Origin of the sequence: Streptomyces sp. DvalAA-43 (assembly GCF_900091725.1) — a bacterium.
Lineage (GTDB): Bacteria > Actinomycetota > Actinomycetes > Streptomycetales > Streptomycetaceae > Streptomyces > Streptomyces pulveraceus.
Map to the genome: position 1 here is coordinate 56035 of NZ_FMBW01000031.1, position 221890 is coordinate 277924.

Below are 221890 nucleotides of genomic sequence, written 5' to 3' on the forward strand. Positions count from 1 at the left end.
CAACCGCCCCTGCTCGGACACGGCCTGCCGGCCGTCGGACCGGGCCGCCTCGGCGAGCAGTTCGGATACGGCTTCCGCCTGCTCGGGGGAGAGCACGTCGAGCGTCCGGATCTCGCGTCCGGGTGCGGGGAGGGGTGCGTCAGTCGTCATGCCTACGAGCGTACGGGGGTGGGGTGGGCGCCGGGGTGGTGCGCGGGGCTTCGGTTCTCGGTCCGTGGTGCGGGGGTCGGTTCTCAGCCCGCGGTGCGCGGGGCTTCGGCTCTCAGTCCGTGGTCTGCGGCGTGTTCAGTACGCCGTCGGCGATCCGGGAGAGGTCCTCGGCGCTGGGCAGCAGCTCGCGCACCCGGTCGGGCAGACCGGCGTAGGTGCTGACGGCCAGCGGCTGATTGTGGCCGCGCAACGCGTACTCGACCATCGACCGGTCGCGGCTCTCGGCGATGAGAATGCCGATGGTGGGCCCGTCGGACATGCGTGCCGTCTGCCAGGACTTCGAGTGCGAGCTCGTGGAGTTCAACGGCGAGGACAACCACGTCCACCTCCTCGTGAACTTCCCGCCCAGGGTCACGGTGACCAAGCTGGTCAACTCCCTCAGGGGCGTCTCCCCGCGGCGTCTGCGCCAGGAGTTCGACGACCTGACCCGGCACTACTGGAGGACCAGCAAGCTCTGGTCCGGCCTCTACTTCGCCGGCAGCGTCGGCGGCGCACCCCTGAGCGTGGTGAGGCAATACACCGAGCAACAGAACTGGCCACGGTGACCGGCACGCTCCGGCACCGCCGGAAGGTCACCGGGCGCTCCGCGCCCGGCCCTGAAAGAAGCAGCACCACCCTGCTCCGCAGGGCGAGAACCCGTGCCACACCGTGGCACAGCGAAAGATTCGCTTCACCACCGGCCCGAAGGCCGATGCACCGCGAATGAATCCCGGTAGCAGTGCAGCTTGCAGTGGTAGAAGAGCAGGTCGATGCGGTATTCACTGTCGCCCACGACCACGGGGTACTGCCGCCCCACGAAGGCGAAGCCGACCCCCGGCTCGGTGAGGAACCTGATGAGGTGGGCCACGAGGGCGTCCTCCAGGTCCCGCTCCGTGTGCCGCCCGCATATGTGAGCCATACGAGTGACATCTGACCGTTTGGGGCCATACCCACCGCATGGCAACCAGTTCGTAACCCGGGAAACCTGTCGCGCTACGCGCGTTGACCCTAGGCTGCGCACGAAGTCTCCAGACTCGTCATCACTTTCGAACCTCCCGCTGAACTCACAAGGGGACCGATGTCAGCGACACCGCAGAAGAACCGTGTGCCCCGGCGGGTGCTCGCCGCCGCGGCCGGGCTCGCCACCGTGGGCGCGCTCGTCGCCGCGATGCCGGCCGGCGCCCAGGAGCGCCACGACCATGGCCACGGCCACGGCCACGGCCACCACAAGCCGGGCCGTACCGTCGACGTACAGCTGCTGTCCTTCAACGACCTGCACGGGAACCTGGAGCCGCCGGCCGGCTCGGCGGGCACGGTCAACGAGACGCAGGCCGACGGCACGGTCAAGGCGATCCCGGCCGGTGGCATCGAGTACCTCGCCTCCTCGCTGCGCACCGCGCGCAAGGGGCACCCGTACTCGATCACCGCGGCCGGCGGCGACATGGTGGGCGCGAGCCCGCTGCTGTCGGGTCTCTTCCACGACGAGCCGACCATCGAGGCGCTCAACAAGATCGACCTCGACGTGACGAGCGTCGGCAACCACGAGTTCGACGAGGGCGCCACCGAGCTGGCCCGCCTCCAGAACGGCGGCTGCCACCCGGTCGAGGGGTGCTACGAGAAGAAGAAGTTCAAGGGCGCCGACTTCCCCTACCTCGCCGCCAACGTGACGAACGAGAAGACCGGCAAGCCGATCCTCAAGCCGTACACGGTCTGGAAGAAGAACGGCGTCAAGATCGGCTTCATCGGGGTGACCCTGGAGGGCACGCCGAACATCGTCACGGCCAACGGCGTCAAGGGCCTGAAGTTCCACGACGAGATCGAGACGATCAACAAGTACGCCAAGGAGCTGGACCGCCAGGGCGTCAAGTCCATCGTCGCGCTGATCCACGAGGGCGGCGCCCCGGCCTCCACCTCGTACAACTACGACTGCGACAGCTCCGGCGCCGGTGACGGCATCTCCGGGCCGATCACGGACATCGCCAAGGGCATCACCCCCAAGGTCGACGCCCTGGTCACGGGCCACACCCACCAGGCGTACGTGTGCACGATCCCGGACCCGGCGGGCAACCCGCGCATGGTCACCTCGGCGTCCTCCTTCGGCAAGCTCTACACCGACACGACGCTCACGTACGACCGCCGCACCAAGGACATCGTCCGTACGTCGGTGAAGTCGGCCGGTGCCAAGAACCCGAAGTCGGCGAACCACATCGTCAGCCGGGACCAGCCCAAGGCCAACGACATGACGGCCCTGATCGCCCGCTGGAACACCCTCGCGGCACCCATCTCGAACAGGCCGCAGGGCTACATCACCGCGGACATCAACGGCCGCGGCTCCACGGCCCCCGAGAAGCCGCTCGGCGACCTGATCGCCGACGCCCAGCTGGAGGGCCTGGCCCCGGCGGACAAGGGCGGGGCGGTCGTCGCCTTCATGAACCCGGGAGGCATCCGCGCGGACCTGGTCCACAAGGCGTCCGGCAGCGAGGGCGACGGGGTGGTGACGTACGGGGAGTCCTTCACCGTGCAGCCCTTCACCAACATGATGAACGTCGTCGACCTGACCGGTGCCCAGCTGGTGGAGGCGCTCCAGCAGCAGGTCAGCGGCTCCAACGAGGCCAGCCCGAAGATCCTCCAGATCTCCAAGGGCCTCACCTACACCCTGGACATGACGAAGAAGGGCGCGGCCCGCGTGGTCACCGACACCATCAAGCTCAACGGTGAGGCGATCGACCCGGCCAAGTCCTACCGCGTCGCGATGAACGAGTTCCTCGCGGGCGGCGGCGACGGCTTCGCGGCCCTCGGCCAGGGCACGAACAAGCTGGTCGGCCCGTCCGACCTGGACGTCTTCAACGCCTACCTGGCGGCCCACTCCTCGGCCGCCGCGCCGCTGGCCCCGCCGACGGCGGACCGGATCACGGTCATCCAGTAGTGACTCCGTACATGCGGTGACTCCCGTACGCGGGTGAGCGGGGCGGTGGGCCGGCGGGCCCACCGCCCTTCTGCGTTTCCGCGTCCGGTTCAGGGCGCCGACCCGTTCCGGGCGAGGGTGAACCAGACCGCCTTCCGGTACGGGAGGCAGCCGCCCAGCACGGTCATCCCCCAGGCGAACGCCAGCCGCTCCACGAGCAACAGCCCACGCCCGCCCTCCTGTTCGCGCACCTCGCGGAAGGCCGGCGGCTCGGGCAGGGCCCAGTGGTCGTCGTCCGCGACGGAGACGGTGACCAGCTTGCGCTGGACGGTCACGCGGACCCGGATCAGGGACGTACGCGTGTGGCGGTGGGCGTTGGTGACCACCTCCGTGACGCACAGCCGCGCGTCGTCGACCAGCCCGCAGTGTCTGCTGACGGTCAGCAGCGACGCGATGAAGTCACGCGAGAGCTTCGCGGCGCCCGCCGTGTTCGGCAGGGCGAGCCGGTAGATCTCGCCGCCCTGCGGGTCCGGTGGCGTGGAGTATGCGGTGGCGTGGACGTGGGTCATGTCGTTCTCCCAACGCGGTGCGGTGCGAACGGGTGCGTCGCTCGTCGCCCGTGGCGATGGCCGTACGCGGGCACGGGTCAATGTGCTTGTGTACGGCTGCACTTCGGGCTCCCTGGCGTGCGGCGCGGTGGTGTGGCGACCATAGCCGACGCGCCTCACGCGTTGGACGCGTTTGTGTAATGTCGTGAACGATATGCGGCTCGATGGGTAACGGGGCCACACTGACCCGGGGAGAGGAGTATGTGATGCCATCAAGGAAGGCGCCCACGGTGCGCCAGCGTCGACTGGGTGCCGAGATGCGCAAGATGCGGGAGCGCACGGGGCTTTCGCTCACCGAAGCGGCGGCGATGCTCGGCACGGACCGCACTACGGTGAGCAACATCGAGTCCGGGCGGTTCGGCGTCAGCACGGAGCGGGTTCGCGCGTGGGCCACGCACTACGGATGTTCCGACGCGGCCTACATCGATGCACTCGCGGAGATGGCGCGGGAGCGCATAAACGGTTGGTGGGAGGACTATCGGGGCGAGTTCACCAGTGACCCTCTCGACCTGGCCGAGTTGGAGCACCACGCCGTCGGTCTACGGTCGGTCGAGATCATGCACATTCCCGGGCTGCTCCAGACCGAGGACTACGCGCGGGCTGTGTTCACGGAGACGGTCCCGCCGCCCAGCCCGACGCGTCAACGGCGCCTGCTTTCCCACAGGCTGAAGCGCCGGGACGTACTCGATCGGGTGGATCAGCCCCGTTGTGTGTTCCTGATCCACGAGGCTGCGCTGCGGATGACTTACGGCGGCTCCGCCGTCGCGCGCAGCCAACTCGGCCACTTGTTGGAGCAGTCGGACCGGGACAATGTCATCATCCGTGCGATCCCGTTCGCGGCTGGCGGTTTTCCGCACGCCAGCAGTTCGGCACACTACCTCTACGGTCCCGTGTCGCAGCTCGACACTGTGCAGACGGACACCGCGACCGGTTCGAGGTTCTTGGACGCTGAAACAAGCCTCGAAAACTGGCGGGTTGCGCTGGACCGAACCGAAGAGCGTTCGCTCGACCCGGAGAAGACGCGGGACTTCATTCGTACCATCGCACTACAAGTATGAAGGCGTGAGAACAATAGAAATCCAGTGGCGAAAGTCGTCGAAGTCATCGAATGCCGAGGGCAACAACTGCCTTGAGCTGGCCGAGTACGGCGGCGAGATCTTGATGCGCGAGAGTGACAACCCGGGCGTGGTCATCCGTACGACCCGTGCCAAGCTCCGTGCCTTCCTCGGTGGTGCGAAGGAAGGCGAGTTCGACGATCTGGCCTGATCTCTAGTGCTTTCGCTTCGGGCGGTTCCCATCGGCGCAGATGGGGGCCGCCCTTTGCGTATCCGGGTGGCTTGGACTAGTCGGTCGGGCTGCACTCGTCGACTACCTTCGCCTCACTCGTTAGACGTCAAACGCTTGAAACGGGCTCGCTTAAAACGCTAGCTTCGGGTTGCGCCTCCAGTCGGTTCGGCTCTGCGGTGAGTCATGCCTGGAGTGCCCAACTCCGTTCGATTCTGCGCCAGTTGAACGGAGTTCCGAAGGACCTCCCCGCGCCTGCCGCTCGTCACGCCGGCCGCAGGCGCGGGGTGGTTCCGATGCGGCGCCAGGAGGAATTCCGTGCGCGAGCAACAGCCCGAACCCTCCGCGACGCGCGTGTTCTGGTGCGAGCGGGTCACCTACCGCACGATGGAGGCGGACGAGATCGCCGAGGTGTCCCGGCACATGGCCCTCGACCCCGCCGAGGCCATCCGCTTCATCCGGCTGGACGTGCGCGCGCTGGCCGCCGAACTGCCGACCATGGAGCGGCATCGGGCGCTGAGCTGGGTCGACGGCGGCGGATGCGTCGGTGCCATCGGCGCGCTCCATCGCGGCGAACCCTGCGGCTTGTCGCTGAGCCACCGCGACGCCTGGATCGAGTGGGCTGTGCGCCCTGGCTTCTATTTTTCAGCGGTTGGCGAGGACCTGCCGCCGGAATAGTCGCCCACGCCCAATGCCTGCCGCTGCTTCTGTGCCTGGTTGTTCACTGCTCGGTCAGGGCTTGTACTCGGAATGCTGGATGGCAGAGTTCCAGAGCAGATCCCGTACTCGGACACATTCGGCGACCGTCTCGGGATCGTCGATCACCTCGGAGCCGAGGACCCGCCCGCCGCTGTCGAAGTGCGCCACGGCCAGGAGCTTGTCATCGAAGAGCCACCAGTCCTCCCCGCCCAGAGGGAAAGACAGCCCCTCGGGGAGCTTGTGCCGCGGGAGCCATCGGATCTGCTCTCCGGCTCCCTCGTTCAATGGAGTGTTCTCGTGCTCCCAGCGGATGTACGGAGTGTGCGGCTCGGTTACTACGCGGACGCGCCGAACGGTCTTGCCCCCCTGGGTGAGCCGCCGAATCATCGACAACCACGAATCCATAAAGGCGTTGTCGGTTGCTCCCCCGAGCCACTTCTCGTACGGGCCCTCCTCCAGGGGAACTGAGTATTCGTCCCTCAGTTCCAGATGGAAGGCATCGTGTGCGGCGTCCTCAATGAGCCGGTTGCGCTCGGCGCTGGAGATCAGCTCCACGCGGTTCCTCCAGTAGCGCTGTGATCGCGGCCTTGGAGACCTCGACCACGGTCTCGTAGCCCGGAATCGACATCTGGGACAGGGCCTCGGGATCAGTCACCTCCCGACCCTGCACAACGTACGTGCCGCCCGGCGTGAGGACCACGAGCGGGTCCTTAAGACGCCTGAACTCGCCAGACAAGATCCCCGACAGAATCAAGCTCAGACGGTGGCATCCTGCTGTTCCAGCCATTTTGAAATCACTTGGTTTGTTTCCTCGGGCATTTCCTCCTGAATCCAGTGACCGCAGTCCAGGCCGACCACTTCCACATTGGGCACGAACTCTGTCAGGGTCTCGGACCTCGGGACCGCCAAGTCCCGGTCGCCGTAGATCATGAGGGCGGGCTGCTGGATGATCGGGTCCACGTCCGCCAGCAGGTGCCAGTTACGGTCGAGATTCCGGTACCAGTTGATGCCGCCCGTGAATCCCGACGCTTCGAACCCGGAGATGTAGACGGCCAGGTCGCTGTCGCTCATGACAGGCTCACCGAGCGGTGCTTCCGCCAGGGCGAGGTTGATAAACGCCATGCCTGGCTCAGGGGGCGCCGGGAGTACGTTCTTCCGGTAGAGGTTGCGGATGAACTGGCTTGTGTTCGCATCGAACACGGCGTCCGCAACGCCCGGCTGTCGATTGAAGTGGACGAAGTAGAAGTCGCCGCCGAGGAACTGTTCCATGACCTCGATCCACGGCGTTTCACCGCGCACCTGGTAAGGCAAGGACAGGTTGATCACCTTGTTCACACGGTTGGGGTGCAGCAGGGCCAGCGACCAGACGACGAACCCACCCCAGTCATGGCCGACGAAGGTGGCCTCGTCGTATCCGTAGTGGTCAAGGAGCGCGACGAGGTCGCCCGACAGGTGCTCGATGTCGTAGTCCGTCACTTCGGCCGGGCAGGATGAGTTACCGAAACCCCGCTGGTTCGGTGCGATGACGTGGTAGCCGGCTTCTACGAGGACGGGCATCAGGTGACGCCAGGAGTACGCGTGCTCAGGCCAGCCGTGGCAGAGCACGATGGGCTTTCCCTTGTTTTCTCGTCCTGCTTCGAAGACTTCGAGTTCCACGCCGTTGACCGGAATAATAATGGGCTCGGGGAAATCGGTAGAATTTGCCATCGTGTTTCCTTATTGCTTTCAGGGTGATTGGGATTAGGCGAAGTTCCCGAAGATGGTTCGGGTTGTCGAATCGCGAACTCTTCGCGCAGCGGGGGACCTGCATGGAATGAAAGTCTGACACTGAGATCACTGAGATCACTGAGACGCGACACGAAACGGTTACGCTTCGCGACATCGCCTTTCCTGAGGCTCCCTATAAGCCTCCGCGGGCCTTGATGCCCTTGATCTGAGCGTTGACCGAGCGGTCGATCATGACGGCCGCTCAGACCTTGCCATCGACGCCACTATCCGCTCCAAGCGGGCCAGCCGCGTCTTCTCGGTACGGGCGGTGACCAGACCGAGGTACAGCGCGAACTGGTCGGACTTGCGGAGCGTGTCGTAGAACGCCCGCGCTGCCGGGTTCGCATCGAGGGCTTCGATGAGATCCGGTGGTGCGGTGGCGTTCTTCGGCGAGGCATATGCCCTCGCCCAGCGGCCGTCTGCCCGCGCCGCCTCGGCCTCGGCAAGGCCGCGGGGGCGCATCCGGCCCGCCGCGATCAGCGCCTCGGCCTTGTCGACGTTCACCTGCGACCAGGCGGAGCGGGGGCTGCGGGGTGTCGTGCGCTGCAGAAAGTACGAGTCGTTGAAGCCCCGCCGCTGACCGTCGATCCAGCCGAAGCAGAGCACCGTGTCGACCAGCTCTTCCCAGGTGAGCGACGGGATGCCGGTATGCTTCCTGGCGATCTTCACCCAGAGCGCGGTCCGTTCCCCGTGATGCGTGTCGAGCCAGGCCTCAAGCTTGGCCGGGCTCGCGGGGACAAGGATCTCGACGCCGTCCTCGTATTTCTGCATAAACCGCAGACTAGAGGCCTTATAGGACAGATGATGACCTACTTGGGCGACCTGGCCGGCTCACTACTTGACGAGCTTCGCCCTGCTGCCACAGGCCACCCGTCGAGTCGATGAACTGCTTGAGCTGACGGCCGACGTCAAGGTCGCGTACTCCGATGTGCCGGATCTCCCCGCTGTGGCCGCCTGGAGGAACCCGACGAACCGGGCGGCGCGGTCAGTAGGTTGACGCAGGTTGCGGTACAGGTGCACGGGCCGTAGTAGGGCAGGCCAGCGTCCGCCTCGGCCAGCGGTTCACCCTCAGCACACAGCAGTTCACGATCTCGGTAGCAAGTGCTGGGAACGCATCCCCAAGTCGTGGGTACAGCCCACCTGCCACCACGGCGCCGTACATGTCGCAGGCCATGAGAAGCGCCAGAGGTTGAAGAACAAGCTGAGTGAACGATTGGTAGCCCCCTCCGGGACCCCGAGGGGGCTACCGTCGTTCAGGCCGCGGGTGCGGCGCCCCTCCGCAGGGGCGTCCCCCACTGTCTCGGTCAGACCGCCTCCGTTCCGCACGCGACCACGGACTGTCGCCTTCCCCGGCCCTGACCGAGCTGGCCGACCTGACGGGCGGCAGCAGGCTCAACACGCTCAGCCTGTCGACGCCGCGCAAGCTCGCGAGCGGAGTCTGAACGGCACACCGACCTCCGTGCGACAGCGTGCCGTCGTTGCATCGCTGATGCACTGGGCTATTGCGGACAGCGGGGGCTCCCGCGCCCGGGCGGCCCGCGATTGAGTGAGGGCGCTCCGGTCCAGGGAAGGTCTTCGACCCTGTTCCCGTCGTGACGCGTACCCGTCATAATCCGTGGGTCGACCCCCCACGGCAGACGGAGGCAGTTCTCGTATGAGCCCGTACACCGCCACTCGCCGGAACTTCCTGGCCGGTGCCCTCGCCGCCACCGCCACCGTCCTGATCGGCGCGGGCCCCGCCGGTGCCGGGACCCGCCAAGTCCGCGCCACCCAGGACTGGATGGGCGCCATCCCGGACGCCACCGCGCTGCAACGCCTCACGATCCCCGGTTCGCACGACTCCGGTGCCCGCTACGGCGGCCCGTGGACCGAGTGCCAGAACACCACGATCGCCGAGCAGTTGGACAGCGGCATACGCTTCCTCGACGTACGGTGCCGGATCACCGGCGGCTCCTTCGCGATCCACCACGGCGCCTCGTACCAGAACCTGATGTTCGGCGATGTGCTGGGCGCCTGCTGGGACTTCCTGGCGGCGCACCCCTCCGAGACCGTGCTGATGCGGGTCAAGCAGGAGTACTCGGAGGAGAGCGACGCGGCGTTCCGGGCGGTCTTCGACGACTACCTCGACAACCGGGGCTGGCGCCCGCTGTTCCGCATCGACTCCTCGCTGCCCTCGCTGGGCGAGGCGCGCGGCAAGGTCGTGCTGCTGGCCGACAACGGCGGACTGCCCGGTGTCCGGTACGCCGACGCGGAGCTCTTCGACATCCAGGACGACTACATGGCGGAGCCGTTCGGCAAGTACCCGAAGATCGAGGCCCAGTTCCGCAAGGCCGCCCAGCAGCCCGGCAAGCTGTTCATGAACTACGTCAGCACGGCCGCCCTGATGCCGCCGCGCTGGAACGCGGACCGGCTCAACCCGCAGGTCCAGTCGTTCCTGGACGGCTCGGAGGCGGCGGGCTGGACCGGGCTCGGAATCGTCCCGCTGGACTTCCCGGCCACCCGGTCCGGCCTGGTCGAGTCGCTGATCCGGCACAATCCGGGGGTCTGAGCCCGAGCCGTCGCAGCGCTTGCCCTGTCGGAGGGCAAGGCGGTGACCGTCGCGCCGGTTCGCCGCGCATCGCACCGCACCGCGCTCACAGCTCCGGCGGCGGTGTCGGCGCCCCCGGCAGCCGGATCGAGGCGACCGTGCCCGGTCCGTCCGTCGCCGGGTGCAGGGCGATCTCGCCGCCCGCCTGCTGGACCGTGCGGGCCACGATCGACAGGCCCAGGCCCGAACCGGGGAGCTGGCGGGCGGACGGGGAGCGCCAGAAGCGTTCGAAGACGTGCGGGAGTTCGTCGGCGGGGATGCCGGGGCCCTGGTCCCGTACGGTCAGTTCGCCGTCGCGCAGGGCGATCTCGATCGTGCCGCGCGCCGGGCTGAACTTGACCGCGTTGTCCAGGACGTTGACCACCGCCCGTTCCAGCGCGGCGGGCTCGGCCCGTACGTACCAGGGGGTCAGGTCCGCCCTGATGGTCAGCTCGGGGCCGCGCAGCCGGGCGCGTTCCAGGGCCGTGTCCGCGATGTCGTGCAGCGCGACGACCTGGAGCGGGCCGGGGCCGGGGGCGTCGGGGCGGGCCAGTTCCTGGAGGTCGCCGATGAGCGAGGCCAGCTCGGTCATCTGGGCCTTGACCGAGGTCATCAGGGCCCTGCGGTCGTCGGGCGGGATGGCGCGGCCGGTGTCGTCGCTGCGGGCGAGGAGCTCGACGTTGGTGCGCAGGGACGTCAGGGGGGTGCGCAGCTCATGGCCCGCGTCGGCGATCAGCTGGGCCTGGCGGTCGCGGGAGCTGGCCAGGGACGCGGTCATCGAGTTGAAGGAGCGGGACAGCCGGGCGATCTCGTCCTCGCCCTCGACCGGGATCCGGACGGTGAGGTCCTCGGTACGGGCGACGTGCTCGACGGCCTCGGTGAGCTCGTCGACGGGGCGCAGCCCGGTACGGGCCACCCAGAGACCGGCCGCGCCCGCGCCCACGGCGCCGATGCCGGCGACGGCCAGGAGCACCCAGGCGAGGGTGGAGAGCGGGTCGTCGATCTCGCTCATCGGACGGGCGACGGAGACCGCCAGGCTTCCCGGGACCAGGCCGGGCACCGCGTTGCGGGTCTCGTACGCGTAGGTGTACACGCGCATCTTCTTGCCGCTCTTCGTGCTGGCGGTGTGCAGGGCGTTGTCCCGCACACCGGCGGCCACGGCGATGTCGGCGGCCGTCACACCGATCGGCGAGGCCCCGGCGGAGGTGCAGGTGCTCCCGGACACGGTGACGAGCTGCACGGTGTACGTCCCCCCGATCGGCGGGACGGTCGCCCGGTCGGGGTGGGTGCAGGCGATGAACAGCTTCTGCATGTAGTCCTCGCTGACCGAGACATTGCGCAGCGAGGCGTCCATCTGGTTCTCCAGCTGCACCTTCGTCACGAACCAGCAGGCCGCCGCGACCGCCGCCACCGCGACCGCCACCGCCGTCGCCACCAGCAGCGCGAGCCGGGAGCGCAGCGGCAGGGCGCGGAGCCGGTGCAGGGTGCCGGTCATCCGTCACCGCCGCCGGAGCGGAGCGCGTAGCCGACCCCCCGCACCGTGTGCACGAGGCGCGGTTCACCGCCCGCCTCCGTCTTGCGGCGCAGGTACATCACGTACACGTCCAGGGAGTTGGAGCTCGGCTCGAAGTCGAAGCCCCATACGGCCTTGAGGATCTGCTCGCGGGTCAGCACCTGCCGGGGGTGGGCCAGGAACATCTCCAGGAGGGTGAACTCGGTACGGGTCAGCTCGACCCGGCGGGTGCCCCGGGTGACCTCCCGGGTGGCGAGGTTCATCCGCAGGTCCGCGAAGGCCAGCTCGTTGTCGTCGGGGACGCCGCCGCCCGCCGCGGCCGCGTACGAGCTGCGGCGCAGCAGGGCCCGGATACGGGCGAAGAGCTCGTCCAGCTCGAAGGGCTTGACCAGGTAGTCGTCGGCACCCGCGTCGAGGCCGGTGACCCGGTCGCCGACGGTGTCGCGGGCGGTGAGCATCAGGATCGGGGTGGTGGTGCCCGCGGAGCGGAGCCGCCGGGCGGCGGTCAGGCCGTCCATCCGGGGCATCTGGATGTCGAGGACGATGAGGTCGGGGGCGTACGACTCGGCCCTGGCGAGGGCGTCGAGACCGTCGACGGCCACCTCGGTGCCGTAGCCCTCGAACGCGAGGCTGCGTTGCAGGGCCTCACGTACGGCGGGCTCGTCGTCGACGATCAGGATGCGCTGCGGATCGTCCTCGGCGGGGCTCATCGTTCCTCGTCCTCTTCTCGTTCCCGTACGGCTGTGCCTTCCGGCCCTCAGCCTCGCACGGCCGTGGCGCGCCGTCGTGCGGCCCGGCGTCTGCGGCCGGTGGTGGTGGCGGTCGTGGTGGTGGCAGCGGTGGTCGCGGTCGCGGTACGGAGCTCCGGGGCCCGGTCCGTGCCGTGCGGGGCCCGTTCGGTCACGAGGGCGAGGGGGAGGGCCAGGTCGGCCGGGCCGGTGGGGGTGTGGGCGGGGTGGTGCATGGGTGTCTCCTCAGGAGCCGTTGCCGGACCGCAGGGTGTCGAGGTCGGCCTTGAGCGTGTTCACCGGGATGGCGAAGCCGAGACCCACGCTGCCCGCGCTCGAACTTTCGGAGCCGCCGGACGAACTCGCCGAGTACATCGCGGAGTTGATGCCGATGATCTCGCCGTTCATATTGATCAGCGCACCGCCGGAGTTGCCGGGGTTGAGCGAGGCGTCGGTCTGGATGGCCTTGTACGTGGTGGTGGAGTCGCCGGTGTCGCCGTTGAACTGCCGGCCGCCGAACTCGAACGGCCACTGCTGGCCGCCGCCCTGTCCGCCGCCGTTCTGTCCGCCCTGGCTCCGGCCGCTGCCGTCCTCCTTGGCGACGGTGACATCGCGGTCGAGGGCGGAGACGATGCCGCTGGTGACGGTGCCGGTGAGGCCCTCGGGCGAGCCGATCGCGACGACCTGGTCGCCGACCGCCACGGCCGAGGAGTCGCCCAGCGTGGCCGTCTTCAGCCCGCTCGCCCCCTGGAGCTTGATGAGCGCGAGGTCCTTGTCGGGGTCGGTGCCGACGACCTGCGCGGTGTATGTCCTGCCCGTGCTGAGCGCCACCTTGACCGACGAGGCGCCGGAGATGACGTGGTTGTTGGTGACGATCTCGCCGTCGGAGGTGATGATCACGCCGGAGCCGGTGGACTCGCCCGCCGTCGAGGTCGCGTTGATCTCGACGATCATCGGCGAGACGGCCTTGGCGACACCGGCGACGGTGCCCTTGCTGCTCTGCGAGACGGTGGTGCCGGGGACGACACTGCTCGCGCTGTTCGTGCTGTTGCCGGTGAGCTGCTCGATGACGGTGGCGGTGCCGCCGCCGACGATCGCCGCCGCGATCGCCACGGCCGCCAGCAGGGCGACCGGCCGCCTGGCCCGGTGCCGAGGCGCGGCCGGCTCCTGGGGCGCGGGCGGCGGGAAGGCGGGACCGTCGCCGCCGTGTCCACCCTGCCCGCCGTGTCCGTCGGCGCCGTTCCCGCCGGGCCACACGGTGGTTCCGGGGCCCGTCGCGACCGGCTGCGCGGGGCGGTATGACGGCGGCGGCGGGTAGGCCGCGTCGCCGTTGCCGTACGAGGGGTACATCGGGTACTCGCCGCTCGGGCGCTGGCTCTCTGTCATGCCTATGAGCGTGTCCGGCCAAGATGAGAGAAGCCTGAGCACGTCCTGAGAAGCCCGGCAGAAGCTCGTATGCCCGATATAAGGACCGCCTGCCGACCACCGCGAAGACCACCGCGAGGACCGGCGTGCGGGCTACCTCGCCCCGGCCGCCGGAGGCTCACCGCAGCCGCAGGAGCGCCGTACCACCAGCGCCGACGGGAACTGCTTCAGCCGCTCCCGCCGCGACCCCGTCACCCGCAGCGAGTCGTCGAGCACCAGGTCCACCGCGGCCCGAGCCATCGCCGGGCGGTCCGAGGAGACCGTCGTCAGCGGCGGATCGGTCAGGCCCGCTTCCTTCACGTCGTCGAAGCCCGCCACCGCGAGCTCCCCGGGCACATCGATCCGCAGCTCGCGCGCGGCCCGCAGCACCCCGATGGCCTGGTCGTCCGTCGAGCAGAAGATCGCCGGCGGCCGGTCCGGCCCGGCGAGCAGCTTCAGCGCCACCTGATAGGCGTCGTAACGGTTGTACGGGGCCTGGAAGAGCCGGCCCTCCGTCGAGCGGCCCGACTCCTGCATCGCCCGGCGCCAGCCCTCGACATGGTCGGCGACCGGGTCGCCGACCGCCGGGGTGGACTCCACGCCGCCGAGGCACGCCACGTACGCGTTGCCGTGCTCCAGCAGGTGCCGGGTGGCGAGTTGGGCGCCGCCGACATCGTCGGTGACGACCGCGACGTCGTCGATCGCCTCCGGCCGCTCGTGCAGCAGCACGACCCGCGCGTCCCACGCCTCTATCTCGGCCGCCGCCCGCTCGCTGGGGCCCTGGCTGACCAGGATCAGGCCGGAGACCCGCATGCCGAGGAAGGCCCGCAGATAGTGGACCTCGCGCTCGTCGCGGTAGTCGGAGTTGCCGACGAGGACCATCTTTCCGCGCTCGGCGGCGGCCTGTTCGACCGCGTGCGCCATCTCCGCGAAGAACGGCTGCCGGGCGTCCGGCACGATCATTCCTATGAGGTCGGTCCGCCGCGAGGCCATCGCCTGGGCGACCCGGTCGGGCCGGTAGCCCAGCTCCTTGATCGCGGCGAGCACCCGCTCGCGCGTGGCCGGGGCGACCGGCCTCGGCCCGTTGTTGATGACGTAGCTGACGACCGCTGTCGACGTCCCCGCCAGTCTCGCCACATCGTCCCGCGTCACCTTGGCCACGCGCGGCAGTCTACGCGGATATACCTACCTTCCGGCAGGCCGGACCGGGGCTTCTTCCGGCAGCCCGACGGGGAGCGACTGCTCCGAACGGGTTACGGGTTCGGCGGCCGCCCTCGCCGCGGCCCGGTCCTTGGCCTCCTCGGCCGCGCGCTCCACCTTCTCGGGCGTCACGAACCGGTAGCCGACGTTGCGGACCGTGCCGATCAGCGACTCGTGCTCGGGGCCGAGCTTGGCGCGCAGCCGCCGCACATGGACGTCGACCGTGCGCGTACCGCCGAAGTAGTCGTAGCCCCAGACCTCCTGGAGCAGCTGGGCGCGGGTGAAGACCCGGCCCGGGTGCTGTGCCAGGTACTTGAGCAGTTCGAATTCCTTGAAGGTCAGGTCCAGGACCCGGCCCTTCAGCTTCGCGCTGTACGTGGCCTCGTCGACGGAGAGGTCGCCGTTGCGGATCTCCATCGGGGAGTCGTCGGAGGTGATCTGCTGCCGGCCGGTGGCCAGCCGCAGCCGGGCTTCGACCTCGGCCGGTCCCGCCGTGTCCAGCAGCACGTCGTCGATGCCCCAGTCGGCGGTGACGGCCGCGAGACCGCCCTCCGTCACGACGAGGATCAGCGGACAGCCCGGTCCGGTGGACCGCAGCAGCTGACAGAGCGACCGCACCTGGGGGAGATCGCGGCGGCCGTCGATCAGGATGACGTCGGCACCGGGGGTGTCGACGAGAGCGGGTCCTTCGGCGGGCGCCACCCGCACGCTGTGGAGCAGGAGACCGAGGGCGGGGAGCACCTCCGTCGACGGTTGAAGGGCATTCGTCAGGAGCAGCAGTGAACTCATCGCCGCCCACCTGCCTGGGTCGTCGGTCGATGACCGTTCACGGTTCGCTCGCCCATTACGTCGGTCCTCCTCGTTCCCTGCGAGAGGGGCACTCCCGGGCCGGGCCCGGGGGAGTATGCGGCACTTCTTCGTACGTTTCGTGCTGGTCCTGCCGGTGCGGCCCCCGCCCCGGGAACCGCTGAGCTTGTGGAAACGTCGCCGTAACAACGCCTGGAAAGCACAAAAGGACCCGGGGGCTTCTCTGCCCGGATCCTCTTCCCAGCACAATAGCCCACATGAGTTCTGTGTCCGAGGGACGATTTCGGGGTTCCGCTGTTCCCTCGATCACGCCCGGCCCCCTGCGCACCACCTTGCGCGCCGATGACGGGGTGCGTATCGAAGCGGTGTACGAGCCGTGTACGGCGGGTGCCGGGACCGTTGCGGGGTCATCCTTCGACGGTACTGCGATCGTGCTCGCGCACGGTTTCACCGGTGCGGTGGACCGGCCCGCGGTGCGGCGGGCCGCCGGGGTGTTCGCCGGGCGCGCGGCCGTGGTCACGTTCTCCTTCCGGGGGCACGGCGGGTCCGGCGGCCGGTCGACGGTGGGCGACCGCGAGGTGCTGGATCTGGCGGCGGCGGTGGCGTGGGCGCGGTCGCTCGGACACCGCCGGGTGGTGACCGTCGGGTTCTCGATGGGCGGGTCCGTGGTGCTGCGGCACGGGGCGCTGTACCCGGCGGGGCCGGAGGCGCGGCTTGAAGGCGACACGGACGCCTGCGGCGTTGCGGAGCGCGAGGGGCGCACTGGAGCGCGTACGGGGGCACACGCGGATGCGGTGGTGGCCGTGAGCGCCCCCGCCCGCTGGTACTACCGGGGCACCGCCCCGATGCGCCGGCTGCACTGGGTGGTCACCCGACCCATGGGGCGGCTGGTCGGCCGTTACGGACTGCACACCCGGATCGACCGCGACGAATGGAATCCGGTGCCGCTCCCACCGGTCGAGGCCGCCGCTCTGATCGCTCCGACGCCGCTGCTGATCGTGCACGGCGACCGGGACCCGTACTTCCCGCTGGACCACCCGCGCTCGCTGGCCGACGCGGCGGGCGACGGCGCCGAGCTGTGGCTGGAGCGCGGCATGGGCCATGCGGAGAACGCCGCGGACGAGACCTTGCTCACCCGCATCGCCGACTGGGCGGTGGCGGTGTGACCCATGATGGACAGCTGACGCGAGACGAGAGGAGTGGCGCCATGCCTGCGGTAACCATCCGCTACTGGGCCGCCGCCAAGGCCGCGGCCGGGACCGCGGAGGAGCCGTACACCGCCGCTACCCTCGCCGAGGCGCTCGACGCGGTGCGCGAACGGCACCCCGGAGAGCTCACCCGAGTGCTGCAAAGGTGTTCGTTCCTCATCGACGGTGACCCCGTGGGCACCCGTGGCCATGAGACCGTACGCCTTGCCGAGGGCGGCACGGTCGAGGTGCTCCCGCCGTTCGCAGGAGGGTGAACCGCAGAACATGAGCAGCAACGATCAGCAGTACCCGTACGGACAGGACCCGCGCCACGGGTACGGTCCCGGCCACGATCCGTCGAACGCCGGGCAGCCGCAGCAGTACGGCGACCAGCCGCACGCCGCGCAGCCGTACGGCGACCAGCCCTACGGCGCGCAGGCGTACGGCGGCGGGTCCTACGGAGGCGAGTCCTACGGCGCGCAGCCGTACGGGCAGCAGCCCTCGTACGGACACCCGCAGCAGCAGCCGCAGGCCCCGTACACCGACCCGAACCAGGCGAACCAGGCGAACCGGCCGGGACAGCCGGGCCAGCCGGGCCCCGGGCAGGGCTGGCCGGGCGGGTACGGGCAGCAGCCCGCCGCGCCCGCGGCCCACGACCCGCAGGACCCGGCCGTCGCGCAGACCTGGGAGGGCCAGACCTGGGACACCCAGTACCAGCCGGTCATCCAGTCCGCGCAGTCGGCCCAGCCCGCGCCGCACGCCCAGCAGGCCCACCAGGCACAGCACCCCCATCAGGCCCAGCCCGCGCAGCCCGTTCCGGCCGCCGCCGAGACCGCCTACCTGTCGCCCGTGTCGCCGCCGTCGTCCCCGATGCCGCCGCAGGGCGCCTCGGGCGCGTACCCGCTGCCGCCCGAGGTGCCGGTCACGCCGCTCGTACCCGCCGCCGAGCCGCCCGCCGAGGGCGCCACGCACGCCTCCGAGCACGGCGCGGACGGTTACAGCGCCCCCACCACCCTGGGCAACAGCAGGATCACCGACGCCCAGCGGGCCCGCGCCGAGGGCCGCTCGCCGATCATCGCGCCGGGCATGCAGCCCGCCGGGATCACCGCAGGACTCGGTCTGCTGCTCGCCCTGGGCGCCGCGATCGGGCCGTACGCCCTGGTCGTACCGCTGGTGCTGCTCCAGGCCGTGACCGCGGCCGGCTGGTTCCGGCTCAACGGCATGTGGCCGGCCCGGCAGGGCATCGCGCTCGCGTTCGCGGGCGGCCTGGTCGCCGACATCGCGCTGCTCGCCGCGGGCCGGGAGAACGGACCGGCCGCCATCCTCGGCACCCTCGGTGTCTGGGTGCTGCTCACCGTGGTCCTCCAGCTGCGCAGCCACGCGAGCGCCGACGAGCGGATGCAGGGGCTGATGGCCACCGTCGCGTCGGCCGCCCTGTCGGTGCTGGCCGCCGGACACCTCGCGGCGGTCCCGGACGCGGTGACGGTGGGGGCGGTGGCCGTCGCGGTCGCCGCGCTCGTGCGCGCGCTGCCGCTGCCCGGACCGGCCTCGGTCGTGGTGGCGCTGCTCGCCGCCACGGGCGCCGGTGCCGTGGCCGGGACGCTGACCGACCTGGGCACGAAGGGCGCGCTGCTCGGCCTCGGTGCGGGGGTGTGCGCGCTGATCGGGCTGCGGGCGGCGAGCTACGACTACCCGTCGCGCTTCGTCCACATGACCGCCGGTGTGGCGCTGCCGCTCACCGCCGCGGCGCCCGCCGTGTACCTGATCGGCCGTGCGATCTCGTAGGGCTGCCGTCCCGGACCCGGCCGCCCCGGGAACCGAAGAGGGGTGTCCGCTCGTCGATCACCCGGGGCACCTTGCACGTCCGGTGGACGTGCGGGGGCGCCGGGGGTCCGGCCGGATTGCAGGGTGATTGCAGGGTGGGGGAAAGAGCGAGCATGCGTGCACTGCGGATACTGCTGGTCATCGTGGTGGTCCTGGGCGGGATCTTCGTCGCCGTCGACCGTGCGGCGGTGTACTTCGCCGAGTCGGAGGCCGCCAAACGGATCCGGATCACCGGTGCCACGATCGGCTCGACGGACGTCTCCATCAAGGGATTCCCCTTCCTGACGCAGATAGCCGGGGGCGGGGTCGACGAGGTCGACGTCGAGATCACCGGCATCGAGACCGCCGCCGACGGCCGCAGGCTCCGGATCAGCCGGATGAACGCCGCGCTGCACGACGTGGAGCTGACCGACGGCTACTCCGGCGCCACCGCCGCCCGCGCCTCGGGCACCGCCGTCATCTCGTACGCGGACCTCACCAAGGCCGCCAGCGACGGCGTCGCCATCGAGTACGGCGGCAACAACAAGGTGAAGGTGACCGGCACGGTCGATGTCCTCGGCAACCCGGTCTCGCGCAGCGTGCTCTCCACCGTCACCCTGGTCGACGGCCGCACGCTCCGGGTGCACGCGGACAAGGTGCCGGGCGAGGGCGTCCCCGGGCTGGAGAAGCTGGTGCGCGGGAAGACCGACTTCGACCGGGAGGTCGGCGGCCTGCCGAGCGGTCTGAAGCTCCAGAAGATCCAGCCGACCGCCGACGGCCTGGAGATATCGGTGACCGGCACGGACGTCCGGCTCGCCGGCTAGGGCCACCCGCGAAACCCGGCCCGCGTCCTGGGCGCTCCACCCGCCTCCGGGGCATCTCACCCACCTCCTTGGGCACCCTCACCCGCCTCCTGGGCACCCCACTCACCTCCTGGACATCCCGCCCTCCACATATTGAGACGGCCCTGTCCGATCCGTAGATGCGTGACGGCCACCGGTGGCGCGGGAGCGGTGAGGGAGACGCCCCGACCCTGTTTCGGTCTCACCTGACGGACGATCGCGTCTCAGGATGCGACACGGCGGTGACATGTCCGCCCGTACCTCCCTACGATCGGTCCCATGCAGTGCTCTATGGGCGGTCTCCCACAGCGGGGGCGGGCGGATCTCACGAAGCGGCGGGCAGTGGACCTGTGCCGCGTCGCCGCCATGCTCTGTCGCACTGTCTGAGCGGGAGCCTTCGGCACCCCGCATTCCCCCCGGCCCTTCGACCGACGTCAGACGTCAGGGCCCATCCCAAGCCGTTGTACGTGTGCCGCACGCCGCGCCGCCGTACACCCGCATCACGCACCGTCTCGCATCATCTCGCCGCAGACTGCCCCGGAGGAGAACAGCATGAGCCGCAGTGACGTCCTGGTAGACGCCGACTGGGTCGAGGCCCACATCGACGACCCGAAGGTCGCTCTCGTAGAGGTCGACGAGGACACCTCGGCGTACGAGAAGAACCACATCAAGAACGCGATCCGGATCGACTGGACCAAGGACCTCCAGGACCCGGTCCGCCGCGACTTCATCGACCAGGCAGGGTTCGAGAAGCTGCTGTCCGAGAAGGGCATCGGCAACGACACCACGGTCGTCCTGTACGGCGGCAACAACAACTGGTTCGCGTCCTACGCGTTCTGGTACTTCAAGCTCTACGGCCACCAGGACGTCCGCCTGCTCGACGGCGGCCGCAAGAAGTGGGAGCTCGACTCCCGCGACCTGGTCGACGGCGACCAGATCCCGTCCCGCCCGGCCACCGAGTACAAGGCCAAGCCGCAGGACGAGTCGATCCGCGCCTACCGCGACGACGTCGTGCAGGCGATCGGCAACCAGAACCTGGTCGACGTGCGCTCGCCCGACGAGTTCAGCGGCAAGCTGCTCGCCCCGGCGCACCTCCCGCAGGAGCAGTCCCAGCGCCCCGGCCACGTGCCGAGCGCCCGCAACATCCCGTGGTCGAAGAACGCCAACGACGACGGCACCTTCAAGTCGGACGACGAGCTCAAGGCCCTGTACGAGGCGGAGCAGGTCGACCTGGCGAAGGACACCATCGCGTACTGCCGCATCGGCGAGCGCTCCGCGCTCACCTGGTTCGTGCTGCACGAGCTGCTCGGCCAGGAGAACGTCAAGAACTACGACGGTTCGTGGACCGAGTACGGCTCCCTCGTGGGTGTGCCGATCGAGCTCGGCGCCAACAAGTAACTCCGCGCGCGAGCAACTCCGCACGACCCGGACCAGCACGACCCCCGACCCAGAAGGACGAAACACATGTGTGGAGCAAAGGCCGGCGGCCCCGACGCTTCGACCATCAAGCCCGGTGAGACCACCATCCAGGGCAGCGTGACCCGCGACGGCGAGCCCGTCACCGGCTACGTGCGCCTGCTGGACTCGACCGGCGAGTTCACCGCCGAGGTCCCGACCTCGGCGACCGGACAGTTCCGCTTCTACGCGGCCGAGGGCACCTGGACGCTGCGCGCCCTCGTCCCGGGCGGCAGCGCCGACCGCACGGTCGTGGCGCAGACCGGTGGCCTCTCCGAGGTCGCGATCGCGGTCTAGGGCCTTACGTCAGGGCCTTCGCGCCGCGACACGGATCGGCCGAAGGGCCGTACCCCAGGGGGTTGGACGCCTTCCTGGACGGGGTACGGCCCTTCGTGCCGTCCGTACCGGCGCGAACGAGGCCTGCGCCACCGGCCGGGGCGGGCCTACGCTGGAGGTATGTACGCCCGACGCCGTCGCGGCTATTTCCTGATGATGGGCGTGTGCATCGTCCTCTTCGTATCGGCCTGGGCCTTCGTCAGGCTGTGGTCGATGCCCGCCGCGATAGCGATGTGCGTCGTCGCGATGGTGATCCCGCCCATCGCGGCCATGGTCGCCAACCGGCGGGGACCGGACGACCGCTGGTGGGACGATCCGTCCGGCGACCCGAAGTCCGACGAGTGGTGGGACGAGCTCGACGGCAAGAAGCGGCACTGACGCGCTCCGCGCCGCTGGACCGTCAGTAGACGAGGGCCTGGACGCCGTCGGCCATGATCTCGCTGACGAAGACCTGGGCCCCGGCGATCCGCACGCCCTCCAGGACGTCCTGCTCGGTGATGTCACGACGGGCCGCGCACTGCGTGCACAGGGTGATCTGCCCGCCCGCCTGGATCGACTCGATCAGATCCGGCAGCGGCGCGGCATGCGGCAGCTCGAACTCGGCGGCGCGCCCCGGCAACGCGAACCAGGAGGACTCCCCGGTCAGCCAGAGCGAGACCTCCACCCCACTGGCGACGGCGACCGCGGCCACCGTGAACGCCTGTGAGCAGCGCTCGGCGGAGTCGGCACCTGCGGTCACCTTGATCACGAGCTTCTTCGGCATATGCCGAACTGTAATCGTCGGGTGGGCAACCGCATCGCCTCGGTGGCAGTCAGGTGGATGCGCGGTTAAACGGAATCAGCGCATCTGGTCTCGTGGGGGGACCCCAATTGGAACCGAAAGACACGATTTCTGACGGGCCGGCGCCCGAGGACGGGCCCGGGACCCGGTCCGTGGCCGAGACGCCCGTACCCGAGAAGCCGGTGGCCGAGCCGCCCGTGACCGAGCCCGCGCCCGAGGCCGCCCCGGTCGCGGAGCCCGAGGCCGTACGGGTCACCGCGCCCGAGCCCGCACCGGCCACCGCGCCCGAGCCCGTCGCCGCGCCCGTCGCGAAGCGCCCGCGCGGGCGTACGGCGCTGCTGGTCCTCGCGGCCGCGGTGCTCGGCATCGCGGGTGGCACCGCCGTGGGCTACGACGTACAGGCCGGGCGCGCCCCGACCCCGCTGCCCGCCCTGTCGCAGCCCGGTCTGGCGTACCCGGCGAAGGCGCTGCCCCCGGGCAAGGCCCCCGATCCGCTGCCCGTGTCCCAGGACCGCCGGGTCAGGACGGACGGCGACCTGCGCAAGCTGGTCATCGGCCGGCCCGCGGGCTGGAGCGATGACGACAGCTCGCTGCTGGACCTGTCCGACGGCTGGGTGGCCCCGGACGTCTACGCCCGCTCCTCCTACGAGAAGGAGGGGGCCATGTACGAGTACTTCCTGGAGTACGACATCCGCCGGGTCGCGGGTGCCGCCTGGAAGCGCGGGCAGTACCGCACCGCCGAGATCCATCTCGTGCAGTTCGGCTCGGGAACCGTGCAGGGGGCCCAGGACTTCGTCGAGGGCCAGCTCGCGTACATGCCCGGATCCGAGATCGGCGCGGGCAACATCGGCGACGCGATCAAGGGCAGCGGCAACGGCCGCTACTACCTCTACGAGGTCGACCGGAAGCCGGGCTACCTGCCGTCGTACCACGCCAGGGCCACCGTGTACCGCGGTGACATCGCGGCCGACATCCACCTCTACGACACCGTACCGATCAGCAAGAAGGACATCCGGACGTTGGCCGAGAGACAGCTGGAGCGCCTGTGAACGACGTGACCACGCAGGCGACCACGCCCGACGGGAACACCGACGGGAACGCCGACGCCTCCGGGGCGGTTGCCACCGGCCGTCCGCGCCGGGTGATCCGCATGGCGCTTCCCGTCGTGCTGGTGGCCGCCGCGGTCGCGGGCGCGGCCGTGTACACCCAGGACGCGGTGGACGGCGCCGACCGTTCCGCCGGGACCGCCCTCTGGGAGGAGCCCGCGCACAAGCCGGGCAAGGACCCGGCCGGTGACGTGGCCCGGGGCCGGGCCTCCACCGCGCTCAGCAAGCTGCTGCTGCCGGTCCCGGCCGGCTACCGGCTCGGCCCCGACAACGGGGAGCTGGGCAACGACGGCGAGCAGAGCGGCAGGAAGGCGACCGCCGCCATGAAGCAGGACGCCCACGGTCTCGCGGGCAAGCAGCGCCGGGCCTACGAGGAACGGATCGACGAACTCCGCATCGAGGGCATCGCCACCCGTTCCTACACCGCGGACGACAACACCCTGTTGGTCAGCACCCAGATCACGCGGATGAAGGACAGGAAGGCCGTCCGGAACCTCCACACCTTCCGGACCGGCCTCTTCGAATCCCTCGGCATCTTCCGTGCGGAGCCGAAGATCAAGGGGCACACGAGGAACGCCAGGTGTTACGTCCTGCGCAAGGGCAGCAAGGGCGACATCGAGTCGATGAACTGTCTGGCGTACGACGGCGAGGTGAGCATCAGCCTCTCGGCGTCCGGCACCAGGCCGTTCGACCGGAAGGCCGTCTCCGAACTCCTGAAGGACCAGCTCGACCACATCAAGTCCCCGGGGGAGTACGTATGACCGAGCAGACGACGGGCGCACCCGCCGGGACCGAGCCCGCCGAGCCCGCCCCCGTACCGCAGACGCCCGAGCCCCTTCCGGCCCCGGCCCCGTCCCGGAAGCCGCCGAGGCGGGTGCTGCGGGCCGTCGCCCGGTGGACCGTCGCCGCCGTGGTCCTCGGCGGGCTCGGTGCCGGTACGGCCTTCGGCATCACCTCGATGGAGCGGACCGACGTGCCCGGTCTGGCCACGGAGAGCGACGGCCGCTGGGACTACCCCCAGCTCAGCCTGCCCGCGCTCCCGGCCGGTTCGCCCCGCCCGTACAGCGACGGCAACGTCGCCGAGATCCACCACGCCGACCTGCGGCGCCTGCTGCTGCCCGCCCCGGTCGGAGCAACCGTCGACAAGAAGCTCGACGGCGGCTGGGTGAGCACGGAGCAGTACCTCTCCGAGTACGCGAAGGACAGTCGCTCCGACGTCGCGCAGACGCTGAAGGACGCGGCTCCGCGGCACGTCGCCGCCCGCGGCTGGACCATGCCGGACGGCACGTCGACCCGGATCTATCTCGTCCAGTTCAACTCGACGGCCTTCGCCCAGCACTTCATGGACTCGACGTCCGGCAGCGGGTCCGAGGTGCCGCTCGTCGGGGCGCCCGAGACGGTTCTCGACGAGGGCTGGAGCGGCGCCGGCAAGGTGCCGGGCACCTCGTCCTACGTGTACGACGAGGCGAAGCCGTACGGCGAGGCGCGGGTCCGCCAGGGCTATGTGGTCGCCGGTGACACGCTCGCCCTGGTCGTCCAGTCCCGCAAGGGCAAGGAGAGCACCCCGGGCGTCCCGTTCCACCAGACGGTGATCCTGCAGAACCAGCTGCTGGGCTGACCCGCCGGCGACGGTCCCCGGGCAAACCCCGAACGGCGGGCCGGGCCCCCACCCATTAGGCTGGGGCCCGGCCCCGTACTGCTGCCATAACGCTCGTTGCAAGGAGTTCCCGTGCTTGAGGCATTCTTCTCCGCTCTGCTGGTCCTGGTCTGCGTCGGCGTGCTCGCCTTCGCCGGCGTGACCGTGAAGAAGCTGTACCAGGGCCAGCGCTGACCGTTCCCCCTCCCGGTCCCCGCCTCCGTCCGCAGCCACCCCACCCCACCTCACAGATCGTCTGAGCCGCTCATGATCGAGATCCCGTCCGACCTCCACCCGGACCTCGTCCCGCTGGCCTTCCTCCTCGGCAACTGGGCGGGCGCGGGCGTCTCCGACTTCCCCGGCGCCGAGCAGTGCAACTTCGGCCAGGAAGTCTCCTTCAGCCACGACGGCCGTGACTTCCTGGAGTACGTCTCGCACACCTGGGTGCTCGATGCCGAGGGCGAGAAGGTCAGGCCGCTGGAGTCCGAGTCCGGCTACTGGCGCATCGACAAGGACCGCAAGGTCGAGGTCGTCATGTCCCGCGACCAGGGCGTCATCGAGATCTGGTACGGCGAGCTGGCCGACAAGAAGCCGCAGATCGACCTGGTCACCGACGCGGTCGCGCGCACCGCGGCCTCCGGCCCGTACAACGGTGGCAAGCGGCTGTACGGCTATGTGAAGAGCGACCTGATGTGGGTCGGCGAGAAGGCCACCCCCGAGGTGGAGCTGCGCCCGTACATGTCGGCGCACCTGAAGAAGGTCGTCACCCCGGAAGAGGTCGAGGAGATGGCGAAGAGCCTCGGCGACCTGCCGGACGACGGCATCGCCTTCTTCAAGTAGCCCGCCTTCTCCGCGTAGCCCACCGGCAGGTGCTCGCCCGGTCCTACACTGGGCGTGTGGTGAGCACCGACTGGAAGACCGATCTCCGGCAGCGCGGCTATCGGCTGACGCCGCAGCGGCAGCTTGTCCTGGAAGCCGTCGACACGCTGGAACACGCGACGCCCGACGACATCCTCTGCGAGGTGCGCAGGACCGCGTCCGGTGTGAACATCTCCACCGTCTACCGGACCCTTGAGCTCCTGGAGGAGCTGGGGCTGGTCAGCCACGCCCATCTGGGGCACGGGGCGCCCACGTACCACCTGGCCGACCGCCACCACCACATCCATCTCGTCTGCCGCGACTGCACGGACGTCATCGAGGCCGATGTCGAGGTCGTCGCGGAGTTCACCGCGAAGCTCCGCGACAGCTTCGGGTTCGAGACGGACATGAAGCACTTCGCGATCTTCGGCCGCTGTGCCGGGTGCACCGCGAAGGCCGCGTCCGGGGAGACCGGCCGGGCGTCGTCCACCGAGGCGTCCGGCTCCGAGCGGTAGCGCGGGCGGCCGCAGGGTCCCGGCTCCCGGACCGCGTCGCGTTCCTGCCGCGTCGTACGCTGGTCGCATGAAGAGCCCCCTGCTGTCCCTGCCCGGCGCCGTCCCCGCCGAAGGCCGCGACGAAGGCGTCGCCGCGCACTACGGCGACCTGTTCCGCGAGCAGCGCGCCCTCGCCGACGGCTCCGGCCTCGTCGACCTCTCGCACCGCGCCGTCGTCACCGTCAGCGGCAGCGACCGGCTGGCCTGGCTGCACCTCCTGCTGACCCAGCACGTCAGTGAACTCGCCCCGGGCCAGGCCACCGAGGCCCTGATCCTCACCGCCAACGGGCACATCGAGCACGCCCTCTACCTCGTCGACGACGGCGAGACGGTGTGGATGCACGCCGAGCCGGGCACCCAGGGCGACCTCGTCGCCTACCTGGAGTCCATGAAGTTCTTCTACCGGGTCGAAGTCGCCGACCACACCGGGGAGTTCGCCGTGGTGCATCTGCCGGCCGGCTCCATCGCGGAGGTCCCGGACGGCGTGACGGTACGGGAGACGGCGTACGGCCGGGACCTGTTCCTGCCCCGCGCCGACCTGGAGACGTACGCGGCGGAGCACGGCCCGGTGGCCGGCATCCTGGCGTACGAGGCGCTGCGCGTGGAGGCGCACCGCCCGCGCCTCGGCTTCGAGACCGACCACCGCACCATCCCGCACGAGCTGGGCTGGATCGGCACCGCCGTCCACCTCCAGAAGGGCTGCTACCGCGGCCAGGAGACGGTGGCCCGGGTGCAGAACCTGGGCAAGCCGCCGCGTCGGCTCGTCTTCCTGCACCTCGACGGCAGCGAGGTCCTGCTGCCCGGACACGGCACGCCGGTACGGCTCGCCGCGGACGGTGCCGAAGGGCGCCAGCTGGGCTTCATCACCACGTCCGCCCGCCACCACGAGCTGGGGCCGATCGCGCTGGCCCTGGTCAAGCGGAACGTCGCGGTGGACGCCGAGCTGCTCGCCGGGGACACGGCCGCGGCCCAGGAGACGGTCGTCGAGCCGTAGGGCGCAGGGCCGCAGGGCCCGTACGGGCGGCCTCTTCGCACCAGGCGGCCTCTTCGTACGGCCGGGCCGGTCAGACCTCGACGAGGACGGTGAACGGGCCGTGGTTCGTGAGCGAGACGCGCATCTCCGCTCCGAACCGGCCCGTCTCCACCCGCGCGCCCAGCGCCCGCAGCTGCTTCACCACCTCGTCGACCAGCGGCTCGGCGACCTCGCCGGGCGCCGCGGCGTTCCAGGTGGGGCGGCGGCCCTTCCGGGCGTCCCCGTAGAGAGTGAACTGCGAAATCACCAGAAGCGGCGCATTCACGTCGGAGCAGGACTTCTCGCCCTCCAGGACGCGCAGCGACCAGAGCTTGCGGGCGAGCTGGGCCGCCTTCTCCGGGGTGTCCCCGTGGGTGACTCCCACCAGCACACACAGTCCCTCGCCGACGATTTCGCCGACCACCGCGGGCCCGTCGGACCCGTCCGTGCCGTCGGCCACCGTGACGCTCGCGCCGTCCACCCTCTGTATCACTGCACGCATACAGACCAACCTATCTTGGGCTGAACGGGTACAGAGCATCCACACAGGCCCCACCGGAGTGGCACCATGCTCGGAAGGCGGTGTGCCGACGCACCGGTCGAGGGGATGGACACAAGCATGAGTACCTATGGAACCGGGCAGTCCCCCGGCGCCGTACCGGTCACGCGAACCGGCGCCAGTACCAGCACCAGCACCATGCGCCCACCCGTGCAGCGAACCGGTCACGGTCTTGAGGACGGCCCGGCCGCCGGGCCGGAACCCGAGCTGGGCGCCCTGCGCCTGCCGGAGCTGCGCACCCTGCGCCGCGACGCACAGCGCGACGAGGCCGACCTCAGCTATGTGCGCCGGCTCGTCCAGGGCCGGATCGACATCCTGCGGGCCGAGCTGGCCCGGCGGCTGGATCCGGAGACACCGGTGGTGGACCGGCTCTCGGAGATCCTCGCCGACACCCCGTCCCAGCACCGCTCCTCCGCCCGGCACGTCACACTCACCACGCCGCGCAGCGACGAGTACCGCAGGCTGGCCGCCGAGACGCTCGCCGAGGTCGAACTCTCCGACCTCGACGCCCGTACGGACGAAGAGCTGCACACCGCGATGGGGCGCCTGGTCCGCTATGAACAGCAGGTTTCCCGCCGCCGTCACCAGCTGCAACGGACCACGGACGATTGCAGCGCGGAGATCGCCCGCAGGTACCGTGACGGGGAAGCACAAGTAGACGACCTGCTCGCCTGAAGCGATCCTTCCGGGGGCGGGTTCCGCCCGTCCCCGGAAGGCCACCATGACCTCCAGCGCCGCCCCCGCCGCCCCATCCGCCATATCCCCCACCGCCCCCGAGCTCCCCGTCCTGGCCGAGGTCGTACGGTCCGGCTTCGTGGAGGGCCACCACCGGGGCTCGCTGGTCGTGCTGGCCGCCGACGGCAGTGTGGAACGGTCCCTGGGCGACCCGGCGGCGCCGGTCTTCCCGCGCTCCTCCAACAAGCCGATGCAGGCCGCGGCCGTGCTGCGGGCCGGGCTCGATCTGTCCGGGGAGCGGCTGGCACTGGCCGCCGCGAGCCACTCCGGCGAGGACTTCCACCTCGCACTCGTCCGCACGATGCTCGCCGAGCACGGACTGACGCCCGGCGATCTGCAGACCCCGCCCGATCTGCCGCTGGACCCGGCGGAGGCGGAGGCGTATCTCGCCGCCGGCCACGTCCGGGAGCGGATCACCATGAACTGCTCCGGCAAGCACGCGGCGATGCTCGCGGTGTGCGCGGTGAACGGCTGGGACCGGGAGTCCTACCTCGACCCGGCGCACCCGCTCCAGCAGCTGGTCCACCGGGTCGTCGAGGAGGCGGCCGGGGAGCAGGTCGCGGCGGTCGGCACGGACGGGTGCGGGGCGCCGCTGATGGCGATCAGCCTGGTGGGGCTGGCGCGCGCCTTCCGTACGTTCGTGCTGGCGGAGCCGGGTACGGCGGAGCGCCGGGTCGGGGACGCGATGCGGGCCCACCCCGAGTACGTGGCCGGGACCCGTCGCCCCGACACCTGGCTGATGCGGGAGGTGCCGGGCACGCTCTCCAAGATGGGCGCCGAGGCGGTGCAGGCGGTGGCGCTGGCGGACGGCCGGGCACTGGCCTTCAAGATCGACGACGGTGCGGGGCGGGCGCTCGGCCCGGTGCTGGCGCGGGCACTGCGGCTGCTCGGCATCGACACCCCGGTGGTCGCCCGGATCGGGCACGCACCGCTGCTGGGCGGTGGCGGGGAGGTCGGCGAGATCCGGGCGGCCTTCTGAGCAGGCCGCTCCGGGGCGGCGGAAAACCGGACGACAACCCGCGCGCCGTATGTCTAGCGTGCTCGCATGGCACTTGACGTCCGTACGATCACCGCTGCCGAATTCCCCGACTGGCTGCGCGCCAAGCACACCGGCTTCCTCCAGGCCTCGACAGGAGTGGAACAAGAGGCGGAGCGGCGTCTTCCGCATACCGATCTCGCCCGCACGCAGGGCGTGTTCGAGGGCGGGCGGTGCGTGGCCACGTTCCGCTCCTTCGCCCAGGAACTCACGGTCGTCGGCGGCGCCACGGTCCCGGCCGACGCGATCTCCAACGTCACCGTGACGCCCACGCACCGCCGTCGCGGGCTGCTCAGCCGGATGACGGCCACGGACCTCGCGGCGGCGAAGGAGCGCGGTGAGGTGGTCGCCACGCTGATCGCCGCCGAGTACCCGATCTACGGGCGGTACGGCTTCGGCCCGGCGGCCTGGACCACCGAGTGGGAGATCGACGTGCCGCGGGCCGGGCTCGACCCGCGCTGGGCGGGCCCGTCCGCGTCGGACGGCGGCCGCATCGACCTGGTGAGCGCTGCGGACGTACGCAAGCTGGGCCCGGCCCTGCACGACCGGTTGCGCGCCCGGCAGCACGGCGTGATCAACCGCGACCCGCGCTGGTGGGACGTGAACACCGGCGCGATACAGCCGGGCCCGGACCCCTGGACGGAGCCCTTCTTCGCGGTCTACGGCAACGCGTCCGGCGAGGTCGACGGCCTGGTCGTCTACCGCTCCGACACCCACTGGGGCGATGCCAAGCAGCCGCTGCAGACGCTCACGGTGGTCGGGCAGATCGCCGTCACCCCGGCCGCCGAGCGCGCGCTGTGGCATTTCGTCTGCTCGATCGACTGGGTCACCACGGTCCGCTCCGGCTACCGCGCTCCCGACGACCTGCTGCCCCTCTTCCTCCCGGACCCGCGCGCGGCGCGCATCGTGACCCAGGCGGACTGGCTGTGGGTGCGCGTCCTGGATGTCGTACGCGCCCTGGAGGCCCGCACCTACGCGGTGCCCGGCACGCTCGTCCTCGACATCCATGACGCCGCGGGCCTGTCCGACGGCCGCTACCGCCTCGAAGCCTCCCCCTCCGGCGCGAGCTGCACCCGCACCACGGTCGCCGCCGATCTCGCGCTGGACGTACGCGAGCTGGGCACCCTCTACCTCGGCGACGAGTCCCCCGCCCGCCTGGCGGCCCTGGGCCGCGTCGAGGAACTCACCCCGGGCGCGGTGGCGGTGGCGGAGGGAATGTTCCGGGCGGCACGCCGGGCCTGGTGCCCGGACATGTTCTGACGTCTTCTGGCGTCTTCCGACGTCCGGCTCCACCGGGCGTCGTGCCGGCCGCCGATGCTTCCCGGCCATCCCCTGCTGTGTGCGTCGTACGCAGAGCTGCGTACGCAGGGCGCGTACCTAGGATGGCACCGAGGGAAGGGTGGGGTTCGCGTGACGGAAGAGCGGGGCTCGTCGGGGGGTACGGGCCTGCCGGCCAGTATCGAGGCCGCCTGGGGCTTGCGGGCACGGCCGGTCAAGGGCCCGAAGCCGGGGCTGAGCCTGGCACGGATCGTGGACGCCGCGGTGGCGGTGGCGGCGTCCGAGGGGCTCGGCGGGGTGTCGATGGGACGGGTCGCCAAGGACCTGGGGGCCTCGACGATGTCGCTCTACCGGTACGTCTCCGCCAAGGACGAGCTGTACGTCCTGATGCAGGAGGCGGCGATGGGCCCGCCGCCCCCGCTGCCCGCGCCGGAGCGCGGCAGCGGCTGGCGGGAGGCGCTCGCGCGGTGGGCGTGCGCGCAGCGCCGGGTGTTCCACCGCAATCTGTGGATGCTCCGCATCCCCGTCTCGGGCCCGCCCGTCAGCCCGAATTCCGTCGCCTGGTGGGAGCAGGGCCTCCAGGCCCTCGACGACACCGGCCTGGACGCGGGCGAGAAGGTCTCCGTCATCCTCCTCGTCAACGGGTTCGTCCGGAACGAGGCGCTGCTGATGGGCGATCTCGCGGCCGCCGTGGCGGCGCGCGGCGTTCCGGCGCAGGAGGTGGCGGCCGGTCACACCCGCACGCTGGACCGGCTCGTCGACCCCGTACGCCATCCGTCGCTCTCCCGGCTGCTGGAGTCCGGGGCGCTGGGGGCGCCGCGCGAGCCCGACGACGAATTCGGGTTCGGGCTGGAACGGGTGCTGGACGGGATCGAGGCCCTGGTCCAGTCGCGTTCCCGTTCCCATTCCCCACTCCGTTCCCGTTCCAGGGCCTGAGGCCCCGGGGCGCGGGTCACGCGGCGGCGGCGGCGTGGCGAGGACGTCAAGTCCGGTTGATGCCGGGCGTACGCTTCATGGCCATGGACGGAGAGAGGCCCCAGCAGGAGCGGATGAGCCTGCGGGAGCGGAAGAAGCAGCTGACCTACGAGGCGGTCTCCGAAGCCGCGATCGCGATGTTCCTGGAGCGGGGCTTCGACAAGGTCTCGGTGGCGGAGGTGGCGGCCGCGGCCGACATCTCGAAGCCGACCCTGTTCCGGTACTTCCCGGCCAAGGAGGACCTGGTCCTGCACCGGTTCGCCGACCACGAGGACGAGGCGGCCCGGGTGGTCGCCGCCCGCGCGGACGGCGAATCCCCCCTGGACGCCCTGCGCCGCAACTTCCTGGACGGACTGGAGCGGGGCGACCCGGTGACCGGACTCTGCGATGTGCCGGCGGTGCTGGCGTACCAGCGGCTGCTGTACGGGACGCCGTCCCTGGTGGCCCGCCTGTACGCCTATCAGGGCCGCTCGGAGGCGGCCCTCGCGCGGGCGCTGGGCGACCGGGTGCGGGACAGGCTGGCCGCGGGCCAGATCATCGCCGTACTGCGCGTCCTGGCCCTGGAGAACTGGCGGCGGATCGACGCGGGGGAGAGCGCGGAGCAGGTGTACGCGAGCGCCGTCGAGTCGGCCGAACTGGCCTTCGTACAGCTGCGGACGGGGCTCGGCGAGCAGGGCTAGGGTCTTTGGCTTTGGTCCGGACGCGGGTGGTCAGCCCCGGACGTCGTCGGCGTGCAGCACCGCTTCGGCGATCTCGCGCACCCGGTCCCGTGTGATGCCGGTGCGCTGTTCCACGGCGAGCGGGTGGTCGGTGGGCTCCAGCTCGATGCGGGGGCGCCGGCCGATGGGGCGGGTGTGGGCGTTCGTCTTGAGGTTGGTCGTGCGGGGCGAGTACAGCCCCAGCTCCGTGCTCAGCCAGCCGAAGTACGGCTGCTCGGACTCGCGGCCCGGGGTCTCCCACACGTCGAGGGCGCGGGCGAAGTTCTCCCGGCTGAGCGAGACCCAGACCCCCCAGGAGAACGGCTCCTCGCTGCCGAACACGGGTATCTCGATCAGGCCCTTGATGAAGTAGTGCTCGTGTCTGACGATGCACTGGTCGGAGGAGAGCATGCTGTCGGGGTCGCTCTCCAGGCTCGCGTCCCAGACGTCGGGCGCCATGGTCGAGTACCCCATCGGGAGTTCCGCGTGGTGCTCGCCGCAGCGGGAGCAGGTGTAGCCGGGGTCGATAGCCATGGCCGGATCCTAAAGGCTCTCCGGGAGCCCCTCAGGGCCTGTGGCCGAACTGCCACCGGCCGTCGCCGGCCCGCCCGCGTCCGCTCCCGCGTGCGTTCGCTCCCGCCCCGTCCGCGGGGCCGCGCGGGCTACGCGGAGCCGTCGAGCACGTCCTCGCGTACCGCCGCCCACTCCAGGGAGTGGCGGATGCCCTCCGCCAGCGAGTACCGCGGCCGCCAGCCGAGCAGCCGCTCCGCCCGGTCGCTCCGGGTGTACGCCCCCGCGGCATCGCCCGGCCGTGCTCCGGCGTCGACGGCCGGGACGGGGGTGCCGGTCACCTCGTTGAAGGCGTCGAGGAGTTCGCGGACGGTGGTGCCCCTTCCGGTGCCCAGGTTGATGACGGTGGACCCGGCCGCCGCCCCGGCCCCCGTACCCGGCGCCGGTTCCGCTCCCCGTTCCGGCAGGAGGGTGTCGAAGGCACCGAGCGCGGCCACATGTGCGGTGGCCAGGTCCCAGACATGGACGTAGTCCCGGATGCCGGAGCCGTCGCGTGTGGGGTAGTCGGTCCCGGTGACCTGGAACGGGACGCCCTCCTCATGCGCCTGGATCATCTTGCCCAGGGCATGGCTGGGACGCCGCAACTGGAGGCCCGTGCGCATCTTCGGGTCCGCGCCGATCGGGTTGAAGTAGCGCAGGGACAGCACCCGGAGCGGCTGGGTGGCGGCGATGTCGGCGAACATCGCCTCGCACACCGCCTTGGTGCGCGCGTACGGGCTCTGCGGGTCCAGGGGGGAGTTCTCGTCGACCGTCAGATCCGCGCCGGCGGCGTAGATGGAGGCGGACGAGCTGAAGATCATGCGGGTGCGGCCGTTGCGCAGCAGATGGCCGACGAACTCCAGGCTCTTCGCCACGTTCGCCCGGTAGTAGCCGACCGGGTCGGCGACCGATTCCGGCACCACGATCAGTGCCGCGCAGTGGACGACGGCGTCGATGTCCGGGTGCTCGGCGAAGATCCGGTCGATCAACGGGCCGTCCGCGATGTCGCCCTTGTAGAAGGCCCGCCCGTGGGTGAACTCCTGCCTGCCCGTGACCAGGTTGTCCAGGACGACGGGGGTGATCCCGGCGTCCGAGCAGGCGGAGGCGACCGTGCTGCCGATGTATCCCGCGCCTCCGGCGATCAGGACCTTCATGCTGTGCCTGCCTCTCTGAGATCGTGCAGCGATCGTAGGCCGGGAGCACCGCGTCGGCGGCGTCCGGCCCGTGGGAACACCCTCGGTCCCCATGAACACCCTGCGGACCATCCATGACGTGCCCGTACTGATATGCGCCGAGGACGCCCTGGATCTCATCGGCGACGCCGGTTACCAGGGCGCCCGGTGGGTCGTCGTCCCCGCCGGACGGTTCGACGAGTCGTTCTTCCGGCTGGGCACGCGCGTCGCGGGCGACATCGTCCAGAAGTTCGTCAATTACCGGATGGGGATCGTCGTCCTCGGCGACATCTCCCGCCACACGGAGGCCGGTTCGGCTCTCCGGGCTTCGTCCGCGAGTGCAACCGGGGCCGGCAGACCTGGTTCCTCGCCGAAGCCGAGGAGCTGGGGGAGCGGCTGAAGGGGCGGCGGGTCCCGCCCGCCGTGCGACCGGCCACTGGTCGCACGGCGGGCGGTGTCGTACCGCCGGGCGGGTGCGCCCTCAGCCGCGGCTCAGCAGCTCGGTGATCCGGAGGAAGCCGTCGGCGCCGTGCCCGCGCCCGATGACCCGGCGGGCCAGGCCCTCGGCCGCGCGCATCACACCGGCGTCGATGCCATGGGCCTCGGAGGCGTGGACGATGTGGGCCATGGAGGATGCCGCCGAGGTGAGCGGGTTGCCGTCGCCGGGGAACCTTCCGTCGTCCAGGTCCGCCGCGGTCTCCTCGAAGACCGGCGGGAGAACGGCACCGATGCCCTGGGCGAACGGGGCCAGCTCCCGGGCGGTGATTCCTTCCGCACGGGCGACCGCCAGGGCATGGGCGTAGCCCGTCATCGCGGTCCAGAAGATGTCGAGCAGCGCGATGTCGTACGCCGCCGCCCGGCCGATCTCCTCACCGAGGTGGGTATGGGTGCCGCCCAGCTCGTCCAGTACGGGCCGGTGCTCGCGGTAGAGCTCCGCCGGGCCGCTGTGGAGGAAGACCGCGGCCGGTGTCCGGATGGTCGTGGTCGGCGTCATGATCGCACCGTCCAGATAGTCGATGCCGTGCCCGGCTGCCCACGCGGCGGTGTCCCTGGCCCGGACCGGGGTGTCGGCGGTCAGGTTGACCACCGTGCGCCCCTTGAGCGCGTCGGTGACCGCGTCGCGCCGCAGTACGGCGTCCACGGCGTCGTAGTTCACGACACAGACCACGGTCAGCCGGCTTGCGGCGACCGCCTCCGCGGCCGACCGGGCGCCGACGGCGCCCCGTTCGACCAGCTCCCGGGCGCGGTCCGGCGTCCGGTTCCAGACCGTGGTGCGCAACCCGGCGTCCAGGAACGCGCCCGCCAGGGACCGGCCCATCGGCCCCAGGCCGAGTACGGTGACGGTGGACTGCTCGGTGTGCGAAGGCATGGCTCAACTCCCGTATGGGTGTGGGTAATGAATGACAGGGGGGCGGAAATGACGCGTGGTCGTGCCCAGGACCCGAATGTGTGCGGGGTGGTCGCCGCGATCGCCGTGATCGACGGAAAGTGGAAGACGGCGCTGCTCTGGCTGCTGGAGTCCGGCCCGCTCCGTCCGGGCGAGCTGCGCCGGCAGCTGCCGGGGCTCAGCGAGAAGGTGCTGACCCAGGCACTCCGCGAGATGGAGGCCGACGGGCTGGTCCACCGGGAGGTGCACGACGTGCTTCCGCTGAAGACCGAGTACTCCCTGACCGCGTTCGGCCGGGACCTCTCCGAGGCGCTGGCTCCGCTCTCGGACTGGGGCCACCGCCGCTTGGAGAAGCTCACCGGGACCCGGTCGTCCTCCTGACGCGCAGCCTCCCCGTTTTCCTCCTGTCTTCCCGGATCCGGCGGCCGTCCGACTGCCCTTCACCAGGGTCGCCCCGCCGCCCGCCCGGCGCCAAGTACCCACAAAAAAGTGGCTACCGAGGGTGGTCCTGGGCCGCGTCCCCGCGCCGCCCAGGACCGGGCAAGCGGCCTCGCGCGTCAGACGCGGAGCTCGGGCGGGAAGCCGGTCCAGCGCAGTTCCGCGGGCAGGTGCCGCATGTCGTTGTAGATCAGCACGGAGGACGGCCTGCCGGGTGCGTAACGGATGACCGTCAGGGCCGCGTTGCTGTGGTTGATGCCCAGCCAGCGCCACTCGGGCGCGTCGAGAGCGGCCCGTATCAGCCATCCGATGAGGAAGTTGTGCGTGACCACCAGCTCATGGCGGGGCTGGTCCCCCTCGACCGTGCCCGTGAACGCCGCGAGTGCTTCCCGGGCCAGCGCGGGACCCTGGCTGCGCTCCTCCTCCGGAGCCTGGGCGAGGAACCCGAGCAGCGCGTCGGCCGAATCCGGCGGCAGCTCCTCCTTCGCGGGCAGATGGGGGACGTAGTCGCCGGCCAATTCCGACTGGTGCAGGGGGACGCCGTCGAGCTGCGCACCGATCAGCTCGGCCGTCTGCCGCGCCCGGGGGAGCGGCCCGTGGTGGATCGCCGTGAGCGGGGCGCTGCGGAGCCGTTCGCCGAGCAGAACGGCCTGGCGGCGGCCGTTCTCCGTCAGGGTCGTCTCATCTGCCGACGCCTCACCGTGCCGGGCGAGGTAGAGGTATCGGGCGGCTGTCTCGGTCATGTTCCGGGTCTCCGTCATCATGCGGGATCTGTCATGCCGGGTCCGTCATGCGTGATGTGGCATGTGTGATCCGTAGGTCCGTGATCTTGTAAGTCAGGGATGGACGCCGGGCCCCGCACGGTTCCGTCGTGGTTGTCCGTGCCCTGTCCCGAGATAACTATTGGCATGGTGCGGCCCTGATTTGCTGTGCTTACGGTGGAGCGGAACGAACGCGCCCTCCCCGTCCCGCTCCTCCGTAGGCAGCTGCCTCTATGGCGTGCACGGAAGTCCACTGACCGGCTCGGAGGTCTCATGCCCCTGCAGATGGAACTGGTCGCGATAACACTCGATTGCCCTGATCCGCCGACTCTGGCGGCGTTCTATCAGCAGGCCACCGGCTTTGAACCACACCCGAAGTCGGACACCGAGTTCGCCGGTCTCAACCGTGAGGACGGACTCTTCATCGGCTTCCAGCGGGTCGAGGACTACCGGGCTCCGAGTTGGCCCGACCAGATCGTTCCCCAGCAGCTTCACATCTGTTTCAAGGTCGCGGAGAGCCTGGACGAGGCCGAGGCCCGGTTGCTGGAGCTGGGCGCGGGCAAGCCGGATCACCAGCCGCATGGGGACAAGGCGCGGGTCCTCACCGACCCCGCTGGGCATCCCTTCTGCATCGTCACGCGCTGATCGGCGTTTTCGCGGCATGAGCGCGGCCATGCCGTCGGGGTTGACCGGGCGCCGCTGCCGCCACCCCGGCTACGGAGGGTGTGACAGGCCCGACGGCTCATCGGATCAGGACGGCTCACTGGATCAGGTCGGTGTGCGGATGCTCCGGAGATACCGGGCAGACGTAGAGCTGGAGATTGTCGGTCCTGCCGACTTCGACCGCGGTCGGCTGCGCGGGGTTCTGGCCGGCGACATGACTGGCGGCAAACGCGGCGGCTTGATCTTCGTACGGCGCCCAGCTCTGCGTACCACCGTCCCATTCGAAGGAGGCGATGGTCAGCAGCGGGACCATCCGGACGTCGCAGACAGCGCAGTATCGGGGATACGGGTCGGTGCGGCCCCACGGGGGCCAGCCGCCGACCTTCCAGCCGGGAGCGTCGGCCAGCTCACTGTCGTAGAACTCCTCCGGATAGTCCGCATAGTCCGCGTACGAGCTCTCCACGCCCACGTCGGCCGCCTGCCATCTGTTCCAGTCCCCCAGCATCTGCTGCATCTCCGGGCTCAGATCGAGGCTGTTGGGGTATTCGGTGACTGCTTCCGGCGCCAGCAGACACGGCTCCGGCACATAGCCCGGGTAGTCCGCCTCGTACGGTTCCGGCGGTGTGGCGAGGATGTCGACGACCGCGGCGGCGGACCGCCAGAACAGTGCGGTCGACGGCTTGTAATCCGGATCGTGGTCGTAGGGGCACCAGAGGACCTGGAGCAGATCGGCCTGGCCGGGCGGCCGCAACAGGGGTATGTCGCGCAGATACAGCTGGGCCACGGGCAACATGGGGACCGGGCACTCCGCGGGCCACGGAGGGCCGGCGTCGAGTCGCTCCCCGAGCATCGCGGCGTCGCGATCCCTGATCGCCTCCTCCTCGGGCGTGAGCGCGGGACCATGGGGATCACGGTGCAGCCGAGCCCGTATGCGCCTGTCGAGCCGCACTTCCGCCGGCGACTGACGGAACCCGCTGTCCGGGTGCGAGCCTTCGCAGTGCGGCCACGGCTCCGTCACCGGCCACAACAACGGGCCCCCGACCGAGCTTTCCCTGACCGAAGGCGACCCGGCACGAGGATGCAACCGAATCGCAGGACGCGCCGACGGAGCCAGCTCAGGAAAGACCGCGGTCACGTCCACAGGCCGCGGCGGAGTGGTACGCACGAAAACCATGCCGGTGATCCTGTCACCAGCCACTGACAGTCCCCGGCTGCCTCAACCGGTGTCGGTGACGTCGGTCCTCGGCCGGTCACGTCCCACGCATACAGCCTCGGCCTGGCTTCGTTCACTTCGAGGGGTTCTGGCTCAACTTCCGTGATGCCACTCGTGCTCGCGCCGGTTCAGCCCGCTGGCCTGCGGCTTCCGCGCGTCTCCCGAGCCGACGTAGCGATCGGCAGGCCGTAATCACACAAGTTGTGCCAGAACCACGGCTCGTGAACATAGCCATCGGCCACAGTGACAGCAAGCCTGTCCATGTGACGCCTGTTGTCCGTTCCCAGAAGATCTGAATCGATGAGGACGGCACCGCCGCGGCCCCTTCCGGCAAAACCACCGTTGGACGAACGCGCGGACACCTGCACCGAGCGCAACCCTCAACCCGCTACCGCCACTGGTTCGATCCTCCTCGCGGGACGGCGGAGCAACTTGCTGCGCAGGTAGTCCGGGACTCGCTCACTTCGCACTGCAGGCACGGCGGGAAATCGCAGATGGACCGGGAACGGACACCTGTCGTGCTTCGGCACGGCACCGCCAGGGGAGTGGTGTGGCGCACTTTTGCAAGCGTCTGCTTGCAAAAGTTAGCAAGGGTGTCGCACTATCGGGGCATGGCATCACTCAACGTCGGCAATCTCGGTGAGTACCTGCGCGAGCAGCGGCGCAACGCGCAGCTGTCGCTGCGGCAGCTCGCCGATGCCGCCGGGGTGTCCAATCCCTACCTCAGCCAGATCGAGCGCGGGCTTCGAAAGCCGAGCGCCGAGGTACTGCAGCAGGTCGCCAAGGCGCTGCGGATCTCCGCCGAGACCCTTTACGTACGGGCCGGGATCCTGGACGAGCGGGAGCGGGAGGAGCTGGAGACGCGGGCGGTGATTCTGGCCGATCCGTCCATAAACGAGCGGCAGAAGAGTGTTCTGCTGCAGATCTACGACTCCTTCCGCAGGGAGAACGGGTTCGAGCCCGGACCGGAATCCGGCGTCGCAGCCGGATCGGAGACCGGCGGCGAACCAGGGCCGGGCGTCGGCACCGACGCGCCTTCCGAGCCCTCGGAGTCTTCGGAGCCGTCAAAGCCCGCAAGGCCGGAAAAGTCCGCAGGGCCGGCAGAGTCCGCAAGGCCGGCAGAGCCTTCGACGCCCCCGACGCCTTCAACGCCTTCAACGCCAGAGAAACCCTCACACTGAGTCTGATGATCCGGGAGGACCACAGTCATGGCCATCACCGATGACCTGCGCAAGACCCTCACCGACCCGACCCCCCTCTACTTCGCCGCCGGTACGGCCGATCTCGCCGTCGAGCAGGCGCGCAAGGTTCCGGCGCTGATCGACCAGCTGCGTGCCGAGGCGCCGGAGCGCATCGAGGCCGTGCGCAACGCCGACCCCAAGGCCGTGCAGGAGAAGATGGCCTCGCAGGCCAAGGAGGCGCAGGCCACCGTGCAGGCCAAGGTCACCGAGGTGATCGGGTCCTTCGACAGCGACCTGCGGAAGCTGGGCGAGAACGCGCAGGACCTGGCGCTGCGGAGCCTGGGCATGGCCGCGGAGTACGCGGTGCGGGCCCGGGAGACGTACGAGAAGGTCGCCGAGCGCGGCGAGCAGACCGTGAAGAACTGGCGCGGCGAGACGGCCGACGAGATCGTCGAGATCGCCGTCGTCGTCGAGCCGCGCAAGGAGTCCAAGCCGACGGGCAGCACCCGGACCACGCCCACGGCCAAGCCCGGCCCGGCGAAGGCCGCCCCCGCGCCGAAGCCCGCGCCGAAGGCCGTCAAGCCGGAGAGCAAGGCCCCGGCCGCGCCCGCCCGGAAGGCGCCCGTGCGCAAGCCCGCCGCGAAGAAGACCACTCCGCCCGGCGCGAAGTAGCACCCCGGCGCCACGGCACCCCCGGCGGGGCCGCGGCGCCGCGGTGTGTAGCGGGGCGCGGGCCGGGCACCTTCAGGAGTGCCTGGCCCGTTGTCCCGGTACCTTGGCCGCGAGGCGCTCATCCACTTATTAGGCGGTGCACACACCATGTTGCTCACAGGATTCAGCACACTCGTCTGGCTGCTCTACATGGTCATGCTGGTGCTGGCCGTGGTCGCACTGATCATGGCCGCGATGGCCCGTGAGGACGCCTACCGGGCCGCGGACAAGCAGAAGAAGTCCTTCTGGCTGCTCATCCTCGGCATCACCGTCGCCGTGAACCTCTTCGTGCCGATGCTGTTCCTCCAGCTCGCGGGCGCGGTCGCCTCCATCGTCTTCCTGGTGGACGTGCGGCCCGCGCTCCAGGCGGTCTCGGGCGGCGGCGGCCGGCGCGGCGGTTCCAGCAGCGACGGTCCGTACGGGCCCTACAACGGCGGGCGCTGAGCGTCCGCGGCGCCCACGGGGGCCGTGGGTGACGCCGATCCGGGGCGGGGGCGAGGGATGCTCCGGCCCCGGTCGCCGTCGGGGGTCCGGTGGCTTGCGTCTTCCTCGGGTCGGTGGCTTGCGTCTTCCTCGTCGCGGTCGAGCAGGAGGACCGCGACGTCGTCGGTGAGTTCGCCGCCGTTCAGCTCCCGCACCTCGGTGACCGCGGCCGTCAGGAGATCCTCGCCGGTGAGCCCCTCCGCCAGCTGCCGGTTGATCATCTCGACCATGCCGTCCTGACCCAGCCGCTGGGTGCCGGCCGGGCCCACGCGCCCCTCGATCAGCCCGTCCGTGTACAGCATCAGGCTCCAGTCGCCGCCCAGCTCCACCTGCCGGCGGGGCCACGGGGTGTCCCCTGCCCGAAGGGCCCGGGGGAGAGCGCTGTGCGGCAGCAGGCCCAGGGCCGGTCCGCCGTCCTCGTGCGGGAGGAGGTGCGCGGTCCGTCCGTCCCGGGCGATCAGCGGGGCGGGGTGGCCCGCCAGGCAGAGTCCGGCGCTCCGGCCGTCGGGGGCGATGTCGACGGTGCAGAGCGTCGCGAAGATCTCCTCGCTCTCCCGCTCGTGCTCCAGAACCTGCTGGAGGGTGGAGAGCAGCTCGTCGCCGCAGAGCCCGGCCAGGGTCAACGCCCGCCACGCGATGCGCAGTTCCACGCCGAGCGCCGCCTCGTCGGGACCGTGCCCGCAGACGTCGCCGATCATCACATGGACGGTGCCGTCGGGCGTACGGACCGTGTCGTAGAAGTCCCCGCCGAGCAGCGCGCGGCTGCGGCCCGGCCGGTAGTGGGCCGCGAAGCGCAGATCGGAGCCTTCGAGCAGCGGTGTGGGGAGCAGGCCGCGTTCGAGGCGGGCGTTCTCCTGGGCGCGCAGGGTGGACTCGGTGAGCCGGCGCTGGGCGACATCGGCGCGCTTGCGCTCGACGGCGTACCGGATGGCGCGGCTGAACAGCCGGCCGTCGAGTTCGTCGCGGAAGAGGTAGTCCTGGGCGCCCACCCGTACCGCCGCGGCGGCCAGCTCGGCGTCGTCCTCCGCCGTGAGGGCGAGGACGGCATGGCGCGGGGCGATCCGCAGGACGTGCTGGAGGGTGGCGAGCCCGTCGGCCCCCGCCGCGTCCCCGGAGGCGCGGGTCTCGCTGCCGGTGGGCAGGGCGAGGTCCAGCAGGATGCAGTCGACGTCGTCCGTGAGGAGCCGGCCCGCCTCGGTCAGGTTGCGGGCGGTGCGGATCCGTACCCGCGTTCCGGCCGCGGCCGGGAGCTCGGGGACGGTGAAGGTGCCCGCCGGGTCGTCCTCGATCACCAGGAGGGTGAGGTCGGCGCCGTGGGAGGCCTCCGCAGCGGCGTCGCCACGTTGCTGCGGTATGGGTACGGGCATCGGTTCGGGTTTCCTTCCCTCCCCCCGAGGGCGCGGCGGAACGACGATCGACGATCCGCCAGACGGGGACGATAGCGGTCCGCGGTGGGGGAACGGAATGGCGTCCCGGGATCGGCCTCCGGCATATGCGCAGCCATAAGCCGCGTCAGGTCACGGATCCGGCGAGATGGGCCGGGGTGGGGGCGAGTCTCAGGGCATGACAAAGGTCACGCGGGGCGGTGGGCGGGGGTGCTGCGGGTCACGCCCGTGGGGCGTACGGGGCTCGGCAGGGGTGCGGGGTGCCGACTCGGGGAGCGCCCTGGGGTGTTCGGCGAGGTCCCCGGCGGCGACCCGGAACGCTCTGCCCTCGATCGCCGGACGGGCTTGATCCCGCGGCGGTTTCGGACCCGGACCCGGCCCCGGCCCCGGCCCCGGCCGCGGTCTCGGTCTCGGCCCCGGCCGCGGTCTCGGTCTCGGTCTCGGCCCCGGACCCGGTTTCGGCCCCGGCCGCGGTCTCGGCCCCGGTCCCGGTCCGGCGTTACTTGTCCGGGCGTACGACGCCGAGGATCTGCATCGAGCCCGCGCCCGCCAGCGTGACGTTGCGGCCGGGGCGGGGGGCGTGCACGATCGCGCCGTCACCTATGTACATGCCCACGTGACTGGCGTCGCCGTGGTAGATGATCAGGTCGCCGGGGCGCATGTCCTTGATGGCGATGTGCGGCAGCAGCCGCCACTGCTCCTGCGAGGTGCGGGGGATCGGCCGCCCCGCCGCCAGCCAGGCCTGTGACGTCAGCCCCGAGCAGTCGTATGACTTGGGGCCCTCGTCCCCCCAGCCGTACGGCTTGCCTATCTGCGCGGTCGCGAAGGCCACCGCCTTCTTGCCGCGGGCGCTCGCCTCGCGGTTGATGTCCTTCAGGGCGCCGGAGCTGAGCCAGGCCGTCTGCTGCTGGTACTCGGCCTCCTGCTCCAGCTTGAGCAGGCGGGCCCGCTCCTCCTTCTTGAGCCGCGACTCCAGCTTCTTCGCCGCGGCGATCTGGGCGTTGATCTTCTTCTTGGCCTCGGCCTGCTCGACCCGGTTGGCTTCGAGCTTCTTCCAGTTGGTGCTCGCGTCCTTGGTGTACGTCTCCAGGTCCTGCTGGGTCCTGGTCAGTTCGCCGAGCACGCCCTGAGCGGCCTGCTGGCCCTCCCTGACCCGGTTCACCCCGTCCAGGAACAGCTGCGGGTCGTCGCTGAGCATGAACTGGGCGCCGGGCGGCAGCCCGCCGGTGCGGTACTGCTCGCGGGCCTGGGCGCCCGCCTGGCTCTTGAGCTCGGCGATCTTCGACTGGCCGACGACTATCTCGCGGGCCAGCTTCACGATCTCGCCGGACTGCTTCTCGGCCTTCTCCTCGGCGAGGTTGTACGCGTCGGTGGCCGCCCCGGCCTTGCGGTAGAGGGCGTCGATCTCCTTGCGCACCTCTTCGAGGGTCTTCTTCGGCGCCCCGGCCCCGGAGGGCTTCTTGTCGGAGGGAGCCGGGGGCGCGGGCTTGGCGAAGGCCTGGACCGGCGTGATGAGTACGGACAGCGCGCAGACCAGAGTGATCGCGGCTGAGGCACAGTGACGTCGGTTCACGAGATTCCCCTCCGAATGAATCTGATTTACCGTCAGTAACTTTTCGCCGGTGTCGAGATCGTGCCATGCCGTACCGAAAAGCAACAGGGGCGCACGGACGCAGTCCTGACAGCCGCAGTCCTGACGGTCGCTCCCCTCGGTCTCCCCCACTCCCCTCTGTCTGGACGAACGATGCCCCGTTCCCGTTCCCGTCCGCCTCCCCGGACACCGTTCCGCCGGTTCTGTTCAGCGGGAGTTGGGCTACGGGTTGGGACGGAGGGCATCCCACTTCACCGTGACTTCGCCCTGGCGCCACCGCCGTACCCCGTCGGCCAGTGGCCAGTCGCCGGAGAGCGACCGCACCGCCGCGATCCAGCGCTGCCGGGCGCCCAGCGAGGCGTACGGGGCCGCCGCGGCCCATGCCCGGTCGAAGTCCCGCAGGAACGCGTGGACCGGTTCGCCCGGCACATTGCGGTGGATCAGCGCCTTGGGCAGGCGTTCCGCGAGGTCGGAGGGGCGGTCCAGGGAGCCGAGCCGGGTCGCGAAGGTGACCGTGCGCGGACCCTCCGGGCCGAGCGCCACCCATACGTGCCGGCGCCCGATCTCGTCGCAGGTGCCCTCCACGAGGAGCCCGCCCGGCGCGAGGCGGGCGCACAGCCGTTGCCAGACCGCGGCGACCTCGCCCTCGTCGTACTGGCGCAGCACGTTCGCCGCCCGGATGAGGTCGGGGCGCTCGGGGAGCGGGATCTCGAACCCGCCGTGCAGGAAGGTCAGGCCCTCGCGCTCGTACGGCTTCGCCGCCGCGACCCGCTCCGGATCGATCTCGATCCCAGCCACCGCCGTGCGCGGCTCGGCGGTGCGCAGCCGGTGCAGCAGCTCGACGGCGGTCCAGGGCGCGGCGCCGTACCCGAGGTCGACGGCGACGGGGTGGTCGGCGCGGCGCAGGGCCGGGCCGTGGGTGGCGGCGATCCAGCGGTCCATGCGGCGGAGCCGGTTCGGGTTGGTGGTCCCGCGGGTCGCGGTGCCGATGGGGCGCATGACAGCGAGCGTAACGAGCACGCGGCGTGCGCCGGGCGGCGCGGGGGGCCCGGTCCGGTGGGCGGTCGCGGCCAGCCCGGGGTGCGGAGCCTGTCCAGGGTGCGGCACCCGCCCGGGGTGCGGCGTCTGCCCGGGGCAGGGCACCCCGGGGTGCGGAGCCCGCACTGTAATGATTTGGTAAAACGGAAATGAAAGGAGAAATTCCGCTGTTGCAGCCGTTCGCAGGGGCTCGGGTCCCTTCGGTGTCATGCCCTGGATGAGGAGGACCGGACGACGTGAGTCAGTACGTCTCCCGGCTCGGCAGCAGCCGTGTCGCACCGCGCCTCAGGTTCCCCGCCGCGTTCCCCGGCGGCCACCGCAGACCCCGCCGCATCGCGATGCTCTCCGTGCACACCTCCCCGCTGCACCAGCCGGGCACGGGCGACGCGGGCGGGATGAACGTCTACATCGTGGAGCTGGCCAGGCGCCTCGCCGCGATCAACATCGAGGTCGAGATCTTCACCCGGTCGACCGAGGGCGGGCTGCCCCCCGTGGTCGAGCTGGCGCCCGGCGTCCTGGTCCGGCACGTCGACGCGGGACCGTACGAGGGTCTGGCCAAGGAGGAGCTGCCCGCCCAGCTCTGCGCCTTCACGCACGGAGTGATGCAGGCGTGGGCCGGCCAGCGCCCCGGCTACTACGACCTCGTCCACTCGCACTACTGGCTCTCCGGCCATGTCGGCTGGCTCGCCGCCCAGCGCTGGGGCGTCCCGCTCGTCCACGCCATGCACACCATGGCGAAGGTCAAGAACGCGGCGCTCGCGGCGGACGACACCCCCGAGCCAGCGGCCCGCGTCATCGGCGAGACCCAGATCGTCGACGCGGCGGACCGGCTGATCGCCAACACCGCCGAGGAGGCGGACGAGCTCGTCCGCTTCTACGAGGCCGATCGCGGATCCGTCGCCGTCGTCCACCCCGGGGTCAACCTGGAGCGCTTCAGCCCCGCCGACGGGCGGGCCGCGGCGCGGGCGCGCCTCGGGCTGCCGACGGACGCCCTGATTCCGCTCTTCGCGGGCCGCATCCAGCCGCTGAAGGCCCCCGATGTGCTGCTGCGGGCGGTCGCCGTCCTGCTGGACCGCGATCCCGCGCTGCGCTCCCGGATGGTGGTTCCGATCGTCGGCGGGCCGAGCGGCAGCGGGCTCGCCAAGCCGGAGGGGCTGCAGAAGCTGGCGGCGCGGCTGGGCATCGCCGATGTCGTACGGTTCCAGCCGCCGGTCGGACAGGAGCGGCTCGCCGACTGGTTCCGGGCCGCCTCCGTACTGGTCATGCCCTCGCACAGCGAGTCCTTCGGCCTGGTCGCCATAGAGGCGCAGGCGGCGGGCACCCCCGTCGTCGCTGCGGCCGTGGGCGGCCTCCCGGTGGCGGTGCGGGACGGCGTCAGCGGCTTCCTGATACCCGGGCACGACCCGGCGGCGTACGCGCAGGCGCTGGCCCGGTTCGCCGACGCGCCGGACCTGGTCGCCCGGATGGGCGCGGCGGCCGCCGCGCACGCCCGTGGCTTCGGCTGGGACACCGCCGCGTCCGCCACCGCCGACGTGTACACGGCCGCGATGCAGGAACACCGCCGTCGCGTACGCTCGCACCATGGCTGACGTACCCGGCGGAGCGGCACCGACCGAAGCGGCGACGACGCGGGTCGCGCAGGTCATCGAGGCGGCCCTGGAGGATGCCGGGCTCGCGTGGGAGAGCCCCGGGCCGGGCGACTACGTGGTCACGCTGCCCGGTACGCACAAGCTGTCCACCACCTGCTCCCTGCGCGTCGGCAAGCACTCGCTCTCCCTCAACGCCTTCGTCGTCCGGCACCCGGACGAGAACGACGCCGCGGTCCACCGCTGGCTGCTGGAGCGCAACCTCCGCCTCTTCGGCGTGAGTTACGCGATCGACCCGCTCGGCGACATCTATCTGGTCGGCAAGCTGCCGCTCTCCGTGGTCACCCCGCAGGAGCTGGACCGGCTGCTCGGCACGGTCCTCGAAGCGGCCGACGGATCCTTCAACACCCTGCTGGAGCTGGGCTTCGCGAGCGCGATCCGCAAGGAGTACGCGTGGCGGGTGGCGCGCGGCGAATCCACCCGGAACCTCGACGCGTTCACACATCTGACCCAACGCCCGGCCGGATGACCCTGGGCCGGGGCCCGGCCGGCCAGGCGAAAGCCGGGGCCTGACCGCCCGTCCCGAGCACCCGGCCCAACTGAGCGACCCCGCCTGAACATTCCCCCGTGCACGCCCCTTTCGTCGTGCCGGGGAGCCGTGGCATGCTCACCGCCGACCCGGATATGAACGTCGTTCACATGGATGAAAGGCGGCTCGGTTTCATGGCGATCAAGGGAAACATCAGCAGGCGCGGGTTGCTGGCCGGTGCCGTGGCCCTCGCCGCGACGGCGGCCGGCACCACCGGCACCACGGCGGCCGCCGCGGGCCGGGGGACCGCGGCCGGGGGCCCGCGCGCGGCCACCCCGCTCTGGCGGGAGTTCGCCGCCGCCCCGTTCACCCACCCGCAGATCCCGTTCATCGGCCGGGCCGGTTACCGCACCGGCTCCCGCCCGCCCCGCCGCACCGGCCGCGGCTTCGTCGCCGACGTCCGGCGCTACGGCGCGAAGCCCGACGGCTCCGCCGACGCCGCCCCCGCGATCAACCGGGCCATCGCCGACGCCGGGGAGCGCGGCGGCGGCACGGTGCTCGTCCCCGAAGGCACGTACCGCATCGACGACCTCGTCCGGATCGGCCACAGCGACGTCGTCGTACGCGGCGCGGGCAGCGGGCGTACCAGGCTGTACGCGACCAGGAACCTCACCGAGCTGATCGGGGCGTACGGCAGCCGGTACGGCGGCGACAAGTCCAGCTGGTCCTGGGCGGGCGGCCTCATCTGGCTCTGCCCGAAGGACCGTTGGGCCTCGCTCACCGACGCGATCCGGGCGAAGTCCTGGCCCTTCGAGGGCTGGACCGGCAACCACCGCGACGAGTGGCGGACGCTGACCACCGTCGCCCCCGCCCGCCGGGGCGACCGCTCGATCACCGTCCGGGACACCACGGGGCTGCGGCGCGGCGGACTCGTCCTGCTCCGCCTCGCCGACGACGCCGGCCACACGCTCCTGGAGCACATGGCGGGCGGCGGCCCCGGCCCCGAGGCGTACTCCTGGGACGACAAGACCAAGCTGACCTCGTACGTCCCCTACGAGTGGCCGGTCCGCGTCATCTCCGTACACGGCCACCGGGTCACGCTGGAGCGCCCGCTCCCGCTCGACGTCCGCCCCGAGTGGGATCCGCGGCTGACCACCCTCGTCACCCCGCTCACCGGCTCCGGCGTCGAGGGACTCACGCTCGAAGCGGTCGAGACCCCGCAGTCGCCGCATCTCCTCGACCGGGGGTACAACGGGGTCGCGTTCCAGTGCGCGTACGACTGCTGGGCCGACGACATCACCGTCCGCCACGTCGACAACGGCTTCGGCCTGGTCGCCGCCTCCGCCTGCACCCTGCGCCGTACGAAGGTCGCGGGGCGGGGCTCCCACCACCCGTACTACTGCCGCGAGGGCTCGCACGACAACCTGATCGAGGACTTCACCATCGAGCGGCGCACCGTACCCGCGCCCGCCGGGACGCAGCTGCACGGCATCAACGTCGAGGGCCTGTCCAGCGGCAATGTCTGGTCGCGCGGGGTGATGGAGATGGGGACGTTCGACTCGCACCGGGGGATGCCGTTCGCCAACGTCCGCACCGACATCACGGTCGAGAACAACGGGCGGCACGGCGGCGACGCGAGCGCGGGGCCGCTCTTCGGCGCCCGCTTCACGCACTGGAACATCCGGGTCACCAACGGCCGGGCCGGGCTGATGCGGATCGACGGACTCGCCCCGTACAGCGCGACGGTCGGCATCAGCGAGGTGACGGAGTTCGACCAGATCGACGTCCCCGACTTCACTGGCGATCTGCACACCCGGCTGGAGGCGTACGGCACACCCGAAGCGGTGTGGCCGCCCAATCTGTACGAGGCCCAGCGGGCCCTGACCGGCTGAGGGCGAGGGGCGGCGGGCGCTGCGCTCACTCCCCGGTGCGCAGCGCCGACTCCACGTCCGCCAGGGCCGATTCGAGCTGCGGGGCGACATGCGTCCACGCCCACTCCCGGTCCTCCCGGGACGCGCCGCGCGGGACGGTCTCCACCAGCATGATCAGGTAGAGGTAGCAGCGGTAGAGCGCGAGCCGCAGCCGCACGGACGCGTCGAACACCACCGGCCGCCCGCTGCCCTCCGCGTACCCGGCGAGGAAGTCCGCGTCCTCCGCCACGTTCCCGAACAGCGCGAGCGACACGAAGTCGGCGACCGGGTCGCCCCAGAACATCCGCTCGCCGTCGACGATCCCGCCGATGGTCCGCGCACCGGGCCCGCCGTCGACGAGGAGGTTGCCCTGCCACAGGTCGAAGTGGACCAGGGCGGGACGCGCGACGTCGTCGAGCACGGGCGACGCGGCGGCGAGCAGGTCGCGGACGGCGGCCGCCGAGCGTGGCAGCCGGGCCCGGTAGGCGTCCGCGTCGGCGAGGACGGCGTCGGTCATCGCGGTGAACGCCTGCCGCCAGGACGGGTCCAACCGGCCCACGGACAGGGAGGGGTAGCCGAATCCGGCGGGGTTCGTGACGGCGTGCAGCCGGGCGACGATCCGCCCCAGGTCCTTCCTCAGCCCGCGCTCCTCGGCCGCGGACAGGGAGCCGGGAGCGAACTCGCTCCACGACCGTCCCGGACAGGCCGACATCACCAGGTACGGACCGGTCGGCGCGGCCGGGTCGAGCTCGCTGTGCAGGACGCGGGGGACCGGTGCCGAACCGTCCGCGGCGGTGTAGAACGTGACCTCGTTGACCAGCAGATCCTGTTCGTAGCCCATCAGGGTCCCGGGGGTCGCGGGCGGCGGTGTCTTCACCACCCAGTCGCCGCCGCCGTCGGTGGGGGTCACCCGGGTGACCGTGTTGAAGGTGCCCCCGGTGAGCGGCACGCATCCAGCTATCCGGTCCTCCGCCAGCCCAACGGAGCGGAGAACGGCCGAGGTTGTTCCGTCTGCCTGCATGGCAGTGATTCTGCCCGTGTACCGGTGCGCGGCGTGGGCGGCCCCGGCGACGGGCACCGCCTTCACAGGATGATCACAGCGCCGTCACGATCGCATCCCGTGCCCGACTTGATTGATCATCAAACCAATCTCCGCTCATAGAGTGAGTAAAACCGAACACCCAGCTCATAGAGACGGACCGGACCATGCGTTCCACCGCCATACGCCGTACCGCAGTTGCCGCCACCGCGGTGTCCCTGGCCCTGTTCGCCACCGCATGCGGCGGTTCGGACTCGGGCTCAGGGGACAAGGGGAAGGACGCCAAGGGCAAGGAGTCCGCGGCCGCCGCCCCCGCGGCCAAGGCGCTGAGCGCCGCCGAGCTGGAGAAGGCCGCGCTGGCCCAGGGCGACGTCAAGGGGCACAAGATCTCCAAGGCCGCGGCCAAGGACACGATCTCCGTCGACGACATCAAGGTCGAGAAGAAGGTCTGCGCCCCGCTGGCGAACGCGCTGATGGGCGCGCAGGTCGGAGAGCCGGGCGCGTTCACCAAGCGCACGGTCGTCAGCGAGCCGAAGAAGGGCGACCTGGCGAAGCAGGACAGCGGGGACGCCGAGGAGGCGTTCAAGGCGGCGTTCGACATCACGACGACGCAGCTGGCCCTCGGCTCGTACGACGGCAAGGGCGCCCAGGAGTCGGTCGCCTCGCTGCGCACCGCGGCCACCGAGTGCGCCGGCGGCTTCGAGTTCACGGCGGCCGGTGAGAAGCAGAAGGCCGTCAAGATCACCGAGGAGCAGGTCAAGGGCGGCGAGGAGGCGGCTGCCTGGGCCGTGCAGCTGGAACAGGGCGGGGAGAAGGTGGTGTTCAAGCTCGTGGCCCTGCGTCAGGGCGCCTCGTTCGCGTCGTTCTCCTCGATGAACATGGCCATGCTCGCCGGTGAGGTGAAGGACTTCGACCTGCCGACCGCGGTGGTCGAGGCGCAGGCCGCGAAGCTGGCCTGAGGCCTTCGGGCCGGCGGCGGGGCGGACGAGTACCTGACGCCCCGCTGGTGAGTACTCGTACTCATGATCGACGTTTCGTGCTCCGGGCAGGCTGGTAGTACCAGTCAGCAGTGAGGAGCCAACATGTACGGGATCAGCCGAATCGGCCGGGTGGCGTCCGCGAGGAGCGGGCGCCGCCTGGGACGTTCCGCAGCCGGGCTCGCCCTGGCCGCCGCGACCGTCGCGGCGCTGGCCACGGGCTGCTCGATGGAGGACGCGAGCTGCGGCGGCGGCGAGTACCCGGTCATGACGATCGGGGGCACCGGATCGGCCTGCGTGTCCGACGACGAGGACCCGCCGAAGGGGTACGTGCGGTACCCGAAGGGCAAGGTCCCCGAGCATGTGGACGACAAGTGGGACGTGTACTGGCGGACCCACAGCGTGGACAAGGACGGCCGGATCATCGAAGTCCCGGCCGGTTCCTAGGAGTCGGGCCGGTACCGGCCCGGGGCTCAGGGCAGCGGGACGAGCCGCACCACGGTGACGATCAGGACGGACCCGGAGACGTAATAGAGCACGATCGCCCCGGCGACCGTCGCCTCGCGGCGGTCGCGCTCGCTCTTGACGGCCGACGAGCCGTGCCCGTACGGATCGAGACCCAGGGTGCGGGCCATCTCGGCGCGGAAGGTCTCGCCGTCGCGCATCTTGGCCAGGGAGTCGTCGGCGGGCGGTGCGTAGGAGATGCGGAAGCTCAAGCGACGCTCCGCCTCTCGGCCTCGTCCTGCGCCAGCCGGTCCAGGATCCGTTCGGCCTCCGGGTCGGGTACGGCCTCCAGCATCCAGTGCCGCATCACGGCCTGGATCTCGTGCACCCCCGCCTCGTTGATGGCGCGGTCGAACTCCGCGCGTCTCTCCTCGGGCAGTGTGGCCCGGATGGCCGGAATGCTGTTGGGCACATCGACCTCGGCACCGCCGACAAAGGTTTTCAGGGGCTCGCCCATGGTTGCTCTCCCCGCTCTCCTTGCTCTCCCCGCACGGCCCGTCCGGTCGGCTCCGCCCTTGCGAGGGCCGGTACTCGGGTCACCGTAGCGCCAGTGCGGAGGAGGGACACGGAACCCACGCGATACGTTCGCCCCATGACAGCGACAACATGGGACATATTGCTGATCGGCGGGGCTTCGGGCATTGGCAAGAGCCGGGCGGCGGCCCAACTGGCTGATGGTGCGGACGAGTCGAGGGCATTCGTGGTCGAGTTCGACGACGTGGTCAGCGCGGTGGAGTCCATGACGACGGCCGAACACCACCCCGCGCTCCACCACTTCGACACCGTCCCCGACCCGGCACGGCTCACCGTCGATCAGGTGCTGGCCCTCCAGATCACCACCGCCGAAGCCCTGGAACCCGCGGTGCTGGGCGTGGTCCGCAACCGCCTGACCGTCGACGTACCCGCCGTGATCGAGGGCGACTACCTCACCCCTGCCGCCGCGGCGGAGGCGATTCGCGAGGGCCGGACGACGGGCCGCCGGGTGCGCGCGGTGTTCCTGCACGAACCGGACCCGGAACAGATCCTCGCCAACTACGCGGCCCGGGAACCCGACAGCGGCGAGCAGCGCCACCGGGCCCAGGTCAGCGCCGCGTACTCGCACTGGCTCGCAGGCCAGGCGGCCCGGCACGGCCTGCCGGTGGTCGAGTGCCGCCCCTGGACCGGCCTGGCGGTCCGCCTGGAACAGGCGTTGGGGAAGCAGGACGGAGACGGTGTGTTGTCACACCCCCGTCCTACGCTCGGCCCATGAGCGTCTCTCTCTACTACAGCGCCCGCCGTGCACAGCCGCTGACCGGCACCGAGTCGACCGCCGTCGAGCACCTGCTCGCCACGCGCGCCCGGTCGTTCCCGTACGCCGACGAGGAGGGCCTGTACCTGTACGACGGTGACGAGGGCGAGGGCACGGGCGCGGACGAGAACGACGAGATCCTCGCCGGCTCCACGAAACTGCCGACCGACCCGGACCGGTGGATACCGGTGATAGCCCATGTCCTCGACTCCGTCACCGAGTTGCGCCGCGCAGTCGGGGAAGCGCAGTGGCACGTCCACCTGGACGATGTCGATGTCCCGTGGGACGAGGGGGAGGGGTACGTCCTGTCGGGCGGGTGAGGGGGCATACAGGTTTCCCACCGGGGCAGCTGCGACCGGCGTGGGCGCTCGCCCCGGTGCCGGTCGGTGTCATCGGGGTGGGCCCAGCACCTCGTCGGCGCTGCGGGGTTCCGCCCGCGGCTGCCGGTTGAGCTCGTGGCGCTCGATGGAGGACCGCCGGTAGACCTCCTTGCGAGCCCGCATGATGTTGCCCAGGGGCGCGTGCTCGGCGGTGACCCGCCAGGGCGTGAAGGACAGTGCGTCCATCTTCTCCAGGTTCTCCGGGCCGGAGATGTCCTGCCGCGGCAGCCGCAGCTTGGCCACGGTGACGGACGGCGAGAGCTGTTCGGGCCACTCCACGGTGGTGTCCTCCACCGGCATGCGCTCCAGGTCGGTGCAGAGCTGCACCTGGATGTCGAAGACGTAGGGCCGTTCCCGCAGTTCGGCCTGGAGGGCCGGCCGGAAGACCTCCTGCGCGGAGGCGGGGTCGATGTCGCGCCGGACCACCGCGGCGGCGGAGGACGGGTCGGGGGTGATGCGCACCTTGGCGATGTAGTCCCCGTGCCGGACCGCGCCCATCGTCCAGTAGCTCGACAGCAGCAGGTTCGCCGGGGGAGTCTTCGACAGGCGAAGGAAGGCCAGGAACTCGTCCCACGCCCAGTCGTCCTGGTCCAGCGTTCCCTTTCCGGTCACGAAATCGGTGAAGAAGCGATGTGCGCCGGGTCGGCCTCGGGAGAAGTAGGCCGGCGCGTTCAGGAACAATTCCTGGATGAACAGATAGTGCTCGACCGTGTTGCAGAAGAAGACCGGTCCGTTGATGTTGGCGTAGTCGAACGTGCCTGTGTCCGGTTCGTCCTCCAGCAGGGTCGGGCCGGGGACGCCGAAGATCTTCAGCGCCAGTCCGGTGGCGGCGCCCAGTCGCGCGTCGGCTCCGGCGTGGGGCGAGCCGTTGGAGAAGCGGATCAGGGCATCGTGGGTTCCCGGAGTCGCATAGATTCCCTGGGCGTACTCGGGTGGCAGCCCGTCCAGGATCTCCACCTCCCCCCGGACCAGTCCGTAGCCCTTGGCGTGGGCGTCCCGGAGGGCCCGTCCGGTGCCACCGGCCCTGACCGACTCGGCGATGTAGCTCTCGGTCTTCTCGATCACCGTCCGCAGGTTCTGGTCGAAGTGCGGGTCATCGTCTTCGACATCCGGCGTGTAGCGGACGAACTGTGCTGCCATGACTTCGACCTCTCCTCGGAGAGCGTGATCGGACCTCGGGGGAACCGCGCCGTCAGTCCTCCAGTTCGGCGAGCCAGCGCAGGGCGCGCAGACCCGGCAGGAAGCAGTACTCGCCGCCCCGGGTGACCACGAAGCCGGGCAGGTTCCGCAGGCGACGCCGGACCGGCTTCTCGGGGATGGTGACGCTGCCGGTTCCGCCGTGATGACCGGCCACCGGGTCCTTCTCGCCGGGGTAGCCGATGAAGTTGCCGTCGTTGATCCACTCGGCCTTGATGAACTCGAACTGCCGTTCCAGATGGGCCCCGATGAAGGCCCCGACCAGGCCCCGTTCGGCACCGTCGTCCTCCAGAACACCCTCGGGCAGCGGCGGACCGTAGGTGGTGCCGCGACGGATGAGGCGGTGCATCCGGGCGTCGCCGATGATGGCGGAGTCGCGGGGGTTGGTGCGCCTGATGTGGGCACCGGCGGGGCACCGGAAACCGCGGTCGTCGTTCTCCCGGTACAGGAAGTCGTTGACGCGGTGCGGATCGGCCGCCAGCTCCGGATCATCGTGCTCCGGCGAGAGGGTCAGCGGTGCCCCGCTGGGCCAGCGCCCGACCATCTTCGCCGCAAGGAGCGCCTCCTCCTCGGCGCCGGAGCTGTTCGCGCGCAGATACCGGCGCCAGGCCGCCACATCGGTGTGGACCTTGCGAACGGCCACGTAGGTCCCGTTGCGCCCCAGCACATCGGGGCTGGGCATGGGCGGCAGGCTGCCGGTCTCGTCGGGGTAGCCGAGGATGAACTCGCCCGCCTTGATGGGGGTTTCCCTCGGGTTGGAGCCGGGCAGTCCGACGCCCTCGATGTTCGGATGGCTGATGCCGTCACGGAAGCCGAAGGTGGTGCGCCCGGTCGGGAGCTGGCGTACCTCCTGCTGCCAGATGACCTGGACACCGGGAGTGTCCTCATAGGCGACGCGGGCCCGCTCCAGTTCCTTGTCCAGAAGGGCCGTATCGGACGAGAGGGCGCTCAACGCGATGTGGACATCGCCCGTTCCGAACGGTGCCTCCCAGCGGTCCGGTGCACTCTCACCCACGTCGCCGATCAGTTCCGCCCGAGCGGCCATGCCCTCACGGAACGCCCGCGGAAAGCTGTCCAGCGACTCCTGGGGCACCCCCAGGGCCTTCAGCCCCTGGTAGGTGATGGCCACAGCCACCCAGGCGTCCTGGCTCCGATCCGCACCGGGCAGTCCACCGGAGGTCACCGGGAGCAGCCGCCGCAGCAGGGCGCGCCCGGCGTGCCGGTCATCGACGCGCAGGAAGATGAACCTTCCCTCGTAGGGAACGGGCCGTGGCCGCAGCGCCCCGCTCTGGACGTCGTCGATCTCGACGCATCCGCCGGCCGCCCCGCTGCTTGCCGTCGCATTCATGCTTGCTCGTGCCTCCACATCGGTCTCCGCCGGGACGGCCCGGCGGAGACTGGTCCGCGCGCCGACGCGGTCCACGGATGTGGGGTCGGCTCCGGGGGTCGGTTGTGCCGTGGTTCTAGGCCGAGGCTTCCGCCAGCAGCTTCTGGAAGGCCGGGGTGGCCACCAGCCCGGAGTTGGCCGGGTTGTCCAGGGCTGCCCGGAACTCGGGGGTGTCCAGCACCTCCTGGAACGCGTCGTCCACGCGCTGGTCCTTGTAGATCTGCTGAACGGTCAGGTCGGGGTAGGCGCTGACGAAGACCCCCGCCGGCGCCTGGTGGGCGACGAACCAGTCCTTCGCCCCCGGGTCGGTGACGCCGGGGAACCCTTCGCTGTGCGAGAAGACCTTGTCGAAGCGGGCCCCTACCACCGTCTTGGCGAAGTCGTCGATGTAGGTGTCCCAGGAGCCGTCGAAGACGCTGGCGAACATGAACCGGGTGTCGTTGTCGAAGATCACATGCCGTGCGTCGTGCAGGGTGCCGATCTGGCGCACCGCTGCGTGGACCCTCTCGTCGTCCGCCGCGTCGGAGAGCGTGGCGAGATCCTCACGCAGCGCGTCGGCCTCGCCCGGCTTGATCCTGGTGAAGACGGTGAACTCGCTGCTGACCCCGTCCGACCTGCCGGGCCGTTCGGGGTGAGCTGTCCGGGCCGCACCTGTCGCCGCAGTCATCGTGAGATTCTCCTGCCACGGATCGATGCGAGGGTCGCCAAGCGCCCGGACATGGGGCGCCATCGCCCTCACACACCCATCCTCACCACGTATGCGCTGCCCCCGCATCTCGGGGCCCGGGCGCGATGGCCGCCCGATGCGGGCTCACGGGGAACTCCGCCGTCGCGGAGCCACGGCCCGATCGCTTCCCGGTCACCCACCGGAGCCGACTGCGTTCCGTGCCGCCTCCGCTTCCGCCTCCGCTCCCGAGGACAGAGCCGCCTCCGCTCCCGAGGACAGATCGGGCCAGGCGCAGGAAGATGGAACCGGGGTGTCCGAGTACGTCGGCGACAGCACTCTTCGGCAGCACGTCCGCTCGGCTCCGGCCACAGCGGCGCGGCCGAGCACGCGACAGGCAACGGCCCATTGGTCCGCCCAGGCGGTCGTGGCACCCGCCTTCCCCGAGCCCTGCCGGGAGCCGCCACCCCCAACCCACGTCGCCACCCTGACTCCCGCACGGAGGCAACCATGGGTGCAGTCCTCGGCGATGTGCTGGGTTTCGCGGCAGCCGTCGCGATCAGCCCGCTCCCGATCATCGCGATCATCCTCATACTCGCCACACCCCGGGGGCGTGGCAACGGAGTGCTCTTCACCGTCGGCTGGATCCTGGGACTCTCGGCGCTGGGCGCGGTGATGCTGGCGATCGCTCCCCCCGCGGGTGCCTCCGTCCACAATCACCCGGCCACCTGGGTGGGAGTGCTCAAGCTCGTTCTGGGCGTGCTCCTCGTCCTCTTCGGCGCTCGGCAATGGCATCGGCGTCCCAAGGATCCCTCGCAGGCCCGGCTGCCGAAGTGGATGGGCGCGATCGACCGCCTCACGCCGGTCAAGGTCTTCGCACTCGGACTGGCCCTGGCCGCGCTCAACGCCAAGAACGCCCCGCTGACCATCGCCGCGGGCGCCGCGATCGGCTCGGCCGGGCTGCCGGGCGGGCAGCAGATCGCATTGCTGGCGATCTTCGTCCTGATCGCCACCCTCGGCCTGCTGGCCCCGCTCGGGGTCTTCCTGCTCGGGGGAGAGCGGGCCAGGACCACTCTCGGCAACTGGAAGGACTGGGCCGCTCAGCACAATGTCGCCGTGATGGCCGCCCTGTTCTTCGTTCTCGGGTTGAAACTGCTCGGAGACGGCGTCTCCATCCTCACTTCCTGACAGGACTGACGCCGTCCCCGCCCGCACCCGACGGCCCGGAGAGGGACTCGGCGCAATGACAAGCCCCCTGTCCGCAGTCCGCGGGCAGGGGGCTTGACCGTTCTGGGCTGCTGCTTCTACTTCTTGCCCTGGTTCTTCACGGCCTCGATGGCGGCCTTCGCCGCGTCCGGGTCGAGGTACGTGCCGCCCGGCTTCACGGGGCGGAAGTCGGCGTCCAGCTCGTAGACGAGCGGGATGCCGGTCGGGATGTTGAGGCCCGAGATGTCGGCGTCGGAGATGCCGTCCAGGTGCTTGACCAGGGCCCGGAGGCTGTTGCCGTGGGCGGCGACCAGGACGGTCCTGCCGTCGAGGAGGTCCGGGACGATGTTGTCGTACCAGTACGGCAGCATGCGGACGACGACGTCCTTGAGGCACTCGGTGCGCGGGCGCAGCTCCGGCGGGATCGTCGCGTAGCGCGGGTCGTCGCTCTGCGAGAACTCGGTGCCGTCCTCCAGGGCGGGCGGCGGGGTGTCGTAGGAGCGGCGCCAGAGCATGAACTGTTCCTCGCCGAATTCGGCGAGCGTCTGTGCCTTGTCCTTGCCCTGGAGGGCGCCGTAGTGGCGCTCGTTCAGCCGCCAGGAGCGGTGGACCGGGATCCAGTGGCGGTCCGCGGACTCCAGCGCGAGCTGCGCGGTGCGGATGGCGCGCTTCTGGAGGGAGGTGTGCAGGACATCGGGGAGCAGACCGGCGTCCTTGAGCAGCTCACCGCCGCGGACTGCCTCCTTCTCGCCCTTCTCCGTGAGGTTGACGTCCACCCAGCCGGTGAACAGGTTCTTCGCGTTCCATTCGCTCTCGCCGTGGCGGAGGAGGATCAGCTTGTACGGTGCGTCGGCCATGGGTCCGAGCGTAATCGAACCCGTACGGGCCCCGCGCGGGCGGCCACAGGGCGGACAGCGGCGGGCGGGGAGGCGGTACGGGGAGGCGCGGGACGGGAGGCCGCGCGGACGGCCGGAGCGGGACGATTGACGGCAGGCGTCAATTGACTGGCGGACCGGAATTCGGGATTCGTAATGTTCGGACAGTCATCGGGACTCTTACCGGTGGTGTCCGCTCCATACATCCCCGGGGGGATTCCGTATGTCTGTCGCCGGTCTCAGACGGGCCGCACGCGAATCCGTGTCCGGTCTCCCCAGAGAGTTCTGGTGGCTGTGGACCAGCACGCTGGTCAACCGCCTCGGCGGGTTCGTCGCCACGTTCATGGCGCTCTACCTGACCCTGGACCGGGGCTACTCCGCCTCGTACGCCGGTCTGGTCGCCGCGCTGCACGGCCTCGGCGGGGTCGTCTCCTCGCTCGGCGCGGGGGTGATGACCGACCGGCTCGGCCGCCGGCCCACCATGCTCATCGCGCAGACGTCGACGGCCGTGTCCGTGGCCGTGCTCGGATTCATGGTCCACCCGGTGGCGATCGCGGCGGTCGCCTTCGTCGTCGGCATGGCCAGCAACGCCTCGCGGCCGGCCGTGCAGGCGATGATGGCCGACATCGTCCGGCCCGAGGACCGGGTGCGGGCCTTCTCGCTCAACTACTGGGCCATCAACCTCGGCTTCGCGGTCTCCTCGGCCGGTGCCGGGTTCGTCGCCGAGTACAGCTATCTCGCCGGGTTCCTCGGTGAGGCCGCGATGACGCTGTTCTGCGCCGTCGTCGTCTTCCTGAAGGTGCCCGAGTCGCGGCCCGAGAAGCCGGTGGTGTCCGGGCGCGCGGTCGACGACGGTGCCGGGGAGGTCCGGCTCTCCACCGTGCTGCGCGACGGGCGGTTCATGAGCGTCGTCGGGCTCTCCTTCGTCATCGCCCTGATCTTCCAGCAGGGGTACGTGGGGCTGCCGGTGGCCATGGGGGCGGACGGGTTCTCCAGCTCCGACTTCGGCACCGCGGTCGCCGTCAACGGGGTGCTGATCGTCGTGCTCCAGATCCCCGTCACCCGCTTCATCCAGCACCGCGACCCGCGCCGGCTGCTCCTCGTGTCGTCGCTGCTGGCGGGGTACGGATTCGGGCTGACCGCGTTCGCCGGGTCGGTCGCGGTCTACGCGCTGACCATCTGCGTCTGGACGGTCGCCGAGATCGTCAACGCGCCGATCCAGAGCAGCCTGGTCGTCCGGCTGTCGCCCGCCCGGGGCCGGGGCCGCTACCAGGGCATGTACACGATGTCCTGGTCCGCGGCCGCGCTGATCGCGCCGCTGATGTCGGGCCTGGTGATCGACCGGTTCGGGGCGCAGTGGCTGTGGGGCGCGTGCGCCGTCCTGGGGACCGGGGCCGCGCTGGGGTACTGGCTGCTGATGCGCAACCTCCCGGGGGCGGACGGCACGGCGGAGTCCGAGGGCAGCCGGGTGGCGGAGAGCGGTGGGGGAGAGCCCGCTTCCGGGTCCGATGCCGATCCCGTTCCCGGGGTCGTTCCGGTCCCCGTGCCCGTGCCCGAGGTCGTTCCCGCTCCCGCGTCCGGGGCCGATGCCGCCGGCACCGGGCCCGCCGTCGAGCGGGCGGGCTGAGAGCCACCGGTCGCGCGGGCGCACGCCGCCCGCCCCGTAGTCGCTCCGCCCACGGCGGCGCCCCGCGCGGAGCGGTTCGTCTCCGCGCGGGGCGCACCGAGCATTCCGGCGCTGCCGGTCAGCCGCAGCAGCCACCGCACTGGCACGGGGCCCCGGACTGGCAGCCGCAGCCACAGCCCGAGCCGCATCCGCAGGCGCCGAGCAGGGTCAGGTGCACCACCTCGGCGGGTGCCTCCTGCCGGGGATCGGTCGTGGGGGAATCGGCCATGGTTCCTCCTCAAGGCGTACGACAGAGCCGTACGCCACAGTGACGCGCGTACGACCGGGGCGTACGGACAAGGCGTGCCGCCCCACCCCATTGCATGCCCACCCCGGCGGGCGTATCAACGGCGCATGTGCGCAGAAACACGTGTGCGACCCGATGCGCCCATGTGCGCCTGCGTACCCCCCCCGCCACCGGCGGACGCCTGCGTACCCCCCACCGGCGGACGCCTACGCGCCCTCCACCGGCGCCTGCTGCTGGATCTCGTCGGCGTGCTCGCCCGTCACCAGGTAGACGACGCGCTTGGCGACCGACACCGCGTGGTCCGCGAAGCGCTCGTAGTAGCGGCCGAGCAGGGTCACGTCGACGGCGGTCTCGATGCCGTGCTTCCAGCGGTCGTCCATCAGGTGCTGGAACAGCGTGCGGTGCAGCAGGTCCATCTCGTCGTCGTCCTGCTCCAGCTGGAGCGCCAGGTCGACGTCCTTGGTGATGATCACCTCGGCGGCCTTGGCCATCAGGCGCTGCGCCAGCTGCCCCATCTCCAGGATGGTGGCGTGCAGGTCGTGCGGCACCGCCGACTGCGGGAACCGCAGCCGGGTCAGCTTGGCGACGTGCTGGGCCAGGTCGCCCGAGCGCTCCAGGTCGGCGCTCATCCGCAGGGAGGTGACCACTATGCGCAGATCCGTCGCCACGGGCTGCTGACGCGCGAGCAGGGCGATGGCCCGCGCCTCCAGGTCGTGCTGAAGGTCGTCGACCTTCTGGTCCGCGGCGATCACGCTCTCCGCGAGCTTGAGATCGGCGTCGAGCATGGACGTCGTCGCCCGGCCGATCGCCGACCCGACGAGACGGGCCATCTCGACCAGCCCTTCGCCGATCGAGTCGAGTTCCTCGTGGTACGCGTCACGCATGGAAGTCCCTCTCCAGTCCTCTGTGTAAGGCCGGGGCACGGTTCGAACCCCACGTTGCCACCCTGAGCGGCGTACGCGTCGGCTTCCGGCCGACCAAGTGAACCAACCCTTGCTCCTCGGTGAACTCTGGGCGACGAGTGTTCGGATAGACACTCGGATGGCTGGGAGGCTCCTCCCGGACCCGCATAACCTTGACGTATGGACGTGAACGCGGCAGTCGCCGCAGCTGCGGCGATCGGCGGTGCGTGTACCGGCGTGATCGCCATGCTTGCGTTCCGCTGGAGCGAGCGCGACCAGAAGAAGCCGACGCGAACCTCCATGCGGCCCGACAGCAACGCACCCCTGCCGCCCGGGGTGGACACGGTCCTGTCCGTGCTCAGCTCCTCGGCGGTCGTGCTCGACGAGAGCGACAGCGTGGTCAAGGCCAGCTCCGCCGCCTATGCGCTGGGACTGGTCAGGGGCGGACGGCTCGCCGTCGACGCGATGCTGAACATGGCCAGGGACACCCGCCGGGACGGCGAGATACGCCAGGTCGAACTGGACCTTCCCCGGCGCGGTACGGGCCGCGGCGAGGCCCTCGCGGTCTCCGCCCGGGTCGCCCCGCTCGGCTCCCGGCTGGTGCTCCTGCTGGTCGAGGACCTCACCGAGGCCCGCCGGATAGAAGCGGTACGGCGTGACTTCGTCGCCAATGTCAGCCATGAGCTCAAGACCCCGGTCGGCGCACTCTCGCTGCTCTCCGAAGCGGTGATGGACGCCTCCGACGACCCCGAGGCGGTGGAGCGCTTCGCGGGCCGGATGCAGATCGAGGCGACCCGGCTGACCAACCTCGTACAGGAGATCATCGACCTCTCGCGGGTGCAGAACGACGACCCGCTGGAGGACGCCGAGCCGGTCCGGGTGGACGAGCTGGTGGCCGAGGCCATCGACCGCTGCCGCCAGCAGGCCGGCTCGAAGCAGATCACCATGGCCGCGGGCGGCACCGCGGAGCTCCGCATCTGGGGCAACCGCGGCCAGCTCGCCGCGGCGCTCGGCAATCTCGTCGAGAACGCCGTCAACTACAGCCCCGCCCGCACCCGAGTGGGCATCGCCGCCAGGCGACTGTCCGTGCCCGGCGGGGACCAGATCGAGATAGCGGTGACCGACCAGGGCATCGGCATCTCGGAGAAGGACCGCGAGCGGGTCTTCGAACGCTTCTACCGCGTCGACCCCGCCCGCTCACGGGCCACCGGTGGCACCGGCCTCGGCCTCGCCATCGTCAAGCACGTGGCCGCCTCGCACGGCGGGGAGGTCACCGTCTGGAGCTCGGAGGGCCAGGGCTCCACCTTCACCCTGCGGCTGCCCGAAGCGGGCTCCGTACGGGAACGCGACCGCAGCTCGGGCGGACCGCCCGTCGTCAACGCCGACGAGGGCCCCGATGGATCCGCTCACCCCGACACCCTTGAACCATTCCCTGCCCCGGAGGTCCTTCCGTGACCCGAGTGCTCGTCGTCGAGGATGAGGAATCCTTCAGCGACGCCCTGTCCTACATGCTCCGCAAGGAGGGCTTCGAGGTCGCCATCGCGGCCACCGGCCCGGACGGGCTTGACGAGTTCGAGCGCAACGGCGCCGACCTCGTACTGCTCGACCTGATGCTGCCGGGCCTGCCCGGCACGGAGGTCTGCCGCCAGCTGCGCAGCAAGTCCAATGTCCCCGTGATCATGGTCACGGCGAAGGACAGCGAGATCGACAAGGTCGTCGGCCTGGAAATAGGAGCCGACGACTACGTGACCAAGCCGTTCTCCTCGCGGGAGCTGGTCGCCCGCATCCGCGCGGTGCTGCGCCGCCGCGGCGAGCCGGAGGAGGTCACGCCGGCCGCCCTGGAGGCGGGCCCGGTCCGGATGGACGTGGACCGTCACGTCGTCACCGTCGCCGGTGGCAAGGTCGACCTCCCGCTCAAGGAGTTCGACCTGCTGGAGATGCTGTTGCGCAACGCGGGCCGGGTGCTGACCCGTATGCAGCTGATCGACCGGGTGTGGGGCGCGGACTACGTGGGTGACACCAAGACCCTCGACGTCCACGTCAAGCGGCTGCGCGCCAAGATCGAGCCCGACCCGGGCGCTCCCCGCTTCCTGGTGACGGTCCGGGGCCTGGGGTACAAGTTCGAGCCGTAAACCGGCAGGTACGTACGCGAACGGCGGAGGGCGCCCCCCCGAATGGGGGGCGCCCTCCGCCGTTCGCGTATTCGCGTGCTGCTGCCTGCTGCCTGCTGCCTGCTGTTTGCCTGCGGTCAGCGGTCAGCGGTCAGCGCGTCAGTCGGCCTGTGTCGAGGCGGACGCGGCGTCGCTCGGGGTGGTGTCGCCGCTCTCGGACTCCGAGGGGGTGCCGCCCTGCGTCCCGGTGGTGGAGGAGGCCGACTCGCTCGGCGTCGCCCCGGTCGACTTCTTCGGCGCCACCGGCAGCGTGCTCGGGCCGAAGCCGGTGAAGTAGCTCGTCGCCGGCACGACGAAGGCGCCGAGCGGGATCTCACCGGTCGAGCTGAACTTGAAGACGACGGGCTGTACGTTGCCCGCCCGGGCGGCCTCGCGGCTGTTCTCGATCACGGCGGAGGCGTTGCCCTTGCCGCCGAGGACCACCCGGCCGCCGGCCGGGACCACGACCGCTCCGGCGCCCTTGGCGGCGTGCAGCTGCACCGAGGCGCTCGAACCCGGCAGCGTGACGGCTTCCAGGGTCTGCGGCTTCGTGCCGCTGTTGAACAGCGTCGCGGAGACGACGGCCGGGCCCTCGGCGGAGTGCTCGGGCTGGGTGATGACGTTCGCGTTCTGGACGCTGATGTCACCGATGGTGGTGGCAGCGGTGTCCGGCCTGACCTTGAGCGTCGCTGCGTCATTGCCCGCACCGCACGCGGTGAGCGAGGCGATCGAGAACACGATGGCGGTGGCGGCGAGGGCGCCGTGTCGAAGGCTGCGGCTCACGGCGGCGGCAACTCCTAGAACGTGTCGGACTGCGGACGGGGGAAGGAGCGACGTAAAGCCGCCCCGAGGGGAGCGACGTAAAGCCGCCCTAAGGGTGTGTCAGCGGCCTTAGGCTACCGAGCCGCCCTGTCCGCCCCGCACCCGACCCGCCCCTTGGGCCTCTCGTTTGGATCGGGCCGGCCCTCCGGCCGGGCAAAGGCATGCGGGTCGGTGCGGGCCGAAACGGGTCGACACATGCCGTTCACATATCGCCGGTGATCAATTCATGGGGCATGGCGCATTCCCTGCGTATAAGCGATCGCGCCGAGTTGTTGATCAATTTCATTGATCGACGGCACTTACCTCCGTACGAGTGATCGATCTCCGAACGGAGTACGGAAAGTTCATCATCCGGAATCCGGCAAAACGGGACGTTCGACCCCTCCGGAGAGTGGTCCGGATGTGTGTGACGTGTGTGTTTCGCCCTACCTGCAGAACCGCTCCGACCTGCGAATACCGTCCCCCACGAGCCTTCCGCAGCACGTGCGTGTTGCTGTTGTCAAGCCCCGAGATATGCCCTGACCTGCGAAAACGCCATTCAGGAGAAGCAGTTCTCGTGTTACTCTTGATAGCCACGGAAGGGGTACCTGTCACATGACGTTCAAGGTTGGCGACACCGTGGTCTATCCCCATCACGGGGCCGCGCTGATCGAGGCTATCGAAACTCGCCAGATCAAAGGCGTGGACAAGACCTACTTGGTGCTCAAGGTCGCCCAGGGCGACTTGACGGTTCGTGTGCCGGCGGACAATGCGGAGTTCGTGGGTGTGCGCGACGTGGTCGGGCAGGAGGGGCTGGACCGGGTCTTCGAGGTGCTTCGCGCACCGTATGCCGAAGAGCCGACGAACTGGTCCCGGCGCTACAAGGCAAATCTGGAGAAGCTCGCCTCCGGCGACGTCATCAAGGTCGCCGAAGTGGTTCGCGACCTGTGGCGTCGTGAGCGCGAGCGTGGACTCTCCGCAGGTGAGAAGCGCATGCTCGCCAAGGCTCGCCAGATTCTGGTGAGCGAGCTCGCTCTCGCGGAGAACACGAACGAAGACAAGGCCGAGGCTCTGCTCGACGAGGTTCTCGCGTCCTGAACCGGTTCGCGCCGGTCGTAATCAATGTGCCGCGGTGCCCGTTGACAACCGTATTCACGGTATGTCGTCGGGCGCTGCGGCATGTCTGCATGCGGCATGCCCGTATCAGGCTGCGGCCTGTCTTGATTTCTACGCAGCCTGTCCGGATTACATCCCGACGCACCGATGCGTTGGCTTCATCGGTGATACCCCCGATACGTTGCTCGCGATCTTGTGCAGCCGACCCCGAGCGGCCGGTACGGCTTGTCCGACGTCGACCGGGTGTCACGGAAAGGGCCCGGTCGAATCGGGGCGTGGCGCCCGGCTCGCTTGTGGCCATACCCATGTCGGCCGTGGAAACAAACATGCCGAAGCTTCGGAGTGCAATCGATGTCTGATCAATCGCGCCCGTACCGCACCGCCGCCGTGATTCCCGCGGCCGGCCGCGGTGTACGGCTCGGGCCGGGCGCCCCCAAGGCGCTCCGCGCGCTGGGCGGGACGCCCATGCTCATCCACGCGGTCCGGGCCATGGCGGCGTCCCGCGCCGTCTCCCTGGTGGTCGTCGTCGCCCCGCCGGACGGCGCCCCCGAGGTCAAGAACCTGCTCGACGAGCACGCCCTTCCCGAGCGCACCGACTACCTCGTCGTGCCCGGCGGCGACACCCGCCAGGAGTCGGTGCGGCTCGGTCTCGACGCGCTGCCCGAGGACGTCTCCGTCGTCCTCGTCCACGACGCGGCCCGCCCGCTGGTGCCCGTCGACACGGTGGACGCGGTGATCGAGGCGGTACGGGACGGGGCGCCCGCCGTGGTCCCCGCGCTGCCGCTGGCCGACACCGTCAAGGAGGTCGAGCCTGGTGCGCCGGGGGAGCCGGAGCCGGTGCTCGGGACGCCCGTGCGGGCCAGGCTGCGTGCGGTGCAGACCCCGCAGGGCTTCGACCGCGACACGCTCGTACGGGCGCACGGCGCCGTCGCCGTGGACGGTGAGGGCGCGACGGACGACGCGGGCATGGTGGAGCAGCTCGGGGCGCCCGTCGTGGTCGTCCCCGGGCACGAAGAGGCGTTCAAGGTGACCCGGCCGCTGGATCTGGTGCTGGCCGAGGCGGTACTCGCGCGCAGGAGGGCCAACGATGGCTTCTGAGGAACGGACCGGACCGGTGATCCCGCAGGTCGGGATCGGCACCGACATCCACGCCTTCGAGGAGGGGCGCGAGCTGTGGTGCGCGGGGCTGCTGTGGGAGGGCGAGGGGCCCGGTCTGGCCGGGCACTCGGACGCCGATGTCGTCGCCCACGCCGCGTGCAACGCGCTCTTCTCGGCCGCCGGGCTCGGTGACCTCGGGCAGCACTTCGGCACCGGGCGGCCCGAGTGGTCCGGCGCGGCCGGGGTGACCCTGCTCACGGAGGCGGCGCGGATCGTACGGGCCGAGGGGTTCGAAATCGGCAACGTCGCTGTCCAGGTCGTCGGCGTACGGCCGAAGATCGGCAAGCGGCGCGACGAGGCGCAGAAGGTGCTGTCGGCCGCCGTGGGGGCGCCCGTCTCGCTCTCCGCCGCCACCTCCGACGGGCTCGGCTTCACCGGGCGCGGCGAGGGCATCGCCGGGATCGCGACCGCGCTGGTCTACCGCACCGGCTGACCCGGCGAGGCCCTGACCTGCCGGTACTCCGGGGCCACGGCCTTGTTGCACATCGCTTGCACGTACGCTGGTGCGGCAAGCGATGTGTCGTACGAGGACGGTGGGCCCACCGATGAGCACGATGACCCGGGCCGCGGTGTCGGCCGGAGCCGACCAGTACGTACTGCGCACCGCCACCCCGGCCGACCTCGGCGGTGCGCGGGCCGTGATGCTCGACACCGTCTACCGCGACCTGAAGTCCGGTTACGTACCGCGCTGGCACGCCGACATCATCGATCCCGACGCCGCCTATCTGCGCCCGGACCGCTGCACCCTGCTGGTCGTCGAGTGCGACGGGGAGATCGTCGCCACCGGCGCGGTGCGCGACCGCGGGCCCCAGGCGCCGCCCAATCCGCAGTGGGTCGCGGACCGCTTCCCGTCCGGCACCACCGCCCAGCTCTGCCGGATCTACGTCGCCCCCGGGCACCGCAGGAACGGCCTGGCCCGACGGCTGGTGCGCGAGCTGTGCGACTTCGTCACGGCGGCCGGCGGGTACGAGGCGATCTACCTGCACACCGACCCGGCCGTGCCGGGCGCCGAGCCGTTCTGGCGGTCGCTGGCCGACGAGGTGTGCGACGAGCGCACGCTGGCGGGCGGTGGCCAGGGCATCGTCCACTTCGCGCTGCCGATGCCGGCACCCGCCACCCCCGCCCATTAGATGACAATCGTTTTCATATAAGGTCGCTGCCATGCCCACACCCCGACGCCGTCGCCCCGCGCTGCCCCTGGCGCTCTGCGCGACCGCACTCCTGGTCCCGCTCGCCACCGCCTGCTCCTCCAGCGGCACCGACGGTTCCGCGGACGGGCAACGGCTCCGGGTCGTCATGGCCTTCCCGCCCGCCCAGGCCATGTCCCCCTACGGCGACGACGCGGTCACCCTCAGCCGTCTCGCCGTGATCGAGGGCCTCACCACCCTCGGCAGGAACGGCGACGCCGAGCCCGCGCTCGCCACCTCCTGGAAGCGCGACAACGACCGCACCTGGACCTTCACCCTGCGCGACGCCGCCTTCCAGGACGGCACGAAGCTCACCTCCGCCGACGCCGTGCGCTCGCTGCGCGCCGCCGAGACGGCCTCGCCCAAGCCGCGCGTCCTCAGCGACACCCGCCTCACCGCCACGGCACCGGACGCGCGGACCGTACGGATATCCACCGCGGCCCCCGACCCGCTGCTGCCCCAGCGCCTGGCCAACCCCTCCCTCACGATCCTGTCCGAGGCCGCGTACAAGGGCGGCGGGGTGAACCCCGCCGGGCACGCCACCGGACCCTTCACCCTGAGCAAGGTCAACGGCGCCGTCAGCGCGACCCTCCAGCGCAACGACACCTACTGGGGGACCAAGGCCAAGGCCCCCGGCGTCGACGTGAAGTTCGTCGCCGACGGCACCGCACGCGCCAACGCGCTGCGCACCGGCTCCGTCGACGTCGCCGAGTACGTACCCATCTCGCAGGCCTCCCTCCTCGGCGAGAAGCTCGTCCACGCATTCCCCTCCGCCCGCACCAACGGCCTCTCCCTCAACACCCGCCACGGGGTCTTCGCCGACCCCGCGATGCGTGCCGCCGCCCGCGAGGCCATCGACTCCGGGGCCCTGGTCAAGGGCGTCTACGAAGGCCGCGCCGACACCGCGCAGGGCCTCCTCGGCCCCGGCGTGCCCTGGGCCGCCGCCGGCCGCACCGCCCCCACGGACCGGGCGGAGGCCGCAGGCAAGGCCGAGGTGGCGAAGACGGAGCAGATCGTCCTCGCCACGTACACCAACCGGCCCGAGCTGCCCGAGGTCGCCACCGTCGTCCAGCAGCAGCTCACCGCGCGCGGCTTCACCGTCAAGCAGGTCGTCCGCGACTACGCCCAGCTGGAGGCCGACGCGCTGGCCGGGAAGTACGACGCGTTCATCCAGGCCCGCAACACCCTCCTGGACACCGCCGACCCGGTCTCCTACCTCGCGTCCGACTTCACCTGCGACGGCAGCTTCAACATCTCCCAGCTCTGCGACAAGCGCGTCGACGCCGCCGTGGCCAAGGCCGCCGGACTCGCCGCCACCGACGACCGCCACCGCGCCGAGATGGCCGCCGAGGCCGACATCCTCGGCACCGACGCCCTCGTACCGCTGCTCCACGAACGCTTCGTCCAGGGGTACGACGACAGCCGCGTCCACGGCGTCTCGCTCGACCCGATGGAACGCACCCTGATCACCGCCGACACCCGCGTCGGGTGACCGGGTGAAGCACCTGGCGGGGCGGCTCGGCACGCTCCTCGCGATCCTCGCCGTCATCGGGCTGCTGCCCAGGCTGACCCGGACCGACCCGGCGCTCACGATCCTGCACGCCCGGTACGCCGACCGGCCGCCCACCCCCGAGACCCTCGACGCGATCCGCGCCGAGACCGGGCTCGACGGCGGGGCCGCACACGTCCTGGGCGACTGGCTGGGCGGCCTCCTCCACGGCGACCTCGGCACCTCCTGGGTCTCCGGACAGCCCGTCGCCCCCGAGGTGACGGCCGCGCTCGGCGTCTCCCTGACCCTGATGGGCGTCTCGCTCGCGGTCGCCCTGCTGCTGGCCGCCGCGCTCTGCGCGGGCACGCTGCGGCGCGGGGCCCGGCGGCGGATCGTCACCGCACGGGCCGGGACGGGCGCCGCCGTCCTCGCCGCGCTGCCGGAGTTCCTGCTCGCCGCCGTCCTGGCCACCGTCGTCGCCGTACAGCTCGGCTGGCTCCCGGCGCTCGGCTGGGGCGCGCCCGAGCAGCTGGTACTGCCCGCACTCGCCATGGGCATCCCGGCGGGCGCCCTCCTCGGCCGGCTGCTGGACGACGCGCTGCCCGCCGCGTTCGCCGAACCATGGGCGCGGGCCGCCGCCGCGGGCGGACTGCCCGGCCGCCGCGTCGCACGGCACGCGCTGCGCCGCACCCTGCCCGGACTGCTGCCGCAGCTCGGCCTGGTCGTCGTCGGCCTCACCGGCGGCGCCGTCGCCGTCGAGACGCTGTACGCCATCCCCGGCCTCGGCGGTACGGCGCTGGCCGCGGCCCTCGCCCAGGACCTCCCGGTCCTCCAGGCCTGCGTTCTGCTCCTGCTGCTCCTGGGCGTGATCGCGGGCGCCGCGGCCCGCCTCGCCGCCCGCGTCCTGCTCGGGCCCGCCCTGCGCGACGGGGCCCTCCCGGCGCTGGTGCCCCCGGCCCTGCCCGCCCGCCGGCTGCTCACCGCCGGTGCGGTGGCGCTCGCCGTGCTCCTCGCCGCCGTGACCGTCGCCGGACTGCTGCGCGACCCGCTGCACGTCGACGCCGCGGCCCGCCTCGCCGGACCGTCCGCCGCGCACCCCTTCGGCACGGACTCCCTCGGCCGCGACGTACTGGCCCGGCTCGGCCACGGCACGGCCCGTACGGTCCTCACCGCGGTCGCCGTCTGTGCCGTGACCCTGCTCCTCGGCCTGCTCCTCGGAGCGGTACGGGCCGGGGCGCTCACCGAGAGCGCCAACGCCCTGCCGGCCGTCCTCGGCGGCCTGGTCGTCGCGGGCGTCGCGGGCCCCGGCCCCTGGGGCGCCGCCGTCGCCGTCGCGGCCCTCGCCTGGGCGCCGCTCGCCGCGCACACCTCCGCCCTGTACGCACAGGAGCGGGCCGCCCCGCACCTCGCGGCCGCCCGCGCGATGGGCGCCGGGCGGCTGCACCTGGCCCGGCGCCACCTGCTGCCCGCCGTGGTGCCCCCGGTGCTGCGCCACGCGGTCCTGCGCGTCCCGGCCGTCGCGCTGGCCCTCGCCTCCCTCGGCTTCCTCGGCCTGGGCACCCGGCCACCGGCGCCGGAGTGGGGCCGGATGCTGTCGGAGAACCTGCCGTACGCGGAACGGGCCCCCTGGTCCGTGCTCGCCCCCGCCGCCGCGCTCGCCGCCCTGGGCGCGCTGTCCGTCCTCACGGCGACGACCGTACGGGGACGGGCCCGCACCAGGGCAGGCACGGCATGAACGGGCGTACCGGTACGGGCACGAACGGGCCTACCAGGACGGCCTTGAACGGGCACACCGGGACGGAATCGCGTACCGGGACGGGCTCCTTCGGGCACGGCCCCACCACCCCGGTACGCCCGAGGACGCACGACGGCCCGGTCCGGGGCCGCGCAGGGGAGTCCCCGCAGGACGACGAACGGATACCCGGGTTCTCCCGCGTACCCGCGGAACGTTCGTCGTTCGAGGAGACACCCCGGAGGGGCCCCGGACCCCCCCACCCGAAACCCGGCGACGGGGTGACCCCGTGACCCCCGCCGCACCCACCCTCCTGGCCGCGACGAGGACCACCCCCTACCTCCGCCTCCTCACCGCCACCCAGTTCGCCTTCAACATCGGCTTCTACGCCGTACTGCCCTACCTCGCCACCCACCTCGGCACCGGCCTCGGCATGGCCGGCTGGCTCGTCGGGCTCGCCCTCGGCCTGCGCGCCTTCAGCCAGCAGGGGCTCTTCGTCGTCGGCGGGGCCCTCACCGACCGGTACGGGCCCCGGCCCGTCGTCCTCGTCGGCTGCGCCCTGCGGATCGCCGGTTTCGGCTGGCTGGCCTTCGCCGGGTCCACCGCGACCGTCATCGGCGCGGTGGTCCTCATCGGATTCGCCGCCGCGCTGTTCTCGCCCGCCGTGGAGTCCGAGACCGCCCGCGAGTCCGTCCGGTACGAGCGGGACACCGGGACCCCGCGTGCCCAGGTGCTGGCCGTGTTCTCCGCCGCCGGACAGGCGGGCGCCTTCATCGGGCCGCTGCTCGGTTCGCTGCTCCTGCTGCTCGGCGCCGGATTCCGGGCGGCCTGCCTCGCCGGTGCGCTGGTCTTCGTCGGCGTCCTCGCCGGACACGCCCGGCTGATGCCCCGCCGGGCTCCCGTCACCCGGACGGCCGAGTCCCGCGGCTCCGTTCGCGAGGTGTTCGGCAACCGGCCCTTCCTCCTGCTCTGCCTCGCGTACAGCAGTTATCTGATCGCCTACAACCAGCTCTACCTCTCGCTGCCCGCCGAGGTGGAGCGGGCCACCGGCGCGCAGACCGCACTCGGCTGGCTGTTCGCGCTCTCCTCGCTCCTGGTGGTCTGCGCCCAGCTGCCCCTGACCCGCTGGGCCGCCCACCGTCTCGCCCCACGCACCGCGCTCGTCGCCGGGCTGGGGACCGTCGCCGCCGGGTTCGCCGCCGTACCGCTCACCCCCGGCGGCCCCGCCGGACTGCTGCCCGGCGCCACGCTCGTCGTGCTGCTGACCCTCGGGCAGATGCTGCTGGTCCCGGCCGCGCGGGGCCTCGTGCCGGAACTCGTCGACGACCGGCGGCTCGGGCTCGCCACCGGCGCGCTCTCGTCCGTCTCCGGGCTCGCCGTGCTCGGCGGCAGCGCCGCCACCGGGGCGCTGCTCCAGGCGCCCGGCCCGGTCCGCTGGGCGGTGCTCGCCGCCGTGCCGCTCGCGGGCGCCGCGCTCGCCCTGTGCCTTCCGGTGGGCCGGAACGGGAAGCGGGAGCGGTGCGACGGGGTTGAGGTAGGGGTGGAGACACCACCGATCCCACCGGGAGGACGTACGTCATGACCGCCGCACTCTCCGCAGAGCTCAAAGCGCTTCTCGACACCCCCGTCTTCGTCACCGTCGTCACCATCCAGCCCGACGGCAGCCCGCAGGCCTCCCCGGTCTGGGTCAAGCGCGACGGCGACGACGTGCTGATCTCGACCTCGGTGGGCCTCCGCAAGGAGCGGAACCTGAGCCGTGACCCGCGGGTCTCCGTCGTCGTGCAGCCCTTCGACGCCCCGTACACCTACGCCGAGATCCGCGGCACCGCCACCCTGACCACCGAGGGCGCCGAGGAACTCGTGGACGAGCTGTCGGTGAAGTACACCGGCAAGAAGTTCGCGGAGTTCAACCCCGCGGCCGCCGGCGAGGGCGGCGAGCGGGTGATCGTCCGGATCACCCCGCGCAAGGTCGTCGGAGGCGTCTGAGACCTCCCGCGCCACGAACTCGCCCCCGCGATCCCCCAAGGGGTCGCGGGGCACTGGTGCGCGCCCACTACCCTTGAGGCGTGACTATTCGCCTGTACGACACCAGCGCCCGGCAGATCCGTGACTTCGTACCGCTCACAGCGGGCTGTGTCTCGATCTACCTCTGTGGCGCGACCGTCCAGGCCGCCCCGCACATCGGGCACATCCGGTCCGGGCTGAACTTCGACATCATGCGACGCTGGTTCGAGTACCGCGGCTACGACGTCACGTTCATCCGGAACGTCACCGACATCGACGACAAGATCATCACGAAGTCCGCGGAACAAGGTCGCCCCTGGTGGGCCATCGGGTACGAGAACGAGCGGGCGTTCAACGCCGGCTACGACACGCTCGGCTGCCTCCCGGTCAGCTACGAACCCCGTGCCACCGGCCACATCCCCGAGATGATCGAGATGATGCGCGGCCTGATCGAGCGCGGTCACGCCTACGCGGCCGACGGCAACGTCTACTTCGACGTGCGCTCGTTCCCCGGCTACCTGGAGCTCTCCAACCAGGACCTGGACGATCTGCGCCAGCCCTCCGGCGACGGCGAGACCGGCAAGCGCGACCAGCGCGACTTCGCGATGTGGAAGGCGGCCAAGCCGGGCGAGCCCAGCTGGGAGACCCCGTGGGGCCGCGGCCGCCCCGGCTGGCACCTGGAGTGCTCCGCCATGGCGCACAAGTACCTCGGCACCGCCTTCGACATCCACGGCGGCGGCATCGACCTGATCTTCCCGCACCACGAGAACGAGATCGCCCAGGCCAAGGCGTACGGCGACACGTTCGCGAAGTACTGGGTGCACAACGGCTGGGTCACCATGTCCGGCGAGAAGATGTCGAAGTCGCTGGGCAACTCCGTGCTGGTCAGCGAGATGGTCAAGGCGTGGCGCCCGATCGTGCTGCGCTACTACCTCGGCACCCCGCACTACCGGTCGATGATCGAGTACAGCGAGGAGGCCCTGCGCGAGGCCGAGTCCGCGTTCGCGCGGATCGAGGGCTTCGTCCAGCGCGTCACCGAGAAGGCGGGCGAGACGGTCGCGCCCGCCGCCGAGGTGCCGCCCGCCTTCGCCGAGGCGATGGACGACGACCTGGGCGTCCCGCAGGCGCTCGCGATCGTCCACACCACGGTCCGCCAGGGCAACTCCGCACTGGCCGCCGACGACAAGGAAGCGGCGGTCGCCCGGCTCGCGGAGGTCCGCGCGATGCTCGGCGTCCTCGGCCTCGACCCGCTCGACGAGCACTGGGCGGGCGAGAGCGACCGCGGCGACGATCTGCACGGCGTCGTCGACACCCTCGTACGCCTCGTCCTCGACCAGCGCCAGTCGGCCCGCGAGCGCAAGGACTGGCCCGCCGCCGACGCCATCCGCGACCAGCTCAACCAGTCCGGACTCGTCATCGAGGACAGCCCCACCGGACCGCGGTGGACACTCGGCCCGCGCCAGTAGTCCTCCCATGTGCCGCCCGGCTCGCCGGGCGGCACACTTTCACTTATACGCACGCACGTCTGAAGCAACGAAACAGGTAGGTCATGGCCGGGAACAGCCAGCGCAGGAACCGCCGCACGTCCAACAAGAAGGGCATGCAGGTCGGCAGCGGTGGCCAGCGACGCCGTGGCCTCGAAGGCAAGGGCCCGACGCCGCCCGCCTCCGCCCGCAAGGGACACAAGAAGAACCGGGTCGCCAACGCCCAGGCCAAGCAGGCCGCGGCCCGCCGCCCCGCCCCCCGGCGCGGCGGCGTCAAGGGCACGTCCGAGATGGTCGTCGGCCGCAACCCGGTCTACGAGGCCCTGCGCGACGGCGTCCCCGCGACGACCCTCTACGTCCAGCAGTACATCGACAACGACGAGCGGGTCCGCGAGGCGCTCCAGCTCGCCGGTGCGCGCGGCAACATCAACCTGATGGAGGCCCCGCGCCCCGAGCTGGACCGGATGACGAACGGCCTGAACCACCAGGGCCTCGTCCTCCAGGTCCCGCCCTACGAGTACGCGCACCCGGAGGACCTCACCGCCGCCGCGTACGACAACGGCGAGGACCCCCTCATCGTCGCCCTCGACGGCGTCACCGACCCGCGCAACCTGGGCGCGATCGTCCGCTCCGTCTCCGCGTTCGGCGGCCACGGCGTGGTCGTGCCCGAGCGGCGCGCGGCCGGGATGACGGCGGGCGCCTGGAAGTCCTCGGCCGGTACGGCGGCCCGTACGCCGGTCTCCCGGGTGACCAACCTGACCCGGGCCCTGGAGGGCTACCAGAAGGCCGGTCTCACGGTCGTCGGCCTCGCCGCCGACGGCGAGCACACCGTCGAGGACCTGGCGGAGCTCGCCGGACCCGTCGTCATCGTCATCGGCAGCGAGGGCAAGGGCCTCGGCCGCCTCGTCGGCGAGACCTGCGACTACCGGGTCCGCATCTCGATGCCGGGCGGCGCGGAGTCGCTGAACGCGGGCGTCGCGGCCGGGATCGTCCTGTACGAGGTCGCCCGGCGCCGCGCCTGAGGTCGAACCGGCCGGGGGGCCGCCGTCCGGCTTCACCCCCCGGCCGGACACCATTGACGGGCCTCGGACACATCGGGCCCGTCAAGGCAGTGTCCTAACCACACATCACTCGGTTAGATGAGTGTGGACACCAGAACGCCTCGGTTCGACGAACAACCCGCCCTGAGCATGGCCAAGGTGGACTGCGACCCTGCGCAGGTCATCGTCAACCACGCCAGCTTCCGGGTGCAGCTCGCCCCCGGCCAGCGCCCGCGGCTGCGCGGTCTGGCCCCCGCCGGCGCGCCCAGGATCCCCGCCATGAGCGGTGCAGGAGCGGCCCGCGGCAGGCGCTCGCCCGTCGTGTGGAGCGGCAGGTCCGCCCCCGGCGACCCCGGCGCCACCGGGCTCCTCCAGGCCGTGCGGAACTCCACCGCGGGCCGCCGGGCCGCCGGGTACGACTCCTACGGCCCCTACGCGGCCCCGGAGCTCGACGGCGGACACGGCACGGGCAGCACCCAGCTCATCGACCTCCTCGAAGAGACCCAGCCCACCCCCGTCGTCGGCGCCCCCCACCAGCCGGGCCACTACGGCAACGGACCGCTGCTGCCGCCCATGCGCCGGGGGGACGGCGCCTACGACCCCGCGGACAGCGGACCGTACCCCCGGGAGGAGTACGACGAGGACGGGTTCGACGAGGAGGCCGAGGACCGCGGCCGCCAGAACAGCGACTCCCTGCGCCACGCGTACTACCCCGGCCGCCGGATGAACCTCGGCGTGGTGCTGCTGCCCCTGCGCGTCTTCCTCGGCTTCATCTCCATCTACGCCGGCATGGGCAAGCTCTGCGACCCCGTCTTCTTCGACGGCGGTGAGCGGGGCTCCATGGTCAAGTGGCTGACCTCGCTGCACCCCTGGACGCTGGCCGAGCCGCTGCGCGACTTCGCGCTCTCCCACCCTGTCGGCGCCGGACTCAGCGTCGCCTTCCTCCAGGTCGTCGTCGGCGTCCTCACCGTCCTCGGCCTCTGGCAGCGGGTCGCCGCCTCGGTCGGCGCGCTGCTCTCCGCCGCGCTGCTGGTCACCGTGAGCTGGCGCAGCGTCGCCGCCTACGACACGCCCGACATCATCTACCTCGCGGCCTGGAGCCCGCTGATCATCGCGGGCGCTCCGGTCTACTCCCTCGACGCACGGCTCGCCGGTGAGGCCTGGCGCAGGCTCGGCCCGCGCTCGGCGATCTGGGACCTGCGCCGCCGGGTGCTGCGCCGGGGCGCCGTCGTCGCCGCCGTCGTCGTCGGTCTGACCCTGCTCGTGGGCTCCGTGCTCGGTGGCGCGGTCCGCTCCTCCGGGGTCGTCACCGTACCCGGCCCGAACAGCGACCCGACCAACCAGCTCCCCGGCTCCCCGCTCCCGCAGGAGTCGCGCGGCGGCCGGGCCTCGCAGACGCCGGAGGGCCACCGCCCCTCGCCGTCCCGGAGCACCGTCGCCACGACGCCCTCCACCGCGCCGTCCACGCCGGCCGCGGGCACCGTCCGCGAGTCCGGCCAGGTGGCCGGTGCCGGACAGCCCAGCCAGACCCAGGGCACCGGCCAGCAGGTCCCGCAACAGACGGCACCGCAGCCGCCGCCGTCCAGCAGCTCGGGCCCGTCGTCCTCCGGCTCCACTGGTACGGCCGGTGGCGCCGCCGGCGGCCCGGACGGCGGCGATTCCACCGGCGGTACCTCCGGCGGCGGGCAGAACCCCATCGGCGGCCTGCTCGGCTGAGCCGCCGGGCGGCCTTCGGCCGACGACGGAGGGGCGGTCACCGGTACGGATCCGGTGGCCGCCCCTCCTCCATGCGCGGGGTCCCGCTACTGCCCGTCGAGCTCCTTGGCGGCCTCGGTGAGGTCCTTCGCGGTGTCGATGGCCCGCCAGTAGGCGCCGTGCGGGAGCGGGTATCCGGCCAGCCTGCGCTCGCGGGCCAGCCGGGGGAACGTGGTGCGCTCGTGGTCGCCGCGGTCCGGCAGCAGTGTCGTGAAGGCCGGGGAGAAGACGTACACGCCGGCGTTGATCAGATACGGCGACGGCGGTGACTCGATGAAGTCGGTGATGTGCCCGAACGCGTCCGTCTCCACGGCACCCCAGGGGATGCGGGGACGGGCCAGGGCCAGGGTGGCGGTCGCATCGCGTTCGGCGTGGAACGCGGCCATCTCGCGCAGGGAGAAGCGCGTCCAGATGTCGCCGTTGGTGGCGTACCAGGGCTGCTCGGGGTCGGGCAGCCGGGCGGCGGCGTACTTCAGCCCGCCGCCCCGGCCCAGCGGCTCGGACTCCACGACGGTCGTCACGCGCAGCGGCAGCACCGCGGAGGCCAGCCACTCCTGCAGCACCTCGGCCAGATGACCGCACGACACCACGGCGTCGGTCACGCCCTCGGCGGCCAGCCAGGAAAGCTGATGGCCGATGATCGGAGTCCCGGTGCCCGGGATCTCGACCATCGGCTTGGGGCGGTCGTCGGTGTACGGGCGCAGCCGCGATCCCTGGCCACCCGCCAGAACCACGGCCTGCGTCGGATACGTATGCATGCCAGGCACGATATGCGGTGCCCGGAGCGGCCGGTCAGCTGAACCGGGCGACGCCCGAGGCGAAGGACGTGTCGCAGACGGGGCGCGAGAACCGGTGGGCGTGCGTGGGGCCGTACTTCTCGACGGCCGCGCGGCCCAGCGCCCTGGCGATCGACATGCAGTGCCGGGCGAGCGAGGGGCGGCCCTCGACGGAGCGCTGGAGGTCGGTCAGCGCGACGCCCGGGTCCTTCTCCTGGAGCTCCAGGAGGAGCCGGTCGCGGAGGGCGTCCTGCGGGGTGCGGGTCTTGGCGCGCTTCGAGATGTCGTGGGCCGAGGCGGTCAGGACCTGCGGCTCGGAGTTGTGCGCTGCCCACGGCACGCTGGTGACGGCGAGGGTCCCGGAGAGGACCATCACGACGGGCAGGACGAAGGCGAGGGATCGGCCGATGCGGCGCGCAGTGTGGGTCACGCAGCGAGCGTAGCGGGCGGTAATGAGGCGGCGACACTTCGTCACCCTTGAGGGGGATGGTTCGAGGATGCTTTTCGAATCGGGCGTTGACGGACGGTGCCGAAATGACCGGTGTGCCGGGGAATCCGGCACCGTACGGCCCGAACCCGGGCCTTGCCGCCCGGCGCTGCGGTCCGGCCTCGCTGTCCGGTCCCGCCGCCCGGCCCTGCTGTCCTGCCCTGCTCCGGAGCGCGCGAACGGCCCCGCACGCGGGGCGTGCGGGGCCGTTGTGGTGCGGTGGTGTGCGGGCGTCAGTCGGTGAGACGGGCACCCGTCGAGGTCGAGAAGACGTGCAGCTCGTCCGGGCGCGGCACGACGTGCAGCTTGGTGCCCTTCTCCGGGACGGCGCGGCCGCCGACGCGGACGACCAGGTCCTTGTCCTCGCCGCCGACCCGCGCGGAGCCGTAGACGAAGCCGTCGGCGCCGAGCTCCTCGACGACGTTGACCGAGACGGCCAGGCCGGCCGGGGCGTCGGCGCTGTCCTTCGAGAGGGACTTCGCGGCGGCGCCGCCGTGCTCGACGATGTCGAAGTGCTCCGGGCGGATGCCGACCGTGACGGTGGTGTCGCCCTTGTCCGCGGCGGCGGAGAGCGCCTCGCGGGAGACCGGGACGACGCTGTTGCCGAACTTCACGCCGCCGTCGGTGATCGGGACCTCGATGAGGTTCATGGCCGGGGAGCCGATGAAGCCGGCCACGAAGAGGTTCGCCGGCTTGTCGTACATGTTGCGCGGCGAGTCGACCTGCTGGAGCAGACCGTCCTTGAGGACCGCGACCCGGTCGCCCATGGTCAGGGCCTCGACCTGGTCGTGCGTGACGTACACGGTCGTGATGCCCAGGCGGCGCTGGAGCGAGGCGATCTGCGTACGGGTGGAGACACGGAGCTTGGCGTCGAGGTTCGACAGCGGCTCGTCCATGAGGAAGACCTGCGGCTCACGCACGATGGCACGGCCCATCGCGACACGCTGACGCTGACCACCGGAGAGCGCCTTCGGCTTGCGGTCCAGGTACTCGGTGAGGTCCAGCATCTTGGCGGCCTCTTCGACCTTCGCCCGGATCTCGGTCTTGTTGACCCCGGCGATCTTGAGCGCGAAGCCCATGTTGTCCGCGACGGTCATGTGCGGGTACAGCGCGTAGTTCTGGAACACCATGGCGATGTCCCGGTCCTTCGGGGGCAGGTGCGTGACATCGCGGTCACCGATGCGGATCGCGCCGCCGTTGACGTCCTCAAGACCCGCGAGCATGCGCAGGGAGGTCGACTTGCCACAACCGGAAGGACCGACGAGGACGAGGAACTCACCGTCCGCGATGTCGATCTCGAGCTGGTCCACGGCCGGCTTCGTGGAGCCGGGGTAGACGCGGGACGCCTTGTCGAACGTGACACTGGCCATGCTGGATCTTCTCCTCCACCGGCAGGAACGTGCCGGACGATCCGAGTGCGGGAGTGGTCTGGTCCACTTGAGTGAACCTTCAGCGACGCTACCTGGCCATGTGGAATCTGTCAGTAGTTCGAAGGGCGCGAAATTCTGGGACCTCGCAGGGTGCGGTGTTGGTTACACTGCTTCGGCATGCCTCCTTAGCTCAGTTGGCCAGAGCAACGCACTTGTAATGCGTAGGTCGTCGGTTCGAATCCGACAGGGGGCTCCGGGTGAACCCCGGTCCGGATGTCGTCCGGGCCGGGGTTCTTTCGTTCAGCGGGTGGGGTGGCGGGTCGGTTCGTGGCCGAGTGGGGTCAGGGCGTGCGGCGTCATGCAGCCTCGGCGGGTGCTGGTGACGAGGCCCGCCTTGCGCAGGACCGAGGCGTGCTTGCTCGCGGTGCCGATGGACACGTGGGTGCGGAGGGCCGGCTCGCCCGTCGAGCAGGGTGGGGTCAGCGCGTGGAGGATCAGGGCGCGGGTCCGGCCCAGCAGGTCGGTCAGGCCCTCGGGGGCCGTGACCGGCAGGGGGTGGCGGGCCACCGGGTAGACCAGCACCGGGGGAGGCCCGGGTTGATGAGGGTCACCGGGGACTTGGTGCAGAAGAAGGACGGGACCAGGGTGATGCCCCGGCCGTGCAGATGCAGGTCGCGGTCGCGCGGGTAGTCGGCGGTCAGTGTCGGGGACGTCCAGCGGATCGACGGCGGCAGGGTGTGCAGGAGCTGTTCGACGCCGCCCTCCAGGACGTCCCGGCTGTGCTGGGCGCGTTCGAGGTGGAACGTCTCGGCGATCAGGGGGAGCTGGGGTGCGAGCAGCTCGTGGAAGCAGGTGGTGAGGGCGTCCCGTAGCTCCTGCCGGGCGGAGTGGTCGCCCTCGGCGAGCCGGCGGGCCCATGGTGGTGGGGTGCGGCGCCGGAAATGGGGGGCGAGTTCGGTGCGGAGCCGGGCGGCCAGGGCGGCGTGGATGAGGTCGAGCGAGGTGCTGAAGCTGTCCGCGCCCGACGGGGTGAGGAAGTCGGGGAAGTCGCCCCGGCGGGGGACGAGGGTGGTCACATGGCGGACGAGGGCCCTGTGAAGTCCCTTCCGGCGCACCGGTTCCTGACGTGGCGGAGCCAGGGGCCGTACTGCGCCGGTGGCCGTGGGGACTGCAGGATGTGAAGGCTGTTGACCAATTCCCACCTGTCGTCCGGGCGGGCGGCGACCGTGGTGCGGGCCACATCGTCGGCGGTGAAGTGGATGCGCAGTCTCATCGTTCCCCCGATTGATGAACTGGACGTTTTCCCTGTGCTGCGAACTGTTGGTCCCTCGGCCGTCCTCGCTTCCATGATGTGGGCAGCTCATAAATGAGCGGTGAACGAAGAAGGGCCGCGGCCCGGACCAAGGCCGCGGTGTCGGAACAAGGGGGAAACGCATATGCGCAGGATTCGGAGCACCATCGTCACGACGGCCGCGGCGGCCGCTCTGGTCGCGGGCGGCTCGGCGCTGTCGCTCGGCGGGAGCGCCGCCGCGGCGGGGGCGGCGGCCACGATCCACGGCTGTCCGTCCGGGGCGGTCTGCCTCTACCCGAACGGCAGCTGGGCCAACGACAAGCCCACGTACATCTTCTACTCCCACGGTGCCCACAAGATCTACAACCAGCTCGGCACCAAGCGGATCTACAACCACCAGACCGGCGGCGCCACCGCCCGTAACTGCTACGACGCCGCCGGTACGAACTGCGGCGGGTACCAGCAGGCCAACACGTACGCCGACTACAACTACACCCCGTACAACTCCATCCGGCTCGTCAAATGAGGGATTCTCGCCACGTCGGTGATTCGGTGAGTTGCTGAGCCGATGAGTGGGTGATTCGGTGAGGTGAGTCGAAAGGGCTTGCGGGGAATTGAATCGGGGTTCGAAAGGACCGCATTCCCCGCAAGCTCTTTCCGGCTGTCAGCGGAACCGGCCGAAGCGTTCCGTGACGACCGGCAGCCGGTCCGCGGCCAGGGCGTGGGCGGCGGCCCGGGGGGTGGTGTCCTCGGCCTCGGCGCGGGCCAGGACCAGGTCGACCAGGGCGCGCATCGACCGGCGGGTGTGCGCGAACGCCTCGTCGGCGTCGGCGCCGATGTCGCCGAACAGGGTCCACCACCACCAGGCGTTCGTACCGGAGTTGACGACGACGTCCGGCAGTACGGTGATGCCGCGGGCGGTCAGCAGCGTCTCCGCCTCGGGCACCACCGGCATGTTGGCGGCCTCGACGATCCAACGGGCGGTGATGCCCGCCTGGTTGGCGGCGTCCACGGCGTACGAGACGGCGGCGGGCACCAGTACCTCGGCGTCGGCGGTCAGCCAGGCGTCGGCCGGGAGTTCGCGGTCCTCGGCGCGGAGTGCGGCGCGGTCGACGGTGCCGTGGCCGTCGCGGGCGGCGAGCAGCGCCTCGACGTCCAGGCCGTCCGGGTTGGCGATGGTGCCCTTGATGTCGGCGACCGCGACGACGCGCAGCCCGGCGCGGGCCAGGAAGCGGGCGGTGGCGCCGCCCATGGTGCCGAGGCCCTGCACCGCGACGCGGGTGCCCCGGTGGGCGACGCCGGCCCGGTCCAGTGCGGTGAGCACCGATTCGGCGACTCCGCAGCCGCCCACCAGCTCGTCCAGGCCGATGCCGTCCACCTCGATGGCGAACGCGTCGGCGAGGCGCCGCCGGGCGGCCTCCTCGTCGTCCAGGAGTGGGTAGACCGCCTGGATGGAGGAGACCAGGCCCGCTTCGGCGGCGGCCCGGTCGACCAGGTCCTGGGTGAGGCCGAGGTCTTCGCCGGTGGTCCAGAACTGTTCGATGTAGGGGCGTACGGCGCGCAGATAGCGGACGAGGACGCCGTAGGCGGCGGGGTCGCGGGGGTCGCAGTCGATGCCGCCCTTGGCGCCGCCCAGCGGGATGTAGCGGCCCTGCGGGTCGTAGTGCAGCACCTCCTTCATCGTCATGCCGCGGGCCAGTCCGGCGACTTCCTCCAGGGTGCAGCCGGCGCGCATCCGCAGGCCGCCGCTGGAGACGCCGCGCACCAGGCGGTCGATGACCAGGTGCCCCTGGTGTCCGGTCTCCTGGTCGGTCCAGGTGAGGGAGATCAGGGGAGTGGTGGGGTCAGTGATGGTGGCGGGGGAGGGGGAGGTGGTCATCGGGGAGCTCCTGGGGGACGGTGATGAGGGTGGGGCCCGGGGTGTCCAGGGCCCGGCGCAGTGCTTCGGCGAGCGCCTCGGGCGAGTCGGCGCGTACGCCGTGGCCGCCGTAGGCGCGGGCCAGGGCGGGCAGGTCGACCGGGGGCAGGTCGACCGCGGTGGGGCGGTCGCCGCGGGACACCATCTCGTCGCGGATCTCGCCGTAGCCGCCGTTGTCGAAGACCACGACGGGCAGCGGGAGCCGCAGCTGTACGGCGGTGGCCAGCTCCTGTACGGAGAACTGGAGGCCGCCGTCGCCGCTCAGTGCGACGACCGGCCGGGCCGGGTCCGCGGTCTTGGCGCCGATGGCGGCGGGCAGCGCGTAGCCGAGCGTGCCGAAGCCCGTCGGGTGCAGATAGCGGCCCTCCGGGCCGACGGGAAGGTGCGGGATCGCGCCGTAGTAGCAGCACTGGGCGCTGTCGGAGGTGAGCACCGTGTCCGCGGGGAGCACCGACCTGATCGCCGCCAGGTACGGCAGCAGCCGCGCGTCCTCGCTCCGGGTCCCGGCGTCCCGTTCGGTGCGCAGCGCGGCGACGGTCCGGTGCGCGTCGGGGCGCGGACCGCCGGTTCCGGGGCGGGCGGCGAGGAGCGAGCGCAGGGTGTGACGGGCGTCGCCGACCAGGGGGATGTCGGCGGGCGGTCCCGCGTACATCTGGGCGGGGTCGATGTCGGCCCGGATCAGGGTGCCGCCGAACGCGGGCAGGGGCTCCCAGAGGTCGGACTCGGCGAGTTCGGTGCCGACGGCGAGCACCACGTCGCACCCGGCCAGCCAGTTCCGGACCGCCGGGCTGTGCAGCGAGACGCCGAGCGACAGCGGGTGGGTCTCCGCGACGATCCCCTTGCCGTTGGCCGAGGTCACCACCGGGGCGCCCAGCTCCTCGGCCAGCCGCAGGCATGCGGCGGCGGCCGTGCGCGCCCCGCCGCCGAGCACGATCGCGGGCCGGGCGGCCGAGCGCAGTGCCCCGGCGGCGGCCGAGAGCGCCTCCGGGTCCGCCATGGCGGGGGTGGTCGGCGGGGCATTGCGTACCGGCCCGGCCGGTTCCACGGCGGTGAGCAGGTCCAGGGGGATCTCGATGTGCACGGGGCGGGGGCGCCGCGTACGGAAGAGGGTGAAGGCGCGGGCGACCGCCACGCCGATCTCCTCGACCGAGGAGACCCGGTGGCTGAGGGCCGCGACGCCCCGCAGTGCCTCGGTCTGGCTGCGGGACTCGTGCAGCAGGCCGGTCGACTGCCGGGGGTGGCGCAGCGGCATGCCGGGCGAGACGACGAGCAGCGGGACGCTGTCGGAGTACGCCTGGCCGACGGCGGCCGCGATGTTCAGCAGGGCCGGGCCGGTGGTGGTGAGCGCGACGCCGGGCCGGCCGCTGACCCGGGCGTAGGCGTCGGCGGCGTAGCCCGCGCCCTGTTCGTGGCGGGGGTTGAGGTGGTCGATGCGGTGGTCGGCCAGGTGCCGGTAGATCTCCAGGTTGTGGGTGCCGGGGATGCCGAAGGCCTGGGTCACGCCGTGTGCGGCGAGCGCCCGCACCAGGGCCTCCCCGCCGGTGAGCCCGTCCCGTGGGGGCCGGTCGGGGGTGGGCGGGGGCGGTTCCGGCATGGCGTCTCCAGGCACTGCACAGGCTCCTTACTGAATGAACAGTCAGTATTGAGAGTGTGGATCGGCCCTGTCAATGTGCGAGGATACTGAACCTTTGTTCAGTTGTAGGGGTGGGGAAGGGGAGGGGAGTGTGGGGCGGCCGCCGGGTGCGTGGACGAGGGCGGTGACCCCGCAGGGGCACCGCCCTCGTCCTGCGTGCGGGCGGTTGCTCAGTGCCGCCCGGCCAGCCGGTCCGCGGCCGTCGCCACCGGGTCCGTACCGGCCCGCGGCGAGGTCAGTTCGCGGCGGTCGGCGGCGCGGTAGGCCGCGTACATGCCGTGGACGCCGAGCCAGCGGAAGGGTTCCGGCTCCCAGCGGCGGACCTTGTGGCCGACCCAGGGGAGGGCGGTCAGCTCGGTGGGACCCGACTGGCCGGAGTCCTGCTGGATCAGGTCGCGCAGGGTGCGGGCGGCGAGATTGGTGGTGGCGACGCCCGAGCCGACGTAACCGCCCGCCCAGCCGAGCCCGGTGGAACGGTCCAGGGTGACCGTGGCGCACCAGTCGCGGGGGACGCCGAGGACACCGGACCAGGCGTGGTCGATGCGGGCGCCCGCGGTGGCCGGGAAGAAGCGGACGAGGATGTCGCGCAGGGCCTCGATGGTGGCGGGCTGGGTGCGTCCGTCGTTGTCGGTGCCGGAGCCGAAGCGGTACGGAACACCCCGTCCGCCGAGCGCGATGCGGTCGTCGGCGGTGCGCTGGGCGTACATGTAGGCGTGGGCCATGTCGCCGAGGGTCTCGCGGCCGTCCCAGCCGATGGTGTCCCAGACCGACTCGGGGAGCGGCTCGGTGGCGATCATCGAGGAGTTCATGGGGAGCCAGGTGCGCCGCTGGCCCTTGAGGTTCGCGGTGAAGCCCTCGGTGCAGCGCAGGATGTACGGGGCGCGGACGGTCCCGTACGGGGTGTGCGCGTGCTTGGGCTTGATCTCGGTCACGGGGGTCGACTCGTGGATGGTGACGCCGAGCGCCTCGACGGTGGCGGCGAGCCCCTGGACGAGTTTGACCGGGTGCAGCCGGGCGCCGTGCGGGGTCCAGGTCGAGCCGACGGCTCCGGTGACGTTGACGCGTTCGCAGGTCTCCCGGGCGCCGCGCAGCACGCGGTCGGTCTCGCCGAAGGCGATCTCCACGGAGTGGAAGTCCTTGAGCCTGGCCAGCTGGGCGGGGGTGTAGGCGACTTCGAGGACGCCGCCCCGGTGGATGTCGGCGTCGATGTTCTCCTCGGCGGCCACCCGTACGACCTCGTCGACCGTCTCGTTCATCGCCTGCTGGAGCCGGACGGCGGCTTCGTGGCCGTGGAGCTTCGCGTAGCGGTCGCGGCCCGCGATGCCGTTGTACAGCCAGCCGCCGTTGCGCCCGGAGGCGCCGTAGCCGCAGAACTTGGCTTCGAGGACGGTGATGTTGAGGAAGGGGACGGCCTTCTTGAGGTAGTAGGCGGTCCACAGCCCGGTGTATCCGCCGCCGACGATGCAGATGTCGGCGGTCGCGTCGCCGGGCAGGGGTTCCCGGGCGAGGGGAGTGCCTCGGTCCGCGTACCAGAACGATATGCCGCCGTTGACGGTGCTGACGGTGCTCATGTTGCCCCTGCTTTGTCCGGTGTGAAGCCCTGGGTGAGGTCTGGGTGGAGCGCTGTGCGGGTCCCGTGCGGGGCGGGGCCCTGTTCTCTCTGGGGCGGGACGTTACTGCGCGACAGGCGTTCTCGTCCTGTGCCGGGACCGGGAACCGGGCCGGGGCCGGGAACGGGAACGGGGCCGGGCCAGCGGATAGCAGGCGAGGCCGATGAGCACGGCGGTGAAGTGGCCGACGTCGGTGAAGGTGCGGCCGGTGACGAGGGGGATGCCGTAGAAGACGAGGACGGCGAAGAGGTACACGTACTGCCAGGGTGCCGGGACGCGGTACGTGAGGACGGCGGCGACCCCCGCGAGCGCGTAACTGACACCGACATCCAGGGTGTTGGCGGCCGACGGCGCCATGTGCCCGTGCCGGATCGCCCAGGCCAGGACGCCCTCGCCGGCGAGCGTGGCGAGGACGTGCGCCAGGACGACGACGGCGAACCAGCGCAGGGTGCCGAGCCAGCGCTCGGCGGGGGCGTGGAAGACGGTGTACAGGACGGCGTACGGGAACCAGAGGCCGCCGTCGATCCAGAAGGCGCTGGCGATCAGGACGCGTACGGGGTCCTGGGAGAGTTCATGGATATTGGTCGAGCGCTGGCGCAGGAAGTCCTCTTCGAAGTCCGGTGACATCTGGTGGACGATGACCGTGGTGACGAAGAGCGCGGCCAGCCAGATGTAGGTGCCGGGTGCGCTGCGGATCCAGTAGCCGGCGCTGCGGAGCCACGAGCCGGCGGTGGTGCGGTGCCGGGTGGGCGGTGCGGGGCTGCTCGGAGTCATAACCGATTGACGCACGGCCCTACGATCGTCGGCGTGATCGACATTCCGGAGGGGCTCATCGCCACCCAGTCCAAGTACAACGGCGCCGCCGGGCGGGCATTCCTGGCGGCGTTGCCGGGGCGGGCCGCCGAGTTCCTGGAGCGGTGGGGGCTGCGGCGGGATGGCGGGGCGTTCCACGGGGTGTGTGCGCTGGTGCTCCCGGTGGTGCGGGTGGCGGACGACCGTCGGGCGGCGCTGAAGCTCCAACTGGTGGACGAGGAGACGGCGGGCGAGCCGGTCGCGCTGCGGGTGTGGGGTGAGGCGGGCGCGGGGGCGGTGGGTCTGCTGGACCACGATGCCGCGACGGGGACGCTGCTGCTGGAGCGGCTGGACGGGCACCGCTCGCTGGAGGCGGTGGCGGACGTGCGCGAGGCGACGGGGATCCTGGCCGGGCTGCTGGCCCGGCTGACGTCCGTACCCGCCCCGCCGGACAGCGGGCTGCGGGGGCTGGGCGACCTGGCGGAACGGATGCTGGCGGCGGCGCCGGGGGCGGTGGCGGAGCTGGCCGACGCGGCGGAGGCGCGGCTGCTCGCCGACTGCGCGGCGGCGGTGCGGGAGGTCGCGGGGGAGCCGGGGGACCGGTTGCTGCACTGGGACCTGCACTACGGCAACGTGCTGGCCGACGGGGCGGGCCGGTGGGTGGCCATCGACCCGAAGCCGCTGGCCGGCGATCCGGGCTTCGAGCTGCTGCCGGCCCTGGTCAACCGGTTCGACCCGGCGGCGGTCCGGTGGCGGTTCGACCTGCTGACGGGTGCGCCGGGCCTGGACCGGGAGCGGGCGCTGGCCTGGACGCTGGGGCGGGTGCTGCAGAACGCGCTGTGGGACGTGGCGGACGGCCGGCGGCGGCTGGACCCGAACCAGGCGGAGATCGCACGGCAGTTGCTGGGGCGGGGCTGACGGGGCGCGATTCCGTCGAGGCCGGGGCGAGGTTCCGCTTCGGGACCGGGTGCGATGCGCTCCGTGACGGGCGTGGGTGCGATGCCTTCCGCGACCCGCGGGGGCGGGGCGGTCGGCCCGGGGAAACCGCCTTGCGGCCCGTGCGGGCGGCAGGGATGCTGGCCCGCCGGAGGCGATGACGATGACCGGTGTGGTGCTGAAGCTGTCGGTACGCGATCTGGTGGCCGCGGACCTCGCGTCGTGCGGGTGGGCCGGGTCCGGACACCATCTGGCCGGTGTCGCACGGCAGTTGGAGCGTGTCCGGCTCGGCGAGGTGGACTACCTCGCGGTCTGCTCCGTGGCGGACATTCCCGTGGCGAAGGGCGGCGTCGACTACCGGGTCGAGGAGGGCGCCGGAACCCTGTGGCAGCTGGCGGTCCATCCCGCCCTGCAGTCGTGCGGGATCGGCACCCTCCTCGTCGGGGCCGCGGAGCTCCGGATCAGGAAGCGCGGTCTGCGCCGGGCCGAACTCGGTGTGGAGGAGTCCAACCCCCGGGCGCGGGCGCTGTACGAACGACTGGGCTATGTCGCCTACGACCGCCGGCCCGACGCGTGGGACGAGCAGGCCCCGGACGGATCGCTGCGCCGCCACGAAACGATGTGCACGCTGATGCGCAAGGAGCTCCCGGGCCCGGGACGCCCTTGAGGGGGCGTTGTCAGTGGCATGGGCCACGATGGGGGCATGGCGCGCAGCAACAGCAGGAAGACGGACACCATCGCGACGGCTCGGCGGCCGGAGGTGCGGCTCCCACCCCTCGTTCCGTACGACGGCGAGGGCCTGGAGCCGGACGGGGACTACGACGGAGTCCGGTTCGAGGGCACGGATCTGGCGGACGAGTCGGGTCCGGGTGCCCGGTTCATGGACTGCGCCCTGGACGGCTGCGCGCTCGACCGCGCGGAGCTGATCAGGGCCCGCTTCATCGACTCGGTGCTGACGGGCGTACGGGGCGTGGGCACCGATCTCGCGGGGGCCTCGCTGCGCGACGTGGAGGTGGTGGACGCCCGGCTGGGCGGGGTGCAGCTGCACGGCGCGGTGCTGGAGCGGGTGCTCGTGCGCGGCGGCAAGATCGACTACCTGAATCTGCGCAAGGCCCGGCTCAAGGACGTGGTGTTCGAGGGCTGTGTGCTGTCCGAGCCGGATTTCGGTGACGCGCAGCTGGTGCGGGTGGAGTTCCGTGACTGTGTGCTGAAGCGGGCCGACTTCAGCTCGGTGCGGATGGAGTCGGTGGATCTGCGCGCGGTCGCGGAGCTGGACATCGCGCGTGGGGTGGAGCGGCTGTCGGGTGCGGTGATCAGCCCGGCACAGCTGATGGAGCTGGCGCCGGCGTTCGCGGCGCAGATCGGGGTGCGCGTGGAGGCATAGGGCCTTTCGCGCGGACCGGGGCCCGGGGGCCCGGGGCCGGTCGGGGTCGGATACGGCGGAAGTCAGATACGGGGGAAGCGGGCCTGGAGGTCCCAGATCACGGGGTTGTCGGCGAGACCTTCGTGCATGTCGGCGAGGTCGGCGATCAGATCGTGCAGGAAGTCGCGGGCCTCGCGGCGCAGCAGCGAGTGGCTGAAGGTGAGCGGGGGCTCCTCGCCGGGCATCCAGTCCGCTTCCACGTCGACCCAGCCGAAGCGGCGCTCGAAGAGCATCCGGTCGGACGATTCGGTGAAGTCCAGCTCGGCGAACTGCCTGCGGTGCGAGCGGTTGCCGCGCGGGTCCTGGTCGATCTGCTCGACGATGTCGCACAGCGCCCACGCGAAGTCGAGCACCGGCACCCATCCCCAGGCTGTGGATACCTCGCGGTCCTCCTTGGTGTCCGCGAGGTAGACGTCCCCGGAGAACAGATCGTGCCGCAGGGCGTGGACGTCCGCGCGGCGGTAGTCGGTCTGCGGGGGATCGGGGAAACGTCGGGAGAGGGAGTAGCCGATGTCGAGCACGCTTCGATGGTGTCATGCCCGCAGGGGCCCCGGCGCCGGGGCGGCCGGAGGCCGGGCCCGGACCCTCCGCCCCTGCGGCAGTGGGCGCCTACGGCAGCAGTCGCTGTTCCTTGGCGACGGCGACGGCGCCCGCGCGGGTGTCGACGCCGAGCTTGTCGTAGATCCGCCCGAGGTGGGTCTTGACCGTGGCCTCGCTGATGAACAGGGCGCGGGCGATGTCGCGGTTGCCCAGGCCCTGGGAGAGCTGGGCCAGGATGTCGAGCTCGCGGTCGGTGAGGGTGGGCAGGGGCTTGCGCATCCGGGCCATGACGCGGCTGGCCACCGGCGGGGAGAGCGTCGTACGGCCCTGGGCGGCCGAGCGGATCGCGGCGAAGAGCTCCTCGGGGCGCTCGGCCTTCAGCAGATAGCCGGTGGCGCCCGCCTCGATGGCCCGGGTGATGTCGGCGTCCGTGTCGTACGTGGTGAGGACCAGCACATGGACGCCGGTGGCGGCGATCCGGCGGGTGGCCTCGACACCGTCGATGCCCTCGCCGAGCTGGAGGTCCATCAGGACGACGTCCGGGGTGAGCTTGGCGGCCAGGGCGACGGCCTCCTCGCCGCTGCCGGCCTCGCCGACCACCTCGATGTCCGGTTCGCTGCCGAGGAGGGCGAGCAGACCGGCGCGTACGACGACGTGGTCGTCGCAGAGCAGGATGCGTACGGGCGGCGTCGCGGTCATGCGGGCTCCTCCGGGGCGGGCGGCGGGGCGGCGGTGGGGGTGAGGGGAACGGCGGCGGACAGCACCGTACCCTCGCCCGGTGCCGACTCGATCGTCAGCGTGCCGCCGAGCTGGTGCAGCCGGGCGCGGATCGCGGGCAGCCCGTGACCGCGCACGCTGCCGGTGGTCCGGGCGGCCCCGGTGGGGGTGAAGCCCTGTCCGTTGTCGGCGACGTCCAGGACGACCCGGTCGTCGAGATGGGTCAGGGTCAGCGCCGCCTCCGTCGCGTGCGCGTGCTCCTTCACATTGGCCAGGGCGCCCTGGGCGATGCGCAGCAGTGCGGACTGCACCCGGTCGGGCAGCGCGGGGTGCCCTTCCCCCTCCACATGGCAGCGGACGGTGAGCCGCCCCTGTGCCTGTGCCGTCTCGCGGGCGGCCAGTGCGTGCAGGGCCGCCTCCAGGCCGCCGCCCTCGGCGAGGTCGGCCGGTGCCAGGTCGTGGACGAAGCGGCGGGCCTCGGCGAGGTTGCGCTCCGCGATGCCGGTGGCGGTACGGACGTGGCGGCGGGCGGTCGCCGGGTCGGCGTCCCAGGTGCGGTCGGCGGCCTGGAGCAGCATCTGCTGGCTGGACAGGCCCTGGGCGAGGGTGTCGTGGATCTCCATGGAGAGCCGCTGGCGTTCGGCGAGGGTGCCCTCGCGGCGCTCGGTGGCGGCCAGTTCGCGGCGGGTGCGCAGCAGGTCGTCGATGAGTTCGCGCTGCCGCTCGGACAGTTCGCGCTGGCGCCCGGCCTGACGCCGCATATGGACGAAGACCGCCGTCGCGACCGCTGCCACGGCGGGCGGGGCGAGTACCAGATTCGGGTCGAAGCCCTCGGCCAGCCGCAGTTGCGCGGCGACGACGAACAGCGTGAGCAGGGCGACGAGCGCGAGCGCGGCGCGCGGCGGGAGGATGCGCAGCCCGGTGAAGAAGAGCGGCACCGCGCACCACGCGAAGCTCGGCGCGAGGACGACCAGCACCATCCACACGGCGACCAGCACCCCCAGCCACACCAGCGAGCGCGGGGTCGGACGCGAGCCGAGCACCGGCCCGAGCACGTACAGCACGGCGAGGGCGACGGAGAGCGCGATGATCCACGGGGTGCGGGCCTCGCCGGGGTGGCGCAGCAGGAAGCGGGTGAGCGAGGCGCCGAGCAGCAGGAAGAACGCGGCGTGCATCAGCAGCGTGAGCCACCGGGCGTCCGGATCGCCGGGCGCTCCTTCCGTACCGGGGCCGGGCGTTCGTCCCTCGCCAGAGGGCGTCCCTCCCGTGCCGGGGCCGGGCGTCCCTTCCGTGCCAGAGGGCGTCCCTCCCGCGTCGGGGCCGGATGCCGGCGGGGTCCGGTGCTTCACCTCGTACCTCGCTCCTCACCATCAGCGGCGCCGCTGACCTGCACGGACGGATCCATGGTCACCCCGGATGACCACGCCCGCATCAACCGATCGGCTGATGGGGACGTCGACCGTCCCGCGTGCGGTGTCGAGCCGGTCCGTCGACCGTACGGGGCCGGACGCGGCCGGAGGATCGATGACAGAGCCGAACACGCTCGTCCACCCCGCTGAGGAGTTCACCCCCATGAAGAAGCTGTCGCTGCGCACCCGTGTCCTGACCGGTGCCGTCGTCGTCGCCCTCGGCGCCGGGACCTTCGGCGCGATGTCCGCCAGCGCCTCGACCCCGGCCGCCGCGCCCGCCGCCGCCGTCAAGGCCGACGCCGCGAACCGCAACCTCCAGCAGACCACCCACCTGACGCTGGCCGCCGCCACCAAGGCCGCCCAGGCCGCCCTCGACGCCGCGAAGAAGGAGAACCAGCGCGTCTCCGTCGCCGTCGTCGACCGCAACGGCAACACCGTCCTCACTCTGCGCGGCGACGGCGCGGGCCCGCAGGCCTACGAGTCCGCCGTGAAGAAGGCGTACACCGCGGTCTCCTGGAACGCCCCCACCTCCGAGCTGGCCCAGCGCCTGACGAACGCCCCCACCCTGAAGGACATCCCCGGCACCCTGTTCCTCGCGGGCGGCGCCCCGGTGCAGGTCAAGGGCGCCCCGATCGCGGGCATCGGCGTGGCCGGCGCCCCGAGCGGCGACCTCGACGAGAAGTTCGCCCAGGCCGGCGTCGCCTCCCTCACCAAGTAACGACCCCGCCCGGCACCGGCCGGGCCGAGCGACAGGAGTACGACATGAACGCCCTCGATCGACAACTGCTCGACGCCGCACGCACCGGCGACACCGACCGGGTGCGGACCGCGATCGAGGGCGGAGCCCGGCCGGACTGCCGTGACGAGGAGCTGCGCACCCCGCTGCTCCTCGCCGTCCACGGCGACCACGTCGAGGCCGCCCGGCTGCTGGTCGCGGCCGGCGCCGACCCCGACGCGCAGGACAGGCGCGAGGAGAGCCCCTGGCTGGCGACCGGGGTCACCGGCAGCGTCCCGATGCTGCACGTCCTGCTGCCGGCGGGCCCCGATCTGAAGCTCCGCAACCGTTTCGGCGGCATCGCGCTGATCCCGGCGAGCGAGCGCGGCCACGCCGCCTACGTACGGGAGCTGCTGAGGGTCACCGACATCGACGTCGACCACGTCAACCGGCTCGGCTGGACGGCCCTGCTGGAGGCCGTGATCCTCGGCGACGGCGGCCGGGCCCACCAGGAGGTCATCGAGCTCCTGCTCGCGGCCGGTGCACGGGCGGACCTGCCGGACGGCGAGGGGACGACGGCGCTGGAACACGCGGAGCGCCGCGGCTTCGCGCGGATCGCCGCGCTGCTGCGGGACGCCCGGTGAGCGCGCGCCGCGCGGTGTCGGCGCTCGCCGCGGCGCTGGTCCTCGCGGGCTGCGCGGCCGGTACGCCCGCCGGTCCGGCCGCGTCCCGTACGCACTCCGGCGCACCGGCGGCCCCGGCCCCGTCCCCCTCGGCGGGCAGGGCCGCCCCGCACGGCACCCTCCTCGTCGCGGACTTCGGCGGCGACACCGTGACGTTCGTCGACCCGGACCCCGGCCAGGACCGGCACACCCTCGGCTCCGTCGAGGTCGGCACCGCCCCCTACGGCCTCGTCGTCGACGGCGAGGGGCTGGCCTGGGTGGCGACCGCCGAGGGGGTCGCGGTCGTCGACACGGCGAAGCGCACCCGCCTGGCCCGGATTCCGTACAGGACGCGGACCGGGCCGGTCACGACCGGTGAGTACCGGGGCGGCGGCATGGGGATCGCCCTGGCCCCGGACGGCCGGCACGTCTACGTCGGCGTCCATGTGCCCGGCCGCGACGGCGTGCTGGAGATCGTCGACACCGCGACCCGCGAGGTGACCGGCACGGTGCCGGTCGGCCGCCGCCCCTTCGACGTGGACGTCTCGCCGGACGGCACCGAGGTGTACGTCACCGGCCACGACTCCTTCGACGTCACGGCGGTGGACCCGGCGACGCGCGGGACCCGGCGCTTCGAGGTCGCCCCGTACGGCACCGAGGGCGGCCTCGGCTCCTGGCTGAAGCCGCACCACGCCGTCGTACGCCCCGCCGACGGCAAGCTGTTGCTGCCGTTCGAGGGCGAACGGCTCGTCGTCCTCGATCCGCGCACCGGGCGGAGCACCGTCGAGCCGATGACCGCCGACACCCACCAGCACGGCGCGACGCTCGCCCCCGACGGCACCCTGCTCGTCGTCGGCACCGGCCCGATCCTCTCCGAGGACCGGGGCCCCTCCCTGACCATCCGCACCCCCGGGGGCGCCGAGCGCGTCGTACCGCTGGACGGGCCGCACGAGGACGTCGCGGTCTCCGACGACGGCCGTACCGCGTACGTCACGGAGGGCTTCACCCGCGACGGGTACGGCAACGGCATCACCGTCGTCGATCTCACGGGCGCGAAGCGGCCGTTCGAGGTGGTCGCGGGCGCCCGCCCGCTGGGGATCGCCGTCCTCTGAGCCGCAATCCCGCCAACCGGGCATTCCGCCCCTAGGATCGCCGGTGTGGATCAGCGAACACCTGTACCCAGTGTGGATCGGCGAACACCTGTGCCTGGCCCGGATCGGCGAACACCCTTACGCCGCACGGCCCGCGTCGCCGCTCTCCTCCTGCTGGTGCTGACGACGTCCACCGGCTGCACCGGCGGTGTCGAGGGCAGACCCGGCGCCTCCGGTCTGCGCGACCCGTACTTCCCGAAGCTCGGCAACGGCGGCTACGACGTCACGCACTACGACCTCGCGCTCGACGTCGACCCGGCCGCCCGCCGGCTGCGCGGCACCGCCACGATCACCGCGCGCGCCACCCAGGACCTGAGCGCCTTCGATCTCGACCTGGCCGGACTCGCCGTGGACTCCGTGACCGTGGGCGGCCGCCCCGCCGCGGTCAACCGGGCGGGGCACGAACTGACGCTCCGTCCCGACGCCGGGGTCCATCTGCGCAGGGGCGGGACCTTCCGCACGGTGGTCCGCTACTCGGGGTCCCCGCGGACCCTCACCGATCCCGACGGGTCGAAGGAGGGCTGGCTGACGACCGCGGACGGCGCGGTCGCGCTCGGCGAGCCGGCCGGCTCGATGGCATGGTTCCCCGGCAACAACCACCCGAGCGACAAGGCGTCGTACGACATCGCGGTCACCGTCCCCGAGGGGCTGACGGCGGTGTCCAACGGCGAGCTGACCTCCCGGCGCACCACGGGCGCCACCACCACGTACCACTGGCATGTCGCCGAACCGATGGCGAGCTATCTCGCGACCGTCGCCATCGGCCGCTTCGACACGAAGGCGTCGACGATGGCGGGCGGGATCAAGGTGTTCACCGCCGCGGACACGACGGTGGCGGCGGACAGCGCGCGGATCCTCGCCCGGGTCCCCGAGGTCGTGCGGTGGGAGGCGGACCGGTTCGGCCCGTACCCCTTCTCCGCCACGGGCGCGATCGTCGAGCGCTCCGGGGACGCCGGCTACGCGCTGGAGACCCAGAACCGGCCCTTCTTTTCCGGGCCGCCGGACGCCCGGCTGCTCGTCCACGAGATGGCCCATCAGTGGTTCGGGGACTCCGTCACGCCCGAGAGCTGGCGGGACATGTGGCTCAACGAGGGCTTCGCGACCTACGCGGACTGGCTGTGGGGGGAAGACAAGGAGGGCAAGCCGGTCCAGGGCCGGTTCGACGCCGCCTTCGCGAACGACGCCAACTGGGCCTTCCCGCCGGCCGATCCGCCGACGGCCGCGGACATCTCGCAGGCGCCGGTGTACGGGCGCGGGGCGATGGTCATCCACAGGATCCGCCAGGCTGTGGACGACGACCAGCGCTTCTACGCGCTCATCAGGGGCTGGACGAAGGCCCACCGGCACGGCAACGCGTCGACCGCCGACTTCACCGCCTATGTGGAGAAGGCGACCGGCAAGGACCTGACGGAGCTGTGGAAGACCTGGCTGTACGGCAGGAGCCGGCCCGCCTCGAAGGGCTGACCGGCTCCCGTCGGAGTACCGCTGAGCGGACTACTTCACATTGACGCCGTTCCAGGCGGCGTCGACGGACGCGAGCTCGGCGCTGTCCGCCCCGTACAGGTCGGTCGCCGCCTTCTCGGTCGCCTCACGGGCGCCCGCGTAGTCGGTGGACGACGTCATGTACTCGGTGAGGGCCTTGTACCAGACCTGGATGGCCTTGTCCCGGCCGATGCCCGTGACGGTCGAGCCGTCGGAGGTCGGGGAGTCGTAGTCGACCCCGTTGATGGTCTTCGCGCCGCTGCCCTCGGACAGCAGGTAGAAGAAGTGGTTGGCGACACCGGAGGAGTAGTGCACGTCGAGGTCGCCGACGCTGCTGTCCCAGTAGTCGGCCGAGCCGCCGTCCTTGCTCGGCTGGTCCATGTAGCGCAGCGGGGAGCCGTCGCCGTTGATGTCGATCTTCTCGCCGATGAGGTAGTCGCCGACGTCGGTGCTGTTGTTCGCGGCGAACTCGACCGAGGTGCCGATGATGTCGCTGGTCGCCTCGTTCAGGCCGCCGGACTCGCCGTAGTAGTCGAGGTTGGCGGTGGACGCGGTCAGGCCGTGGCTCATCTCGTGGCCCGCGACGTCGAGGGCGGTCAGCGCGCTCTTGTTGTCGGCGCCGTCGCCGTACGTCATGCAGAAGCAGCTGTCGTCCCAGAAGGCGTTGACGTACGCGTCGCCGTAGTGGACCCGCGAGTACGCGGCCTTGCCGTCACCGGCGATGCCGTCGCGGCCGAACGCCGACTTGTAGTAGTCCCAGGTCTGCGCGGCGCCGTAGGCGGCGTCGACCGCGGCGGTCTGGCGGTCGTTGCCGGTGCCGTCGCCCCAGGTGTCGTCGTCGTCGGTGACGAGGTCGCCGGTGCCGTTCTCGCCCTGGTTGAGGTCGTACGTCTTGTGGCCGCCGCGGTCGCCGTCGACCAGCTCGAAGCCGGAGCCGGACGCGGTGGTCGACAGCTGGACCTCGCCGCTGTACTGGCTGTTGCCGACGCCGGTCTCGACCGCCTCGTAGCTCTGGAGCTTCTTGCCGGTGATCGCGTCGGTGATGGTGTGCACCCGGCTCGGCGTGCCGTCCTTCTGCACCCCGGTCTTCACGGTCTCCAGGGCGAGGACGGGCTTGCCGGAGACCGCCCAGACCACCTTGCGGGCGGCGGCCGCGGTCTTGATCTTCGGCGTCGTGGACGGCACGGATATCCGGGCCTTGGTCGCCTTGGTGACGCCCTTGAGCTTTCCGCCGGGGGCGGTGTGGGTGACGAGGTCGCCGCCGAGCACGGGCAGGCCGTCGTAGGTGCGCTCGTAGCGGGTGTGGACGGTGCCGTCGGCGTCCTTGATCACATCACGGACGATCAGCTTCTCCTTGCCGCCGAGCCCGAGCGAGTCGGCGGTCGAAGCGACCTCGCTCTGCGCGGACTTGATGGCGGCGCTGCGCTGGGAGGCCTTGTTCGCGCTGAAGGGGACGACGCTGTGAGTGGCGGAGGGGCCGTCATTGCCGTTGTCGGGCACGGCGTTCGCCGCACCGGTCTGCAGGCCGACGACGACCATCGCGGCCACGGCGGCCAGGGCTGCGGCGCGACGGGTGTTCATGTGGGGGGTCATGCGCTCTCCGTTGCTCGTTCCGTGGGGGGTTACGAGCCGAGAGCGTGCCACCGAATGAGCAAGATTGACGGAGCACTAACAAATACCTCACATTTATTTGACCACTTCTTGTCCGAATGGAATACACATCTGTTCGTTAATCGGCGGGAGTTGGGAGTAAATGCCCGGTGACTTCACATACGGGATGCTCTGCGGAGGCGCAGGCGGCGTGCGTGCTCCTGATCGCGCATCTGCTCGGCCATGCACGTGTGCGGCCGTGCGCACGCTCGGCCGCACACGTGCTCGGGCCGCGCACACGCACAAGCCCCCGGCCGCAGGCGGCGGCCGGGGGCTGGGAGGGGCTGTGTGCCCGTGCGTCAGAGGTTGACGCCGAAGTCCTGGGCGATGCCGCGCAGACCGGAGGCGTAACCCTGGCCGACCGCGCGGAACTTCCACTCCGCGCCGTTGCGGTACAGCTCGCCGAAGACCATGGCGGTCTCGGTGGCGGCGTCCTCGCTCAGGTCGTAGCGGGCGATCTCGGCGCCGCCGGCCTGGTTGATGATGCGGATGAACGCGTTGCGCACCTGGCCGAAGTTCTGGCTGCGGGTCTCGGCGTCGTAGATCGAGACCGGGAAGACGATCTTGTCGACGTCGGCCGGCAGGCCCGCCAGGTTGACGTTGATCTGCTCGTCGTCGCCCTCGCCCTGGCCCGTGACGTTGTCACCGGTGTGGACGATGGTCTGGTCGGGCGTCGACTTGTTGTTGAAGAAGACGAAGTGGCCGTCGGAGACGACCTTCCCGCCCGGGTTGACCGCGATCGCCGAGGCGTCCAGGTCGAAGTCGGTGCCGGTGGTGGTGCGGACGTCCCAGCCGAGGCCGACCGTGACGGCGGTCAGGCCCGGGGCCTCCTTGGTGAGGGAGACGTTGCCGCCCTTGGACAGGCTTACAGCCATGGGAAGTCCCTTTCGTCGTCGCTTGCGGGCTTCATGCCATCACGAAGCTACCGTCACAGGGGATAACGCGGACAAGGGACCAGGAGGTTCCTGATCCCTTTACTTTCTTTACCGAAACCCCCCGGTCGGAGGCCGGGCCGGATGCCGGCCCGATGTCGGCCGGTCCGGCCGGTCCGGCAAAAGAAGGTGACGAACCCCCCGCGGTGCGGGGAACATGGGTGTCATGTCCGGGCCCTATGTCATCCGCGGTTCGGTCTCCCTGCCGGAGGCCGAGCTCATGTGGCGTTTCTCGCGGTCCTCCGGACCCGGCGGGCAGCACGTCAACACCAGCGACTCCCAGGTGGAGCTCCGCTTCGACCTCGCGGCGACCGAGTCGCTCCCCGAGGTGTGGAAGGAGCGGGCGCTCCAGCGCCTGGAGAGCAGGCTCGTGGGCGGGGTGATCGCGGTACGGGCCTCCGAGCACCGCTCCCAGTGGCGCAACCGCGAGACCGCTCTCGTCAGGCTCGCCTCCCTGCTCGCCGAGGCGACGGCGCCGCCCCCGAGGCCGCGCCGCAAGACACGGATCCCCCGGGGCATCAACGAACGCCGGCTGCGTGAGAAGAAGCAGCGCGGCGAGACCAAGCGCGGCCGCTCCGGCCGCGACTGGTGACGGACCGGGCCCTCGCCCAAGGGGCTGCCGAGGCCCCTACGAGGCTGCCGAGCTCCCGCCGAAGAGGTTGCCGGCCCCCGCGAAGAGGCTCCCGCCCCGCCGTCCTCACCCCAACTGCCGGTACTGCCCCCGGAAGTACGTCAGCGGTGCCCCCTCCGCGCTGGGCAGGGTAGCGCCCAGCACCCGGCCGATCACCAGCGTGTGGTCGCCCGCCACGACCCGCTGCTCGGTCCGGCACTCCAGCGTCGCCAGCGCACCGCCGATCAGCGGCGCGGCGCTGACCTCGCCCCGGGTGTGGGGGATGTCCTCGAAGAGCAGCCGGTCGCTGATCCGGCCCTTCATCGCGAACCGTCCGGCGACGTGCCGCTGGCTCTCGGCCAGCACGGACACCGCCCACAGCGGCTGCTCCGACAGCAGGTCGTCCATCCGCGAGCCGTTGCGCAGGCCGACCATCACCAGTGGCGGGTCCAGCGACACCGACATGAAGGCGGTCGCCGTCATCCCGACGTCCTCGCCGCGCCCGTGCTCGTCCAGCGGCGGCTCCTGGGCGGTGATCAGTACGACACCGGCGGCCAGCCGGGCGAGGGCGCCTCGGAACTCATCGTTGCTCACCCCCTCAGCATGGGGGACGGGCTGGGAACGCGGGGCGGGGGTCGTCGTCTGCAACACACCGGGAACGCTAGCCGCGGAGCGCATGCCCGCGCATCGGGCCAGGGGACCAGCCGGGTCCTAGGACCCCTGTCCGATGAGCGGACGCGGCCGGTCTCCCAGGAGCGGACGCGACCGGTGTCGCGGCGTCCGGATTGCGTTCAAGGGACACCCGGATTTGCGTTCAAGAAATGGCGGGAGCGGGACGGGGCGAATCCGTACGGCACGCACATCTCTTTACCATCTGTTGTGACTTGAGTCACAGAGTGCAATATTTGTTGACCCTGTGTACCGACGGCACAGCTCACTGTGATTCAGTTGCCGTGACACTGCAGTTAGTACGTCGATATGAAACCTGGAGTGCTGTCGAGGTCTCGGGGAGTGCGAGCAATGGAGGCCGAGTCGGAGCCGTACGTCCGTCTTGCGACGATGCGGCAGCTGCACCAGGCCGTGGCCGATCTCAATACGGCGCGGAGCCTGGCCGACACACTGCAGACCGTGGCCGACGGAATCGTCACCGGTCTCGGCTACGAGCTTGCCTGCGTGAACCTGGTCCGCCCCGACGGCGATCTCGTCGTCGCCGCCTTCGCCGGCAACAGCGCGGCGGAGGCCCTGATCACCGGCCGGGTCGGCTCGCGCGCCTCCTGGGAGCGCCGGCTGACGATGGGGCAGGCCTGGGACGAGCTCCGCTTCATACCGCACACCGACGGCTGGGTCCTCCTCGACGACGACGTACCGCAGTGGCACACCGACGGGCCCGATCCCCGCTTCGAGGACGAGTGGCACCCCCAGGACCGCCTCTACGCCCCGATGTACGCCTCCGGCGGCGGCCCCGATCTCCTCGGCGTCATCTCCGTGGACCGCCCCCGCAACGGCCGCCGCCCCGGCGCCTGGGGCCGCGAGGCCCTCCAGATGTACGCCTCGCAGGCGGCCATTGCGATCAGCAACGCCCGGCTCAGAGCAAACATGCAGCGGGCGCTGGTCCGCCTCGAACGGGAACAGCAGGCGCTGCGGGCCAGCGAGGAGTCCTTCCGCCAGGCGTTCGAGTACGCGCCCAGCGGCATGGCCATCGCCGAGATGGGCGGCGACCAGCACGGCCGGCTGCTGCGCACCAACGACGCCCTGTGCCGGCTGCTCGGCCGCCCCGCGTCCGTGCTGCGCCGCTACTCCTTCGCCGACCTCGTCCACCCCGAGGACATCGGCACCCTGCTGCGCACCTCCGCCGAGGGCGGCCGTGCCGAGCTCCGGCTCGGGCGGCGGGACGGCACCTACCTCTGGGTCTCGCTGCGCAACTCCGTCGTCGCCGACACCACCGACGGCCCCCGCTTCCTGCTCACCCACGTCGAGGACATAGAGGAGCGCAAGCGCCACGAGCTGCATCTCGCGCACCGCGCCTCGCACGACGCCCTCACCGGCCTGCCCAACAGCGCCGAGCTCCGCTCCCGGCTGGGCGCCCGGCTCTGCGAGCGCCCGAACGCGGCGGCCGGCAGCCCCGTGGAGGCGCTGGACGCGGCCTACGGCGACGGCGACGACCCGGACGCCCGGACCCACGGCTACGAGGTGGACCCGGCCCCCGGCGGCCCGTACGACCACCATGTGCACGCCGTCGCGCCCGACACCGAGCACGACGACGGGGCGAAGGGGCTCGCGGTCCTCTTCTGCGACCTCGACGGCTTCAAGTCGATCAACGACCGCTTCGGCCACCACACCGGTGACGCGGTGCTGATCGAGGTCGCCCGCAGGCTCACCACCTGTGTCCGCGACGGTGACACCGTGGCCCGGCTCGGGGGTGACGAATTCGTCGTCCTGGCCGACGGACTCGGCGACGCGGACGCCGCCGACCTGGCCGTACGCCTGCGCAACGCCATCATTCCGCCGATCCGGGTCGACGGCCGGGCGGTGCGGGTGGGGGCGAGCTTCGGCATCGGCTGGGCCGCCTGCGGCATGACCGCCGAGGAAGTGCTGCGCTCCGCCGACCAGCGGATGTACGTGGAGAAGCGGTCCCGCTCGAAGGTTCACCGCAGGGCCGGGTGACGTTCACGGCGGCGCCGCTCACGGGCTTCGCCGCCGTTCCGGTGCGGGCGACGTCAATTCTTGGTGTGGCCCGTTCGGGGTAGGCTCGGCCGGTCGGCCACGGCTGGCGATATTCGGCGACGGCTGGCGACATGGTGAGGAGTGACCCAGGGATGACGGCCGGGAACAACGGCGCAAACACGCCCGAGGACGACGATCCGTTCGGCTATCTGTACGAGGACGGACAGGCCTCCGGTGCCCAGCCGCCGCGGCAGGGCGGCTACGGCTACCCGCCCGTGGCCCCGCAGCCCGGCGTGCCCCGTACCTCGTACAACCAGGTGCGTACCGTCGGTGAGCGTCAGTACGGCCAGCAGGTGCCGCAGCAGCAGGCGTACGGCCAGCAGCAGGGGTACGGCCAGCCGAACGCCCAGTACGCGGCCCCGGAGACGTACCCCGGTGCCTCCACGACGCACGTTCCGCAGCAGGGCGGCGGTCGTGGTGGCAGGTCCGGCGGCCCGAACACCAAGGGCCTGCTGATCGCCGCGGTCGCGGTGGTCCTGGTCGTGCTCATCGGCATCGGCGCCGCGCTGATCACGGGCAACGACAAGGACAAGAAGAAGGACGAGACGACCAGCTCCGCCGATCCCGGCTCCCAGGTCGAGGAGTCCCCGAAGCCCGAGCAGTCCACCAGCCCCGAGGCCCCGGCCGAGCTGCCCAAGCAGGACGCGGCGACGCTGAAGCTCGGCGGCACGGCCCAGCTGGACAACACCACCAAGGGCGCCAAGAGCGCCAACGGCCAGTACATCAACCTCAACGAGGTCGGCCGGTCCGCGACCTGGTCGGTCGAGGTGCCGAAGGCCGGTGAGTACACGCTGTTCGTGACGTACGGGGTGCCGGGCAAGGACGCCAAGACGTCCCTCACGGTCAACTCCGAGGACCCGCGCGGCATCAACATGAAGAACTACGCGAACGCCCCCGACGGTGATCTGGAGAAGGGCTGGACGAACACGTTCGCCTACGTCAATCTCAACAAGGGTGCGAACACCCTGATGATCTCCTGCAACGAGGGCGACCAGTGCGACGCCAACCTGGACCAGCTCTCGCTGAAGGCCGGGCACGTGAAGCGCTGAGCGTGTGACGGGAAACGGTCCGGCCCCCACGCCCGAAGGTGTGGGGGCCGGACCGTTTCCGTGTGCGGGCCGTCAGCCCATCAGGCCCAGGAACCCGGCCACCGTCGCGGCCATCGCCTCGCGGCCCGGCGCGATGTACTTGCGGGGGTCGACGCCCGTGGTGTTCTCGGCCAGGTACGCCCGTACCGCGCCGGTGAACGCGGTGTTCAGGGCCGTGCCCACATTGATCTTGACCATGCCGGAGGCGGCGACGGCCCGGCGGATCTCCTCGTCCGGGACGCCGCTGGAGCCGTGCAGCACCAGCGGGACCGGGACGGCGTCGCGCAGCCGGCCGATCAGCTCGTGGTCCAGGGCGGCGGTGCGCTCGGTCATCGCGTGCGAGGAGCCGACCGCGACGGCCAGCGCGTCGACGCCGGTGGCGGCGACGTACGCGGCGGCCTCGGCCGGGTCCGTACGGACGCCGGGGGCGTGGGCGTCGAGCGGGGCCTCGCCCTCCTTGCCGCCGACCTTGCCGAGCTCGGCCTCGATCCAGATGCCGCGCTCATGGCCCCAGGCGACCGCTTCGGCGGTGGCCCGCACGTTCTCCTCGTAGCTCAGCTTGGAGGCGTCGAACATGACGGAGCCGAAGCCCGCGTCGTGTGCCTGGTGGAGCAGGTCCACGGACTCGACGTGGTCGAGGTGGAGGGCGAGCGGGACGCTCGACGCGCGGGCGACGGCGGCGGCCGCGGCGGCGATGGCGGAGAGCCGTCCGCCGTGGAACTTCACGGCGTTCTCGGAGATCTGGAGGATGGCGGGCGCTCCGGCGCGCTCCGCGCCGGCCGCGATGGCCTCGGCGTGCTCCAGCGTGATGACATTGAAGGCGGCGATCCCGCGTCCCTCGGCCTGGGCGGCGGAGACGAGTTCACCGGTGCTGACGAGCGGCATGCTGACCTCTTGCTACTTCTTTCGGACCGGCGGACGGGCCGGTCCGTGACGGGCGCGGCCTCAGGCCGCCGGTGCGTGTTCCTCGATGCCGACGCGCGGCAGCAGCTCCTCGTACGCCGCGCGGTCGAAGTCACCGGCCGTCGGGGAGAGCACGGTCGCCGTCGACAGTGCCACCGCCCGCCGCAGCCGGTCCGGCCAGCTCAGCCCCTCGACGAGGCCGGACAGCAGCCCGGCCACCGCGGAGTCGCCCGCGCCGGTCGGATTGCCCGGGACCCTGGCGGGCGGCGCTGCCTGCCAGATTCCGTCGGGGGTGACCGCCAGCATGCCGTCCGGCCCCAGCGAGGCGATGACGCCGTGCGCACCGCGTCGGCGGGCGTCGCGGGTGGCACGCAGGGGCTCGCGGGAGCCGGTGAGCTGGGCCAGCTCGTCGGCGTTCGGCTTGATCAGGTCCGGGCGGGCGGCGATGCCGCGGCGGAGCGGTTCGCCACTGGTGTCCAGGAGCACCGGGACCCCGGCGGCGCGGGCCGACCGGACCAGTTCGGCGTAGGCGCCGACGTGGATGCCGGGCGGCAGGCTGCCGCAGAGCGCGACGGCGTCGGCCCCGGCGAGGAGCTCCTCGTACCGGCCGAGGAGGGCGGTCCACTCGTCGGCGGTGACGAGCGGGCCGGGTTCGTTGAGCTGGGTGGTGTCGCCGGTGGCCCGGTCGACGACGGCGATGGTGCGGCGGGTGTTCCCGGCGACGGTGACGAGCGCGTCGGTGAGCGGGGCGGGGGCCGTTCCGGGCGTGGGGGCGTCCGCCGGCCGGGCGGCCAGCAGCTCGCGGAGCACGGCTCCGGTGGAGCCCCCGGCGAATCCGGTGACCACCGTCTCGTGGCCGAGCGCGGAGAGCACCCGGGCCACATTGAGTCCCTTGCCACCGGGGCGCTCGGACATGTCGCTGACGCGGTGGCTGGCGTGCGGCACGAGTTCCGGGACGCCGTACGTCAGGTCGAGTGCCGTATTCAGTGTGACCGTGAGGATCACCGCGGCCGCTCCCTCGATCCCTGCTCGGAAGCGCGAAACCCTGGGGGGAATGCGCTTTCTCCTGCTGTTTTCCAGGCGATCATGCCAAAGAGGTGGCGGTCGGCCCAGACCTCGGGACCAACCGCCGTCTCTTCGTTACGTATTCGACTCACCGTCAATAATCGGACGGATCAGCCGATCCTGGGCTCTTTGATCCATGCGCCCTTGCGCATGACGCCCTGGACCGCGAAGCCCTCGTCCAGGACCACCAGGTCCGCGTCCTTGCCCGGTTCCAGCGAGCCGACCCGGTCGTAGACGCCGAGCAGCCGGGCCGGGTTGGCGGAGATGGACTGCACGACATCGCCGACCGGGATCCGGTCGATGGTCACGGCCCGGTGGAACGCGGTGTCCAGGGTGAGCGTGGAGCCCGCGATCGAGTTGCCCTCGACCAGCCGCGCGACGCCGTCCTTGACCTCGACCGCGAGCGGGCCGAGCTGGTACAGCCCGTCGCCGAATCCGGCCGCGTCCATGGCGTCGGTGATCAGCGCGACGCGGTGGGCGCCCGCGTGGTGGTAGGCCAGCTCCAGGGCCGCGGGGTGCAGATGCGTGCCGTCGTTGATCAGCTCGACGGTGATCCGCTCGTCCTCCAGCAGCGCCGCGATCGGGCCGGGCTCGCGGTGGGCGAGCGGTGGCATCGCGTTGAAGAGGTGGGTGGCGACGGTGGCGCCCGCGTCGATCGCCTCGACGGTCTGCTCGTACGTGGCGTCGGTGTGCCCGATCGCGGCGATGACGCCGTGCTCGGCGAGCAGCCGCACCGAGTCGATGCCGCCCGGCAGTTCGGTGGCGAGCGTGAACATCTTCGCGGTGCCGCGCGCCGCGTCCATCAGCTTGCGGACCTCGGCCGGGTCCGGGTGGCGCAGCAGCTCCTCGCTGTGCGCGCCCTTGCGGCACGGCGAGATGAACGGTCCCTCGAAGTGGATGCCGGCCAGGTCGCCCTGCTCCACCAGCTCGGACAGGACACCGGCCCGGTGGGCGAGGAAGTCCATCTCGCCGGTGACCGTGGAGGCGACCAGGGTGGTGGTGCCGTGCTCGCGGTGGGTGCGGATGCCGGTGAGGACCTCGTCCACGGTGCCGGAGGTGAACGACGCGCCGCCGCCGCCGTGGTTGTGCATGTCGACGAAGCCGGGGACCACCCAGTGGCCGCTCAGGTCGACGGTCGGGACGCCCTCCGCCGCGGAACCGGCGATCCGGGTGCCCTCGACGATCACCCGGCCGTTCTCCACGGTCCCGGTGGGAAGGACCACCCGGGCACCTGCGAGAACTGTGCTGTCTGCGCGTCCGGCCATCAGGCGGATACCTCCGTGGAGAGAAGATCCCAGGCGAGCAGCCCTGCGCCCAGGCATCCGGCGGTGTCCCCGAGGGCCGCCGGGACGATGTGGGGCAGCTTCTGGAACGTGACACGTTCCTCGACGGCCGCACGGAGTGGTGTGAACAAGGTTTCCCCGGCCTCGGCGAGACCGCCACCGATGATCAGCGTGCGGGGGTCGAGCAGGGTCAGCGCGGTGACCAGCCCGGCGGCGAGCGCGTCCACCGCGTTCCGCCAGACCTCCAGGGCTGCCGGGTCGCCCGACTCGACGGCCTTCGCGCAGTCCGCCGCGTCCGCCTCCGGGTCGCCGGACGCGGCGGCCCAGGCCCGGGTCACCGCGGACGCGGACGCCAGGGTCTCCAGGCAGCCGCGCTGGCCGCAGCCGCAGTCGGGGCCGTCCGGCCGGACCACGATGTGGCCGATCTCGCCCGCGTACCCGTGCGCGCCGGCCTCGATCGTGCCCGCGATGCCGATGGCCCCGGCGATGCCCGTGCCCAGCGGTACGAAGAGGAAGCGGTCGGCACCCTTGCCCGCGCCGATCCGGCCCTCGGCCAGCCCGCCGGTGCGGACGTCGTGGCCGAGCGCGACGGGGACACCGCCGAGCCGTTCGCCGAGCAGCCGCCGCATGGGTACGTCGCGCCAGCCCAGGTTCGCGGCGTAGACCGCGATCCCGTTCTCGGCGTCGACGATGCCGGGTACGGCGACCCCGGCCGCGACCGCGCTCTCGCCGAAGTGCTCCTCGCCGTACGCCCGCAGATCGGCGGCGAAGGCGAGGATCGATTCCACGACCGCTTCGGCGCCGCGTTCTCTGCCGGTGGCCCGCCGCGCCTCGTAGAGCAGGGTGCCGTCGGCCCCGACCAGTGCGGCCTTCATTCCGGTGCCGCCCACATCGAGGGCGATGACGTGTTTCACGGGAAACAGTTTCGCCCGAGGAGGCAAAAAGGTCTAGTCCACTATCCTAGTTTGTTGCGGATCCATACAAAATCCCGGTCATGAAAGTGCGGCCGGGTCACGGCGCCCCTGCCCCCGGGTACGGGCCCGGTTACGTTGCGAAAGCGATACCGGCTTTGGTGTAGACCATCGGCGACGGCCTGGGAGAGGATCACACCCCGTTCGGAGAGCCCACGACGGCGTGGCCGGCTCGGACGACGCGATGGATGAGGACGGTCTGGGCTGTGCAGCTGCGCTACCGGGTACTGACCGCGGTCGTGACCGCGCTGGGCATGACGGCGACACTGGCGGGCTGCGGCGGCGGCACCGGCGGTACGGGGGAGGTCACCCTCAAGCTCGTCGCGGCCGACTACGGCACCGGCCCGGCCAACACCTCCCGGAAGTTCTGGGACGGACTCGTCAAGGGCTTCGAGGCGAGCCATCCCGGCATCAAGGTCGACGTCACGGTCCATTCGTGGAAGGACATCGACCGCGAGGTCGCCGCGATGGTGAAGAAGGGGCAGGCCCCCGACATCGCCCAGATCGGTTCCTACGCCGACTACGCCAAGGCCGGCAAGCTCTACCGGGCCGACCAGATGGTGTCCATCCGCACTCAGGCCAACTTCCTGCCGTCCCTCGCCGAGGCGGGCAGCCTGAACAGCACCCAGTACGGACTGCCGTTCGTCGCCAGCACCCGGCTGCTCTTCTACAACAAGAAGGTCTTCGCGCAGGCGGGCCTCGACGCCCCGCGGACCTGGAACGACATCCGGGACGACGCGGCGGCGCTCGGACAGCGCGGTGTGACCTACCCCTTCGCGCTGCCGCTCGGTCCCGAGGAGTCCCAGGCCGAGGCCATGATGTGGCTGCTCGGCGGGGGCGGTGGCTACATCGACGACAGCGGCTCGTACGAGATCGACTCGGCCGAGAACGTCAGGACGTTCGACTGGCTGAAGACCAACCTGGTCGACAAGGGCCTCGTCGGCCCCACCGCCCCAGGGAAGCTCGACCGCCAGAAGGCGTTCGACGCGTTCACCGACGGCCGGGTCGGCATGCTGAACGGCCACCCGACACTGATGCAGGAGGCCGAGCGCAAGGGTGTCTCCGTCGGCATGGTGCCGATGCCCGGCATCAACGGCCCCGGCAGGAGCTCGCTGGGTGTGGCCGACTGGATCATGGGCTTCAAGCAGAACGGCCACCGCGTGCAGCTGGGCAAGTTCTTCGACTATCTGTTCACCGACAGGAACGTCATCGACTTCGCCGACGAGTACGACCTGCTCCCGGTCACCGACAGCGCCTCCGCCGCCATGGAGTCCGACACCAGGTACAAGCCGCTGTGGAAGTTCCTGGACGCGCTGCCGGACTCGCAGTTCTATCCGTACGGCAAGACGTCCTGGGCCCGGTCCAGCGAGTCGATCAAGGAGAACATCGGCAAGGCGGTCGAGCCGAACGGCAGCCCCGCGAGCGTGCTGGGACGGATCGCCCGCGATTCGGCCGCGGCGGCGAGAGCGGACTAGCGGACTGGGCGAGAGCGGACCAGCGGGCCGGCCGCCTGTCCGGGGCTCTCCGGCAGGTGGCGGCGGTCCGGGCGGGCGATATGTTGGCTGATATGACCGCCCCCATCCATGGCCCCGACGACCCGGACGGCCTCTCCGACAGGGATCGCGCCGTGCTCGCCGTCGAACGCCAGTCGTGGACCGGCCCCGGGGCGAAGGAACGGGCGATCCGCGAACAGCTGGGCATCTCGCCCACGCGCTACTACCAGCTCCTGAACGCGCTCCTGGACGACCGCCGCGCACTGGAGGAGGACCCGGTGACGGTGAACCGCCTGCGCCGGGTGCGGGCCGCGCGACGCGAACGACGCTGAGGCCGGGACCGGGCCGCTCCGACAGAACCGGAACCGGGCCCCTACGGCGAGTGCTGGGGAGCGGAGGTCGGCAGCGCCCCGAAAACGCCCGCACCGCCCCAACTCCCCGCCCCGGCTATAGGCTCCCCCCATGGGCAGCAACCCCGAAGCACCCACACCGAGCGAAACCCCGTCCGAGCTCCCGAACCCCACCACCCCGGCCGGCCGAGAGGCCCTCGCCGCGATCCTCGCGCGCCCCGACCATGCCGTGATCGCGCTCGATTTCGACGGCACCCTCGCCGACATCGTCCCGGACCCGGAGCAGGCCCGCGCCCACCCCGGCGCCGTCGCGGCCCTCGTCGCGCTCGCCCCGAAGGTGGCCTCCATCGCCGTGATCACCGGCCGCCCGGCCGGCGTCGCGGTGCGGCAAGGCGGCTTCGCCGGAGTGCCGGGCCTCGACCACCTCGTCGTCCTCGGCCACTACGGCGCCGAGCGCTGGGACGCCGTGTCCGGCACCGTCCACGCCCCCGCCCCGCACCCCGGCATCGCCGCCGTCCGCGCCGAGCTCCCGGGCGTGCTGGACCGCTCCGGCTCGTGGCACGGCACCTGGATAGAGGAGAAGGGCCGGGCGATCGCCGTCCACACCCGCCGGGCCGCCGACCCGCAGGCCGCGTTCGAGGCGTTGGGCGCCCCCCTCGGCGAACTCGCCGCCCGGCACGGGCTGATCGTCGAACCGGGCCGGCTGGTCCTGGAGCTGCGCCCGCCGGGCATGGACAAGGGCGTGGCGCTCACCCAGTACCTCCGGGAGACGGACGCCGAGTCCGTGCTGTACGCGGGCGACGACCTCGGCGACCTCGCCGCGTACGCCGCGGTGGAGAAGCTCCGCTCCGAGGGTGCCGACGGCATCCCCGGACTGCTGGTCTGCAGCGGCAGCGCGGAGGTGCCCGAGCTGGCCGGGCGGGCCGATCTGCTGCTGTCCGGACCGGGCGACGTCGTCGCCTTCCTGGCGGCGCTGGCCCGGCAGATCTGAGGCCTCGGTCCCGCCGGAGCCTCCCGGGCCTGTCCGGCCCTGACCCGCCGGGCAGGCCCTGGGGCTCAGTCCCGCCGCAGCGCGTCCAGCTGGTCCAGGAACCACTGCTGCGGCGGCAGCGCGACCGCCGCCGCGGCCAGGCGCTCGGTGCGCGCGGCCCGCTCGTCGTCCGCCATCGTCAGCGCCTCGTGCAGCGCCGCCGCCGTCGCGGAGACGTCGTACGGGTTCACCACCACCGCGTCGCTGCCCAGCTCCTCGTACGCCCCCGCCTCCCGCGACAGCACCAGCGCGCAGCCGTGGTCGGAGACGACCGGGATCTCCTTCGCGACCAGGTTCATGCCGTCGCGGATCGGGTTGACGAGCGCCACGTCGGCCAGCCGGTACGCGGCGAGCGAGCGGGCGAAGTCGTCCTTGACGTGCAGCACGACCGGCGTCCAGCCCGCGGTGCCGTACACGGCGTTGATCTCGTCGGCGACCCGCTGGACCTCGGCCGTGTAGTCGCGGTACACCGCGAGGTCCTGCCGGGAGGGGTACGCGAAGGCGACATGGACGACCCGCTCGCGCCATTCGGGCCGCTCGTCCAGGAGCGCGCGGTACGCGAGCAGCCCGCGCACGATGTTCTTGGACAGTTCCGTTCGGTCCACCCGTACGATCGTCCTCCGGCCGGGGCCGGTCTGCTCGCGCAGTGCCGCCATCCGCTCGTCCACGTCCGCCTCGTGTGCCCGGCGGCGCAGGAAGTCGGCGTCCGCGCCGAGACCGTGCACCCCGATCCTGGTGTGCCCGGTGCCGCCCAGGATCTGGGTGCAGCAGCCGATGAACGCGTCCGCCCAGCGCCGGGTCAGGAACGCCGCCCGGTCCGCGCCCAGGATGCCGTGCAGCAGCTGTTCGGCGATGTCGTCGGGGAGCAGCCGGAAGTAGTCGACGGGTGCCCACGGGGTGTGCGAGAAGTGGCCGATGCGCAGATCGGGACGGAGCTCGCGGAGCATGCCAGGCACCAGCGCCAGGTGGTAGTCCTGCACCAGCACCGCGGCGCCCTGCTCCGCCTCCTCGGCGAGCGCCTCGGCGAAGGCCCGGTTGTAGGTCTCGAACGATGCCCACTGCCGCCGGAACTCCGCGTCGAAGACCGGCTCCAGCGGCGTCTGGTACAGCATGTGGTGGACGAACCAGAGCACCGAGTTCGCGATGCCGTTGTACGCGTCGGCGTGCACGTCCGCGTCGATGTCGAGCATCCGCACACCCGGCTCGCCGACCCCGCGCCGGACCGCCTCCCGGTCGCCGTCACCGAGTGCGGCGCACACCCAGAGCTTGTCGTCGACGGCGCTCAGACCGGAGACGAGACCGCCGCCGCCCCGCTTCGCGTCGAGCGATCCGTCCGTGCCCAGGGTGTACGACACCGGGCCGCGGTTGGAGGCGACGAGGACCTGGGTGGAGGGCCGGACGGGGGGCTGGGCAGGGGGCTGGGCTTCGTGCGCGGAGACCATGTTGCGGAATCTAGCCCGATCACGAACCGCCCAAACGTGCGAAGTCAGGCCACGTCAGGCCGCCCGGCGCGAAACGTACTCCGCGATCTCGCACATCGGGGGCCGCTCCTCGGTGTCCACGGCATGGGTGCGCGGGACGAAGCCGTTCGCGCCGCGCTCGAACTGGGTGAGCGCCGGGCGCACCAAGTGGCCCCGCGACAGCCTTAGTTGCGCGGTCCGGTAGATCGCCGCCGCCATCCGGCCGAGCGCCTGCCCGTCCTGGTGCCGGTGCTTGCGCACCCCGACGTCGACCTGGGCCAGCGCGTCCAGCCCCACCGTGTGCAGCGCGTCGACCAGGAGACCCAGCTCCACTCCGTAGCCGACGGGGAAGGGCAGCCGTTCGAGCAGCGAGCGGCGTACGGCGTACTCGCCGCCCAGCGGCTGGACGAAGCCGGCCAGCCGCGGCCAGTGCAGATTGAGCAGCGGGCGGGCCACCAGCTCGGTCACCCGGCCGCCCTGGCCCGTGGTGTCGCCGAACGGGCGGTCGTACATCGCCTTCACGAACTGCACGTCCGGATCGGTCAGCAGCGGGCCCACGATGCCGGAGACGAAATCCGCCGAGAAGTCCTTCAGGTCGGCGTCGATGAAGCACACGATGTCGCCGCCGGTCACCAGGAGCGAGCGCCACAGCACCTCGCCCTTGCCGGGCACGGCCGGGATCCGGGGGAGTATCGCGTCCCGGTGCACCACCCGGGCACCGGCCTCCCGGGCCACCCGCGCGGTGGCGTCCGTGGACCCGGAATCGATCACCACGAGCTCGTCGACCAGCTGGACCTTCTCCATCAGCTCACGCCGGATCGTCGCGACGATCTCGCCGACCGTCGCCTCCTCGTTCAGCGCGGGCAGTACGACACTGACGCTCCCGCGACCCGCTTCCCCGGCCGCGGCCCTGGCGGCCAGGAGGCGGTCCAGCGGGCGGTCGGCGGCCGACCAGGAACGCCTGGTCAACCAGCATTCGACCTCTTCCAGCACGGTCGATACTCCCTGTATGTGATCCATCTCGCGGTTCGGACGGCTATCTCAACGGTCCGGTGCTTCGGTTACAGTCTTGAACAACGCGGACGACCATCGCATGCCGGGGTCCGTCCGCCGATAAATGCCCGGATCGAAGATCCGGTGCCACAGCGCTCATCCAGAGGGACTGAGGGAACGGCCCGTTGAAGTCCCGGCAACCCCCCCACCGACCGAGAGGTCCGGTGAGGAAGGTGCCAATTCCGTCTCGTGGCGAAACGCGCCGCGGGGAAGATGAGGAGAAAGGGCCTCGCCACCATGGCTGCGCAGACCGTTGCAGTAAGCACCAATTCTTCCGTCGACGTTGACGCCGACTCCGAAGCCGTCGACCTCGGTCCCGCCTCGGGCCTTTCCTGCCGCGAGTGCGGCGAGCGTTTTGAACTCGGACCCATTTTCGCCTGCGCGTCCTGTTTCGGGCCGCTCGAAGTGGCGTACGACCTGCCGAGCGGCTCCCCCGAAGAGCTGAGGAAGCGCATCGAGGCCGGTCCGGCCAACATCTGGCGCTACGCGCCGCTGCTGCCGGTCCCCGCCGATGTCGCCGAGAAGCCCAATCTCAACCCCGGCTGGACCAAGCTCGTCCAGGCCGACAATCTCGCCCGTGAGCTCGGTGTCGAACAGGGCAAGCTGTTCGTCAAGGACGACTCCGGCAACCCCACGCACTCCTTCAAGGACCGCGTCGTCGCCCAGGCCATCGAGGCCGCCCGCGCCTTCGGCTTCACCACCCTGTCCTGCTCCTCCACCGGCAACCTCGCCGGTGCCGTCGGCGCCGCCGCGGCCCGCGCCGGTTTCCGCTCCTGCGTGTTCATCCCGCACGACCTGGAGCAGGGCAAGGTCGTCATGGCCGCGGTGTACGGCGGTGAGCTGGTCGGCATCGAGGGCAACTACGACGACGTCAACCGCTTCTGCTCCGAGCTCATCGGCGACCCGCTCGGCGAGGGCTGGGGCTTCGTCAACGTCAACCTGCGTCCGTACTACGGCGAGGGCTCCAAGACCCTGGCGTACGAGATCTGCGAGCAGCTCGGCTGGCGGCTCCCGGACCAGCTGGTCATCCCGATCGCGTCCGGCTCGCAGTTCACCAAGATCGACAAGGGCCTCCAGGAGCTGATCAAGCTCGGCCTCGTCGAGGACAAGCCGTACAAGCTCTTCGGCGCCCAGGCCGAGGGCTGCTCGCCGGTCTCGGTCGCGTACAAGGGCGGCCACGACGTCGTCCGGCCGCAGAAGCCGAACACGATCGCCAAGTCCCTGGCCATCGGCAACCCGGCCGACGGCCCGTACGTCCTGGACATCGCCCGCCGCACCGGCGGCGCGGTGGAGGACGTGAACGACGAGCAGGTCGTCGACGCGATCAAGCTGCTGGCGCGCACCGAGGGCATCTTCGCCGAGACGGCGGGCGGTGTGACGGTCGGCGTGACGAAGAAGCTCATCGAGGCCGGTCTGATCGACCCGTCGCTGACCACCGTCGTGCTCAACACGGGTGACGGCCTCAAGACCCTCGACGCGGTGGCCGAGACCTCGCAGGCGACCGCGACGATCCGTCCCAGCCTGGACGCGTTCCGCGCCGCCGGCCTCGCCACCAGCTGACCACCCGAGACACCAGGAAGGGCACCCACCATGAGCGTCAAGGTCCGCATCCCCACCATCCTCCGCACCTACACGGGCGGCCAGGCCGAGGTCCCGGCCGAGGGCTCGACCCTCTCCCAGGTCATCGAGTCCCTGGAGCAGAACCACCCGGGCATCGCCGCCCGCGTCCTGGACGACCAGGGCAAGCTGCGCCGCTTCGTGAACGTGTACGTCAACGACGACGACGTGCGCTTCGAGGGCGGCCTGGAGACGGCGACGCCGGACGGCGCCGGGATCTCGATCATCCCGGCCGTGGCCGGCGGCTGCTGACGCCCCGTCCGACCGCACCGCGTTATCGAATTGCCCCCTCCGTGTTTGAAACGGAGGGGGCAATTCTGCATGGTTGAGCGCGGTAGAGTGTGGGAAGTCCCCCCAGCTGCCCATGCCGCCCGCATACGAGAATGCGCCCGGCCACGACAAGATGCAGCCAAAGTGCGCGATCTCCTTGAGGCATAAGTCGCCTTTGTCCGGCCCGACTTGCCCAGGATTCATGTGAATTCCGCATATCCGGGCGTTCGGTTCTGCCGAGAATTCTCGTCCGATTGACCTGTTGCAGAGGGCAGTTGGGCAGATACATTCAGCCGCGGTCGACGCGTTCCGGCGCACACACCCTCTCCTGTCGGAGGGTGAGTTCTGACCCGGGTCCGCGAAGTGCGGTCCTGCGCAAGGGCCAGTAATAGGGGAGTTAGGCATGGCTCAGGGCACCGTCAAGTGGTTCAACGCGGAGAAGGGGTACGGCTTCATCGCGGTCGACGGTGGTGCGGATGTTTTCGTCCACTACAGCGCGATCCAGATGGACGGGTACCGCACCCTCGAAGAGGGTCAGCGAGTTGAATTCGAGATCTCGCAGGGCCAGAAGGGGCCGCAGGCGGACATGGTCAAGCTCGCCGTCGGCTGAGTTCGAGCGGTCGGCCAACGACACCACTCACGCACTGAGGGCCCGTACCCCCGGGGGTACGGGCCCTCAGTGCGTCCTGCGCGTGCCGTGCGCGCCGCGCCCGAGCCCCCGGCACGCCCCGGCGCGGCGCCCCGGAGGCTCCGGCGCGGCGCCCCGGGTGCTCCGGCGCGGTGTCCACATCCCGAGGGGGACGCTTGCACTCTCGGGGGTCGAGTGCTAATCATTGGCGTTAGCACTCTCCAGGTGAGAGTGACAGAACTTGGACCGGGCCGGTGAGGCCCGCAGGGTCGGTGGGGCAAGGAACCACCGGTCACGCAGGCCGTCCGTCGCGGGCGCCACTCGGTCCGGAGAAATCCACCCCTGTCCGGGAGGACCACTTCACATGGCCAAGATCATCGCGTTCGACGAGGAGGCCCGGCGCGGTCTCGAGCGCGGCATGAACCAGCTCGCCGACGCCGTCAAGGTCACCCTTGGCCCCAAGGGTCGCAACGTCGTCCTTGAGAAGAAGTGGGGCGCCCCCACGATCACCAACGATGGTGTCTCCATCGCCAAGGAGATCGAGCTGGAGGACCCGTACGAGAAGATCGGTGCGGAGCTGGTCAAGGAGGTCGCCAAGAAGACGGACGACGTCGCCGGCGACGGTACGACCACCGCCACCGTTCTCGCCCAGGCTCTCGTCCGCGAGGGTCTGCGCAACGTCGCCGCGGGTGCCAACCCGATGGCGCTCAAGCGGGGCATCGAGAAGGCCGTCGAGGCCGTCTCCGCCGCCCTCCTGGAGCAGGCCAAGGACGTGGAGACCAAGGAGCAGATCGCTTCGACGGCCTCCATCTCCGCCGCCGACACCCAGATCGGCGAGCTCATCGCCGAGGCCATGGACAAGGTCGGCAAGGAAGGCGTCATCACCGTCGAGGAGTCCCAGACCTTCGGTCTGGAGCTGGAGCTCACCGAGGGTATGCGCTTCGACAAGGGCTACATCTCGGCGTACTTCGCCACCGACATGGAGCGCATGGAGTCGTCCCTGGACGACCCGTACATCCTGATCGTCAACTCCAAGGTCAGCAACGTGAAGGACCTCCTTCCGCTGCTGGAGAAGGTCATGCAGTCCGGCAAGCCGCTGCTGATCATCGCCGAGGACGTCGAGGGCGAGGCCCTGTCGACCCTGGTCGTCAACAAGATCCGTGGCACCTTCAAGTCCGTCGCCGTCAAGGCCCCGGGCTTCGGTGACCGCCGCAAGGCCATGCTCGGCGACATCGCCATCCTCACCGGTGGCACCGTCATCTCCGAGGAGGTCGGCCTCAAGCTGGAGAACGCCGGTCTCGACCTGCTCGGCCGCGCCCGCAAGGTCGTCATCACCAAGGACGAGACGACGATCGTCGACGGTGCCGGTGACAGCGACCAGGTCCAGGGCCGCGTCAACCAGATCCGCGCCGAGATCGAGAACTCCGACTCGGACTACGACCGCGAGAAGCTCCAGGAGCGCCTCGCGAAGCTGGCCGGCGGCGTGGCCGTCATCAAGGCCGGTGCCGCGACCGAGGTCGAGCTCAAGGAGCGCAAGCACCGCATCGAGGACGCGGTGCGCAACGCCAAGGCCGCCGTCGAGGAGGGCATCGTCGCCGGTGGTGGCGTGGCTCTGCTCCAGGCCTCGGCCGTCTTCGAGAAGCTGGAGCTCTCGGGTGACGAGGCGACCGGCGCCAACGCCGTCAAGCTGGCGCTGGAGGCCCCGCTCAAGCAGATCGCCGTCAACGGTGGTCTTGAGGGTGGCGTCGTCGTCGAGAAGGTGCGCAACCTGGCCGTCGGCCACGGTCTGAACGCCGCGACCGGCGAGTACGTCGACATGATCGCCGAGGGCATCCTCGACCCGGCGAAGGTCACGCGTTCCGCCCTGCAGAACGCCGCGTCCATCGCCGCGCTGTTCCTCACCACCGAGGCCGTCATCGCCGACAAGCCGGAGAAGGCCTCCGCGGCTGCTCCGGGCGGCATGCCGGGCGGTGACATGGACTTCTGATCCTGACGGATCGGTAGTTCCTGTACAGCTCTGTCGCTTCGGCCCCCTGGACCAGCCGGTCCAGGGGGCCGAGGTGTTTCACCGCGCGAGCACCATCTCCGGGAAGCGCCACGAGGGCCCGTCCGGCAGGTGGTCGTCGCGCCCGCGCAGCCACCGGTCGGCGTCACATCGGCCTTCCGGTCGCGGGTGTCCGCCCGGAACGCCGCCCACGACGACGGCTGCTGCCGGGGGACGGCAGTGCGCTCGTGGCCAGGAGCGCCGAGGCCGCCAGCCCGGTGATGAGCAACTGGCGGCGGTTGAGGCTGCGGCTCTGGTCGTGCGGGACAACGGTCACGTGAGGGCTCCCCCCGAGGCGTGCGGTGGACGCGCCCACGATGCCCGCCGGAGCATCGTGAGCGCGTGATACCGCAGTCCCCAAAGCGTCGGGGCCGTCTGGCTCCCGGGTATGCGGGACCGGCTGGCTCCCCGGTATGAGACGGGGTGCCGGACACCGCGACGTACGGCCCTGCGGCCCTACGGCAGGCGGTCGAGCAGCCAGGTGCAGAGCTCCTCGGTGACGAGGGCGTGGCCCTCGTTCCGGGAGGCGAGCTTGAACTCGTCGAGCCCGCTGTCCTCCTCCGGGAGCGCGGAGATGTCCGCGTAGAGCTCCTCGTCCGTGTCCAGGCCGCGGATGTCGACCGCGCTGACCGCGGGCACGAAGCAGTGCGACCGGATACGTACGTCGGTCTTGAAGCCGAGCAACGGGCTCAGGGCGTTGAGCCCGTCGGCGAGGATGCCGAAGCCCTCCAGCGATCCGCCGGGGGCGCCGTCGATCGACGGAAGCCCGTTCGTACGGCCCTCGTTGGCCTTCAGCGTCACCACCCGGAGCTTCGCGACGAGCTCGTCGGGGCCCGGCGCCTGGGTGTAGAGCTTGGTCCCCAGGACCGACAGGCCCTTGCCCTCCAGGGCCAGTTCGCCCGCCCGCACATCGGTGCCGATGCCGTTGTCCGTGCCGTTGGAGACACCGATCAGCCGGGGCCGGCGCGGCCATCGGCCGACGGCTTCCATCTCGGCGAGGAACGCGGCACGCAAGTCGCTCCGGTCCGGGGTGGCGTCCCACTTCTCGATGTGCCGCCACAGCAGCTGCTGGGCGGCCGGGCTGTTGATCTGGTCGGAGAACCGGCTGTCGAGGTCCTTGATGTAGTGCGCGAACGCCTGGAGCGCGATCGGGATCCAGGCGCCCCGGTGCGGGCTGTCGTACGAGAAGTACAGCGCCGTCTGGTGGTCGATGCTCTCGACCTCCATCTTGGCCAGCGCATGCCGGGTGACGAGCCCGCCCATGCTGAACCCGCCGACTGCCAGGGGTGTGTCGCCCTGCCGTTCCTCGATGGCCCGCATGATCGCGGCCTGCGCGGTGCGGGAGTTGTCCAGAATCGACGCACTGCGCTCGTGGTAGCCGAGAAGGATGACGTCACGGCCCCGGCGGCGCAGCTCGCTGATGAGCGCGTAGTCGCCGAACTCCATGATCTCCCAGGAGAATTCCAGCTCGCTCGGCCCCATGCTGAAGCCGTCGGCGAAGATGACCGGCCGTACGAGACCGGTGTTCCCCTCGCCGTAGTAGACCCAGGCGGTGCCGCCCGGCAGATCCCATACGGTGCTGGGCGGCAGCGGGAGGGAGCTGGGCCGCTGGGCATCCAGACGGGGGCCGGGGGACAGGACGATGGGTGGCTTGTCGCGGAGCTCGGAGACGATCTGCTCGTGGGACGGTTCGGACATGGTTCGTTCCCCTTTGGGACAGTTGATAGCGATGCGCGCCAAGAGGAACACGCAACGTAGCCATCAGCCAGGAGAAGTGGTTCAAACCACCCCCAGGTGGGAGCCGGTTTCAGACACCGGGCGTGGCGTCCCGCCGCGCACCGCGGAGTCCCGCCGTGTCCCGCCGTGACAGGTCAGCGCGCCCTCGGCCGTACGGGCCGCCGGGCCAGCCCGGCCCGTACGTCGTTCATCCGCTCGCGCACGCCGTTCGCCGGTACGGCTCCGCAGGGCCCGGCGGGTGCGGCGGCCGGTTCGCCCCGGCACGGCCTGCACCGGCCGCCGATCAGGGCCTCCGCGCTGCCCGGCGAGCGGCATTCGCTGCATTCGAGGGTGCGCAACACCGCGCGCTGTTGCGGCGGAGTGACTCGTTCGGGTGGCATCTTGTCGGTGAGCCGCCTGCCGATGAGGGACGGCGCGTGGTGGACGGGTGTGGGGAGCCCGGCGGTGAGGGCGTGCAGCAGCTCCGCCTCCGTGGCCCCGCGCTCGAACCACTCGCCGACCTGCGGTTCGAGCGCCGCGCAGTCCGCCGCCGACAGGGTGAGCGAGGGTGCGGTGCGCCCGAGCGCGGCCAGGAGCGTGAACGCGCGGGAACGGGTGGGGCGGTGCGGCCGCTCGGGTGGTACGTCGCCCCGGGTGAAGGCGGCCCACCACGCGTCGTCCCGCGCGGTCCGGGAGAAGAACGTCCGGGTCACCCAGAGCAGCACCTCGTCGTTGGCGACGCACTCGCTGCCGCGCCGCAGGTGCCCGGCGTCCTGGAGCCGGTTGAGGGCGGTACGCAGCGCGCACTGCCCGTACGGGAGCACCTTGGCCAGCGTCTTCACGGAGATGTCGGCGCCCTCGGGCAGCCGGTCGATGTACGCGGCGATGGATGCCTCGCGCGGCGGAAGGTGCGCGAAATCGCGTTCGGTACGCGGCAGTTGGCCGGACGCGGCGCGCTTGCCGTAACCCGGGTTGGCCATCGGGTGCGGGGGCGGCGGTGCGGTCGGAGGTACGTGCGGCACACGCGGGGCAGCACTAAGCTGGCTGTCAGCCATTAGATCGCTCCTGACGATCGAAGTGGTCAGGCCCCTGTCTGGTGTTCCACCACCGGCGGGGGCCGTTCTGCGTTTTACGTTGTTCTGCTTGCGTCGTCCTGCTTTCGGCACGCTAGAGCGTCGCCACCATCCGTGGCAAGTCGGTCACGAACCGTCAACTCGCGGCTCGGGGTGGGTGGGTGGGAAGTGGCCCGCCTCCCGTTCCTCGGAAAGAGCGCTCGGACTTCGTGGCTTGAGCTCCGGGCGGAACACTCCTGGTGGGAGGGGGCGTGCGCGGCGATCCGAATGCGCTGGGTGCACTCCGAATGCGCCCCTGCTGGTGGGGTGGACCGGTGGGGCGCGATGCGGGAAAGGGGAAGAGGGCGGCGGGCCCCTGTGATCTTGGGTGCCGGGCCGGTCGGGCCCGAACGTCCCTCCACTCAACTCGTACGAGGAGTCCCGTGCGTATCCGATCCATCGTGTCTTTGGCCGCTTCCGCCGTCGCGGTCCTGGCGCTCGCCACCCCCTCCCAGGCCGTCGGCAACGGCTACTACCTGATCCAGGACGCCGAGAGCGGTACGTGTCTGAACGCCGGAGGAGGCGCTCTCGGCGGGCAACTCGGCGACTGCGGCCAGGAGTCCGCCTGGCGCGTGGTCAACCTGCCGGACGGCTCCGTGCTGTTCCGCGAGGCGAACGACGAAAGCCGGTGCCTGGGGCTGTCGCCGCTGAAGATCTTCCCGCCCGCCGTGGCCGAGAGCGAGTGCGGCAACGCTCCGGACCGTTGGCTGGTCAACGGCCCGTCCAGTGGCGAGCGGGTCGCCCTGAGCCTCAAGGGCCTGGCGAGCATCGGCACGCTCACCTCGCGCGGGGACCGGGCGACGCTGGCCGGTGAGGGCGAGCGCGAGTGGGACCTGGTGCGCGTCGGCTAGGGCCTTCGAGGTGCGGGCGGGGCCGGGGCCGCCGCCGGACGGTCCCGGCCCCGGTCTCCGCTTCGTGATCATGTCACCGGCCTGCGACAGCGTCGTCCTGGAACCGAGACGCCCATGGCCCTGCGGCTCGCGGCCCCCGCATAGTGATCGAGCGAGCACGGAGAAGCCGATGCCGCTCCGGTCTCAACCACTGATCACCAAGGGGATTCCATGTCCGGCAACCGTCGCAAGTCCTTCCTCGTCTCCGCTGCCCTCGTGGGCGGGGCCCTGCTGATGACGGCGTGCCAGGACACGGACGCCGCCCTGGGCGACGGTTCCGCGCAGGCTTCCTCGTCCGCCACATCGGCCGGTGGCGCGTCCGGCTCGTCGGACGCGGGCAGCAGCCAGGGCGCGGGCAAGGCCGCCGACAAGGGCGCCGGTAGCGGTGCCGACAAGGCCGCCGACCAGGGGTCCGGTACGGCGGGCAAGGCGGCCGGGGGCCGGGACGGCTCCGGGGCCGACACCGGCAACGGCAAGCGGGAGCAGGTCGGACAGGTCTGCGGTGCCAACGACATCTCCTGGAGCACCAGGTCCGAGACCCAGGCCGGCGGCTACATCCTGATCACCGCGAAGGCGAAGCCGGGCATCACCTGCGTCCTGCCGGGCGATCTCCCGACCGTGGCGTTCGGTTCCGACGGCACCGAGGCGGGCCCCGCGGAGCAGTCCGCGGGCGACCCGATCACGCTGAGCGGGAGCACCACCGCCTACGCAGGGGTGAACCCGAAGTCCGGCAACGCGGACGGCGGCAAGGAACTGGACAGCATCATCGTCGCCGTGGGCGACGGCGACCCCGACCCGGTCTCCCTGAAGGTCGGCACCATCACGGTCGACAAGCCGGTCGTCACCAACTGGCACGCCTCCCCGGCGGACGCCGTCCCCTTCGGCTGAGCCGCCCGCGTCCGGCTGAGCCGCTCGCGGAAACCAGTGAACCGCCCCGTCCCCGGAACGATGCTTCCGGGGACGGGGCGGTTTCCGGTCCCGTGGGGGATGGTCAGTCGCGGCGGGGGCCGATGACGGAGTCCCCGTCGTGCACGGTGATCGCGAGCGCCGGGCAGATGTCGGCCGCGTCCAGGACCCGTTCGTCCGGCTCGATCCCCTCGGCCCGCGCACGGGCGCGCTCGCCGTCCAGGGCGAACACCTCCGGGACCGTTCCGGCGCACATCCCCGAACCCTGGCAGAGCTGGGCGTCGACGCGTACGTTCCAGGCCACGGCGCTCACCACTCCACCGGCATGACGCGCGGCCCGCGCACCAGCATCTCGGACTTCCAGGTCACATCGCCCGCCAGGCGCAGCTCCGGGAAGCGGGTGATGAGGGCGGACAGCGCCTCCTGGAGCTCCAGCCGGGCCAGCGGGGCGCCCAGGCAGTGGTGGACCCCGTGGCCGAATCCGAGGTGCTGGTTGCCCTCGCGGGCGATGTCGAGCACGCCCGGGGCACTGAACCGCAGGGCGTCGCGGTTGGCGGCGCCCACGGCGACCAGGACCGGGCTGCCCGCGCGGACGAGCGTCCCGCCGACCTCGATGTCCTCGGTGGCGTACCGGGGCTGACCGGCGCCGCTGCCCAGGGGCACGAAGCGGAGCAGCTCCTCCACGGCGTTCGGTACGAGCTCCGGCTCGGCCCTGAGCCTGGCCAGCTGGTCCGGGTGGTCGAGGAGGGTGAGGACGAAGTTGGGGATCTGGGACGCGGTGGTCTCGTGCCCCGCGACCAGGATGCCCACGCAGAGATCGATGAGTTCGAGCTCCGAGAGCCGGTCGCCGTCGTCGCGGGCCTCGATGAGCGCCGTCATCAGGTCGTCCTGCGGCGCCTGGCGGTGCTGGTCGATCAACCCGGCCATGTAGGCGCGCAGTTCGGCGCGGCTCGCGTCGAACTCCTCGGCGGTGAGCGAACTGGTCGACAGCGCGTCGTCGCTCCACACGCGGAACCGCGGCCGGTCCTCGGTGGGCACGCCCAGCATCCGGCAGATCACGGCGACCGGCAGCGGCAGCGCGAACAGGTCGACCAGGTCGGCGGGCGGCCCGGCCGTCTCCATCTCGTCGAGCAGGGCGGCGGTCAGCTCCCGGACCTGGGGGCGCAGCTTCTCGACCTGGCGGACGGTGAACGCCTTGGCGACCAGGGAGCGCAGCCGGGTGTGGTCCGGCGGGTCCATGCCGAGGATCCCGCCGTCGCGCTGCCCCTCGGACTGGCGGGGCTCGTCGTGCGAGGCGGCCGCCGCCCGGCTGAAGCGCTGGTCACCGAGGACCAGCCGGGCATCGGCATAGCGGGTGACCAGCCAGGCCGGTTCCCCGTACGGCAGCTGGACCCTCAAGAGGCCCGATTGGTCGCGGACGCGCTCGTAGGCATCGGAGAGCTGGAGTCCGTCGGGGGTGTTGAAGGGGTAGGCAAGGGGTGCGATATCTGCGGTCGTCACTGCGTCCTCCCGGATGTAAGCAGCTGCTTACAACGGTAGGAGCGCCTTTCACGGCCAGTCAACGACGCTTTACGGCCGTTATCCTGACGGGCCGTCCGAGAGGAATGCCACCATGGAACCCGGTTCCGTCCCGCCGTCCGAAGAGCGCCGCAGGGACGCCTCGGCCACCCGCCGCCGCTTGCTGGAGGCGGCCCGTGACCTGTTCGCGGAGCGGGGCTACGAGGGGGCGACGGTCCGGAGCATCGCGGCGCGGGCCGGGGTCAACCAGGCCCTGCTGTTCCGGTATTTCGGCTCGAAACGGGGTTTGCTGACGGAAGTCGTCGCGCTGGGCGGCCTGGAGCAGGTGCGGTCGACGCCGCCCGAGGAGCTTTTCGAGACCGCCCTGCGTTCGATGCTGACCCGGAGCGCGGAGGGGACGGAGGACCGTTCCCTGGAGGTCTATCTGCGCTCGGTCGGGCGGGGCGACGAGGCGGCCGGAACCCTGCGGGATCTGGGGGAGGAGTACCAGAGCGCGCTGGCCGGGCTCTCCGGTGCCCCGGACGGTGCGCTGCGGGCGGATCTCGCCATGGCCTGGCTGCTGGGGATCGGTCTGATGCGCACGGTCGTCGCGCGCGAGCCGCTGGCCGGGGCCGAGCCGGACGAGGTCTGCCGTCTCGTCCTCGGCACGCTCGGCCATCTGTGGGCGGCGGAGCCGGGCGACGGCGAGGTGTAGGGCAGGCCCTGGTGAAGACGGGGCCGGGCCCGGGGTTGAGCCCCGGGCCCGGCCTGGTCGGTGGTGGTTCAGCGGTTGGCGCGTTCGAAGGCGGCGAAGGCCGTCTCCTGGCGCCACTCGGTCGCCGCCTTCGGGTTGGCGGCGAGGTAGCGGGCGCAGCGCGCGCTCGGGCGGTCGGTGCCTGGCACGTTGCCCTGGCAGGCGGCCACCGGACGGTAGCCGGACGGGGCGGAGCCGGTGGCCCACAGGCTGCGGCCGGCGCGGAAGGCGTACTCCAGCGAGGCGCGGGCCAGGTCCTTCAGCTCGACGTAGCCGAGGCCGTACGTCTTCGACGCGTACTGGTACTCGTGGCTGATGTCGATGCGCGAGACGCCCGGGTCGTCGGTGGCCAGGACGATCGGGACGCCGTAGCTGCGGTAGGCGTTGAACGGGTGGGCGGCGCCCGAGATCCCGAGGATCTGCTTGTTGCTGGAGAACGGCACCTCGACGGCCACATGGCGCCGGGCCATCGTCCGGGCCAGCTGGCGCCAGTCGTTCTCGTGGACCAGGTCCACGCCGTGGCCGATGCGCTCGGCCCCGGCGACGAGCACCGCCTCGCGGATGTGGAAGGTCAGGTCCTCGGGCTTGACCAGGCCGGGTGCCAGCTCACCGGCGTGCAGCGTGAGGTGGGCGCCCGGGTACTGGCCGCGCAGGTACTTCAGCATCCGCATCTGGAGGCTGTAGTTGGCCAGCGCGCTCTCGCCGTCCTCGGGCTGTACGAGGTTGGTCGCGACGAACCTCGGGTCGCGCTCGGCCAGCCGCAGGCCGACCTCCATCTGAGTGAACACCCGCACCGGGGAGCTGCCCCGGGAGACCTGGGAGATCCACCGGACGGGGAGCCTGCAGCCCGGGTCGGGGCGGGCGGTGTCGCAGTGCGCGGCGGCCCGGAACTGTACGTCGGCGTCGTCGGCTTCCTTGATCGCCTCGTCCACCACCCGGTCGAGCTGCCCGCCGGCCACGAGCTTGCGGTGGAGGGCGGCAAGGTCGGCGTCGTAGCCCACCTTGTCGGCGAGCGCCTTACTGCTGTCCGACGCGGGGGTGACCATGGTCTCCAGGTAGAACTGGTTCTGCTCGGCCACGGTGTTGGCCACATTCGCGAGCATCTTGCCGCGGGTGTACCAGGTGGCCATGCCGAACTTGCCGAACGTGTCGAAGAAGTGGTCGTGCCCGGACTGGTCGGCCGGGAAGTCCTGCATGGACCAGGCCCGGACGATCCGCTGCCGGAACGCGGCGTCGTGCCGTGCGTCGCTCGCGGGCCGTGTGCCCGGCCCGCACGGCGGCGCCACGGCGGTGTCCGTCGCGTCGATGCACAGCCCTTCCTCGGCCGCGAGCTTGATCAGGTATTCGGTGGTGACCGCACCCGACAGGTGGTTGTGGAGGTCGCCGCCCTTGGGTAGCGCCTTGAAGAACGCTTTCAGCTTGGCCGGCCTGCCCTGCAGCGCGGCGAGGTGCGCGGAGGTCCTGGCCTCGGCGGGGGTGACGGGCCGGGGCAGTGCGTGGGCGGTGGGCCGGGGCGCCGGCTCGCTCGCCGGGGCGGCGGCGGCCGGAATGGCCGGAAGCAGGGTGAGTACGGCGAGTGCGCCGAAACCGGCCGCGCGCAGCGACTTGGGACGGCGTGCCGTCCGAAATGTTGAGATCACCGCCGAATGATTGCGTTCGAGGGCGTCATTTCTCATCCAAACCGCATGTATGGCCTGAAACCTCCACCCAATCGAGCTATTCCCGCCCTTCTTCCCGTCGTTTTTCGAGGTGCGCGTCAATCTCGCTGCTAGGTGCGGTAGTTGAGGCCGCCACCTTTCCCGACCTCCCTGCGAGAGGGAAACTACTTTCCTTTCAGGAAAGTACATGCCAGGATGAGGGGCAGATCGTTCAGGCAGTGATGAGCAGAGCAGGTCCGGGAGACGTGATGGCGCCGCAGGAGAACACCCCCACCCGTCCGGGCGACACAGCCGTGTCCGCCGACTCCGCGGCCGAGGCTCTGCACGGCATAGACGCGGCCAGGGAGCGGGCCCGTCTCACGGCCGGGCTGACTCCCGCCTGGTACGGCCCTGTGGCGGCCGCGGCCCTGATCGTTCCGGCCCTCGTCGACGCCTGGGCCCAGGAGCGGCGCGGCTGGGCGGTGTTCCTGTCCCTGCTGGTCGCGCTCGCGGCCCTGGCCGTGCTGGTGGCGCTCGTCGACGTCGTCAGGCGCAGCTCCGGAGTGCGGGTGACGCGGCCCTGGTCCGCGCGGCTGCGCCGGGGAGGGGTCCCGCTCCTGGCCCTGCTTGTCGCGGGCGGTGCGACGTATGGACTGTCCCAGGCGTTCGGGGCCGATCAGGCCACCAGCAAGGTGGCGGTGTTCGTGGTCCTGGGGCTGGGCGTCTGGACGGTGTTCATCGCGCGGAACGCGTCGATCAGGCAGAAGCTCCAGGTGACCGGATGACCGCCACCTCCGAGGCGGGCGGGCCCGCGATCGACGCGGCGATCAACCACCCCACCCGGCTGGCGGTCGTCGCCTTCCTCTCGGCGTGCGACGAGGCGGAGTTCGCCGCCGTGCGCGGTGGCTGCCAGGTGTCCGACTCGATGCTCAGCAAGATCGCCTCGGCTCTGGAGGCGATCGGATACCTCGCCGTCCGCAAGGGCTACGTCGGCAAGCGCCCCCGGACCTGGCTGTCGCTCACCCCTGCCGGGCGGGAGGCCCTGGCGCTGCATGTCGCGGCGCTCCAGGGCATCGCCGCCACGGCCCGGAGGTCGGGCGCGGAGACTAGTCGTTCTTGAGGTCCGCGACGAACGACGTCCAGGCGGCGGCCCGGAACACGAGCGTCGGGCCCTCGGCCACCTTGGAGTCGCGCACGGGGACGATTCCGGGGTGACCATCGGCGACTTCGAGGCAGTCGCCGCCGCTGCCGTCGCTGTACGTGGACTTCCGCCAGGTCGCGTTTTCGAGGCAGTTGCCGCCCTCGCCGCCACTGTAAGAGGACTTGTGCCAAGCCGCGGTGGAGAATTCGTAGTCAGGGCTGTTGAGCTTCATGGGCGTAGTCCTCTGCCATCGACTCGATGAGTGCCAGGGACGCCTCCGGTGACAGGGCGCTGGCCGCGACGAGATCGTACGACAGCTCGCAGCGGGCGACCGTTGCCGGATCGTCCTCCAGCCATCCGCTTCCCAGTACTTCGAAGTAGGCGAGCGTGGGGGCGGCGTCGAACGACATCAGCTTCACCATGCCGCTCATGGCCGCGTGTGCGCCCGCACTGTCCGGCAGTACCTGCACGATGATCCGGTGCCCACGCGCCAGCTTCGCCACGTGGCTAAGAGCCTCGCCCATGACCGCAGGTCCGCCGATCTTTCGACGCAGTACGGCCTCGTCCAGCACCACCCAGACCAGTGGGGTTGTTGGATCGCTCAGAAGCTGCGCGCGTTCGAGCCGCGCCGTGAGCAGTTCGTTGATGACGTCTTCCGTGCCCGTCGGCTGATACGCCCGGAACACCTCTCGTGCGTACGCCTCGGTCTGGAGCAGCCCCGGAATGAGCTGGGGTGCGTACTGCTTGATCACCTTGGCGAGAGCCTCCGCCTCCGCAGCTTCGGCGAAGTGATTCGGGTACTTCGACTTCTTCAGGGCGGCGCAGTGACGTACGAAGAACCCGCCGGATCCCAGGATCTCGTCCAGCTTCTCGGCCTGGTCCAACTGCATCCGGCGCGTACCGGATTCCAACTGCCCGATGAAGGAACCGCTCACGAACAGAGGGTCCCCCAGCGCCTCCTGCGAGAGACCCGCGCCCTGTCTGCGGTGGCGGAGTTCTGCCCCGAGCAGGGCACGCGGTGAGGAGGAGGGGTCGAGCTTCTTGGGACCCGGCATGACAACTCCCTGTGACACATGTGCGGTTGTTGGTTCTGCGCCTCTTCCAGGTTAGCGACGCGTTGGACACGCTGGGTATGCATTGTCATTACTCAGCGTGGAAAGGGATGGATCATGACGATCAAGGAACGGCGCAGGATGACGGAGGGCAGAGTGCGGGCAGCAGAGGACGCGGTGACGCGGCTGAAGGAGAGTTTCTCGGGTGTCGGGATCACGCTGCCGTCGCTGCGGATCGACCCGGTGACATGCGCGGGGAACGATCCGGTGTCGCCGCTGGTCGACCTCGGACGGTGCAACCTCGACACGGCGCTGCGGTTGAGCGTGGTGCTGGAGGCGCAGAGGTCGGCCGGTCATGACGGGTGAGGGCCTTGAGCCGCGTACGCCCGAGCCGGGGTCGTTCGCGGTGGACACCCGGGACGGCCGGGTTGGGCGCGTGATGGGGAACGTCGGGCCGTACGTGCAGTTGCGGGCGCCGGGGGGCGGGCCGGAGTGGGAATGCCCGCCGGAGTCGGTGCGCCCGGCTCCACTGGGGGAGGTGCTGCGGGCCAGGGTCCGGGAGGTCAACAGGGAGGGGAGGCTGCCGTGAAGGTGTGGGAACGCCGCGTGTGATCCGGCGGCGGATGTACGGAAGGGCGACGCCCTGGGAGGGTGCCGCCCTTCGAGCGGGCCGATGAGGCCCGTTCCGCCTTGGTCACGGAGTGCGGACCTCGGGTACGGGAGCCGAGGTCCGGGGGCAGGGGATGAGGCCGGGCAGGAGGGGCTGCCGGCCTCGTCGAGACGATCCACGGGGGCAGGGTCGTGGAGCGCAGTCAGGAAAATTTCAGGGAGCCCCTGCCAGCGTGCCGTTCCATGACGACCGACATGACGAACGCGTACGCGCCCGGCAGCCGCTCCCGGGCGCGGCAGACGCTGAACAAGGTCCCGGAAGTGACCCTCTACTTCTGGGTCATCAAGGTGCTGTGCACCACCGTGGGCGAGACCGCGGCCGATCTGCTCAACGACAATCTGGGCATGGGGCTGACCAACACCTCGTACCTGATGGGTGCGCTGCTGGTCGGCACCCTGGTCCTGCAGTTCCGGGCGCGTTCCTACGTACCAGGTCTCTACTGGCTGTCCGTGGTCCTGATCAGCGTGGTCGGCACGCTGATCAGTGACAACCTGACCGACAACCTCGGCGTACCGCTCCAGACCACGACCGTGGTGTTCGCGGTGGCGCTCGCCGTCACGTTCTTCGCCTGGTACGCGAGCGAGCGGACGCTGTCGATCCACTCGATCCGGACGACGCGGCGCGAGGCGTTCTACTGGCTGGCGATCCTGTTCACGTTCGCCCTGGGCACATCCGCCGGCGACCTGACGGCGGAGAAACTGAATCTGGGGTACTGGCTCTCCGCGGTCGTGTTCGCGGCGCTGATCGCGGCCGTCGCCCTCGCCCACCGCGCACTCGACTTCAACGCGGTGTGGTCGTTCTGGATCGCGTACGTCCTGACCCGGCCGCTCGGTGCCTCGCTGGGCGACTACCTTTCGCAGCCGACCGCGGACGGCGGTCTCGGACTGGGCACGGTCGGCACCAGCATCCTGTTCCTCGTCGTCATCCTCGGCCTGGTCGTCTTCCTGACCCGGACCCGGCGCGATGTGGCGGAGGACGCCCCCCTGGAGACGGCCGGCGCGCGGCAGGTCAGCCCGCAGGAAGGGTGACCGCGAAACGCGCGCCGGGGGCGGTGGTGTCCAGTGCGATGTCGCCGCCCGCGGCCCTGGCCAGTCGGCGGGCCAGGGCCAGACCGAGCCCCGCGCCGTCGTGTCCGTCCTCGGGGCGGGCACGGCGGCCGGGTTCGAAGAGCGAGGCGACGAAGTCCGGTGGGACGCCGGGGCCGTCGTCGGAGACGAACAGCGTGATCCCGCCCGCGCCCGGTGCGCAGGAGAGGGTGACCGACCGGGTCGCGTAACGGCGGGCGTTGTCCAGGAGTGGCGTCAGGATGCGTTCGACGACATCCTCCGAGACACCGATGCCCACCTCGGGGGCGTCCTGCGCCACGACGGTCACGGGCGGGGCATCGGGAAACTGGGCCGTGTGGCGCCGTGCCAGGCGGTGCGCGATGCCGGGGAAGCGGCACCGGCCGGGGGTCTGCGCGTTGCGGGTACGGACCTCCGAGAGCAGCGAGTCGCAGATCTGCTGCATGGTCGAGGCGGCGCCCGCGATGGCCGCCAGGGAGGTCTCCTGCTGTTCCGCGCTGCGTGGCCGTCCGATGAGCCAGTCGGTCTCGGCGGTGATCCTGGCGAGCGGGGTGCGCAGTTCGTGGGAGAGCTCGGCGGCCTGCTGCTGCTCGTGGCGCAGGACCGCGGCCAGCCGGTCCAGCAGTGCGTCCAGGCTGGTGGCGAACGCGGCGAGCTCGGCGGGCCTGCCTTCGGCGCCGAACCGTTCCGGGGCGCCCGCGGCGCTCCACCGGGCGGCCTGCTCGCTCATCGCGGTCACCGGGCGCAGGGCCCGCCGTACGACGAGGCGGGTCAGGAGCCAGACGGTGGCGAGCAGGAGCACGGCCAGGGCGATCGAGCCGACCAGGGCGGTGCCCGCCGTGCTGCGGTAGGGGTTCAGGCTCACGGAGCTGACGACGGTACCGACCCGGACGGGCGGGTGCCCCTGCCGGGCGGGGGCGTCGAGGGGGTAGGCGTACAGCCGCCACGAGCCGGGGCCCCCGGCGTCGGCGAAGGTCTCGGGGCGCCCGGCGAGCCGGGCCGCCTGCGCCGCCGGGCCGGGGGGTGAGGTGGGGGGTTTCTCGACGACAGTGGTGCCCTGGAAGATCCAGACTCCGGTGTCCAGGGCCTGGTCCTCGGCCGGTTCCCGGACGACGAGCCGGCCGTCCGGACGTACGTCCACCGTCGCCGCCACGGCCTCGGCGCGGGTGCGCAGGACATCGTCGGCCTGGCCGTGCAGCCGCTGGTTCAGGGCCAGGTTGAAGACGGTGGTCAGGACGCCGATCCACAGCGCGCCGGTGGCGAGGGCCATCAGGGCGAGGCGGCCGCGGAGGGTCCGGGGGGTGAGGTGGCGGATCACGGCTCCCAATGAGGTATCAGCCGAAGCGGTAGCCGACGCCCCGGACCGTGCCGATGCCCTGGGGGCTGTCCGACTCCCGGAGCTTGCGGCGCAGACGGGCCAGGTACTGGTCCAGCGTGTTGTCGCTGACCTGCGCCCCCTCCGGCCAGCCCGCCCGCAGCAGAGCCCGGCGGCGCACCACGGCGCCGGGGTCCGCCATCAGGCATGCCAGCAGACGGAATTCGGTCGGGGTCAGGGTCACGGGGCGGTCGTGGACCGTCAGCTCGTGCCGTACCGGGTCCAGCCGCATCGTGCCCGCGCCGTCGGCGAGGGTGCTGCCCTGGTGCCCGGTGCGGTTCAGGACCGCGCGGACGCGGGCCGCGAGCTCGCTGAGGTGGAACGGCTTGACCAGGTAGTCGTCGCCGCCGGAGGCGAAGCCGGAGAGCCGGTCGGTGAGATTGCCGTGGGCCGTCAGGAAGATCACCGGAACGGTGAAGCCCGCACCGCGCATCGCCTGGCACACATCGCGCCCGTCCGAATCCGGCAGCCCCACATCGAGCACGACCGCGTGCACCGACCCGTCGACCGCCTTCAGCGCGGCGGCGCCGTCGGCGGCGGTCACGACGTCGAAGTCCTCGTCGCGCAGGCCACGGGCCAGGACGTCGCGCAGGCCGTGGTCGTCCTCGACGACGAGAATGCGTGCTGCGGTCACCGGGCCAGTATGACGCGGGCGGTCACTGTCCCGATCCGAGCGGACATGGCGGACATGGGTGAGGGCGGCGCCCGGTGTGTCGGGTGCCGCCCTCATCCCTGTCCGTGTGCCCGCGGTCAGACCCCGGCCGGTTCCTTCGTCGGCGGGGACGTCGGGCCGCCCGTCGCCGCGACCGTGGATTCGGCCGGTTCCTGTGCGACGTCGAACTCGGCCAGCAGGTCCTTGCTGAAGCCGAAGAAGTACGTCGCGAGGAACCCGGTGAGGTAGCCGGCCAGCAGGCCGCCCGCGTAGATCGCGACCGTGGTGCCCAGGCCCTGGTTGCCGTCGAGGAGGGGGAACAGGGCCCAGCCGGACGGGCCGATGGCCGTGGAGCCGACCTTGTCGCCGAGCTGGTTGAACAGGCCGACGAAGCCGCCGCCGAACGCGCCGCCCACGCAGGCCGTGATGAACGGGCGGCCCAGCGGGAGGCTGACGCCGTAGATCAGCGGTTCGCCGACGCCCAGCAGACCGGCCGGGAGGGCGGACCTGATGGTGCGGCGGATCGACTGGTTGCGGGGGAGGCGGAAGTAGACCGCCACGGCGGCGCCGACCTGGCCGGCGCCCGCCATCGCGAGGATCGGGAGCAGCACGGTGTAGCCCTGCTGCTCGATGAGGGTGGTGTGGATCGGGATGAGTGCCTGGTGCAGGCCCAGCATCACCAGGGGCAGGAAGAGACCGCCGAGCACGAAGCCCGCGCCCGCGCCGCCGTTGGAGAGCAGCCAGTCGGCGAACGTACCGATCGCGGTGGAGATCTCGCCGGCCACGTACATCAGGCCGAAGATCGTCACCAGTCCGGAGAGCAGGACCGTGAGGGTCGGGGTGACCAGCACGTCCAACGCCTCCGGCACCCAGCGCCGGCACCACTTCTCCACGTACACCGCGAGCACCGCCGCGCCGAGCGCGCCCAGCACACCGCCCTGTCCGGGGGCGAGCTTCTGGCCGAACGCCTCGATGTTCGCGACGCCCGGGAAGACGATGATCGCGGCGACCGCACCGCCCAGGATCGGCGTACCGCCGAACTCCTTCGCCGTGTTGTAGCCGACGAACACGGCGATCAGCGCCATGAATCCGGACGCCATCGCGGCGAGGGCGGGGGTGACCGAGGTCAGCCAGCCCAGGTTCACCAGCAGGCCGTTGAGCCCGGCGATGATGCCGCAGCCGATGAGCGCCGGGATCAGCGGGACGAAGATGTTCGCGATCCGGCGCAGGAACAGCTTGAACGGGGTGGCGTTCTTCGCCTTCCGCGCCGCCTTCATCGCGGCCCCCTGGGCGGCCAGCTCGTCGGCGGACGCGGACGCGGACGCGGAGGCCGGGGCGGGAGGGGTGGCTTCGCCGGGTGCGGTCGCCGCCGCCCTGCCCTCCTCGACCAGGCGCTCGAACTCCGGCGTGACCCGGGCGACGGTGCCGGGGCCGAGGACGATCTGGTACGTGTCGTCCTCGACCACACCCATGACGGCGGGGACCGCCTTCAGGGCCTCGTCGTCCACGAGCGAGCGGTCGTGCAGGCCCAGCCGGAGCCGGGTCATGCAGTGGGCGATGGAGCCGACGTTCGCTGCGCCACCGACGAGCGGAAGGATCGCGGCGGCGGTGGCGCTGTTCTTGTCTTCTGTTGCCATGGTGCGTGGGCCTTGCTGTGCGGGGGGTGCGGGGGTGGAGCCGGTGGGTCAGGTGGTGCGGGGGGCTGCGGCGAGGGCGGCGCGGAGGTGGCCGTCGGACGCGGTCAGCAGGGTGGCGGCGGTGGGGCCGTCGACCTGGCCGAGGATGGTGAGGATGGCGTTCTTCACCTCGCCGTCGGTCGCGGCGAGCGCGGCCTCGATCTCCTCGTCGGACGCCCCCGTGGCGAGCGAGACGATCCGGCGGGAGCGGGCGCGCAGCTTCTCGTTGGAGGCGCGGACGTCGACCATCAGATTCCCGTACGTCTTGCCGAGCCGGATCATCGTGATCGTCGAGAGCATGTTGAGGACGAGCTTCTGGGCCGTGCCCGCCTTGAGCCGGGTGGAGCCGGTGAGCAGCTCGGGGCCGACGACGACCTCGATGCCGTGCTCCGCCGCGGCGCCCAGCGCGGAGTCCGCGTTGCAGGACAGCCCGATGGTCAGCGCGCCCTTCCGGCGGGCGTGCTCGACGGCGCCGATCGCGTACGGCGTGCGGCCGGAGGCGGAGATGCCGACCACGGTGTCGTCGGCGGTGAGCTCCAGGGCGTCGAGGTCGGCGGCGGCCAGCTCCTTGCTGTCCTCGGCGCCCTCGACGGCCTTGACCATGGCGGTCGGGCCGCCCGCGATCAGGCCGATGACCTCGGAGGGGTCGGTGTTGAAGGTGGGCGGGCACTCGCTGGCGTCGAGCACGCCGAGCCGGCCGGCGGTGCCCGCGCCCGCGTAGATCAGCCGGCCGCCGCGGGCCATGCGCTCCGCGGTGCCGTCGATGGCGGCGGCTATCTCGGGCAGCCGGGCGCCGACGGCGGCCGGGACGGACTGGTCCTCGCCGTTCATGATGCGGGCGATCTCAAGCGTGCCGAGGCGGTCGATCTCGGCGAGCTCGGGCCGGAACGCCTCGGTGGTGAGCGTGGCGAGCTGGGCGCGCAGCTCGCCGTATCCGTCGGCGGTGGCGTCGGCGGAGGCGGTGGCGTCGGCGTCGGTGGTGGCGTCGGCGTCGGTGGTGGAGGTCATGGAGGGCGGCTCTCTGCTTTCTCGGTCTCGTACGGTTCAGCGGGTGCGGGTGCGGGTGCGGGTGCGGGGGTTCGCGGATCGGCGGGCCGGTCAGCGGGGACGCGGGGTGTGGCGGTGTGCCAGCGCCTCGTAGGAGGCGGCGAGGGCCGGTGCGGCCGTCTCGTACGTACGCTGCGCCACGCCTATGAACAGGCAGTCGACGACGAGGAGCTGGCTCGTACGGCTCGACATGGCGGCGGGCCGCAGCTCGCTCTCCCGGGCGGTGGACGTGGTCAGCACGTGGTCGGCGTACTGCGTGACCGGGCCGTCGGGGCGGCCGGTGATCGCGACCGTCGTCGCGCCGCGGTCGAAGGCGACCCGCAGCGGCTCCATGACGTCGACCGTGGAGCCGGAGTGCGTGATCGCGATGGCCACATCGCCGGAGCGGAGCTGCACGGCGTTGGTCACCGCGAGGTGCGGGTCCGTGTGGGAGTGCGCGATCAGGCCGATGCGGGCCAGCTTCTGCGCGAGGTCCTGGCCGACGAGGGAGGAGGCGCCCACCCCGTAGATGTCGATGCGCCGGGCGGTGGCGGCGGCGGCCACGGCGGCACCGAGCTGGACGGTGTCGAGCCCGGCGGCCGTGTCGGCGAGGGTCTGCTGCTCGTCGTAGGCCAGCTTGGCGACCACGTCGGCGATCGGGTCGTCGACCGCTATGTCGGCGGTGACGGAGGGGGCCCGGCCGGACTGCTGGTGCGCGGCGAGCCCGGCGAGGGCCAGGCGCAGATCGCGGTAGCCCGGGTAGCCGAGGAGGCGGGCGGTGCGGACCACGGTCGCCTCGCTGGTGCCGGTGAGCTCGGCGAGACCGGTGACCGTGAGGGCCGCGCAGCCGGCCGGGTCACCGGCGACGGCCTCGGCGACGCGCTGCATGGAGCGGGTCATGGACGGCGCGAGCGTGCGCACCTTGGCCGCGAGGGCCGCCGGGGCGGGCGGGGAGTCAGCGTTGAAACTTTCCTTCAGGTCATGGGTCACCTTTGAAAGATATTTTCAACCGGGTTGCCCGTCAACCCCCCTTTGGTCCCTGCTTCTCCGGTCGCCCGGTCCCTGCCTTTCCGGCCGCCGCCGACAGCGCGGTGACGGCAGCGGCGGGCGCGCGAGGCGGGTCCGTGGGCGGGGTGACAATGGGGCCATGGAGATGAACCCCCTGGAACAGGCGTTGCACACGGCCCGCGCGCTGGTCATGGCCGATCTCGCCGCGGGTGACGTCGCCGAGGCCGGGATCGTCTCGCTGGTCGAGGACGCGGTGACGCACCGCCGCTGGTGGGTCGAGCAGTGGCCCGAGGGGGCCTCGTTCGTGGTCGGCCTCGTCGCCCAGGACGTACAGGACGCGCTGCTCGAACGGTACGGACGCTGGCCGCTCTGCCCGGTCTGCGACGCGGGCGACCCGCACGCCCTGGACGTCGAACCCGAGCTGGGCCCGGACCCGCACTGGGTGTGCACCAAGGCCGCGGTGGCCGTGGCGCCGGTCGGCTCGCTGAGCGGGATAGCGCGGCGGTGACCGTCTACATCGACCCGCCGCAGTGGCCGGGCCACGGGCGGCTCTGGTCGCACCTGGTCAGCGACGTCTCCTTCGAGGAACTGCACGCCTTCGCGGCGTCCATCGGCTGCCCGCCGCGCGCGTTCGAGCGGGACCACTACGACGTACCGGAAGCGCGGTACGAGGACGCGGTGCGGGCCGGGGCCCGGCAGATCGGCTCGAAGGAGCTCGTCCGCCGGATCACGGAGGCGGGGCTGCGCCGCCCCAAGGGCCGGCCCGCACCGGGGTGAGACGGGTTTCTCAGGCGGTGGTCCTTCTCAGGCGGTCGTCGAGGACGCGCACGCCTGGGCCGCGCCCGGCTCCGGCGACGCGGCGGCCGGGGCCCCCGTCACCAGCAGCGAGGACGAACCGCGGCTGCGCTGGAGCCGCAGCGAGATCACCACGGCGACCAGCGCCAGTACGGTCATCGCCGCCCCGGCCCACGCGGTCGCCGCGAAACCGAAGTCCGCGTCGATCACCGTGCCGCCCAGCCAGGGGCCGCCCGTGTTGCCCAGGTTGAACGCGGCCGTGGTCGTCGCACCGGCCAGCGTCGGGGCGGCGCCCGCGACATTGAACATCCGGGCGTTCAGCGCCGGGGCCGTGTAGAACGCGGACAGGCCCAGCAGGAACGAGAGCCCGACCGCCGCCATCTGGTTCGACGCGAACAGGGCCAGCGCGGCCAGGAAGACCGTCGAGGCCGCGATTCCGCTCATCAGCACCCCGAAGAGATGCGCGTCCGCGACCCGGCCGCCGATCGTCGTACCGACCAGCGCGCCGATCCCGAAGAGCGCGAGCACCGTCGGCACCCAGCCCGAGTCCAGCCCGGCGACATCCGTCAGCAGCGGGGCCAGATAGCTGAACGCGCAGAAGACACCGCCCGCGGCGAGCGCCGTGACCACGATCGACAGCCACACCTGGTGGTCCCGGTAGATGCTCATCTCCTGCTTGAGCCGGGGCTTCTGCTCCGGCAGCGGAATGCGCGGAATCAGCGTCGTCACCCCGACCAGGGCCACCGCGGAGGCCGCGCCCACCGCCCAGAACGCCGAGCGCCAGCCGAAGTTCTCACCGAGGAACGCGCCCAGCGGCACGCCCAGCACATTGGCGATCGACAGACCGCCGATCATCACGGCCATCGCGCGGGCCCGCGAGTTCACCGGCACCATCGCGATGGCGACCGCCGCCCCCACCGCCCAGAACCCGGCACAGGCGAACGCGCTCACCACCCGGGACGCGAAGAGGACCTCGTACGTCGGCGCCAGCGCGCCCGCGACCTGGCCGAGGCCGAAGACGGAGATCAGGGAGATCAGCGTGGTGCGGCGCGGCAGCCGGAGCGTGGCCACGGCGAGCAGTGGGGCGCCGATCACCATGCCGATCGCGAAGGCGGATATGAGGAGTCCGGCGCGCGGGATCGACACGTTCATGTCGTCGGCGATGGGCGGCAACAGCCCGGAGAGCATGAATTCACTGGTTCCCAGGGCGAAGACCGAGAGACCCAGGATGTACACGGCCAGGGGCATGCGAGAGCGGCTAGCGGCAGAGTCGGGCATGACAGCTGCCAACAGCGATCACGGCCCCCGCATTCCCCCGCATTCTCCGCGTCGCCCCGCTGCCCGGGGGTCAGTGGCCGAGCAGCTCCCATTCGGTCAGCAGATTCTGCCGCGCCCGCGGCTCCCAGTGCTCCGCCCCGTACGGCGTACGGAACAGCCGGGGCAGTCCGAGCAGCTGGCGCAGCACCGTCGCCCGGCCCTCCCGGAACGCGTCGTCGGGGACGAAGCCGTACTCCTCGCGGACCTGCGCCGCGTACGCCGCGTACTGACCCGGGGGCGCCGCGAGAATGGCCAGATCCGCGTCGCACAGCACCTCGCCGTCGGCGTCGCCGTCCGCCGGGTCGTGGGTGACGGTCAGCCGTACGAGCCGGGCCACCTCGGCCGTGACACCGTCCGGCACGCCCGCCTCCGGGAGGGCGCGCTCGGCGAGCGCCGCGCTGCGCTCCTCGTTCTCGGACCGGTCGGGCCGGTACACCGCGTCGTGGAACCAGGCGGCGAGGCGGACCGCGTCCGGGTCGGCCGCGTATCCGGCGAGCGTGTCGATGTGGTCGAGCACCGCGACCAGGTGCGCGGTGGTGTGGTACCGCCGCTGCGGCTCGGCCCAGCGCGCCAGCAGACGGTCGGCGTACGGCGCCGGATCGGGGCCGGGGGCCCCGCCCCGGGCGCGGGTGAGCGTCTCCCGCCAGCGGACGTGGAGGGAGTCCTCGGTGTCGGTCATGGGGACGACCTTAGGGCTTCTCCGCGGCTTCTCGGGGGCGTCGGCGGTATGCGCACGGAACCGCACCCGCGGGCGCGGGTGCGGTTCCGTCCGGGCGAGCCGGGAGATGACCCGGGCCGGGGCTACGACGCCGCCTTGAACCCCCGCAGCCGCAGCGAGTTGCCGACCACGAAGACCGAGGAGAACGCCATCGCGGCGCCCGCGATCATCGGGTTGAGCAGCCCGGCCGCGGCGAGCGGCAGCGCGGCCACGTTGTAGGCGAAGGCCCAGAACAGGTTGGTACGGATGGTGCCCAGGGTCTTGCGCGACAGCCGGATGGCGTCGGCGGCGGCCCGCAGGTCCCCGCGGACCAGCGTCAGGTCGCCGGCCTCGATCGCGGCGTCCGTGCCGGTCCCCATCGCCAGGCCCAGATCCGCCTGGGCGAGGGCGGCCGCGTCGTTGACGCCGTCACCGACCATCGCGACCGAACGGCCCTCGGCCTGGAGGCGCTTGACGACATCGACCTTGTCCTCCGGCATGACCTCCGCGTACACCTCCTCGATCCCGACCTCGGCCGCGACCGACTCGGCCACCGCCCGGTTGTCGCCGGTGAGCAGGATCGGGGTGAGGCCCAGGGCCCGCAGCCGCTCGATGGCCTGCGCGCTGGTGTCCTTCACCGCGTCGGCGACTTCGAGCACCGCCCGCGCCTCGCCGTCCCAGGCGACCGCGATGGCCGTCCGGCCCGCGGCCTCCGCCTCGGCCTTGCGCCGGGCCAGCTCCACCGGGAGGTGGATCTCCCACTCGGCGAGCAGCTGCTCGCGGCCGACGAGGACGGCGTGGCCCTCGACGACGCCCTGCACACCGAGGCCGGGGATGTTGGCGAAGTCCTCGGGGGTGGGGAGGGGTGCGCCGGTGCGTTCGGCGGCTCCGGCGGCGACGGCCTGGGCGATGGGGTGCTCGGAGGAGTGCTCCAGTGCGCCCGCGAGCCGGAGTGCGTCGGTTTCGGTGGTGTGGTCGGCGGTGTGGATGTCGAGGAGGGTCATGTGGCCGGTGGTGACGGTGCCGGTCTTGTCGAGGACGATCGTGTCGACGCGGCGGGTGGTCTCCAGGACCTCCGGGCCCTTGATCAGGATGCCGAGCTGGGCGCCGCGTCCCGTACCGACCATGAGGGCGGTGGGGGTGGCCAGGCCCAGGGCGCAGGGGCAGGCGATGATCAGTACGGCCACGGCGGCGGTGAACGCGGCGGTCAGGCCCGCGCCGTTGCCGAGCCAGAAGCCGAGCGTGCCGAGCGCCAGGGCGATGACGACGGGGACGAAGACGGCGGAGATCCGGTCCGCGAGGCGCTGGGCCGCCGCCTTGCCGTTCTGCGCGTCCTCGACGAGCTTGGCCATCCGGGCCAGCTGGGTGTCGGCGCCGATCCTGGTCGCCTCGACGACGAGCCGGCCGCCCGCGTTGAGCGTCGCCCCGGTGACGGAGTCGCCGACGCCGGCCTCGACGGGCACGGACTCACCGGTCAGCATCGAGGCGTCCACGGCCGAGGCGCCTTCGACGACGGTGCCGTCGGTGGCGATCTTCTCGCCGGGGCGGACCAGGAACCGGTCCCCGACCTGGAGCTCGGCGGTCGGCACGGTCACCTCACGGCCGCCGCGCAGTACGGTCACCTCCTTGGCGCCGAGTTCGAGCAGCGCCTTGAGGGCGGCGCCCGCCTTCCGCTTGGAGCGGGCCTCGAAGTAGCGCCCGGCCAGGATGAACGCGGTGACTCCGGCGGCGGCCTCCAGATAGATGTTCCCGGCGCCGTCGCTCCGGCCGATGGTCAGCTCGAACGGGTGCGTCATGCCGACCATGCCCGCCGTGCCGAAGAACAGGGCCCACAGCGACCACAGGAACGCGGCCGAGGTGCCGACCGAGATCAGCGTGTCCATCGTGGCCGCGCCGTGCCGGGCGTTGGTGAACGCGGCCTTGTGGAACGGCCAGGCGGCGTACGTGACGACCGGGGCCGTCAGTGTCAGGGAGAGCCACTGCCAGTAGTCGAACTGGAGCGCCGGGATCATCGACATCGCGATCACCGGAACGGCGAGCGCGACCGCGGTCAGCAGCCGCTGGCGCAGCGGCCGCAGCTCGTCGGTCTCCTCGGCCCCGGCCCCGGGCCCGTCGCCCTCGGCGCGCACCGGGGGAGCGGGCTCGTGGGCGGTGTAGCCGGTCTTTTCGACGGTGGCGATCAGGTCCTGTACGGAGATGTCCTCGCCCCGGTAGCTGACCTTGGCCTTCTCCGTGGCGTAATTGACGGTGGCCTCGACGCCGTCCATCCGGTTGAGCTTCTTCTCGATCCGGGCCGCGCAGGAGGCGCAGGTCATGCCGCCGATCGCGAGCTCGACCTCTGCGGTGCCGGTGCCGTCGGCGGTGCCGGTGGTGGCGGTGTGCGCGGACACGGTTTCCTCCCTGGCGGAGACGTTTATACCCCTAGGGGGTATGCATTACTGATTCAGGTATACCCCCCTCCCCTATGAAACGCAAGGGTGGATATGCCGCTCGGGCCCGGATCGTGAGCGTTCGATCACCCGATGTGCGTCTGACCTCACGTATCTTCGCCTGGCATTGAGGCTGCATCCTCGGTGTACCGACCCGTAGGCTGGCCATTGGACTAGACCTATTGATGTCTCCTGGAGGATTGGGATCCCATGAGCAACCGTGCAGTCCTGGAGGTGATCGCTCTCGACGCGGAGGACGCGGTCGCCGCCCAGGCGGGTGGTGCGGACCGGCTTGAGCTGGTCACCGACATGGCGGCGGACGGTCTGACCCCGTCCTGTGCGACCTTCGCGGAGATCCGGGCGGCGGTGGACATTCCGCTGCGGGTGATGCTCAGGGTGGCTGACGGTTTCGCGGCCGGTGACATCGAGGTGCTGGTGGCCAGGGCGCGCGAGCTGCGGGCGGCGGGCGCCGAGGAGTTCGTCCTCGGCTTCCTCGACGCGGAGGGGCGCCCGGACCTGGTCGCCGTCGAACGGCTCGTCGCCGAACTGGACGGCTGCCGCTGGACCTTCCACCGGGCGATCGACCGCGCCGCCGACCGGGACGCCCTGCGCAAGCAGCTGGCGGACCTGCCCGGCCTGGACACGTACCTCACCGCCGGTTCGGCGAAGGGCGTCGACGACGGCATCCCGACGCTGCTGGTCGAGGCGGCGCGCAAGGGCGAGCCCGGGTACGAGCCGCAGATCCTGGTGGGCGGGGGCCTGCGCCTGGAGCACCTGCCGGAGCTGCTGGACGCGGGGATCGACGCCGTGCACATCGGCGGCGCGGCGCGGCCGCGCGGATGGTCGGGGCCGGTGGACGCGGCGGCGGTACGGGAGTGGCGGACGGTGCTCGACGCGTAGCGGGGAGGGGGGGCCGGGGGATGAGCCCCCGGCCCCCCGCTCCTCAAACGCCGGAGGGGCCGGAGGATGTCAGCTCGTCCGGCAGGGCCGCCGCGTGCACCACCGTCAGGCCCGAGACCGCACGCGTCAGCGCCACGTACAAGCGGCGCAGGCCCGTGCGTTCGTCCGGTTCGCCGTCGACCACCGCGGCCGGCTCGTCCAGTACCACGTAGTCGTACTCCAGACCCTTCGCCAGCGACGCCGGTACCAGGGTCAGCCGGGACTCCGCGGTCGTCTCCTCGCCGGGGGAGAGGTACGCGTGCCCGGCCGCGGTCAGGGTCTGCGCCAGCGCGGGAATCCGGGCGTCGGCCGCGATCAGGCCGATCGACCCCTCCTGCGCCAGCGACGCCTCGCACGCCGCGAGCACCGCCGCGTCCAGCTCCGCCGGATCGGCCACCGCCCGCACCTCCAGCGAACCCGGCGACTCACGCACCGACTCCACCGCCGCCAGGCCCGGCGAGATCACCGGCAGCAGCCGCGAGGCGTACGCGATCACCTCGCGCGGCACACGGAAGCCCGCCGTCAGCTCCTCCACCACCGCGTCCGACTTGCCGAGGTGGTGCAGCGCCTGCGCCCAGCTCTCCGTCGACCACGGCGTCGTGCCCTGCGCGAGGTCACCCAGGACCGTCGCCGAACCGGTCGTGCAGCGCCGGCCCACCGCCCGGTACTGCATGGGGGACAGGTCCTGCGCCTCGTCGAGCACCACATGACCGAGCGAATGCGTACGCGCCACCAGGTCGTTGGCCTCGTCGATCAGCACCGCGTCCGCCGCCGACCACTTCGCCGACTTCACGCTCCGGGCGGGCTTCGTCCACAGGATCGTCTTCTGCTCGTCCTCGCTGAGCAGCCCCTCCGCGTGCGCGGCCAGGAACTCCGCGTCCGACAGCAGCCGCAGCACCAGCTTCGCCGGGTCGACGGCCGGCCAGATCGCCTTCACGGCCGCCTTCACCGCGGGATTGCGGGCCACCGCGTTCTGCACCCGGTCGTCGGGCGCCTCGCCCGCCTCCTCCATCCGGACCAGGACCGAGTGCGCGATGCGCTGCGGCAGCGCGTCGTGGGCGGCCCCGTACCGCATGTCGCGGGCCAGCAGCTCGGTGACCATCTCCTCCAGCTCGTACGCGGGCACCCGCCAGCGCCGCGAACCGCGCACCACCACGACCGGCTCCGCCGGGAGCGTCACATGGGAACGGATCGCCCGCCGCAGCACCTCGGCCATCCGGGCGTCGCCCTTGACGACGGCGGCGTCCGCCGCGTCCGTGCCGCGCACCTCGACACCGGCCGTCACCAGATCGTCGACGGTCGCCTGCTTCACCGCCAGCTCGCCGAGGGCCGGGAGCACCTGCTCGATGTACTGGAGGAAGGACCGGTTCGGCCCGATGACCAGCGTGCCGGTACGGGCCAGCCGCTCCCGGTGCGCGTACAGCAGATACGCCACCCGGTGCAGGCCGACGGCCGTCTTCCCGGTGCCGGGGCCACCCTGCACGCACACCGTCCCGCCGAGCTCGCTGCGGACGATCTCGTCCTGCTCGGGCTGGATCGTCGCGACGATGTCCCGCATCGGACCGACGCGCGGGCGCTCGATCTCCGCCTGGAGGAGCTTGCTGGTCTGCTCGGCCTCGGCCGGGTCGGTGAGGTGCTCGTCCTCGTACGCGGTCAGCTCGCCGCCGGTGTACCCGAAGCGACGGCGCTGCCCGACGTCCTGCGGGTCCTTCCGGGAGGCCCGGTAGAACGGCTGCGAGACGGGCGCGCGCCAGTCGATGACCATCGGATCGCCGTCGGCATCGTGGACATGGCGGCGCCCGATGTAGAACTGCTCGCCCTCCGCGCCCTCGGCCTGCTCGGCACCGACCTCGTGCAGATAGTCCAGGCGGCCGAAGAAGAGCGGGGTGTGGGCGAGATCGGCGAGCGACTTGATGCGCTCGTCGATCTGGGCCTGCAGGACGGCCGCGTTGACCCAGTTCGCCGTGACATCACGGATGTCCAGGGCCTGGGCGTCCTCACGCATGGCCCGCAGCGCGGCGCGGGACGCGGTGAGGTGGGCGCGTTCGCGCGCCAGTGGATCGGTGGTGGTGTCGCTTTCGTGTGCGTGCGCGGGCACGGTGTTGCCTCCGGCTGTTCAACGCAGGACGGCGGACCGCAGCCCGTCCCCCGGCCGGTGCGCGGGGGCGATGCGGTCCGCTCGGGGATCGATCACGGGTACGCGCAGCAGGTGCGCGTACGGCTGTCGGCCGGTTTCCGTCCGGTCGGCGGCGCTCCCCCGGCTGCCGGCGCGGGCCCTTGCGGGCCGCCGGTACCACGGTGCGGGAGGCGGGCAGACCGGCGATTGTATCGACGAGGTCCGTCCGGGGCCAACGAATTACCACCGGGCCAGTCCCGTAGAGAATTCCCGTCCCGTAAAGAATTACCGCCGGGCCCATCCCGTAGGGGACCGGCTCCGACCCGTAGGGGGCGGGGTCCATCCTCCAGGGGACGGCATGGGACCGCAGGCCTACACGGGCCCACCCCGGATTACGCCCGTGGGCCGATGCCCGCACGGGCCGGGCGCAGGACCATGGACACATGAGCACAGTCCTCCTGAACCCCCGCAGGACCGGCCCCGCGCACGGCGCGACCGCGGCCACCGGTCACCACCACGCCCACCGCGTCGGCGACGCGGTCCGCGCCGTCAAGGTCTTCGCCCGCGCCGCGTTCGGCGTGGTCGTGCTCGGCGAGTACGCGGAGGAGGCGGGCGTCCGCCGCGGGTCCCGCTGAGTACCCGGAACCGCCCCGGTATGAGTATCCGACCGGAGGTGGCCCGGCCCTGCCCCGGGATTGGGTAGCGCCATGGAGAACAGCCACGTCCAGGTGTTGCGTCCCGCCCCCGCCGGTCCCGTCGTCCCCGCGCGCAGCCCGAACGTCTGGGTCGCCCCCGTGCTCGCCACGGTCCTTTCCTTCTTCCTGACCTGCTTCGGCATGTTCGCCATCGGCTTCGCGGCGATGGCGACCGACAGCTGCGGCCCGGACGACTGCTCCTCGGGCATCACGGTTCCGCTGAGCCTCATGGCCTACGGGCTGTACGCGACCCCGTTCATCACGCCCCTCGCCCTGATCACCGCCTGGGTGCTGACGTGGCGTCGCCGCTGGACCACCGCCCGCCGGTGTGCGGCGGTGATCGCCGTGCTGCCGGGGCTGACGGCGGTGGGCGGCCTGGCCCTGCTCCTGACGCTCGGCGGCTGACCCGGTCGGGACACGGCCGGTCCGCGTACGCGGACCGGCCACCGGCCTCAGTTGTCCGTCAGCAGCTCGTCCGCGTCCACGATCCGGTACGCGTACCCCTGCTCGGCCAGGAACCGCTGGCGGTGCGCCGCGAAGTCCTGGTCGATCGTGTCGCGCGCGACCACCGAGTAGAACCGCGCCTCGTGCCCGTCCGCCTTCGGCCGCAGCACCCGGCCGAGCCGCTGCGCCTCCTCCTGACGCGAGCCGAACGTCCCCGAGACCTGGATGGCGACGGTCGCCTCCGGCAGGTCGATCGAGAAGTTCGCGACCTTCGAGACCACCAGGACGCTGATCTCGCCCTCCCGGAACGCGTCGAAGAGCTTCTCGCGCTGGGCGTTGCTCGTCTCGCCCTTGATCACCGGGGCGTCCAGATGCTCACCCAGCTCGTCGAGCTGGTCGATGTACTGCCCGATGACCAGGGTCTGCTCGCCGCGGTGCTTGCGCACCAGCGCCTCCGTCACCTTCCGCTTCGTCGCCGTCGTCGCGCAGAACCGGTACTTCTCCTCGGCCTCCGCGGTCGCGTACGCCAGCCGCTCCGAGTCCGTCAGATTGACCCGCACCTCCACGCAGTCGGCCGGCGCGATGTAGCCCTGCGCCTCGATCTCCTTCCACGGGGCGTCGAACCGCTTGGGCCCGATCAGCGAGAAGACGTCCGACTCACGGCCGTCCTCACGCACCAGGGTCGCCGTCAGCCCGAGCCGCCGCCGTGCCTGGAGATCGGCGGTGAACTTGAAGACGGGCGCGGGCAGCAGATGCACCTCGTCGTAGATCACCAGCCCCCAGTCCCGGGAGTCGAACAGCTCCAGGTGCGGATAGACACCCTTGCGGCGCGTCGTCAGCACCTGGTACGTGGCGATCGTGACCGGCCGGATCTCCTTGCGGGTACCGCTGTACTCGCCGATCTCGTCCTCGGTCAGCGAGGTCCGCTTCACCAGCTCGTGCTTCCACTGCCGGGCCGAGACGGTGTTCGTCACCAGGATCAGCGTGGTCGCCTTGGCCTCGGCCATGGCACCGGCCCCGACCAGCGTCTTTCCCGCTCCGCAGGGCAGCACGACGACACCCGAACCGCCGTGCCAGAACCCCTCGACGGCCTGCTTCTGGTACGGCCGCAGCGCCCAGCCGTCCTCGGCCAGCTCGATGGGGTGCGCCTCGCCGTCGACATAACCGGCGAGGTCCTCGGCCGGCCAGCCCAGCTTCAGCAGCGTCTGCTTGATCTGCCCGCGCTCGGAGGGGTGCACGGCCACGGTGTCCGGGTCGATCCGCGCCCCGACCAGCGGCTGCACCTTCTTCGACCGGAGGATCTCCTCCAGCACGGGCCGGTCGGTGGAGGTCAGCACCAGACCGTGCACCGGGTGCTTGGAGAGGGTGAGGCGGCCGTACCGGGCCATCGTCTCGGCGATGTCGACGAGCAGCGCGTGGGGAACGGGGTAGCGCGAGTACTGCACCAGCGCGTCGACGACCTGCTCGGCGTCGTGCCCGGCGGCGCGCGCGTTCCACAGCCCGAGCGGGGTCAGCCGGTAGGTGTGGATGTGCTCGGGCGCCCGCTCCAGCTCCGCGAAGGGCGCGATGGCCCGGCGGCAGGCGTCGGCCTGGTCGTGGTCGACTTCGAGGAGCAGTGTCTTGTCGCTCTGGACGATGAGAGGTCCGGTCACGCGCGGCCCTTTCTGCTGCGGGGACGGCCGGGACAGCCGGTCCTGGCCAAACGTCCAGTGTGCCGCATCGGGGGGCCGCGGCGCGTGTGTTGTCGGGCACGGGCAGCCGCCCCGATCCGAAGGGGTGACAACGCTATGCAATGTCGTTTCACCGGGAGGCCGCCTCGTATCCGAGCTCTTTCGCCGTCGACTTCGTGGTGGGCGGAGTGCATCACCAGTTCGGTTTTTCGGTCGATGACGACCAGGTGACCGAGGAGTGGCTCTACTACTACCCCGAGGGCCGGCAGCGTCGCCTCTACGAGCGCGGTGCGGACTGCACGGTCACCTTCGGGCGCTGGCTCACCGGGAGGCGCAAGCTGATCGCTGAGCTGCTGCGGCCCAACAGCCTCTATCTGTCGGTCGCGGCGGCTCAGGGCCATGACCAGCTCAGCGAGGTGTTCCGCTGGTTCGGGTTCGGGCTGCGCATGGCGACGGATCACGATTTTCCGCAGCGGCTCGACCAGACGGTGCAGCTCTGCCTCGCCGACGAGGGGAAACACACCGCGGCATCGGCGATGGCTCTGCTCCGGTTCGCGGATCTCGGTGTCTACGGGCTGGAGATCAAGGAATGGGACGAAGCGGCCCGGGAGGACCACCAGCGGATCACCCAGGCGCTCCGGGACGCGCTGGGCGACAAGGTCCGTATTCAGCAGGAGCAGGCCCGACGCGTGCGGGTCGAGCACCGCACGGCCGATGGAGTCTTCCCGCTCGGTCTCGCCTACGAATCGAGCGGAACACGTACCTGGATCGGCCTGATCGGCCCGGTGATCACCACGCTGGAGACGGGGGGAGTCCTCTGCGTGGACGAGCTGGATGCCCGGCTGCATCCCTACCTCGTCGATGCCCTGGTCGGTATGTTCCAGTCGCCCGAGACCAACCGCGCCGGGGCCCAGCTGGTATTCAGCACCCATGAAGCGGCGCTGCTCGGCCGGAATGTACGGATCGAACTCTTCAGGGACCAGGTGTGGTTCACCGAGAAGGACCCGCATACGCTCGCGACGCGGTTGTTCCCCATGACGGAGTTCTCGGTGCGGGACTCCGCCGACAACCTGGAGAAGCGGTATCTGGGCGGGCGCTACGGGGCTGTGCCGTACTTGGACGACGAATTGCTGCGGGACATGAGCGCGGCATTCCGGCATGAGGGTGGGCGTGAAGCGGGGAGAACCGCTGAAGCGGACGAAGGGCGTACGCCCGGAGCAGCGTAGGTTCCTGTTCTACTGCGAGGGGGCGTGCACGGAGGACCAGTACTTCAAGGGGCTGAGAACCGAACTGCGTTCTCTTCCGGTGGCCATCTGCCTCGGTGGCGAGCACGGCGAACCGAAGTCGCTGGTCCGGGCGGCGATCGACCATCAGGAGCGCGCTCCCCGTTCCGCGAGCGACCGGTGGACGGAGTACGACGAAGTCTGGTGCGTGACCGACGTCGAAGCGCCCGTCCCGCATGACGGGCTGGCAGCCGCGTTGAAGCCGGCCCGGCGGTACGGGGTCCAGGTGGCGCTCACCAACCCCTGCTTCGAGCTCTGGCTCCTGCTGCATTTCAAGGACGTGTCGGGGTACTGCACATCGGCCGAGGCGCAGCGAGCGCTGGAGCGGCTCGACGCCTGCGGCTACTCCGTCGACCGCAAACACCTGGAGTACGAGAGCCTGCGCGCCGGACACGGGCAGGCCGAGCAGCGCGCGCAGGCATTGCGGGAGCGGGCGACGAAGGGGCACGCGGACAATCCCTGGACGGACGTCGACCGGCTGGTGGGGCGGTTGAGGGCGGCGCGGTACGGAGGACGCCCGGGGGACCGGGAGCAGGGCGACCGCTGACGCGTCCCGTGCTCAGGCCGTGGCGTCGTCCGCCAGTTCCGCGACGCCCGTGATGCGGTGCAGGGGGTACGTGCGGACCTCGTCCGCCGTGTGGTCGTACGCCGTGACGAAGCCGCCCTCGACCCGGACCGGGGCGATGACCCGCTGGCTGGCGGCGCCGTCCGCGTTCACGTAGCCGATCCAGAGCGCCGAGCCGGTCATCGCGGCGGCCTGGACCGTGGCGAGGGTCTCGGCGGAGGTCGTGCGGGGCAGGGCGCCCGGTTCGGCGGCGGAGGCCTCCGGGGCGTCCTTGCGGACCACCGTGGCGGCCGTGTCCCCGGCGCGGATCGCCCGGACCGCCGCGCCGAGCAGGGTGGCGTCCGGCACCGGAGGGCCCTCGGGCACGGGGGCGGGGGCCGTGCGGGGCGGGGTGCGGCGGGCGCCCGCGCGGGTGATCAGGACATCGCCCTCGGCGGACTCGGCGGCCGGGGCGTAGCCCATCTCGCGCAGCCCTTCGAGCAGGGAGGCCGGGTCGATCTGGGCGGCCAGCGCGGTCGGTGCGAGGCGGCGCAGGCGCAGGGTGACCGAGCGCTTGTCGGCGAGGATCTCGTTCAGTACGGCCTCGTCGTCGCAGCGCACGTACGAGGAGGCGGCGCCGATCCGGAGGTGGCCGTGGCGGCGGGCCACGTCGTCGATGAGATAGCTGAGCGGCTGCGGGACGGGCGTACGGCTGTGGGCGGCGAGGAAGGCGTGCAGGTCGGCGGCGGACTGCCCGGCGTCCAGGGCGCGGCGCACCGAGCCGGGGGTGAAGCGATAGACCGTCGCGCCGCCCTTCGACTCGATGTCCGCGAGGGCGGAGAGCATGTCCGCCAGCGGGCGCTCCAGCGGGCCGGGGGCGACGGCCGTGAGGTCGGCCTGGAGCAGGACGTGGTCCAGCGGCTCCGGGATGAGGGGGGCGAGCAGCGCGGCGGCCTCGGCGGGCCCGGTGTCGAGCAGGGCGCGGGTGTGGGTGGCGAGGGCGCCCCGGCCGGTGATGCCGAGGAGCTCGGACTCGTTGAGCGTCCACAGGGCGACCCGGGACCGCAGATCGGTGGTGTCCCCGGGGGAGACGGAGGCGCCGCGCAGGGGGCGTTCCCAGCGCAGCCGGGCGAGGACGGTCTCCGGGTCGGGGGCGGTACCGGGGGCCAGGGCGGCGAGCAGGGCGAGGACCCGGTGGCGCACCTCGGGCGCGGCCGAGCGGTCGAGTTCCGGGCCCAGGGCGGACAGCGCCCGGCCCTTGGCGTCCTGGCCGCCGACCAGGCCGGGGGTGCGGGTGGCGGCGAGCCAGGCGGTGGCGAGGGCCGTCCAGCGTTCCTGGGCGGGGAGTTCGGCCCAGTCGTCGTACGCGGGTGTCGGCGCGTAGCGTTCGTCGGCCTCCCCGTCGGAGGCCAGCAGCCCGGCCGCGTAGGCGAGTTCGACCCAGAACGCGGCGACCTGCTCGGGGACCTCCAGCGCGGTGGCGGTCTTCTTCAGCTCCCGGACGCTGAGCCCGCCGGCCCGCAGTATCGCGGGGCCGCCGCCGTTCCAGCTCTTCAGCAGCTCCTCGACGGTGTTCACGGCGAGGAGTGCCTGACCGGCCGCGGCGCTGTCCACAGCCTGTGGATCGCGCTCGGCCACCGCCTCCACGGCCGGCGGCCGCGGTTCCGGTACGCGGTGGGCGCGCCCGGCCCGCAGATGCAGGGCCGCCTCGCGGGGCAGCACCACGGTGCGCGTCGACACGGGCAGCAGCAGCCCGTGGTCGCGCAGCCACTTCACGGGCGGGGTGGGGTTCGGCGTCACTTCCCCGTACGGCGGTCCCCACACCAGCCGGTCCAGCACGGACAGGGCCTCGGCCGGGGCGGTGTCCAGCAGCGCGCCCATCCTGGCCCGGTCGGTGAAGAGCGCGGACAGGGAGGCCACGGCGGAGACCGGGTCGTGCGTGGCGGGCAGCCCGGCGGCGGCCAGGATCTCCTGGAGCCGGCCCGGGGACATCCCGGAGGTCGCCTCGGCGACGGTCGGCCCGAGTCCGGTGGGGGAGGCGTGCTGCGGGGACGGTGCGAGGATCTCGCGCGCCGTGCGCACCAGCCGCAGCCGGTCGTCCTCGCCCCAGACGAGGGCCTGTTCGCGCAGCGTGGCCAGGGCGCCGGGCAGCGCGTCCGCGATCGCCGCGCCCGCGTCGTCGCGGTGCTCGCCGTCGTCCCGGCCGTCACCGGTGAGCAGCCCGAGCAGCGTCTCGTACGGGGCGGGGTCGGCGGCGACCGCGAGCGCCTCGGCGGTCTGCAGGGCGAACCTGTCGAGGTGCTCCAGCGCGCGTACGACGGAGGCGCGGGTACCGGCCCTCGTCGCGAGCTGGGTGATGTCGCCCGGTACCGGGTTGAGGAGATCGGGGCGGGCGCGCAGCAGCCCGGCCAGCGACTCGTCGTCCCGGGCGCGCAGGGCTTCGGCGAGCGTCCGCGGTGGTGTGGTCATCCCCATCCGCCCCACGGTAGTCGCTCCGGGCGGGCCCGACGGGCTTCGAGGGCGCTACCGTCGGTGCAGGGCGGCAGAGGGGACGGATCGCGTGGGGATCGAGAGCGACCAGCTGGTCTACGACTATCTGAGCCGGGTCGGGGACCTGGCGCAGCAGCAACAGCTGTCCTCGGCCGCCCGGATGAGGCTGGTGGCGACGCTCCGGGGCGAGATCGACCGGCAGCGCGGAAAGCAGTCCGGGGACAGCCCGGCGGCGGTCCGCCGCATCATCGGGAAGCTCGGCGCACCGGACGAACTGGTGGCGGCCGCGGCCGCGTCGGGCGACGGCACGGTGGAGCTGCCGGAGCGGCCCGAGCGGACACAGGCCGCTCCGGGAGAGGGACGCGCTATCCCCCGTCCGCGCAAGGCGATGCTCCGGAAAGAGAGTTCGGGCAAGGGCGCGTCGCGGCCGGAGGAGCCCGGCCCCGGCGGCCCGGCCCCGGCGGCCGACCGGGTGCCCTCGCCGCCGCACCGGGCCGGTACGGACGAGCTGGGGCCTTCCGGCAGCGAGCCCGACTGGTGGCGGATCGAGCCGGGGCCGTTCGGCGGCGGGGTCGATGTGCCGGGGTTCGTCGGCGGCGTGGAGATCCCGGACATGATGCGGCCGCCGCCCCGGGAGGCGGTGCCGCGCCCGCGCGCGGCGGGCGACGGGCTGCCGGACGAGGACGAGGACGGATTCGGGTACGGGGACGGGGATGGGGGATGGGGGGGGGTGGTGAGGAGTCCGGGTCCGAGGAGGCGGCGCCGCGCCGCCGCCGGTTTCCGGGGCTCCGTCGCCGTGCGCCGCGCGAGGACGGGGGGCGCGGGCACGGGTTCTCGCACCCGTTGCTGCTGCTCGCCGCGGTGCTGCTGGTCGCCGGTGCAGTGACGGGTTCCTGGCTGGCCCTGGCGGGCGGCTGGATCCTCGCGTACAGCTCGCGCACGCTGTCCCGCGCGGAGGCGAAGTGGGCCGCGATGGGGCTGCCGGGCGTGGTCGCGGCGGGGGCCGTGGTCTGGCTGTGGGGCAGGAGCGACGGCCGGTGGGGCGAGCCCATAGGGACCGGACAGATGAGCGACGCGATCGGCCAGATGTGGCCGTGGGTGGTGCGGGGGGCGGCCGTGGCCTCCGCGCTCTACCTGGTGTGGAGGGCGCGGCGGCCACGGTCGTGATGGTGGTTCGTCGGCGTCGGCGTCGGCGTCGGCGTCGGCGGTGGCTCGGCGTCGGTGGCCGCGGTGGCGGTGGTGCGGCCGTGGCTCGCCGACGGCCGTGACCACGGCGGGCAACGCCTGGCCGGTCGCGGCTCGCCGAGACCGAGGCTCGCGGACCACGCGGCTCGCCGACCGCGGCTCGCCTCACGCCCGCCGAGGGCCCCGGGCCGGGCGTCAGCCGGTCATCTTCGCCTGGAACTCGTCGAGGATCCTGCCCGCGGCCGTGTAGCCGATGCCCGCGATCCACAGCCGGTCGTCGACCTTGAAGACCTTGCCGTCCTTCGACGCCTTCAGCCCCTTCCACAGGCCGCTGTTCATCGTCTTGGTCGTCCCCGCCTTCGCCGGGTCGCCGTACGTCGACGTGAAGACGACATCCGCGTCCGCGAGGTCGATCTTCTCGGGCGACACGTCGTACGAGAAGCCGTCCTTGGCCTTGTCGGTGATCGCGGGGCGGCCCACGCCGAGGTCGGCCAGGATCGAGCCGATGTAGTTCTGCTTGCCGTAGATGCGGATGTCGGCGCCCTCGACGAAGCGGACGAAGTTGACCTCGGTGGCGGCGGCCTTCTTCTTGCCGCCGATCGCCTCGGTCACCTTCGCGACATGGGCGTCGTAGTCGGCGACGACCTTCTTCGCCTCGGCCTGCTTGCCGAGCGCCTCCGCGTGCAGCTGGAAGTTCTCCTTCCAGGCGCTGCCGGTGGACTCCGTCATCACGGTGGGGGCGATCGCCCGGAGCTGCTCGTAGCGGTCGCCGTCACGGACCTTGCTGGTGAGGATCAGGTCCGGCTTCAGCGAGGCGACGGTCTCCAGGTTGGGGTTGGCGATCTCACCGACCTCCTTGATGCCCTTGGTCTCGCTCGCGGGCAGGTAGGAGGGGAAGCTGTCCTCCGACGCCGAGTGCGTCGCGCCGACGGGCCGCACGCCGAGGGTCAGCGCGGAGTCCAGCTCACCGGTGTCCAGGACCACGACGCGCTTGGGGTCCACCGGGACCTTGACGTCGCCCATGGCCGTCTTGACGGTGTGGGTCGCGGCGCTTCCGGAACCGGAGTCGGAGGAGCCGCTGGCGCTCCCGCCGGACTCCGAGAAGCCGCAGGCGGAGAGCGCGAGCGCGCCGGTCAGGGAGAGTGCGCCGAGAGCGAGGCCGCGGCGGCGGACGGAGCGGATGGCGGTGGCCATGGGGTGCCTTTCGTGGGGACGGGGTGGTGGGTCACTGGGTCACGTACGAACCGGCGGGCGGCCGGCGGGTGCGCCGGGGCGCGGCTTCACGAGGCACGGGTCCGCAGGGTGCGCCGGGGCGCGGCTTCACGAGGCCGGTCCGGGCTGCCACGGAGCGCCCGGCACCACGAGCGGCGAACCGGTCACCGGGTCCGGGACGATCACCGCTTCCAGGCCGAAGACCTCGCGTACGAGATCGGCCGTGACGATGTCCGCCGGGCGGCCCTCGGCGACGATCCGGCCCGCCTTCATGGCGACCAGGTGGTCCGCGTACCGGGCGGCCTGGTTGAGGTCGTGGAGCACGGTGACGACGGTCCGGCCGCGGGTGCCGTCCGCCGCCGGGGCGGTGAGCCGGCGCACCAGGTCCAGGACCTCCACCTGGTGCGCGATGTCGAGGTACGTGGTCGGCTCGTCGAGCAGCAGCAGATCGGTCTCCTGGGCGAGCGCCATCGCGATCCAGACCCGCTGGCGCTGACCGCCGGAGAGCTCGTCCACGGAGCGGTCGCCGAGCGCGGTGATGTCCGTACGCTCCATCGCGTCCGTCACCGCCCGCTCGTCCTCCTCCGACCACTGCTGCCACCAGTGCTGATGCGGCTGACGGCCCCGGGCGACGAGGTCGCCGACGGTGATCGCCTCCGGGGCCACCGGGGTCTGCGGCAGCAGCCCGATCGACTGGGCGATCCTCCGGGTGGGGATCTTCGACAGCTCGGTGCCGTCGAGGAGCACGGCCCCGCCACGCGGCTTGAGGAGCCGGCCGAGCGCGCGCAGGGTGGTCGACTTGCCGCAGGCGTTCGGGCCGACGATGACCGTGACCCGGCCGTCCGGCACATCGAGGTCCAGCGCGTCGACGACGGTGCGCTCCTCGTACGCGAGGGTCAGCCCGCGCGCGGTGAGCCGGCCGGCCGTGGCGCCGGCCGCAGCGGCCTCGGCCACGGCGACCCCGGCATCGGTCGTGGCCGCCCCGGCGTCGGACACGGCCGCCTCGGCGTCGGACGCGGTCGTCTCGGCGCCGGACCTGGGGGTCGAACTCATGCTGTGCCTCCACTACGGCCGCGACCGCCGCCCTGACCGCGGATGATCAGCCAGATCAGATACGGGGCGCCGACCGCCGCCGTCAGTACGCCCACCGGCAGCTCGGTGGGCGAGAAGAGCTTGCGCGCCAGCAGGTCCGCGAAGACCACGATCACCGCGCCGAGCAGGGCCGAGCAGAGCAGCGGTATCTGCGCGGTGCGGGTCATCCGGCGGGCGATCTGCGGGGCGAGGAGCGCCACGAAGTCGACCGGCCCGGCCGTCCCCGTCGCCACGGACGCCAGGATCACGCCGAGCGCGACCAGCCCGAGCCGCACCCGCCCCAGCCGCACCCCGAGCGCGGTCGCGGTGTCGTCGTCCATCGAGACGGTGCGCTGGGCGCGCGCCGCCCACAGGACGGCGGGCAGCAGGACCAGCAGCGTCCAGCCGATCGGCGCGGCCTCGGACCAGCCGCGCCCGTTGAGCGAGCCGGTCATCCAGATCTGCGCCTGCTGGGCGACCAGGTAGTCGCCCTTCGTCAGGAACAGGGTGGTGACCGACCGCAGCGCGATGGCGAAGCCGATGCCGATGAGGACGAAGCGGGTGGCGTGCAGCCCGCCCCGCCAGGCGAAGACGTACACGAGCGCCGCCGCGGCCACCCCGCCGATCACGGAGAGGTACGGCAGCACGGTGTACGAGGTGATGCCGAAGGTCATCGCGCCGACCGTGAGCGCGCTCGCGCCCTGGCTGATGCCGATGATGTCGGGGCTGGCTAGGGGATTGCGGGCGACGGTCTGGATCAGCGCACCGGCGATCCCGAAGGCCACGCCGACCAGCAGCCCCACGGTCATCCGCGGCAGCCGCAGCGTGCCGACGACCAGTTCGTCGGGGGAGGGCTGCCCCAGGACCACCTTCACGACCTCGCCGGGCGCGACGAAGCTCTCGCCGACACAGAGGTACGCGACACAGACCGCGGCCAGCAGCGCCACCAGCACGGCGGCGACGAGGGCCGCCCGCCGGTGCAGCAGGAACCGCCCCCGCGCCCCGATCCGTACGAGGTGGTACCCGGCGGGCCGCACCCGGACCGCGGTTTCGGCACTCATGCGGGAACCGCCTTCCGGCGTACCAGGGCGACCAGGAACGGAACGCCGATCAGCGCCGTCATCACGCCCGCCGGGACCTCGCTCGGCGGGAAGACGATACGGCCGATCACATCCGAGACCAGCAGCATCACGGGACCGATCAGCGCCGCCATCGGGAGCACCCAGCGGTGGTCGGAGCCGACGACCGCGCGGGCGATGTGCGGGACGGCGAGCCCGATGAAGGCGATCGGCCCGGCGGCCGCGACACCGACACCGGTCAGCACCGTGGCACCGATCCCGCCGACGATCCGTACCGTCGCGACGTTCTGCCCGAGCCCCTTCGCGACGTCCTCGCCGAGCGCCAGCGCATCGAGCCCGCGCGCGACGAACAGCACGAGCACCACTCCGACCAGCATGAACGGCCAGATCTGCCCCGCCACCTCGGCCTCGCGCCCGCCGAGCGAGCCGACCTGCCAGAAGCGGAACTCGTCCAGCGCGGACGCCTTGGTGGTCAGCACCGCCGAGACCACCGACACCAACAGCGCGTTGATGGCGGCGCCGCCCAGCGCGAGCTTCACGGGGGTGGCGCCCCCGCGCCCGCTCGACGCGATCGCGTACACGGCGACGGAGGCGATCGCCGCCCCCGCGAAGCCGAACCACACGTACCCCGTCAGGCTGTGGACCCCGGCGAACGCGATGGCCAGCACCACCCCCACCGAGGCGCCCTGGCTGATGCCGAGGATGCCGGGGTCGGCGATGGGGTTACGGGTGATGCCCTGGAGCACCGTGCCCGCGATGGCCAGCGCGGCGCCGACCATCAGGCCGATCAGGGTGCGCGGGACGCGCATGTTCCGGATGACTTCGGCGTTGTCGGAGTGCCCGCCGTGCAGCAGTACGTCGAACACTTCGGACGGGGGTATGGAACGGGCCCCCACGGCCAGGCTGAGGAGTACCGCCACGAGCAGCGCCGCGACGGCCGCCGCCGTCGCGAGTGCGCGTCTGGAGCGGCGTGGTGCGGCGGCTGACATCGGACCCAATCAAGTGGCGAAGAACGGTGCGAAGGTAAGGCTTGGCTAAGTCTAAGCACCGCCGTTTCGGGCCCGAAGGCCGCACCGAAGGCAGCACCGACGCCGCACCGGCGACGGAGCGACGCCCACCCGGGCGGACAATGGACGTCATGCCTTCGCACCCCCTGACGGTCGGCTTCGACCTCGACATGACGCTCATCGACACCCGGCCCGGCATCAAGGCCGCCTACCTGGCACTTTCCGCCGAAACCGGGACGCCGATCGATGCCGACCTGGTGGTGAGCAGGCTCGGCCCGCCGGTCGAGGAGGAGCTGCGGAACTGGTTCCCGCACGCCTCGGTGCCCGCCACCGCCGACCGCTACCGCGAGATCTATCCCACACACGCCATCGCCCCCAGCCTCGCGCTGCCGGGCGCCCGGGAGTCGGTCGCGGCGATCCACGAGCGGGGCGGCCGGACAGTGGTCGTCACCGCCAAGTACCGCCCGAGCGCGGAACTCCACCTGACCCACCTCGGCATCGAACCCGACGCCATCATCGGCGGCCTCTGGGCCGAGGCCAAGGCCCGCGCCCTGCGCGAGCACGGCGCCCACATCTACGTGGGCGACCACACCGGCGACGTACGCGGCGCCCGCACGGCCGGCGCCCTGTCGGTCGCGGTCACCACGGGCCCGTGCGACGAACAGGAACTCCGGGAGGCGGGAGCGGACGTCGTCCTGTCGTCCCTGACGGAGTTCCCGGCATGGCTGGAGGGGTACGCGGCGCGCTGAGGCCCGGGGCGGGGCGCGGAACCACTGGACCCCGTCCACCGACCTGGTCCGTGCGGGGATTCAGCCCTCACCGGTGGCGGCCAGGCGGCCATTGATCTGCCGCAGGCGCTCCCAGGCGGCGGGGTCGGTGCCGTCGCCGAGTGTGTAGTGCAGGGCAGGCCGGGCGGCCGGGCCGAGCCGGGCGGGTGCGAAGGCCGTGTCGTCCCCGTCGCGATCGGCCATGGCGTCGGGGCCGAGGGTGAAGGAGAACGGCACCGGAGGCGGCTCGTGGTGGGCCGGGGCGGTCAGGTCCGCGCGTGCGGTGCGCAGTTGGCCGATCATCGTGGCGAGGTTGTGCCTGGCGGCCAGGGATTCGGCCAGCTCGGGCATGGTGTCCACCGGGGCGTGCTGATCGGCGCGGTGGCCGACGGCCAGCGTGATGTGCTCTTCGACGCCGAGGTGGGTGCGGGTGGTGCGCACGGTGGCGATCGCCGGGTGGCCGGGGGTGCCGACGGCGACGATCCAGGTGGGCAGGGACTGCTGCGCGCGGGCGCGGGCCAGATCGGTCAACTGCCGCGGTGACCAGGGAACGCCGACGGGTTCGGAGGTCGCCCACCCGGCGGGCGGGGCTCCGGTGAGGGTGCGCCAGGCCTGCTCCAGGGCACCGCCCAGGACGAGATGCTCGTCGGCGGGGTGGACCGTACGTTTGCTGTCGGGAAGAGGTAAGCAGGGCCGTTGGCCGGCTGGGTCCCGCAGGATGGTTGCCGATGATCGTGTACCGGCTGGTCCGGCGGGGGTGGACGTGCGCGACGCCGGAGTCGGGGGGGGGCGAGGCGTGCGCGGGCACGCCGACTCCCGGTCGGCCGCGTCGTGGTCCACCGGGTCGCGGCTGTCACGACCCGGTGCGTCCGCTGCCGCAGAGGCGTCGGCTACCTCAGAGGCGCCCGCCGGGACACCTCCGCGAGCCAGGAGACCAACAGCCGGTTGGTCTCCTCGGGGCGTTCCTGCTGGAGCCAGTGGCCGCAGTCGTCCAGGACGTGGGAGGAGACCAGGCCGGGAAGCGTGGCCGGGTAGGCGTCGATCGCCTCGGCCATCCAGGTCGTGGAGGCGTCCAGGGCCCCGCCGATGAACAGGGACGGCTGGGTGAGGGGCGAGCCGCTGAAGCCGGAGAGTTCCTCCCAGTCGCGGTCCATGTTCCGGTAGCGGTTGAGCGCCCCCGTCATGCCGGTGCGCTCGAACTCCCCGGCGTAGTGGTCGAGATCGGCCTCGCCGAGCCAGGCGGGGAGCCGGCCCTCGGGGAAGCGGTCGCGCATCCTTCCGCCGGGGCCGATGAAGTGCGGGTCGGGCTCCCCCGGTCCCGGCATGGTGTCGGCGGACAGGGCCGCGTAGAGGCCCGCGAGCCAGCCCCGGACGTCGGGCTCGATCTCGGCCTCCGCCCGGCCCGGCTCCTGGAAGTACGAGACGTAGAACTCCTCGTCCCCGCCCAGCCGCGTGAACACCTCGCTGGGGCGCGGGCCGCCGGGCGGGGCGTACGGAACGCTCAGCAGGCCCACCGCGCGGAAGACCTCGGGGTGGAGGAGGGCGGAGGCGGCCGCGATGTTCGCCCCCCAGTCGTGCCCGACGACCACCGCCGACTCCTCGCCCAGGGCGTGCACCAGGGCGAGGTTGTCCGCCACCAGGGCCCGCATCCGGTACTCCCGCGGCGCGGACGGCTTCGAGGAACGGCCGTAGCCGCGTACGTCGAGCGCGACCGCCCGGTACCCCGCCGCCGCGAGGGCCGGGAGCTGGTGGCGCCAGGAGTACCAGGACTCGGGGAAGCCGTGGACCAGCAGGACCAGGGGACCGGTGCCCTGCTCGACCAGGTGCAGCCGCCCGGCGGGGGCGGCCACGGTGCGGTGGTGCGGATCTGCGGAGGGTACGGGCGACTGCATGAATGCTCCTTGGGCTCCCGGGTCGGCTGCGGTACGCACCGATCATGCGCCGAGGCACCGGGGGACGCGACCGGCGTTGACACTTTGGCAAACTCGCAGGGCAGGGGGTGGTACGTGGGACCGGAGAAGAGGGGCGGGGCGGCATGGCGGACGACGGGATCGAGGGGGTGCCGGCCGCCATGGGGGCGCGGCTGCGTGCCCGGCGCGAAGCCCGCGGGCACACCCTCACCGAGGTGAGCCGCGCGAGCGGCATAGCGCTCAGCACGCTGTCGCGGGTCGAGAACGGGCGGCGCAGGCCGAATCTGGAGCTGCTGCTGCGCCTGGCGAAGGTCTACGGCGCCACCCTGGACGAGCTGGCCGGTACCGTGCCCGCCGAGGTGGAGAAACCGCACCGTCCACCGCGGCGGCGTCCGGTGGACGAGAAGGCGGTGCTGCCACTGACCCGCTACGTCGGCGGCGTGCATGCCCACAAGCATGTCCTGCCCGCGACCGACGGACCGCCGCCGCGACCGCGCCAGACGGCGCACGAGGGGCACGAGTGGCTGTGCGTGCTGTCCGGACGGCTCTGGCTCGCGCTCGGCGCGCACGACCTCGTCCTCACGGCAGGCGAGGTCGCCGAGTTCGACACCCGTACCCCGCACGGGGTCGCCAACGCCGGGGCGGGCGGACCGGTCGAGTACCTGGTCGTGTTCGGACCGCAGGGCGAGCGCCTGCGGCACCGCGTCCTGCCGACGGCCGGCTGAGCCGGGCTCCGCCCACAGGGCCCGTGCGAGGCCGGGCGGGGACGGGCAGGACGCGGTGCCGTGCTACCGCTTGGCCGCCCCCGCGCGCACCGAGCGGATCACGCCCGCCGCCGCGATCAGGAAGCCGACGCCCATCAGCATGCAGAGCGACCAGGCGATGGACGGGAGCGGGTGGGTGCCGAGGAAGAGGGGGGCCATGGTGGCCAGGGTGGACAGTGCGCCGACGAAGAAGACGATCGCGCCGATCCGGACCAGCCGGTCGCCCGCGCCAGGAGGTGTAGTACTCACCCGGCCAGGGTAGTTCCCGGCGGCGGTGAACCGCCCCGTGGTCGACCCCGTGGTCGACCCCGTGGTCACCGGCGCGGAAAGCAGGCGCCGTTTCCGGACAGAGTCCGGATGACCAGGCTTGACGAGGGGTACTTCCCCTGGGGAGGCTGCTGCCAGCAGGGGAGCACCACCACTGGATAGCCTGACCTGCTGAGGCTTTGTTCCGGCATACAGGTTGCACAGGTTGCACACGGGTTGAGATGGGGTGCGTGCTTTGCCGACTGGCAAGGTCAAGTGGTTCAACAGCGAGAAGGGCTTCGGCTTCCTCTCCCGCGACGACGGCGGCGACGTCTTCGTGCACTCCTCCGTGCTTCCCGACGGTGTCGATGCCCTCAAGCCGGGGCAGCGGGTCGAATTCGGGGTCGTCGCAGGTCAGCGTGGAGACCAGGCACTCTCGGTGGCGGTTTTGGACCCGACCCCCTCCGTGGCGGCCGCGCAGCGCCGCAAGCCGGACGAGCTCGCGTCCATCGTGCAGGACCTGACCACCCTGCTGGAGAACATCACGCCGATGCTGGAGCGCGGCCGGTACCCGGACAAGGCGGCCGGGAAGAAGATCGGCGGCCTGCTGCGCGCGGTCGCCGACCAGCTCGACGTCTGATCCCGGACAGGACCCGGGCGTATCCCGGATCTCGGGGTTCAGGCGAATGACAGTGCGTCGGGGCCGAGGGGCGGTACCAGTCCCTCGGCCGCCGCGCGCGTCAGCAGTCCGCGGATCGCCGCGTAGCCGTCCTCGCCCAGGTCGGCCGTGAACTCATTGACGTACAGCCCGATGTGCTGGTCCGCCACGGCCGGGTCCATCTCCTGGGCGTGCTCCAGCACGTACGGCCGGGACGTCTCCGGGTCGTCCCAGGCCGCCCGCACCGAGGCGCGCACCGACTCGGCGAGCAGCTTCAGCGTGTCCGCGCCCAGCGACCGCTTGGCGATGATCGCGCCGAGCGGGATCGGCAGCCCGGTCGTCTCCTCCCAGTGCCGGCCCATGTCCGCGAGGTTGTGCAGCCCGTAGTTCTGGTACGTGAACCGGGCCTCGTGGATGACGAGACCGGCGTCCACCTTCCCGTCGCGCACGGCGGGCATGATCTCGTCGAACGGCATCACGACGATCTCGCCGACTCCGCCCGGCACCGCCTCGGCCGCCCAGAGGCGGAACAGCAGATAGGCGGTGGAGCGCTCGCTCGGTACGGCGACGGTCCGGCCCGTCAGGTCCGTGCCCGCCTCCTTCGTGAGGACGAGCGGGCCGCAGCCCCGGCCCAGCGCCCCGCCGCACGGCAGCAGCGCGTACTCGTCGAGCACCCAGGGCAGCACCGCGTACGAGACCTTGAGGACATCGAGCTCGCCGCGCTCGGCCATGCCGTTGGTGATGTCGATGTCCGCGAAGGTGACGTCGAGGGCGGGCGCGCCGGGGACCCTTCCGTGCGCCCAGGCGTCGAAGACGAAGGTGTCGTTCGGGCACGGCGAGAAAGCGATCCGCAGCGGATCCGACGGGTCAGGAGTCGTTTCGGTCATGGTGGGTCCAACCTTCCAGTACGGGTGCGAGCTTCCCGAACGCCTCGGTGAGCGCGGCCAGCGCGTCGCCGATGCGCCAGGCGTCCCGGTCGCGGGGGCCGACGGCGTTCGAGACGGCCCTGATCTCCAGGGCGGGCGTGCCGACGCGGTCGGCGGCCTCGGCGACCCCGAAGCCCTCCATCGCCTCGGCGGCGGCCCCCGGGTGCGCGGCGATCAGGGCGGCGGCGCGGTCGGCGGTGCCGGTCACGGTGGAGACGGTGAGGATCTCGGCGGCGAGCGCGCCGGTGGCGGCGGCCACGTCCCGTACCCGGGCGGGCGGTGGCGTGAACCGGTCGCGGCCGAAGCCCAGACCGGTGACGGGTACGAACCCGCCGGGGGTCTCGGCGCCCAGATCGGCGGCGACGATGCCGCTCGCGACGACGAGCGAGCCGACCGGGGCGGCGGGGGCGAATCCGCCGCCGATACCGGCCGAGACGACCAGACCGTACGGGCCGGAGGCGAGGCCGAAGGCCGTCGCGGCGGCCGCCGCGGCCGGTCCGGCACCGCCCGCGAGGACGTCGAAGGGGCCCGCGCGGTGGAGCTCCGCGCCCGGCACCCGGTGCGCCTGCGTCCCGGGACCGCCTCCGGAACCGTCCCCGAACGCACGCGTGACCGCGTCCCGTTCCGCGGGGACAGCGGTCACGACGAGCACACGCACGGGAAGAGCCTCCGGGGGGGCAGGAGGGGGTCAGACGCGGGTCAGGAGGACTTCTTCAGTTCGAAGTGCCAGACGCCGGTCAGTTCCTTGCCCTTGGTCTCCACGATGCTGATCTGCGTCTTGTCCGCGGTCTCGCCGGTCTGGCTGGAGAAGAAGGCGCTGCCCGGGATGGACCGGTAGGTCTTCTTGTACGGCTCCTGCTCGGCCTGCTGGCCGTTGATGAACAGGGTCCAGCCGTTGTCCGCGATCTCGGGGTCGACGCCGAAGCGGACCTTGTCGTCCATCGCGACCTCGACGGACTTCTCCGCCTTCTTGTTGAGGCAGCTCTGGTACTCGGACTTCTTGAGGGCCTTGCCGTCGTTGTAGCAGGACGCCTCGGTGCTCACCGAGTTGCCGCCGACCGTTACGGTCGCGAGCGGCGTCGGCTTGTCGCAGGCGGAGAGGACAAGGAGTCCCGCGGACACGGCACCAAGAGCGACGCCGATTCGACGGCCCTTACCGGAGAAGAACGCAACGGTCATGGGCCGAAGGCTATCGGTCGCTCCGGCTCACGCCACGCGGGGGTGCGGCGAGCCGCGTCGTGCGGCGCCCAGCAGACCCCGTACGGACGTTGCGGCGCCGACGGCGAGGATGCCCGCGGCGACCGACATGCCCAGTACGCCGTTGAGGGGGAGGGCGATACCGATGCCGCCGCCGACCACCCAGGCCATCTGGAGCACGGTCTCGGACCGGGCGAACGCGGAGGTGCGGACCTCTTCCGGTACGTCGCGCTGGATCATCGCGTCCAGCGAGAGCTTCGACAGGGCCTGGGTGAAACCGGCGGTGGCGCTGAGCGCGGCGACCATCACCGTGCCGAAGAAGAGCGCGGCCAGCACGGCGACCCCCAGTGCCAGGGCCAGCACCGACACCACGATGACTTCGGGGCCCCGGTCCCGCAGCCAGGAGCCGACCGCCGTACCGAGCGCGTTCCCGGCGCCGGCCGCGACACCGGCGATGCCGAGCGAGATGGCGGCGCTCTGACCGGCGAGCGGGTGCTCGCGCAGCAGGAACGCCAGGAAGAAGATCAGGAAGCCGGACAGCGCGCGGTGCGTGGCGTTGGCCTGGAGCCCGTTCAGCACGGACGGCCCCACGGACCGCAGACCGGGCCGCTTCTCGCCGTTCCGCTCCCGGCGCCCGAACCAGCCGCCCGCCCGGCCCCGCCGGGGGCCCTTCGTCCCGGGGGAGGGGGCCGCCGTGCCGTGCGGCGGAACCAGCCTGGCCTTCCGCTCGCCCTTCGAGGAGTCCACCTTGTGCGGCAGCGTGAAGGCGAGGACCGTCCCGCCGATGAAGATCGCGCACGCGCCGTACAGCGGCCAGCCGGTCCCGATGAGCTGTAACCCCGCCCCGATCGGGGCGGCCACACCGGTCGCCAGCAGCCCGGCCAGGGTGACCCGGGAATTCGCCTTCACCAGGGAGAAGCGGGGCGGCAGCAGCCGCGGCACCACCGCGCTGCGCACGACCCCGTACGCCTTCGAGCAGACCAGGACGCCCAGCGCGGCCGGATACAGCTCCAGGCCGCCGGTGGCGACCGCGCCCGACATGGTGAGCGCGAGCACCGCGCGGGCGAGCATCGAGCCCGCCATCGCGGCGCGGCGGCCGTGCGGCAGCCGGTCCAGGAGCGGGCCGATCACGGGGGCGAGGAGGGTGAAGGGCGCCATGGTGACGGCGAGGTAGAGGGCGACGCGGCCGCGGGCCTCGTCCGTCGGCACGGAGAAGAACACCGTCGAGGCGAGCGCGATCGTGATCATCACGTCACCCGCGCCGTTCACGGCGTGCAGTTCGATCAGTTTGCCGAGCCCGGACTCCCCGGCGCCATGGGCGTGCGTCGCCTTCCGGATGCCCCTGGCGGTGCCGGTGAACGGCGTCCGAAGGGCATGGCCGACCGCCCGGCCCGTCCTGCGGAGCGGGCCGGATTCCTCGTGCGACCTGGCGGAAGTCACTTCGTCATAGTGCCCCAGTCGGGGTGGTGGCGAACCGGCATCGGCGCGGGGCGCGGTGCACTCCGCCCTGTCGGGCCAGCAATTCCGTCCCGGTCGGGCAGGGCGATCCGGCGTGGCGCCGTGGCCGGGAGTGCGCACCCGAGGGTGGTCTTCGCAGGGGATTCGCAGCGGACACGACACCGGATAGGGCCTTGTTTGGGACGGGCAGGTGGGCGGGGGGCGGCGGAGAGGGTAGCGTGCGTAGCGCGCCACCGGCGGTTGTTCTCGGCCGCGCGCCTCTCGGCGATCCCGCAGAATGGATTGCAGAAGGTGTGCCCGAGGCAGGCAGCAACGGGTGTGGACGTCGACGCGGCCCCCAGGTCCGCTCCGCCCGCGTCCGTCATGGCCGAAACCGATGGATGTGCTGGCGCGCTCGTGAGACTGGCGTAGGAGAGAAGCGAGACCTGTGAGTGCTGCGACGACGCGAAGCCGTACGGCCCGTACCCCTGTCCCCGACCGTCTGTGCGCCGAGGCGGTAGACCTCGCCCGCGCGGCGGCCGAGGAGGCAGCCGCGCCGGGGGTCGTCGGTGAGCATGTGGCCGTGGTCTCCGAGGGTGACCGGGTCGTCACGCACTTCTTCGAGTGCGAGGAGCCCGGCTACCGGGGCTGGCGCTGGGCGGTGACCGTCGCCCGCGCCTCCCGCGCGAAGCACGTCACCCTCGACGAAACGGTGCTGCTGCCCGGTGAGGACGCGCTCCTCGCCCCGGAGTGGGTGCCGTGGAGCGAGCGGCTGCGCCCCGGTGACATGGGGCCCGGCGACCTGCTGCCCACCGAGGCGGACGACATCCGCCTGGAGCCCGGCTACACCGGCGAGGACGAGCCGCCGCCGAACTCCGCGGTCTCCGAGGTCTCGCGGGAGATGGCCGACCGCGTCGACGCGGAGGACGCGGAGCTGACGACGCGCCCCGCGACGACGAGCCGGGGCTCGATCGCGGCGGTCGCGGACGAGCTCGGCATGAGGCGGGCCCGGGTGCTGTCCCGGTACGGGCTGCACGCGGCGGCCGACCGGTGGGACGAGGCGTTCGGTGCGAAGACACCGATGGCCCAGGCCGCCCCGGCCTCGTGCGTCACCTGTGCCTTCCTGGTGCCGCTGGCGGGTTCGCTCAGGCAGGCGTTCGGGGTGTGCGCGAACGAGTTCGGTCCGGCGGACGGGCGGGTCGTCTCGCTCGCCTACGGGTGCGGTGGGCACTCGGAGGCGGCGGTGATGCCGAAGCCGCCGAAGCCGGCGCCGCACGCGCTGGACACGATCCAGGTGGACGAGTATCCGTTGCGGCCGGCCCGGGACTCCGGCTCGGTCCCGGCGGAGCCGGACGCGCCCACGGAGGACCTCGGCCACTCGTAGGCGGTGGCCTGGGGGCGGTTTCCTGCCGGTGCCGGTGCGGGTGCGGGTGCTCCGGCGGGCCGGGGCCGTGCGCTGCGGGGTGCTCCGGGGGACCGGTTCCGTCCCCGATCGCCGGACGGGCTCGATCGTGCCGCTCGTCCGGCGAACTTTCCGCTTGCCCGGCCACCCCGGCCACCCACCCCAGCCCGTCCGGCGATCGAGGACGGAACCCTTGCCGTGGAGGGCGGTGCGGCGATTTCCCGCCCAGGGGCGGAGCCGAGCACGGAGCCAAGGGGCCGAACCGGCCGAAGCGCTGTGCGGTGGCGCCCGGCCGGCGCGAGGACCCGGTACCTTCGGGCGCACACTTGGCGGCATGGGCAGTGCCCGACCGGACAGACCGGAAAGAGCGGAGTCAGAGCGTGAGCATGAATGCGACCGAGGGGGCCGATCCGTTCGGGACCGCACGGCTGCGGCGCGGTGTGCTCGACGCCTGGGGCGCCGGCCCCGCCAGATTCCGTGAGGACGCCAACGCCGAGGAGGACCTCGCGCTCGGCGGCTACCGCGACCGCCTCGTCGTCGAGCTGGCCCAGAACGCCGCCGACGCCGCCGCCCGCGCCCGGGTCCCCGGCCGCCTCCGCCTCACCCTGCACCCGGCGGGGCCGGACACCCCCGCGGTCCTCGCCGCCGCCAACACCGGCGCACCCCTCGACGCCACCGGCGTGGAGTCGCTCTCCACCCTGCGCGCCTCCGCCAAGCGCGAGGGGCACGAGGGAGCCGTCGGCAGGTTCGGCGTCGGGTTCGCCGCCGTGCTCGCGGTGAGCGACGAGCCCGCCGTCGTCGGCCGGCACGGCGGCGTCCGCTGGTCCCTCGCCGAGGCCCGCGACCTCGCCGCACGGGCCGCCGTCGCCAGCCCCGGCCTCGGCGACGAACTGCGCCGCCGCGACGGTCACGTACCCCTGCTCCGGCTCCCGCTGCCCGCCGAGGGCACCGCACCCGACGGGTACGACACCGTCGTCGTCCTCCCGCTGCGCGACGGCGGCGCCGAGGACCTCGTGCTCCGGCTGCTCGGCGCGGTCGACGACGCCCTGCTGCTCACCCTGCGCGGCCTCGACGAGATCGTGATCGAGACCCCGGACACCGTACGGACGCTGCGCCGCTCCGAGCACGGCCCGTACACCCACGTCGAGGACTCCGCGCACGGGACGAACCGCTGGCGCACCGTCACCCACCACGGCCCCGTCGAACCCGCCCTGCTCGCCGACCGGCCCCGCGAGGAACGGCTGCGCCCGCACTGGTCGGTCACCTGGGCGGTCCCGGTGGACACCGAGGGCTCCCCGGTACGCCCCCGTACCCTCCCCGTCGTCCACGCGCCGACCCCCACCGACGAACCCCTCGGCATCCCCGCGCTGCTCATCGCCTCGCTGCCGCTGGACACCGCCCGCCGTCACTTCGCGCCGGGACCGCTCACCGACTTCCTGGTGCAGCGCGCCGCCGACGCCTACACCGAACTGCTCGCCGGCTGGCAACCGGTGTCCGTCGACACCATCGACCTCGTACCGGGGCCGCTCGGCAAGGGCGAGCTGGACGGCATGGTGCGCGGCGCGATCCTGGAGCGGCTGCCGCGCGTCGCGTTCCTGGCGCCCGCCGCCCCGCGCGACACCACCGCCGAGACGGACCGCTGGGACACCTGGGACGCGCGGCCGGACGGCCTCCCCACGGCGGCCACCACCGCGCTGCGGCCCATCGAGGCCGAGGTGCTGGAAGGCGTCGGCGCCGAGACGGTACGGGTGCTCGCCGAGGTCCTGCCGTGTCTGCTGCCCGCCGGACTGGAACGCCGCAGCGAGCTGCGCACGCTCCAGGTCGCCCGGGTCCCGCTGACCGAGGCGATCGACCGGCTCGCCGGACTGGAGCGCGACCCCGGCTGGTGGCGGCGGCTCTACGACAGCCTGACCGGCATCGACCCGGACCGTCTCTCCGGCCTGCCCGTACCGCTGGCCGGTACGGCGCGGGACGCGGACTCCGGGGCCCCGGCCGTGCCCCGCACCACCATCGGACCCCGCCAGGTCCTCCTCCCGCTCCCCGACGCGGCCGCCGGACCGGTGCTGGAGCGCCTCGCCCGGCTCGGGCTGAAGGTCGCCCACCCGGACGCCGCCCATCCGCTGCTGGAGAAGCTGGGCGCCCTGCCCGCCACCCCGCGCGCCGTGCTGACGACCCCGCAGGTGCGGACCGCCGTCGCCGGTTCGCTGGACGCGGGCGAGATCTGGGACGAGGACGCGCTGGACGGCGAGGAGCTCGCCGAGACCGTCCTCGCCCTCGTCCGGGATGCCGAGCTGGCACCCGGCGACGAGCCCTGGCTCGGCGCGCTCGCCCTCCCCGACGAGGACGGCGAACCGGCCCCCGCCGGTGAACTCGTGCTGCCCGGCAGCCCGTTCGCAGCCATCATGCGGGAGGGTGAACTCGCCCTCTGTGACCAGGAGTTGGCCGACCGCTGGGGCGAGCAGCCGCTCACCGCCTGCGGTGTGCTGGCCACCTTCGCCCTCGTACGGACCACCGATGTGGTCCTGGACCCGGACGAACTGGAGCCGCGCGAGGGCGACTTCGCCGAGCCCGACGACGCCGGGCTGCTCGACGCCGTGGACGTGTGGTGCGAGGACGTCCTCGACCAGCTGCCCGACACCCCCGTACCGCCGGTCGCCACCGAGATCGTCGCCGTCCGCGATCTGGACCTGGTCGACGACGACGCCTGGCCGCAGGCGCTCGCCATGCTCGCCCGGCCGCCGCTGCGCGACGCGCTGACCCAGCCGGTGCGGGTGCTGCTGCCGGACGGCACCACGCAGTCCGTCCGCCCGTACACGGCCTGGTGGCTGCGCGATCACCCGGTGCTCGACGGGCGCCGCCCCGCCGGGCTGCGGGCCGCCGGCGGCGACCCCCGGCTGGCCGGGCTGTACGACTCCGCCGACGCGACCGGCTTCGACGACGCGCAGGTGCTGCGCGCCCTCGGCGTACGGACGTCCGTGGCCGCCCTGCTCGACGAGCCGGGCGGCGCCGCCGAACTCCTCGGCCGGCTCGCCGACGAGGACCGCCCGGTCGACCCCGTGCAACTGCACTCGCTGTACACGGCCCTGGCCGATCTCGACCCGGAACAGGTCACGCTGCCGGACGAGTTGCGGGCCGTGGTCGACGGCGAGGTGCGGGTCGTCGACGCGGCGGACGCGGTGATCGCGGACGCCCCCGATCTGCTGCCGCTCACCGACGGGCTCCCGCTGCTCCCGGTCGCCCCGACGCGCGCGGCCGAGCTGGCCGAGCTGTTCCAGGTGCGCCGCCTGGGCGAGAGCGTCGAGGCGGCGGTCTCGACGGAGGGCGAGGAGCACCGGGTACCGGACGCGGTCCGCGTCCTGCTCGGCGCCGGGACCCCGGACGCGTACGTCGAACACGTCGAGCTGCGCGCGGGCGGCGTCGAGCTGGACTGGCGCCGTACCCCCGACGGCACGGTCCACGCCGCCACGCTGGAGGGCGTCGCGGCGGGCCTGGCCTGGGCGGCGGGTCAGTGGCCGCGCCGCTTCGAGGTCGCGGCGCTGCTGGAGGACCCGTCCCGTACGGAGGAGCTGGCCCGGGACCGCTGGTTCGACTGACGGGCGGTCACGCCCTCCCGGGCACACCCCGGGAGGGATCTTCGCAAGAAGTTCATCTCTGTGTACAACCCTTCACAGGCCCCGGGGGTCTGGTTTGACGAGTCAGCAGACTCACAGTCCGAACCAGCCCCGCCCGTGGCGCTTCACGTGCCCGCGGGGCCTTTCTCCACTGGGGAAACACATGCGTATTCGTGCCACTGTTGCTGCCGTTTCCGGCGCCCTGGCCCTGTCTGCTCTGGCTGTCCCGGCCGCCCACGCGGGCGACCACTCCGTCCCGGACCTGCACAAGCCGACGTCGGGTGCCGAGGTCTTCGGCACCACCGCCCGGGGCGCGTCGAAGGCCGCCGCGGCCGCCACCGCCGCCGCGGCGGCGGAGCCGGTCATCTCCAAGGTCGTCGTCAACGGCGGCAAGGATGTCGTCCTCGGCACCACCGCCAAGAAGACGATCTCCATCTCCGTCACCGCCTCGCACGCCTCCGGTGTCGTCGACGTCTACGCCGACCTGTGGCACGGCACGAACCCGATGTCGGAGACGGGCATCGACGGCGTGATCCTGCCGAACGAGGACGTGTCGAAGTGCACCAAGGTCAACGCGACGACCTCGACGTGCAAGCTGACGTTCACGATCGACCCGCGCTACGACCTGCACAAGAACGCCCTGGCCGGTACCTGGCACGTCTCCGCGGGCGCGCTCGCGGGTAACCAGAACGACATCGCGTACACCGACTTCTACAGCACCGCCCGCGTCCAGCGGCTGTCGAAGCTGACGGTCGACGCCGCCCCGGAGCCGGTGAAGAAGGGCAAGACGATCACGGTGACGGGGAAGCTGTCGCGGGCGAACTGGGAAGACCACGCGTACCACGGCTACTCGGCGCAGCCCGTGAAGCTCCAGTTCCGCAAGAAGACCAGCTCGACGTACTCCACGGTCAAGACGATCAAGACGGACAGCACCGGGAACCTGAAGACCACGGTCAAGGCCTCGGTCGACGGCTACTGGCGTTACAGCTTCGCCGGTACGTCCACCACCCCGGCCATCACCACCGCCGGTGACTTCGTCGACGTGAAGTAAGCCCGGCGTCGTGAAGTAGGCAGTCCCATCCGGCCGCATCCGCATCCGCATCCGCGGCCGTCCGCGAGCGAGCAGCGGGATCCCTCCGCGAGGGGTCCCGCTGTTCACGCATCTGTCCCGTGCACCCCCATCCGGCCCCCAAGGCCTTCTCCACGGAGAACCCCATGCGCATACGTTCCACCGTCGCCGCAGCCTCCGGCGCCCTGGTCCTGTCCGCCCTCGCCGTCCCGGCGGCGCACGCGGCCTCGGCCGACCCCGTCATCTCCAAGATCACCATCAATGGCGGCAAGGACACCGTCCTGGGGACGACGGCGCCGCGGACCATCACCGTCTCGGTCACCGCCTCGCACGCCTCCGGCATCGAATCCGGCTGGCTGATCCTGTGGCACGGCAAGGACCAGGACGAGGGCATGGACGGTGCCCTGCTGCCGAACGAGGACGAGCCGACGTGCAAGGCCGCGAGTGCGACCACCAGCACCTGCTCCCTCACCATCACCGTCAACCCCAAGGTCGACCTGCCGAAGAACGTGCTCGCGGGTTCCTGGCACGTCCTCGCGGGCGCGGAGGCCAAGGACGGCTCCAGCTACTACTCCGACTACGCCGCCACCACGAAGGTCCAGCGCTACTCGAAGCTGACCGTCAACGCCTCGCCGGAGCCGGTGAAGAAGGGCAAGACGATCACGGTGACGGGGAAGCTGTCGCGGGCGAACTGGGAGGACCACGCGTACCACGGGTACACAGGTCAGCCGGTGAAGCTCCAGTTCCGCAAGAAGACCAGCTCGACGTACTCCACGGTCAAGACGATCAAGACGGACAGCACCGGGAACCTGAAGACCACGGTCAAGGCCTCGGTCGACGGCTACTGGCGTTACAGCTTCGCCGGTACGTCCACCACCCCGGCCATCACCACCGCCGGTGACTTCGTCGACGTGAAGTAGCAGCGGGACGGCCCGGCGGCCTCCTGCGGCCGCCGGGCCACCCCACGAGCGACGCCGCCCTACACCGGGAAGCGCCGGCTGACCAGCCGCCAGGCGTACTCCAGGGCGGCCGACGCCACCACCGCGATGCCCACCGCGGTCCACGGCATCGTCGTCCCCACCAGCTTCAGCGCGAAGAAGTTCTGCAGCCAGGGCACCACCAGCACGATCAGGAACGCCAGCCCCATCGCCAGCACCAGGCCGATCCGCCACCAGGTGTACGGGCGGGCGATGATCGCCAGCACCCACATCGAGACCAGGAACAGCGTGAGCGTGGCCGCGCTGGTCTCGGCGTCGAGGGCGCCCGCACCGGTGTAGTGGTGCCGGGCGATCAGATACGTCACGAAGGTGGCGACGGCCGCGATGACGCCCGACGGGATCGCGTACCGCATGACCCGGCGCACGAAGTGCGGATGGGCGCGTTCCTTGTTGGGGGCGAGGGCCAGGAAGAACGCCGGGACGCCGATGGTCAGCGTCGACAGCAGGGTCAGATGGCGTGGCAGGAACGGGTAGTCGACCTGGAAGCAGACCACCAGGACCGCCAGCAGCACCGAGTAGACGGTCTTGGTCAGGAACAGGGTGGCGACCCGGGTGATGTTGCCGATCACCCGGCGGCCCTCGGCGACCACGGACGGCAGCGTCGCGAAGCTGTTGTTCAGCAGCACGATCTGGGCGACGGCCCGGGTCGCCTCGGAGCCCGAACCCATGGAGACGCCGATGTCGGCGTCCTTCAGCGCCAGGACGTCGTTGACGCCGTCGCCGGTCATCGCGACGGTGTGGCCGCGGGACTGGAGGGCGGCGACCATGTCCCGCTTCTGCTGCGGGGTGACCCGGCCGAAGACCGCGTTCTCCTCCATGGCCGTGGCCATGTCGTCGGGGTCGGTGGGCAGCCGGCGCGCGTCCAGGGTGTGCTCGGCGCCCGGCAGGCCCAGCTTCCCCGCGACCGCGCCGACGGAGACCGCGTTGTCGCCGGAGATGACCTTCGTGGCGACCCGCTGGTCGGCGAAGTACGCCAGGGTCTCCGCGGCGTCGGGCCGCAGCCGCTGTTCCAGGACGACCAGGGCGTTCGGCACGGCCCCGGTGGCGATGTCCGGCCCGTCGAGCGGGCCCTCGGCGCGGGCCAGCAGCAGCACCCGCAGGCCCTTCTCGTTGAGCTGCTCGATCTCGGCGAGCGCCGGGTCCCGCTCGGGCAGCAGCACATCGGGGGCGCCGAGCAGCCAGGACGACTCCCGGCCGCCGCCCTCGTCGAACGCGGCGCCGCTGTACTTGCGGGCCGAGGAGAACGGCAGCGTCCGGGTGCACAGCCACTGCCCGTCGTCCGGGTAGGCGTCGACGATGGCCTGGAGGCTGGCGTTGGGGCGGGGGTCGGACGAGCCGAGGGCGCCCAGCACGGCGCGGATGTACGTGTCGTCCGCCCCGCCCAGGGTCCGCACCTCGGTGACGTCCATGCCGCCCTCGGTGAGGGTGCCGGTCTTGTCCAGGCAGACGACGTCGACCCGGGCGAGCCCCTCGATGGCGGGGAGCTCCTGCACCAGGCACTGCTTGCGGCCGAGCCGTACGACCCCGATCGCGAAGGCGACCGAGGTGAGCAGCACCAGGCCCTCGGGGATCATCGGGACGATGCCGCCGACGGTCCGGGCGACCGACTCCTTGAAGTCGTTGTTCTTGACGACGAGCTGGCTGACGATCAGGCCGATCGCGGTCGGCACCATCATCCAGGTCACGTACTTGAGGATCGTGGAGATGCCGGTGCGCAGCTCGGACTGGACGAGGGTGAAGCGGGACGCCTCCTCGGCGAGCTGCGCGGCGTAGGCCTCGCGGCCGACCTTGGTGGCGGTGAAGGCGCCGCCGCCCGCGACGACGAAGCTGCCGGACATGACCGGGTCGCCGGGGTGCTTGAGCACCGGGTCGGCCTCGCCGGTGAGCAGCGACTCGTCGATCTCCAGGCTGTCGGCCTCGGCGACCGTGCCGTCCACGACGGCCTTGTCGCCGGGGCCCAGTTCGACGAGGTCGCCGAGGACGATCTCGGAGGTGGAGATCTCGGCCGCGACCCCGTCCCGCCGCACCGTGGGCTTGGCCTCGCCGATGACCGCGAGGCTGTCCAGGGTCTTCTTGGCCCGCCACTCCTGGATGATGCCGATGCCGGTGTTGGCGATGATCACGAAACCGAAGAGGCCGTCCTGGATCGGCGCGACGAACAGCATGATCAGCCAGAGCACGCCGATGATCAGGTTGAACCGGGTGAAGACATTGGCGCGGACGATCTCGCGGAGGGAGCGGGACGAACGCACGGGTACGTCGTTGACCTCGCCGCGGGCGATCCGCTCGGCCACCTCGGCCGCGGTCAGCCCGCGCGGGTCCACCGCCGGGGCGGGCAGCCGCACCGGGTGGACCGGATCGAGTTCGGCCCCGGCGTCGATCATGGCCGAGCCCGGAGGGCCGGTGGAGCCGTGTGCTTCGGGGGTCTGCTCACCGAAGGAATGGGATGCCCGCTGCGTCATGGTTTCGACGGTACGGGGGGATGGTCCGGTTCACCCACCGGGTGGTCCGAAGATCAGACCGGCGGAGGAGGGGAATGGTCCTGTGGTGGTACGGGAGCGGTGCCGGACCCTCAGGGGGTGGACGTGCCGGTCCCTCAGGCGGTGGCGCCGTTCCCGGTGGCGCCCTTCTCGCTGTCGGCGGCGGCCGCGGCGGCCGCCCGCTTGATCGCGGCGTCACGCCCCCGCACGTACCAGATGCCGATCAGGCCGAGCCCCGCACCGGCCAGGCAGGTCCACACCCACCACAGGTGGCCGTGGTCGTCGAACCAGTTGTAGAACGGGATCTGGACCAGGAAGAGGACGAACCAGAGAATCGTGCCGCCGGTGATGGTGGCGACGACGGGCCCCTCCAGGGGCTCGGGTGCCTCGTGCTTCGGTGTCCACTTCGCCATGGCCTCAGTGTATGGGCCCCCTGCGCGGGCGTATGGAGCCCCTGCGCGAAGCCTTCCCGGTGCAGGTGGCCCAAGGGTCTACGCGCGGAGATAGCGATCTTCGCCTTATGTATTCATACTGAATCTGCTTATGGCTGTCTCGATTTATTCGTGCGAAAGTCCAAAGCTGACCGTATTTAAGCCACCCTACGTACGACTGAGGTCATACATGTCCCCCTCGGCCACCGCTCCGGTCGACGCCAGGCAGCCCGCGGCTCCCCAGCCGCAGAACGGCCTGGATCGTTTCTTCAAGATCTCCGAGCGGGGGTCGTCGGTCGCACGCGAGATTCGCGGCGGATTCGCCACGTTCTTCGCAATGGCGTACATCATCGTGCTGAATCCGATCATTCTCGGCAGCGCCAAGGACATGTACGGCCATCAGCTCGACGGTGGCCAGCTGGTCACCGCCACCGTGCTGACCGCCGCGTTCTCCACGCTGCTGATGGGCGTCATCGGCAATGTGCCGATCGCGCTGGCGGCCGGTCTCGGCGTCAACACCGTCGTGGCCCTCCAGCTCGCCCCCCGGATGAGCTGGCCGGACGCGATGGGCATGGTGGTCCTCGCGGGCATCGTGGTGATGCTGCTGGTCGCGACCGGTCTGCGGGAACGTGTGATGCACGCCGTGCCGACCTCGCTCCGCAAGGGCATCGCGATCGGCATCGGCCTCTTCATCCTGCTGATCGGCCTGGTCGACTCGGGCTTCGTCTCCCGCGTCCCGGACATCGCGCACACCACCGTGCCGCTCCAGCTCGGCAGCGACGGCCACCTCAACGGCTGGCCGGTCCTGGTCTTCGTCCTCGGTGCGCTGCTCACCCTCGCGCTGATCGTCCGCAAGGTGCCGGGCGCGATCCTGATCTCCATCGTCGCGATGACGGTCGTCGCGATGATCATCGACGCGATCGCCGACCTGCCGGGCCAGGCGTGGGGGCTGACCGTCCCGCAGTGGCCGGGCAACCCGGTCGCCACTCCGGACTTCGGGCTGCTCGGCAAGGTCAGTCTGTTCGGCGGCTTCGACAAGGTCGGTGTGCTCACCGGCGTCCTGTTCGTCTTCACCGTGCTGCTGTCCTGCTTCTTCGACGCGATGGGCACCATCCTCGGGGTCGGCGACGAGGCGAAGCTGACGGACAAGGACGGCAACTTCCCCGGCATCAACAAGGTGCTGTTCGTGGACGGCATCGCGGTCGCCGCGGGCGGTGCGACCTCCGCCTCCGCGGGCACCTGCTTCGTGGAGTCGACGGCGGGTGTCGGCGAGGGCGCCCGCACCGGCTTCGCGAGCATCGTGACGGGCCTGCTCTTCACGGTGGCGCTGTTCCTGACACCACTGGCGACCATGGTCCCGTCGCAGGCGGCCACCCCCGCGCTGCTGGCGGTGGGCTTCCTGATCATCTCGGGCTCGGTGCGGGACATCGACTGGAGCGACTACACGCTCGCCATCCCGGCCTTCCTCGCCATGCTGATGATGCCGTTCACGTACTCGATCACCAACGGCATCGGCATCGGCTTCATCGCCTTCTCCGTGCTGCGGGTGGTGGCCGGGCGCTGGCGCGAGGTGCCGGTGCCCATGTACGTGGTGTCGGCGGTCTTCGTCTTCTACTACGCGATGCCGGCCCTCGGCCTCACGTGACCTCTTCGGTCCTGATCCCCGCGGTCCCCTCCGGGCCGTAGAACCTCTCCGTCTCGTCGACGGCCGCCTTGAAGCGCTCGTCGAAGTCATCGCGAATGAGCGTCCGGACGACATAGTCCTGGACGCTCATTCCGCGTTTGGCGGCGTGCTGGCGGAGCCGGTCGAGCAGCTCACCGTCTATCCGCAGGCTGAGCACAGTCGATCCCATGACAAGCAGGGTTACGGTCCGGTGCGTCGTTTCACGTCACTTTCCGGATGCGACTCACTCTTTCGGGTGACCGATTGGGTGAAGTGCCTCTCGCGCGTGTAACACGAATGGTCTTTAGGGTAGGTAATGAGTTACGCTAATAAACATGCCTGACCTGATCCACGACGGCGACAGTGCCGCCGCCGTGAGCTCCCTCCGCTCCGCCGTGATGCTGCTCAGCCGGCGCCTCAAGCACCAGCGCGTCGACGAGTCGCTGAGCCCCACCGAGATGTCGGTGCTCGGCACGCTCGCCCGGTGCGGCTCGGCCACACCGGGCGAGCTGGCCCGCAAGGAGCATGTGCAGCCTCCGTCGATGACTCGCATCGTCGCGCTGCTGGAAGCGAAGGGGCTGGTCAGACTCGAACCGCACCCCGATGACCGTCGCCAGAAGGTGGTCAGCCAGACCGAGCAGGCGGAAGCCATGCTCCAGGAGAGCCGCTCCAAGCGGAACGCCTGGCTGACCGCCCTCGCCGAGGGCCTGGACGAGGAAGAGTGGGAGACGCTCCGCAAGGCGGCGCCCGTGCTGGAGAAGCTCGCCCACCTGTAGCGGTACGGGCGGCGCCCCGGGCCACAGCCGGGGCGCCGCCCGTACCGCCCCCGTCAGTCAGCGAAACGTAGACGCCCGAGGAGGCGAACCCTTTTGAGTACGGGATCCGGAGCAGACTCCGCCCCCGCACCGACTTCCACCCACGAGAGCAAGCCCGGCGGGACCTTCTCGTCGCTGAAGATCCGCAACTACCGCCTGTTCGCCACGGGCGCCGTGATCTCCAACACCGGTACCTGGATGTCCCGCATCACGCAGGACTGGCTCGTCCTGAGCCTCACCGGGTCCGCCGCCGCCGTCGGCATCACCACGGCCCTCCAGTTCCTTCCGATGCTCCTGTTCGGCCTCTACGGCGGCGTCATCGCGGACCGCCTCCCGAAGCGGAAGCTGCTTCTCGTCAGCCAGGCTGCGCTCGGCCTGTGCGGGATCGCCCTCGCGGTGCTCACGCTCTCCGGTGTGGTCCAGGTGTGGCACGTCTACCTCATCGCCTTCCTGCTCGGCATGGTGACGGTGGTCGACAACCCGGCCCGCCAGTCGTTCGTCTCCGAGATGGTCGGGCCCGCCCAGCTGCGCAACGCGGTCAGTCTCAACTCGGCGAACTTCCAGTCCGCCCGGCTCATCGGCCCGGCCGTGGCCGGTGTCCTGATCACCACGGTCGGCAGCGGCTGGGCCTTCATGTTCAACGGCCTGTCCTTCGCCGCCCCGCTCGTCGGCCTGCTGATGATGCGGACGAGCGAGCTGCACCGGCCCACCCTCGTGCCGCGCGCCAAGGGCCAGCTGCGGGAGGGCCTGCGCTATGTCTCCGGCCGCCCGGAGCTGATCTGGCCCATCGTCCTGGTCGGCTTCGTCGGCACGTTCGGGTTCAACTTCCCGATCTGGCTCACGGCCTTCGCGGACGAGATCTTCCACGGCGGCGCCGGGATGTACTCGTACTTCAACATCCTCATGGCGGCCGGCTCCCTGGCCGGTGCCCTGCTCGCCGCCCGCCGCCGCTCCTCCCGGCTGCGGATGCTGGTGGCCGCGGGCACGGTGTTCGGCCTGCTGGAGATCATCGCGTCCATGGCGCCGTCCGTCTGGCTCTTCGCGATCCTGCTGGTCCCGATCGGCATGATCGGCCTGACGACCAACATCAGCGCGAACACCACCGTCCAGATGGCCGCCGACCCGGCCATGCGCGGCCGCGTCATGAGCCTGTACATGATGGTCTTCGCCGGGGGTACGCCGGTGGGCGCCCCGATCGTCGGCTGGATCAGCGACGCCTACGGGGTCCGTATCGGCATGGCGGTCGGCGGCGCGTTCTCGCTGCTGGCCGCACTCGGCGTCGGCCTGATGCTGGCCCGCGCCGGCGGCCTGCGCCTCCGGGTCGACCTGCGCCCGGGGCGCCCGCACCTCCGGTTCGTCCCCCGGGAGGAACTGGCCACGGCGGCGTGAACGACGGCCCGTGAACCACATGGCGCGGCCCCGACCGGTGAGCACCGGTCGGGGCCGCGCCATGTACCGGGGGCGTCAGTCGCAGGGGAAGTCGCCCGCTGCCGCGCGGGCGCGGGGAGCCGCGTAGTACAACGATACGTACGGAGACGGGGACACGCCGGTACGGTGCGACACTCGGCCCATGAGCCGTCTCAGACTCTTCGTCGCCGTGCTGCCGCCCGCCCCCGCCGTCGAGGAACTGCGCCGCGCCGTCGCCCCGCTGCACGCGCTTCCCGGGGCCGGGGAGCTGCGCTGGGCCGACGTGCCGGGCTGGCACTTCACCCTCGCGTTCCTCGGGGCCGTGGACGAGGAACTGCTGCCCGAACTGAAGGAGCGCCTGGCGCGGGCCGCCCGCCGCACCGAGCCCTTCCCGCTGCGGATCCACGGTGCCGGACGGTTCGGCGGGCGGGCGCTCTGGGCGGGGGCCGCGGGCTCGATCGACCTGCTGCGGCTGCTCGCCGAACGCGCGGACGCCGCCGCCCGCCGCACCGGCATCCCGATGGACGGGCACCGCCGCTACAGCCCGCACCTCACCCTCGCCCGCAGCCGCCACGAGACCGACCTGCGCCCCTGCGTCGAGGCGCTGGGAGGCTTCGAGGGCACGGCGTGGGAGGTCGGTGAGATGGCCCTCGTACGCAGCGATCTGCCGGTCTCGGGGGTGCCGGGCGAGCAGCCCCGGTACGAGGTGGTCGCAGCCTGGTCGCTGGGGCACTGAGACCGGCGGTTACGCTCAGAGGGTGGATCCGAAGACCAGAAACCGCATCATGGCGGCCGTGCTCGTGCTGATGTTCGTCGTCGTCGCCGTGGCGGCCGCCGTCGGGGCGTGACGCGGCCGGCCGCCGTCCGCGCGGGGCGCCCGTCGGCCGCGCGCCCCTTCGTCAGTCGGCGAGGGCCCGCGCGGTCTCCCGGGCGAACGCCTCCGGGTTGTCCAGCATGATGTTGTGCCCGCACCCCGGCACGGCCACGACCCGTACCCCGTGCTCGACGAGCCGCTCCTCGCCGGGCAGCGGCCCGGCGTTCCGCGGCCGCAGGAAGGTGCGCGGGATCTTCAGCCCCAGCAGCAGTTCGCGCATCGTCGGCGCCGTCCCGCGGGCCAGGTGCACCGCGCTGCGGTGCAGCGCCTCCCGGCCCGCCAGACGCATGGCTGCGGCGCCATCTGCCGTCCCCGGCCGAGCAGGCGGACGTGCTGCGGCGGCGGCTCGCGTTCCTGGAGGAGCCGAGCAGCTTCTTCTACGAGGGGGACCGGCCGCTCGGCGCCGAGTCGTTCGACGACCCCTTCCGGCGGGGGCTGCTGAGGATCGCCCGCGCCACCGGCGAGGCGGAGCTGAGCTGGCTCGGGGCGACGCTGAAGGAACTGGACGCGCCGTCCTGAGGAGGGCGCTCTTCGCGGACACGACGACGGGCCGCCGCCGCCCTCGCCCCGGCGGGGACGGGACGGCGACGGCCCGGCGTTCTGGCGATCAGGCATTCTGGCGGCCCGGCCACCCAGTGATCCGTCAGACGGTTCTCACCAGTCGGTTCTCACCAGGCGAACGCCTCCGGCGAAGGCCCCGGCCCCGGGAAGATCTCGTCCAGCGACGCCAGCAGCTCCGCGGAGAGATCGAGCTCCAGCGCCCGCAGCGCCGAGTCGAGCTGCTCCCGGTTGCGCGGTCCGACGATCGGCCCCGTCACCCCGGGACGGGTGAGCAGCCAGGCCAGACCGACCTCGCCCGGCTCCAGGCCGTGCTTGTCGAGCAGATCCTCGTACGCCTGGATCTTCTCGCGCTGCGCCGCGTCCTTCAGCGCGTCCGCGCTGCGGCCGGAGCCCGAGCGTCCGGCCGTGCCCTCGCGCTCCTTCTTCAGCACACCGCCCAGCAGCCCGCCGTGCAGCGGGGACCACGGGATGACGCCGAGGCCGTACTCCTGCGCGGCCGGGATGACCTCCATCTCGGCGCGGCGCTCGATCAGGTTGTAGATGCACTGCTCGCTGACCAGGCCCAGCGAGCCCCGCCGGGCGGCCAGTTCATTGGCCTGGGCGATCTTGTAACCGGCGAAGTTCGAGGAACCCGCGTAGAGGATCTTGCCCTGCTGCACCAGGACGTCGATCGCCTGCCAGATCTCCTCGAAGGGGGTGTTCCGGTCGACGTGGTGGAACTGGTAGAGGTCGATGTAATCCGTCCGGAGCCTCTTCAGCGAGGCGTCGACGGAGCGCCGGATGTTCACGGCGGAGAGCTTGTCGTGGTTGGGCCAGGCCTCGCCGTCGGCGGCCATGTTCCCGTACATCTTGGTGGCCAGGACCACCTTGTCTCGGCGTTGGCCGCCCTGGGCGAACCAGGTGCCGATGATCTCCTCGGTGCGGCCCTTGTTCTCGCCCCAGCCGTACACATTCGCGGTGTCGAAGAAGTTCAGACCCGTGTCCAGCGCCGCGTCCATGATGGCGTGGCTGTCCACCTCATCGGTCTGCGGGCCGAAGTTCATGGTGCCGAGGACGAGGCGGCTGACCTTGAGTCCGGTGCGTCCGAGCTGCGTGTACTCCATGGACACCAAGCCAACGCCTTCGAGTCCGCTCAAGGCAAGAGCCACCGGGACGCGACCGCCCCGGGCGGACCGGCGGCGGACGGCCGGGGCGGCGCCCCGCCAGCGCGTAGCCTGGCTGCCGTGAATTCCGTACCGCGCGTCCTGGCCGTGCTCGACGACCTGCTCCGCGACGCGACCCCTGACGCACGCGGCGCGCTGTGGCAACTGGCCGGACAGGGCCGGGAACTGGACGCCAACCTGGTGCGCCTTCCGCCCGGCGGCGAGGTCGGCACGCACCGGGAGGACGTCCTGGACGTGCTCCTGGTCGTCGTCGCGGGCAACGGCCGGATCGACACGGGCGACGGCGCGCTGGAGCTGACCCCCACCACCGTGGCCTGGCTGCCCCGGACCTCGCGGCGGGCCCTCGCCGCCGGCCCGGACGGACTCACCTGCCTGACCGTCCACCGCCGCCGCCCCGGCCTGGCCATCACGTCCCCGGCCGCCCCCGCCCTGTCGTACGAGGGCGGCGAGGCCCCCTGCGTGCTGGACCGGGTCTGCCCGGGGTGCGGGCGGCTCTCGCAGGACCCGGAGCCGGTGTTCTGCAGCCGGTGCGGGGAGCGGTTCGCCGAGGGGTGAGACCGAAGGGCGAGACCCGGGGGCGAGGCGGCGGCCCCGGACGCGGCCGGGAGCGGCCGGGCGGTGACGGAATAGCAAGTGCCGTGCACTGATGCGCATATGACCGAGCGTCTAGTCTGTTGCTCCATGTAGTCCACAGGGGGTCGCATGCACAGCGAGGGTACGGCCGGTCGCGATTCGGACCACGGACAGGGCGACGGTTCCCCCCGCGGGGCGGAAGGCGGCTGGACGGGCGACTTCCTCCGGAGCGACTCGACCGGACAGGCGCAGTCGTGGCCGGAGGCGCAGCCGACGCACGAGTCCTCGGAACAGCCCGCGCTCCCCGCACCGCACATCGTGATCGACGGCCGCTACGAGCTCCTGCACAGCCTCGGACGCGGTGGCATGGGCGAGGTCTGGGAGGCGCTGGACACCCGCCTGGACCGGCACGTGGCGGTGAAGGGCCTGCTCGGCCGGGACGCCGTCGGGGCGGCCACGCAGGAACAGATGATGCAGCGGGCCCGGCGGGAGGCCGCGGCCATCGCCAAGATCAGGCACCCGAACGTGGTGGCGGTGCACGACCGGGTCGAGTCCGGCAACCAGGTCTGGATCGTGATGGACCTGCTCAACGCGCGTTCGCTCGCGGACCTGATCCGGGAGGAGCGGCGGCTCCCGGTGCGGCGGACGGCCGCGATCGGGCTCCAGGTGCTGAGCGGGCTGCGGGCGGTCCACGAGGCGCGGGTGGTCCACCGCGACGTGAAGCCCGCCAACATCCTGTTCGCCAAGGACGACTTCGCGATCCTGGTCGACTTCGGGATCGCGACCTTCGACGGAGCCGCCCCGCTCACCAGGGCCGGTGAGCTCATCGGCACCTTCAAGTACCTGGCGCCCGAACTGCTCGCCCAGACCGCGCAGGAGAGCATCGCCACCTCCGCGTCCGACCTGTGGTCGCTGGGTGTCACGCTGTACGAGATGGTCGAGGGCAGGCACCCCTTCGACCGGCCGAACGAGTACGAGGTCCTGGTCGCCGCCTGCCAGTCCGACCCCCTGCCGATGGAGCACGGCCGGGAGCTGGCCGAGGTCGTGGGCCGGCTGATGCACAAGAACCCGAACCGGCGGCTGAGCGCGGAGGGCGCGGAGGACATGCTCCGCGACATCCTCCGCAGGACGGCCGCGAGGCCGGACCCGGTACGCCCTCCGGCCCCGGTACAGGCGCAAGAAGCAGCGCAGGCGCAGGCTCAGGAAGCGGCGCAGGCGCAGGCTCAGGAAGCGGCGCAGGCCCAGGCCCAGGCCCAGGCCGAAGCGCCGGAGGAGGAGCCCGCCCCCGTACCGCTCCCGGCCCCGGCGCCACCCCCGCAGTCCCCACAGCGTCAGCAACCCCTCCAGCCCCAACGGGCCCAGCAGCCTCAACGGCCGAAGAAGCGCATCCCGGGATGGCAGAAGGTCTCGGCGGCCGTGGTGTGCGGGGCCCTGGTGCTCGGTCTCGGATGGTTCGCCGCGGACCGGATGCGCGGGGACGGCCCGGCGGACGCGGGCCCCCGGCCGGGCCGGGGCGCCCAGCCGGAGCCGTACAGGAAGACGCACCCGCTCCTGAAGGTGGGCGTCAAGGCGGATCAGCCCGGACTGAGCGAGAAGACCAAGGGCGGCACGTACCGCGGGTACGAGATCGACCTGGCCTACGCCATCGGGCACGACATGGGCTACAGCCGCGACCAGGTCACCTTCGAGCCCGTGAGCAGCGAGAACCGCAGCACGATACTGGAGAAGGGCGATGTGGATCTGGTCATCGCCACCTACAGCATCACGGAGGAGCGCAAGCACGCGAAGGCGCCCGACTACAGCGTCGCGTTCGCCGGTCCGTACTACGTGGCCAGCCGGAGCTTCATGGTCCTCAGGAAGGCGAAGACGGTCTCGATCGACGACGCCAGGATGCTGCGGAAAAGGCAGTTCGAAGTGTGTACCGCGAGGAGTTCCACGTACGAGTCATGGCTGCCCAAGGCGGGCTACAACATGACGGGGTCGCTGCCCAACGGCTACGACCGGTGCGTACGCGACCTGCTGGACCCGACGTCGTCGGTCTACGCGGTGAGCACGGACGACGTCATCCTCGCCGGGTTCGTCAAGAACAACCCCTCCAAACTGAAGCGGCTGGACAGCGGTCCGGGCGCGGAGGGCTACGGCGTCGCCATGAACCCGGACGAGAAGGGGCTGAAGGGGGAGGTGTGTTCGTCGCTGAAGAAGATCATGACCGACGGGATCTGGGAGCAGCTGTACGCCGACCACCTCGCCCCGCTGCTGAACCGGACGAGCCCGCCGAACAAACCGAAGCTGGCGGAGTGCCCGTCCTGACGCCCTGACCTGCTGACGCCCTGATCCGCGAGCCGGTCCCGCCCGCGAACCACGTCGTCGCCTCATTCCGCGAACGCGGGACAGCCCGCCTGGATCATGCGGTACGGTGATCGCGACATCACGCTCTGTGCATATCCATGCATGGAGCGGCCCCCGGTGGTGCTACCAACACCGCTCCGAGGGCCTTCACCACAAGTGGACGGGAACTCCACCAGAGATGCTTTGGCATGCTATCGCGCCCTCTCGGCGCTACACGAAGGCCTCGCACGACATCGTGCGCCATGCGCGTCTGGGCAGCGACGCGAAGATCCTCCTCCTGTACGTACAGGGGCTCCCCGAAGGCCAGTCCGGGCAGGCGCTCAGCGAGCACGCGCGGAAGCTCAGGATCACCGGGCGGGCGTACCAGAAGGCCAAGCAGCAGCTGATCGAGAACGGCTTCGTGCACGAGTGGCGACGGCAGGGCGACCGGGGATTCTGGGTCACCGACCAGCTCTTCGCCAACACGCCCCTGACGGATGAACAGGCGCGCCGGGCCCGGGACGGCCTGGTGGTCATGGCGGAGGCCTCTCCGAGTGCGCGGAATCCGGCGGTCGGTCGTCCGGGGGGCCGGGTGGTCGGTGACTCACCACCGGTAGACGAAGAGCGAGAGAAGAACGTCCCCCACCCACCCTCCGAAGCCGAGCCGGAGGCGGCTGCCGCCGAGTGCGGCCCCGAAGTGGCGGAGGCCGAAGGCGTGTTGCTCTCGCTCCGGCACGCGAATCCCCAGCTCCATCTGGGCGTCCCGGAGGCCAGAGGGCTGGCCGGACTCGCTGCCGAGTGGATCCGCAGAGGCGTGACCGCCGCCGGTATGCGCCGGACGCTGATGAGCGAACTGCCCTCGGACGGTGTGCGATCGGCGGTCGGATTCCTGCGCCACCGCCTTGAGCAGAAGCTGCCGCCACCTCCGGAGCCCGTCGCTCCCGCGCCGGTGGCCCCGGTCCCGAGGACCGTCACCTGTGCCGGGCCGGGCGAGGAGCACGTCTTCCGGACCACCGACGACGACGAGACCCACTGCGGCCCATGTCACCGGGAGGCGGCGTGGGCGCTCTACCGGGCCCGTGCGGAGGAGGACGAGGACGTGCCGCCCCACACCCCGTGGCGCGAACGCGTCGCGGCACTCGCGGCATCGCCGGACGGGGATCGGTAGCCTCGCCGCATGGGCATGGACATCACGGCGATGATCGCCGACTGGTCATGGCTGGGTGACGTGCCCGAGCGGGAACGGCTGTCGCGGCTGAGGAACGCCTGGTACGCCGACGAGACGGGGCTGTGGGACCACGACGCCCCCGTGGCCGAGGGTGGTTGGGAGTGGCCGAAGGGGCCGAACGGCGCCTTCTTCGCCCTCTACGAGTTCCGTCACACCCTCGGCTCGTACAAGCCGCACTTCTGGGCCACGCACGACTGGGAGCGCGTCCGCGACCACGCCGATCCGCTGGTGCGGACCGGGCTGGACGCCTTCCTGCTCGGGCTGATCTGGGACGGCATGGACGGCGAGTCGGGGGAGACGGACCGGGACTTCTTCTCCGGCGACCCGGAAGTCTCGTACGGTCTGCTGGTGGCACGGTCACCGGACGGCGTCCGGGAACTGGCCGCGACCTGGGAGGGTGTACGGCCACGGCTCGACGGCCTGCGCGAGGCCTTCACCATGTACTCCGCCGTCCCTGACGGCCGGGGCGGCGACTTCGACGCGTTCGCCCTCCTGCTGACGGAGTGGGGCCACATCCTCACCGAAGCCGCCGGGCGGGGCTGGGGTGTGGTGGGGCTGAGCGAGTAGAAGGGCGACCGGTCCTCCGCCAGGACATCACCCGCACGCTGTCACTCCGTGCGGAGCCGGGTGCCCACGACTGGCCGGACGCTGCGGCAAGGAATCGCTCAGACGAAGAAATCCTCCGCGTCCTCGGCATGTGTCCCGGTCAGAAACCTGGAAAACGCGTCTGCCTCGTCCGCTCCCAGGTAGTACCCACCGGTGTGATGGAGCGCGAAGAAGCGATCGCTCCGGTCGATCAGGATGATTCCGTATTCGAGCGACTCGTAGCCGACGGGGAAGAGTTCAGTGCCGAGTTCGCATGCCAGCTCACTGATGGCTCGGGCGTCGCCGGCGTACCCGAACGTCGGATTCATGATCCACGCGCATCTCCGGTCGGTGGGATGCGAGAGCTGTAGTTCGCCGCAGTTGCGGATGACGCGGACCGCGCCCGGCGTCGGGGGCAGGGTGATTCCGTGCTGCTCGGCGTCGTCCAGCCGAATCCGGATCAACGCGTCGGCCAGGTCGCCGATGTCACGCTCCGGAGACCAGCCGCACGTGACCAGCCAGTCGCGTACTTCGGGTGGCAGCCGCTCATGGTTCATCATTCGTTCCGCTTCATGAAACAGGGGTGCTGCGGGCGTACGCGAGGGCCGTATGCGTTCAGCATAAACACGTGGAGAGGTCCGGTACCGGCGGAGATGATGGCGGTATGAGCAATCGCGTACTTCCCGTGCAGGCACTGATCGTTGTGGACATCCAGGCCGACGCGGTCCGGGGCGGCCGGGCGGTGCCCGAGGCGGAACGGCTCGTGGAGCGGACGGCGGGGCTGATCGCACGGGCGCGCGCGGGCGGGGCGCTCGTCGTCCATGTGCAGAACGACGGGCAGCCGGGGGCGGGGGACGAGCCGGGGACGCCGGGGTGGGAGCTTCATCATCCCGTCGAGAGCTCGGCCACGGAGGCCGTGATCCGCAAGACCCGGGACGACGGGTTCCACGGGACGCCGCTGGGGGGCCTGTTGACCGATGCGGGGGTGCGGGCGCTCGCCATCTGCGGGGTGATGTCGGAGATGTGCGTGCAGGCGACGGCCCGTACGGCGCTGGAGCTGGGGTACCGGGTCGTCATGCCGCACGACGCCCACGCGACGCACGACATCCCGGCCGCGCCCGGGATCAGCGGGCCCGTCCCGGCCGCCATGGTCTCGCGGGTCGCCGAATGGTCCCTCGGCAGCGATCTGGAGGTCGTCGCGCACGCCGCGGACGTCGCGTTCGCCGCCCCGTCGTCGCGGGCCGGCTGAATCGGGCGGGGCGGGAACCGCCGCGCCCGGTCCTGTCGTCCTCACGCGCGCCACATGCGCGGGCCACCCCGAGTGCTTGTGCGGGCCGCGCCACTCACCCGAACTCCAAGGAGCAGCATGAGAGTCAACGGCAGCACACGCCCCCACGGCGGCAGCCGGGACGGCACCGCCTCCTCCCCCCGACGCAGCTCTCGTACGGCTCTCCTGAACGGCTCGAAGGCGGTGCTGGCCGTCGCGCTCGTCCTGGGCGCGGCCGCCGCGTGCAGCAAGTCGAGCGACGGGACCCATGCGGCCAAGGACTGGAAGGTCGGTGACTGCGCGGGGCCCGACAGCAGTGCGAAGGACGCCTACCAGCCTCTGGACTGCGACGACTCCAAGGCGACGATCAAGGCCCTGGAGATCAAGGACGGCGCCATCTTCTCCGACTCCATCCAGTGCCCGGCCGGTACGGACTCGATCATCTCGGTGAAGGTCTCCTTCGGCTCCGGCGGCGACGCCAAGTCCGGCATCCCCAGCAAGACCATCTGCGGCCGCAACCTGAGCGGCGACCACCCCGGCGACGCCGGGGCGGGCGGCGGTCAGCTGGTGAAGGGCGACTGCGTGGACGACCAGGCCAAGGAGGTCGCCTGCGGCAGCGGCGGCAGCGGTGTGAGCAAGGTGCTCGGCCTGACGAAGACGGCCGCGCAGTGCCCGGCCGGCAGCAAGCCCCTGGAGCTGTTCCCGAGCCCCGGCCGCCCCTACGACGCGATCTGCACCGGCAAGGCCTGACCGGCCCGCGCCGGAAGGCGCCCCGCGGCCGGCGGGGCGTGCACCTCACCGGCCGCGGGGCGTGCGCCTCACCGGCCGAGGGGCGTGCGCCTCACCGGCCGCGGGGCGTGCGCCGGAGGGCCGTCGGAAGGTCCGGGATCTGCTCGGTGCTCCAGCGTCGGTACCGGACCGGGCCTTCGCCGTGATCGCCCCGGCGGAACTACGAGGCGCCCCGGCGGAACAGGGCCGTCCAGAGGAAGGGCTCGCCGAAGTACGGGGAATCGGACGGTTCGTCGTGCATCCGGCGGAGCTCGATCTCCGTCAGGTCCGCGAAGATCCGGCGCAGCGACTCCGGTGTGTAGGCGAGGCCGCCCCGCAACCCGCCCCGGTCGTAGAAGGCCGCGTCGGGGAGTTCGGAGCCCATGCCGCCCTCCCCGGCCGCGAAGCAGGTGAGGGCGAAGCCGCCGCCCGGGGCGAGGACCCTGTCGAGCAGGGCGAGATAGCTGATGCGGCGGTGCGGCGGCAGGTGGTGGAAGCAGCCGGAGTCGTGGACGAGGTCGTACGGGCCGGTCAACTCCGTCTCCGTGAGGGTGAAGATGTCGCCCCGGTGGAAGCGGACCTCGGCCCCGGCCTCGCGGGCGCGGTCCTCGGCCCAGGCGAGGGCCGACGGGGACAGGTCCACCGCGTCGACCTCGAAGCCCAGGGACGCCAGATGGACGGCGTTGCGGCCCGGCCCGCAGCCGAGTTCCAGGACGCGGCCGGGGGCGATCAGCCCCCGGTCGGCGTACGAGACGAGGTTCTCGTCCGGCTTCGCCGCGAAGAACGGCACGGGCTTCTCCCGGTCCGCGTAGAAGCCGTCCCACCAGGTGCCCGCGTCGGCCGTCCACCGGTCGGTCTCCCGTGCGAACAGGCCGTCCATCAGGCTGAGTACGTCGTCCGTCGTGCGGATGCTCCGGTCCATGCGGGCCCCCTTCCCACCAGGGGAAATCGTAGATCCCCGGGGCCCCGGGGCCCAGTTGGGAAGGAGTCGGCGCAAGCCGTCGGCGGCCCCGTGGCGGCCGGGCGGGGAGAGGCCCGGCAACCCTGTCGCGCGGGCGGTCATCGGGCGCGGGGGCATTCGCACAGGGGCGTGAAGCGGCACGCCCCGCGCCCCCGGGCGGGTGTTTCTTCGGGAGTCCGGCAGCCGAGGGGGCCCTGAAGGTGATGGAGTGCGGGGTGCGGTGCGAAGGATCCCCTGACGGCAACGGTTCGATGGGTAATCGGACTTGGCCGAGGTGCCACCCTGCGCGGGCCGGAGTGCGTGGCGGAGCCACCACCGACCGCGCGGAACGTGGAGAGTGGGGGGCACGGTACGGACGACGAAGGAGGACCGATGGCGGGTGTCGTGGCGAGCCGGCGGAACGGGGCGGTCGGGCAGCCCATGGAGCTCCTGGGGCCGCGGGACCGACTCCTGCGGGCAGGAAGGGAGTTGTTCGGCGCGTACGGGTACGCGCAGACGGGCGTCGAGGATCTGTGCGCCCGCGCGAAGGTGCCCGCCCATGTGTTCCAGCAGGAGTTCCTCTCCCGGGAGGTCCTGCTGATGGCGCTGTACGACGAGGTGGCGACCCACGGGTTGCGCGCGGCCGAGAACGCCCTGATGGCGGAGGGCATGGAGGACTGTCCGACGTCGGTACGGGTCCGGCTGCTCTTCGAGGCCTATGTGAAGGCGGTCACCGAGGACCGGTGCGCGGCCCGGGTGGCCTTCGTCGAGGTGCTCGGGGTGAGCCGCGAGGTGGACAACCACCTCGCGACCTGGCGGACGATGTGGATCGAGTTCCTGACGTCCGAGGCCGAACGCGCCGTGCGCCGGGGCGAGGCGGTGCCGAGCGACCACGCGGTGACCGTCTCGGTGCTCAACCACGCGGTGGACGAGCTCATGGCCCACCACGGCCGCCGGCCCCGTCAGGTCGACGCCGAGTGGCTGACCGACGAGCTGACCCGGCTCTCGCTGGCCATGATCCTGCCTACCTGAGGTGCCCGGATCCTGCCGTCCTGGCGTGCCCGATTGCCGGGACGGCAAATAATGGGGAGATGGAACACGGCGCGGAGCACGCGGAACGACCGGACGACGAGATCACGACGGTCCTGACCGGCGTCGGCCCGCGCCTGCGGGCCCTGCGCCAGGAGCGCGGCACGACCCTGGCGCAGCTCAGCGAGACGACCGGGATCTCCCTCAGCACCCTCTCGCGCCTGGAGTCGGGCGGCCGCAAGCCCACGCTCGAACTGCTGCTGCCGCTGGCCAAGGCGTACGGGGTCCAGCTCGACGAACTGGTCGGCGCCCCGGCCACCGGTGACCCGCGCATCCATTTCCGCCCCTTCACCCGCGACGGCATGACGTTCGTGCCGCTCACCCGGCACCTCGGCGGGCTCCACGCGTACAAGCAGATCCTGCCCGGCGGACGCGGGTCCACGGGACCGCTGGAACAGCGGGTGCACGAGGGGTACGAGTGGCTGTACGTGCTGGCCGGGCGGCTGCGGCTGCTGCTGGGCGAGCACGATCTGGTGCTCACGGCCGGTGAGGTCGCCGAGTTCGACACGCGTACACCGCACGCCTGGGCCAGCGCCGGTCCCGATCCGGTCGAGTTCCTCAGCCTGTTCGGGCAGCAGGGGGAGCGGATGCATGTGCGGGCCCGGCCGTCCTCGGAGCGGTGAGTCGCCTCCGGTCCCGGTTTCCCCCGCGTCCGGTCATGGGCGGGGTGTGTACGGGCCGCCCAGCCCCCACGCCTGGTGCATCGCGTCGGCGAACGCGCCCGCCAGCGCGTGCTCACCGGTCGGGCCGGGATGCGTCCCGTCGTACGTGTCCTCGTGGATGTCGTACCCCGGCGGGCGGGAGGCCAGCAGGAGCGGGGACCTCGGGTCGTCGAGATCGGCGACGGCCTTGGCCAGCAGTTCGTTGAAGCGGTCGCACTCGGCGGCGAACGGGGCGTCCGACTCCGCCCGGATGTTCGGTATCACCGGCAGGAGGACCATTTTGACGTGCGGGTTCGCGGTGCGCGCCGCCGCGATGAACGCCCGTGCGTTCAGGGCGGTCTGGCCGCTGTCCGTGTAGAACCCGAGGTCTATCAGGCCGAGCGAGACCAGCAGGACGTCCGTGCGGTGCGCGGCCACCGCGTCGGCGATCACCGGGGCCATGTGCAGCCAGCCCTCGCCCCAGCCGGCCAGGTGGGCGCGGGCCCCGGCGGGGAAGTCCGGCGCGCCGTACGCGTAGGAGACGGGGGCGTTCGCCGAGGTGTCGTACAGCTCGCCGCGCGGTCCCACGATGGCGAACGGGGCGCCGAGGGTGGCATCGAGGTGCTGCCACATCCGGTAGCGCCAGGTGAAGTCGCCGGCGCGGCCGATGGTCATGGAATCGCCGACAAACGTGAACCGCATGGCGTCATCATCGCGGATCGCTCCCGCCGCCTGCGACGTGACGGTGGACACTTGTGTCATGCGTTCGTACCTGACTGTGTCCGGAGCCGCCGCGCTGCTCCTGCTCTCCGGGGCGGCTCCGGCCGTGGCCGACGACGGAGCCGACCGGAGTTTCACGATCGAGGACCCCCGGATCACCGAGTCCAGCGGCCTCGCCGCGAGCCGTGCCCACCCCGGCATCTACTGGACGCACAACGACAGCGACGACGGGCCGTACGTCTACGCCGTCGACTCCCGGACCGGGAAGACCGTGGCGACCATCACGATGAAGGGGGTGGGCGAGCCACGGGACGTGGAGGCGATCTCCCTCGGACCGGACGGCGATCTGTACGTCGGTGACATCGGCGACAACCTGAACGGCAGCTGGGACCACGTCTGGATCTACCGCTTCCCGGAGCCGAAGCAACTGAAGGACACGACGGTCCGGGCCACCCAGTACGACGTGAAGTACGCGGACGGCCCGCGCAACGCCGAGGCGCTGATGGTCCACCCGAAGACCGGGCGCGTCTACATCGCGTCGAAGAACGAGGACGGCGGCGGGCTGTACGAGGGCCCGGCGAAGCTGACCACCGGGGCCACCAATGTGTTCCGGCGGGTGGGCGAGGTGCCGTGGGTGACGGACGGGGCGTTCTCGCCGGACGGCAAGGAGCTGGTGCTCCGCTCGTACTTCAGCGCCCGCGGCTACGCCTTCGAGAACGGCAGGCTCGGCGCCGGCCACGCGGTCCAGGCGCCGTTCCAGCGGCAGGCCGAGTCCGTGACGTACACGGCGGACGGCTCGGCGCTGATGTTCGGCTCGGAGGGGGAGCGGAGCGACGTCCAGCGGGTGGACGTGGACGGCGGCGGTGCCGGTCGCGACGGCAAGTCGCCGTCCAAGGAGGGCGGCGCGGCGTCGTCCTCGTCCGCCGGAGCGGGGAGCGGGGGTACCGGGGACGTGAAGGGGACGACTCTGACCGGTGTGCTCGTGCTCGCCGGCATCGGCTTCCTGGTGCTCATGAAGCGGCGGCGGAAAGGGAACTGAGGCACGAGGAGAATCGAGGCGGAAGGGGAACGGAGGGCACCGCGATCCGGTGCGCGCCGCGGCGCGCATAGGGTCGGGGCCCTATGGAGAGCCGAATGATCCTGAAGCCCGAACCGTTCGCCACCGCACGGCTGGACGTACTGCCGCTACGGGTCGCGTACGCGGACGAGATGGCGGCGGTGCTGGACGACCCGGCCCTGCACACGTACACCGGGGGTGCCCCGGAGACCGCCGACGGGCTGAGGGCCCGCTACGGACGCCAGACCGCCGGTTCGCCGGACCCCCGGGTGCGGTGGTGGAACTGGGTGCTGCGGGTACGGGACGAGGACCGCCTGGCCGGATACGTCCAGGCGACGGTGGACGTGCCGGGCGCCGCGGCGGAGATCGCCTGGGTGGTCGGGACGCGGTGGCAGGGGCGCGGGTACGCGAAGGAGGCCGCGGCGGGGCTGGCGGCCCACCTGCTGGCGGCGGGGACGGTGCCTACCGTCCTCGCCCACATCCATCCGGACCACCACGCCTCCGCCGCCGTGGCCGAAGCGGCGGGGCTGGTGCCGACGGGAGAGTGGTGCGACGGCGAACGGCGCTGGGAGCGGGGAGCGGAGAACGGCTGAGCGCCGGCCCGCCGTTGTCAGTGGTGGCTGAGAGAGTGGCGCACGTACGGACAGCACTCGCGGAGGGAACACCCCATGGGCACCTGGGACACCGGCCATTTCGACAACGACACCGCTGCGGACTTCTCCGGGGCGGTCGACGACGCACCGGAGGCCGAGCGGGCGGCGCTGCTCCGCAACGCCCTGACCGTCGCGATCGAGGCGGACTACCTGGACAGTGACGAGGGCGCTCCCGCCGTCGCGGCGGCCGCGCTGATCGCCGCCCAGTGCCCGGGAGGCGAGCCGGTGACCACCGCGTACGGCCCCGACAAGCCGCTGCCCACGCTCCCGACGGAGCTGCGCCCCCTCGCGGTGAAGGCCCTCGACGCGGTGCTGGGCGAGAATTCGGAGCTGCGCGAGCTGTGGGACGACGCGGGGGACAAGGAGTGGGCCCCGGGCATAGCCCGCCTGCGGGAGGTCCTGGTGGCGGCGGCCGGCTGATCAGGCGCGGGGGCGGCCGGCCTGGATGAGCTGGTCGACGTCGAGGGTCACCGGGGCGCCGATCGACTCCGGGAGGGTGACGGTCTGCCCGGGGGCGTACACCTGGTGGCTCTCGTAACCCCCGCCCATGGGCTCGGTCAGGACATGCACCCGGCCGTGCTTCCGGTCGATGATCACGTAGACCGGGATCTTGGCCTCGGAGTAGGCGGCGACCTTGTTGCGCAGGTCGTTGTTGTAGTTGCTGGAGGTGACTTCCAGGACGAGGCGGAAGACGGCGGGGTCGTAGCAGTTGTTCTCGACCAGGTGGTCGTCGAGATCGGCGTCGACGATCGACAGATCGGGGATGGCGAAGTCCGCAGGGCCGCCGGGGAGCCACACTCCGAGTGCCTGGATGACCTCCGTCTCACCGTCATCGAGACCGGCTGCGATGAAGGGGCGCATGATCTTGGTGAGCGCTCGGCCGTGCGGTCCGTCCGGGGGTGGGGCCACGGTGATGACGCCTCCGATGATCTCGACACGGCAACCCGGGTTCTGCTCCGCGAGCCTGTTGGCCGTGTCGAGCAGCGAATCCGGCTCACCGCCACAGGGGTGCTCGACTGCTGTTGCAGACATTGCGGGCCTCCTGAAGGGGTGATGTCGAGGTCATCATCGTAGGCCGATGCAATCGCCAGTGCCCGAAAGCCGTTCCGACACTCGACCGAGTGAACGACGAAGGGCCCCGCGCGTCGGCGCGGAGCCCTTCGTCGTACGGGTATGCGTTACAGCTTCTCGATCACGTAGTCGATGCAGGCGGTCAGCGCCTGGACGTCCGACGGGTCGATCGCCGGGAACATCGCCACGCGCAGCTGGTTGCGGCCCAGCTTGCGGTACGGCTCGGTGTCCACGATGCCGTTGGCACGGAGCACCTTGGCGACGGCGGAGGCGTCGATCTCGTCCGCGAAGTCGATCGTGCCGATGACCTGCGAGCGCTTCGCCGGGTCCGTGACGAACGGGGTCGCGTACTTCGACTCCTCGGCCCAGCCGTACAGGTGCTGCGACGAGGCGGCCGTGCGGCCGGTGGTGAAGTCCAGGCCGCCCTGGGTGTTCATCCAGGTCAGCTGCTCGTTCAGGAGGAACAGCGTGGCCAGGGCCGGGGTGTTGTACGTCTGGTTCTTCAGGGAGTTGTCGATCGCCGTGGGCAGCGAGAAGAACTCCGGGATGTGGCGGCCCGAGGCGTGGACGCGCGCGGCGCGCTCCAGGGCGGCCGGGGAGAAGACGCCGATCCAGAGGCCGCCGTCGGAGGCGAAGGACTTCTGCGGGGCGAAGTAGTAGACGTCCGACTCGGTGATGTCGACCGGCAGACCGCCCGCGCCGGAGGTGGCGTCCACCAGGACGAGGGAGCCCTCGTCGGCGCCCGCGACGCGCTTGACCGGCGCGGCGACACCGGTCGAGGTCTCGTTGTGCGTGAAGGCGTAGACATCGACGCCCGCCTCGGCCTGCGGGTCCGGGTGGGTGCCCGGGTCGGAGGCGATCACGGTCGGGTCGGCCAGCCACGGGGCGAGCTTGGCGGCCTTCGCGAACTTCGAGGAGAACTCGCCGAAGTTGAGGTGCTGGGACTTCGTCTCGATGAGTCCGTGCGTCGCGATGTCCCAGAAGGCGGTGGAACCGCCGTTGCCCAGGATCACCTCGTAGCCCTCGGGCAGGGAGAAGAGGTCGCGTACGCCCTGACGCACCGCTCCGACCAGGTTCTTGACCGGGGCCTGGCGGTGGGACGTACCGAGGAGAGACGTACCGGTGGCGGCCAGCGCGTCGAGCGCCTCCGTCCGCACCTTGGAAGGACCGGCGCCGAAGCGTCCGTCGGCGGGCTTGATGTCAGCGGGAATCTGGATATCGGCCACGAACCGGAGCGTAGTACCTCACGGACACGGCCGAGCACCGTGTCCGTCGGATGAGACGCCCGCTCCGGTCCGTGGACCGCGTACGGGGACCGGCGTCAGCCCAGATCCACCGGCAGGTCGTGCAGGTCGTTCTGGGTGACGATCGGCTTGTTCCGCAGCTCGGACGCGGGGACGGCGAGCTCCAGTTCCGGGAACCGCTCGTACAGCGCGGGCAGCGCCACGCCCGCCTCCAGCCGGGAGAGCGCCGCACCCGGACAGACGTGCGGGCCGTGGCCGAACGCGATGTGGCGGTTGGGGGAGCGGGTGACGTCGAAGTCACCGGCCGTCGGGCCGTGCTGCGCCTCGTCGCGGCCGAGCGCGCCGAAGGAGACGATCAGCGCCTCGCCCTTGGGCAGCACCTTGTCGCCCACCTCGACGTCCTCGGTGGCGAACCGGATCAGGACGTGCGACGTGGGGGTGTTCCAGCGCAGCGTCTCCTCGATCACGTTCTCCCACGGCACCTCTCCCGCCAGCACCTGCTCGCGCTGCTCGGGGTGGGTCTGGAGGGCGACGACCGCGTTCACGATCAGGCTGATCGTGGTCTCGTGACCGGCCGCGATGATCAGCTGGAGGGTGTTGACGATCTCCTCGTCGGTGAGCTGGTCGCCGTTCTCGGAGGCCGCGATCAGGGCGCTGGTGAGGTCGTCGCCCGGGTTCTCCCGCTTGCCGTCGACGATCTTCGTGAAGAGCGCGCCGAGGTCCGCCATCATCTGCGGGACCTCCTCCGGCGGCGTCTGCGTCGAGAAGAACTTCTCGAACAGCTCCTTCAGCCGCGGGTGGTCGGCGCTGTCGACGCCCATCAGCTCGCTGATCACGTTCATCGGCAGCGGGTAGGCGAACTCCGCCTTCAGGTCGACCCGCTCGCCCTTCGGCAGCGCGGCCAGCCGGTCCAGGCTCGCCGTGGTCAGCGCCTCGATGCCGGCCCGCAGCCGCTCCACCCGCTTGACCGTCAGCGCCTGCGCGACCAGGGTGCGCAGCCGGCGGTGGTCCGCGCCGTCGACCGTGAGCATGGAGCGGCCCGGGTTGGCGAGGCCGATCAGCGGCCAGTCCATGGGTATCTCGCCGCGCTGCCAGGCGTTCCAGACATCGATGTCCTTCACGATCCGGCTGTCGGTGAGCAGCTGCCGCGCCTCGGCGTGGTGGGTGACCGCGTAGCAGTGCACCCCGCCCGGCAGTTCCACCTCGGCGAGCGGACCGGCGGCCCGCAGCCGGGCGCTCTCGCCGTCGAGATCGGCGACGAAGGGGTCGAGGGCGATGCGGGTCATCTCTGGCCTCCGGTGGTGGCTTCCGCGGTGGGTCCCAGGGCGAGGGTGGGTGTGAAGGTCAACGGCAGGTCGGTCAGGCCCCGCAGCCACGGGGACGGACGCCGGGTGAGCCGTTCGGCGGGGACGGCGAGGTCGATGTCCGGGAGCCGGTCGAGCAGTACCTCGATGCCGGTACGGGCGATGACCTCGGCGGTCTCCTGGGCCGGGAACGGGCAGCGGTGCTCGCCGTGGCCGAAGGAGAGGAACGCGTTGTTGCCGCCGGTCAGCGTGGAACCGTCGGTGCGGACCTGAGGGTCCGCGTTGGCGGCGGCGATGCCCAGCAGCAGCAGGTCGCCCGCCTCGATGTGGCGGCCGCCGAGGCGGGTGTCGCGCGAGGCCCAGCGGCCCGCGACGTTCTGCGTCGGGGTGTCCTCCCACAGGACCTCGTTCATGGCCTCGGCGACGCTGTGCCGGCCGCCCGAGAGGGAGGCCGCGAACCGGTCGTCGGTGAGCATCAGCCGCAGCGAGTTGCCGATCCAGTCGGCGGTCGGCTGGTGGCCCGCGGCCATCATGACCATCAGGTCCTGGGCGACCTCCTCGTCGGTGAAGCCGCCGCGGTCGGCGAGCATCCGCGAGGCGACGTCGTCGCCGGGCTCGGAGTGCTTGTCGGCCAGCAGCTGGAACATGGACGAGGCCAGGTGCTGCTGGCCCGCCAGGGCCCGCTCCCGGCCGTCGATCATGTCGTTGAGCGAGCCGACGAGCGCATGGCCGATGGTGTCGCTGAAGCCGTAGATCTTCGCCAGGACGAGGGCGGGCAGCAGCATCGCGTACTCGGCGATGATCTCGGCGCCGCCGGTGGCGCAGAACCGGTCGATGAGGTCGTCGGCGAACTCCTCCGCGTACCGCTTCAGCGCGAACGGGTCGACGGCCTCCAGCGCGTTGCTGATCATCGCGGCGCGCTCGGTGTGCCGGGGGCCGACCGTGTACAGGATCGACGGCTGCTTGCGGCCGATCATCGGCAGCAGGGGCCAGTCGCCGGGGATGCGGTCCCACTGGTTCCACAGGTCGGAGTCCCGGCTGAACAGCACCGGGTCGGCGGTGACCTGGTGCAGTTCGCGGTAGCCGAGCACGAGCCAGGCGGGTATGTCGCCGTCGAGGACGACCGGGGCCACAGCCCCGTGGTCGCGGCGCATCTCCCGGTAGAGCCGGGTCGGTTCGGTCTGGAACCGGGGGCCGGAGAGCGGCGCGCGGCCCTGGGAGACGGGGCAGCCGGCGGGCGGCGCCGGGGGCTGGGTCACGGGGTGGGCTCCGGGGTCTTCTCCGGCGCGATCTCCGGACGGGTGGCGGCGGACCGGGCGGAAGCCCCGCCCTGCGAGAGGGTGTGGAGGTACTCGACCAGGGTGATCAGCACGTACTTGCTGGACGAACGGTCCCGGGCGTCGCACTCCACGAGGGGTACGTCGTCCGAGAGCGCGAGCGCCTCGCGTATCTGCTGTTCGGTGTGGAGCGGGCCGCCGAAGTCGTTGCAGGCCACGATGAACGGCGTGCCGTGGTGCTCCAGCCGGTCGATCGCGTACCAGGAGTCGGCGAGCCTGCGGGTGTCGACGAGTACGACGGCACCGAGCGTGCCGGAGAACAGCCGGTCCCACAGGAACCAGAAGCGCTCCTGGCCGGGGGCGCCGAAGAGGTACAGGACGGAGCGCTCGTCGAGCGAGATCCGGCCGAAGTCGAAGGCGACGGTCGTGGACGTCTTCGACTGCACACCGTCGAGGTGGTCGACGGCCTCGCCCGCGCGGGTCATGGTCTCTTCCGTGTTCAGCGGACGGATCTCGCTGACGGAGCGGACCATCGTGGTCTTGCCGACGCCGAAGCCGCCGACGACGACGATCTTCAGTCCGTTGTCGGCCGTCGCCCGCAGGGCGGCACGGTCAGAGGTTGCGGAGTCCAACGAGCACCTGTTCCAGGATGTCGGGGTCGGGGAGCCGGTCCGCGACACGGGCAGTACGGGGGTGACGGGCGCTGATCCGTCCGGTGTCCAGCAGGTCGGACAGCATGATCCGGACGATGCTGACGGGCAGGCCGAGCGCCGCCGAGATCTCCACGACCGCGGTGGGCAGTTGGCACATCCGCAGGATCGTGGCGTGCTCCGACTGCATGCCGGGAGCCGGCTCGCACTCGGAGACCACCAGCGTCACCAGGTCGAACGCGTCCGAGTCGGACCGGCTGCGCCCCCCGGTGAGGGTGTACAGCCGGTCCGGATCGTCGTCCCGGCCGGGGCGGCGGGGGCGGGTCATACGGCCGCGTTCGCGTCGGCGGCGCCGACGTCGGAGGCCGAGGAGGAGCGCGGCGGGGCGCTGAGGTGCTCGCCGAGCTGCTCGACGAGCTCGCTCATGTTGTGGCCGATGAGGCCGACGTCGGAGTCCTCGGAGGCGACGACCGCGAGATGGGCGCCCGCGCCCGCCTCGACGATGAACAGCACGCCGCCGTAGAACTCGGCCATCGCGGACCGTACGCCGCCGGTGCCGTCACCGAACTCGACGGATGCGCCGTGCGACAGGCTCTGGATACCGGCCGAGATCGCGGCCAGCTGATCGGCCTGGTCGACGGAGAGCTCGGGGGTGCGGCACAGCTTGAGGCCGTCCCTGGACAGGACGAGGGCGTGACGAGTGCCGGGGGTGCGCTCCAGGAGCCCCTCCAGCAGCCAGTTGAGCTTCTCGTCGGTGGTGGCGGTCATCGGGTGTTGCCTTCTTCCGGGTGCGGGGAATTGGCCCGAACAGCCTGGCGGAAGCTGCTGAAACGGGCGGCCTGTTCCTTGGGGTCGGAGGTGCGGGGCCGGGAGGCCGTGGCGTCGTCGGAGTGGGCGTGGGCGCGGGCCTCCGCGGCGGCGAGGGTGCGGCCGCGGGGTCGCTTGGGCAGTCCGCTCTCGCCGAACCGGGGGAGGTTGACGGTGCTGGTGTCGGACGCGGTGGAGTCCGCCGGGGCGGGGGCGGTGTGTCCGGCCCGTCCGGTGGGTTCGGCGGAGGCCGGCGCGTGCTGCGTGGGCTGAGCGTGCTGCGCGTCGGACGGGGCCGTCGCCGGGGCGGCCGTCGCCGGGGCGGTGCCGTGCGTGGGCTCCGGCTCGGGCACCGGGCGGGAGACCGGGGCCGGGGCGGGGACCGGTACGGCGGCCCGGGTGAGGAGCTCCTGCGGGAGCATCATCAGGGCGCCCGTGCCACCGCGCGCGGAGGGCCGGAAGGAGATGGTCAGACCGTGCTTGCGGGCCAGCCGGCCGACGACGGCGAGGCCGAGCCGGGTGCCGGAGAGACCCGTCAGGTCCTGGTCGGTGGCCGACACCGCGCGCTCGGCGCGGCGCAGCTGCACATCGCTCATGACCAGGCCGCTGTCCTCGACGGTCAGGACGATGCCGGCCGGCACCTCCTCGACGTACACATGGACTTCCGCCGTGGGCGGCGAGAAGTTGGCCGCGTTGTCGAGGAGCTCGGCGAGCGCGTGCATGACGCCTTCGGCGGCGTGGCCGGCGACCGCGACATCGCTGGTCGAGTGGAGCCGCACCCGCTGGTAGCCGCTGATCCGGCCCATGGCGCCGCGCAGGATCGACTCCATCACGATCGGCTTCGCCCAGCGCCGCCCGGAGCGGGCGCCGGTCAGCACGGCGATGGAGTCGGCGAGCCGGCCCGCCTGGGCGGTGCGGTGGTCCAGGTGGAGCAGGTCGCCGAGCACGTCCTCGGCGGCGTGCCGGTGCTCCATCTCGCGCAGGTCGGCGAGCATGCTGGTGGCCAGGGCCTGCATCCGGCCCGCGGCGTTGGCGCAGGCGGCGACCGCGGCGGAGCGCTCGGTCTCGCTGCGGGTCGCGCGGGCGGTGAGCCGGGCGGTCTCGACGGTGAGCCGTTCGGTCTCGGCTGCGGCCTGTGCGGTGAGCCGCGCGTTCTCGGCCTCGGCCGCGGATCTGACCCGTGCGATCTCGGCCGAGGCGGCGGCCTTGATCCGGGCGGTCTCGGCGGTGAACCGCTGGCCCTCGGCCGCGGAGCTGGACACGAGGCGGCTGATCTCGCCGGTGAACCGCTGGGTCTCCGACGCGAGGCGGGCGCGCAGACGGCCGGCGTTGGCGCGGGCCTGGACGGCTGTGGCCACGGCGGCGGACAGCAGCACGGCGGCGGCCCCCGCCCCCCAGGCCAGCTCGGTCCGTACCGAGTCGGGGGCAGCGGTGACCGCCCACGCACACAGGGATCCGGTGACGGCCAGCGATATCAGCAGGGCCACTGCGGTCGGCCGGGATGAGGCGCTCAATGGGAGTCCTTGGGAGCGGACGAGTGCGGATGGAACGGACGGATCGGGCAGGTCGAACGATTCAGAAAGGGGTCTTTCTGGACAACGCGATGGAATGCGGCAACTGGAGCTGACAATTCCAAGGTAAGTCGTGGTCACTATATGAGAATTGACGCTCTCTTTGGGAAGACCTTGTGGCGTTCTCTGTTACGTATGTGACTACGCATCCGACGTATTCCGGCGCACTGACGTATTCGGGGGAAACGTGCGGCGCCGGACGGCCGAGTGGCCCGATCAACGGCATCCTGGGCCTCATGGCCGAACGACAGAATCCGACCGAACGTGCCGAGCTTGCTCGGGCCCTGCGCTCAGCGGTCCGCGGGGAAGTCGAATTCGGCGCCACCGCAAGGGCGTTGACGACGATGGACGCCTCCAACTACCGCCGCGTCCCGCTCGGGGTCGTCGCCCCGCGCGACGCCGACGACGTGGCCGCCGCACTCGCGGTCTGCCGCGCGCACGGGGTGCCCGTGGTGCCGCGCGGCGGCGGCACCTCCATCGCGGGGCAGGCCACCGGAACCGGAGTCGTGCTCGATCTCACCCGCCATCTGAACGGGATCCTCGCACTGGACCCCGCCTCCCGCACCGCCGTCGTCCAGCCGGGCGTGATCCTCGACGGCCTGCGCACCGCCGCCGCCCCGCACGGCCTCACCTTCGGCCCCGACCCGTCCACGCACAGCCGCTGCACGCTGGGCGGCATGATCGGCAACAACTCCTGCGGCGCGCACTCGGTCGCCTGGGGCACCACGGCCGACAACGTGCACGCCCTGGCCGTGACCCGCTACGGCGGCGACACCCTGCGCCTGGACCGGGGCACCGTCCCCGAGGCCCTGACCGGCCTCCCCGAACTCATCCGGACCCACCTCGCCCCGCTGCGCACCGGATTCCCCGAGCTCCCGCGCCGCATCTCCGGCTACGCCCTGGACGCCCTCCTGCCCGAGCGCGGGACCGACCTCGCCCGCGCCTTCTGCGGCAGCGAGGGGACGCTCGGCGTGGTGACGGAGGCGACCGTGCGCCTGGTCGAGGCCCCGGCGGCCCGCGCACTGGCCGTGCTCGGCTACGCCGACGAGGCGGCCGCCGCCGAAGCCGCCCCCGGCCTGCTCCCGTACCACCCGCTCACCGTCGAGGGCATGGCCGCCGATCTCGTACGGGAACCGGCCGGGCTGCCGCGCGGCGCCGCCTGGCTCTTCGCCGAGACGGGCGGCGCCACCCCCGCCGAGGCGCGGGCGCACGCCGAGCGCATCCTCCGGGCGGCCGAGGCGCTGGACGGCACCGTCGTCACCGACCCCGCCGGACAGCGGGCCCTGTGGCGCATCCGCGAGGACGCCGCGGGCACCGCCACCCGGATGCCGGACGGCACCGAGGCCTGGCCCGGCTGGGAGGACTGCGCCGTACCACCCGCCCGGCTCGGCCCGTACCTCCGCGACTTCCGCGCCCTGCTCGCCGGACACGGGCTGCGCGGCACCCCGTACGGGCACTTCGGCGACGGCTGCATCCACGTCCGGATCGACTTCGACCTGCTGAGCACCCAGGGCGTGGCCCGCTTCCGCCGTTTCTCCGAGGAGCTCGCGGACCTGGTCGTCGCACACGGCGGATCACTGAGCGGCGAGCACGGCGACGGCCAGGCCCGCGCCGAACTGCTCCCGCGCATGTACGGGGACGAGCTGGTCGCCCTCTTCTCCCGGTTCAAGGACATCTGGGACCCGGACGGCGGCATGAACCCCGGCATCCTCGCCCGCCCCGCCCGGCTCGACGAGAACCTCCGCTTCGAGGTGCTGCCGAAGCGCCCGGTGGACGTCGCGTTCGGCTACCCGCACGACGGCGGCGACTTCTCGGCGGCGGTGCGGCGGTGCGTGGGCGTCGCGAAATGCCGTACGGCGGAGCCGACGGACACCGGCGTGATGTGCCCGTCGTTCCGGGCGACCGGCGAGGAGGCCCACTCCACCCGGGGCCGGGCCCGGCTGCTGCACGAGATGCTCGCGGGCGGGGTGATCGCGGGCGACGGGCGTGGCACGGGTGGGGTGATCACGGAGGGCTGGCGCTCGACGGAGGTACGGGACGCGCTCGACCTCTGCCTGTCCTGCAAGGGCTGCCGCAGCGACTGCCCGGTGGGCGTCGACATGGCCACGTACAAGGCGGAGTTCCTGCACCACCACTACCGCCACCGGCTGCGCCCCGCCGCCCACTACACGATGGGCCGGCTGCCGATGTGGCTGCGCCTGGCGTCCCCCTTCGCGGCCGCGCTGAACGCGCTGGCCCGGGTGCGGCCGCTCGCCGCCCTCGCCAAGCGGCTGGCGGGCGTCGCACCGGAGCGTGGGATTCCGGTCCTGGCGCGGGAGACGTTCACCCGGTGGCTGAACCGGCGCTGGGGCAAGGGCACGTTCATCTTCTCGAACGACGAGGTGGCCATGGTCTGGCCCGACACCTTCACCGAGCGCCTCTCACCCGAGGTGGGCCGGGCGGCGGTGCGGGTCCTGGAGGCGGCGGGCCGTCACACGATCCCCGCCGGGCGCGGGCTGTGCTGCGGCCTGACCTATGTGTCGACGGGCCAGCTCGACAAGGCCCGCACGGTCATGCGCCGCACCCTGGACCGGCTGGGCGGCACGCTCGGCACCCCCGTGGTCGTCCTCGAACCGAGCTGCGCCGCGACCCTCCGCGCCGACCTGCCCGAGCTCCTCCACGACGACCCGAGAGCCGCCGAACTGGCCTCGTCGGTACGGACCTTGGCCCAGTACCTGGAGGAGTACGCCCCCGACTGGCAGCCACCCCGCCTGGACCGCCCGGCCGTCGGCCAGACCCACTGCCACCAGCACGCGGTCCTGGGCGACGCGGCGGAGCGCCGACTGCGTGAACGCGCCGGGCTGACGGGTGAGTTGAGCGGCGGCTGTTGCGGCCTGGCCGGGAACTTCGGCTTCGAGCGGGGCCACTGGGAGGTGTCGGCGGCCTGCGCGGAGGAGAGCCTGCTGCCCTCGGTACGGGCCGCCGAACCGGGCACGGAGGTCCTGGCGGACGGCTTCTCCTGCCGGACCCAACTGGAACAGCTGGGCGGCGTACGGGCACGACACCTGGCGGAGGTGCTGGCGCAGGGCCTGACGGAGGGGCCGGCCGACGAGCGGGAAGAGGGGTAGTGGCGGGGCGGTAGCGGGGCAGCACCGAGACGCGACGGCCCTCACCGGCTCACGTCATGCCCGAGGCGTGCGGTGCGCGGCGTGCGATGCGCGGTGTGCGGGGTCGGGGCTGCACAGCCAGCCGTTGACGGCGAAGCGGCTGTCCGCGTGCCGCTTGCTCGGGCAGCCGACCGGCCGTACCTCGTGCCAGGCGGTGGGCGGGAAGAACACGATGCTGTCGTGTTCGGGCTCCCAGTCCCGCCAGGTGCGCTCCTCCCACTTCCCGGTCGTGTCGGTGTGCAGCGGCAGGGCGGCGTCGAACACGCGCAGTTCGCCCCCGTCGAAGGGCCGGGGCGTGCGATGCAGGTAGTACACGAACGTGAGCAGGCGCCGGGGCGAGAATTCGGCGCTGGTGTCCTGGTGCGGCCGGTAGAAGTCGCCGTCGTTGTGCACGTTGAGGCTGTAGTTGGGTTCGGTGTACCGGCAGGAGATGCCCAGCGTGTGCTCGACCGCCTCCAGTACGTCGTCGATGGCCGCCATCAGTTCGGGCGCGGCGAAGTCCTGGTACGACCGGGACCGGCGAACGTCGGGAACGACCTCCCGGTCCCGGATCATCGAGGGCTTCAACGCGTCGCCGGTGGAGGCGATGGCGCGCTCCAGCAGAGCGTCGGCCGTCCGCTCGCCCAGGAACTGGGTGATGCGGCAGACCGTCACCGGAAGCCGCCAGATCGCGTCCGTGCACACCGGCGACGGCTCGTCCATCGCCCCGGACGGTTCGTCCACGGCCCCGGACGGCTCCGGCACGGTTCCGTGCCCTGCCGAGGTGTCCTGTTCTGTCTCTGTCATGCCGTCCTGCTTGTCGTGGTGGCCTGATCCTCTGGTCCGGATCCCGGATCCCGGCGTCGTCACGCGGCCTCGGCCGGGTCCACGCGGGCGGCTTCTCGCAGACGGTCCACTTCGGCCGTGAGTTCCTCCACCCGGCGGTGCAGCGCCTGGACGCACACCAGGGCGACGCCGAGGCCGTCGACGACGGGGATGGTGGTGTCGTCCCGGTTGAAGCCGAAGGCGGCGTGCCAGTCCTGGGCCATCGGCCCGAGATGACGTACGTCCTCGGGCTCCCAGAGATAGCGCCAGGTACTGATGGGCAGCGCGGCCACGGTGTCCAGGACCGCATGGCCGTTGACCGCGCCGACCGGGGCCACGGCCCCGGCCCCGCTCTCCCGCGCCCCGTCCGGACGAGGGCCCGGGGCGCCCTGGCCGGCCGCCCGGGACCGTCGGCGGAAGATCCGCATCCTCACCGGCTCCAGTCGACCGGGACGACGTCCTGCTTGAGCCCGCGGTCGCTGCAGATGCCGCACGGGGCGTTCGGGACGCCGGGGGCCTGGTCGGTGCCGACGGTGATCGCTCCGTGGGCCCCGACCGGGGCGTGGACGCCGTCGCCGACCAGCGCGGCTTCGTAGCCGCCGAGCAGCTCCTGGAGGGTTCCCGGACCCAGGTTCTCCGGGGCGGTGATCGCGGCCACGCCGTCGTAGTCGGTGTAGGCGGCTCCCAGCGTCCGGCCGCCGACGGTGGCGAACACGACCTTCGCGCCGCGGATGGGCTCCCCGGTCACCGCGTCGGACGCCATCGCCTGGATGTTCTCCAGCTGCATCTGCGTGATGTTCAGGGTGGCCTGACTGGCCGCGAGCCTGACCGGCTTCAGGCTGGGGCATTCCGCCCCGCTGCACGACGTGGGCGGCGGGGTGGCCGCGGACGCGGCGACACCGCTTCCCGCGCCCAGCGACGCCAGAGCCGCGGCCATCACCGCGACGGTCTTACGCCCTACAGAACTCATGTCCACTCCCTGGGAACCGCCCTGGCGCGAGCCCCGTACCGGTGCATGACGGACGGGGCGGCCCGGACGCGTGCGGCACGTGACGGGTGCCGGCCTCTCGGGACGGCGCGGACGACGCTATCCATGCCCATACGGCCCGACCAGCAGACAAACGCGAGTTCGCGCTATCTGATGAACTGCCGGTAGAACAGTGACGAACGCGATCAACACGCACAAACCGGCGAACGGCCGCCGAAGCCCGCGTATGGGCACATCCGAGCCCCGAGTCCCGGGAGCCGGGTTTCGAGCTTCAGGCTTCGAGCTTCGAGGGGGGCTCGTTCACTCTTTCGTGGGTATGCGGAGAGGTCCGGGTCCGGGTCTTGAGCTTCGGGCTTCGGGAGCCGGGATCCGGACGTCGGGATTCGAGCGATGCCGTACAACCGATGGGGAAATGAAGGTGGTTGGGGAAACCTCCCCGCCCTCCCCGACCCGTCACGGCCAGCAAGTATGACTAGTCGCGACCAACTTGCGGCGCGAAGACGCGGCTGCTTACGGTGCCCAACGTAACGACCCCGACGCGGTGTTCACAGCACCGGCCGGGGTCTGACCCCAAGACCGATAGAGGCGATCCCGTGGCTGTCTCAAACCTTAGCCCTGCTCTGCGCGCGCCCGCATCCTCGCGCGCCCACCCGAAGGCCAAGCCCGGCTACGGAAAGCGATCCGTATCGAGGCAACGCCACGACGGTGGAGGCGACTTCGCGCTGCTCCCCGAACGTGAGCGGCACATCGCCGGTTATGTCGACGCGCTGCCCGAGGGTGCGGCGATGGACATCAAGTCGCTGGCCAGGACCCAGCCGTTGTACGGACAGATGGCCGTCGGCAGCGCGCTGCGGGCCTTGGGCGTGGCGGGCCATCTGCGGCATGTGCGATGCCTGAGCGGCGAGGGCGACCAGGTCCGGTGGGTGACCCGCACCTTCTGGTCCCGCACCGCCCATGACAACGAGTGGTGGACCGCCTTCCTGGCCGCCGAGGAACACCACTGCGCACCGCAGGAGCCCACGGAGGCCGCCAGGGTGGACGCCCCGGCCGAAGCGCCCGTACGCGAGCCCGCACCCGTACCGGCGCAGCCGCCCGCCACGGTGGTGCCGCAGCAGCGCACGGAAGGGCAGGTGCTGACGCCGGTCCATACGATGGGGGACCCCTCACCCGCCTTCGCCGCCCTGGCCCGCCTCGGCCGTACCGACTCCCGCCTGGCCCTCTCGGCAGCGGACTGCGCGGCACTGGAACAGGCGGCCGCCGAGTGGCTGGCGCGCGGTGTGGACGCCGACTACCTGACGCAGGCCCTCACCGCCGGGCTCCCCGCGTCCGTCGATTCCCCCTTCGGCTTCGTCCGCCGCCGCCTCCACGACAAGCTCCCGCCCCGCCTGCCCGCCCCGACCTCGGCCACTCAGGCAACTCCCGTGCGCCGCTTGATGCTTGAGTGCACCGAGTGCGGCACCCCGGGCAGGCCCGAAGCGATCCGCGACGGCCTGTGCAAGCGCTGCCGCGAGCCCGACCTGGCCTGACGGCATGACAACGGCCCTCGCCGCGCGGCGAGGGCCGGTCATTCGGGGCCGGTCATCCGTGGTGCTTGGCGAACTCCACGAGACCGGCGAACCGCTCGTTCGTCAGGGTCAGGCGCGGGCCGTCCGGCGTCTTGCTGTCACGGATCAGGAACTCACCCGTCGTGCGTGCGTGGTGGGGCGCCCACTCGATGCACTTCCCCCCATCGCCGCCACAGTAGGTGCTCTTGACCCACCGTATGGTTCGAGGGACGGCGACAGTCTCGTCGCTTGGTTCCTTGCCGCTTTCACATGGCCTTCGGCGATTTCTACAGACCATCCAGTCGCCTGGTCACTGTGTCGAGTGTCGGCCAAGGAGGACCCTCGCGCAGCAAGCGCAGGAATTCCTCTCCGAATCGCCTCCCATTCGGAAACTGGTCGCCAAGCTCCCAACGCCACGCGGCGACCATCGCGATAACGAGCTGCCGACACTCGTCCAGCAGCCCGTGGTCAACGCTTGGGTAGTGCTCGCAGACCGCCTCGGGAACATGGGCGAGATCGAACTCGACGGGTCCACGGCAGCACGTCTCAAGGTCGATGAACAACGGGCCGTTGCCCGTGCTGAGCACGTTGCCCGGATGCGGCTCGCCGTGGAGCAGCTGCTCCACGGCGCCGCGGTCGTCGATCGCTCGTCGCAGACTTGCCAGCCTGCCGCTGAGGAACACGCGGTCCGCGTCGGTGAGTTCCGGCGAGCGATCCGGGTCGGCGACAACTTCCTCCGCCTCCGTGATCCGGTCCGTGAACCTCGGGCTCGGCACATCGACCTTGCGCATGCCGGAGTGCAACTGCTCCAGCGCCTTGGCGTAGTCGACTGGTGAGGTGTGAGGTGTCACGGGCTCGTAGTAGGTCCACAGCGTCACTGCGAAGCCATCGCGTGTGTGCACACGCGGGTCCGCCCGAGGCTCCAGGGGACACACCGGGCATCCGGCCTCGGTGAGCCGCTGAGCGAGATCGACTTCGAACTGTGCAACCTCTTGTCCCACAGGGGCGACCCGGGCAAAGGCGTCGCATGGCGTCAGCCGCAGTGCCAGCTTGTTCGAGTTGTGAAGAACGATTGCATCGTTGGCTGGCAGGTCGAGTGATGCGGCGACCGAAGTCGCAGCCGCGATCGCACGCGTGACGTCAGTCATATCCACCCTCGAATCCTGGCATGGATGAGCGAGGGCGATACCAACCAGCGTGGCCAGGTGCCAACTATCGTGGCTCGGCAGAGCCTGGCGGATCTCCTTCATGGCGATCCGCGCACGCTCTTCCCTCCGCCTTCCCTCCGCCATCGCGAGCTCGCGGAAAGTCCCGCGATCACGGCGTGTGTGGTGGGTGGGACGTGCCCGCCTCAGCCGCCACCCCCGTCCCGCCCCACCACTTCGCGTGCCAGCGCGACCAGGTTCGGCAGTGCCGGGTGCCCCGGGGCGTCCCGCCGGGCCAGTAGTACGGGGACGGGCGGGGCGTCGACGAGTGGGCGGTAGATGACCCCGGAGTGCGGGTGCATGTCGGCGGTGGACGCGGCGGAGACACCGACGCCCCGGCCCGCTGCGATGGCGGTCAGCCAGTCGTCGGTGTTGGCGACGGTGAGCGTCGCGGTGGGGCGGGCGGACGGTGGCCACAGGTCCACGGTGGTGGTGCCGGAGACGGTGTTGAGGACGACGGTCTCGCCCGCCAGGTCGGTGAGGTGGAGCGCCGCGCGGTCCGCGAGCGGGCCGTCCGCCGCGACCGCCGCCACCCGGTCCTCCTCGAACAGCACCTCGGTGACGAGGCCGGGTGCCTCGACGGGCCCCCGCAGCAGCGCGGCGTCGACCTCGCCGCGGGTCAGCCCGGCGGTGCGGTCGTCGATCCGCAGCAGTTCGAGCGGGGTCTGTGGGTACAGCTCCTGCCAGCGGCGCAGCAGCGGTGTGGTGTACGGGCCGAACGCCGACCAGGCGTGCCCGAGCCGCAGCGGCCAGTGGCGCAGCCCGCCGGGGTCGAGCGCCGCGTCGAAGGCGGCGACCGCGGCGGCGGCCTTGTCCCGGAAGGCGACGCCTTCGGGGGTGAGGACGAGATGGTGGGTGGAGCGGTCGACGAGGCGGATGCCGAGGTGCTGCTCCAGGGCGGCGAGGGTGCGGGAGACCGCGGGCTGGGTGAGGCGGAGGCGGGCGGCGGCGCGAGTGACATTGCCCTCGTCGGCCACGGCGAGGAAGGCGCGCAGATGCCGCACTTCGATACCGCGGCCGGTGCTTTGTCCGGAACGCCCGATGCTCATGCGCCGGGAGCATAACCGCAGCACGATCGACATTTCACGTGGCACGCGGAGGTACCTACCGTAAGAGGACGTACCGCACGAGCGGAGTGCAGTATGTTCAATCGAGTGGTGCATTGAATTGTACTGTCGGATTCGGGAGGAACACCGCAGGTGAACGACCAGCGCAGTGCAGCAGGGGTGGCGGCCGCCGAGCAGGCCGTGGCCGTCGCCGTACCCGAGGTGGCTTCCGCCCTGGGCGACGCGGCAGGCCCCGCACGCCGCCGGGGTGCGGCGCTCGCCCCGGTCGCGCTGGTGGTCGCGGGCGGCCTCTCCGTCCAGTTCGGCTCCGCCGTCGCGGTGCTGCTGATGCCGAGGGCCGGTGCGCTCGGCGTCGTCACGCTGCGCCTGGCCGTGGCCGCGCTCGTGCTGCTGGTCGTCTGCCGTCCGAAGGTGCGCGGCCACTCGCGCGCCGACTGGGGCACGGTCCTCGCCTTCGGGCTGGCCATGGGCGGCATGAACACGCTCTTCTACCAGGCGGCCGACCGCATCCCGCTGGGCGCGGCCGTCACCCTGGAGGTGCTGGGTCCGCTCGCCCTCTCGGTGTTCGCGTCCCGCCGCCTGATCAACGTGGTCTGGGCCGGGCTCGCGCTGGGCGGCGTCGTGCTGCTCAGCGGCGGCGGCCTCGACCGTCTCGATCCGGTCGGCGCCGCGTACGCCCTGGGCGCCGGTGTCATGTGGGCGACGTACATCGTCTTCAGCGCCCGCACCGGCCGCCGCTTCCCCCAGGCGGACGGCCTGGCCCTGGCCATGGTCGTCGCCGCGCTCCTCTCGCTGCCCCTGGGCATCATGGAGTCGGGCTCGAAACTGCTGGTCCCGTCCACGGTGGGACTGGGCGCGGCGGTGGCGCTGCTCAGCTCGGTGCTTCCGTACACCCTCGAACTCATGGCGCTGCGCCGCCTGCCCGCGCCCACCTTCGCGATCCTGATGAGCCTGGAACCGGCGATCGCGGCCACGGCCGGCTTCCTCATCCTCGACCAGGCCCTGACGACCACCGACGCGCTGGCGATCGCGCTCGTCATCGGGGCGAGCATGGGCGCGGTACGGAGTCAGGCCCGGCGCGCGAAACCCCGCGAACGCGCCTGACGTCCGGGGGCCGGGCCCTTGTCGGCCCGCCCCGCGCGCGGGATCATGTCGGCCCTCGCACGGGATCACGCAGGGGGACCCCATGGTCGTTGTCGCCGCCGTCTACTTCGTCGTCGCCGTGGGGGCGGCCGTGATGTCCGGAAGGAGCCTGGACCGTACCCTCCAGGGCCCCCGGCTCCGGGCCGCCTGGGCCGAGGGGCTCACCGCCGAGGCCCGGTGCGTCTCCCTGCGCACCGAAGGGGTCCAGAACCCCGAGGGCGGACCCGTCGAGTACACCCACCTCACCCTGGAGTTCCGCACGGACGACGGGCGCACCGTCAGCTTCGAGGAGCGCCAGTCTCGCCCGACACCGGCCAAGGGCGACTTCGTGACCGTCTACTACAGCGCCGCGAACCCGGAGGGTGCGACCACCCGGGCACCGTCCTTCGGCATGCGCCACGCCAGGGCCGTGATCACCGCGGCGGGCTGCTTCTTCGCCCTGGTCTCGGCGGTCGTCATCGCCCTCGTTCCCTGAGCGTGTCCGGCACCCCGTGCGGCGCGGACGGCCCGAAGGTGTGCGCCGGGTCCGTCACGGTCCCGGCGGGCAGCCGGGCCATGCCCACCACCCGGTAGCGCGGGTCCGGGCTCGGCGGGTACGAACGGCCCTTCGCGTCCCGGTCGTACGCCGGCCGGTGCGCCCCGCTCAGTGGCTGTCGGTACCTGCTCGCGGTCCGGCACGGGGTCGCCGCCGGTGGACGCGTACACCGCCCCGACCACGGCCGCCGCCCCGCCGGACCGTCGCGGGAAGAAAACAATGCAAGCATGCTTGCTTGTTTTGCGGGGCGCTGCCATGCTCCTGGGCACACCGCCACGCCCCGAGGGGAGCGCACCGTGTCCGATGTCGCAGCCGTGATCGACGATCTGCGCGACGAGAGCCATGAACTGGACGTGCTGGTGCGGGAGTTGAGCTCCGAGCAATGGGCTGCCGCGACCCCCGCTCCCGGCTGGAGCGTCGCGCATCAGATCGCCCACCTCACCTGGACCGACGAGGTCGCGCTGCTCGCCGCCACCGACGCCGAGGCCTTCGCGAGGGAGGTGGCCAGGGCCATGGAGGCGCCCGAGTCCTTCGTGGACCGGGGTGCCGAGGAGATCGCCGCCGCCCTCGCCCCGGAGGCGCTGCTCGCGCGGTGGCGTGCCGGGCGGGAGCGGCTGGAAGCGGTGCTGCGGGAGGCCCCGGCCGGTACCCGGATCCCCTGGTACGGGCCGCCGATGAGCGTCGCGTCCATGGCGACCGCCCGGATCATGGAGACCTGGGCGCACGGCCAGGACGTCGCCGACGCCCTCGGGGCCACCAGGACCCCCACCGCCCGGCTGCGGCACGTCGCCCGGATCGGGGTGCGGGCCCGCGACTACGCCTACCTGGTACGGGGGATCAAGGCACCCGAGGAGGAGTTCCGGGTCGAACTGCACGCCCCGGGCGGCGAGTTGATCGCCTTCGGGCCGCCGAACGCGCCGCAGCGGGTCACCGGGCCGCTCGTCGACTTCTGCCTGCTCGTCACCCAGCGCGCCCACCGCGACGACCTCGCCGTCCGGGCGGTCGGCCCCGACGCCGACCAGTGGCTCGGCATCGCCCAGGCGTTCGCCGGACCCGCCGGACCGGGCCGCGCACCCCGGGGAGCCGGAGAATGACCGCACCGCTGCGGATCGGCAACGCCTCCGGGTTCTACGGCGACCGCTTCGACGCGATGCGCGAGATGCTCACCGGCGGGCCGCTCGACGTCCTCACCGGGGACTACCTGGCCGAGCTGACCATGCTCATCCTCGGCCGGAGCAGGCTCAAGGACCCCGCGCGCGGCTACGCCACCACCTTCCTGCGCCAGCTCGAAGAGGGCCTCGGGCTCGCCCATGAGCGCGGGGTGAGGATCGTCGCCAACGCGGGCGGGCTCAACCCGGCCGGACTGGCCGACGCCGTAAGGGAGTTGGCGGACAAGTTCGGCGTCCCGGTGCGCGTCGCCCATGTGGAGGGCGACAGCCTGCCCGTCCCGGAGGGGTTCCTCACCGCCAACGCCTACCTCGGCGGCGCCGGGATCGCCGCCTGCCTCGACGCGGGCGCGGACATCGTCGTCACCGGGCGGGTCACCGACGCCGCCCTCGTCACCGGACCCGCCGCCGCCCACTTCGGCTGGGGGCCCGACGACCTGGACGCGCTGGCCGGGGCCGTCGTCGCCGGACACGTACTGGAGTGCGGAACCCAGGCCACCGGCGGCAACTACTCCTTCTTCCGGGGCCACGACCTGCGCCGGCCCGGTTTCCCCGTCGCCGAGATCCACGCCGACGGCTCCTCCGTCATCACCAAGCACGACGGCACCGGCGGCGTCGTCGACCTCGGCACCGTCACCGCCCAGCTGCTGTACGAGACCGGCGGCGCCCGGTACGCCGGACCGGACGTCACGGCCCGGCTCGACACCGTACGGCTGACCCAGGACGGACCCGACCGGGTCAGGATCTCCGGCGTGCGCGGCGAGGCCCCGCCGCCCACCCTCAAGGCCGGGCTGAACCGGCTCGGTGGCTGGCGCAACGAGGTCGTCTTCGTGCTCACCGGCCTCGACATCGAGCCCAAGGCCGCGCTGGTCCAGGAGCAGTTCGCCGACGCGCTCGCCCGCTCCGGCGCCGCACCCGGCGAGGTGCGGTGGGAGCTGTCCCGGACCGACCGGGCCGACGCCGCCACCGAGGAGACCGCGAGCGCCCTGCTCCGGCTCGTCGTCCGCGACCCGGACCCGGAGACCGTCGGACGCGCGGTCTCCGGCGCCGCGATCGAGCTGGCGCTCGGCAGCTACCCCGGCTTCCACGTCACCGCCCCGCCCGGCAAGGGCACGCCGTACGGGGTGTTCGAGGCCCGGTACGTACCGGCCGGCGAGGTCCCGCACATCGCCGTGCTCCCCGACGGGCGGCGGGAGAGCCTGGCACCTCCCGCGACGACACAGCCGCTCCGGGACGCCGGGGAACCGCCGCTGCCCGCACCCCTGCCGGACCCCGGGCCCACCCGCTCCGCCCCGCTCGGGCGGATCGCGGGTGCTCGCAGCGGCGACAAGGGCGGGGACGCCAACGTGGGCGTGTGGGCCGTCGGGGACGACGCCTGGCGGTGGCTGGCCCATGAGCTGACCGTCGAACGGTTCCGGGAGCTGCTGCCGGAGACCGCCGCGCTCACCGTCGTACGCCATGTCCTGCCGAACCTGCGCGCGCTGAACTTCACCGTCCACGGGCTGCTCGGCGAGGGCGTCGCCGCCCAGCACCGGTTCGACCCGCAGGCCAAGGCGGTGGGGGAGTGGCTGCGCTCCCGGCACCTGCCCATACCCGTAGCGCTGCTGGAGACCGCCCACGCACCGGAGGCGCACGCATGACCGTCCACGCACCGGAGGCGCACGCATGACCGTCCTGCCCACCGCGCTCGACACCGCGAGCCCCGAATACGCCGCGAACCGCACGGCCATGCTCGCCAAGCTCGACGAACTGGCCGGCGAGCACACCAAGGCGCAGGCGGGCGGCGGCGAGAAGTACGTGGCACGGCACCGCTCGCGCGGCAAGCTCCTGGCCCGCGAGCGGATCGAGCTGCTGATCGACGAGGACACCCCGTTCCTGGAGCTGTCGCCGCTCGCCGCCTGGGGCAGTGAGGCCCCCGGGTACACAGTCGGCGCTTCGCTCATCACCGGGATCGGGGTGATCGAGGGCGTGGAGTGCCTGATCACCGCCAACGATCCGACCGTACGCGGCGGCGCCTCCAACCCCTGGACCCTGAAGAAGGCGCTGCGGGCCAACGAGATCGCCTTCGCCAACCGGCTGCCCTGCGTCAGCCTCGTGGAGTCGGGCGGCGCCGATCTGCCGTCCCAGAAGGAGATCTTCATCCCCGGCGGAGCGCTCTTCCGCGACATCACCCGGCTGTCGGCCGCCGGGATCCCGACCGTCGCCGTCGTCTTCGGCAACTCCACCGCCGGCGGGGCGTACGTCCCCGGCATGTCCGACCACACCGTCATGATCAAGGAACGGTCCAAGGTCTTCCTCGGCGGACCGCCCCTGGTCAAGATGGCGACCGGCGAGGAGAGCGACGACGAATCGCTCGGCGGCGCCGAGATGCACGCCCGCACCTCCGGCCTCGCCGACCACTTCGCCGTCGACGAGCAGGACGCCGTGCGCCAGGCCCGCCGGATCGTCGCCCGCCTCAACTGGCGCAAGGCACACGCCGACCCGGGCCCGGCCGAACCGCCGAAGTACGACGAGGACGAGCTGATCGGCATCGTGCCCGGCGACCTCAAGGTGCCCTTCGACCCGCGCGAGGTCATCGCCCGGCTCGTCGACGGCTCCGACTTCGACGCGTTCAAACCGCTGTACGGGACCAGCCTGGTCACCGGCTGGGCGCGGCTGCACGGCTATCCCGTCGGCATCCTCGCCAACGCGCAGGGCGTGCTGTTCAGCGAGGAGTCGCAGAAGGCCGCCCAGTTCATCCAGCTCGCCAACCAGCGCGACATCCCCCTGCTCTTCCTCCACAACACCACCGGCTACATGGTCGGCAAGGAGTACGAGCAGGGCGGCATCATCAAGCACGGCGCGATGATGATCAACGCGGTGTCGAACTCGAAGGTCCCGCACCTCTCCGTGCTGATGGGCGCCTCCTACGGGGCCGGGCACTACGGCATGTGCGGCCGCGCCTACGACCCGCGCTTCCTCTTCGCCTGGCCCGGCAGCAAATCCGCCGTCATGGGTCCGCAGCAGCTCGCCGGGGTGCTCTCCATCGTCGCCCGCGCCTCCGCCGCCGCCAAGGGACAGCCCTACGACGACGAGGCCGATGCCGCACTGCGCGCCATGGTCGAGCAGCAGATCGAGTCCGAGTCGCTGCCGATGTTCCTGTCCGGGCGGCTGTACGACGACGGGGTCATCGACCCGCGCGACACCAGGACCGTCCTCGGGATGTGCCTGTCCGCGATCCACACCGCCCCGGTCGAAGGCGCCCGCGGCGGCTTCGGAATCTTCCGGATGTGAGGACGACCATGATCAGTACCCTGCTCGTCGCCAACCGGGGCGAGATCGCCTGCCGGATCTTCCGCACCTGCCGCGCGTTCGGCATCGCCACCGTCGCGGTGTACTCCGACGCGGACGCCGACGCGCTCCACGTACGGGAGGCCGACACCGCCGTACGGCTGCCCGGCGCCGCCCCCGCCGACACCTACCTCCGCGGCGACCTCGTCGTACGCGCCGCGCTCGCGGCCGGTGCCGACGCCGTCCACCCCGGCTACGGCTTCCTCTCCGAGAACGCCGGATTCGCCCGCGCCGTGCAGGACGCCGGTCTCGTCTGGGTGGGCCCGCCGGTCAAGGCCATCGAACTGATGGCGTCGAAGACCCGAGCCAAGGAACTGATGGCCGCCGCCGGGGTACCGCTGCTCGCCCCCGTCGACCCGGAACGGGCCACCGCCGACGACCTGCCGCTGCTGCTCAAGGCGGCGGCGGGCGGCGGCGGACGCGGCATGCGGATCGTTCACGAACTCGTCGACCTGCCCGCCGAGTTGACGGCGGCCACCGCCGAGGCGACCGCCGCGTTCGGGGACGGCGAGGTCTTCGCGGAACCGTACGTGGAACGCGGCCGGCACGTCGAGGTGCAGGTCATGGCCGACGGACACGGCGGGGTCTGGGCGCTCGGCACCCGCGACTGCTCCCTCCAGCGACGCCACCAGAAGGTCATCGAGGAGGCCCCCGCACCCGGACTCGACGACGCACTGCGGACCCGGCTGCACGACGCCGCCGTGGCCGCCGCACAGGCCGTCGGCTACCAGGGCGCGGGCACCGTCGAATTCCTCCTCGCCGCCGACGGGCGCCCGTATTTCCTGGAGATGAACACCCGCCTCCAGGTCGAACACCCCGTCACCGAAGCCGTCCACGGACTCGACCTCGTCGCCCTCCAGCTCCGCATCGCCGAAGGCGAACCCCTGCCCGCCCCCGCACCCCCCGCACCGCACGGCCACGCCGTCGAGGCCCGCCTCTACGCCGAGGACCCCACCCACGACTGGCAGCCGCAGACCGGCCCCCTGCACACGTTCCACGTACCCGGGGAACCAGGACTGCGCCTGGACACCGGCTACACCGACGGCGACACCATCGGCGTCCACTACGACCCGATGATCGCCAAGGTCATCGCCCACGCCCCCACCCGCACCGAAGCCGTACGCCTCCTCGCCCGCGCCCTCGAACGCGCCCGCATCCACGGCCCGGTCACCAACCGCGAGCTGCTCGTACGGTCCCTGCGCCACCCCGACTTCCTCGCCGCCCGCCTCGACACCGGCTTCTACGACCGCCACCTGGACGCCCTCACCACCGGGCCGGAGGAGGACGGCCCCCGCCGCGCCGCCCTGGCCGCCGCACTCGCCGACGCCGCCACCCGGCAGCACGGCCCCGGACCGGGCCCCGTCCGCCTCGGCGCCTGGCGCAACATCTCCTCGCAGCCCCGGACCAAGCGCTACCGCGCCGAACCCGACGGCACCGAACACCGGGCCGCCTACCGCACCACCCGCACCGGCCCCGTCCCCGAGACCGGCGAACAGGTCATCGCCGCCGGGCCCGGCCGCGTCACCCTCGAAGCAGACGGCATCACCCACCACTTCGACATCGCCGTCCACGGCGACACGGCCTACGTGGACACCGCCACCCGCTCGTACACCCTCACCGCCCTGCCCCGCTTCACCGACCCCACCGACCGGACCGAACCCGGCTCACTGCTCGCCCCCATGCCCGGCACCGTCGTCCGCGTCGCCGAAGGACTCACCCCCGGGGCCGCCGTCCGGGCCGGGCAGCCGCTGATCTGGCTGGAGGCGATGAAGATGGAACACCGCATCCTCGCCCCCGCCTCCGGCACCCTCGCCGCGCTCCACGCCGCCCCCGGCCTCCAGGTGGAGGTCGGCGCCCTGCTCGCCGTCGTGCAAGACGTACAGGAGGAACCGAAGCCATGAGCACCGACCTCGAAACCGAAGAGCACCAGGCCCTGCGCGCCGCCGTCGCCGCCCTCGGAAAGCGTTACGGACGCGACTACATGACCTCCGTCGTCCGCGACGGCGCCCACCCGCGCGAACTGTGGACCGAAGCCGCCAAGCTCGGCTACCTCGGCGTCAACCTCCCCGAGGAGTACGGCGGTGGAGGCGGCGGCATGGCCGAACTCTCCATAGTCCTGGAGGAGTTGGGCGCGGCAGGCAGCCCGCTGCTCATGATGGTGGTCTCCCCGGCGATCTGCGGCACCGTCATCGCCCGCTTCGGCACCGACACCCAGAAGCGCCAGTGGCTCCCCGGCCTCGCCGACGGCAGCCTCACCATGGCCTTCGGCATCACCGAACCCGACGCCGGATCCAACTCCCACCGCATCACCACCACCGCCCGCAAGGACGGCGGGGACTGGCTCCTCACCGGCCGCAAGGTCTTCGTCTCCGGCGTCGACATCGCCGACGCCACCCTCATCGTCGGCCGCACCGAGGACGCCCGGTCGGGCAGGCTCAAGCCCTGCCTCTTCATCGTCCCCCGCGACGCCCCGGGCTTCGGCCGCTCACAGATCGACATGGAACTCCAGGCCCCCGAGAAGCAGTTCGAGCTGGTCCTCGACGACGTACGCCTCCCCGCCGACGCGCTGGTCGGAGACGAGGACGCCGGACTGCTCCAGCTCTTCGCCGGGCTCAACCCCGAACGCATCATGACCGCCGCCTTCGGCATCGGCATGGGCCGCTACGCCCTCGGCCGCGCCGTCGACTACGCGAAGACCCGCCAGGTGTGGAAGGAACCCATCGGCTCCCACCAGGCCATCGCCCACCCCCTGGCCCAGGCCCACATCGAACTGGAACTGGCCCGGCTGATGATGCAGAAGGCCGCCCGGCTCTACGACGACGGCGACGACATCGGCGCGGGCGAGGCCGCCAACATGGCGAAGTACGCGGCCGGAGAAGCCTGCGTCAAGGCCGTCGACCAGGCCGTCCACACCCTCGGCGGCAACGGCCTCACCCGCGAGTACGGCCTCGCGTCCCTGATCACCGCGGCCCGCGTCGCCCGGATCGCCCCCGTCAGCCGGGAAATGATCCTCAACTACGTCTCCCACCAGTCCCTGGGCCTGCCCAAGTCGTACTGAGACCGACCGGCAGCCTGTCTCCGACACCGCCGCTCCGGTCTCCCACACCGCCGCCCCGAAGGGACCCGCCATGGCACACGTGTTCCACAGCGACTACCCCGCCGTACCGGCACTCGACCTGCCCATCCACGACGCGGTCCTGGGCGAGGCCACCGCCGCGTACGGCGACACGGTGGCCCTGATCGACGGTACGGACGGCAGCACCACCCTCACCTACCGGCAGCTCGACGCCTTCCACCGGAAGATCGCCGCCGGGCTCGCCGCGGCCGGGCTGCGCAAGGGCGACGTACTGGCCCTGCACAGCCCCAACACCATCGCCTATCCCGCGGTGTTCTTCGGCGCGACCAGGGCCGGTGCCACCGTCACCACCGTCCACCCGCTCTCCACGGCGGAGGAGTTCGCCAAACAGCTCCGCGACTCCTCCGCCCGCTGGATCGTCACCGTCTCCCCGCTCCTGGGCGCGGCGCGCGAGGCCGCCGCACTCGCCGGCCCCATCGAGCGGATCCTCGTCTGCGACCGGGCCGAGGGACACACCTCCGTACTCGACCTGCTCGCCACCACCGCCCCCGAACCCCACATCGCCCTCGACCCCGGCGCGGACATCGCCGCCCTGCCCTACTCCTCCGGCACCACCGGAACACCCAAGGGCGTCATGCTCACCCACCGCTCCATGGCCACCAACCTGGAGCAGCTCCGCCCCTTCGTCCCCATGGGCCCCGGCGACCGCATCCTGGCCGTACTCCCCTTCTTTCACATCTACGGTCTGACCGCCCTGATGAACGCCCCGCTGCGGATGGGCGCCACCGTCGTCGTACTGCCGCGCTTCGACCTCGGCCAGTTCCTCGCCGCCATCGAGAAGCACCGGATCACCGGCCTGTACGTCGCCCCGCCCATCGTCCTCGCACTCGCCAAGCACCCCGCGGTCGACCAGTACGACCTGTCCTCGCTGGAGTACGTCGTCAGCGCCGCCGCCCCGCTCGACGCGGCACTCGCCGCCGCCTGCTCCCAGCGCCTGGGACTGCCGCCCGTGCGCCAGGCGTACGGCATGACGGAACTCTCGCCCGGCACCCATGTCGTCCCGCTCGCCGCCGAGAACCCCCCCCCGGGCGCGGTCGGCAGGCTCCTGCCCAGCACCGAGATGCGGATCGCCCCGCTCGGCGACGACACCGAGGACGCCCCGGTCGACACCGACGGCGAGATCCTGATCCGCGGCCCACAGGTCATGAAGGGCTACCTCGGCCGCCCCGAGGCCACCGCCGACATGATCGACGCCGACGGCTGGCTGCACACCGGCGACATCGGACGCGTCGACGCCGACGGCTGGCTGTTCGTCGTCGACCGGGTGAAGGAACTCATCAAGTACAAGGGCTACCAGGTCGCCCCCGCCGACCTGGAGGCCCTGCTGCTGACCCACCCGTCCGTCGCCGACGCCGCCGTCATCGGGGTGTACGACGACGAGGGCAACGAGGTCCCGAAGGCGTACGTCGTCCGCCAGCCGTCCGCACCTGACCTCACCGCGGACGACATCATGGCGTACGTCGCCGAGCGCGTCGCCCCGTACAAGAAGGTCCGGCGGCTCGAATTCACCGACGCGATCCCGCGCGCCGCCTCCGGCAAGATCCTCCGCCGCGAACTGCGCGACCGGGAGAAGACCCGGGCAACGGCCACCGACTGAGCACCCACGAGCCGAGCACCCGAGCACTCACCAGAAGGAGACGACCGGCCCATGACGGCGCTCGCCGCCCCCGCCCACGACCGGGGCATCACCACACTCACCCTCGACTCGCCCGCCAACCGCAACGCACTCTCCGCGCCCCTGGTCGCCGCACTCTCCGCCGCTCTGGACGCATGCGCGGCCGACGGCACCGTACGGGCCGTCGTCCTCACCCACACCGGCAACACCTTCTGCGCGGGCGCCGACCTCACCGCACCGCCCGACCCGCACGCCCTCGTCGCCCTGATGCGGCAGATCGTCGCCCTGCCCAAACCCGTCGTCGCCCGCGTCACCGGCCACGTACGGGCGGGCGGCCTCGGCCTGCTCGCCGCCTGCGACATCTCCGCGGCCGGCCCCGTGGCCACCTTCGCCCTCACCGAATCCCGCCTGGGCCTCGCCCCGGCCGTCATCTCGATGCCCCTGCTGCCCCGCATCGACCCGCGCGCCGCCGCCCGCTACTACCTCACCGGAGAACGCTTCGACGCGACCGAGGCCGCCCGCATCGGCCTGATCACACTCGCCGCCGAAGAGGTGGACAAGGGCCTCGCACCCGTCCTGGACGGGCTGCGCAAGGCGTCCCCCCAGGGGCTGGCGGCATCGAAGGAGCTGGTCACAGCTACTGTGCTGAGCAACTTCGACCAGCACGCCGAAGACCTCATCGCCCGCTCGGCGGCCCTCTTCGCCTCCGCCGAGGCCCGGGAAGGAATGACGGCCTTCCTCGAACGACGGGATCCCGCATGGGAGTTGTGACGCCCCCCACCGACCGGACCCCCAAACAGGACCGCAGCCGCGCCACCCGCCGCCGACTCCTCGAAGCCGCCGTCGCCTGCCTCGCCGAACACGGCTGGGCGGGCTCCACGGTCTCCGTCGTCGCCGAACGCGCGGGCGTCTCGCGCGGCGCCGCCCAGCACCACTTCCCCACCCGCGAGGACCTGTTCACCGCAGCCGTCGAATACGTCGCAGAGGAACGCTCCGCCGCCCTGCGCGCCCTGCCCGTCCAGGGCCGCGCGGCGGTCGTCGCCGCACTCGTCGACCTCTACACCGGCCCGCTCTTCCGCGCCGCGCTCCAGCTCTGGGTCGCCGCCTCCAACGAGGCACCCCTACGCCCCCGCGTCACCGAACTCGAAGCCCGCGTCGGCCGCGAGACCCACCGCATCGCCGTCGAACTCCTCGCCGCCGACGAGACGAAGCCCGGCGTCCGCGAAACCGTCCAGGGCCTCCTCGACATGGCCCGCGGCCTCGGCCTCGCCAACGTCCTCACCGACGACACCGCCCGCCGTCAGAGGGTCGTGGCACAGTGGGCGCTACTGCTGGACGCCGCACTCGACTGACCCAATGCGCCGCTATACCGCCGGGCCGCCGATGGCGAGAGCGAGCCGCCACATGCCGGTGGATGGATTCACTTCCGATTCCTTGCCCTCCGGGGCCAGCTCCCGCGCG

General features: G+C 71.7%; 226 protein-coding genes, 1 tRNA gene, 4 pseudogenes and 1 riboswitch (2 of these 232 running past the window's edge). Of the genes and pseudogenes, 124 read left to right on the forward strand and 107 right to left on the reverse strand.

Annotated features, from left to right (window positions below; all coding sequences use genetic code 11):
* Both mshD and GA0115234_RS08200 read right to left on the reverse strand, forming a co-directional pair.
* On the reverse strand, positions 1–150 hold the 5' portion of the coding sequence (gene mshD / locus GA0115234_RS08195; RefSeq protein ID WP_093540213.1) for a mycothiol synthase. 774 nt of this gene lie to the left of the window's left edge; the window shows 150 of its 924 coding nt (coding positions 1–150); it begins with the start codon at positions 148–150; its stop codon lies off the left edge, out of view.
* Positions 151–262: 112 nt separating this feature from the next.
* Complete coding sequence (locus GA0115234_RS08200) at positions 263–469, reverse strand: PDDEXK nuclease domain-containing protein (protein WP_237541150.1); 207 nt, start codon at positions 467–469, stop codon at positions 263–265.
* A 7-nt stretch (positions 470–476) separates the two neighbouring features.
* On the opposite strand from GA0115234_RS08200, the pseudogene tnpA reads away from it, so the two are divergent.
* Positions 477–755: pseudogene (gene tnpA / locus GA0115234_RS08205) on the forward strand (IS200/IS605 family transposase); the annotation flags it as partial.
* A 125-nt stretch (positions 756–880) separates the two neighbouring features.
* Here tnpA and GA0115234_RS08210 read toward each other — a convergent pair.
* Positions 881–1108 (reverse strand): PDDEXK nuclease domain-containing protein, encoded by a 228-nt coding sequence (locus tag GA0115234_RS08210; protein WP_237541151.1) that lies wholly within the window; start codon positions 1106–1108, stop codon positions 881–883.
* Between the two features lie 159 nt (positions 1109–1267).
* Between GA0115234_RS08210 and GA0115234_RS08215 the strand changes: the two genes are divergently transcribed.
* Positions 1268–3115: a bifunctional metallophosphatase/5'-nucleotidase gene (locus tag GA0115234_RS08215; RefSeq protein ID WP_093540214.1), complete on the forward strand. Its 1848-nt coding sequence runs from the start codon at positions 1268–1270 to the stop codon at positions 3113–3115.
* 89 nt (positions 3116–3204) lie between these two features.
* Here GA0115234_RS08215 and GA0115234_RS08220 read toward each other — a convergent pair whose 3' ends face one another.
* Positions 3205–3663: an ATP-binding protein gene (locus GA0115234_RS08220; RefSeq protein ID WP_093540215.1), complete on the reverse strand. Its 459-nt coding sequence runs from the start codon at positions 3661–3663 to the stop codon at positions 3205–3207.
* A 245-nt stretch (positions 3664–3908) separates the two neighbouring features.
* Between GA0115234_RS08220 and GA0115234_RS08225 the strand changes: the two genes are divergently transcribed.
* The 3 genes from GA0115234_RS08225 to GA0115234_RS08235 all read left to right on the forward strand — a co-directional run bounded on the left by GA0115234_RS08225 (position 3909) and on the right by GA0115234_RS08235 (position 5664).
* Positions 3909–4760 carry a helix-turn-helix domain-containing protein gene (locus GA0115234_RS08225; protein ID WP_093540216.1) on the forward strand — a complete coding sequence of 284 codons (852 nt, stop codon included), beginning with the start codon at positions 3909–3911 and terminating at the stop codon, positions 4758–4760.
* A gap of 13 nt (positions 4761–4773) precedes the next feature.
* Positions 4774–4968 carry a DUF397 domain-containing protein gene (locus GA0115234_RS08230; protein ID WP_093540465.1) on the forward strand — a complete coding sequence of 65 codons (195 nt, stop codon included), beginning with the start codon at positions 4774–4776 and terminating at the stop codon, positions 4966–4968.
* A 336-nt stretch (positions 4969–5304) separates the two neighbouring features.
* A complete protein-coding gene (locus tag GA0115234_RS08235) occupies positions 5305–5664 on the forward strand; it encodes a hypothetical protein (RefSeq protein ID WP_093540217.1) in 360 nt (119 codons plus the stop codon).
* 54 nt (positions 5665–5718) lie between these two features.
* Here GA0115234_RS08235 and GA0115234_RS08240 read toward each other — a convergent pair whose 3' ends face one another.
* From GA0115234_RS08240 to GA0115234_RS08255, 3 genes are all read right to left on the reverse strand, one after another.
* Positions 5719–6240 (reverse strand): DUF6879 family protein, encoded by a 522-nt coding sequence (locus tag GA0115234_RS08240; protein ID WP_093540218.1) that lies wholly within the window; start codon positions 6238–6240, stop codon positions 5719–5721.
* Positions 6241–6441: 201 nt separating this feature from the next.
* The gene (locus GA0115234_RS08250) at positions 6442–7392 is read right to left on the reverse strand and encodes an alpha/beta fold hydrolase (protein WP_093540219.1); all 951 of its coding nucleotides are present in this window, start codon (positions 7390–7392) and stop codon (positions 6442–6444) included.
* A gap of 249 nt (positions 7393–7641) precedes the next feature.
* Positions 7642–8223 (reverse strand): YdeI/OmpD-associated family protein, encoded by a 582-nt coding sequence (locus GA0115234_RS08255; protein WP_093540220.1) that lies wholly within the window; start codon positions 8221–8223, stop codon positions 7642–7644.
* An 883-nt stretch (positions 8224–9106) separates the two neighbouring features.
* On the opposite strand from GA0115234_RS08255, the gene GA0115234_RS08260 reads away from it, so the two are divergent.
* On the forward strand, positions 9107–10000 hold the full coding sequence (locus tag GA0115234_RS08260) for a phosphatidylinositol-specific phospholipase C (protein WP_093540221.1): 894 nt from the start codon (positions 9107–9109) through the stop codon (positions 9998–10000).
* A gap of 85 nt (positions 10001–10085) precedes the next feature.
* Here the strand turns inward: GA0115234_RS08260 and GA0115234_RS08265 are convergent, their stop codons facing one another.
* The 6 genes from GA0115234_RS08265 to GA0115234_RS08290 all read right to left on the reverse strand — a co-directional run bounded on the left by GA0115234_RS08265 (position 10086) and on the right by GA0115234_RS08290 (position 15652).
* On the reverse strand, positions 10086–11513 hold the full coding sequence (locus GA0115234_RS08265) for a sensor histidine kinase (RefSeq protein ID WP_093540222.1): 1428 nt from the start codon (positions 11511–11513) through the stop codon (positions 10086–10088).
* Positions 11510–12241 (reverse strand): response regulator transcription factor, encoded by a 732-nt coding sequence (locus GA0115234_RS08270; RefSeq protein WP_093540223.1) that lies wholly within the window; start codon positions 12239–12241, stop codon positions 11510–11512. The genes GA0115234_RS08265 and GA0115234_RS08270 overlap by 4 nt, the downstream gene beginning before the upstream one ends.
* A 47-nt stretch (positions 12242–12288) precedes the next feature.
* Positions 12289–12495, reverse strand: coding sequence for a hypothetical protein (locus GA0115234_RS08275; RefSeq protein WP_093540224.1), 207 nt, complete (start codon positions 12493–12495; stop codon positions 12289–12291).
* Positions 12496–12505: 10 nt separating this feature from the next.
* Positions 12506–13645 carry a S1C family serine protease gene (locus GA0115234_RS08280; protein WP_093540225.1) on the reverse strand — a complete coding sequence of 380 codons (1140 nt, stop codon included), beginning with the start codon at positions 13643–13645 and terminating at the stop codon, positions 12506–12508.
* A gap of 132 nt (positions 13646–13777) precedes the next feature.
* On the reverse strand, positions 13778–14824 hold the full coding sequence (locus GA0115234_RS08285) for a LacI family DNA-binding transcriptional regulator (protein WP_093540226.1): 1047 nt from the start codon (positions 14822–14824) through the stop codon (positions 13778–13780).
* Positions 14825–14848: 24 nt separating this feature from the next.
* Positions 14849–15652 (reverse strand): response regulator transcription factor, encoded by an 804-nt coding sequence (locus tag GA0115234_RS08290; protein ID WP_093540227.1) that lies wholly within the window; start codon positions 15650–15652, stop codon positions 14849–14851.
* A 275-nt stretch (positions 15653–15927) separates the two neighbouring features.
* Between GA0115234_RS08290 and GA0115234_RS08295 the strand changes: the two genes are divergently transcribed.
* The 8 genes from GA0115234_RS08295 to GA0115234_RS08325 all read left to right on the forward strand — a co-directional run bounded on the left by GA0115234_RS08295 (position 15928) and on the right by GA0115234_RS08325 (position 21671).
* Positions 15928–16836, forward strand: a complete 909-nt coding sequence (locus GA0115234_RS08295; RefSeq protein WP_176729110.1) for an alpha/beta hydrolase family protein — start codon at positions 15928–15930, stop codon at positions 16834–16836.
* 41 nt (positions 16837–16877) lie between these two features.
* The gene (locus GA0115234_RS08300) at positions 16878–17132 is read left to right on the forward strand and encodes a MoaD/ThiS family protein (RefSeq protein WP_072488004.1); all 255 of its coding nucleotides are present in this window, start codon (positions 16878–16880) and stop codon (positions 17130–17132) included.
* A gap of 10 nt (positions 17133–17142) precedes the next feature.
* Entirely contained in the window at positions 17143–18642 is a 1500-nt protein-coding gene (locus GA0115234_RS08305) for a hypothetical protein (protein ID WP_093540229.1), read from the forward strand.
* Positions 18643–18794: 152 nt separating this feature from the next.
* Complete coding sequence (locus GA0115234_RS08310) at positions 18795–19484, forward strand: LmeA family phospholipid-binding protein (RefSeq protein ID WP_093540230.1); 690 nt, start codon at positions 18795–18797, stop codon at positions 19482–19484.
* Between the two features lie 309 nt (positions 19485–19793).
* Positions 19794–19889 carry a putative leader peptide gene (locus GA0115234_RS44280; protein WP_353785486.1) on the forward strand — a complete coding sequence of 32 codons (96 nt, stop codon included), beginning with the start codon at positions 19794–19796 and terminating at the stop codon, positions 19887–19889.
* Positions 19890–20054: 165 nt separating this feature from the next.
* Positions 20055–20900 (forward strand): sulfurtransferase, encoded by an 846-nt coding sequence (locus GA0115234_RS08315; protein ID WP_093540231.1) that lies wholly within the window; start codon positions 20055–20057, stop codon positions 20898–20900.
* Positions 20901–20966: 66 nt separating this feature from the next.
* On the forward strand, positions 20967–21254 hold the full coding sequence (locus tag GA0115234_RS08320; RefSeq protein WP_018490348.1) for a DUF1416 domain-containing protein: 288 nt from the start codon (positions 20967–20969) through the stop codon (positions 21252–21254).
* 159 nt (positions 21255–21413) lie between these two features.
* Positions 21414–21671 (forward strand): DUF3099 domain-containing protein, encoded by a 258-nt coding sequence (locus GA0115234_RS08325; protein WP_093540232.1) that lies wholly within the window; start codon positions 21414–21416, stop codon positions 21669–21671.
* Positions 21672–21693: 22 nt separating this feature from the next.
* On the opposite strand, the gene GA0115234_RS08330 is transcribed toward GA0115234_RS08325, so the two are convergent.
* Positions 21694–22056: a DsrE family protein gene (locus tag GA0115234_RS08330; protein ID WP_093540233.1), complete on the reverse strand. Its 363-nt coding sequence runs from the start codon at positions 22054–22056 to the stop codon at positions 21694–21696.
* A 170-nt stretch (positions 22057–22226) separates the two neighbouring features.
* On the opposite strand from GA0115234_RS08330, the gene GA0115234_RS08335 reads away from it, so the two are divergent.
* The 6 genes from GA0115234_RS08335 (at position 22227) to GA0115234_RS08365 (ending at position 27222) form a co-directional block, all read left to right on the forward strand.
* Positions 22227–23123, forward strand: a complete 897-nt coding sequence (locus GA0115234_RS08335) for a hypothetical protein (protein WP_093540234.1) — start codon at positions 22227–22229, stop codon at positions 23121–23123.
* Positions 23120–23941: a hypothetical protein gene (locus tag GA0115234_RS08340; protein ID WP_093540235.1), complete on the forward strand. Its 822-nt coding sequence runs from the start codon at positions 23120–23122 to the stop codon at positions 23939–23941. Before GA0115234_RS08335 ends, GA0115234_RS08340 begins: the two co-directional genes overlap by 4 nt.
* Positions 23938–24798: a hypothetical protein gene (locus GA0115234_RS08345; protein ID WP_093540236.1), complete on the forward strand. Its 861-nt coding sequence runs from the start codon at positions 23938–23940 to the stop codon at positions 24796–24798. Before GA0115234_RS08340 ends, GA0115234_RS08345 begins: the two co-directional genes overlap by 4 nt.
* A gap of 285 nt (positions 24799–25083) precedes the next feature.
* Positions 25084–25656: an FABP family protein gene (locus tag GA0115234_RS08355; protein WP_093540237.1), complete on the forward strand. Its 573-nt coding sequence runs from the start codon at positions 25084–25086 to the stop codon at positions 25654–25656.
* A gap of 56 nt (positions 25657–25712) precedes the next feature.
* A complete protein-coding gene (locus GA0115234_RS08360) occupies positions 25713–26189 on the forward strand; it encodes a Fur family transcriptional regulator (RefSeq protein ID WP_093540238.1) in 477 nt (158 codons plus the stop codon).
* A gap of 67 nt (positions 26190–26256) precedes the next feature.
* Positions 26257–27222 (forward strand): CAF17-like 4Fe-4S cluster assembly/insertion protein YgfZ, encoded by a 966-nt coding sequence (locus tag GA0115234_RS08365; RefSeq protein ID WP_093540239.1) that lies wholly within the window; start codon positions 26257–26259, stop codon positions 27220–27222.
* 70 nt (positions 27223–27292) lie between these two features.
* Here the strand turns inward: GA0115234_RS08365 and dtd are convergent, their stop codons facing one another.
* Positions 27293–27742: a D-aminoacyl-tRNA deacylase gene (gene dtd, locus GA0115234_RS08370; protein ID WP_093540240.1), complete on the reverse strand. Its 450-nt coding sequence runs from the start codon at positions 27740–27742 to the stop codon at positions 27293–27295.
* A 117-nt stretch (positions 27743–27859) separates the two neighbouring features.
* On the opposite strand from dtd, the gene GA0115234_RS08375 reads away from it, so the two are divergent.
* The 5 genes from GA0115234_RS08375 (at position 27860) to GA0115234_RS08395 (ending at position 32503) form a co-directional block, all read left to right on the forward strand.
* A complete protein-coding gene (locus tag GA0115234_RS08375) occupies positions 27860–28474 on the forward strand; it encodes an RsiG family protein (RefSeq protein WP_176729111.1) in 615 nt (204 codons plus the stop codon).
* 46 nt (positions 28475–28520) lie between these two features.
* A complete protein-coding gene (locus GA0115234_RS08380; protein WP_093540241.1) occupies positions 28521–29513 on the forward strand; it encodes an asparaginase in 993 nt (330 codons plus the stop codon).
* A gap of 66 nt (positions 29514–29579) precedes the next feature.
* Positions 29580–30830: a GNAT family N-acetyltransferase gene (locus GA0115234_RS08385; RefSeq protein ID WP_093540242.1), complete on the forward strand. Its 1251-nt coding sequence runs from the start codon at positions 29580–29582 to the stop codon at positions 30828–30830.
* 150 nt (positions 30831–30980) lie between these two features.
* Positions 30981–31784 (forward strand): TetR/AcrR family transcriptional regulator, encoded by an 804-nt coding sequence (locus GA0115234_RS08390; protein WP_093540243.1) that lies wholly within the window; start codon positions 30981–30983, stop codon positions 31782–31784.
* Positions 31785–31861: 77 nt separating this feature from the next.
* The gene (locus tag GA0115234_RS08395; protein ID WP_370804132.1) at positions 31862–32503 is read left to right on the forward strand and encodes a TetR family transcriptional regulator; all 642 of its coding nucleotides are present in this window, start codon (positions 31862–31864) and stop codon (positions 32501–32503) included.
* A gap of 30 nt (positions 32504–32533) precedes the next feature.
* On the opposite strand, the gene GA0115234_RS08400 is transcribed toward GA0115234_RS08395, so the two are convergent.
* Positions 32534–33055, reverse strand: a complete 522-nt coding sequence (locus GA0115234_RS08400) for a DUF2199 domain-containing protein (protein WP_093540244.1) — start codon at positions 33053–33055, stop codon at positions 32534–32536.
* A 128-nt stretch (positions 33056–33183) separates the two neighbouring features.
* Entirely contained in the window at positions 33184–34224 is a 1041-nt protein-coding gene (galE, locus tag GA0115234_RS08405) for a UDP-glucose 4-epimerase GalE (RefSeq protein WP_093540245.1), read from the reverse strand.
* Between the two features lie 91 nt (positions 34225–34315).
* Here galE and GA0115234_RS08410 point away from each other — a divergent pair.
* Positions 34316–34647, forward strand: a pseudogene (locus GA0115234_RS08410) (DUF4180 domain-containing protein); the annotation flags it as partial.
* 76 nt (positions 34648–34723) lie between these two features.
* Here GA0115234_RS08410 and GA0115234_RS08415 read toward each other — a convergent pair.
* Positions 34724–35611, reverse strand: coding sequence for an NAD(P)-dependent oxidoreductase (locus GA0115234_RS08415; RefSeq protein WP_093540246.1), 888 nt, complete (start codon positions 35609–35611; stop codon positions 34724–34726).
* Between the two features lie 48 nt (positions 35612–35659).
* Between GA0115234_RS08415 and GA0115234_RS08420 the strand changes: the two genes are divergently transcribed.
* Complete coding sequence (locus GA0115234_RS08420) at positions 35660–36010, forward strand: winged helix-turn-helix transcriptional regulator (RefSeq protein WP_093540247.1); 351 nt, start codon at positions 35660–35662, stop codon at positions 36008–36010.
* Positions 36011–36186: 176 nt separating this feature from the next.
* Here the strand turns inward: GA0115234_RS08420 and GA0115234_RS08425 are convergent, their stop codons facing one another.
* Positions 36187–36810, reverse strand: a complete 624-nt coding sequence (locus GA0115234_RS08425; RefSeq protein ID WP_093540468.1) for a histidine phosphatase family protein — start codon at positions 36808–36810, stop codon at positions 36187–36189.
* 291 nt (positions 36811–37101) lie between these two features.
* Between GA0115234_RS08425 and GA0115234_RS08430 the strand changes: the two genes are divergently transcribed.
* Entirely contained in the window at positions 37102–37473 is a 372-nt protein-coding gene (locus GA0115234_RS08430; protein ID WP_093540248.1) for a VOC family protein, read from the forward strand.
* A 115-nt stretch (positions 37474–37588) separates the two neighbouring features.
* Here the strand turns inward: GA0115234_RS08430 and GA0115234_RS08435 are convergent, their stop codons facing one another.
* Positions 37589–38665: a hypothetical protein gene (locus GA0115234_RS08435; RefSeq protein ID WP_093540249.1), complete on the reverse strand. Its 1077-nt coding sequence runs from the start codon at positions 38663–38665 to the stop codon at positions 37589–37591.
* A 650-nt stretch (positions 38666–39315) separates the two neighbouring features.
* Between GA0115234_RS08435 and GA0115234_RS08440 the strand changes: the two genes are divergently transcribed.
* The 3 genes from GA0115234_RS08440 to GA0115234_RS08450 all read left to right on the forward strand — a co-directional run bounded on the left by GA0115234_RS08440 (position 39316) and on the right by GA0115234_RS08450 (position 41040).
* Positions 39316–39885, forward strand: a complete 570-nt coding sequence (locus tag GA0115234_RS08440; protein ID WP_093540250.1) for a helix-turn-helix domain-containing protein — start codon at positions 39316–39318, stop codon at positions 39883–39885.
* Positions 39886–39912: 27 nt separating this feature from the next.
* Positions 39913–40557 carry a hypothetical protein gene (locus tag GA0115234_RS08445; protein ID WP_093540251.1) on the forward strand — a complete coding sequence of 215 codons (645 nt, stop codon included), beginning with the start codon at positions 39913–39915 and terminating at the stop codon, positions 40555–40557.
* Positions 40558–40704: 147 nt separating this feature from the next.
* A complete protein-coding gene (locus GA0115234_RS08450) occupies positions 40705–41040 on the forward strand; it encodes a DUF2516 family protein (protein ID WP_093540252.1) in 336 nt (111 codons plus the stop codon).
* Here the strand turns inward: GA0115234_RS08450 and GA0115234_RS08455 are convergent.
* The 3 genes from GA0115234_RS08455 to GA0115234_RS08465 all read right to left on the reverse strand — a co-directional run bounded on the left by GA0115234_RS08455 (position 41022) and on the right by GA0115234_RS08465 (position 45054).
* A complete protein-coding gene (locus GA0115234_RS08455; RefSeq protein ID WP_093540253.1) occupies positions 41022–42446 on the reverse strand; it encodes a PP2C family protein-serine/threonine phosphatase in 1425 nt (474 codons plus the stop codon). The genes GA0115234_RS08450 and GA0115234_RS08455 overlap by 19 nt on opposite strands.
* A 517-nt stretch (positions 42447–42963) precedes the next feature.
* The gene (locus GA0115234_RS08460) at positions 42964–44037 is read right to left on the reverse strand and encodes a C40 family peptidase (protein ID WP_093540254.1); all 1074 of its coding nucleotides are present in this window, start codon (positions 44035–44037) and stop codon (positions 42964–42966) included.
* 240 nt (positions 44038–44277) lie between these two features.
* Positions 44278–45054, reverse strand: coding sequence for a class I SAM-dependent methyltransferase (locus tag GA0115234_RS08465; RefSeq protein WP_093540469.1), 777 nt, complete (start codon positions 45052–45054; stop codon positions 44278–44280).
* Positions 45055–45329: 275 nt separating this feature from the next.
* On the opposite strand from GA0115234_RS08465, the gene mshA reads away from it, so the two are divergent.
* The 3 genes from mshA (at position 45330) to GA0115234_RS08480 (ending at position 49100) form a co-directional block, all read left to right on the forward strand.
* Entirely contained in the window at positions 45330–46682 is a 1353-nt protein-coding gene (mshA, locus tag GA0115234_RS08470; RefSeq protein WP_093540255.1) for a D-inositol-3-phosphate glycosyltransferase, read from the forward strand.
* On the forward strand, positions 46675–47208 hold the full coding sequence (locus tag GA0115234_RS08475) for a YbjN domain-containing protein (RefSeq protein ID WP_093540256.1): 534 nt from the start codon (positions 46675–46677) through the stop codon (positions 47206–47208). The genes mshA and GA0115234_RS08475 overlap by 8 nt, the downstream gene beginning before the upstream one ends.
* Before the next feature lie 170 nt (positions 47209–47378).
* A complete protein-coding gene (locus tag GA0115234_RS08480; protein ID WP_237541152.1) occupies positions 47379–49100 on the forward strand; it encodes a glycosyl hydrolase family 28-related protein in 1722 nt (573 codons plus the stop codon).
* Between the two features lie 25 nt (positions 49101–49125).
* Here the strand turns inward: GA0115234_RS08480 and GA0115234_RS08485 are convergent, their stop codons facing one another.
* The gene (locus GA0115234_RS08485) at positions 49126–50139 is read right to left on the reverse strand and encodes a phosphotransferase family protein (protein ID WP_093540471.1); all 1014 of its coding nucleotides are present in this window, start codon (positions 50137–50139) and stop codon (positions 49126–49128) included.
* A gap of 185 nt (positions 50140–50324) precedes the next feature.
* Here GA0115234_RS08485 and GA0115234_RS08490 point away from each other — a divergent pair, with 185 nt between their 5' ends.
* Both GA0115234_RS08490 and GA0115234_RS44285 read left to right on the forward strand, forming a co-directional pair.
* Positions 50325–51116 carry a hypothetical protein gene (locus tag GA0115234_RS08490; RefSeq protein ID WP_093540257.1) on the forward strand — a complete coding sequence of 264 codons (792 nt, stop codon included), beginning with the start codon at positions 50325–50327 and terminating at the stop codon, positions 51114–51116.
* Positions 51117–51239: 123 nt separating this feature from the next.
* On the forward strand, positions 51240–51581 hold the full coding sequence (locus GA0115234_RS44285; protein WP_093540258.1) for an SCO0607 family lipoprotein: 342 nt from the start codon (positions 51240–51242) through the stop codon (positions 51579–51581).
* 26 nt (positions 51582–51607) lie between these two features.
* On the opposite strand, the gene GA0115234_RS08500 is transcribed toward GA0115234_RS44285, so the two are convergent.
* Both GA0115234_RS08500 and GA0115234_RS08505 read right to left on the reverse strand, forming a co-directional pair.
* Positions 51608–51850, reverse strand: a complete 243-nt coding sequence (locus tag GA0115234_RS08500; RefSeq protein ID WP_093540259.1) for a hypothetical protein — start codon at positions 51848–51850, stop codon at positions 51608–51610.
* Complete coding sequence (locus tag GA0115234_RS08505) at positions 51847–52095, reverse strand: hypothetical protein (RefSeq protein WP_093540260.1); 249 nt, start codon at positions 52093–52095, stop codon at positions 51847–51849. The genes GA0115234_RS08500 and GA0115234_RS08505 overlap by 4 nt, the downstream gene beginning before the upstream one ends.
* Positions 52096–52230: 135 nt before the next feature.
* On the opposite strand from GA0115234_RS08505, the gene GA0115234_RS08510 reads away from it, so the two are divergent.
* Together GA0115234_RS08510 and GA0115234_RS08515 are read left to right on the forward strand one after the other, a co-directional pair.
* Positions 52231–52887 (forward strand): AAA family ATPase, encoded by a 657-nt coding sequence (locus tag GA0115234_RS08510; protein WP_093540261.1) that lies wholly within the window; start codon positions 52231–52233, stop codon positions 52885–52887.
* Entirely contained in the window at positions 52884–53246 is a 363-nt protein-coding gene (locus GA0115234_RS08515; protein WP_093540262.1) for a hypothetical protein, read from the forward strand. The genes GA0115234_RS08510 and GA0115234_RS08515 overlap by 4 nt, the downstream gene beginning before the upstream one ends.
* 69 nt (positions 53247–53315) lie before the next feature.
* Here GA0115234_RS08515 and GA0115234_RS08520 read toward each other — a convergent pair whose 3' ends face one another.
* From GA0115234_RS08520 to GA0115234_RS08530, 3 genes are all read right to left on the reverse strand, one after another.
* Positions 53316–54446 carry a catalase family protein gene (locus GA0115234_RS08520; RefSeq protein ID WP_093540263.1) on the reverse strand — a complete coding sequence of 377 codons (1131 nt, stop codon included), beginning with the start codon at positions 54444–54446 and terminating at the stop codon, positions 53316–53318.
* Between the two features lie 52 nt (positions 54447–54498).
* Positions 54499–55851 (reverse strand): Dyp-type peroxidase, encoded by a 1353-nt coding sequence (locus GA0115234_RS08525; protein WP_093540264.1) that lies wholly within the window; start codon positions 55849–55851, stop codon positions 54499–54501.
* Positions 55852–55966: 115 nt separating this feature from the next.
* A complete protein-coding gene (locus tag GA0115234_RS08530; protein WP_237541153.1) occupies positions 55967–56557 on the reverse strand; it encodes a hypothetical protein in 591 nt (196 codons plus the stop codon).
* 507 nt (positions 56558–57064) lie between these two features.
* On the opposite strand from GA0115234_RS08530, the gene GA0115234_RS08535 reads away from it, so the two are divergent.
* Positions 57065–57742, forward strand: coding sequence for a GAP family protein (locus GA0115234_RS08535; protein ID WP_093540266.1), 678 nt, complete (start codon positions 57065–57067; stop codon positions 57740–57742).
* A 116-nt stretch (positions 57743–57858) separates the two neighbouring features.
* On the opposite strand, the gene GA0115234_RS08540 is transcribed toward GA0115234_RS08535, so the two are convergent.
* Entirely contained in the window at positions 57859–58617 is a 759-nt protein-coding gene (locus tag GA0115234_RS08540) for a phosphoglyceromutase (RefSeq protein ID WP_093540267.1), read from the reverse strand.
* Positions 58618–58858: 241 nt separating this feature from the next.
* Here GA0115234_RS08540 and GA0115234_RS08545 point away from each other — a divergent pair, with 241 nt between their 5' ends.
* Entirely contained in the window at positions 58859–60262 is a 1404-nt protein-coding gene (locus tag GA0115234_RS08545) for an MDR family MFS transporter (RefSeq protein WP_093540268.1), read from the forward strand.
* Between the two features lie 118 nt (positions 60263–60380).
* On the opposite strand, the gene GA0115234_RS42250 is transcribed toward GA0115234_RS08545, so the two are convergent.
* Together GA0115234_RS42250 and phoU are read right to left on the reverse strand one after the other, a co-directional pair.
* The gene (locus GA0115234_RS42250; protein WP_176729113.1) at positions 60381–60530 is read right to left on the reverse strand and encodes a hypothetical protein; all 150 of its coding nucleotides are present in this window, start codon (positions 60528–60530) and stop codon (positions 60381–60383) included.
* A gap of 224 nt (positions 60531–60754) precedes the next feature.
* Complete coding sequence (gene phoU / locus GA0115234_RS08550) at positions 60755–61432, reverse strand: phosphate signaling complex protein PhoU (RefSeq protein WP_093540269.1); 678 nt, start codon at positions 61430–61432, stop codon at positions 60755–60757.
* Between the two features lie 198 nt (positions 61433–61630).
* Here phoU and GA0115234_RS08555 point away from each other — a divergent pair, with 198 nt between their 5' ends.
* Together GA0115234_RS08555 and GA0115234_RS08560 are read left to right on the forward strand one after the other, a co-directional pair.
* Positions 61631–62905 carry a sensor histidine kinase gene (locus tag GA0115234_RS08555; RefSeq protein WP_093540270.1) on the forward strand — a complete coding sequence of 425 codons (1275 nt, stop codon included), beginning with the start codon at positions 61631–61633 and terminating at the stop codon, positions 62903–62905.
* Positions 62902–63582 (forward strand): response regulator transcription factor, encoded by a 681-nt coding sequence (locus GA0115234_RS08560; RefSeq protein WP_093540271.1) that lies wholly within the window; start codon positions 62902–62904, stop codon positions 63580–63582. Before GA0115234_RS08555 ends, GA0115234_RS08560 begins: the two co-directional genes overlap by 4 nt.
* A gap of 138 nt (positions 63583–63720) precedes the next feature.
* Here GA0115234_RS08560 and GA0115234_RS08565 read toward each other — a convergent pair whose 3' ends face one another.
* Positions 63721–64383 (reverse strand): copper chaperone PCu(A)C, encoded by a 663-nt coding sequence (locus tag GA0115234_RS08565; RefSeq protein WP_093540272.1) that lies wholly within the window; start codon positions 64381–64383, stop codon positions 63721–63723.
* Positions 64384–65016: 633 nt separating this feature from the next.
* Here GA0115234_RS08565 and GA0115234_RS08575 point away from each other — a divergent pair.
* From GA0115234_RS08575 to GA0115234_RS08625, 11 genes are all read left to right on the forward strand, one after another.
* Positions 65017–65499, forward strand: coding sequence for a CarD family transcriptional regulator (locus tag GA0115234_RS08575; protein WP_006380568.1), 483 nt, complete (start codon positions 65017–65019; stop codon positions 65497–65499).
* Positions 65500–65868: 369 nt separating this feature from the next.
* Positions 65869–66615: a 2-C-methyl-D-erythritol 4-phosphate cytidylyltransferase gene (ispD, locus tag GA0115234_RS08580; protein ID WP_093540273.1), complete on the forward strand. Its 747-nt coding sequence runs from the start codon at positions 65869–65871 to the stop codon at positions 66613–66615.
* The gene (ispF, locus tag GA0115234_RS08585) at positions 66605–67108 is read left to right on the forward strand and encodes a 2-C-methyl-D-erythritol 2,4-cyclodiphosphate synthase (protein WP_093540274.1); all 504 of its coding nucleotides are present in this window, start codon (positions 66605–66607) and stop codon (positions 67106–67108) included. Before ispD ends, ispF begins: the two co-directional genes overlap by 11 nt.
* A gap of 112 nt (positions 67109–67220) precedes the next feature.
* Positions 67221–67805: a GNAT family N-acetyltransferase gene (locus GA0115234_RS08590; RefSeq protein ID WP_093540275.1), complete on the forward strand. Its 585-nt coding sequence runs from the start codon at positions 67221–67223 to the stop codon at positions 67803–67805.
* A 31-nt stretch (positions 67806–67836) separates the two neighbouring features.
* Complete coding sequence (locus GA0115234_RS08595; protein WP_093540276.1) at positions 67837–69354, forward strand: ABC transporter substrate-binding protein; 1518 nt, start codon at positions 67837–67839, stop codon at positions 69352–69354.
* A gap of 4 nt (positions 69355–69358) precedes the next feature.
* Positions 69359–71086 (forward strand): ABC transporter permease subunit, encoded by a 1728-nt coding sequence (locus GA0115234_RS08600; protein ID WP_093540277.1) that lies wholly within the window; start codon positions 69359–69361, stop codon positions 71084–71086.
* Between the two features lie 286 nt (positions 71087–71372).
* Positions 71373–72665, forward strand: coding sequence for an MFS transporter (locus GA0115234_RS08605; protein ID WP_256088678.1), 1293 nt, complete (start codon positions 71373–71375; stop codon positions 72663–72665).
* Positions 72662–73069 (forward strand): PPOX class F420-dependent oxidoreductase, encoded by a 408-nt coding sequence (locus GA0115234_RS08610; RefSeq protein ID WP_093540278.1) that lies wholly within the window; start codon positions 72662–72664, stop codon positions 73067–73069. Before GA0115234_RS08605 ends, GA0115234_RS08610 begins: the two co-directional genes overlap by 4 nt.
* Before the next feature lie 80 nt (positions 73070–73149).
* Positions 73150–74553 (forward strand): cysteine--tRNA ligase, encoded by a 1404-nt coding sequence (gene cysS, locus GA0115234_RS08615; protein ID WP_093540279.1) that lies wholly within the window; start codon positions 73150–73152, stop codon positions 74551–74553.
* An 83-nt stretch (positions 74554–74636) separates the two neighbouring features.
* On the forward strand, positions 74637–75593 hold the full coding sequence (gene rlmB, locus GA0115234_RS08620; protein WP_093540280.1) for a 23S rRNA (guanosine(2251)-2'-O)-methyltransferase RlmB: 957 nt from the start codon (positions 74637–74639) through the stop codon (positions 75591–75593).
* Between the two features lie 117 nt (positions 75594–75710).
* Entirely contained in the window at positions 75711–77327 is a 1617-nt protein-coding gene (locus GA0115234_RS08625) for a DoxX family membrane protein (protein WP_237541154.1), read from the forward strand.
* Positions 77328–77413: 86 nt separating this feature from the next.
* Here the strand turns inward: GA0115234_RS08625 and GA0115234_RS08630 are convergent, their stop codons facing one another.
* From GA0115234_RS08630 to GA0115234_RS08640, 3 genes are all read right to left on the reverse strand, one after another.
* The gene (locus GA0115234_RS08630; RefSeq protein WP_093540282.1) at positions 77414–78124 is read right to left on the reverse strand and encodes a nucleotidyltransferase family protein; all 711 of its coding nucleotides are present in this window, start codon (positions 78122–78124) and stop codon (positions 77414–77416) included.
* Between the two features lie 34 nt (positions 78125–78158).
* A complete protein-coding gene (locus GA0115234_RS08635; RefSeq protein WP_093540283.1) occupies positions 78159–78572 on the reverse strand; it encodes a hypothetical protein in 414 nt (137 codons plus the stop codon).
* Positions 78573–78862: 290 nt separating this feature from the next.
* Positions 78863–79999, reverse strand: coding sequence for an ABC transporter ATP-binding protein (locus tag GA0115234_RS08640; RefSeq protein ID WP_093540284.1), 1137 nt, complete (start codon positions 79997–79999; stop codon positions 78863–78865).
* A gap of 179 nt (positions 80000–80178) precedes the next feature.
* Between GA0115234_RS08640 and GA0115234_RS08645 the strand changes: the two genes are divergently transcribed.
* A tRNA-Thr gene (locus tag GA0115234_RS08645) sits at positions 80179–80252 on the forward strand.
* Between the two features lie 47 nt (positions 80253–80299).
* Here the strand turns inward: GA0115234_RS08645 and GA0115234_RS43295 are convergent.
* Positions 80300–80566 carry an ArsR/SmtB family transcription factor gene (locus GA0115234_RS43295; protein ID WP_237541155.1) on the reverse strand — a complete coding sequence of 89 codons (267 nt, stop codon included), beginning with the start codon at positions 80564–80566 and terminating at the stop codon, positions 80300–80302.
* Positions 80524–81075 (reverse strand): hypothetical protein, encoded by a 552-nt coding sequence (locus tag GA0115234_RS43300; protein ID WP_237541157.1) that lies wholly within the window; start codon positions 81073–81075, stop codon positions 80524–80526. Before GA0115234_RS43300 ends, GA0115234_RS43295 begins: the two co-directional genes overlap by 43 nt.
* Before the next feature lie 360 nt (positions 81076–81435).
* Between GA0115234_RS43300 and GA0115234_RS08655 the strand changes: the two genes are divergently transcribed.
* Positions 81436–81816 (forward strand): hypothetical protein, encoded by a 381-nt coding sequence (locus GA0115234_RS08655; RefSeq protein WP_093540285.1) that lies wholly within the window; start codon positions 81436–81438, stop codon positions 81814–81816.
* 138 nt (positions 81817–81954) lie between these two features.
* On the opposite strand, the gene GA0115234_RS08660 is transcribed toward GA0115234_RS08655, so the two are convergent.
* The 4 genes from GA0115234_RS08660 to GA0115234_RS08675 all read right to left on the reverse strand — a co-directional run bounded on the left by GA0115234_RS08660 (position 81955) and on the right by GA0115234_RS08675 (position 87225).
* Positions 81955–83169, reverse strand: coding sequence for a Glu/Leu/Phe/Val dehydrogenase dimerization domain-containing protein (locus GA0115234_RS08660; protein ID WP_093540286.1), 1215 nt, complete (start codon positions 83167–83169; stop codon positions 81955–81957).
* The gene (locus GA0115234_RS08665; RefSeq protein ID WP_093540287.1) at positions 83135–84802 is read right to left on the reverse strand and encodes a 5-guanidino-2-oxopentanoate decarboxylase; all 1668 of its coding nucleotides are present in this window, start codon (positions 84800–84802) and stop codon (positions 83135–83137) included. Before GA0115234_RS08665 ends, GA0115234_RS08660 begins: the two co-directional genes overlap by 35 nt.
* Positions 84803–85011: 209 nt before the next feature.
* A complete protein-coding gene (locus GA0115234_RS08670) occupies positions 85012–86412 on the reverse strand; it encodes an NAD(P)/FAD-dependent oxidoreductase (protein ID WP_093540288.1) in 1401 nt (466 codons plus the stop codon).
* A 102-nt stretch (positions 86413–86514) separates the two neighbouring features.
* Positions 86515–87225 carry a rhomboid-like protein gene (locus tag GA0115234_RS08675; RefSeq protein ID WP_093540289.1) on the reverse strand — a complete coding sequence of 237 codons (711 nt, stop codon included), beginning with the start codon at positions 87223–87225 and terminating at the stop codon, positions 86515–86517.
* Positions 87226–87249: 24 nt separating this feature from the next.
* On the opposite strand from GA0115234_RS08675, the gene GA0115234_RS08680 reads away from it, so the two are divergent.
* From GA0115234_RS08680 to GA0115234_RS08690, 3 genes are all read left to right on the forward strand, one after another.
* Positions 87250–88161 carry an aminoglycoside phosphotransferase family protein gene (locus GA0115234_RS08680; protein ID WP_370804134.1) on the forward strand — a complete coding sequence of 304 codons (912 nt, stop codon included), beginning with the start codon at positions 87250–87252 and terminating at the stop codon, positions 88159–88161.
* A gap of 181 nt (positions 88162–88342) precedes the next feature.
* The gene (locus GA0115234_RS08685) at positions 88343–88846 is read left to right on the forward strand and encodes a GNAT family N-acetyltransferase (protein WP_093540472.1); all 504 of its coding nucleotides are present in this window, start codon (positions 88343–88345) and stop codon (positions 88844–88846) included.
* A gap of 36 nt (positions 88847–88882) precedes the next feature.
* Positions 88883–89563: a pentapeptide repeat-containing protein gene (locus GA0115234_RS08690; RefSeq protein WP_176729114.1), complete on the forward strand. Its 681-nt coding sequence runs from the start codon at positions 88883–88885 to the stop codon at positions 89561–89563.
* Between the two features lie 62 nt (positions 89564–89625).
* Here GA0115234_RS08690 and GA0115234_RS08695 read toward each other — a convergent pair whose 3' ends face one another.
* From GA0115234_RS08695 to GA0115234_RS08705, 3 genes are all read right to left on the reverse strand, one after another.
* Entirely contained in the window at positions 89626–90123 is a 498-nt protein-coding gene (locus GA0115234_RS08695; protein ID WP_093540291.1) for a hypothetical protein, read from the reverse strand.
* Between the two features lie 88 nt (positions 90124–90211).
* Positions 90212–90841: a response regulator gene (locus tag GA0115234_RS08700; RefSeq protein ID WP_093540292.1), complete on the reverse strand. Its 630-nt coding sequence runs from the start codon at positions 90839–90841 to the stop codon at positions 90212–90214.
* The gene (locus GA0115234_RS08705) at positions 90838–92208 is read right to left on the reverse strand and encodes a sensor histidine kinase (protein ID WP_256088679.1); all 1371 of its coding nucleotides are present in this window, start codon (positions 92206–92208) and stop codon (positions 90838–90840) included. The genes GA0115234_RS08700 and GA0115234_RS08705 overlap by 4 nt, the downstream gene beginning before the upstream one ends.
* A 223-nt stretch (positions 92209–92431) precedes the next feature.
* On the opposite strand from GA0115234_RS08705, the gene GA0115234_RS08710 reads away from it, so the two are divergent.
* The 4 genes from GA0115234_RS08710 to GA0115234_RS08725 all read left to right on the forward strand — a co-directional run bounded on the left by GA0115234_RS08710 (position 92432) and on the right by GA0115234_RS08725 (position 96260).
* Positions 92432–92986, forward strand: a complete 555-nt coding sequence (locus tag GA0115234_RS08710; RefSeq protein WP_093540474.1) for a GlcG/HbpS family heme-binding protein — start codon at positions 92432–92434, stop codon at positions 92984–92986.
* Positions 92987–93030: 44 nt separating this feature from the next.
* Positions 93031–93627: an ankyrin repeat domain-containing protein gene (locus tag GA0115234_RS08715; protein ID WP_093540294.1), complete on the forward strand. Its 597-nt coding sequence runs from the start codon at positions 93031–93033 to the stop codon at positions 93625–93627.
* Positions 93624–94757, forward strand: a complete 1134-nt coding sequence (locus tag GA0115234_RS08720; RefSeq protein WP_093540295.1) for a YncE family protein — start codon at positions 93624–93626, stop codon at positions 94755–94757. The genes GA0115234_RS08715 and GA0115234_RS08720 overlap by 4 nt, the downstream gene beginning before the upstream one ends.
* A 156-nt stretch (positions 94758–94913) precedes the next feature.
* Complete coding sequence (locus tag GA0115234_RS08725; protein WP_256088680.1) at positions 94914–96260, forward strand: M1 family metallopeptidase; 1347 nt, start codon at positions 94914–94916, stop codon at positions 96258–96260.
* A gap of 30 nt (positions 96261–96290) precedes the next feature.
* Here GA0115234_RS08725 and GA0115234_RS08730 read toward each other — a convergent pair whose 3' ends face one another.
* Together GA0115234_RS08730 and GA0115234_RS08735 are read right to left on the reverse strand one after the other, a co-directional pair.
* Positions 96291–97871, reverse strand: a complete 1581-nt coding sequence (locus GA0115234_RS08730) for a M4 family metallopeptidase (protein WP_093540297.1) — start codon at positions 97869–97871, stop codon at positions 96291–96293.
* 356 nt (positions 97872–98227) lie between these two features.
* Positions 98228–98803: a TerD family protein gene (locus GA0115234_RS08735; RefSeq protein ID WP_093540298.1), complete on the reverse strand. Its 576-nt coding sequence runs from the start codon at positions 98801–98803 to the stop codon at positions 98228–98230.
* 214 nt (positions 98804–99017) lie between these two features.
* Here GA0115234_RS08735 and arfB point away from each other — a divergent pair, with 214 nt between their 5' ends.
* Complete coding sequence (arfB, locus tag GA0115234_RS08740) at positions 99018–99452, forward strand: alternative ribosome rescue aminoacyl-tRNA hydrolase ArfB (RefSeq protein WP_093540299.1); 435 nt, start codon at positions 99018–99020, stop codon at positions 99450–99452.
* 105 nt (positions 99453–99557) lie between these two features.
* On the opposite strand, the gene GA0115234_RS08745 is transcribed toward arfB, so the two are convergent.
* On the reverse strand, positions 99558–100064 hold the full coding sequence (locus GA0115234_RS08745; protein ID WP_161275582.1) for a flavin reductase family protein: 507 nt from the start codon (positions 100062–100064) through the stop codon (positions 99558–99560).
* 426 nt (positions 100065–100490) lie between these two features.
* Between GA0115234_RS08745 and cdgB the strand changes: the two genes are divergently transcribed.
* Together cdgB and GA0115234_RS08755 are read left to right on the forward strand one after the other, a co-directional pair.
* Positions 100491–102134, forward strand: coding sequence for a diguanylate cyclase CdgB (cdgB, locus tag GA0115234_RS08750; protein ID WP_093540301.1), 1644 nt, complete (start codon positions 100491–100493; stop codon positions 102132–102134).
* A 152-nt stretch (positions 102135–102286) separates the two neighbouring features.
* Positions 102287–103243 (forward strand): carbohydrate-binding protein, encoded by a 957-nt coding sequence (locus GA0115234_RS08755; RefSeq protein ID WP_093540302.1) that lies wholly within the window; start codon positions 102287–102289, stop codon positions 103241–103243.
* A gap of 72 nt (positions 103244–103315) precedes the next feature.
* Here GA0115234_RS08755 and GA0115234_RS08760 read toward each other — a convergent pair whose 3' ends face one another.
* From GA0115234_RS08760 to GA0115234_RS08775, 4 genes are all read right to left on the reverse strand, one after another.
* Positions 103316–104167, reverse strand: coding sequence for a class II fructose-bisphosphate aldolase (locus GA0115234_RS08760; protein WP_093540303.1), 852 nt, complete (start codon positions 104165–104167; stop codon positions 103316–103318).
* A 60-nt stretch (positions 104168–104227) separates the two neighbouring features.
* Entirely contained in the window at positions 104228–105190 is a 963-nt protein-coding gene (locus GA0115234_RS08765) for a 1-phosphofructokinase family hexose kinase (RefSeq protein ID WP_093540304.1), read from the reverse strand.
* A 170-nt stretch (positions 105191–105360) separates the two neighbouring features.
* On the reverse strand, positions 105361–106515 hold the full coding sequence (gene nagA / locus GA0115234_RS08770) for an N-acetylglucosamine-6-phosphate deacetylase (RefSeq protein WP_093540305.1): 1155 nt from the start codon (positions 106513–106515) through the stop codon (positions 105361–105363).
* Positions 106515–107447, reverse strand: a complete 933-nt coding sequence (locus GA0115234_RS08775) for an ROK family protein (protein WP_093540306.1) — start codon at positions 107445–107447, stop codon at positions 106515–106517. The genes nagA and GA0115234_RS08775 overlap by 1 nt, the downstream gene beginning before the upstream one ends.
* A gap of 245 nt (positions 107448–107692) precedes the next feature.
* On the opposite strand from GA0115234_RS08775, the gene GA0115234_RS08780 reads away from it, so the two are divergent.
* The 3 genes from GA0115234_RS08780 to otsB all read left to right on the forward strand — a co-directional run bounded on the left by GA0115234_RS08780 (position 107693) and on the right by otsB (position 110338).
* Entirely contained in the window at positions 107693–108979 is a 1287-nt protein-coding gene (locus GA0115234_RS08780; protein WP_093540307.1) for an ABC transporter substrate-binding protein, read from the forward strand.
* 92 nt (positions 108980–109071) lie between these two features.
* Entirely contained in the window at positions 109072–109329 is a 258-nt protein-coding gene (locus GA0115234_RS08785; RefSeq protein WP_093540308.1) for a DUF3263 domain-containing protein, read from the forward strand.
* 130 nt (positions 109330–109459) lie between these two features.
* Positions 109460–110338: a trehalose-phosphatase gene (gene otsB, locus GA0115234_RS08790; protein WP_093540309.1), complete on the forward strand. Its 879-nt coding sequence runs from the start codon at positions 109460–109462 to the stop codon at positions 110336–110338.
* 65 nt (positions 110339–110403) lie between these two features.
* Here otsB and GA0115234_RS08795 read toward each other — a convergent pair whose 3' ends face one another.
* Entirely contained in the window at positions 110404–111819 is a 1416-nt protein-coding gene (locus GA0115234_RS08795; RefSeq protein ID WP_093540310.1) for an alpha,alpha-trehalose-phosphate synthase (UDP-forming), read from the reverse strand.
* A gap of 54 nt (positions 111820–111873) precedes the next feature.
* A complete protein-coding gene (locus GA0115234_RS08800) occupies positions 111874–112830 on the reverse strand; it encodes a glucosyl-3-phosphoglycerate synthase (protein ID WP_093540311.1) in 957 nt (318 codons plus the stop codon).
* A gap of 153 nt (positions 112831–112983) precedes the next feature.
* Positions 112984–113110, forward strand: a riboswitch (SAM riboswitch).
* A 17-nt stretch (positions 113111–113127) separates the two neighbouring features.
* Here GA0115234_RS08800 and thrC point away from each other — a divergent pair.
* The 4 genes from thrC to groL all read left to right on the forward strand — a co-directional run bounded on the left by thrC (position 113128) and on the right by groL (position 117392).
* Positions 113128–114450, forward strand: a complete 1323-nt coding sequence (thrC, locus tag GA0115234_RS08805) for a threonine synthase (protein ID WP_093540312.1) — start codon at positions 113128–113130, stop codon at positions 114448–114450.
* A gap of 30 nt (positions 114451–114480) precedes the next feature.
* A complete protein-coding gene (locus tag GA0115234_RS08810) occupies positions 114481–114759 on the forward strand; it encodes a MoaD/ThiS family protein (protein WP_072487929.1) in 279 nt (92 codons plus the stop codon).
* Between the two features lie 421 nt (positions 114760–115180).
* Positions 115181–115387: a cold-shock protein gene (locus GA0115234_RS08815; RefSeq protein WP_003967346.1), complete on the forward strand. Its 207-nt coding sequence runs from the start codon at positions 115181–115183 to the stop codon at positions 115385–115387.
* A gap of 382 nt (positions 115388–115769) precedes the next feature.
* Complete coding sequence (groL, locus tag GA0115234_RS08820) at positions 115770–117392, forward strand: chaperonin GroEL (protein WP_093540313.1); 1623 nt, start codon at positions 115770–115772, stop codon at positions 117390–117392.
* A 163-nt stretch (positions 117393–117555) separates the two neighbouring features.
* On the opposite strand, the gene GA0115234_RS42255 is transcribed toward groL, so the two are convergent.
* The 3 genes from GA0115234_RS42255 to GA0115234_RS08830 all read right to left on the reverse strand — a co-directional run bounded on the left by GA0115234_RS42255 (position 117556) and on the right by GA0115234_RS08830 (position 120220).
* Positions 117556–117726, reverse strand: coding sequence for a hypothetical protein (locus GA0115234_RS42255; protein ID WP_176729115.1), 171 nt, complete (start codon positions 117724–117726; stop codon positions 117556–117558).
* Positions 117727–117905: 179 nt separating this feature from the next.
* The gene (locus GA0115234_RS08825) at positions 117906–119147 is read right to left on the reverse strand and encodes an esterase/lipase family protein (RefSeq protein WP_093540314.1); all 1242 of its coding nucleotides are present in this window, start codon (positions 119145–119147) and stop codon (positions 117906–117908) included.
* A 173-nt stretch (positions 119148–119320) separates the two neighbouring features.
* Positions 119321–120220, reverse strand: a complete 900-nt coding sequence (locus GA0115234_RS08830) for a hypothetical protein (protein WP_093540315.1) — start codon at positions 120218–120220, stop codon at positions 119321–119323.
* 440 nt (positions 120221–120660) lie between these two features.
* Between GA0115234_RS08830 and GA0115234_RS08835 the strand changes: the two genes are divergently transcribed.
* Positions 120661–121128: a hypothetical protein gene (locus GA0115234_RS08835; RefSeq protein ID WP_141718408.1), complete on the forward strand. Its 468-nt coding sequence runs from the start codon at positions 120661–120663 to the stop codon at positions 121126–121128.
* Between the two features lie 210 nt (positions 121129–121338).
* Positions 121339–122055: a DUF4232 domain-containing protein gene (locus tag GA0115234_RS08840; protein ID WP_093540317.1), complete on the forward strand. Its 717-nt coding sequence runs from the start codon at positions 121339–121341 to the stop codon at positions 122053–122055.
* A 103-nt stretch (positions 122056–122158) separates the two neighbouring features.
* On the opposite strand, the gene GA0115234_RS08845 is transcribed toward GA0115234_RS08840, so the two are convergent.
* The gene (locus GA0115234_RS08845) at positions 122159–122377 is read right to left on the reverse strand and encodes a ferredoxin (RefSeq protein ID WP_329871032.1); all 219 of its coding nucleotides are present in this window, start codon (positions 122375–122377) and stop codon (positions 122159–122161) included.
* 5 nt (positions 122378–122382) lie between these two features.
* Positions 122383–123573 (reverse strand): cytochrome P450, encoded by a 1191-nt coding sequence (locus GA0115234_RS08850; protein ID WP_093540319.1) that lies wholly within the window; start codon positions 123571–123573, stop codon positions 122383–122385.
* A 112-nt stretch (positions 123574–123685) separates the two neighbouring features.
* Between GA0115234_RS08850 and GA0115234_RS08855 the strand changes: the two genes are divergently transcribed.
* Entirely contained in the window at positions 123686–124285 is a 600-nt protein-coding gene (locus tag GA0115234_RS08855) for a TetR/AcrR family transcriptional regulator (protein ID WP_093540320.1), read from the forward strand.
* A gap of 68 nt (positions 124286–124353) precedes the next feature.
* Here the strand turns inward: GA0115234_RS08855 and GA0115234_RS08860 are convergent, their stop codons facing one another.
* Positions 124354–125964: an adenosine deaminase family protein gene (locus GA0115234_RS08860; RefSeq protein WP_256088685.1), complete on the reverse strand. Its 1611-nt coding sequence runs from the start codon at positions 125962–125964 to the stop codon at positions 124354–124356.
* Between the two features lie 239 nt (positions 125965–126203).
* On the opposite strand from GA0115234_RS08860, the gene GA0115234_RS08865 reads away from it, so the two are divergent.
* Together GA0115234_RS08865 and GA0115234_RS08870 are read left to right on the forward strand one after the other, a co-directional pair.
* A complete protein-coding gene (locus GA0115234_RS08865) occupies positions 126204–126746 on the forward strand; it encodes a hypothetical protein (RefSeq protein ID WP_141718409.1) in 543 nt (180 codons plus the stop codon).
* Positions 126743–127081, forward strand: coding sequence for a winged helix-turn-helix domain-containing protein (locus GA0115234_RS08870; protein ID WP_093540323.1), 339 nt, complete (start codon positions 126743–126745; stop codon positions 127079–127081). The genes GA0115234_RS08865 and GA0115234_RS08870 overlap by 4 nt, the downstream gene beginning before the upstream one ends.
* On the opposite strand, the gene GA0115234_RS08875 is transcribed toward GA0115234_RS08870, so the two are convergent.
* Both GA0115234_RS08875 and GA0115234_RS08880 read right to left on the reverse strand, forming a co-directional pair.
* Entirely contained in the window at positions 127068–127334 is a 267-nt protein-coding gene (locus GA0115234_RS08875) for a DUF397 domain-containing protein (RefSeq protein ID WP_093540324.1), read from the reverse strand. The genes GA0115234_RS08870 and GA0115234_RS08875 overlap by 14 nt on opposite strands.
* Positions 127315–128157, reverse strand: coding sequence for a helix-turn-helix domain-containing protein (locus GA0115234_RS08880; RefSeq protein ID WP_093540325.1), 843 nt, complete (start codon positions 128155–128157; stop codon positions 127315–127317). The genes GA0115234_RS08875 and GA0115234_RS08880 overlap by 20 nt, the downstream gene beginning before the upstream one ends.
* 114 nt (positions 128158–128271) lie before the next feature.
* Between GA0115234_RS08880 and GA0115234_RS08885 the strand changes: the two genes are divergently transcribed.
* The 3 genes from GA0115234_RS08885 (at position 128272) to GA0115234_RS08895 (ending at position 129852) form a co-directional block, all read left to right on the forward strand.
* A complete protein-coding gene (locus tag GA0115234_RS08885; RefSeq protein WP_202553506.1) occupies positions 128272–128520 on the forward strand; it encodes a hypothetical protein in 249 nt (82 codons plus the stop codon).
* Complete coding sequence (locus GA0115234_RS43305) at positions 128510–128743, forward strand: hypothetical protein (protein WP_093540326.1); 234 nt, start codon at positions 128510–128512, stop codon at positions 128741–128743. The genes GA0115234_RS08885 and GA0115234_RS43305 overlap by 11 nt, the downstream gene beginning before the upstream one ends.
* Positions 128744–129006: 263 nt before the next feature.
* Entirely contained in the window at positions 129007–129852 is an 846-nt protein-coding gene (locus GA0115234_RS08895) for a COG4705 family protein (protein WP_093540327.1), read from the forward strand.
* Here GA0115234_RS08895 and GA0115234_RS08900 read toward each other — a convergent pair.
* The 5 genes from GA0115234_RS08900 to GA0115234_RS08920 form a co-directional block, all read right to left on the reverse strand.
* On the reverse strand, positions 129833–131206 hold the full coding sequence (locus GA0115234_RS08900; RefSeq protein WP_343335937.1) for an ATP-binding protein: 1374 nt from the start codon (positions 131204–131206) through the stop codon (positions 129833–129835). The two genes, GA0115234_RS08895 and GA0115234_RS08900, sit on opposite strands and share 20 nt — an antisense overlap.
* A gap of 16 nt (positions 131207–131222) precedes the next feature.
* Entirely contained in the window at positions 131223–131897 is a 675-nt protein-coding gene (locus GA0115234_RS08905; RefSeq protein WP_256088686.1) for a response regulator transcription factor, read from the reverse strand.
* Positions 131898–132013: 116 nt separating this feature from the next.
* On the reverse strand, positions 132014–133552 hold the full coding sequence (locus GA0115234_RS08910) for a PTS transporter subunit EIIC (RefSeq protein WP_093540329.1): 1539 nt from the start codon (positions 133550–133552) through the stop codon (positions 132014–132016).
* Between the two features lie 48 nt (positions 133553–133600).
* A complete protein-coding gene (murQ, locus tag GA0115234_RS08915; RefSeq protein ID WP_093540330.1) occupies positions 133601–134599 on the reverse strand; it encodes an N-acetylmuramic acid 6-phosphate etherase in 999 nt (332 codons plus the stop codon).
* A 90-nt stretch (positions 134600–134689) separates the two neighbouring features.
* A complete protein-coding gene (locus GA0115234_RS08920) occupies positions 134690–135607 on the reverse strand; it encodes a MurR/RpiR family transcriptional regulator (protein ID WP_093540331.1) in 918 nt (305 codons plus the stop codon).
* A 157-nt stretch (positions 135608–135764) separates the two neighbouring features.
* On the opposite strand from GA0115234_RS08920, the gene GA0115234_RS08925 reads away from it, so the two are divergent.
* Positions 135765–136133: a hypothetical protein gene (locus GA0115234_RS08925; protein ID WP_093540332.1), complete on the forward strand. Its 369-nt coding sequence runs from the start codon at positions 135765–135767 to the stop codon at positions 136131–136133.
* Complete coding sequence (locus GA0115234_RS08930) at positions 136130–136402, forward strand: DUF4031 domain-containing protein (RefSeq protein WP_093540333.1); 273 nt, start codon at positions 136130–136132, stop codon at positions 136400–136402. Before GA0115234_RS08925 ends, GA0115234_RS08930 begins: the two co-directional genes overlap by 4 nt.
* A 27-nt stretch (positions 136403–136429) precedes the next feature.
* Here GA0115234_RS08930 and GA0115234_RS08935 read toward each other — a convergent pair whose 3' ends face one another.
* From GA0115234_RS08935 to GA0115234_RS08945, 3 genes are all read right to left on the reverse strand, one after another.
* Positions 136430–137668 carry a Cmx/CmrA family chloramphenicol efflux MFS transporter gene (locus GA0115234_RS08935; protein ID WP_093540334.1) on the reverse strand — a complete coding sequence of 413 codons (1239 nt, stop codon included), beginning with the start codon at positions 137666–137668 and terminating at the stop codon, positions 136430–136432.
* Between the two features lie 100 nt (positions 137669–137768).
* A complete protein-coding gene (locus GA0115234_RS08940) occupies positions 137769–138416 on the reverse strand; it encodes an HD domain-containing protein (protein WP_093540335.1) in 648 nt (215 codons plus the stop codon).
* A gap of 122 nt (positions 138417–138538) precedes the next feature.
* Positions 138539–140824 carry a heavy metal translocating P-type ATPase gene (locus GA0115234_RS08945; RefSeq protein WP_093540336.1) on the reverse strand — a complete coding sequence of 762 codons (2286 nt, stop codon included), beginning with the start codon at positions 140822–140824 and terminating at the stop codon, positions 138539–138541.
* Between the two features lie 249 nt (positions 140825–141073).
* Here GA0115234_RS08945 and GA0115234_RS08950 point away from each other — a divergent pair, with 249 nt between their 5' ends.
* Positions 141074–141763 (forward strand): copper homeostasis protein CutC, encoded by a 690-nt coding sequence (locus GA0115234_RS08950; protein WP_093540337.1) that lies wholly within the window; start codon positions 141074–141076, stop codon positions 141761–141763.
* A 43-nt stretch (positions 141764–141806) separates the two neighbouring features.
* On the opposite strand, the gene GA0115234_RS08955 is transcribed toward GA0115234_RS08950, so the two are convergent.
* Positions 141807–143900: a HelD family protein gene (locus GA0115234_RS08955; protein ID WP_093540338.1), complete on the reverse strand. Its 2094-nt coding sequence runs from the start codon at positions 143898–143900 to the stop codon at positions 141807–141809.
* Between the two features lie 461 nt (positions 143901–144361).
* On the opposite strand from GA0115234_RS08955, the gene GA0115234_RS08960 reads away from it, so the two are divergent.
* Complete coding sequence (locus tag GA0115234_RS08960) at positions 144362–144553, forward strand: hypothetical protein (protein ID WP_093540339.1); 192 nt, start codon at positions 144362–144364, stop codon at positions 144551–144553.
* A 72-nt stretch (positions 144554–144625) separates the two neighbouring features.
* The gene (locus GA0115234_RS08965; protein WP_093540340.1) at positions 144626–145018 is read left to right on the forward strand and encodes a hypothetical protein; all 393 of its coding nucleotides are present in this window, start codon (positions 144626–144628) and stop codon (positions 145016–145018) included.
* Positions 145019–145065: 47 nt separating this feature from the next.
* Here GA0115234_RS08965 and GA0115234_RS08970 read toward each other — a convergent pair whose 3' ends face one another.
* The gene (locus tag GA0115234_RS08970) at positions 145066–146709 is read right to left on the reverse strand and encodes a DNA repair helicase XPB (RefSeq protein WP_093540341.1); all 1644 of its coding nucleotides are present in this window, start codon (positions 146707–146709) and stop codon (positions 145066–145068) included.
* 140 nt (positions 146710–146849) lie between these two features.
* On the opposite strand from GA0115234_RS08970, the gene GA0115234_RS08975 reads away from it, so the two are divergent.
* On the forward strand, positions 146850–147953 hold the full coding sequence (locus GA0115234_RS08975) for an AAA family ATPase (RefSeq protein ID WP_093540342.1): 1104 nt from the start codon (positions 146850–146852) through the stop codon (positions 147951–147953).
* On the forward strand, positions 147898–148557 hold the full coding sequence (locus tag GA0115234_RS08980) for an RloB family protein (protein WP_093540343.1): 660 nt from the start codon (positions 147898–147900) through the stop codon (positions 148555–148557). Before GA0115234_RS08975 ends, GA0115234_RS08980 begins: the two co-directional genes overlap by 56 nt.
* Before the next feature lie 12 nt (positions 148558–148569).
* Here GA0115234_RS08980 and GA0115234_RS08985 read toward each other — a convergent pair whose 3' ends face one another.
* On the reverse strand, positions 148570–151029 hold the full coding sequence (locus tag GA0115234_RS08985) for a helicase C-terminal domain-containing protein (protein ID WP_093540344.1): 2460 nt from the start codon (positions 151027–151029) through the stop codon (positions 148570–148572).
* Between the two features lie 85 nt (positions 151030–151114).
* Between GA0115234_RS08985 and GA0115234_RS08990 the strand changes: the two genes are divergently transcribed.
* Both GA0115234_RS08990 and GA0115234_RS44290 read left to right on the forward strand, forming a co-directional pair.
* Positions 151115–151930, forward strand: a complete 816-nt coding sequence (locus tag GA0115234_RS08990; protein ID WP_370804087.1) for a hypothetical protein — start codon at positions 151115–151117, stop codon at positions 151928–151930.
* Positions 151888–152211, forward strand: coding sequence for a hypothetical protein (locus GA0115234_RS44290; RefSeq protein ID WP_370804088.1), 324 nt, complete (start codon positions 151888–151890; stop codon positions 152209–152211). The genes GA0115234_RS08990 and GA0115234_RS44290 overlap by 43 nt, the downstream gene beginning before the upstream one ends.
* 213 nt (positions 152212–152424) lie before the next feature.
* Here GA0115234_RS44290 and GA0115234_RS08995 read toward each other — a convergent pair whose 3' ends face one another.
* From GA0115234_RS08995 to GA0115234_RS09010, 4 genes are all read right to left on the reverse strand, one after another.
* The gene (locus tag GA0115234_RS08995) at positions 152425–153423 is read right to left on the reverse strand and encodes an ABC transporter substrate-binding protein (protein WP_093540345.1); all 999 of its coding nucleotides are present in this window, start codon (positions 153421–153423) and stop codon (positions 152425–152427) included.
* Positions 153424–153549: 126 nt separating this feature from the next.
* Complete coding sequence (locus tag GA0115234_RS09000) at positions 153550–154494, reverse strand: ABC transporter ATP-binding protein (protein WP_237541169.1); 945 nt, start codon at positions 154492–154494, stop codon at positions 153550–153552.
* Complete coding sequence (locus GA0115234_RS09005) at positions 154491–155573, reverse strand: FecCD family ABC transporter permease (protein ID WP_093540346.1); 1083 nt, start codon at positions 155571–155573, stop codon at positions 154491–154493. Before GA0115234_RS09005 ends, GA0115234_RS09000 begins: the two co-directional genes overlap by 4 nt.
* Entirely contained in the window at positions 155570–156580 is a 1011-nt protein-coding gene (locus GA0115234_RS09010) for a FecCD family ABC transporter permease (protein ID WP_093540347.1), read from the reverse strand. Before GA0115234_RS09010 ends, GA0115234_RS09005 begins: the two co-directional genes overlap by 4 nt.
* A gap of 149 nt (positions 156581–156729) precedes the next feature.
* Here GA0115234_RS09010 and GA0115234_RS09015 point away from each other — a divergent pair, with 149 nt between their 5' ends.
* Complete coding sequence (locus GA0115234_RS09015) at positions 156730–157347, forward strand: HAD family hydrolase (RefSeq protein WP_093540478.1); 618 nt, start codon at positions 156730–156732, stop codon at positions 157345–157347.
* Between the two features lie 60 nt (positions 157348–157407).
* Here GA0115234_RS09015 and GA0115234_RS43310 read toward each other — a convergent pair whose 3' ends face one another.
* Positions 157408–158205, reverse strand: a complete 798-nt coding sequence (locus GA0115234_RS43310) for a DUF6177 family protein (protein ID WP_256088687.1) — start codon at positions 158203–158205, stop codon at positions 157408–157410.
* Between the two features lie 50 nt (positions 158206–158255).
* Positions 158256–159257 carry an alpha/beta fold hydrolase gene (locus GA0115234_RS09025; RefSeq protein WP_093540349.1) on the reverse strand — a complete coding sequence of 334 codons (1002 nt, stop codon included), beginning with the start codon at positions 159255–159257 and terminating at the stop codon, positions 158256–158258.
* Between the two features lie 143 nt (positions 159258–159400).
* Here GA0115234_RS09025 and GA0115234_RS09030 point away from each other — a divergent pair, with 143 nt between their 5' ends.
* Positions 159401–160000 (forward strand): XRE family transcriptional regulator, encoded by a 600-nt coding sequence (locus tag GA0115234_RS09030; RefSeq protein ID WP_093540350.1) that lies wholly within the window; start codon positions 159401–159403, stop codon positions 159998–160000.
* A 63-nt stretch (positions 160001–160063) separates the two neighbouring features.
* Here GA0115234_RS09030 and GA0115234_RS09035 read toward each other — a convergent pair whose 3' ends face one another.
* Positions 160064–160288, reverse strand: a complete 225-nt coding sequence (locus GA0115234_RS09035) for a hypothetical protein (protein ID WP_093540479.1) — start codon at positions 160286–160288, stop codon at positions 160064–160066.
* Between the two features lie 253 nt (positions 160289–160541).
* Here GA0115234_RS09035 and GA0115234_RS44105 point away from each other — a divergent pair, with 253 nt between their 5' ends.
* The gene (locus GA0115234_RS44105; RefSeq protein ID WP_093540351.1) at positions 160542–160925 is read left to right on the forward strand and encodes a cold-shock protein; all 384 of its coding nucleotides are present in this window, start codon (positions 160542–160544) and stop codon (positions 160923–160925) included.
* Positions 160926–160963: 38 nt separating this feature from the next.
* On the opposite strand, the gene GA0115234_RS09045 is transcribed toward GA0115234_RS44105, so the two are convergent.
* From GA0115234_RS09045 to GA0115234_RS09060, 4 genes are read right to left on the reverse strand one after another with little or no spacing between them, the layout of a single operon-like run.
* Complete coding sequence (locus GA0115234_RS09045; protein ID WP_093540352.1) at positions 160964–161830, reverse strand: 1,4-dihydroxy-6-naphthoate synthase; 867 nt, start codon at positions 161828–161830, stop codon at positions 160964–160966.
* The gene (locus GA0115234_RS09050) at positions 161811–162527 is read right to left on the reverse strand and encodes a futalosine hydrolase (protein WP_093540353.1); all 717 of its coding nucleotides are present in this window, start codon (positions 162525–162527) and stop codon (positions 161811–161813) included. Before GA0115234_RS09050 ends, GA0115234_RS09045 begins: the two co-directional genes overlap by 20 nt.
* Before the next feature lie 41 nt (positions 162528–162568).
* On the reverse strand, positions 162569–163048 hold the full coding sequence (locus tag GA0115234_RS09055; protein WP_093540354.1) for a DUF2771 domain-containing protein: 480 nt from the start codon (positions 163046–163048) through the stop codon (positions 162569–162571).
* 27 nt (positions 163049–163075) lie between these two features.
* Positions 163076–164506 carry an MFS transporter gene (locus GA0115234_RS09060; protein ID WP_093540355.1) on the reverse strand — a complete coding sequence of 477 codons (1431 nt, stop codon included), beginning with the start codon at positions 164504–164506 and terminating at the stop codon, positions 163076–163078.
* Between the two features lie 445 nt (positions 164507–164951).
* On the opposite strand from GA0115234_RS09060, the gene GA0115234_RS09065 reads away from it, so the two are divergent.
* From GA0115234_RS09065 to GA0115234_RS09080, 4 genes are all read left to right on the forward strand, one after another.
* Positions 164952–165887, forward strand: a complete 936-nt coding sequence (locus GA0115234_RS09065; RefSeq protein ID WP_093540356.1) for a DUF3027 domain-containing protein — start codon at positions 164952–164954, stop codon at positions 165885–165887.
* 404 nt (positions 165888–166291) lie between these two features.
* Positions 166292–169498: a sacsin N-terminal ATP-binding-like domain-containing protein gene (locus GA0115234_RS09070; RefSeq protein WP_093540357.1), complete on the forward strand. Its 3207-nt coding sequence runs from the start codon at positions 166292–166294 to the stop codon at positions 169496–169498.
* A gap of 181 nt (positions 169499–169679) precedes the next feature.
* Entirely contained in the window at positions 169680–170567 is an 888-nt protein-coding gene (locus GA0115234_RS09075) for a DUF5707 domain-containing protein (RefSeq protein ID WP_093540358.1), read from the forward strand.
* Positions 170568–170731: 164 nt separating this feature from the next.
* Positions 170732–171505 carry a DUF5707 domain-containing protein gene (locus GA0115234_RS09080; protein ID WP_093540359.1) on the forward strand — a complete coding sequence of 258 codons (774 nt, stop codon included), beginning with the start codon at positions 170732–170734 and terminating at the stop codon, positions 171503–171505.
* 59 nt (positions 171506–171564) lie between these two features.
* Here GA0115234_RS09080 and GA0115234_RS09085 read toward each other — a convergent pair whose 3' ends face one another.
* Entirely contained in the window at positions 171565–174045 is a 2481-nt protein-coding gene (locus GA0115234_RS09085) for an HAD-IC family P-type ATPase (RefSeq protein ID WP_093540360.1), read from the reverse strand.
* Between the two features lie 134 nt (positions 174046–174179).
* A complete protein-coding gene (locus tag GA0115234_RS09090; protein WP_093540361.1) occupies positions 174180–174476 on the reverse strand; it encodes a DUF2530 domain-containing protein in 297 nt (98 codons plus the stop codon).
* Between the two features lie 208 nt (positions 174477–174684).
* Between GA0115234_RS09090 and GA0115234_RS09095 the strand changes: the two genes are divergently transcribed.
* Entirely contained in the window at positions 174685–176139 is a 1455-nt protein-coding gene (locus GA0115234_RS09095; protein WP_093540362.1) for an NCS2 family permease, read from the forward strand.
* Here the strand turns inward: GA0115234_RS09095 and GA0115234_RS09100 are convergent.
* A complete protein-coding gene (locus GA0115234_RS09100) occupies positions 176132–176347 on the reverse strand; it encodes a ribbon-helix-helix protein, CopG family (RefSeq protein WP_093540363.1) in 216 nt (71 codons plus the stop codon). The two genes, GA0115234_RS09095 and GA0115234_RS09100, sit on opposite strands and share 8 nt — an antisense overlap.
* Positions 176348–176492: 145 nt before the next feature.
* Here GA0115234_RS09100 and GA0115234_RS09105 point away from each other — a divergent pair, with 145 nt between their 5' ends.
* The 3 genes from GA0115234_RS09105 to thpR all read left to right on the forward strand — a co-directional run bounded on the left by GA0115234_RS09105 (position 176493) and on the right by thpR (position 179115).
* Positions 176493–176933 (forward strand): MarR family winged helix-turn-helix transcriptional regulator, encoded by a 441-nt coding sequence (locus tag GA0115234_RS09105; protein WP_093540364.1) that lies wholly within the window; start codon positions 176493–176495, stop codon positions 176931–176933.
* Between the two features lie 93 nt (positions 176934–177026).
* Entirely contained in the window at positions 177027–178361 is a 1335-nt protein-coding gene (locus tag GA0115234_RS09110) for an MFS transporter (protein WP_093540365.1), read from the forward strand.
* 181 nt (positions 178362–178542) lie between these two features.
* On the forward strand, positions 178543–179115 hold the full coding sequence (gene thpR / locus GA0115234_RS09115; protein ID WP_093540366.1) for an RNA 2',3'-cyclic phosphodiesterase: 573 nt from the start codon (positions 178543–178545) through the stop codon (positions 179113–179115).
* 163 nt (positions 179116–179278) lie between these two features.
* On the opposite strand, the pseudogene GA0115234_RS09120 reads toward thpR, so the two are convergent.
* A pseudogene (locus GA0115234_RS09120) lies at positions 179279–179548 on the reverse strand (alpha/beta fold hydrolase); the annotation flags it as partial.
* Between the two features lie 2 nt (positions 179549–179550).
* On the opposite strand from GA0115234_RS09120, the pseudogene GA0115234_RS09125 reads away from it, so the two are divergent.
* Positions 179551–179772, forward strand: a pseudogene (locus GA0115234_RS09125) (PadR family transcriptional regulator); the annotation flags it as partial.
* A 149-nt stretch (positions 179773–179921) separates the two neighbouring features.
* Here the strand turns inward: GA0115234_RS09125 and GA0115234_RS09130 are convergent.
* A complete protein-coding gene (locus tag GA0115234_RS09130; RefSeq protein WP_093540367.1) occupies positions 179922–180917 on the reverse strand; it encodes an aldo/keto reductase in 996 nt (331 codons plus the stop codon).
* Between the two features lie 120 nt (positions 180918–181037).
* On the opposite strand from GA0115234_RS09130, the gene GA0115234_RS09135 reads away from it, so the two are divergent.
* The 4 genes from GA0115234_RS09135 to GA0115234_RS09150 all read left to right on the forward strand — a co-directional run bounded on the left by GA0115234_RS09135 (position 181038) and on the right by GA0115234_RS09150 (position 185673).
* Complete coding sequence (locus GA0115234_RS09135) at positions 181038–181532, forward strand: hypothetical protein (RefSeq protein ID WP_093540368.1); 495 nt, start codon at positions 181038–181040, stop codon at positions 181530–181532.
* A gap of 147 nt (positions 181533–181679) precedes the next feature.
* Positions 181680–183860: a serine/threonine-protein kinase gene (locus GA0115234_RS09140; protein ID WP_202553508.1), complete on the forward strand. Its 2181-nt coding sequence runs from the start codon at positions 181680–181682 to the stop codon at positions 183858–183860.
* Positions 183861–184077: 217 nt separating this feature from the next.
* Entirely contained in the window at positions 184078–185046 is a 969-nt protein-coding gene (locus GA0115234_RS09145; RefSeq protein ID WP_093540369.1) for a hypothetical protein, read from the forward strand.
* Between the two features lie 9 nt (positions 185047–185055).
* Positions 185056–185673 (forward strand): hypothetical protein, encoded by a 618-nt coding sequence (locus tag GA0115234_RS09150; protein WP_093540370.1) that lies wholly within the window; start codon positions 185056–185058, stop codon positions 185671–185673.
* A 98-nt stretch (positions 185674–185771) separates the two neighbouring features.
* Here GA0115234_RS09150 and GA0115234_RS09155 read toward each other — a convergent pair whose 3' ends face one another.
* A complete protein-coding gene (locus tag GA0115234_RS09155; protein ID WP_093540371.1) occupies positions 185772–186251 on the reverse strand; it encodes an SUKH-3 domain-containing protein in 480 nt (159 codons plus the stop codon).
* A gap of 104 nt (positions 186252–186355) precedes the next feature.
* Here GA0115234_RS09155 and GA0115234_RS09160 point away from each other — a divergent pair, with 104 nt between their 5' ends.
* Positions 186356–186940: a cysteine hydrolase family protein gene (locus GA0115234_RS09160; protein ID WP_093540372.1), complete on the forward strand. Its 585-nt coding sequence runs from the start codon at positions 186356–186358 to the stop codon at positions 186938–186940.
* Positions 186941–187057: 117 nt separating this feature from the next.
* A complete protein-coding gene (locus GA0115234_RS09165; RefSeq protein ID WP_093540373.1) occupies positions 187058–187708 on the forward strand; it encodes a hypothetical protein in 651 nt (216 codons plus the stop codon).
* Positions 187709–187907: 199 nt separating this feature from the next.
* Here GA0115234_RS09165 and GA0115234_RS09170 read toward each other — a convergent pair whose 3' ends face one another.
* Positions 187908–188648 carry a class I SAM-dependent methyltransferase gene (locus GA0115234_RS09170; protein ID WP_093540374.1) on the reverse strand — a complete coding sequence of 247 codons (741 nt, stop codon included), beginning with the start codon at positions 188646–188648 and terminating at the stop codon, positions 187908–187910.
* Between the two features lie 459 nt (positions 188649–189107).
* Here GA0115234_RS09170 and GA0115234_RS09175 point away from each other — a divergent pair, with 459 nt between their 5' ends.
* Together GA0115234_RS09175 and GA0115234_RS09180 are read left to right on the forward strand one after the other, a co-directional pair.
* Positions 189108–189698: a TetR/AcrR family transcriptional regulator gene (locus tag GA0115234_RS09175; protein ID WP_093540481.1), complete on the forward strand. Its 591-nt coding sequence runs from the start codon at positions 189108–189110 to the stop codon at positions 189696–189698.
* Positions 189699–189757: 59 nt separating this feature from the next.
* The gene (locus tag GA0115234_RS09180; protein ID WP_093540375.1) at positions 189758–190378 is read left to right on the forward strand and encodes a helix-turn-helix domain-containing protein; all 621 of its coding nucleotides are present in this window, start codon (positions 189758–189760) and stop codon (positions 190376–190378) included.
* A gap of 33 nt (positions 190379–190411) precedes the next feature.
* Here GA0115234_RS09180 and GA0115234_RS09185 read toward each other — a convergent pair whose 3' ends face one another.
* Complete coding sequence (locus GA0115234_RS09185) at positions 190412–191098, reverse strand: GDSL-type esterase/lipase family protein (protein ID WP_093540482.1); 687 nt, start codon at positions 191096–191098, stop codon at positions 190412–190414.
* A 58-nt stretch (positions 191099–191156) separates the two neighbouring features.
* Between GA0115234_RS09185 and GA0115234_RS09190 the strand changes: the two genes are divergently transcribed.
* The 3 genes from GA0115234_RS09190 to GA0115234_RS09200 all read left to right on the forward strand — a co-directional run bounded on the left by GA0115234_RS09190 (position 191157) and on the right by GA0115234_RS09200 (position 193246).
* Complete coding sequence (locus tag GA0115234_RS09190) at positions 191157–192155, forward strand: hypothetical protein (protein ID WP_093540376.1); 999 nt, start codon at positions 191157–191159, stop codon at positions 192153–192155.
* Positions 192156–192250: 95 nt separating this feature from the next.
* Complete coding sequence (locus GA0115234_RS09195; RefSeq protein ID WP_093540377.1) at positions 192251–192766, forward strand: GNAT family N-acetyltransferase; 516 nt, start codon at positions 192251–192253, stop codon at positions 192764–192766.
* Positions 192767–192841: 75 nt separating this feature from the next.
* Positions 192842–193246: a DUF4259 domain-containing protein gene (locus GA0115234_RS09200; protein ID WP_093540378.1), complete on the forward strand. Its 405-nt coding sequence runs from the start codon at positions 192842–192844 to the stop codon at positions 193244–193246.
* On the opposite strand, the gene GA0115234_RS09205 is transcribed toward GA0115234_RS09200, so the two are convergent.
* The 8 genes from GA0115234_RS09205 to GA0115234_RS09240 all read right to left on the reverse strand — a co-directional run bounded on the left by GA0115234_RS09205 (position 193247) and on the right by GA0115234_RS09240 (position 200693).
* Positions 193247–193858: a Uma2 family endonuclease gene (locus GA0115234_RS09205; RefSeq protein WP_093540379.1), complete on the reverse strand. Its 612-nt coding sequence runs from the start codon at positions 193856–193858 to the stop codon at positions 193247–193249.
* Positions 193859–194004: 146 nt separating this feature from the next.
* Positions 194005–195123, reverse strand: a complete 1119-nt coding sequence (gene serC, locus GA0115234_RS09210) for a phosphoserine transaminase (RefSeq protein WP_093540380.1) — start codon at positions 195121–195123, stop codon at positions 194005–194007.
* Positions 195124–195218: 95 nt separating this feature from the next.
* Positions 195219–196427: a cytochrome P450 family protein gene (locus tag GA0115234_RS09215; protein WP_093540381.1), complete on the reverse strand. Its 1209-nt coding sequence runs from the start codon at positions 196425–196427 to the stop codon at positions 195219–195221.
* A complete protein-coding gene (locus GA0115234_RS09220; RefSeq protein ID WP_093540382.1) occupies positions 196424–197704 on the reverse strand; it encodes a cytochrome P450 in 1281 nt (426 codons plus the stop codon). The genes GA0115234_RS09215 and GA0115234_RS09220 overlap by 4 nt, the downstream gene beginning before the upstream one ends.
* Entirely contained in the window at positions 197701–198354 is a 654-nt protein-coding gene (locus GA0115234_RS09225; protein WP_237541170.1) for a GTP-binding protein, read from the reverse strand. The genes GA0115234_RS09220 and GA0115234_RS09225 overlap by 4 nt, the downstream gene beginning before the upstream one ends.
* Complete coding sequence (locus GA0115234_RS09230; protein WP_093540383.1) at positions 198335–198700, reverse strand: DUF742 domain-containing protein; 366 nt, start codon at positions 198698–198700, stop codon at positions 198335–198337. The genes GA0115234_RS09225 and GA0115234_RS09230 overlap by 20 nt, the downstream gene beginning before the upstream one ends.
* On the reverse strand, positions 198697–199140 hold the full coding sequence (locus GA0115234_RS09235) for a roadblock/LC7 domain-containing protein (RefSeq protein WP_093540384.1): 444 nt from the start codon (positions 199138–199140) through the stop codon (positions 198697–198699). The genes GA0115234_RS09230 and GA0115234_RS09235 overlap by 4 nt, the downstream gene beginning before the upstream one ends.
* Positions 199137–200693: a sensor histidine kinase gene (locus GA0115234_RS09240; RefSeq protein WP_093540385.1), complete on the reverse strand. Its 1557-nt coding sequence runs from the start codon at positions 200691–200693 to the stop codon at positions 199137–199139. The genes GA0115234_RS09235 and GA0115234_RS09240 overlap by 4 nt, the downstream gene beginning before the upstream one ends.
* A gap of 293 nt (positions 200694–200986) precedes the next feature.
* On the opposite strand from GA0115234_RS09240, the gene GA0115234_RS09245 reads away from it, so the two are divergent.
* On the forward strand, positions 200987–203857 hold the full coding sequence (locus tag GA0115234_RS09245; protein ID WP_093540386.1) for an FAD-binding and (Fe-S)-binding domain-containing protein: 2871 nt from the start codon (positions 200987–200989) through the stop codon (positions 203855–203857).
* Positions 203858–203911: 54 nt separating this feature from the next.
* On the opposite strand, the gene GA0115234_RS09250 is transcribed toward GA0115234_RS09245, so the two are convergent.
* The 3 genes from GA0115234_RS09250 to GA0115234_RS09260 are packed head-to-tail and all read right to left on the reverse strand — an operon-like array spanning position 203912 to position 205670.
* Positions 203912–204682, reverse strand: coding sequence for a 2OG-Fe(II) oxygenase (locus GA0115234_RS09250; protein WP_237541172.1), 771 nt, complete (start codon positions 204680–204682; stop codon positions 203912–203914).
* A gap of 59 nt (positions 204683–204741) precedes the next feature.
* Positions 204742–205128 carry a tail fiber domain-containing protein gene (locus GA0115234_RS09255; protein ID WP_093540387.1) on the reverse strand — a complete coding sequence of 129 codons (387 nt, stop codon included), beginning with the start codon at positions 205126–205128 and terminating at the stop codon, positions 204742–204744.
* A 2-nt stretch (positions 205129–205130) separates the two neighbouring features.
* Positions 205131–205670 carry a hypothetical protein gene (locus GA0115234_RS09260; RefSeq protein WP_093540388.1) on the reverse strand — a complete coding sequence of 180 codons (540 nt, stop codon included), beginning with the start codon at positions 205668–205670 and terminating at the stop codon, positions 205131–205133.
* 611 nt (positions 205671–206281) lie between these two features.
* Between GA0115234_RS09260 and GA0115234_RS09265 the strand changes: the two genes are divergently transcribed.
* Positions 206282–207214, forward strand: a complete 933-nt coding sequence (locus GA0115234_RS09265) for a MarR family transcriptional regulator (protein ID WP_141718410.1) — start codon at positions 206282–206284, stop codon at positions 207212–207214.
* Positions 207215–207266: 52 nt separating this feature from the next.
* Here GA0115234_RS09265 and GA0115234_RS09270 read toward each other — a convergent pair whose 3' ends face one another.
* From GA0115234_RS09270 to GA0115234_RS09280, 3 genes are all read right to left on the reverse strand, one after another.
* Positions 207267–207452 (reverse strand): DUF397 domain-containing protein, encoded by a 186-nt coding sequence (locus GA0115234_RS09270; RefSeq protein WP_256088694.1) that lies wholly within the window; start codon positions 207450–207452, stop codon positions 207267–207269.
* A 67-nt stretch (positions 207453–207519) separates the two neighbouring features.
* The gene (locus GA0115234_RS09275; RefSeq protein ID WP_093540484.1) at positions 207520–208380 is read right to left on the reverse strand and encodes a phosphotransferase enzyme family protein; all 861 of its coding nucleotides are present in this window, start codon (positions 208378–208380) and stop codon (positions 207520–207522) included.
* Positions 208381–208583: 203 nt separating this feature from the next.
* Entirely contained in the window at positions 208584–209486 is a 903-nt protein-coding gene (locus tag GA0115234_RS09280; RefSeq protein ID WP_237541174.1) for a LysR family transcriptional regulator, read from the reverse strand.
* A gap of 150 nt (positions 209487–209636) precedes the next feature.
* Here GA0115234_RS09280 and GA0115234_RS09285 point away from each other — a divergent pair, with 150 nt between their 5' ends.
* The 10 genes from GA0115234_RS09285 (at position 209637) to GA0115234_RS09330 (ending at position 221781) form a co-directional block, all read left to right on the forward strand.
* On the forward strand, positions 209637–210608 hold the full coding sequence (locus tag GA0115234_RS09285) for an EamA family transporter (RefSeq protein ID WP_093540392.1): 972 nt from the start codon (positions 209637–209639) through the stop codon (positions 210606–210608).
* Positions 210609–210690: 82 nt separating this feature from the next.
* A complete protein-coding gene (locus tag GA0115234_RS09290) occupies positions 210691–211122 on the forward strand; it encodes a DUF3592 domain-containing protein (RefSeq protein WP_093540393.1) in 432 nt (143 codons plus the stop codon).
* A 356-nt stretch (positions 211123–211478) separates the two neighbouring features.
* On the forward strand, positions 211479–212276 hold the full coding sequence (locus GA0115234_RS09295; RefSeq protein ID WP_093540394.1) for a TIGR03084 family metal-binding protein: 798 nt from the start codon (positions 211479–211481) through the stop codon (positions 212274–212276).
* Complete coding sequence (locus GA0115234_RS09300; RefSeq protein ID WP_093540395.1) at positions 212273–213988, forward strand: acyclic terpene utilization AtuA family protein; 1716 nt, start codon at positions 212273–212275, stop codon at positions 213986–213988. Before GA0115234_RS09295 ends, GA0115234_RS09300 begins: the two co-directional genes overlap by 4 nt.
* 25 nt (positions 213989–214013) lie before the next feature.
* Positions 214014–215621 carry an acyl-CoA carboxylase subunit beta gene (locus GA0115234_RS09305; RefSeq protein ID WP_093540396.1) on the forward strand — a complete coding sequence of 536 codons (1608 nt, stop codon included), beginning with the start codon at positions 214014–214016 and terminating at the stop codon, positions 215619–215621.
* An 8-nt stretch (positions 215622–215629) separates the two neighbouring features.
* The gene (locus GA0115234_RS09310) at positions 215630–217579 is read left to right on the forward strand and encodes an ATP-binding protein (RefSeq protein WP_093540397.1); all 1950 of its coding nucleotides are present in this window, start codon (positions 215630–215632) and stop codon (positions 217577–217579) included.
* Positions 217576–218736, forward strand: a complete 1161-nt coding sequence (locus tag GA0115234_RS09315; protein ID WP_093540398.1) for an acyl-CoA dehydrogenase family protein — start codon at positions 217576–217578, stop codon at positions 218734–218736. Before GA0115234_RS09310 ends, GA0115234_RS09315 begins: the two co-directional genes overlap by 4 nt.
* A gap of 70 nt (positions 218737–218806) precedes the next feature.
* On the forward strand, positions 218807–220411 hold the full coding sequence (locus GA0115234_RS09320) for a 4-coumarate--CoA ligase family protein (protein WP_093540399.1): 1605 nt from the start codon (positions 218807–218809) through the stop codon (positions 220409–220411).
* A gap of 51 nt (positions 220412–220462) precedes the next feature.
* Positions 220463–221200 carry an enoyl-CoA hydratase family protein gene (locus tag GA0115234_RS09325; RefSeq protein ID WP_093540400.1) on the forward strand — a complete coding sequence of 246 codons (738 nt, stop codon included), beginning with the start codon at positions 220463–220465 and terminating at the stop codon, positions 221198–221200.
* Positions 221188–221781 carry a TetR/AcrR family transcriptional regulator gene (locus GA0115234_RS09330; RefSeq protein ID WP_093540401.1) on the forward strand — a complete coding sequence of 198 codons (594 nt, stop codon included), beginning with the start codon at positions 221188–221190 and terminating at the stop codon, positions 221779–221781. The genes GA0115234_RS09325 and GA0115234_RS09330 overlap by 13 nt, the downstream gene beginning before the upstream one ends.
* Before the next feature lie 12 nt (positions 221782–221793).
* On the opposite strand, the gene GA0115234_RS09335 is transcribed toward GA0115234_RS09330, so the two are convergent.
* Positions 221794–221890, reverse strand: partial view of an RloB family protein gene (locus tag GA0115234_RS09335; RefSeq protein WP_093540402.1) — the end only. Its footprint extends 527 nt past the window's final position; only the last 97 of its 624 coding nucleotides appear in the window; its start codon lies beyond the right edge, outside the window; the stop codon is at positions 221794–221796.

Bases quoted from the DNA above. Each gene is read 5' to 3' on its own strand.
- GA0115234_RS08910 (WP_093540329.1), bottom strand. From the start codon at position 133,552: ATGGCAACAGAAGACAAGAACAGCGCCACCGCCGCCGCGATCCTTCCG.
- thpR (WP_093540366.1), top strand. From the start codon at position 178,543: ATGAGCCGTCTCAGACTCTTCGTCGCCGTGCTGCCGCCCGCCCCCGCC.
- GA0115234_RS09320 (WP_093540399.1), top strand. From the start codon at position 218,807: ATGGCACACGTGTTCCACAGCGACTACCCCGCCGTACCGGCACTCGAC.
- GA0115234_RS08270 (WP_093540223.1), bottom strand. From the start codon at position 12,241: ATGAGCCCCGCCGAGGACGATCCGCAGCGCATCCTGATCGTCGACGAC.
- GA0115234_RS09190 (WP_093540376.1), top strand. From the start codon at position 191,157: ATGCGTTCGTACCTGACTGTGTCCGGAGCCGCCGCGCTGCTCCTGCTC.
- GA0115234_RS08530 (WP_237541153.1), bottom strand. From the start codon at position 56,557: ATGACTGCGGCGACAGGTGCGGCCCGGACAGCTCACCCCGAACGGCCC.
- rlmB (WP_093540280.1), top strand. From the start codon at position 74,637: ATGGCCGGGAACAGCCAGCGCAGGAACCGCCGCACGTCCAACAAGAAG.
- GA0115234_RS08825 (WP_093540314.1), bottom strand. From the start codon at position 119,147: ATGTCCGAACCGTCCCACGAGCAGATCGTCTCCGAGCTCCGCGACAAG.
- galE (WP_093540245.1), bottom strand. From the start codon at position 34,224: ATGAAGGTCCTGATCGCCGGAGGCGCGGGATACATCGGCAGCACGGTC.
- GA0115234_RS09000 (WP_237541169.1), bottom strand. From the start codon at position 154,494: ATGAGTTCGACCCCCAGGTCCGGCGCCGAGACGACCGCGTCCGACGCC.
- GA0115234_RS08895 (WP_093540327.1), top strand. From the start codon at position 129,007: ATGACGACCGACATGACGAACGCGTACGCGCCCGGCAGCCGCTCCCGG.
- GA0115234_RS08610 (WP_093540278.1), top strand. From the start codon at position 72,662: ATGACCGCCGCACTCTCCGCAGAGCTCAAAGCGCTTCTCGACACCCCC.
- GA0115234_RS08210 (WP_237541151.1), bottom strand. From the start codon at position 1,108: ATGGCTCACATATGCGGGCGGCACACGGAGCGGGACCTGGAGGACGCC.
- thrC (WP_093540312.1), top strand. From the start codon at position 113,128: ATGGCTGCGCAGACCGTTGCAGTAAGCACCAATTCTTCCGTCGACGTT.
- GA0115234_RS09055 (WP_093540354.1), bottom strand. From the start codon at position 163,048: ATGACCGTTGCGTTCTTCTCCGGTAAGGGCCGTCGAATCGGCGTCGCT.
- GA0115234_RS08415 (WP_093540246.1), bottom strand. From the start codon at position 35,611: ATGCCTTCGCACACCGAGCAGTCCACCGTCACCGTACTCGGCCTGGGG.
- GA0115234_RS08555 (WP_093540270.1), top strand. From the start codon at position 61,631: ATGGACGTGAACGCGGCAGTCGCCGCAGCTGCGGCGATCGGCGGTGCG.
- GA0115234_RS08295 (WP_176729110.1), top strand. From the start codon at position 15,928: ATGAGTTCTGTGTCCGAGGGACGATTTCGGGGTTCCGCTGTTCCCTCG.
- GA0115234_RS09005 (WP_093540346.1), bottom strand. From the start codon at position 155,573: ATGAGTGCCGAAACCGCGGTCCGGGTGCGGCCCGCCGGGTACCACCTC.
- GA0115234_RS09235 (WP_093540384.1), bottom strand. From the start codon at position 199,140: ATGACCGCCACCACCGACGAGAAGCTCAACTGGCTGCTGGAGGGGCTC.
- GA0115234_RS08355 (WP_093540237.1), top strand. From the start codon at position 25,084: ATGATCGAGATCCCGTCCGACCTCCACCCGGACCTCGTCCCGCTGGCC.
- GA0115234_RS44285 (WP_093540258.1), top strand. From the start codon at position 51,240: ATGTACGGGATCAGCCGAATCGGCCGGGTGGCGTCCGCGAGGAGCGGG.
- GA0115234_RS08280 (WP_093540225.1), bottom strand. From the start codon at position 13,645: ATGACAGAGAGCCAGCGCCCGAGCGGCGAGTACCCGATGTACCCCTCG.
- GA0115234_RS08490 (WP_093540257.1), top strand. From the start codon at position 50,325: ATGCGTTCCACCGCCATACGCCGTACCGCAGTTGCCGCCACCGCGGTG.
- GA0115234_RS08675 (WP_093540289.1), bottom strand. From the start codon at position 87,225: ATGACTCCGAGCAGCCCCGCACCGCCCACCCGGCACCGCACCACCGCC.
- GA0115234_RS08260 (WP_093540221.1), top strand. From the start codon at position 9,107: ATGAGCCCGTACACCGCCACTCGCCGGAACTTCCTGGCCGGTGCCCTC.
- GA0115234_RS08925 (WP_093540332.1), top strand. From the start codon at position 135,765: ATGGAGATGAACCCCCTGGAACAGGCGTTGCACACGGCCCGCGCGCTG.
- GA0115234_RS08810 (WP_072487929.1), top strand. From the start codon at position 114,481: ATGAGCGTCAAGGTCCGCATCCCCACCATCCTCCGCACCTACACGGGC.
- GA0115234_RS08400 (WP_093540244.1), bottom strand. From the start codon at position 33,055: ATGGCTATCGACCCCGGCTACACCTGCTCCCGCTGCGGCGAGCACCAC.
- GA0115234_RS09080 (WP_093540359.1), top strand. From the start codon at position 170,732: ATGCGCATACGTTCCACCGTCGCCGCAGCCTCCGGCGCCCTGGTCCTG.
- GA0115234_RS09155 (WP_093540371.1), bottom strand. From the start codon at position 186,251: ATGATGAACCATGAGCGGCTGCCACCCGAAGTACGCGACTGGCTGGTC.
- GA0115234_RS09245 (WP_093540386.1), top strand. From the start codon at position 200,987: ATGGCCGAACGACAGAATCCGACCGAACGTGCCGAGCTTGCTCGGGCC.
- GA0115234_RS08735 (WP_093540298.1), bottom strand. From the start codon at position 98,803: ATGGCTGTAAGCCTGTCCAAGGGCGGCAACGTCTCCCTCACCAAGGAG.
- GA0115234_RS09170 (WP_093540374.1), bottom strand. From the start codon at position 188,648: ATGGACCGGAGCATCCGCACGACGGACGACGTACTCAGCCTGATGGAC.
- GA0115234_RS08760 (WP_093540303.1), bottom strand. From the start codon at position 104,167: ATGCCGCTCGTCAGCACCGGTGAACTCGTCTCCGCCGCCCAGGCCGAG.
- dtd (WP_093540240.1), bottom strand. From the start codon at position 27,742: ATGCGTGCAGTGATACAGAGGGTGGACGGCGCGAGCGTCACGGTGGCC.
- GA0115234_RS08515 (WP_093540262.1), top strand. From the start codon at position 52,884: ATGAGCGTCTCTCTCTACTACAGCGCCCGCCGTGCACAGCCGCTGACC.
- GA0115234_RS08880 (WP_093540325.1), bottom strand. From the start codon at position 128,157: ATGCCGGGTCCCAAGAAGCTCGACCCCTCCTCCTCACCGCGTGCCCTG.
- GA0115234_RS08870 (WP_093540323.1), top strand. From the start codon at position 126,743: ATGACCGCCACCTCCGAGGCGGGCGGGCCCGCGATCGACGCGGCGATC.
- GA0115234_RS08505 (WP_093540260.1), bottom strand. From the start codon at position 52,095: ATGGGCGAGCCCCTGAAAACCTTTGTCGGCGGTGCCGAGGTCGATGTG.
- GA0115234_RS08310 (WP_093540230.1), top strand. From the start codon at position 18,795: ATGCGTGCACTGCGGATACTGCTGGTCATCGTGGTGGTCCTGGGCGGG.
- GA0115234_RS09290 (WP_093540393.1), top strand. From the start codon at position 210,691: ATGGTCGTTGTCGCCGCCGTCTACTTCGTCGTCGCCGTGGGGGCGGCC.
- GA0115234_RS08690 (WP_176729114.1), top strand. From the start codon at position 88,883: ATGGCGCGCAGCAACAGCAGGAAGACGGACACCATCGCGACGGCTCGG.
- GA0115234_RS09205 (WP_093540379.1), bottom strand. From the start codon at position 193,858: ATGTCTGCAACAGCAGTCGAGCACCCCTGTGGCGGTGAGCCGGATTCG.
- GA0115234_RS08950 (WP_093540337.1), top strand. From the start codon at position 141,074: ATGAGCAACCGTGCAGTCCTGGAGGTGATCGCTCTCGACGCGGAGGAC.
- GA0115234_RS08525 (WP_093540264.1), bottom strand. From the start codon at position 55,851: ATGAATGCGACGGCAAGCAGCGGGGCGGCCGGCGGATGCGTCGAGATC.
- GA0115234_RS08215 (WP_093540214.1), top strand. From the start codon at position 1,268: ATGTCAGCGACACCGCAGAAGAACCGTGTGCCCCGGCGGGTGCTCGCC.
- GA0115234_RS09185 (WP_093540482.1), bottom strand. From the start codon at position 191,098: ATGCGGTTCACGTTTGTCGGCGATTCCATGACCATCGGCCGCGCCGGC.
- GA0115234_RS08655 (WP_093540285.1), top strand. From the start codon at position 81,436: ATGCGCAGGATTCGGAGCACCATCGTCACGACGGCCGCGGCGGCCGCT.
- GA0115234_RS09105 (WP_093540364.1), top strand. From the start codon at position 176,493: ATGCCTGACCTGATCCACGACGGCGACAGTGCCGCCGCCGTGAGCTCC.
- GA0115234_RS09015 (WP_093540478.1), top strand. From the start codon at position 156,730: ATGCCTTCGCACCCCCTGACGGTCGGCTTCGACCTCGACATGACGCTC.
- GA0115234_RS09230 (WP_093540383.1), bottom strand. From the start codon at position 198,700: ATGACCCGCCCCCGCCGCCCCGGCCGGGACGACGATCCGGACCGGCTG.
- GA0115234_RS08315 (WP_093540231.1), top strand. From the start codon at position 20,055: ATGAGCCGCAGTGACGTCCTGGTAGACGCCGACTGGGTCGAGGCCCAC.
- GA0115234_RS08300 (WP_072488004.1), top strand. From the start codon at position 16,878: ATGCCTGCGGTAACCATCCGCTACTGGGCCGCCGCCAAGGCCGCGGCC.
- GA0115234_RS08885 (WP_202553506.1), top strand. From the start codon at position 128,272: ATGACGATCAAGGAACGGCGCAGGATGACGGAGGGCAGAGTGCGGGCA.
- GA0115234_RS08855 (WP_093540320.1), top strand. From the start codon at position 123,686: ATGGAACCCGGTTCCGTCCCGCCGTCCGAAGAGCGCCGCAGGGACGCC.
- phoU (WP_093540269.1), bottom strand. From the start codon at position 61,432: ATGCGTGACGCGTACCACGAGGAACTCGACTCGATCGGCGAAGGGCTG.
- GA0115234_RS08430 (WP_093540248.1), top strand. From the start codon at position 37,102: ATGCCCCTGCAGATGGAACTGGTCGCGATAACACTCGATTGCCCTGAT.
- GA0115234_RS08255 (WP_093540220.1), bottom strand. From the start codon at position 8,223: ATGCAGAAATACGAGGACGGCGTCGAGATCCTTGTCCCCGCGAGCCCG.
- GA0115234_RS08940 (WP_093540335.1), bottom strand. From the start codon at position 138,416: ATGACCGACACCGAGGACTCCCTCCACGTCCGCTGGCGGGAGACGCTC.
- GA0115234_RS42250 (WP_176729113.1), bottom strand. From the start codon at position 60,530: ATGGCCGATTCCCCCACGACCGATCCCCGGCAGGAGGCACCCGCCGAG.
- GA0115234_RS08420 (WP_093540247.1), top strand. From the start codon at position 35,660: ATGACGCGTGGTCGTGCCCAGGACCCGAATGTGTGCGGGGTGGTCGCC.
- GA0115234_RS08305 (WP_093540229.1), top strand. From the start codon at position 17,143: ATGAGCAGCAACGATCAGCAGTACCCGTACGGACAGGACCCGCGCCAC.
- GA0115234_RS08475 (WP_093540256.1), top strand. From the start codon at position 46,675: ATGGCTGACGTACCCGGCGGAGCGGCACCGACCGAAGCGGCGACGACG.
- ispF (WP_093540274.1), top strand. From the start codon at position 66,605: ATGGCTTCTGAGGAACGGACCGGACCGGTGATCCCGCAGGTCGGGATC.
- GA0115234_RS08320 (WP_018490348.1), top strand. From the start codon at position 20,967: ATGTGTGGAGCAAAGGCCGGCGGCCCCGACGCTTCGACCATCAAGCCC.
- GA0115234_RS08685 (WP_093540472.1), top strand. From the start codon at position 88,343: ATGACCGGTGTGGTGCTGAAGCTGTCGGTACGCGATCTGGTGGCCGCG.
- GA0115234_RS08385 (WP_093540242.1), top strand. From the start codon at position 29,580: ATGGCACTTGACGTCCGTACGATCACCGCTGCCGAATTCCCCGACTGG.
- GA0115234_RS08480 (WP_237541152.1), top strand. From the start codon at position 47,379: ATGGATGAAAGGCGGCTCGGTTTCATGGCGATCAAGGGAAACATCAGC.
- GA0115234_RS09195 (WP_093540377.1), top strand. From the start codon at position 192,251: ATGATCCTGAAGCCCGAACCGTTCGCCACCGCACGGCTGGACGTACTG.
- GA0115234_RS08865 (WP_141718409.1), top strand. From the start codon at position 126,204: ATGAGCAGAGCAGGTCCGGGAGACGTGATGGCGCCGCAGGAGAACACC.
- GA0115234_RS09025 (WP_093540349.1), bottom strand. From the start codon at position 159,257: ATGCAGTCGCCCGTACCCTCCGCAGATCCGCACCACCGCACCGTGGCC.
- GA0115234_RS08590 (WP_093540275.1), top strand. From the start codon at position 67,221: ATGAGCACGATGACCCGGGCCGCGGTGTCGGCCGGAGCCGACCAGTAC.
- GA0115234_RS08455 (WP_093540253.1), bottom strand. From the start codon at position 42,446: ATGCCCGTACCCATACCGCAGCAACGTGGCGACGCCGCTGCGGAGGCC.
- GA0115234_RS09010 (WP_093540347.1), bottom strand. From the start codon at position 156,580: ATGTCAGCCGCCGCACCACGCCGCTCCAGACGCGCACTCGCGACGGCG.
- GA0115234_RS08595 (WP_093540276.1), top strand. From the start codon at position 67,837: ATGCCCACACCCCGACGCCGTCGCCCCGCGCTGCCCCTGGCGCTCTGC.
- GA0115234_RS09030 (WP_093540350.1), top strand. From the start codon at position 159,401: ATGGCGGACGACGGGATCGAGGGGGTGCCGGCCGCCATGGGGGCGCGG.
- GA0115234_RS08465 (WP_093540469.1), bottom strand. From the start codon at position 45,054: ATGCGCCCCATCGGCACCGCGACCCGCGGGACCACCAACCCGAACCGG.
- GA0115234_RS09305 (WP_093540396.1), top strand. From the start codon at position 214,014: ATGACCGTCCTGCCCACCGCGCTCGACACCGCGAGCCCCGAATACGCC.
- GA0115234_RS09175 (WP_093540481.1), top strand. From the start codon at position 189,108: ATGGAGCTCCTGGGGCCGCGGGACCGACTCCTGCGGGCAGGAAGGGAG.
- GA0115234_RS09140 (WP_202553508.1), top strand. From the start codon at position 181,680: ATGCACAGCGAGGGTACGGCCGGTCGCGATTCGGACCACGGACAGGGC.
- GA0115234_RS08200 (WP_237541150.1), bottom strand. From the start codon at position 469: ATGTCCGACGGGCCCACCATCGGCATTCTCATCGCCGAGAGCCGCGAC.
- GA0115234_RS09255 (WP_093540387.1), bottom strand. From the start codon at position 205,128: ATGCGGATCTTCCGCCGACGGTCCCGGGCGGCCGGCCAGGGCGCCCCG.
- GA0115234_RS08220 (WP_093540215.1), bottom strand. From the start codon at position 3,663: ATGACCCACGTCCACGCCACCGCATACTCCACGCCACCGGACCCGCAG.
- GA0115234_RS09145 (WP_093540369.1), top strand. From the start codon at position 184,078: ATGCTTTGGCATGCTATCGCGCCCTCTCGGCGCTACACGAAGGCCTCG.
- GA0115234_RS09165 (WP_093540373.1), top strand. From the start codon at position 187,058: ATGAGAGTCAACGGCAGCACACGCCCCCACGGCGGCAGCCGGGACGGC.
- GA0115234_RS08995 (WP_093540345.1), bottom strand. From the start codon at position 153,423: ATGGCCACCGCCATCCGCTCCGTCCGCCGCCGCGGCCTCGCTCTCGGC.
- GA0115234_RS09180 (WP_093540375.1), top strand. From the start codon at position 189,758: ATGGAACACGGCGCGGAGCACGCGGAACGACCGGACGACGAGATCACG.
- GA0115234_RS08815 (WP_003967346.1), top strand. From the start codon at position 115,181: ATGGCTCAGGGCACCGTCAAGTGGTTCAACGCGGAGAAGGGGTACGGC.
- GA0115234_RS09200 (WP_093540378.1), top strand. From the start codon at position 192,842: ATGGGCACCTGGGACACCGGCCATTTCGACAACGACACCGCTGCGGAC.
- GA0115234_RS08345 (WP_093540236.1), top strand. From the start codon at position 23,938: ATGACCGAGCAGACGACGGGCGCACCCGCCGGGACCGAGCCCGCCGAG.
- GA0115234_RS08545 (WP_093540268.1), top strand. From the start codon at position 58,859: ATGTCTGTCGCCGGTCTCAGACGGGCCGCACGCGAATCCGTGTCCGGT.
- GA0115234_RS08630 (WP_093540282.1), bottom strand. From the start codon at position 78,124: ATGCATACGTATCCGACGCAGGCCGTGGTTCTGGCGGGTGGCCAGGGA.
- GA0115234_RS08290 (WP_093540227.1), bottom strand. From the start codon at position 15,652: ATGAGTTCACTGCTGCTCCTGACGAATGCCCTTCAACCGTCGACGGAG.
- GA0115234_RS09095 (WP_093540362.1), top strand. From the start codon at position 174,685: ATGTCCCCCTCGGCCACCGCTCCGGTCGACGCCAGGCAGCCCGCGGCT.
- GA0115234_RS08485 (WP_093540471.1), bottom strand. From the start codon at position 50,139: ATGCAGGCAGACGGAACAACCTCGGCCGTTCTCCGCTCCGTTGGGCTG.
- nagA (WP_093540305.1), bottom strand. From the start codon at position 106,515: ATGGCCGGACGCGCAGACAGCACAGTTCTCGCAGGTGCCCGGGTGGTC.
- GA0115234_RS08670 (WP_093540288.1), bottom strand. From the start codon at position 86,412: ATGAGCACCGTCAGCACCGTCAACGGCGGCATATCGTTCTGGTACGCG.
- GA0115234_RS09100 (WP_093540363.1), bottom strand. From the start codon at position 176,347: ATGGGATCGACTGTGCTCAGCCTGCGGATAGACGGTGAGCTGCTCGAC.
- GA0115234_RS09215 (WP_093540381.1), bottom strand. From the start codon at position 196,427: ATGACCCGCATCGCCCTCGACCCCTTCGTCGCCGATCTCGACGGCGAG.
- GA0115234_RS08425 (WP_093540468.1), bottom strand. From the start codon at position 36,810: ATGACCGAGACAGCCGCCCGATACCTCTACCTCGCCCGGCACGGTGAG.
- GA0115234_RS08265 (WP_093540222.1), bottom strand. From the start codon at position 11,513: ATGACCGGCACCCTGCACCGGCTCCGCGCCCTGCCGCTGCGCTCCCGG.
- GA0115234_RS09070 (WP_093540357.1), top strand. From the start codon at position 166,292: ATGAATGCGACCGAGGGGGCCGATCCGTTCGGGACCGCACGGCTGCGG.
- GA0115234_RS08275 (WP_093540224.1), bottom strand. From the start codon at position 12,495: ATGCACCACCCCGCCCACACCCCCACCGGCCCGGCCGACCTGGCCCTC.
- GA0115234_RS09160 (WP_093540372.1), top strand. From the start codon at position 186,356: ATGAGCAATCGCGTACTTCCCGTGCAGGCACTGATCGTTGTGGACATC.
- GA0115234_RS09300 (WP_093540395.1), top strand. From the start codon at position 212,273: ATGACCGCACCGCTGCGGATCGGCAACGCCTCCGGGTTCTACGGCGAC.
- GA0115234_RS08700 (WP_093540292.1), bottom strand. From the start codon at position 90,841: ATGACCGCGACGCCGCCCGTACGCATCCTGCTCTGCGACGACCACGTC.
- GA0115234_RS08330 (WP_093540233.1), bottom strand. From the start codon at position 22,056: ATGCCGAAGAAGCTCGTGATCAAGGTGACCGCAGGTGCCGACTCCGCC.
- GA0115234_RS08365 (WP_093540239.1), top strand. From the start codon at position 26,257: ATGAAGAGCCCCCTGCTGTCCCTGCCCGGCGCCGTCCCCGCCGAAGGC.
- GA0115234_RS08715 (WP_093540294.1), top strand. From the start codon at position 93,031: ATGAACGCCCTCGATCGACAACTGCTCGACGCCGCACGCACCGGCGAC.
- GA0115234_RS08965 (WP_093540340.1), top strand. From the start codon at position 144,626: ATGGAGAACAGCCACGTCCAGGTGTTGCGTCCCGCCCCCGCCGGTCCC.
- GA0115234_RS08540 (WP_093540267.1), bottom strand. From the start codon at position 58,617: ATGGCCGACGCACCGTACAAGCTGATCCTCCTCCGCCACGGCGAGAGC.
- GA0115234_RS09315 (WP_093540398.1), top strand. From the start codon at position 217,576: ATGAGCACCGACCTCGAAACCGAAGAGCACCAGGCCCTGCGCGCCGCC.
- cdgB (WP_093540301.1), top strand. From the start codon at position 100,491: ATGGAGGCCGAGTCGGAGCCGTACGTCCGTCTTGCGACGATGCGGCAG.
- GA0115234_RS08510 (WP_093540261.1), top strand. From the start codon at position 52,231: ATGACAGCGACAACATGGGACATATTGCTGATCGGCGGGGCTTCGGGC.
- murQ (WP_093540330.1), bottom strand. From the start codon at position 134,599: ATGACCTCCACCACCGACGCCGACGCCACCACCGACGCCGACGCCACC.
- GA0115234_RS08875 (WP_093540324.1), bottom strand. From the start codon at position 127,334: ATGAAGCTCAACAGCCCTGACTACGAATTCTCCACCGCGGCTTGGCAC.
- GA0115234_RS08710 (WP_093540474.1), top strand. From the start codon at position 92,432: ATGAAGAAGCTGTCGCTGCGCACCCGTGTCCTGACCGGTGCCGTCGTC.
- GA0115234_RS08225 (WP_093540216.1), top strand. From the start codon at position 3,909: ATGCCATCAAGGAAGGCGCCCACGGTGCGCCAGCGTCGACTGGGTGCC.
- arfB (WP_093540299.1), top strand. From the start codon at position 99,018: ATGGGTGTCATGTCCGGGCCCTATGTCATCCGCGGTTCGGTCTCCCTG.
- GA0115234_RS09280 (WP_237541174.1), bottom strand. From the start codon at position 209,486: ATGAGCATCGGGCGTTCCGGACAAAGCACCGGCCGCGGTATCGAAGTG.
- GA0115234_RS08440 (WP_093540250.1), top strand. From the start codon at position 39,316: ATGGCATCACTCAACGTCGGCAATCTCGGTGAGTACCTGCGCGAGCAG.
- GA0115234_RS08325 (WP_093540232.1), top strand. From the start codon at position 21,414: ATGTACGCCCGACGCCGTCGCGGCTATTTCCTGATGATGGGCGTGTGC.
- GA0115234_RS08520 (WP_093540263.1), bottom strand. From the start codon at position 54,446: ATGGCAGCACAGTTCGTCCGCTACACGCCGGATGTCGAAGACGATGAC.
- GA0115234_RS08575 (WP_006380568.1), top strand. From the start codon at position 65,017: ATGACGTTCAAGGTTGGCGACACCGTGGTCTATCCCCATCACGGGGCC.
- GA0115234_RS08985 (WP_093540344.1), bottom strand. From the start codon at position 151,029: ATGGGGATGACCACACCACCGCGGACGCTCGCCGAAGCCCTGCGCGCC.
- groL (WP_093540313.1), top strand. From the start codon at position 115,770: ATGGCCAAGATCATCGCGTTCGACGAGGAGGCCCGGCGCGGTCTCGAG.
- GA0115234_RS08375 (WP_176729111.1), top strand. From the start codon at position 27,860: ATGAGTACCTATGGAACCGGGCAGTCCCCCGGCGCCGTACCGGTCACG.
- ispD (WP_093540273.1), top strand. From the start codon at position 65,869: ATGTCTGATCAATCGCGCCCGTACCGCACCGCCGCCGTGATTCCCGCG.
- GA0115234_RS08840 (WP_093540317.1), top strand. From the start codon at position 121,339: ATGTCCGGCAACCGTCGCAAGTCCTTCCTCGTCTCCGCTGCCCTCGTG.
- GA0115234_RS08730 (WP_093540297.1), bottom strand. From the start codon at position 97,871: ATGACCCCCCACATGAACACCCGTCGCGCCGCAGCCCTGGCCGCCGTG.
- GA0115234_RS09275 (WP_093540484.1), bottom strand. From the start codon at position 208,380: ATGACTGACGTCACGCGTGCGATCGCGGCTGCGACTTCGGTCGCCGCA.
- GA0115234_RS08830 (WP_093540315.1), bottom strand. From the start codon at position 120,220: ATGGCTGACAGCCAGCTTAGTGCTGCCCCGCGTGTGCCGCACGTACCT.
- GA0115234_RS09045 (WP_093540352.1), bottom strand. From the start codon at position 161,830: ATGACCGAAACGACTCCTGACCCGTCGGATCCGCTGCGGATCGCTTTC.
- GA0115234_RS09085 (WP_093540360.1), bottom strand. From the start codon at position 174,045: ATGACGCAGCGGGCATCCCATTCCTTCGGTGAGCAGACCCCCGAAGCA.
- GA0115234_RS09090 (WP_093540361.1), bottom strand. From the start codon at position 174,476: ATGGCGAAGTGGACACCGAAGCACGAGGCACCCGAGCCCCTGGAGGGG.
- GA0115234_RS09260 (WP_093540388.1), bottom strand. From the start codon at position 205,670: ATGAGTTCTGTAGGGCGTAAGACCGTCGCGGTGATGGCCGCGGCTCTG.
- GA0115234_RS43305 (WP_093540326.1), top strand. From the start codon at position 128,510: ATGACGGGTGAGGGCCTTGAGCCGCGTACGCCCGAGCCGGGGTCGTTC.
- GA0115234_RS08395 (WP_370804132.1), top strand. From the start codon at position 31,862: ATGGCCATGGACGGAGAGAGGCCCCAGCAGGAGCGGATGAGCCTGCGG.
- GA0115234_RS09075 (WP_093540358.1), top strand. From the start codon at position 169,680: ATGCGTATTCGTGCCACTGTTGCTGCCGTTTCCGGCGCCCTGGCCCTG.
- GA0115234_RS09330 (WP_093540401.1), top strand. From the start codon at position 221,188: ATGGGAGTTGTGACGCCCCCCACCGACCGGACCCCCAAACAGGACCGC.
- GA0115234_RS09250 (WP_237541172.1), bottom strand. From the start codon at position 204,682: ATGACAGAGACAGAACAGGACACCTCGGCAGGGCACGGAACCGTGCCG.
- GA0115234_RS09130 (WP_093540367.1), bottom strand. From the start codon at position 180,917: ATGGAGTACACGCAGCTCGGACGCACCGGACTCAAGGTCAGCCGCCTC.
- GA0115234_RS08435 (WP_093540249.1), bottom strand. From the start codon at position 38,665: ATGGTTTTCGTGCGTACCACTCCGCCGCGGCCTGTGGACGTGACCGCG.
- GA0115234_RS08755 (WP_093540302.1), top strand. From the start codon at position 102,287: ATGACGGCCGGGAACAACGGCGCAAACACGCCCGAGGACGACGATCCG.
- GA0115234_RS08450 (WP_093540252.1), top strand. From the start codon at position 40,705: ATGTTGCTCACAGGATTCAGCACACTCGTCTGGCTGCTCTACATGGTC.
- GA0115234_RS08780 (WP_093540307.1), top strand. From the start codon at position 107,693: ATGAGGACGGTCTGGGCTGTGCAGCTGCGCTACCGGGTACTGACCGCG.
- GA0115234_RS08445 (WP_093540251.1), top strand. From the start codon at position 39,913: ATGGCCATCACCGATGACCTGCGCAAGACCCTCACCGACCCGACCCCC.
- GA0115234_RS08625 (WP_237541154.1), top strand. From the start codon at position 75,711: ATGAGTGTGGACACCAGAACGCCTCGGTTCGACGAACAACCCGCCCTG.
- GA0115234_RS08660 (WP_093540286.1), bottom strand. From the start codon at position 83,169: ATGACCACCTCCCCCTCCCCCGCCACCATCACTGACCCCACCACTCCC.
- GA0115234_RS08935 (WP_093540334.1), bottom strand. From the start codon at position 137,668: ATGCCCCTGGCCGTGTACATCCTGGGTCTCTCGGTCTTCGCCCTGGGA.
- GA0115234_RS08960 (WP_093540339.1), top strand. From the start codon at position 144,362: ATGAGCACAGTCCTCCTGAACCCCCGCAGGACCGGCCCCGCGCACGGC.
- GA0115234_RS08795 (WP_093540310.1), bottom strand. From the start codon at position 111,819: ATGGTCTCCGCGCACGAAGCCCAGCCCCCTGCCCAGCCCCCCGTCCGG.
- otsB (WP_093540309.1), top strand. From the start codon at position 109,460: ATGGGCAGCAACCCCGAAGCACCCACACCGAGCGAAACCCCGTCCGAG.
- GA0115234_RS08975 (WP_093540342.1), top strand. From the start codon at position 146,850: ATGTCGTTTCACCGGGAGGCCGCCTCGTATCCGAGCTCTTTCGCCGTC.
- GA0115234_RS08640 (WP_093540284.1), bottom strand. From the start codon at position 79,999: ATGGCCAGTGTCACGTTCGACAAGGCGTCCCGCGTCTACCCCGGCTCC.
- GA0115234_RS08535 (WP_093540266.1), top strand. From the start codon at position 57,065: ATGGGTGCAGTCCTCGGCGATGTGCTGGGTTTCGCGGCAGCCGTCGCG.
- GA0115234_RS08665 (WP_093540287.1), bottom strand. From the start codon at position 84,802: ATGCCGGAACCGCCCCCGCCCACCCCCGACCGGCCCCCACGGGACGGG.
- GA0115234_RS08380 (WP_093540241.1), top strand. From the start codon at position 28,521: ATGACCTCCAGCGCCGCCCCCGCCGCCCCATCCGCCATATCCCCCACC.
- GA0115234_RS09150 (WP_093540370.1), top strand. From the start codon at position 185,056: ATGGGCATGGACATCACGGCGATGATCGCCGACTGGTCATGGCTGGGT.
- GA0115234_RS09310 (WP_093540397.1), top strand. From the start codon at position 215,630: ATGATCAGTACCCTGCTCGTCGCCAACCGGGGCGAGATCGCCTGCCGG.
- GA0115234_RS08785 (WP_093540308.1), top strand. From the start codon at position 109,072: ATGACCGCCCCCATCCATGGCCCCGACGACCCGGACGGCCTCTCCGAC.
- GA0115234_RS08250 (WP_093540219.1), bottom strand. From the start codon at position 7,392: ATGGCAAATTCTACCGATTTCCCCGAGCCCATTATTATTCCGGTCAAC.
- GA0115234_RS44280 (WP_353785486.1), top strand. From the start codon at position 19,794: ATGGGCGGTCTCCCACAGCGGGGGCGGGCGGATCTCACGAAGCGGCGG.
- GA0115234_RS09325 (WP_093540400.1), top strand. From the start codon at position 220,463: ATGACGGCGCTCGCCGCCCCCGCCCACGACCGGGGCATCACCACACTC.